Genomic DNA, 195981 nt, shown 5'->3' with positions numbered 1-195981 from the left:
GAGGGCCTCCGTTGCATCGTGTTGAGTGTGGTAACCCAATCGATACCGGAGGTCCTCACCTTTTTAGCTCACGCCACGCTCACAACCTGTGTGGGAACAACAGCTAGCCGACCGGAAGAGGGTGGAGTGGCCGCGCAGGCCTCGAACATGACTTCTAGAAACTTCCATGGATAAGTGACAGACTCTCAACTCTGTATGTCATGTTTGCTAGTCTCGAAACATGACAACCACCGCGGATGACCTCAGGCAGGCAACGGATGCCGTCGCCCTCCTCGGTTCCTTTTTCGCCGAATATAAGGCCCTCGCCGATGCTGAGGTGCTGGCCGGTCAGAGGCCGATCGCGGCCGCTCGCCGCCTCCTCGACACCCTCGGCGCGGATGGCGGCGACCATCGCCCGGCGTTCGCGGCTGGAACCGGGCCACTCCAGCCGCGCAGCAGGGGGTTCCTCTCGCCTCAGGCGTTGATCCAGAAGGTGACCGGCTCGACGAAGAACGACGCGTCCAAGCTCGTCGCGGTCGGCTCGATGATGGCCGACGCCGCGGCGGCGGAGAAGCTCGTCTAAGCCGTCCTGAAGTCGCGCGATTCGGATGCCTCCGCGGTCGCGGCGTTCGTCGAGAAGGTGTCGTGGCAGGCGCCGATCGCCCGGGCAGTCACCGCGGGAATGCTCTCGGTCGATGCGGCCGAGTCGATCCGTTCCGGTCTCGGCCAGATCGACGACGCGGTCACCGCCGAGAAGCTTCGTGCGGCCCCCGATTCTCTCCTCGCCGTGGCCTCAACTCTGAACGCGGACCACGTCTTCAAACTCGCGAGACGAATGCGCGACCGCCTCGACGAAGTCGGCATTGCCGCTCGGGAGAAGCAGGCCTACGACGACCGGTTCCTGAGGGTGTACCGGCTGGGAAACGGCAAGGTGCGCCTGAATGGGCTCTTCGCTCCCGAAGACGGCGAATTCGTGCTCTCCGTCTTCGATTCGGTCACCGACCCTCGCCGCGGAGGCGTGCGTTTCGTCGACAAGGAGATGGCGGCGTGGGCGAAACGCCTACAGGATGACTCGCGCAGCACGGATCAGATCGCCGCGGATGCCTTCGTGCAGCTGCTGAAGATCGCCGGTGAGGCCGACCAGGGGCGGGTGTTCGGTGGCCGCCGCCCGTCGGTTTGAGTGATCGTGGCCGGAACGGCCCTCGAAACGGGTCAGGCGGGTCAGGCAGGGCAGATCGAGGGAAACCCGGTCCCGATCTCGCAGGACACCATCGACCGGCTCCTCTGCGACACCGGAACCCGCGGCATCCAGTTCAGTGAATCCGGCGACATCATCAACGTCGGCCGCGACGAACGCCTCTTCACCGAAGCCCAGCGGGCCGCAATGGGCGTTCGCGACGGCGGATGCCGCTGGGTCGACTGCGACAAATCACCAGCCTGGAGCGAGGCCCACCACATTAACGAATGGGTGAAAGACAACGGCTATACCGACCCCGCCGACGGGGTACTGCTCTGCCACCCGCACCACCTGCTGTTGCATGATCAGCACTGGAGCATCATCCGCACCGGTAACGACTACTGGCTCCGGCCGCCGGTCGGAGTCGACCCCGAACAAACCCTGATCGCACTCCCGAGCAAACGGGCGCAACCGTAATCCAGCTGCTGGGCGGTGGGCCTCGACAGGCTCGACCACCGCCAGGTAGCAAGCCGGGGCTACTCTGGCTCCGACGCGGGACACATCGGGGCCACCAACCGAGGCACTGACGAGGCACTCGGCGTAAGGAGAACCGATGCTGTCGAGCTACCTGATCGCCGAGGCCTACGCACGTGTCCGGAGCATCGTGCATGTCGTGCTCGTGGATGCCGACGAAGAGCTGCTGACCTTCCGGCCCGACCCGGAGGCGAACAGCATCGCGTGGTTGATCTGGCACCTGACCCGGGTGCAGGATGACCACCTGGCCGAGCTGATGAACGAGGACCAGCTCTGGGACAGCGCCGGCTGGGCCGACAGGTTCGCGTTTCCCTTCGCGCGGGCGGCCACCGGCTACGGCCAAACCGCCGAGGAGGTTGGGCAGGTGCGCGCCGGCGCATCCGTTCTGGCCGGCTATCTCGACGCGGTGCACGCCCGCACCATCGCCTGGCTGCCCACTCTCACCACGGCAGATTTCTCCCGGGTCGTCGACACCCGCTGGACCCCGCCGGTCACACTCGCGGTGCGCCTGGTCAGCGTGCTCTCCGACGACCTGCAGCACGCCGGCCAGGCCGCCTACGTGCGCGGCCTGGCGGAGCGCTCCGGCCGCTGAGAGAGCCACGCCAGGAGTGCTCACCGCGCGGCCGTGACTGCACGTGCGCGCTACAGCCGCTTCCAGACGTATTCGTTCTCTGGCCGCCCCGGCGTGCCGTAGCGCGGCGACCGCTCGAGCGAGCCGGTGTCGGCCAGATGCTCAAGGTAGCGCCGGGCGGTCACCCGAGAAATGCCGAGCTGCTCCATCACCTCGCTGGAGGAGACCGGAACGGTCTGCAGTTTCAGGAACTCGATCACCGCGCCCAGAGTGCCCTCGGACAGACCCTTCGGCCGCGGCAGCTCGGTGGGCGTGCGCAGGCTCGCGAACGCCAGGTCCACGTCGGTCTGGCTGGTCATCGCGGACAGGCCGCCCAGCTGAAGCCGAAAGTCCCGATACTGCACCAGCTTCTGCGCGAAGGTCGAATAGGTGAACGGCTTGATCAGGTATTGAACAATGCCGGCCGCCACGGCGCCGCGCACGATGTGCAGTTCGCGCACCGCCGTGATGGCGATGATGTCCGTGGTCAGGCCGGCCGCGCGCATCCGTCGGCTCACGTCGAGGCCGTGCAGGTCGGGCAGGGTCATATCCATCAGCACCAGATCGATGGGCTGCCCCGCGGTGACGGCCGTAGCCAGGGCGCGCAGGGCGGAATGGCCGTCGCCGACGGTGCCCGCTTGCACGAAACCGGTCAGACGCCCGAGGTAGGCGGCGTGCGCCTCGGCCGCAATGGCTTCGTCTTCGACGACGAGCACCCGGATGTCCCGGTCAGTCATGCGATCCGCCCATCGTCGCCGCGAGGTCGGGTTCGATGCCCGCAGCGGGCTCCTCCGGCTGCCGGGGGAGGGTGACCGTGAACACGGCCCCCTCGCGGCGGGTGATGCTGAGGCTGCCGCCGAGCCGGTTGACCGTCTGCCGCACCAACGCCAGTCCGAGGCCGCGGCCGAAACTGCCGGGCTCCTTGGTGCTGTAACCGCGGCGGAGGATGTCGGTCACGGCGTCCGGGTCGACGCCGGGCCCGGTGTCGGCCACCTCGATCGCCACCGACGAGGGCGTGGAGCCGACCGAGAGGTGCACCCGGTGGGGTGCCTCGCCGCCGGCGGCCGCGTCGAGTGCGTTATCGACCAGGTTGCCCACGACCGTGACCAGGTCCTGCGCCGTCAGGCCGGAATCGGCGAGGGTTCCGGCCGCCTCAACCGTGAGCAGCACGCCCAGCTCGCTGGCTTGGGCGAACTTGCCCATCAGCAGGGCGCTGAGCACCGGTTCGTCCACCGAGTCGAGCATGTCATCGGTGAGTTGCTGGCTGAGCTCCAGGTCTTTGGTGGCGAAATCGAGGGCCTCGGCGCCGCGCCCAAGTTCCATCAGGGACACGATGGTGTGAAGCCGGTTGGCGTGCTCATGGGTCTGGGCGTGCAGGGCATCCGAGAGGGTGCGCATCGATCGGAGCTCGCTGCCCATCGATTGCAGGTCGGTGTGGTCGCGGATGGTCGCAACCCAGCCCATCGGCGCGGGTTTGGTGCGGCCGCTGCCCGGTTTCAGTGCCGGCAGTTGGCTGACGACCAGCACGCGCGTGTCGGTGACGTGGATCTCGTCGGTGGCGGGGCGGCCGCTCTTCAGTAGCTCGGCGAGCGCCGGGGGAAGGTCGAGACGGTCAAGGCTCTGCGTGGCGGCGGAGGATGCTCGGCCTTCAGTCGGTGAGCGCGGCGGCAGGCCCAGCAGCCGGGCAGCCTGATCGTTGTAGAGCACGACCTCGCCCGTGAGAGTGACGAGCACGAGACCCTCCCGCACCGAATGCAGCACCGAGTCGTAGTAGACGAAGAGCTGGGCGAGCTGCTCCGGTCCCCAGCCGAGCGTGACCCGGCTCAGATAGCGACCGAGCAGCCAGGCGGCGAGGGTGCCCGTGGCTAGCAGTATCAGGGCCACCCCCAGCACGGCCGGCAGCCGCGCGCTCAGCGCGATGGAGAGGTTGCTCGTCTTCACCCCCGCAGCCACCAGGCCCTGAACGGCTCCCTGCTCGTCGGTGATCGGAACGACGGCCCGCACCGAGGGTCCGAGCGTGCCCGTGGTCACCTCGGTGAACGGTTCCCCGGCCAGGGCGGGCGTGACGGTACCGATGTAGGGGCGGCCGATCTCCAACTCGGTCGGGTGGGTCCAGCGGGTGCGGTCGGGCGCCATGATCGTGATGAAGTCGAGGGTGGCGTCGGCGGTGACCCGCTCGGCGTACGGCTGGAGCACCGCGCTGGGATCGGCTGAGCGGCTGGCCTCCAGTACGAGCGGGTTGTCGGCGATGGCGCTGGCGACGGACAGCATCCGTTCCTCGGCGGCGACGAAACCACGGTCGCGGGCGTCCACGAAGGCCGCGGTGCCCGCGAACACGGTTATCGCCATGATGACCAGGGCGTTCGCCAGGAACAGGCGGCGCGCAATGCTCCAGCCTTGCCCCATCGCATCCTTCTTCCATTTGCGCGACCGTGACCAATATGACCGCAACAGTGACGCGGGCGCCTCGGTCGTCCAGTGTGAAACACACCACGGATGGTCCGGGCGCACCAGCGCCTCACCCCAGCCTAGTTACTAGACAAAGGAGTCTTTTATGGCATCACTGCCTCGCGCCCGCGCTGCACAGCCCCCGAAGAAGTTTGACAAGTCCCACTACCTGTACATGGCGGTCATCGTCGCGGTGATCCTCGGCGTCATCGTCGGCCTGCTCTTCGGCGGCACAGGCGGATTCGCCGTCTCGCTCAAACCGCTCGGGGACATCTTCATCGCCCTGATCAAGATGATGATCTCGCCGATCATCTTCTGCACGATCATCCTCGGCATCGGGTCCATCGCGAAGGCCGCCACGGTCGGCAAGATCGGCGGACTGGCCCTCGGCTACTTCCTGACCATGTCCACCTTCGCCCTGGCGATCGGCCTCGTCGTGGGCAACGTGATCAAGCCCGGCTCAGGGCTCGATCTCACCGCGACCACCTTCGTGCCGCCGGAAGCCGCCGAATCGGACTTCTTCCTCGGCATCATCCCGACCACACTGTTCTCCGCACTGACCGCCGGCAACATCCTGCAGACCCTGCTGGTGGCCCTCATCGCCGGCTTCGCGCTGCAGAAGATGGGAGCCGCCGGCAAGCCGATCCTCGAGGGCATCGCGCACGTGCAGGCCCTGGTCTTTCGCATCCTGATCATGGTCATGTGGCTCGCGCCGATCGGCGCCTTCGGTGCGATCGCCGCCGTCGTCGGTGCCACCGGCTTCCAGGCCGTTATCAGCCTCTTCACCCTGATGGGCGCCTTCTACCTGACCTGTGTGCTCTTCATCGTCGTCATCCTCGGCGGGTTGCTCAAGATCGTCACCGGCATCAGCATCTTCAAGCTGATGCGTTATCTCGGCCGAGAGTACCTGCTGATCTTCTCGACCTCCTCTTCCGAGGCGGCGCTGCCGCGCCTGATCGCCAAGATGGAGCACCTCGGCGTCTCCAAGCCGGTCGTGGGCGTCACGGTTCCCACCGGATACTCCTTCAACCTCGACGGCACCGCGATCTACCTGACCATGGCGTCGCTCTTCATCGCCACGGCCATGGGTCAGCCGCTCGCCCTGGGCGAGCAGATCGGGCTCCTCGCCTTCATGATCATCGCCTCCAAGGGTGCCGCCGGAGTGTCCGGTGCCGGGATCGCGACCCTGGCCGCCGGCTTGCAGGCCCACGCCCCGCAGCTGCTTGAAGGAGTCGGCTTCATCGTGGGCATCGACCGCTTCATGTCCGAGGCCCGCGCGCTCACGAACTTTACCGGCAACGCCGTCGCCACCGTGCTGATCGGATCCTGGACCAAGGAGATCGATCGTGCCCAGGTCGACCGGGTGCTCGACCGTCACGAGCCGTTCGACGAGACCACGATGATCGCCCACCACGGTGCGCCCAGCGCCGCCGAAACGGCCGCCGCGACCGAGAAGTCCGCGCAGATCGCGGCGCTCAAGGCCTGAGTCCGTTCCGGGTCGTCGAACGCGACCCGGCACGGATGGTCCGCGGCGACTGTCTCGCGGCCTGCGGTAGGGCCGGTTCTCCCCGCTACCCGAAACCGTCGAAATCGCTGCTTCTGCGACGCAAATACCCCCGTGTTAGGATTACTGCTGGTCTTACGACCCTTCACCAGGACGCGAATGTACAGCCACGGCCCCATCGGTACGGCGCTTCGTATGGTGAGGCCATGACGGATGCGATCCCCATGATCGCCCCAGCCCACGCTTTCCATCGCGTCGAGGCCGGTCACGGCCTACCCGTCCGACACAGCGTGCATCCGTTCCGTCGGCCGTGATTCGGCCCCGCCCGGCGTGCACCGGGAGAATCCGTGACCGAAACTATTGCCGTGAAGGCAGATCGACTGTACAAAGCGTTCGGGCGTCGTCCGCACGAGCTCGTCAAGAAGCTGACCGCGGGAGCCAGCCGCGATGAGGTGTCCTCGCTGGGCACCGCCGCCGTTATCGACGCCTCATTCGAGGTTCACCGCGGCGAAATCTTCGTGGTGATGGGGTTGTCCGGTTCGGGCAAATCCACCCTGATCCGCATGCTCAACGGGCTACTGGACGCCACCTCTGGCAGCGTGACGGTGGCCGGCCAGGCCATCACCGGCATCTCCGCCGCCGCGCTGCGCGAGGTGCGCCGCACCAATATTTCCATGGTGTTCCAGCACTTTGCCCTGCTACCGCATCGCACCGTGATCGACAACGTCGCCTACGGACTCGAGGTGCAGGGCACGGGCCGCGAGGAGCGGCTCGCCAAGGCGCGCACCATCATCCGCCTCGTCGGGCTCGACGGCTGGGCCGACAGCCTGCCGTCCGAGCTTTCCGGCGGAATGCAGCAGCGAGTCGGCCTCGGCCGGGCTCTCGCCGCCGACACCGACGTCCTCCTGATGGATGAGGCGTTCTCGGCCCTTGACCCGCTGATCCGCCGCGAAATGCAGGAGCAGTTGATCGAGCTGCAGGCCGAGCTCGGCAAAACCATCATCTTCATCACCCACGATCTCAACGAGGCCATGTTCCTCGGCGACCGCATCGCGGTCATGCGCGATGGTCGCATCGTTCAGATCGGCACCCCCGAGGAGATCCTGACCGACCCGGCGAACGACTACGTCGCTCAGTTCGTGCAGGATGTCGACCGCGCCCGGGTGCTGACCGCGGCCAGCGTGATGGAGCCCGTGCGCTCCGTGGTCACGATCACCGGCGGTCCCCGAGCTGCGCTCCGCACCATGCGCGACCTGCAGACCTCCGCCACCTTCGTGCTCAACCGCGACCGCACCTTCGCCGGTGTGGTGCGCGATCGCGACGTGCTGGGGCAGGTCAAGGCCGGCGAGACCGATCTGCGCGCGATAGTGCGCACGGATGCGATCTCCGTCAACCCGGACACCCCGCTGGTCGACCTGGTCGAACCCTCGGTCGGCAGTGATCTGGCCATCGCCGTGGTCGATGAGAAGAACCGTCTGCTCGGCGTCATCCCGCGGGTGACCCTGCTGGCCGCGCTCGGCAACGTGAGCACGAATACGGGGGACGTGCCCGTGATCGAGCCCGCAGCCACGATTTCCATCAGCGTGATCACCGAAACCCTCCGCGACACCGCTCTGGAAGGAGCCGACCTGTGAACGACTTCCGACTTCCTCTGGGCACCCTCGTGGAGGGGTTCATCGACTGGATCACCGACACGTTCGGGTTCTTATTCGACTTCATCCGGGCCGTCTTCGACGGTGCCTACGAACTGGTCGACTTCCTCCTGGTGGCGCCGCCCTTCTGGGTGATCATCGTGCTCTCGGCGGGGCTGGCCCTGGCCACCCGCGGTTGGAAATTCATGGTCGGTACCGTCCTCGGTCTGATCGTCGTCGTCGGCGTCGACCAGTGGGAGAACGCCATGGACACCCTCGCACTGGTGCTGGTCGCCAGCGTGCTCGCGATCGCCCTCAGCCTGCCGCTCGGCATCCTGGCGGCGAAGTCCGCGGTGGCGTCCAACATCATCCGGCCGATTCTCGACTTCATGCAAACCATGCCGGCCTTCGTGTACCTGATTCCCGCGCTGATTCTGTTCCGCGTGGGCGTCGTGCCCGGAATCGTGGCCACCATCATCTTCGCGATGGCCCCGGGAGTCCGCCTCACCGAGCTGGGCATCCGCGGAGTCGACCGAGAAGTGGTTGAGGCCGGGCAGGCCTTCGGCGCCTCGCCCTGGCGCATCCTCCGGCAGATCCAGCTTCCGCTGGCGATGCCGACGATCATGGCGGGTATCAACCAGGTCATCATGCTCTCCCTGTCGATGGTCGTCATCGCCGGTATGGTCGGTGCCGGGGGGCTGGGAGCGGATGTCGTCGCCAGCCTGAACCGCATCGATGTCGCACTCGGTTTCGAAGCCGGCCTCGCCGTGGTGATCCTCGCCATCTTCCTTGACCGCCTGACCGCCGCACTCGGCACCGGCGACACCCCGCTCGGTCGAATCATGTCGGCCCGCAAGCGCCGCGCCCAGCAAGCCCTGGCCGCCTGAGCCAGTGCGCCGCGCACACGACCTCCTGATTTCTGATTCTGCCCCGGTCGCCCACCAGGCGACACGAAAGGAAACAATATGAAAAACCGATCACTGTCCCTCATCGCCCTCGGAGCCGTTGGGCTCCTCGCACTCAGCGGCTGCGCCTCGGCCGAGGCCGCCGTCGTCGGCGACGGGAACAAGGACCAGAAAGACATCACCATCGCCGTGTTCAACGGCTGGGATGAAGGCGTCGCGGTCTCCGAACTGTGGAAGGCCATCCTCGACGAGAAGGGCTACAACGCGGAGTTGGAATACGCCGACGTTGCCCCCGTCTACTCGGGTCTCTCCACCGGAGACTACGACATCAACATGGATGTCTGGATGCCACAGACCCACGCGTCCTACGTGAAGGAGTACGGCGATGACATCGTCGACCTCGGCGCATGGAACGAGGAATCCCGCCTGACCATCGCCGTCAACAAGGATGCCCCCATCGATTCCCTCGACGAGCTGGCCAGGAACGCCGACAAGTTCGGCAACCGCATCGTCGGAATCGAACCCGGAGCCGGCCTGACCAAGGCCACCACTGAGAAGGTCATCCCGGCCTACGGCCTCGACGACATGGAATACCTGACCTCATCGACCGCAGCCATGCTCACCGAGCTGACCGCGGCCACCAAGGCCGGCGAGAACATCGTCGTCACCCTCTGGGAGCCGCACTGGGCCTACGGTTCGCTGCCGATCAAGACCCTCGAGGACCCCAAGGGAACCCTGAAGAACACCGAGTCGCTCCACAGCTACGCCAAGTCCGACTTCGCCGAGGACTTTCCGCAGGCCACCGAGTGGATCAAGGGCTTCGACATGGACCTCGACAAGCTGTACTCGCTTGAGAAGGCCATGTTCGTCGACTACGACGGCAAGGACTACGAGCCGATCGTGGCGAAGTGGATCTCCGAGAACCAGGAGTACGTAGACTCTCTGACCACCACTTAACACAGAACACAACACGAGAGCGGCAGGAGAGGCCCGGTCAAGGATACCCGGGCCTTTCTTGCACCTCAGCGGGGCAGCACGGATGTGCGCCCCCGGGTGTCGAAGGCGGCCGACCGCGCCCCGCAGGGTGCCGGGGCGACGCTGGCAGTGGTTGCCCTGGTTTTGGAGGTCGAATCGAAGATGACCAGGGTGCTCACGCCGTGCTCCAACGATCGGGTTCGTCAGGTGCCGGCCGCTTCAGTGCATCGCAACCGCGGACCGGGGAAGGTTGCCGACTACGGGGTTGTCTGTGTCAGGAACTCAGTGAGCTCGCGGGTGATTTCGGCGGCAACGGCATCCGTTGACATGGTGGCAACACCGTCGCCGTTCTCGGCGCCGTAGTCGCCGAACCGCGCATGGTTGGCGCCTTCGATTTCGACGAAACGGGTGTCGGGCACAAGTAGATCTGCGCTGTCGGCGATCTTCTCCGGGGTGCTGAGGCCGTCGGCGCTCCCGCTGAGGCTGAGGGCCCGCAGATCGGTGCGCTCCGGCGCGGCCGCGCAGTAGCTGCCGAACAGCACCAGCCCTGCCACCGCGGGATCGTCCGCCAGCATGCAGGCTCGCACGCCGCCGATCGAGTGGCCGCCCACGAACCAGGTGGAGACGTCGGGGACGGCGTCGGTGAAGGTGGACAACGTCCGGCGGTCGAAGATGGCGAGGTTGAGCACCGGCTTGGTGATCACAACGGTCACCCCGGTGTCTTCGACCGTGCCCGCCAGCTTGTCGAGGTAGGCATAGGGGTCAACCCGGGCACCGGGAACGAAGACCAAGCCGATGTCGCCGGCGTCGTCGGCGGGCGCGAGGACGACCGACGTGGGGGTGTCGGTGACGGTCACGTTCGGGTTGGCGAAGACCTCGTCCGCCGCGGCCCGATCGGCCACGCGCACAGTGTTCACCCAGGCAAGGAACACGATCACGACGAGTACGAACGCGGTCAGGGTCCACCAGCCACCGGCCCGGATGCCGCGCCGCAGCCGTCCTCGTCGACGTGCCTCGGTCATGCAGCCGGGCTGGATCATCGCGCTCCGCTCCTCGCCTGTCCGGTCGGGGTGAGACCGGAAACCGCTGGTGGTCTCAACCTAGCCGCAACCGACCTGCCGGGGCCGAACCGCTCCGGCCTCAGTCGTCGAGACCGCGGGCGGCCAGAGCCTCACCGATCGCATCCGCGGCATAGAGCGAGCGCACGACCACCGGCACGGCCAGGGCGAGCAGCGAACCCTGGGTGCCGCGCGCCCGACGGGCCTCGATCACCTCGGACACGATCTCGGTGACGAGCGGGATGCACCGCAGGGTGAGGGCGAGGAGGAGGCCGACCCGGTCGGCGTCGACCCAGCGACGGAACGGTCGCAGAAGCTTCTGAAAGCCCTCAAGCACGGCCGTGACCGTGGTCGTCACGGTGAACAGCGCCGCCAGCGCCACGGCGATCAGTAGCCGCCCGGCCATCAGGCCGGCCGTGGTCCAGCCGGCGAACAGCGCCTGGACTGGAACGGCGATCACCAAAATCCACAGGATCGGGCCGATCTGCTGCCACGCCGCGCCCAGCGGCACCCGCGCCACCAGGAACAGTGCGGCGACCCCGAGAAGGCAGGCGCCCAGCTGCCAGAGCTCGCCGAGCGAGCCGACGAGCAGCACGGCGAGCGAGAGAAGCACGAGCTTGAGCAGCATCGGCGCGCGGTGGATCAGCGAGTGGCCGGGGTGATAGAGCCCGATCATGCCGGCCCGATCATGCCAGCAGCTCCCGGTACGCGCCGAGCGCGGCATCCGGTGCACCGTCGGCGACCACCCGGCCGTCCTCGATCACAATCACGCGGTCGAAGGCGGCGAGCAGGTCCAGCTGGTGGGTGACCACGATGACCTGCTGGCTCAGGCCGAGCAGAAGTTCGGTGATGCGCCGGGCATTGCGTGCGTCGAGCAGCGTGGTCGGCTCGTCGGCGACCACGATCTCAGGCTCCGCCACGAGCACGGCCGCCAGCGCGAGCAACTGCTTTTGGCCGCCGGACAGCCGGTGCGCCGGATGGTCGGCGTGCTGGTCGAGCCCGAAGCGCTCGAGCGCCGCCCGCGTGCGGGTCGAGATCTCGAGCGGGGTCAGCCCGCGGCGGCGCAGGGTGAAGGCGACGTCTTCGGCCACGGTGGGCATCACGATCTGATTGTCCGGGTTGGTGAAGATGAAGCCGACCTGCCGGCGCACCGCCTTGGCGTTCCGGGCCACGTCGAGGCCGCCGACGCTCACGATTCCGGTGTCGGGCTTGATCAATCCGTTGATCAGGCGCACGAGGGTGGACTTTCCCGACCCGTTCGCACCGACGATGCCGATGCGCTGTTCGGTGAGGGTCAGACGGATGTCCCGCAGCACCATCCGTTCACCGAACGCATGCGAGACGCTGTCGAAGTCGATCCTGCTCATGATGCGGGCGTGACTGCTCCGGCGGTGACGTCGGCGGCCTCGGGCGCGGGAGCGGCGCTGCGGCGCGGCGGGATCAGACCCGGGTAGGCCCTGTGAACCTGGCGGGCCACCAGTACGGTCACGACCACCTTGATCAGGTCGCCGGGCAGAAACTTCGCGGCGTCGACAAGAGCAACCCAGAGCGGCAGGCCCAGGTTGATCGCGGTGACGGGCACGCCGATCAGGTAGACCACGACGATACCGCCGAGGGTGGTGGCGCCGAGCGCCGCCCAGAGCCGGTAGCGGGGGAGGAGCAGGCCGGTCAAGTAGCCGATGACCAGGGCGCCGAGCAGCCAGCCGTAGAGGTAGCCGGCGGAGGGTGAGGTGGTGAACCAGACGATGCCGCCGCGCCCGCCAGACAGCAGCGGGAGGCCGGCTGCGGCGAGGGCGAGCAGGAGGAGCACGGCGAAGAAGCCCTTGCGCGCCCCGAGGATCGCCCCGGCCAGCATCACCCCGAGGGTCTGGAAGGTGATCGGCACGGCCACCGCCCCAATACTCAGGGCGCCGGGCAGTCCGAGTGCGGCGATCAGGGCGGCGAAGATGGCGATCTGCGACAGGTCGCGCACGCTCATGATGCGGGGTGTCGGGGTGCGGGCGATGAGGGGGCTGGAAGTCATGATCTTCAATCTAGAATTCCGCGGCAGCGCGAGTCTGAAGAAGACCTACAAAGAATGCGGCGGAACTCTATACGGGCGCGTCCGGCAAGCTCCCGACGCAGGGGTGTCTCGGGGTTTCTGCCGGTAGAGCGTTTCCCCGCATTCGAGCATGCCGATGTAGGTCGCAATCTTCGCGGCGCGAGCCTCGGGCTGCTTCGTACCGTCGAGGCGGAACAGGATCGCGAAACGGTTCTGGGACGTGAGCGCCGGGAAGAACCCGGCGGGACGCATCCACCCCTCCGCGATGAGGGTGAGGGCTGAGTCCCGGTTGAGCTGTGACCACACGCTGCGGGCTCGGCGGGGAGTGAAGGCCTGCGACAAGTAACCGTCGAGAGAGTTCACTTGCCCGTCGATCCAGCCGCAGCACAACGCGATCTCGAGCGCCTGCATGGGTGGTCTCCGGTGCCGCGGGGCGTTTCTTCCGCAGCTGCAAACGGATGCGCTCGTCCGACGGAGTACTGCTGTGCCATGCTCACCCTTTGCTCCTGCACAACAAGCACTGGACGATCATCCGCACCGGAACTCAGTGCCGACTGCGGTCACCGATGCAGGTTGACCCGGAGTGGACGATAATCGCGTTGCCGAGCGAGCAAACAAGCGGGGCCGAGGGTCAGGCGACGAGGCGGGCGTTGTTCGTCGAAGCAGCGGCGGAGAAGCGCGGAAGGGTGGCCGTCGGCGCCCGCTCCGGTTCGGCCCAAACGGAGATCGGGGCGGGAATGAAGGGGAGCGCGGTGGGCTCGGCGGTGACCTCGCCGCGCAGAATGGCGGTCTCGGTGCGGAGCACGGAGGCCAGGGACGAGGCAATCTGGTTCGCCTTCAGATCGTGGAAGATCACGTCGGTGTCGTCACTGCTGCGGGGAATTAGAGTCCACTGGCCTTGGGCGCCGACGAGACGAGCGATTTGGGTGTGCAGGAGCTCGAATATCTGAGCGTCGCTGAGCTCGGGAACGGGCGGGGGGATGACCGGTGCGACCGGTGCGACGCGACGTCGTCGACCAAACATCGGGAGCCCCTTTCGGCTAACGTGCCCGTGAACTCTTCAGTTTGCCGTGCGGCGCGCTACGGCCCGCGCTGACACGCCGACAGCGGAGGACTTAGTCTTCGATTCGGCGATCGTCGGCATCCTGGATGACGGTTCCGATGGCGACGGCGGCGCTGAGCAGCCAGCCGACCCACATCAGCGCCAGGCGCCAGTCGCGGGGACCGGTGCGGGTGGCGCTCAGAATGTTCCAACCGCCGGCGAGCACGCCGATGATGGCACTGCTGAAAATGAACTTTCGCATGGAGACCTCCGCGTCTAACGCTACCCGGAAGTTGCCCGGCTGCACGTTTCCCGACAATCTGACCGATCGGACAAGCTCTGACCGATCGGTCAGGTACCGTGATCGGGTGACTCCAGAGCCCGTTATGCCCCAGCCCCCACACAACCGCCAGAGCACCAGCGCAGAACTGCGCGCGACAGCGCTGGAGCAGTTCGCCTCGGTCGGGTTCGCCGGCACCTCGCTGCAGCAGATCGCCGACGCGGCCGGGTACTCCAAATCGAGCGTGCTCTACCACTTTGCCTCCAAGGAAGCGCTCCTCGACGAGGTGCTCACCCCGGCGGTGAACCGGCTGGAGGCCATTCTCGAACGGTTCCTCGCCACCGAGGAGAGCGCCCTGACCCGGAGCCGGTTCGTGAACGACTTCATCGACTTCATCCTTGAATTCCGCCTCGAGCTGCACACCTTCATCAACCAGTCTCAGTCGCTGCGCGGCATCCCCGTGATCGACCGGGCAGGAGTGGTGATCGTGCGCCTCTCCGACACGCTGTGCCACGGCGATGCGAGTACGGAGGACCGCATCCGCTTCGGTATCGCCCTCGGCGGCGCCGCCTACACCCTGGTGGCCGGCATGACGTTCCTCGGGGAGGAGATAGCCCCGGTGGAAGAGGTCCGACCGGCTCTCCTGACCGTCATCACCGAGTTGCTTGCCCCTGTCACCGTTCGCACCGCCCCGTCCCGGAAGTAGCACCCATGGCAACCCTGCTCTATCGAATCGGTCACTTCGCCTACCAGCGTGCGGGCCTGGTGCTCGGCATCTGGGCCATCCTGCTGGTCGGGATCCTCGGCTCCGGGGTGGCGCTCGGTGGCCAGACCCAGGAGTCGTACGCGATTCCCGGCACGGAATCACAGGACACCATCGACAAGCTCGGCGAGGTGTTCCCCCAGGCGGCCGGCGCCGCGGTACAGGTTGTCTACACGGCCCCGGACGGGGCATTCGTCACCGACGAGCCTTACCGCACGGCCATCGTCGACATGGCGGCCGAACTCGCGGACGTGCCCGGCGTCGACTCGGTGCTGACGCCCTATGACGAATATGCGTCGGGCGCGATCTCCGACGACTCGGAGAGTGCGTTCAGCCAGGTTCAGTTGTCCGGCTTATCAACCGACGTCACCGCGGAAACCCTCGACGACGTGACCGCGACGCGGGATATCGCCGAGCAGGCCGGCCTCGAGGTAGCCTTCGGCGGCCAGGTTTTCCAGGACAACACCTTTGGCATCACCATCTCCGAGGTTCTCGGCCTGATCTTCGCGGGCGTGGTGCTGGTGATCACCTTCGGTTCGCTCGTATCCGCCGGGATGCCGCTGCTGATGGCCCTGATCGGCGTCGGCGTCGCCATCGGCGGCATCACCGTGATTTCCGCATTCGTGCCAGTCTCGAGCACGGCCCCCATGCTCGCCCTGATGCTCGGACTCGCCGTAGGCATCGACTACGTGCTCTTCATCCTGTCGCGGCATCGCACGCAGCTCGCCAATGGGGTCGAACCACACGATTCGGCCGCCTCGGCCGTGGCCACCGCCGGCAGCGCCGTCGTCTTCGCCGGGATCACCGTGATCATCGCCCTGCTCGGGCTGCTCGTGGTCGGCATCCCGTTCCTCAGCGTGATGGGGCTGGGCGCCGCCTTGGCCGTGCTGGTCTCCATCTTCGTGGCGGTCACGCTCCTCCCCGCCGTTCTCGGCCTCGCCAAGGGGCGCCTCACTCCCAAGACAGGCAGCCGCGCGCACCACCGGGCCACCCGTCCAGACACCGGCCGGCCCACCCTCGGCCACCGCTGGGTCAACCTCGTGCTCAGGGCGCCGGTCGTGGCCGTGCTCCTCGTGGTGGGCGTGCTCGGCACGCTGGCGATCCCGGCCCTCAGCCTCGACCTGAACCTGCCTGACGGGGCGTCCGAGCCGGCCGGTTCGACGCAGCGAGAGGCGTTCACCATGCTCGAGGAGGGCTTCGGTCCGGGCTACAACGGTCCGCTCATCGTCGTCGTCGACATCACCCAGACGACGGATATCTTCGGTGACCTCGACACCATCGGCGCGGCCCTGCGCACCCTGCCCGGCGTGGCCTTCGTCGGCAAGGGCACTCCGAACCCGACCGTCGACACCGCCATCATCCAGGTCATGCCGGACAGCGCGCCGAACGCGCCCGAGACCAAGGCGCTCGTGCAGGCCATCCGCGATCTGGCACCATCGATCGACGACGACTTGCGCACCCCCATCGCCGTGACCGGCGCGACCGCCGTGTCGATCGACATCTCCAACCGCCTCAGCAACGCGCTCGTGCCGTTCGCCCTGATCGTGGTGGGGCTCTCGATCATCCTGCTGACCATGGTGTTCCGGTCGATCTTCGTGCCGATCAAAGCGGCCCTCGGGTTCCTGCTCTCGGTGGCCGCATCGATCGGCGCGACCGTGGCGATCTTCCAGTGGGGCTGGTTCTCCGAGCTGCTCGGGGTGGAAACCCCCGGGCCGATCCTAAGCTTCCTGCCCATCCTGCTGATGGCCGTGCTCTTCGGTCTGGCCATGGACTACGAGGTGTTCCTCGTCTCCGGCATGCGGGAGGAGTTCGTGAAGACCGGCCTGGCCCGCGAATCCATCGTGCACGGGTTCTCCCACGCTGCCCGCGTGGTCACGGCCGCCGCCCTGATCATGTTCTTCGTCTTCTTTGCCTTCGTGCCCGAGGGCACCGGGGCGATCAAGGGCATCGCGTTCGCCCTCGCCGTCGGAGTCTTCCTCGACGCGTTCCTGGTGCGGATGACATTGGTCCCGGCCGCGATGGCCCTCGCCGGCGATGCCGCCTGGTGGCTGCCATGCTGGCTCTCCCGCATTCTGCCCAACGTCGACATCGAGGGTGAGGGTCTGCGCCGGCACCTGGCCGACAAGGAATGGGCCATCAGCCAGCCGCACGCCATCACGGCCGAGGGAGCCGTCTTCGGGCTGCCGGAGAGCCCCTTCGGGCCGCTGGACCTCACCATTGACGCCGGCGCGGTGGTGGTACTGACCGGCTCCGCCACCCACCGCCGCGTCGTCGCCGCCACCCTGGCCGGCCGGCTCGACCCGGTGTTCGGCCGCCTCCAGGTCATGGGCTTTCCGCTGCCGTCCGAGCGCAGCCGCGCCCTCCGCGCGGTGGCCCTCGCCGACGTGGGCGACAGCCGCGACAATGGGCTCACCGTGGGGGAGTTGCTGGCCGAACGGCTGGACCTGGCGCATCCGTGGTACCGCGTCGCGTCGCGCCGCTCGCTTCTCGCGGGGTGGATCGCGCGTCTGAACGGTGCGCTCGGCACCCCGTCGAGCGGCCGGGACGCCGGCCCGATCGTGGCCGGCACGACGGTATCGTCCCTCTCCGCCCTGGGCCGTGCCGCGGTGCTTGTGACGGCGGCGCTCATCGAGACCCCGGGAGTTGTCATCGTCGACCTCGGCGAGGGACTGCCCGTCGACCCGGCGGGGCGGGACCTCGTGCAGGTGCTGGCGATCCTCGCCCCGGCATCGACCGCCCTCATCGTCGGTGCCGCTTCCTTCCCTGAGGCGATCGCGGTCTACCGCGGGGCCCGCCCGCTGCAGACCCTCGAACTCGATTCCCGTGACCGAAAGGCCCTGCAGCGATGAGCACCAGGCTTGAGAAACTGTTCAGCCGCACGCCCGGGCAGCGCCGAGGGGCCCTCGGGGCCCTGCTGGCGGGCCTGATCGTGGTGCCGCTGGCGGTTGCCGGACTCTTCGCCGGGGCTCTCGCCACCGCCGATCAGCGCGTGGACACGCTGTCGGCGATCGTCGTCAACAACGACGAGATCGTCACCACCACCCTGCCCGACGGCACCGAGCAGCCGGTGCTCCTCGGCCGCCTGCTCGTGACCGAACTCACCAAGCCTTCCGATGACGGGTCCGAGGCCACCGGGTTCGACTGGACCATCTCCAACTCCGCGGATGCCGCGGCGGCCCTGGCCTCCGGCGACGCCTACGCGGTGCTCACGATCCCGAAGGACTTCTCGGCGTCGGTGACCTCGCTGGGCGGGGCGGCTCCCACCCAGGCCGACCTGGGCATCCGCACGGATGACGCGCACTCGTTCCTGGCCGGATCGGTGGCCCAGTCGGTGGGCACCGCCATGTCGGGCGTCTTCGGCCGCGAGATCACCTCGCAGTACCTCAACGGGCTCTACACCAGCCTGGCTGTGCTGGGCGAGTCCCTCACGCAGGCGGCGGATGGCGCCGCGCAGGTTTCGACCGGGGTCACCGGCGTGGCCACCGGACTCGATTCGCTGGCCGGCGGCACGGCCGCCGCGGCATCCGGGGCCTCGTCCGCCGCGACCGGCGCCGCCAGCTTCTCCTCCGGCGTGGCCGAGTACACCCAGGGCGTCACCGGACTGAGCGACGGCCTGACTCGGCTGAGCACGGGCGCGGCCGGGCTGGCTCCGCTCGCGACCGGCCTACCGGCCTACGCGGCCGGGGTGCAGTCCAACGCCGACGGTTTCAGGCAGCTGAACGCGGCCATGCAGAGCGACCCGCGGGTCGCCGACTACGCGCCGGCCCTGCTGCAGCTCCAGGGCGGATTCGACGCCCTCGCCGCGCAGAGCACCGGCATCGGCCAGGTTGGTCCGGGCCTCGAAGGCGTGCTCGATGGGGTGTCTCAGAGCGCCAACGGTGCGAGCCTGCTCTCCGCCGGCGGCAGCGACCTCCGCGGCGGTGCCAGCGACCTCGCCACCGGCGTTGCCGGCATCGCCACCGGCCTCTCGCAGCTGGCCACCGGAACAACGGATGCCGCGGCGGGCGCCCGCCTGCTCGAATCGGGCGCGGTCGAACTCGCCAGCGGGCTGCAGGACGGCGCGGACAGCGCGGCCCTTCTCACCGACACCGACCCGGTGACGACGGCGGCGGTCGTCTCCGAACCGGTCGGCATCACCGCGGAGCGCGACAACGCCTTCGCGTCGATCGGCCCGGTCATCGGCATGGTCTTTGTGCCGATCGGCCTGTGGATCGGTGCCCTGGCGATCTTCCTGGTGATGCAGCCGCTGTCCGCGCTCGCGCTCGCGTCGACCGCGTCGACCGGCAACCTCGTGGCCCGCAGCCTCGGCCGTGCGTTCGGAATCGCCGCAGCGCAGGCCGTGGTCGTGGTGTTGTTGCTGCACAGCACGCTCGGCGTCTCGTGGTCGATCCTGCCGTCGACCCTGGCCTTCGCGGTGTTCCTCGCCTTCGTGTTCGCGGCGGTGCACCACTTCCTCACGGCGGCGTTCGGCCGGGTCGGAATCGTGGTCTCCCTGGTACTGCTCGCGCTGCAGCTCACCGCGGTGGGTGGGCTCTACCCGATTGAGCTGGTGTCGGCGCCGTTCCAGATGATCAGCCCGTTCCTGCCGCTCACCTGGGCGGTGCGGGGCATGCAGGCCATTGTCTCCGGGGGAGGCGGCAGCGCCGGCGGGCCCGCGGCCATCCTGCTGATCTTCGCACTGGTGAGCGTTCTGGCCTCGTATTGGACCGTCGCCAGCCGGCGCGGCGCCCGCTCGTTCGGCCTGGCGCAGGCCCGCAGCTGATTCGGGGTATCTGTTCCCGGAGGGAACGTGTGCCCGCCCGCGTGAGGTTGCGCCCCGTGCGCCGCACGAATTCGCCGGAGATTTTGGCTCACCCGAGCAACCGTGGTTCAGGTTCAGGTTCAGGCGAGCTTGCGTGTGGGGCTGACTCAGGACATCCGTCGCCCAAATTCTCCAGTCGGCGCGGACCAGTGCGGAACAGGTGCGGATACCCGGCTCGGCCCGGCCGGATCTCCTGAGGTGGCCACACCTCCCGCCTGATGCGCCGAAGTGCCTGTGCGGTTCGGGCGTGCACCTCGCGCTTTGTTCTGCCCCGCAGCCCGAACGAATTCGACGGAGATTTTGCCAAGCCAGGTCCAGGATGCCCCGGAAAGTAGCGTTTCCGCCAAAATCTCCGTCGAATTGGTTCGACGACCTGGCTCAGAGTTGGTCGACGACCAGGATCAGGGGAGAGACGGGCCCTGGCCGATACTCAACCAGGCGTCGGTTCCTCCGCGAGCGTTCGGGCCAGGGCCTCGGTTCGTGGCGCGGGCCTCCTTCATCGCTTGAAGCTGGCGGTCGACAGCCGCTCTGGTCGCCCCAGCCGAGAGCTGCCGTTCGAGGTCCGCGTCGAGCGGGGCCGTGACATCGTTCAGAGCGCCGCTGGAGAGCAGCTCGTCGGTGGCGGCGGCGCGGGCCTGCATCTGGGTGACCCGGTCCTTGGCCCGGTCGAGGTCGGCACCGACCGTGCCCAGTTGCGAGCCGATGCCGGACGCGGCCTCGTTGGCCTTGACCCGAGCCTCGGAGGCAGCGTAGGTGGCCTTGATGGTCTCCTTCTCCGTGCGGAAGGCGGCGACCCGTTCGGCGAGGCGTCGTTCGTTGTCCTGCAGTTGCGCCTGCTGCTGCGCCAAAACGAGGTACTGGTCACGGATGGCTGCCACCTGGCCCTCGAGGAGCGACCGGCGTTCCAGCGCCGTGCGGGCCAGATCTTCCCGGCCCTGGTTCAGGGCCTCCTGGGCCTGGTCGGCCAGCCGCTGGTAGCGGCCGCCCATGTCCTGCCCCTGCAACTCAATTCGCTTCTTTGCCGTTGCGACCTCGGCCAGCCCCAGGCGCACCTGCTGGAGCGACTTCACCTGCTGCTCGTAGCTGTCGTCGAGGGCCTCGCGGGGGTCTTCGATCCGGGTCAGGGCCTGGTTTGACTTGCTGCGGAGGATGACGCGCAGCCGCGAGGTGAGGCTCATGATTCAGTCCTTCTGTTGAAAGTATTCATGGGCAGGGGCCGGCGCGGATCGGAGAACCCGTCGTTGCCGTTATGGGAGTGGCCGTCGAGGGAGCAGCCGTTGAGCGAGCGGCCGTTGAGGGAGCGCAACTCATCGACCCCAGCCCGGAGCGCGGCCACCTCGCGGTCGACCTCGGACCGAAGGGCCGTGAGGGTGTCATCGGTGAGCTCTCCGAGACCGGCAGCGACGGCCGAGCGCAGCCGGCGCACCAACCCGGCCACTTGGTCGACACGGCGGCCGGCCACCGACAGCGCCTCGGCGAGCACGACAGGATCGGCCTCGCTCGTCAGTAGCCGCAGCTGCGATTGCAGCGTGACGCTTTCGCCCTGAATGCGACGGAAAAGTCGCGGAAGCTCGCCGAGCGGGCCCTGGCTGCTCCGGGCCAGGTCGACGGCTGCCTGACCACTGTCGAGAGATTCCTTCAGCCGCAACTGCAGCTTCAGAACCTCGTGTTGCGGGCCCCGACTCAGGATGGTGCGAGAACGCAACACCGCGCCGGTCAGCCTGCGGCTACGGCGAATGCGCCGGTACAGCCTCCGCACCAGAACGAAGAACGAGACGAAGACAACGAGGCTGATGGTCGCGAGTGAGATCGACACCCAGCTCAGCAGTGAATTCAGGTCCATGGGTCCGCCTCTTTCAAACAGTCAGCCGGGGTCGCGCCACACCCGGACACGATCCACGGGTTAAAGTACGCGCGTTACCTCAAAGTTGTCCCCATGTCGGGCGACCGTGGCCGAGTGGCCAGCCCGGCCACCGCTTTCGGCCCACTGGTAGCCTTGGGAGACCACCAAGGCGTCGCTCTGCGCCCGCCGGAACGGACGATCCCATTACCTCTGCAGCCGAACCCACGGCATCCGCCGCCCCGGACTCCACCTATTCGCTGGTCGTGGTCTCCAACCGCCTCCCGATCGAGATCGAGGTTTCCGAAGACGGAACCGAGGGCTGGCGCACCTCGCCCGGCGGCCTGGTCACCGCCCTCGAGCCCATGATGCGCAGCTCCGACGGCGCCTGGGTGGGCTGGCCCGGCATCGCCGACCGCTCGTTCGACCCGTTCGAGAACGACGGCATCTCCATCGTGCCGGTGCGGCTCAGCGAGTCGGAGTTGGAGGATTACTACGAGGGCTTCTCCAACGACACGATCTGGCCGCTTTACCACGACGTGATCGCGCCGCCGCGCTACCACCGCGAATGGTGGGAGGCCTACGTTCGGGTGAACCGCCGCTTCGCCGACGCCGCCGCATCCGCCGCTGCGCCCGGCGCCACGGTGTGGGTGCACGACTACCAGTTGCAGCTCGTGCCACGGATGCTGCGCGACGCGCGGCCCGACCTCGTGATCGGGTTCTTCAACCACATCCCTTTTCCGCCCTACGGGATCTACGCCCAGCTACCCTGGCGCAAGCAGATCCTCGACGGACTGCTCGGCGCCGACCTGATCGGTTTCCAGCGCCTCGCCGACGCCGGTAACTTCTCCCGAGCCGTGCGCCGCCTCTACGGCTATCCGACCCGCGGCGTCGCCATCGATGTGCCCGCACCCGATGGCAAGCATCGCCGGGTAATCGCCAAGCACTTCCCGATCTCCATCGACGCCGCCGCCTACGAGGAACTGGCGCGGCGCCCCGAGATCCAGGAGCGGGCGCGCCAGATCCGCGAAGACCTCGGCAACCCCCAGACGATCATGCTGGGCGTGGACCGGCTCGACTACACCAAGGGCATCGCCCACCGCATCAAGGCGTTCGGCGAGCTGCTCGCCGACGGCAGCCTGAGCGTGGAGGACGTCACCCTGGTGCAGGTCGCCAGCCCCTCCCGGGAACGCGTCGGCCCCTACATCGCCCTGCGCGACGAGATCGAACTGGCCGTCGGCCGCCTCAACGGCGACTTCTCCACCATCAGCCACACCGCCATCAGTTACCACCATCACGGCTACCCGCGCGAGGAGATGGTGGCGCTCTACCTCGCGGCCGACGTGATGCTCGTGACCGCGCTCCGCGACGGCATGAACCTCGTCGCCAAGGAATACGTGGCCGTGCGCTTCGACCGCGACGGCGTGCTCGTTCTGAGCGAGTTCGCCGGCGCCGCCGACGAGCTCAAACAGGCCGTGCTGATCAACCCGCATGACATCGACGGCGTGAAGGCCGCCATCCTCAGGGCCGTCGCGATGCCCCGCCAGGAACGGCTGCGACGCATGCGCTCGCTCCGCCGCAAGGTCTTCGACAACGACGTCGACGCCTGGTCCTCTTCCTTCCTCCGAACCCTGACCGAAGGAGCCGCCGTGCGTCCCGGGATCCCCGACACCCTCGCCGGTGCGCTGAAGGATCTCAGCCGCGCCGACAACATCCTCGTGGCCCTCGATTTCGACGGGACGCTTGCCCCGCACGTCGACAAGCCCGAAGACGCGCGCGCAGTGGCAGGCACCCGCGAGGCGGTGCAGCGCCTGCTCGACCTCGACGGGGTGCGGGTCGCGTTCGTCTCCGGCCGGGCCCTGGTCAGCCTGCGGCACGTGGCGCAGCCGCAGACCGATGTGCTCCTCGCCGGCTCGCACGGGATCGAGGTGCAGCTGGACACCCCCGAGATCGAACTCGACCTCGTCACCGAGGAACTCGAGCAGCTCGACGCCCTCGCCCGGGTGCTTGAGCGCATCTCCGGCAGCATCGACGGAACCTGGATCGAACGCAAGCCGGCCGGTCTGGCCCTGCACACCCGGCTGGCGACGCCTCGGAAAGCGGCGGCCGCCCTGAAGGCCGCACGCGGGGAGCTGGGCACGCTGCTGCCCGGCCTGACTGTGCGGGACGGCAAGGACGTGATCGAATTCGCGGTGCGTGCCAGCACCAAGGGCGACGCCCTTGCGCGGTTGCGCCGGCACGCGGGGGCCGACCGGGTCTTCTACGCCGGCGACGACACCACCGACGAAGACGCCTTCGCCGTGCTGCGACCCGGCGACGTCGGCCTCAAGATCGGGGCAGGCGACTCGCTCGCCGGCTACCGGGTGCGCGGCCCCGAAGACGTGCCGCTGGTGCTGGGCCTGATCGCCGATGCCCGCGCGGCCGTCGCCGCGGAGCGTGAGGCCGCCGCCGGAGCATGACCCTCGGGCGACGTTCCGCCTTCAGCGGACGTTTAGACTCAGTGCATGACTGAGATCGATATGAAGCCTCGCAGCCGGGACGTCACCGATGGAATCGAAGCCACCACCTCGCGGGGGATGCTCCGGGCCGTCGGTATGGGCGACGCCGACTGGGAGAAACCCCAGATCGGCATCGCAAGTTCGTGGAACGAGATCACGCCCTGCAACCTCTCCCTGGACCGCCTCGCGCAGGCCGCCAAAGAAGGTGTGCACGGCGGCGGCGGCTACCCGCTGCAGTTCGGCACCATCTCCGTCTCCGATGGCATCTCGATGGGCCATGAGGGCATGCACTTCTCCCTCGTCTCCCGCGAGGTCATCGCCGACTCGGTCGAGGTTGTCATGCAGGCCGAGCGCCTCGACGGCTCCGTGCTGCTGGCGGGCTGCGACAAGTCGCTGCCCGGGATGCTGATGGCCGCGGCCCGCCTCGACCTGGCCAGCGTTTTCCTCTACGCAGGATCGATCGCTCCCGGCTGGGTCAAGCTTTCCGACGGCACCGAAAAAGACATCACCATCATCGACTCCTTCGAGGCGGTGGGCGCCGTCAAGGCCGGGCGGATGTCCGTGGCCGACGCCAAGCGCATCGAGTGCGCCTTCGCTCCCGGCGAGGGTGCCTGCGGCGGCATGTACACCGCCAACACCATGGCCAGCGTGGCCGAGGCTCTCGGCATGAGCCTGCCGGGATCGGCCTCCCCGGCCTCCGCCGACCGCCGCCGCGACTACTACGCGCACCGCTCCGGCGAGGCCGTCGTCAACCTGCTGCGTCTGGGGATCACGGCCAGGGACATCCTGACCCGCAAGGCCTTCGAGAACGCGATCGCCGTGGCGATGGCGTTCGGCGGCTCCACCAACGTGGTTCTGCACCTGCTGGCCATCGCGAACGAGGCCGAGGTCGAGCTCACCCTCGACGACTTCAACCGCATCGGCGACAAGGTGCCGCACATCGGCGACCTGAAACCGTTCGGCAAGTACATCATGAACGACGTCGACCGTCACGGCGGCGTGCCGGCCGTGATGCGGGCCCTGCTTGAGGCCGGCCTCATCCACGGCGACGCGCTCACCGTGACCGGCAAGACCGTGGCCGAGAACCTTGCCGAGATCGACCCGCCCGAACTGGACGGCGAGGTGCTGCGCACCCTCGACAACCCGATTCACGCCAGCGGCGGAATCACCATCCTCAAGGGCTCTATCGCCCCCGAGGGTGCCGTCGTCAAAACCGCCGGCTTCGACTCCGACATCTTCGAGGGACCCGCGCGCGTGTTTGAGCGTGAGCGCGCCGCCATGGACGCTCTCACTGCGGGGGAGATCCAGAAGGGAGACGTCGTCGTCATCCGCTACGAGGGACCCAAGGGCGGGCCCGGAATGCGGGAGATGCTCTCGATCACCGCCGCTATCAAGGGCGCCGGGCTCGGCGCCGATGTACTACTCTTAACGGACGGTCGATTCTCAGGCGGCACAACCGGACTGTGCATCGGCCATATAGCACCCGAAGCGGTGGACGAAGGTCCAATCGCCTTCGTGCGCGATGGTGATCTGATACGGGTCGATATCGCAGCTCGCACGCTCGACCTACTGGTCGACCCTGATGAGCTGACCGCCCGGAGTGTTGGCTGGGCACCTCTGCCTCCGCGCTACACCCGGGGCGTTCTCGCAAAGTACTCGAAGCTTGTCCAGTCTGCGGCCGTCGGCGCCGTCACGGGGTAGAACTCACTATTCGTCATCGAACTAGGGAACTGATCACATGACCGCGGAAACACCCGTGCCATCACCGTCGCCCTCGTCTGCCGCGGCCGCCGGGGCGCCCGACTCGGGGGCACCGGAAATCCTCACCGGTTCCGGTGCGATCATCCGCTCGCTGGAGCTGCTGGGCGTCACCGACGTCTTCGGTCTGCCGGGCGGCGCCGTCATTCCGCTCTACGACGAGCTGATGAGCCAAACCGTGATCCGGCACATCCTGGTGCGGCACGAGCAGGGTGCCGGCCACGCCGCGGAGGGCTACGCCTCGGCGAGCAACCGCGTCGGGGTGGCCATCGCCACCTCCGGGCCCGGCGCCACCAACCTTGTCACCGCCATCGCCGACGCGTACATGGACTCGGTGCCGATCCTTTGCATCACCGGCCAGGTCTTCTCCACCCTGATGGGCACGGATGCCTTCCAGGAGGCCGACATCGTCGGCATCACCATGCCGATCACGAAGCACTCCTTCCTGGTCAAGCGTCCCGAGGACATCCCCGCGGCTATCGCGTCGGCTCACCTGATCGCCTCCACCGGCCGGCCCGGCCCGGTCCTGGTGGACATCACCAAGGATGCCCAGCAGAAGAGCGCCCCGTTCATCTGGCCGCCCAAGCTCGACCTGCCCGGCTACCGGCCGGTCACCAAGGCCCACGGCAAACAGGTGCAGGCTGCGGCCCAGCTGCTTGCCGAGGCCAAGAAGCCCGTCCTCTATGTGGGTGGCGGTGTCATCCGTGCCCGCGCGTCGGAAGAACTGCTCGCGTTCGCCGAACTCAGCAAGACGCCCGTCGTCACCACGTTGATGGCGCGCGGCGCGTTCCCGGACTCGCACGACCAGCACCTGGGCATGCCCGGGATGCACGGCACCGTGTCCGCGGTGCTCGCGCTGCAGGAGGCAGACCTGATCATCGCGCTCGGCTCCCGCTTCGACGACCGGGTCACCGGCAAGGTCTCCGAGTTTGCGCCGCACGCCACGATCGTGCACGTCGACATCGACCCCGCGGAGATCGGTAAGATCCGCGCCGCCGACGTTCCCATCGTCGGTGATGCCAAGGAGGTCATCACCGAACTCACCATCGCCTACGCGGCCGCCATCACCACGACGACGCCCGACGTCAGCGTTTGGTGGACCTACCTCAAGGGTCTGCGGGAGGAGTTCCCGCTGGGCTATTCCGAGCCGACCGACGGCCTCATGAGCCCGCAGTTCGTGATCCAGCGCATCGGCGAGCTGACCGGGCCGGAAGCCGTCTATGCGGCCGGTGTCGGCCAGCACCAGATGTGGGCGGCCCAGTTCATCAAGTACGAGCGGCCCAATTCCTGGCTGAACTCCGGGGGCGCCGGCACGATGGGCTACTCCATCCCCGCAGCGATGGGTGCCAAGGTGGCCGAGCCCGACCGGGTGGTCTGGTCGATCGACGGCGACGGATGCTTCCAGATGACCAACCAGGAACTGGCCACCTGCACGATCAACAACATTCCGATCAAGGTCGCCATCATCAACAACTCCTCGCTGGGCATGGTGCGCCAGTGGCAGACCCTGTTCTACGACGGACGGCACTCCTTCACCGATCTGCACACCGGGCACGGGTCCGCCATGGTGCCGGACTTCGTGAAGCTGTCGGAGGCCTACGGTGCCCTCGCCATCCGGGTCACCAGCCCCGACCAGGTCGACGACGCCATCAAGCTGGCGTTGGCGACCAACGACCGGCCCGTGGTGATCGACTTCATCGTGAGCCGGGACGCCATGGTCTGGCCGATGGTGCCGCAGGGTGTCAGCAACAGCTATGTGCAGTATGCCAAAGAGCACGCACCGACCTGGGAAGAGGAATAACCCGTGAGCACCCACGTTCTGAGCCTCCTCGTCGAGGACAAGCCCGGCCTGCTCACCCGGGTCGCCGGCCTCTTCGCCCGCCGCGGTTTCAACATCGAGAGCCTCGCCGTCGGCCACACCGAAATCCCCGGGCTCTCCCGCATCACGATCCTCGTCGACGTCGAAGACGCACCGCTGGAGCAAGTGACCAAGCAGCTGAACAAGCTGATCAACGTCATCAAGATCGTCGAACTCGACCCGGCCCAGTCGGTGCAGCGCGAACACCTGCTGGTGAAGGTGCGCGCCGACAACACGACCCGGTCGATGGTGCTCGAAGCCGTGACCCTGTTCCGGGCTCGGGTCGTCGACGTGTCCGTCGACGCGGTCGTGATCGAGGTCACCGGGGACTCCGGCAAAACGCAGGCGCTGCTGCGCGTGCTCGAGCCCTACGGGATCAAGGAAATCGCCCAGTCCGGCCTGCTCGCCATCGGCCGCGGGTCGAAATCGATCAGCGAGCGCGTCTTCAAAAACTAGAGCTCGACCACCGACTACAACAACAAGGAGAACATTTACTCGTGTCTGAGATTTACTACGACAAAGACGCCGACCTGTCGATCATCCAGGGCAAGAAGGTAGCCGTCATCGGCTATGGCTCGCAGGGTCACGCCCACGCGCAGAACCTGCGCGACTCGGGTGTCGAGGTCGTCATCGGCCTCAAGGAGGGCTCGAAGTCCAAGGCCAAGGCCGAAGAGGCCGGCTTCACCGTTCTCAGCACCGCCGAGGCATCCGCCTGGGCCGACGTCATCGTCATCCTGGCGCCCGACCAGGTGCAGCGTCACCTGTTCGCCGACGACGTGCTGCCGAACCTCGCTGCGGGCAAGGCCCTTGTCTTCGGACACGGCTTCAACATCCGTTTCGGCTACATCAAGGCCCCCGAAGGCATCGACGTCACCATGGTCGCCCCCAAGGGACCGGGCCACACCGTGCGCCGCGAGTATGAGGCCGGCCGCGGCGTTCCCGTGATCGTCGCCGTCGAGAAGGATGCCTCGGGCGCGGCCTGGCCGCTCACCCTCAGCTACGCCAAGGCGATCGGTGGGCTGCGCGCCGCCGGCATCAAGACCACCTTCACCGAAGAGACCGAAACCGACCTGTTCGGCGAGCAGGCCGTGCTCTGTGGTGGCGCGTCGCAGCTGATCCAGTACGGCTTCGAGGTTCTCACCGAGGCCGGCTACCAGCCGCAGGTCGCCTACTTCGAGGTGCTGCACGAGCTCAAGCTCATCGTCGACCTGATGTGGGAGGGGGGCATCGCCAAGCAGCGGTGGAGCGTCTCCGACACCGCCGAGTACGGCGACTACGTCTCCGGCCCACGCGTCATCGACGCCCACGCCAAGGAGAATATGAAGGCCGTTCTCGCCGACATCCAGAACGGCGCCTTCGCGGCCCGCTTCATCGCGGACCAGGACGCCGGAGCACCGGAGTTCCTTGCTCTGCGCAAGAAGGGCGAAGAGCACCCCATCGAAGCCACCGGCCGTGAGCTGCGCAAGCTGTTCGCCTGGAACGCCTCCGCCGACGACGACTACACTGACGGCGAAGCCGCGCGCTAACACCCGAGCTCGCATCGGCAGCGGGGCCAATCCACTGGATTGGCCCCGCTGCCGCGTCAACGGCGCTGATTGCCCGAGGATGCATTCGGGGTGCTTGCCACGTCTGGTCCGGGTGGTCACCATTGATGCCCGTGGATGAACCCGGCCTGCCGGTTCGCACAGGACACGACCCCATTCGCAGCCGGTTCATGGCAGCCCCGACGGCCCGGCGGGGGAGACGGTCACGGCCGCGAAGCTCGAGCGCGCCTCGGCCCCGGACACCGTCTTCCGGCTCGTCGCGCAGAAGAAGATCCCAGCCGACAAGCTGACCACGCGTCGGTTCCGGATGGACCAGATCCTCGAGGCGTACGACACCTTCTCCCGCGCGGCGGAAACCAAGGCACTGAAAGTCTTGATCAGCCGGAAGTGTGCGCCGCCCGGGCGGCGCCTCGGTACGCTGGTCTCATGACTTCTGGACACTCCGGTGACGACAACCGGGACGACGCCCTGGGCTGGGCCGGCGACGACGACCCCACGCTCGTCTCCGGCGACGAGTCTGGCGCGACCGCACGGCCCGCCGAGCCCGATTCGGGCGCTTTCGTCACGACCGGCGACGGTTCCGGCTCCGGCTCTGAAACCGAAACCGACACCGGCACCGCGGCCGGTACCGAGACCGGTTCCGTCGCGCCTCCGGAGGGATGGACCGTGGCCGGTCCGGCATCCGCTGTCGCGGCGAAGGCGGCGGCCGACGCCGCCCTGACCCGCACGGCCACGAGTTCCCTGGCGCTCGTCTCGCTCGGAATCTTCGGCGGAATATATCTGCTCTACACGGTGGGCTGGTTCATCGGCGTGGGCCGCATCCAGACCCCGCCCGCCGACGAGTTGTCCGAGTTCATGTTCTCCCTCGGTCTCTGGCTGGCCGTGGCCGCTCCCGCGGTCTGGTTCGCGGTGACGTTCTGGCTGACCAGAACGCATCCCCGAGCCCGGATCGGCTGGCTACTCCTCGGAGTCGTTCTGCTCGCCCCGCTGCCGTTCATCTCCGGACCGGGGGTCATCGCATGACCGATTCACCGGTGACCACGCCCGCGACCGTCCCCTCATCCCGGCGGCGCACCCCGCGCTGGCTGTCGACGGGCATCGCGATCCTGTTCGGCCTTTGCTATGCCTACGACATCTGGGAGGGCGTCGGCAACCTCGTCGGCCTCAACATCCTGGCTCAAAGCCTCGACACCCAGCTGAGCGGACTCGGTATTTTCGTGCTCCTCGTCGGCATCCTGGGCCCGCTCCTCGTCTTCGTGCTTGCCGCGTGGATCGGGCGCTCACGCGGACCCGCCGCGCAGGCTGCCCTGTTCCTGGCCGGCCTGGGTCTGAACGCCGCGATCGCCGCCAACATCTTCACCCTCGGCGCGGGCAGCCTGCTCGCCTAGCCCTGCCTGCTCGCCTAGCCCTGCCTGCTCGCCTGGCCCTGCTTGCTCGCCTGGCCCTGCTTGCTCGCCTGGCCCTGCCGCTCGGTGTCCCGAACGAATTCGACGGAGATGTTGCTCTCAACAGCGCGTTTGGGTTAAAAAACGGGTGTTTGACCCAAAATCTCCGTCGAATTGGTTCGACACCGGGCAGGGCGCTCCGCCTGTGGTGCACGGCGTCGCCTAGCGCTCAGGCGATCGCGACGACGATCAGCCCCATCAGCACGAGCTGCCCGGTCAGCCGCGGCACGAGGGGGATCGCGGCCACGCCGAAGCGGTCCGGGTAGCGCGCGGCGAAGGCGTTGGCGGGGAAGATCGCCGCCAAGAACACGATCAGGCAGACGCCGGCCGTCACGATCGTGGGTGGATACAGCAGTCCGAGCCCGCCCGCGATCTCGCAGACTCCGGTGAGGATGACGAGGTTGCCGGGGCGAAGCATCCCGGTCGTTCGCAGCCGTGGCGGGATCATCGCCCTCATCGTGCGCGCCACACCCGGCACGAAATGTGCGATGCCGGCGCCGATGAAGACCACCGCCAGCACGATGCGCACGGCGAACTGGAGGTCGGGGAATGTAACGCTGCTCATGGCCCTATTCTCCAGCCGATAGAGTGATTTCATATCTGGCGCCCCACGGTCGCGGCGCAAGCCATGCTTTTCTGCTGCAATCGGAGGATCCGTTTTCGTGTCAAAACCTGTTGTCCTAATCGCTGAAGAATTATCGCCTGCCACCGTCGACGCCCTCGGGCCCGACTTCGAGGTCCGCTCCGTAGACGGCACTGACCGGGTCGCGCTACTCGCCGGACTGGCCACGGCGCATGCCGTTCTGGTGCGCTCCGCCACGAAGGTGGACGCGGAGGCAATCGCCGCCGCACCGTTACTGAAGGTCATCGCCCGCGCGGGCGTCGGCCTCGACAACGTCGACATTAAAGCGGCCACGGCTGCGGGCGTCATGGTCGTCAATGCCCCGACCTCCAACATTATTTCCGCCGCAGAACTGACCGTCGGGCACATCATCAGCCTGGCCCGTCACATCCCGGCCGCCCACGGCGCGCTGGCGCAGGGGCAGTGGAAGCGCTCCAAGTACACCGGCGTCGAGCTCTACGAAAAGACCATCGGCATCATCGGCCTCGGCCGCATCGGCGCCCTCATCGCGGCGCGGATGCAGGCCTTCGGCACGAACATCATCGCCTATGACCCCTACATCACCTCCGCCCGCGCCCAGCAGCTCGGCGTGGTTCCGGTCAGCCTCGATGAGCTCCTTGCACAGTCGGACTTCATCACCATCCACATGCCCAAGACGCCCGAAACCAACGGCATGATCGGCGCCGAACAGTTCAAGCTGATGAAGCCCACCGCGTTCGTCGTGAACGTGGCCCGCGGCGGCCTCATCAACGAGAACGACCTCTACGACGCCCTCACGGCCGGCACGATCGCCGGCGCCGGCCTCGATGTGTTCGTCAGCGAGCCGCCGACCGGGTCGAAGCTGCTCGGCCTCAACAACATCATCACCACGCCTCACCTCGGCGCCTCCACGGACGAAGCCCAGGAAAAGGCCGGCGTCTCCGTCGCTAAGTCGGTTCGCCTCGCCCTGTCGGGGGAGCTCGTCCCCGACGCGGTCAACGTCGCCGGAGGCGTTATCGACCCCTACGTGCGCCCCGGCATCCCGCTGGTGGAGAAGCTCGGCCAGGTCTTCTCCGGTCTCGGCGCCCACAGCCCGCTGACCAGCGTCGACGTCGAGGTGCGCGGCGAGCTCGCCGACTATGACGTGAGCGTGCTCCGGCTCGCCGCGCTCAAGGGCATTTTCACCAATGTCGTCAGCGAGACCGTGTCCTACGTCAACGCGCCGTTGCTTGCCGAGCAGCGCGGCGTCGCGGTGCGCATGATCACCGACAAGGAGTCGCCGGAGTACCGCAACGTCATCACGCTGCGTGGCGCCCTCGCGGACGGCTCGCAGGTATCGGTGTCCGGCACCCTGACCGGCACCAAGCAAATCGAGAAGATCGTCGAGATCAACGGCTACGACGTCGAGGTTCCGTTCGACGACCACCTGATCGTGATGCTCTACACGGACCGTCCGGGAATCGTGGCCGTCTACGGCCGCGAGTTCGGCGACGCCCAGATCAACATCGCGGGCATGCAGATCGCCCGCCACGTGGCTGGCGGCAAGGCCCTGAGCGTACTGACGGTCGACTCGCCCGTTCCGGCGAGCCTGCTGGCCACGGTGCGCGACGCGATCTCGGCCGAGGCCATGATCGAAATCTCCATCACCGAATAGCAGTTCCGTCGGTCATCCGCCCGATCACCGCGAGCAACCGGTCCAACCTCGTCGTCGATGTGTCATCGACGGCAGGCTGGCCGGGGCTCGCGAGGGTGGATTCGTAGTACAGCCCGTCACTGACGAGCATGATCACCTCGGCCACGTCCGGGTCTCCCACCGCCTCCTCGATGACGCTCAGCCACTGGCGTCGAGTTGCGGCCAGGGCCGCATTGGCCAACGGATGTGCCCCCTGCGCGAGCCTGACGGCCGCACCGATCGACTGGTCGAGCACGGTCCCCTCGCTCATCGACGTGCGGATCAGGTAGTCGACCGCTCCGGCCGAGGCCGCTCGAATTTGTTCGACATCGTCGGCGACGAGCGCGTCGAGCCGGGCCAGGAGTCCCTCCACGAGCGCGTCTTTCGACCCGAAGTGGTAGAGCAGGCCGCCCTTGGACAGGCCAGCCGCCACCGCCACCGCCTCGAGGGTGGCCGCCCGCTCGCCCTGGTCGATCAGGAGGTGCGCGAACGCGTCCAGGATGCGATCGCGCGTGGGGGAGAGGCGGGGCACGTTCCGGGCCGGGGCTGCGGTTTTAGAGCTCATGGTGCTACTATACCGTCTGGACGGTTCACTGTACCGTCTGGACGGTGCAGCATCCGTCCCTGGAGCCGAAAGAAGTCGTTCCCGTGTCGAATACCGTCCGAGAGACCACCCCCGTCATCGCCGTCAGCCGTGTGCTCAGCCCCCGCCGCCGGTGGTGGGCGCTCGCTGTGCTCATGCTGCCCGTGCTCCTGGTCTCGATCGACAACACGGTGCTCAACCTCGCCCTGCCGGCCATTTCCGAGGACCTGCGGCCGACCGGCACGCAGCTGCTCTGGGTAATCGACATCTACCCGCTCATGCTCGCCGGCCTCCTAGTGGCCATGGGCAGCCTCGGTGACCGGATCGGGCGCCGCCGGCTGCTGCTGATCGGCTCCGCCGGGTTCGGCGCCGTTTCCGTGGTGGCCGCCTTCGCCCCAAGCGTCGAGTGGTTGATCATCGACCGCGCCGTGCTGGGCTTCTTCGGCGCCATGCTGATGCCGCCGACGCTGTCGCTGCTCCGCTCCGTCTTCACCGACCGCAACCAGCGGCGGCTGGCGATCGCGATCTGGGCGAGCGGTTTCGCCGCAGGCAGCGCGCTCGGCCCCGTGGTGGGCGGCGTGCTGCTGGAGCACTTCGCCTGGGGCTCGGTCTTCCTGCTCGCGGTGCCGCTGCTCCTGCCGCTGCTGGTTCTCGGGCCCCTGCTCGTGCCGGAGTCCCGCGACCCGAACCCCGGACGCATCGACGCGCCGAGCATCGCGCTCTCGCTGGCGACCATGCTGCCGGTCGTCTACGGGATCAAGGCCCTGGCGGAGCACGGACCCACGCCCTTCTCGCTCGGCCCGATCGTGCTCGGACTCGCCGCAGGCGTGGTCTTCGTGCGCCGCCAGCCCCGGCTGACGCACCCGATGATCGACCTCGGGCTGTTCCGCCAGGGGGCCTTCAGCGGGGCGATCGGCGTCAACCTGCTGAGCGTCGTGGCTCTCGTCGGCGGCCTGTTCTTCGTCTCCCAGTACCTGCAGCTCGTACTGGCCCTCTCGCCTCTGGAGGCGGGTCTGGTGCTCGTGCCGGGACTGGCGGCGATGATCGTGTCCGGCCTCGTCATCGTGCCCATCGCCCGGCGCGTGCGGCCGTCGATCGTCGTTCCGGTGGCACTGCTGATCTCGGCCGTCGGCTACGCGGCCGCCGCCCTGGGCGGGGGAGACCTCGACGCGGTCGGCATCGCGCTCGTCTTCGTGGCCCTCGGGATCGGGATCGGCGCGGCCGAGACGGTCTCGAACGAACTGATCGTGGCGAACGCCCCGGCGGCCAAGATGGGGGCGGCATCCGCTGTCGGCGAGACGGCCTATGAACTGGGCGCCGTGCTCGGCACGACCATCCTCGGTACCATCCTGACGGCGTCGTACCGCAGTGCGGTCGTGGTGCCGGAGGCCCTCACCGCGGCGCAGAGCGCGGCGGCGGCGGAGACCCTCGGCGGTGCGGTGGCCGTGGCCGACGGGCTGCCCTCCGGCCTGGCAAACGTGCTGCTCTCGTCGGCCCGCGATGCCTTCACCAGCGGAATTGGGCCCACGGCCTGGATCGGTACCATTCTGGTGCTGGCGGCGGCGTTGGTGGCGCTGGTCACCCTGCGTAAGGCGACCTGATCACCTGGGCCGCCGCCGGCGCAGGCCGGTGCCGGGGCGCGTGTCGACGTCGACCTCGACACGGGCCCCGGCACGACGGACGTCGACCTAGACGTCGTCGACGGAACGCTTCTGCGACGTGACCTGTTCCCCGCTCGCTTGGTCGACGGCGCTGCGGGTCGTGGTGATGCTGCTGCGCTTGCGGGTCAGCAAGACGATGCCGATGACCATGATGACAGCACCGGCGCCCATCAGGATGTAGCCGACCAGCTCGATGTCCATCCACTCGACGGTCACGTTCAGGGCGAACACCATGATGGCGCCGACGACAAGAAGGAAGATTCCCAATCCGAGACTCATGCGAAACTGCTTTCTATTGGTTGTCAGGAGTTGACCAGCTTAGACACTCGTTGCGTCGCAGTAGGGTTTATCTACAGCCAACTTTCAGACATACGGAGTCGAATGTCCCCTCTCATCAAGCTTGCTGTCATTCCCGGCGACGGGATCGGCCCCGAGGTCGTGGCCGAAGCGGTCAAGGTTCTCGAGGCGGCCACGTCTGCCGACGACGTCACCTTCGACGCAACCTGGTTCTCCCTCGGCGCCGCACGGTTCCTGGAAACCGGCGATGTGCTGACCGATGACGACCTCGCGGCGATCGCCGGCCACGACGCCATCCTGCTCGGCGCCGTCGGCGGCGTGCCGGGGGACCCCCGCCTCGCCAACGCGAATATCGAGCGCGGCCTGCTGCTCAAGTTACGCTTCTCGCTCGACCACTACGTGAACCTGCGCCCGAGCGTTCTCTACCACGGCGTGCCCAGCCCGCTGGCGTCTCCGGGCACCGTCGACTTCGTCGTCGTGCGCGAGGGCACAGAGGGTCCCTACGTGGGCAACGGCGGAGCGATCCGCCAGGGTACCGCGCACGAGGTGGCCAACGAGGTCTCCGTCAACACGGCCTTCGGCGTCGAACGCGTGGTGCGCTACGCCTTCGCCCAGGCCCAGGGTCGGCCCCGCCGCCACCTCACACTTGTGCACAAGACCAACGTGCTCGTCTTCGCGGGCAGCCTGTGGCAGCGGATCGTCACCGCCGTCGCAGCCGAATACCCCGAGGTGACCGTCGACTACCTGCACGTCGACGCGGCCACGATTTTCCTGGTCTCAAATCCGAGTAGATTTGACGTCATCGTCACGGACAACCTCTTCGGCGACATCCTCACCGATCTCGCGGCGGCAATCAGCGGCGGCATCGGCCTTGCGGCCTCCGGGAACATTAACCCTGAGGGCAGGTTCCCCAGCATGTTCGAGCCGGTACACGGTTCGGCACCGGACATCGCGGGCAAACAACTGGCTGACCCCACGGCGGCCATCCTGTCGGTGGCGCTACTCCTGGAGCACTTCGGACTCACGGATGCCGCGGCCCGGGTGACTGCCGCCGTGACCGCCGACATCGTGGCCCGGGCGGCTCTCGACATACCCCGGAGCACCAGCGCCGTGGGCGACGCCATCGTGACTCGACTGACAGACAAGGGAATCCAATGAGCCAGCCAGCGCCCCCGACGACATCCGGCACCGCCACCTTCCCGCTGAAATTCAGCCTGACGCCGTCGACCGCGGCCCGCACGAAGATCGAGCGCGAAGAGATCCTCGTCGATCCCGGCTTCGGCAAGAAGTTCACCGACCACATGGTCGCCATCGACTGGACCCTCGACGCGGGCTGGCACAACGCCCGGGTCATGCCCTACGGTCCGCTGCACCTCGACCCGGCCTCCTCGGTGCTGCACTACGGCCAGGAGATTTTCGAGGGGCTGAAGGCCTACCGTCACGCCGACGGGTCGATCTGGACCTTCCGCCCGGAGAAGAATGCAGAGCGCCTGCAGCGCTCCGCACGCCGCCTGGCACTGCCGGAACTCTCCGAGGCCGACTTCATCGAATCGATCCGGCAGCTCGTGGCCGTAGACGGCGACTGGGTGCCCTCCGCTGCGGAGACCAGCCTCTACCTGCGCCCATTCATGATCGCCAACGAGAGCTTCCTCGGCGTGCGGGCCGCGCACCAGGTCGGTTACTACGTGATCGCCAGCCCGGCCGGCGCCTACTTTGCAGACGGTGTGGCCCCGATCAAGATCTGGCTCTCGACCGAGTACTCCCGCGCCGGCCGCGGCGGCACCGGCGCGGCCAAATGCGGCGGCAACTACGCCGCCAGCCTGCTGCCTCAGATGCAGGCTTACGACAACGGCTGCGCCCAGGTGCTCTTCCTCGACGGGGAGACCAGCAGCCGCATCGACGAACTCGGCGGCATGAACGTGTTCTTCGTTCATGGCACCGACACGCTCGTCACCCCGCGCTTGACCGGCGCGATCCTCGAGGGCGTTACCCGCGACAGCATCATCCAGCTCGCCCGGGACCGAGGCCTGACCGTGGAGGAGCGCGACGTGACCCTCGGCGAATGGCAGGACGGTGTCGCATCCGGTGCCATCACCGAGGTGTTCGCCTGCGGCACGGCCGCCGTCGTCACCCCGATCTCGCAGCTCAAGGGCCCGAACCTCTCCATCGGCGACCCGGATGGTCCGGCCGGCCAGATCACGATGGCGCTCCGCCAGGAGCTGACCGACATTCAGTACGGCCGCCTGCCCGACCGCCACGGCTGGCTCACCCGGCTCGACGCCCCGGTGGGACCCGCGTGAAAATCGCACGGTTCAGTCACGAGGGACGCATCTCGTTCGGCATCGTCGACGACGACGAGATCGTCGTTTTAAAGGGCGACCCGATGTTCGCGGGCTACGACCCGTCCGGGGAGCGCGTGGCCCTGCGCGACGTGAAGCTGCTCGCCCCGGTGATCCCGCGGTCGAAGATCGTGGGCATGGCGTGGTCCTACTTCACCGACGCGGCCGAGCAGTCCACCGCGGCCCGCTCGCCCGGTGAGCCCAGGTTTTTCCTCAAACCGAACACCTGCGTCGTCGGCCCCGGCGACCCGATCACCGTGCCGGTGTCCACGGACAACGTGCACGTCGAGGGCGAGCTCGCGATCGTGATCGGCAAGATCACCCGCAACGTGTCCGTCGACGCCGCCGAGGACTCCATCTGGGGCTACACGGTAGCAAACGATGTCACCGCCCGCGATCTGCAGGAGCGCGACGGCGACCTCACACGGGCCAAAAGCTTCGACTCGTTCTGCCCGCTCGGACCGGTCATCGACACCGAATACGACTGGACCGCGCTGACCATCGAGTCCCGCATCAACGGCGAGGTCTTCCAGAAGGGCAATGCGACGCTGCTCAAGTACACCGTTGCGGAGATGATCTCCTTCGTCTCCAGCGTGTTCACCCTGCTGCCGGGCGACGTCATTCTGACGGGTGCCCCCGACCGGTCCGCCTCCGTCGTGCACGGTGACGCCGTGCAGGTCGAGATCGCCGGAATCGGCGTGCTGACGAATCCGGTGCGGCGCGCCTGATCGTCAGGCGTCGGTTGCGGCGTGCACGGGAAACCAGGACCGGATCTGCTCCGTCGCCGTATCCAGCAACGCCACCGATTCGGTCGCGTTGACCCGGGCGAGCAGCATGGCGCTCATGCCGAGCGAAGCCAGGGTGCGGGCGCGTTCCGGCGCGCGGTCCGGCGCGCTTCCTCCGGCCGCGGTCCCGGCCGCCCGGAGGGCGTCCTGAAGGGTGTCCGTCAGCTCGGACCGGTAGCCCTCCACGACCTGGCGGGCCAAGTCGTCGTGCCCGGCGAGGCCTGCGGCGCAGTTCACCAGCAGGCAGCCGCGGCGCGGGGAGTCCTCCGGCAGGGCGGAGACCGCCGACCTGAGTTCGCTGAAGTAGGCCAGCAGCGAGGCCCGGCCGATCCCCGGCCCGGTCAGGGTCCGCAATCTCGGGCGGATGACGGAGGCCTGGTAGTCCTCGACGGCGGCGTCGAACAGGCCACGCTTGCTGCCGAAGGCATGGTAGAGGCTGGATCGCCGGAGACCGGTCGCATCTTCGAGGTCGGCGAGCGAGGTAGCCTCGAAGCCCTTGTCCCAGAACAGGTCCCTGGCCGCCTGGACAACGGTCGTGCGCTCGAAACTCTGCAGCCGCCCCATGGTGTTTCCTCCGTTTTCGCTGTGAGTGGTTTTGTGTATCGCTCAGTACACAATATATTAAAACATTCGTTACAAAGAAGCAGAGGAGCCGCCATGGCCTCGTCCATCACCATCACCAGCACCCAGATCCAGCTTGTCGCCCGCCCCACCGGCTGGCCAACGGATGCCGACTTCGGCACCATCCGCATCGACCTGCCCGAGCTGACCCCCGGTCAGGTTCGCGTGGCCAACGAGTTCGTCTCGGTCGACCCCTACATGCGCGGCCGGATGAACGACGCCAAGTCCTACTCCGCCCCCTACGCCCTCAACGAGACGATGACGGGCGGGGCCGTCGGCCGCGTCGTCGCATCCGCCTCTGACGCGGTTGCCGTCGGCGACGTGGTCGTGCACCAGTTCGGCTGGCGCGACCTGGTACAGGAGGAGGCCTCCGGCTTCCGCGTCGTCCCGGAAATCCCCGGCGTGCCTCTCTCCGCCTACCTCGGCGTGCTGGGCATGACCGCACTCACCGCCTACGTGGGCCTGCTCGAGGTGGCCGGGCTCACGGAAGGCGACACCGTTTTCGTTTCCGGCGCGGCCGGGGCCGTAGGCAGCATGGTCGGCCAGATCGCCCGTCTCAAGGGCGCGAAGCGCGTGATCGGTTCCGCCGGGTCGGCCGAGAAGGTCGCCCTGCTGACCGAGAAGTACGGCTTCGACGCCGCCTTCAACTACAAGGACGGCGACATCGCCAAGCAGCTCGCCGCCGCGGCTCCGGACGGCATCGACGTCTACTTCGACAACGTCGGCGGCGAGCACCTCGAGGCGGCACTGGCCAGCTTCAACGACGGCGGACGCGCCGCCCTCTGTGGTGCGATCTCCGTCTACAACAACACCGAGGCGACCGGCGGCCCGCGCAACCTGGCGAACATGATCGGTCGCGGGCTGACCCTCAAGGGCTTCATCGTGGGCAACTACGTGCAGCATTTCCCCGCGTTCTCGGCCGACATGGCCGGCTGGCTCGCCGCGGGCGACGTCGTCTTCGACGAGACCGTGGTCGACGGGATCGACCACGCGGTCGACGCCTTCCTCGGCCTCATGCGTGGCGAGAACACCGGCAAGATGGTCGTCCGCACGAACGTCTGACTTTCCCGACAGCATCCATTTCACACGATCACACACTCTGGAGAACCCATGAATTCCGTACTTTTTGTCGTCAGCGCCGCCGATCACTGGACCCTCAACGACGGCAGCCTGCACCCCACCGGCTACTGGGCCGAAGAGCTCGCCGAACCGCACCGCCTGTTCACCGAGGCCGGCTGGCGGATCACCATCGCGACGCCCGGCGGCATCGCCCCCACCATCGACGCGGGAAGCCTGGCACCCCAGGCGGCCGGCGGGGAAGACCGGGCCGCGGCCATCGTCGCCTACCTCGACACCATCGGCAGTGAACTCGACGAGCCCCGCTCGATCAGTGACATCACGGTCGCCGACTACGACGTCGTCTTCTACCCCGGCGGCCACGCCCCGATGGAGGACCTGGCCGTCGACGCCGACTCCGGACGTATCATGACCGAAGCCCTCGACTCCGGAACGATTCTCGGCGTGCTCTGCCACGCCCCGGCCGCCATGCTCGCCGCCCAGCGAGCCGACGGCAGCTGGCCCTTCACCGGCTACCGCATGACCGGCTTCACCGATGAGGAGGAGACTCTCGGCGGCCTCGCCCCCAAGGCGCCGTGGCTCGTGCAGAGCCGCCTGGTCGCGCTGGGCGCCGACTTCGTCGCCGGCGCAGCCTGGGCCGAGCACATGGAGATCGACCGCAACCTGTACACCGGCCAGAATCCGGCTTCCTCCGCTGCTCTCGCCGGCGCGATTATCACCGCCGTCACCGCACAGAAGTAGTCGAGTCGCCGCGAGGCCCTCTGGCCGAGCAGGCCCTGCGGTCGCGCCCGTCGTGACCCGGCTACGTACGCAGGGCGCGCAGGGCGTCGGCGACGTCGTCCTCGTCATTCCACAGGTGGAAGGCGACGCGGGCCCGTCCGGCCCTGCGCGACGCGGTGAGACCGGCCCGGGTGAGGCGTTCAAGGTCGGTGCCGTCGGCATCCGGCCAGGTCACGATCGACTGCCCGGCCGGGGCGAACCCGAGCCCGGCGCAGAGCGCGTCGCCCAGCGCCACCGCGTGGTCGCGCACCGTCGACAGGTCGAGCCGCCCGAACAGCTCCAGTGCGGGTTCGGCGCCCACCCAGGAGTTCCAGGCCGGGGAGACGTCGAATCGGCGCGCATCAGCCGCAAGGTTCATGTCCGGTCCGTAACAGGAGGCCCACGGGTCCCGGCCGGCATACCAGCCCGCCTGCACCGGGTGCAGCAGTACGGCCAGCCGCTCGGCCACGGTCAGGAAGGCCACGCCGCGCGGGGCGCAGAGCCACTTGTAACTGTGGCAGATAGAGGCGTCGAAGACGGATGCGTCCACCGGCATCCACCCGGCGGCCTGCGTCGTGTCGCAGAGGGTGAAGCACCCGTAAGCACGGGCGGCGGCCACGATCCCCGCGGTGTCGGCGACGGCACCGGTGGCGGACTGCACGAGCGAGAACGCCACAAGCCAGGTGTCGGCGGTGATCCCGACGGCCAGCTCGGCCAGAGGCAGGTGCCGCACGGTGACCCCGCGGTGCGCCTGGCTGAGGAACGGGAACACCATCGAGCTGAAATCGCCATCGACGCAGAGCACCTCGGCGCCGTCGGGAACGCTCGCGGCGAGCAGGCCGGCCAGCACGGACGCCTGAGACCCGATCGCGACCCGGCTCACCGGAACAGCGACGAGTCTGGCATACGCGTGCCGGACCCGTTCGACCACGGCGGCGTACCCCGCCGCCGACGCGGTGCCCAGCGCCCAGGCGTCGGCGTCCAGGCGCAGGGCCGCTTCCGTTTCCCGGGTCGGCAGCCCGAGCGTGCAGGCCGCCAGATAGCCGCGGCCGCCCCGGAACCGCTCGCGCGCCTCGCGCACGCCGATGCGGGCCGGCAGCGTCGAACGGGACGCGGAAGAGTCGCTCTGGATCATTTCTCCAGCATGCGACCGGCCTATTCATTTGACAATAACCAGTAGCTGAGGCAATCCATAAGCATCAGTTATGATCACTTCGTGCCCGCCATCGTCCAGCCCGAACTCGACTCCACCATGCTGCGCGTCGTGGGTGCGCTCGCCGACTGCGGCTCGATCACGGCGGCCGCGGCGGCGCTCGGCTACAGCCAGCCCGCCGTGAGCCAGCAGCTTAGACGGCTCGAGCAGCGCATCGGGATGGCCGTGATCGAACGCATCGGCCGCGGCGTGCGGCTCACCGAGACCGGCCGGCTGCTCGCCCGGCACGCCGCCATCGTGAGCGGGGCCCTGGACGCCGCCGCGGGGGAATTGTCCGAGCTGCGCGGCCTGCGCGCGGGCCGGGTGCGTCTGGCGGCGTTCCCCTCCGCCTCGGCGACCATTGTGCCGCGCCTGCTCGCTGACCTGCAGCGCCGCCATCCGGGAGTCAGCGTCACCTACCTTGAGGCTGAGCCGCCCGAAGCCGTGGCTCTGGTGCGCCAGAACCAGGCCGATCTGGCGATCACGTTCAGCTACCCCGGCGACCGGGTCGACCCTCACCGGGACAGCGCCGAGGGCCTCGTCGTGACCCGGCTCCGCCGGGACGAGATGATGCTCGTGCTGCCGGCCGGACACGCCCTGGCCAAAAACAGCGCAGTCGACCTCGGCGACCTGGCCGAGGAGAATTGGATCGGCGGATGTCCTCGGTGCCGCGGCCACCTGCTGGAGCTTTGCGGTCACAACGGTTTCACCCCCCGCATCTCTTACGAGACCGACAACGCGGCCGCCGTGCTCGGCCTCGTGGCGGCCGGCATCGGGGTGGCGATGCTGCCCGCGCTTGCCCTCGACTCCGTCGGCGCGCAGCCTCTCGTCGCCATCCGGCCCACCCGCGGCCGCGACCACCGCACCCTGCACACGGTCACGGTCACTGGGTCCGCGGGCGTGGCGGCCATTGCCGTCACCCTGCGCCGGCTCGCCGCGCTGGCCGGACCGGACGCGCCACCCGCGGCGCCACCCGTATCCCCACCCGCGCCCTCACCCGGAGGCAACTAGAATCGGGGGTGATGTCTGAGACAATTGCGCACCCGTTTTCCACTGCCACCGGCACCGACGTTCGCGTTCGGTTCTGCCCCTCGCCGACCGGAACGCCGCACGTCGGTCTGATCCGCACGGCGCTCTTCAACTGGGCTTACGCCCGGCACACCGGCGGCACGTTCATCTTCCGGATCGAAGACACCGATCCGGCCCGCGATACCGAGGAGAGCTTCGTGCAGCTCCTCGACGCGCTGCACTGGCTACGCCTGGACTGGGACGAGGGCGTCGAGGTCGGCGGACCGCACGCTCCCTACCGCCAGTCCGAGCGCTACGACATCTACCGTGACGTGATCGAGCAGCTCAAGGCGTCCGGTCACATTTACGAGAGCTTCGCCACCGGCGAGGAGATCGAGGTGCGAAACGTCGCCCTCGGCCGCGACCCGAAGGCCGGATACGACAACTTCGAGCGCGACCTCAGCGATGAGAAGAAGGCGGCCTTCCGTGCAGAGGGCCGCTCGCCGGCGCTCCGCCTCAAGGTGCCCGACACGGACATCTCCTTCGACGACCTGGTTCGCGGCGAGATCACCTTCCCGGCCGGCTCGTTCAGCGACTTCGTCGTCGTGCGGCCCAACGGGCATCCGTTGTACCCGTTCGTGAACCCGGTCGACGACGCCATGATGGGCGTCACCCACGTGCTGCGCGGCGAAGACCTGCTCTCCTCCACGCCGCGCCAGATCGCCCTGTACCACGCGCTGATCGACATCGGACTGGCCACGTTCGTGCCGCGTTTCGGGCACATGCCCTACGTCATGGGCGAGGGCAACAAAAAGCTCTCCAAGCGCGACCCTGAGTCCAACCTGTTCCACCACCGCGCCCGCGGCTTCGTTCCCGAGGGACTGGTCAACTACCTGTCCCTGCTCGGCTGGTCCCTCTCCAGCGACCGCGACGTGTTCACGATCGATGAGATGATCGCCGCGTTCGACGTCGTCGACGTGCTGCCGAACCCGGCCCGCTTCGACCTCAAGAAGGCCGAGTCGCTCAACGGCGACCACATCCGGCTGCTCGACCCGGCCGATTTCGCCGCCCGGGTCATCCCGTACCTGGTGGCCGCCGGCGACGTGACCGAACCACTCAGCGAGGTGCAGCAGGCTATTCTCGAGGCCGCCGCACCGCTAGTGCAGGAACGCATCGCCCTGCTCGGCGAGGCACCCGGCATGCTCGGTTTCCTGTTCATCGGCGGCGACTCGCTGGCCTACCAGCCGGATGCCCTCGCCTCGCTCCCGCAGAACACGCGCGAGATCCTCGCCACGTCCACGGCAGCGCTGCTCGACATTCCCGAAGCGGAATGGACGCACGACCGCGTGCACACCACCCTGACCGAGACGCTGATCGACGGGCTCGCGCTCAAGCCGCGCGTGGCCTTCGGCCCCCTCCGGGTCGCGGTCTCCGGCCGGCGCATCTCGCCGCCGCTGTTCGAGTCGATGGAGATCCTGGGCAAGGCGGAGTCCGTGCTGCGTCTTGCACGTCTGGCTGCCACCACTCTCGAGTGACTGGCCGCGCGGTGTCGGGCCCCTCGGGGTCTGCCCCGGCAATCGGCTCGAGCCGGCGATGATTTCGGCTCTGGGTTTGTCCCGGCACTCTGAGTGGGTTAGAGTTACGAGTCGGTCCGTTCTGAGGAACAGGCAGTGGGGTATGGTGTAATTGGCAACACGACTGATTCTGGTTCAGTTGTTCTTGGTTCGAGTCCAGGTACCCCAGCAGTAATAGGTGCAGGATTTCGCGGCGATATCACCCATCGCCCATCCTCTCCCCTTGGCCCGGGCCCGCTCCGGTGTTTAGAATCACTATCACAAGCTCCATGCGGGGCTGCAGCGGCGTTTCGCCGCCCGGGTTGATTCGCTTTCGTCACGACGCAACCGGACTGACACTCGACGCCGTTCGGCGTTCAGCCCGCAGCGCCAAGGTGCACACTGCGATGTCTTTCCCGGCTTGTCGGGATGCGGTGGACAATCTGATTTTCAGACGATGACTCGATCAGTTGACGGATGGTTTGCTGCGCCGCTGGTGCCAGGAATCGACGCATAACGACCGTCGGCATGCGCTTTGCGGATCGGTATGAGCCTGGCCAGCGCGTTTCATCAAACCTTCACATGCTCGGGGGCTGGAGCTTCATGCGCGGTCTGCATGCTGGTGTGTAGACACCAACTTGGTGGCTGAACGCGAAAGGTGTTGAGACTGATGAAATTCAATCGGAAGAACGTGACCGCTGGTGTTGCGGGACTCGGGCTTGTCGGAGCGCTTGTCACGGGCGGTGTTGCCGCGGCGCAGGCATCTACCGGTGATGGGGCTATTTCCCAGCCACCATCGACGACCTCGTCGTCAGTTGGCGAGCACCGGTCAGGCCACTTGGCCGGCATGACATTCGGGCAGAGTTCGCCCATGGTCGCGATCGCGAGCTACCTCGGCTTGAGTCGGACGGAGCTGCAGGACCGGGTCCAGTCGGGTGGGTCCCTCGCGGATGTCGCTGAAGCCCAGGGAAAATCGGTTTCTGGGCTCAAAGACGTAATTCTCTCGCAGCAGAGGACCACTCTCGACTCCAACACCACTCTGTCATCTGATGACGGGGAGGCAGCCGTAGAACAGATGAGGAGCCGCATTGACCCGATGCTGAGCGCGACCCACACCCCAGGTGAGGGGATGGGCATGGGTTCGGGAGTCGGTATGCACTCGGGCGCAGGGATGGGCGTAGGGATGGGCTTGGGAATGGCGCGGACCTGACCGTCTCCTGAACAGGCGGAGCGGTCCACGGGCTGCCTGGATGTACGAAAATAAACAGAAACTGAAGGAGCAGAAGAAATGATGTGGGGAAACGGATACAACATGACGTGGGGATGGCCGGTAGGGCTGCTCATGCTCGTCGCAGTCATCCTCCTTGTTGTCTGGGTTGTGCGGGCTTTTGCTGACGAAACTGAACGCGGAGGGTTCCGCGGGACTACTCCGCTGAGCCGCGGACAAGGCGAGCGCAGTCCAGCGCGTCAAATACTCGATGATCGCTTCGCGAAGGGTGAATTGAATGAAACGGAATACCGAGAACGGTTGCAGGTGCTCGAGAGGTAAGGCCTGAGTTGGTACTCCCTCGCCGAGTCCCTGGGGCGCAGTGCAGAGTCCGTGCCGCCGGACGGCGATAATCAGAAGAAAAGGGGTGAGCGATGCAGAAGGTCCTGGTTGTCGACGACGAGGCGCAGATCAGGACGGTCCTGCGCGGCTACCTGGAAGCGGAAGGTTATGACGTAGCGGAGGCCGCGGACGGCGCCGAGGCGCTTGCGGTACTCCATAAGGACCCTCCCGCTCTCGTGCTGCTGGATGTAATGCTGCCGGGGATCGACGGGCTGGAGGTGCTCCGGCAGTTGCGAGGCTTCAGCGACGCGTACGTGATCCTCGTCACGGCCAGGGCGGAGGAGGTCGACAAGCTCGTGGGGCTCGGTGTGGGTGCGGATGACTATGTGACCAAGCCATTCAGCCCGCGCGAGGTGACGGCTCGAGTGAAGGCAATGCTCCGTCGTGACAATCGGGATGAGCGAACCGACAGAGACGCCCTGCTTCGCTTCGATGGCTTGTCCATCAAACCCGCCCACCGAGAGGTTGAGGCGAATGGAGTCTCCGTGGGGTTGTCGAGCCTGGAGTTTGATCTTCTCACCGCACTCGCAACCGAGCCCGGGCGGGTGTTTTCCCGGGCACAACTGCTTAAAAAAGTCTGGGGCTACGATTTCTACGGCGACGAACGGGTCGTCGATGTTCACATCCGCAGTTTGCGCGCACGACTCGGCGACGATGCCGGCGATCCACACCTGATCGCCACGGTGCGGGGCGTGGGCTACAAGTTTGTGGCCGGGCCCAGATGAAGATGCGCCTCTCGCTGCGCCTGTTCATCTCCTATGCCGCTATTGCCGTGGTCGGCGGCATGGTGGCTTATCTGACGATCTCGCTGCTCGCTCCTCGACTGTTCGAAGACCGGCTGGGGATGATGATGGACAGTGAGGGCACCGGAATGTCGATGGGGGCCATGGACGCGACCAGCGTGCGCTCCGCCTTCCTATCCGCGCTCACGACCTCGCTGATCGTCGGGGTACTGGCCAGCGTCATCGCCGCAGGTTTCGTCGCCGCGGCAGTCACGGGGCGCCTACTTCGCCCCCTCAACGCTGTGCGGGCCGCGACCAAACTGATCGCTGCCGGAAAATACGGAGGCAGGGTCCCCGTCCCCTCCGAGCCGGAACTCGCAGCGCTGGCCACAGACGTCAACACGCTGGCCCAGGCCCTGGCCGATACCGAGTCACGGCGAACCCGGCTGCTCGGGGAGGTTGCGCATGAAATGCGAACCCCACTGACCGTTCTGGACGGCTACGTCGAGGGGCTGATCGATGGCGTGTTCACCGCCAGCCCCGACACATTCGCCTCCCTCAGCGAGGAACTGCGCCGCCTGCATCGCCTCTCCGATGACCTGTCCAGCCTGTCGCGCGCTCAAGAACAGCGGCTCGACCTGCATCCAGTCGATGCCGACCTGGCCGATCTTGCTCGCCGCACGGCCAACCGGCTCGCTCCGCAATTCGAAGATTCGGGCGTGACGTTGACACTCAACGTCGCCACGCCGCTGCCCGTGCACGTGGACCCGGACCGGATCACCCAGGTTCTGACCAACCTTTTCGGCAACGCCCTGCTCGCCACCCCGGCGGGCGGTGCGGTCACGATCACGACGCACGGCGCCGACGGCCGTGGTGAGGTCGTCGTGATCGACACGGGAGTGGGCCTGGCCGAGGAGGACACAGACCGTGTTTTCGAGCGGTTCTACCGTGTGCCCGGACAGGCCCGCCGCTCCGCCGGATCAGGGATCGGTCTCACGATCGCCCGGGAAATAGCGCGTGCGCACGGCGGGGACGTGACGGCCTCGTCGGGAGGGACAGGGCAGGGAGCCAGATTCGCGGTCGTGGTACCCCTGCGGGCCGGCGCCAGATCAGGCTGAAACTCCGACGTCATTCCCTGCTCCGTCAGCCGATGTGGTGGCCGTCGTGCTCTCGGGCTGTCGCGGGAGGCGCAGCCGCTTGAGCAGCAGCGCGTTGACCGCGACGATGACGCTGGAGCCGGACATGGAGATGGCGGCGATTTCCGGACTGAGCCGGATGCCGAACGTCGGAAAGAAAACGCCGGCGGCAATGGGGAGCGCGATCGCGTTGTAGCCGACCGCCCAGCCGAGGTTTTGGCGCATTTTGCGCACGGTGCCTTTCCCGATGCGCAGGGCGATGGGGACGTCGAGGGGGTCTGACCGCATCAGGACTACGTCCGCCGTGTCGATGGCGACGTCCGTCCCCGCCCCGATGGCGATGCCCAGGTCCGCCTGTGCCAAGGCCGGAGCGTCGTTGACTCCGTCGCCGACCATCGCGACTCGCTTGCCGGACGCCTGCAGCTCCTTGATTTTCGCGGCCTTGTCTTCCGGGAGCACCTCGGCGATCACAACATCGATCTGGAGCATGGATGCGATCCGCTGCGCGGTCGCCTCATTGTCGCCAGTGAGCATGACGACCTCGATTCCCGCTTCGTGAAGAGCGACAACGGCGGCCGCCGCGGTCTCTCGAACGGCGTCGGCCAAGGCGATGACCCCAGCGGCCTTCCCGTCGACGGCGACGAGGACCGCCGTCCGTCCGGTCGCGGCCAACGTCTGACGCTGGGCGGACACCGGATCAATATCGATGCCCTGGGCGACCATGAGTTTGCGGTTGCCGACGAACACCTGGCGTCCTGCGACTGTGGCGCCGGCACCATGTCCCGGAACATTGCGGAACGCAGATGCTTCCAACGCAGTCGCGCCGCGCCCGACGGCGTAACTGACGACGGCTGCGGCGAGCGGATGCTCGGACTCCCGTTCCACTGCAGCGACAAGGGCCAATAACTCGACCTCATCCATCCCAACAGCAATGAAGTCCGTCACCTCTGGTTCGCCCCGGGTCAGAGTTCCCGTCTTGTCCAGGACGACCGTGTCGATTCGAGCCGAAGTCTCCAACGCGGTCGCAGTTTTAAAGAGGACACCGCGTTTGGCGCCCAGGCCGGTGCCGACCATGATGGCGGTCGGTGTCGCCAGGCCCAACGCATCCGGGCAGGTGATGACGACGACGGTGATCGCAAAGAGGATCGCGGTAGGAAGGCTCGCGCCGGCCAAGAGCCACGCACCCAGGGTGACACTACCTCCGATCAGGGCCACGAGCACAAGCCAGAAGGCCGCGCGGTCGGCTAGCCGTTGTCCGGGGGCCTTGGAGTTCTGTGCTTCCTGAACCAGGGCCACGATCTGCGCGAGTGCGGTATCGGCGCCGACTTTGGTCGCCCGCACGCGAAGGGTTCCGGTGGTGTTCACTGTGGCGCCGATCACGTTGGATCCGATGCTCTTGGCGACGGGAAGGCTCTCCCCGGTGACCATGGATTCGTCGATGTCGGACTCACCGTCTTCTACGACGGCGTCAGTTGGAACTTTTGCTCCGGGCCGAACCAGGAGGAGGTCGCCCGGGACAACCTCCGCGGTCGGGACCTCAACCGGTTCCCCGTCGCGGATGACGAATGCCATCGACGGTGCCAACTCGAGCAGCGTGCGGATGGCGTCGTTTGCGCCGCCCCTGGCACGCATTTCAAACCAGTGGCCCAGGAGGACGAAGCTGGTCAGAACGGTCGCAGCCTCGTAGAAAACTTCCCCACCACCGGTAAGGGTGACAGACAGGCTATAGAGCCAGCCCGCTCCGACACCGACGGCTACCAGAACCATCATGTCCAGGGTTCGAGCCCGCAGCGCCCGGAAGGCCCCATCGAAAAAGATCCAAGCCGAATAGAATATGACCGGCAGAGACAGGATCAACGCGAAAACGTCATTCCGCAGCCCGAACGGGGCAGGAACCGCGAAACCGAAAACGTCGCGGCCGATCGGCGACCACAGGGTGATCGGAACCGACAGGATCACCGCCACCATGAACCGGTTGCGCATGTCCAGGATCATGCCGGCCATGGACATGTCGCCGTGCGCGCCACCATGCCCCATGGTCTCCTGCATGGTTCGAGGCGGTTGTCCGGTCTTCATTTCATGTTCGGTGTGGTCGGTGACGGATGACGCCACCGGATCGCAGATGTGATCGGGCACGGAGCGTCCAGCGCAGTGGTAACCGCATTCCCGGACCCATGCCGCCAGATCAGTGACGGAGGTCTGCCTGGGATCGAAGGTCACGCTCGCGGTTTGCGCTACCGGATTCGCATCAACGCTCAACACGCCGGGGCGGCGGGCGAGCACCGACTCAACGATCGCTCGCGAGGATGCCCATTGAACGCCCTGCACTTCGAGGACAGTAGTTTCGGCTTCCTGAGTCATGTGAATCTTCCATTCTGAAGAATCGGCCTCACAGCGACAATCTCCGTGTCGAACACTCTCACCTTATACCCATGGGGGGTATACGATCGGGGCGATCCACCTCGTCGGTGGGAGGCTGTCGTAGGGCCTCTGGGGCGTTAATCAGGCAACGCTACTAGGATAGATAGTATTCCGGAATGCTTCTACCGGCTCACGGCTCACTTGTCGTTCGCTGCTCGCCGTGACGGCTTGAGGCGCACTGAACGACTACCCCTTCCGGGAGGATGCACCGCCTGAAAAGGGGGAGTGGTGCACGCCGTTTGATTGTCCAAAATACCCCAAGGGGTATGCTTGCGGCAGTGTCTATTCTCGAAATATGAGTCGAAGGAGTCGGATCATGATGTGGGGCTATGGAGGAAGTATGGGGCTGTACTGGCTCTTCGGGCTGCTGACAATTGTCGGTATCTCGTTGCTGGTCGTGCTCATGGTTCGGCTGTTTTCTGGCGATCGTAGTGTCGGGCGGAAACAGGGGGGAGAGGTTGGGCTAGGCCGCGCGCGCCAGATACTGGATGAACGTTTCGCCAGGGGTGAGCTGACCGCAGAGCAGTACCGCGAACAGCGCGCAGTCTTGGGCGAGGATAAGTGGTGAAGCCTCTCAGCCGTCGAAGCGCTCTCACGCTCGGTGGCCTCGGGCTGGCGAGCACGGTTGCCGGGGGAGCGGGACTTCTCTGGAGCCAGCAGACAGCATCGCCTTCGGCCACCAGCTCAGGCTTTGGGGCGCCCTCCGGGGATCCACTGGTTCAGCCTCCCGAGCTGCGTAGCGCCGATGGCCGCCTCAAGGTACGCCTGGATGCTGCACCGGGGGACGTGAAGATTTCCGGTCGCGGTGCCACCGTGCTGAGCTATAACGGGGGCGTGCCGGGGCCTACCCTACGCGTTCAGGCGGGCGACACGCTCAATGTGAGCCTGCACAACGGCCTCAACGATCCGAGCAACCTGCACGTGCACGGATTGCATGTTTCTCCGTCGGACAACGGCGACAACATGTTCGTGACCGTGAAGGCCGGAGAGTCCTTCGACTACGAATATCAGCTGCCGCCTGATCACCCGCCGGGAGTGTACTGGTATCACCCGCACCACCACGGGTTCGTCGCCGATCAGGTCTTCGGCGGCCTTTACGGGGCCATCATTGTCGAGGACCCCACGCCCATCAGGGCAACGCGAGAGCGCGTGCTCGTCATCTCAGACATCACACTGGACAGCCTGGGCCGCATCCCTCCCGTCACGCCGATGGAACAGATGGCGGGACGGGAAGGACAACTCGTTCTGGTCAACGGGCAGGTGAATCCGGTCATGACCGCCCGTCCGGGGGAACGCGAACGTTGGCGCATCGTCAACGCCTGTGTGTCCCGGTACCTGCGGCTGCGTCTCGACGGGCAGGAGCTACAACTCCTCGGCATCGACTCGGGACGGTTCCAGACCCCCGGCGACGTCGATGAGGTAGTGCTGTTACCCGGCAACCGAGCGGACCTCCTGGTTACCGCTGTCTCAGGAACATCCATCTTCCAGACGCTGCCCTACGACCGCGGCGGCCCGAACGGAATGATGGGCGGGATGATGGGCGGCGGCGCTGGACCCAGCGGGCAGGACGCTCAGAGCAACCCTCGCGGCTTTTCAGTGGCGACACTAACGGTGTCCGGTGATGCGATGACCGCCCTGTCCGCAGTCCCCGAGCAGGCCGTGCCCCCAGATCTTCGTTCGCGGCCCGTGACGGCGCGTCGCGAGCTCACGTTCGGGATGGGAATGGGCGGGATGAGGGGCGGCTCGATGATGAGTTTCACCATTAATAAAGAGGTGTTCGATGCGGACAGAACAGACACCACGGTTCAGGCCGACAGCATCGAAGAATGGACCCTGACAAACACCAGCCAGATGGACCACCCCCTGCACCTGCACGTTTGGCCAATGCAGCTCGTTGAGGAAAATGGCAGGGCGGTCGAGTTGGTGGTTCGGCAAGACGTTATCAATGTTCCGGCAGGGGGACGAGTGAAGGTCCGCATCGCCTTCGACGACTTCGCCGGACGGACTGTCTATCACTGCCACATCCTCGATCACGAGGACAACGGGATGATGGGCGTCATTGAAGCAAAGTAACAACGACTCCTGACAGGGGCTTTCCTGTGTGACCGCGGTTCACTGCGACGGGAGCCAACTTCGGCTACTACTATGAAAGATAGTAGACAAAGAAGGAGGCGCTCATGCGCTCACGAATCTGGATCATCTCCCTGGCCGCTGGAGCGTTGCTTGCAGCAGGCACCGTCGCTCCGGCCTACGCGGCCGAGGGCAGCAGCCCTCCGGCCCCGGCGGGTCAGGCCGAGGATAGCGCCCGCGGACACATGGCCGCGATGCACAGAGCACCTGGCCTGGTGAAAATGCACGAACAGATGATGGCCGGGATGTCCGACACGGCTGACATGACGGCCGGTGCACCCGGCATGGCGAAAATGCACGAGCAGATGATGGCCCATCACCCGGCTGGCGACGCTTCGTCGGAGGCTGGCAATAAAAGCCCGGAGGCGTCACGGTGAGTACGGCGCTCTATGGTCTGGCCCTCCTGGCCTGCCCAGCGGCTATGGGCTTGATGATGTGGTTCATGATGCGAGGGAAGACGACAGCTGATGCGCCGAAGTCGCTGTCGGCGGCCGATGAAATGGAGTTGACCACACTGCGCGCGGAGGTGGACACGCTGCATCTGCCGAATTGAGGTTCTTATTCAGCCTCAACACCTGTTCGATGGCCGTCAGTGCGGTTGCAGTGTGAGATCCGGGCTTCCGGGGGAATGCGCAGCGTCGATCACATCGTCAAGGACTGCTCGTCCTCCGGGCACGGGTCCATTGTTCCCGCTGCGGATGCGGGGGCGATGGCGAGGAACAAGGGCAATGCGATCAACAATCCCATAGCCAAAGCAGCGACGATTGTCTTCCCGGCGCCGAGGGGCCGAGTCGGTGAAATAAGTCTCCTAACTCGGCTGGGAGCTGATTCTCCGCCAGCACCGAGGGCCGCCGCGGGGGTCAGCCCGTGTTCAGCCAGGCGCACCAAGGCGGTGGCGACTGTGGTCCGGTCACTATGACGGGCCGCACTGTCATCGGCGAGCATCTCGACGAGCCGGCCCAGTTCTCTGCGTGCGGTTCGAAATGCTGGGACACGGGGGAATGCATGCTGTAGCGCGTCGGCCGCCGCGAGGATGAGGTCGTGACGTCCCCGCAGGTGGGCCCGTTCGTGGGCCAGAACGGCGAGGAGCTGATTGTGATCCAACGCCGACAGGGCGGCACTGGTCAAGACGACCTGACGGACCCTGCCTGGTAGGCAGTACGCGGCGGCGGCCGGATGGTCGACGACGAGAGCGTCGTATCGGAGGTGGGGTCGCGCAATGAGGGCCAGGGCGTCCAGTTGTACTTTCCTGTTACGGGCTGCGATTGCCCGGTCCGCGGCCAGGCAATAGGCGACCCGGACGAGGATGGCACTTGCGGCGGCAGCGCCGGTGGCGCTGACCACGGCACCGCCTGGCGTGGAGTATTGCGCGAGGAGGGCCATCGCGCAGGTACGGATCCAGTCGGCGAGGTTGATGGTCCAGGGAATCGCGGGGATGGCCAGGCTCGAACCGGCAAGCAGCACCGCCAAAACAATTGAGACGCTCAGCGTTTGCCACGCAGTGATCCCGATCCGGGGAGACCGCTCGAGCCACGACATCCGGCGCAATAGGGTCGGCCCCAGGACGGCCAGAATCACGGCGAGGACCGCCAAAACGGCTGGAGCAATCATGGCGTGGTGCTTGTGCGACCCTGAAGGTGCTCGTCAAGGGCAAGACGGAGGCTGGCGACTTCCTCTGGCGGAATATGGTCGAGGAAGTGCAAAAATGTCACCGAAGTGTCAGCTCCTCCGGCAAGGACTTCCCCCATGAACGCGGCAGTGTGCTGCTCACGAGTCTGCGCAGGTCGGTAAAGATACGCACGGCCGTCCTTCTCCCGAGTCAGAAAGCCTTTGCGGCGCAGGTTGTCCATAACTGTCATTACCGTTGTGTAGGCGAGTGTGCGCTCGCGTTGGAGATCCTCCAGCACCTCGCGAACGGCGACCGGGCGCCCCCAGGACCAGATGCGATCCATGACGTGCTGTTCCAGCGTGCCGAGTGGGCGCACCATGGGTTGTTCCCTTCTACGCTCTAATGGAAACGAAAACCCCTAATCAACTACCTTCCATAGTAACGTACGGTCCCTGCTGCGCCCGCGGGATCCCGTGCCGATCAGCCCTGGACGCCACCAGAGCAGGGTGCGCCGGGTTCGGGTGTCTGTGGGCCCTGTAGGTAGGTCTGCAGGAACAACTGCAGGCGGGGGTCATCCACGTTGTCCAGTTGCAGTTGTTTTCCCCAGGCGCTGGCGACAATCGGGGCGGGGAGGTCGGGATACGGGCTCAAGAGTTCGTATGGGTTCGACTCGGCATCAGCCGTCAGAGTGTCGATCTGCTCTTGCGGCAGATCGGATCGGTAGGTGACCCACACCGCGCCATGCTCGAGCGAGTGCACGGCCCGCCAGGTGTCTACCGGCTTCGTGTACACGCCGCAGTTTGTCAGCTCGGCCGAATGATCTCCGCCGACGGGGGGAAGCGTCGGAAACGCAACCTCGTTGACCACGTGGTCGCGGCTCAATCCATCAGAACTCTCCACGCCACTGATTGGCTTGTCTGCTGCCGATCTCGCCGCGTCCTGGTCTTTCTGGTTGACGATGAAGATGGAGACAACGGTCGCCACAAGGGTGATTGCGACGACGGTGCCCAAGCCGTAGATCCAGAAGCTCCGACGCCGCTCGTCCCGCTTCAGCTGTGCTCGTGCGGCCGCAACGATCGCCTGCCGATGTGCTCTGTCCTCTGTGTTCGGGTGTTCCATTTGGACGGTCCTCTCTATTGCTGATGTGCATTGTGGTGTACGGCAACGTTCTGTGAGCTGCCGTTCGAGCCCGGCTGCCCCTGGGCAGCTACGTCGGGGCGGGACAGCTGGAGCCGCAGCTTCTTCTCCGATAGCCTCCCGTAGCTGAACATGACGTCGTCGATCAGGATGCCGGGGGCAAAGATGATGCCGTTCCGAGCGGCCAGAGCCCGGCCTTCATCGGTGTCCAGGCCGATCGCCTCGACCTGAAAGGAGTAGTCCGCGGAGAGTCGGGACACTACCAGCTTGGCTTGATCGCAGGCGTGGCACGAGGCTTGCGTCAGTACGGTGATTCGCATCAGGCGTCGGTCCGGAGAGCCTGCATCTGGGTGAGGATCTCGTCTACCGGCACGTACATGGTGTAGTTAGGCGGGCCGCCGTAGTCGGCGCGCCACTCAATTTCCCCCGTCGGCCCAACCAGGATGAAGCTGTGTCCGTTGCGGGATTCACCCATCATTCCGTCCTTGTTGGTCTGGTTAGTCAGGGAGACATCCAGACGGGTGTCGGCCAAAGCGTCCGCCGTCAGTTTGTCGTCGGCCATTTTCTGGGCGATCAGGTCCACCGGCCCGCTGGTGATGGTGAGGAGCTGATCGACGCCGACAGACTGCAGCTCGGTCTGGGCGGCGTCCAGACCGCGGATTTGGTCGCAGCACGGCTGACACCCGATCCCCTCATGGAAAAAGAGCAGAACGGACTCGCCACGGTAGTCGCTGAGATTGACCGTCCCCCCGGCCGTGGAAGCGAGAGAAAAGTCGGGGGCTTCCGCGCCCGGGCCGGGAGCACCCACGGCGTAATTGATGGAGGCGGTGTTTTCCACAGCCGTGGGGGTCCCGTTCCAAGTGCTTTCCATGACTACCAGGATGGCTGCCGCAACCGCCAAGATGCCCACGACCATCGTTGCCCGGCGCAACCCGGTGCTCCTGGCGCGTGACTGCGGGCGTATGCCCGGACGGCCTTTCTTCCGTGATGCCATTACTGTGACTCCTCTGTCTGGGCGCGCGTATGCGCCTGGTCGGGTCGGTTGCCGGAGGCAGTCGGCGTGGCTGCGTGCTTTCGGCTGCGGAGCGCCGTCCAGACCAAAGCGCCGAGAGCGGCGAAGACGGCGAGCGTCGAGATTCACCCTGGAATGAAGGCCAGAAACTGCTGGATGACGGCGGCCCAGTGCCCCAGTGCTGCGGCAAGTTCAACCTGCCACCCGTCCGGTGCCATGCCCGGTCCCTGCACCGCGAGGACGACGGTGAGCACGCCAATGGCGATCATCAACCCGCTTGAGAGCACTGTTCCCACGGGCAACCGCCACCGGGCCCCGGGCCCGATCGGAATGGTCGTGGCCGCGAGCAGGCGACTTGCTCCCCAGTTTTTTCTGTCCCACGCCAACGCCAAGGCGCACAGGGGCGCGACCATCCCGAATACGTAGGCGACGCCCACTGCGGCGGCGGCCGGGAAAGACGAAGCGGCACCGGAGAGCGCCGCCACATCGGCGAGGACTGGGGCGCAGCACGCGCTGGCGGCACCGGAGAACACTCCGAGTCCGTACACCGAGCCGATGCTCGTTCCGCCGCCGCGCCCGGAGGGCATCGGTAGCATCATTTTCCAGCCCCCAGGGTGGCAACGCCCACTGCCACCATCGCGAGACCAGGCGGCCGTCGATCATGTGCTCGATGATGGCGCACACGCCGAGTCCGCTGGCGTCGGTTGCCGAGACGTCCTTCACGATGCCGTCCGCGACTGCCTGGCTGGGAGTGTTCACGCCGGGATTCATGTCCAGGCCCTTGTTGAAGCTCGAGCAGCGGTCGCAGGACGGCACGCGCGGACCGCAGTCCGTCGTGATGAAGACCCCGACTGTGAACGGCCGCTGAACTGGCGAAGCCACGTCCTTGACATAGCTGCCCGACCTTTGGTTATAGGCGCCTGGCTACGGCTTCTGCACTCGTCCCACGGTGAAAACGTCGCGCAGACGCTGACGGTGTCTGCTTCGTTGATGGGCACGACCTGGGGCGCGTCAGCGGCCAGTTGGCTCTGTGGATTCGCCGCGGCCGGGCCGGGTTTTGCGAGCGAGAGCGGGGAGCGAGACACTGACGGCGAAAAGCGCGACGAAGGCCATCGCCACGACGCCGAACAATCGCCGCCGCACTGGTGGCGGAGCCGGTCGGTCGGACTGTTGTCGGCGCGATTTGCGTGCCAGCCTGCGGGGCTGCCGATGACGCTGGTGTTTTTCTGCCGCCCGCAAACGGCGACGGGTCTCGATAGGCTTTACCGCCGGGAAAGGTGAGGGGTCCTACGGGGTGGAGAGGATGTCCTTCATGACATCGATCTCATCGGTCTGGCTCGTGACGATGTTCGACGCCATGGCCTTGGCGTCCTCGTTTCGACCTTCATCCAGTTCCAGCTCCGCCATCATGATCGCGCCCTGATGGTGGACGATCATCTGTTCCAGGTATAGCTCGCCGGCCTGCGGGCCCGACGCATTTTCGAGGGCCATCATGTCGTCGTCGGACATCATTCCGTCGGAACCGTCACCCATCCCCGACATCCCATCCATGCCGCCGGTGCTGGTCTCATCGGTGCCCCACTCGGCGAGCCAGTCTCTGAGTTGCTCTATTTCCGGTTCTTGAGCGGCTTTGATCTGCGTGGCGAGGTCGGTGATGCGCACGTCGACCTCGTCCTTGGCGAGGATGTCCTCGCTCATCTCGACAGCTTGCTCGTGGTGGGGGATCATCATCTGTGCGAAAGTCACATCAGCCGACCCGAAAGAAGCGGACGCAGTGGAGGTGCTGGACGACCCGGACGAACTGTCGGGGGTTGTCCCGTTGGTGCAGGCGCTGAGCGTGAGCACGGCGGCAAGGGCCGCCCCCGTCAGAAGGTACTTACGTGATTTGAGCATTGTTTTTCCATTCATTAGTCAGACTTGAGAAACCGAGGCGCCGGCGGGCGCGAGGAGGCCACGCGTCCATGAGGGCGCGTCGGCGGCGGTTCGGTCTAAATGCGACTGATGGAAAGAATGGTCAGATTCGGCCTGTGAATATCCAGGACGAGGCGGTGAGAGAGCCGAGCGATGTGCCCGCCCGCGTCGAACAGCCTGCGGTACGTTGACGGTAACCGAGCCAGCAGGATCAGCGAAGCGAGCACCAGCAGGATGGTGCAGGTCATCGCTAGGATCGCACAGTCCAACATGCAATCGGAACGATCCACGACTCCAAGACCGGTGTGTGCGATGACGGAAACCGCCGAGACAGCGCCCGCCGTGACAACGGGGGAGACACCGACCTGCGCGGTGGGGTCAGATGCAACCGCGGTCCCACCCGTCTCGTGACTGGCATGCGTGGAGTTCATGGCCAGCACACCGAACAGGAGTCCGGCCATGGCGACCAACGCCACCAAACCAGACAGGAGGACAGGCCTCGTGCGGGGAACCACGTGTGCTGTGCTATCCAGCTTCATGTCGCCTCCGGTCCCGTTCCTGTCGCGGTTGGTTCCCGCGCATACCCCTCGACAGTATCGACTTTCACACTGCTCGACCTGTGGATGCGATCTCGCAGGTCACCCGATGGTGGCAGGATGTGCGGTGAGCGTTCCGGTAGGTATCGGGGCACCCGCCACGTTGAGTCCGCGAAAGCCGCGCAGCCGGAGGCTGTTGCTCACCACGAAAACAGATGACAGTGCCATGGCCGCGCCGGCGATCAACGGGTTGAGCAAGCCCAGCATGGCCAGCGGGATCGCCGCCACGTTGTAGGCGAAGGCCCAGAACAAGTTGGCCTTGATGGTCGACAGGGTGCGCCGGGAGAGTCGGATCGCATCAGCTGCCGCGATGAGGTCGCTTCTGACCAGGGTCAGATCGCTGGCCTCGATGGCGACATCCGTTCCCGTCCCCATCGCAATGCCCAGGTCCGCGGTGGCCAGTGCCACAGCGTCGTTCACGCCGTCGCCGACCATGGCAACAACGCGACCCTCGCTCTGCAGCTCCCGGATGATCTGCGCTTTCTCGGCCGGCAGCACACCGGCACGAACGTCGCTGATACCGACCTCAGCCGCAACGAAGGCCGCGACGGCCTCGTTGTCGCCGGTGAGAAGCACCGGCTGCAGACCCAGGCGACGGAACTCCGCGATCGCGGCAGCGCTGGTGTCTTTGACGACGTCAGAGACGGCGAGGATACCCCTGGCCTGGCCGTCCCAGGCGACGGCGACCGCGGTTCGACCCTGTGCCTCGAAGGCGGCCAGCACCGTCTCGAGCTCTGACGGAAGCGGGATAGTCCACTGTTCCGTCAGCCAGCGCGGACGTCCCACGAGAACGACCCGACCGCCGACCAGGGCTTGAACGCCGAGACCGTCCGTCGACGCGAAGGACTCAGGTGACGGTAGTTCGCCGGCGCGTTCCCGGGCACCAGACACAATCGCCTGGGCGATGGGATGTTCGGAACCCGTTTCCGCGGCTCCGGCGAGGTGAAGCAGGAGCTGCTCGTCTCCACCAGCGACGGGAACGGCGGCCACGAGCGTCATCCGGCCGGTCGTGACCGTGCCGGTCTTGTCGAGCACGATGGTGTCTACCCGGTGGGTTGATTCGAGAATCTGGGGTCCCTTGATCAGGATGCCCAACTGCGCACCACGCCCGGTGCCCACGAGCAGAGCGGTCGGGGTCGCCAAGCCGAGCGCGCACGGGCACGCGATGATGAGCGTTGCCACGGCCGCGGTGAATGCGACGACGGTCCCTGCTCCGAGCAGCAGCCAGACCACAAGGGTGGCCAGCGACAACCCGATCACGATCGGGACGAAGATCGCTGAGACCCGGTCGGCGAGGCGCTGTACCTCGGCCTTACCGGTCTGCGCCTGTTCGACCAAGCGGCCTAGCTGGGCGAGCTGCGTGTCCGCGCCAACGCGGGTGGCCCGCACGACCAGGCGACCACCCGAGTTCAAGGTGGCGCCGACCACGGCTGCGCCGGGCCCGACCTCGACCGGAACGGACTCGCCGGTGAGCATGCTGACGTCGATCGCCGAGTTACCTTCTACAACGGTTCCATCCGTGGCGATCTTCTCGCCGGGACGGACGACGAACTGGTCGCCGACGACCAGCGACGCGGTGGGGACGGTGGTCTCGACACCATCCCGCAGAAGGGTCGTCTCTTTCGCCCCGAGTTCGAGCAGCGCCTTCAGCGCGGCACCAGACTGTTTCTTCGCACGGGCCTCGAAGTAACGGCCGGCCAGGATGAACACCGTGACGGCGGATGCGACCTCCAGGTAGATTTCATCGGCACCGCTTCCCGGGGTGGCGGTAAAGCTGAAGGCCATGGTCATGCCCGGGACTCCAGCCATCCCCAGGAAGAGAGCGTATAGCGACCAGCCGAGTGCGGCGAGCACTCCGATACTGATCAGGGTGTCCATAGTCGCAGCACCGTGGCGCAAATTCACCCAGGCAGCGCGATGGAACGGCCATGCTCCCCAGACGGCGACCGGGGCGGCAAGGGTGAGAGCCAGCCATTGCCAATTGGTGAATTGCAGCGGGGGGATCATCGAGAGCAGGAGCACGGGGGTGGCGAGCACGGCGGACAGGATCAGCCGCTGGCGCAGGCTGGCCACTTCGCGGTCTTGGTCCGTGGGCACATCGAGTGTCGGCGCCTCAGGCGGTTTCGGACGTGCGGCCGTGTATCCGGTCTCCTCAATCACCGCGATGGCATCCTCAACCGTCGTGCCGTCAGGGATGAGGACACTGGCCTTCTCGGTGGCGTAGTTCACCGATGCCTCGACCCCGGGCATCCGGTTGAGTTTTTTTTCAATTCGCGCCGCGCAGGAGGCGCAGGTCATGCCGCCGACGAGAAGGTCGACCTGCTCTCCACTCATCGTGTCGCCGTGACCAGTTCATAGCCTGCCTCATCGATGGCGGCGGCCACAGCGGCGGGATCGAGGGGTCTGGAGCTGGAGACGGTGACCACGGGGACGCCGCCCGGAACAAGGTCAACGTCCACGGCTTCGGCTCCGGCGACCTGGCCCACTTCGGCCGTCACGCTCTTCACACAGTGAGAGCAGGTCATTCCCGATACCTGGAAAGTGGTGGTCATGCCGGTAGGTTCTGCGGTGCGCTCGGATTTGTGATCGTGCGACCCGCACGTGCACGAAGAGTCAGTAAGACCAAGGTCGTTCTTATTCGACGTCGACATAGTATTCGCGATTCCTTTCGTTCCCCGGCAATCGAAGCAACCGTCGGGACGTACTTCCAGGGGATACATCCACGGTATACCCCAGGGGGGTACCCGGTCAACATGAGATCGGTGCGCACAGTTGGTCACCCCGCCGCGTGTGAGGTATACCACCCGGGGGTATACTCGGAAAATTCAAAGTGCCACCACTTGCCGGCAGGCCACCAGGATCGCGCGGGGCAGACCAGATCGGATACACACACCAATGAGTGATTTCAGCGACAAGAGCGCGATGGCAACCCACGCTGGCCCGCACGGCTACATATCAAGCAAAGACGCGTATGTGAAGCGCCTCCGACGAATCGAAGGACAGGCCAGGGGATTGCAGGGAATGGTTGCAGATGAGCTGTACTGCATCGACATTCTGACGCAGATATCAGCTATGACCAGCGCTCTGCAGTCCGTGGCCTTGGGCTTACTCGAGGACCACATGAGCCACTGTGTTGTTGCCGCTGTCGCTGCCGGCGGTGAAGAAGGCGACGCCAAGATCAAGGAAGCTTCAATCGCAATCGCACGATTGGTCCGCTCCTAACCTCCCCCATGCGCACTGCGCCGCCAGCGCCTAAGTACCTGGTGCTTCATCGTCGACGAGTCGCCAGAAACCACCGGAAGCTCCAACTTTGTTTCCGGGGACGGTTCGACGGTTTGCGTTGAGAAGCTGATTCCATTTGGTGTGGATCCGACCGGGATACGTGCCACAACGGTGAGCGACTTCAGATCGAGGACGGCGACCGTGTCTGCGGCCATGTTGGTGACGTACGCGTGTCGGCTGGAGGGGTCAATGACGACGCCGTGGGCGCCGTCGCCCGTCTTCACGCTCTTCACAACCTTGAATGTATCGACACTCAGGATCGAGACTGTTGTGCATGGTTCGTCGTCGGTGCCCTGGTTGATAACAATAGGTACTTGTTGTCCGGGCTCACGAACGTCTGGATCGGTCTTGAGCCGACCGCGGTCTTTCCGATCAGCTTGCGGGTGGCCACGTCTACCTTGGCAACGGCATTTTCCCCACTGAGCGAGGCGTACACGAAGCGTCCGTCCGGCGAGAATGCCACCTGGGCGGGCGCCGCGCCGACCTCAATCTCTGCGACCTGTGAGTTAGTTGCGGTATCGACGACGCCCAGAATCGTTCCGCCGATGTTGGCGACGTAAATCCATTTTCCATCGGGGCTTGGCCGGAGCCCGTGTGGGCCTGTCCCGACGGGGATGGTGGCCACCGACTGCATCGTCGAGGCATTGACTGCCGTCACGGTGTCGTCAGCGTTATTGGTTGTGTAACTCGTCGTGAGATCCGGAGTGACGACAACGTGAGCAGGCATGGCGCCGGTGGCGACCATTCCCGTCACAGCCAACGTAGATGCGTCGAGCTTGATCGCCATAGACGTGGATCCACTGACGGCCCACACGGACTCCCCATCGGCTGTCGCCAGCACATTGTGTGGGCTCTTAAGACCGGTCAGGGGGGTTGCGACCTTGTTCGAGGCCGCGTCGATGGCTGTCAGGCTGGCGCCATCTTCGTTGGCGACCCAGACCGTTCCAGTCACGAGACCTCATGCATGGCTACCCGGGCCTCCGGGTCATCGGTTGTGGTCATCAGAATTGCCGTCGCGGCCGCCACGATGACCAGGGGGATCGCGCCCATGGCCACTGCACGTCTTCCGTTCATTGCATTCCCGTCACTCATGCCGTTGTCTCTTCGGACGGACCCTCAGCGAGACCATGATTTGTCGAATTGTATTATTTACGATAATACTGCTTTCTATACAGGCCTGAGCAAAAACGCGCCTGCGCATCGGCTGCTGATGCGGTCGCGGCGACCGGCGGTCAGAGCACATGCTCTCCGATGCCGCTGGTCCCGCAGCCCATGGCACGGTTCAATGTGTTCGACGCGAGGTCTTCAGGTAGCTGCAGATCTCGTCAGGATCGCATCCTGTCCGGCGGAGGAAGCAAGCCTCGATCCTCGACATAGCGCAGCGTTTTCGCCGTCATCCCGGCCACATCAGCCGTTCCTCCTATGCGCACCCTGTGCTCCTGCCATGACCGGACTCGTGGTCCGGCTTGACCTTCCAGCCGTGAGGAAGGTCGAGACTTGAGGTCCGTGCACACCGCACTGCGCGGCGGCAGCGCGATTGCCGATTGAAAGCACTTGGAGGATTCATGTGTAAAAACACGCCGACCGACTTTGACTTGGCGATCATCGGTTCCGGTGGTGCAGCATTCGCGGCCGCGATCCTGGCGACCAGGTTTGACAAGCAAGTGGTAGTGGTCGAGCGTGCAACTATCGGAGGCACCTGCGTCAATACGGGATGTATGCCGTCTAAGGCCTTGTTGGCGGCCGCCGAAGCTCGCCATGTTGCCTTGGATGCGAGGCGAATCCCCGGCATCGCAGCCTCTGCGGAGCCGGTGGATATGAAGAAGCTAATCGAGGGTAAGCGCGCTCTGGTCAACACGATGCGGGCCAGCAATTAGGGGGACTTGATCGCCGAATACGATTGGGCCTTCCGTCACGGCGACGCAACGTTCACGGGAACTACGGAGGAGCCGCTACTGGAGATCACCTCGGACGACGGCAGCAAGGAAACCATGCGTTCGGACCAGTACCTTGTGGCCACCGGCTCCGCCCCGTGGGCACCACCCATTGCGGGGTTGTCCGAGGTGGGCTAGCTGACCTCGGCGAACGCATGGAGCTAGACGAAGCGCCCGAGTCATCGCTGGTCCGGGGGGGGGNGGGGGGGGGGGGGGCTACGTGGCCCTCGAACAAGCACAACTGTTCTCCCCGCTCGGCTGCGAGATGACCGTCCGGGTGCGCTCCCGGCTGGTGTCGCAGGAAGAATCCGAGGGCACCCGCGACGTGATCGCCGAGGTGACAAGCGCCACCGGCAAGGAGACAATCCGGACCAGCAAGCTCCTCGTGGCCACCGTACGTAGACCCGCCACCGCGGACCTGCACCTCGACAAGGTCGGCGTCACAGTCGGGACACGAGGGCAGATCGAAGTCTCAGGCATGTTGACTCACACGAAGCCGTAGTCCTTCACCTATTGGCCTTCTGAAGCTGTGTTGACGCCGATGTCCACGACCGGACCGCCGCGAGCCCGGCGAGTCCGGCGAGTCCGGCGAGTACGGCGATAGCGGCCAGGACGAGGGCAGTCGGGGCAAGTCCGAGCGTTGCCCCGAGGATCCCGGCCAGCGGGTAGGTGATGATGAAGCAGGCGTGGGAGAGCGAAAACTGGATGGCGAAGACCGCTGGCCGGTTGGTGTCGTCGGAGTAGCGGCGGAGGAGCCGGGCCGACGGCGTGAGGATCAGTGCGGTCGCGGCGCCGAGAACGAACCAGACCGTGAGCACGCCGGGCCAGGCCGGCGCGGAGTCCTTAGCCAGGACCAGCAGCGCGACGGCGACGGGCCCGCTCGGGAGGATGGCGCATCTGGTCAGCATCACGCGTCGATCCGGATAGCGATCCAGTACCCGCGGCAGGTTGAGGGCGACGAGCATGGAGCCGAGTCCGTAGCAGGCGAGGGTGATCGCGAAATCGACCTGGGTTCGTTCGAGGCTGTTCTGCTCGAGGATGACGGTGTTGACGATCACCATCGCGGTAGACGCGGCGACGACGATGTTCATCGCGAGCAGTGCACGGAGCGGCGGGGTGCGCCAGAACACGCGCACGCCTCGAGTGAGCCGGTCGACGAACGGTGCGGCTGCGGTGGATCTCATCGCCGGGAGGGTGGTGGAGAGCACGAGTGTGGCCGAGCCGACGAAGCCGAGCGCTGTTCCCACGAACAGGGAATGGTAGCTGATCACGGTCAGGAGCGCGGCCGCCAGGATGGGACTGAGCAGGGATTCCAGGTCGTAGGCCAGACGGGACAGCGACAACGCCCGCGTGTATTCGCTTTCCTTAGGAAGAACATCCGGGATCAGCGCCTGGAACGCGGGCGTGAAGGTCGCGGAAGCGGCCTGCAGCACAAAAATGAGAATGTAGATCTGCCAGGCCTCGGTGACGAACGGGAGCGAGATCGCGACCCCGGCCCGGAGAACATCTGAGGACACCAGCAGCACCTTGCGGGGGACGTGGCTGGTGAGCGCGGACACGACCGGGGCGACGCCCACATAGGCGAGCATCTTGATCGTCAAGGCGCTGCCCAGGACGATGCCGGCATCCCCGCCGGCCAGATCGAAGGCGAGCACCCCAGTGCGACGGTGAGCAGGCCGGTGCCAATCAGCGCCACAACCTGGGCGCTGAACAGTTTTCGGTAGGCGGTGTTCCGCAACACGTCACGCATGCGCGTCCACCTCAAGGTCTGTGCTGGCGGTGTCGTGCGGGTGCCGGTGGTGGGCCGGAACGCCATCGAGGGCGTGTTCGGCCTGAAAGATGGCGTCGGGGACAAGCTGGCGGGCGTGCTCGTTTGCGAGGCGATAGAACACCCGGGTTCCTTCGCGCCGGGTAGTCACGATGCGGGCGAGGCGCAGCTTCGCCAAATGCTGCGATACGGTGGCCTGGGACTTGTTGACGATTTTCGCCAGTTGGTTCACCGACAGTTCGAGTCCCGCAACGCGAGTATGACCCGGATGCGCGTGGCGTCGGCGAGCATCGCGAAGACCTCCACGGCCAACTCGACGTACTCACTTTCTGGGCCGAGTGTGCAACCATCCTCATGCATTCATGCGCAGTGTGTTACACACGGGCGAGCACGTTGCGGTGGCTGATACGGCCAGGCTACGAGTGTCCACCTGTCGAGCCGGTCGATGAAGTTTCTGGCGTCTCCGCTGAATCCTCGTGCCGTCCCGGCGGACGCGCGGGGGTTGTAGAGAAGCCGGATGCTGATCAACCCCAGGTCGGGGGCCACCCCGCGCGAGAGCGTGGCTTCGGCGTTCACGCTGCCGCTTCCAGTGCTGGGGCGGACTGCGCGGCTCCCAGCGCGGTTGTGCGGCTCAGCCGGCCCGCCCGGACGCCGTTGGCGATCACGACGATTTCGGCCAGTTCGTGGATCAAGACCACGGCGGCCAGGCCGAGCGTGCCGAATAGTGCCAGGGGAATGAGCACGGCGATCAGCAGCAGGGACAGGCCCACGTTCTGGAGCATGATGCTCCGGGTTCTCCGCGCGTGGTCGAGCACCTGGGGTAGGTGGTTCAGATCTTCGCCCATCAGGGCGATGTCGGCTGTTTCGATGGCGACGTCGGAGCCCATGGCGCCCATGGCGATGCCGGTGTCGGCGGTTGCGAGGGCCGGCGCGTCGTTGACGCCGTCGCCGACCATGGCTGTGGGCTGGCGGGCTTTGAGGGTGCGGATGATTTCCGCTTTGTCCTCGGGGCGGAGGTCGGCGTGGACTTTGGTGATGCCCGCAGCCTTCCCCAAGGCGGTGGCGGTGACCAGGTTGTCGCCGGTGAGCATGACCGTGGTGTATCCGGATGCGCTCAGCCGGTCTATGACCTGCCGGGTTTCGGGACGCAGCTCGTCACGGACTGCGATGGCGCCGATGACCTGCCCATTGTCCTCGATGAGGACAGCGGTGGCGCCGGCCTGTTGCATCCGCTGGACGTCGGCGGCCAGGGGGCCGGCATCGATCCACCCCGGCCGGCCGAGGCGTACACGTCGCCCGTCCACCCGGCCCTCCAGGCCGGCGCCGGGGACGGTATCCACGTCGGTGACAAACGCCCGGTCCGGAGCCGCGGCGAGAATGGCGTGGGCGAGGGGGTGTTCGCTCCGGGATTCCAGACCGGCCGCGAGGAAGAGGACATCGTCTTTGGAAGCGGATCCGGTGGTGGCGACATCGATCACGGCGGGTTTGTTGCGGGTGAGGGTTCCGGTCTTGTCCAATGCGATGGTGCGGATCCGGCCGAGGGTTTCCAGGGCACCCCCGCCCTTGATGAGAACGCCCATGCGGCTGGCGGCGCCGACGGAGGCGACCACGGTGACCGGGACAGAGATGGCCAAGGCGCAGGGCGAGGCGGCGACCAGAACGACGAGCGCACGTTCGAACCACAGCAGTGGTTCGCCGACGATGAAGCCGAAGATGATGATCAGGACTGCAACGATCAGGATGCCCGGAACCAGCTTGCTGGCGATCGAGTCGGCCAGCCGCTGACCGGGCCCCTTGCGGGACTGCTCGGCTTCCACGATCTGAACGACCCTGGCCACCGAGTTGTTCTCAGCGGTGCTGGTGACCTCAACTTCGAGCGGGCCTGTGCCGTTGATGGACCCGGCATAGACCTCGGTTCCCGGTCCCGCCTCGACGGGGACGGACTCTCCGGTGAGCGCAGAGGTGTCCAAGGACGTGCGGCCGATGATGATCCTCCCGTCGGTGGCTAGACGTTCCCCGGGCCGGACGACCATGCGGTCGCCGGGGGCGAGTGCTGACAGGGCGACGGTGACCTCGGCGCCGTCGCGCAGGACGATCGCCTCAACCGGGACCAGGTCCAGCAGTGCGCGCAGACCGCGGCGGGTTTTCGCCAGGGAGTATTCCTCAAGCCCTTCCGAGATCGCGTAGAGGAATGCCAGCATCGCTGCTTCCTCGAACTGCCCGAGCGCGACCGCGCCGGCGGCGGCGATCGTCATCAGTGTACCGACCCCGATTTTGCCTTTGAGCAGTCGTCGGAGGGTGGACGGAACAAATGTCCAGGCGGCAATCAGAAGCGCCATGATTTCCAGCGGTAGCAGCAGCCCCTGGGGGCCGCCGGTCAGCGAGACGATCCACGCGGCAAGGAGAAGTGCACCGGAGGCTGCCGCCGCCCGGATCTCGCTCACCTGCCAGAAACTGGCGGTCTCCTCCTCTTCGGATGCCTTGGTCCCGTTTTTCTCGTCGCTGCAACCGCAGGTAGCACTCATGGTGTGCGCTTCTTTGTCAGGGGGACGCCGGTACTGCCGGTGCCGTAGATCGGGCACAGGCTGACCGCGTTGCCGGTTGCGGCGAGTAGAACCTCGGCCTGGGCGAGCATGTCAATCAGCTCCGGACGAGACAGCGAGTAGTACACGCTGCGGCCCTGCATACGGCCTTCCACCAGGCCGCACTCACGCAGGCACGCAACGTGCGCCGAAACCGTGGACTGGGCGAGGCCCAGCTCGTCGGTAAGGTCACTGACCCGTACCTCGCCGCCGGCCATTCGCTTCACAATGCTCAACCGGGCTGGGTCACTGAGGGAGTGGAACAGCGCCGCCGCAGGATTGCGTTGCTCGCACCCACCGGACAGAACCGAAGATTTGATCGTCATTAAACGATGATAGCGCTCAAGGTGGATCCTTCTTCGCTCACCGACGGGAGCCGGACATCGGCCCATCCGACGCGAGGGTAAGGGCGTTGTGCGTATACACGATGGCGGGACCCGTGCGGTGGATGGAGCGCCGGCGGATTGTGGACATCCGTTTTCTGGGCACCGCGATTGCCGTCGACTTCATCGTCGTTCCGGTGGTCGCGTTCGGCCCGTCACGATTCGTTGCCGGCGCCCGGGCACTGCTCCTCGGTGCCCCGCTCGTGCTGCTGACTCCGTGTGTCGACTATGTGATCGGGTTCACCGGTCTGGCCGGCGGGGCACGTGAACGACTCCTGGCGGCCACACCTCTGCTGATGCTTCTGCAGATTGTTCTACTTCCCATCTACCTGCTGCTGTTCGCCGGCCCGAACACCGTCTCGATGATCGAGATCGAGCCGTTCCTCGAGGCGTTCCTTTTCCTGATCGTGATTCCCCTGCTGGCTGCGGTCACGGTTCAATGGGTTGGCCGTCGGCATCGGTTCGGCCGGGCAATCGAAGCTGAGCAGATCCCAGATCGCGGCGGTAAGCACGCGGATAGCCTCGCTTCTGCTGGTGGTGCCGCTGTACATCGCGTTCCCGGTCATCATGGTCGTCGTCGGGTTGTCAGCGAGTCGACTCGCACGCCCGGACGTGCCGGCGACCCGCGCGCTCGTCTTCAGCGGGTCCACCCGCAATTCCCTGGTGGTGCTCCCTCTGGCGCTTGCGCTCGCGGAGTCTCTGTCCGTGGCCGCACTGGCCGTGGTGACCCAGACCCTCGTGGAGCTGGTCGTCATGGTGATCCTCGTGCGTCTCGTACCTCGGCTCACCGGCCAGCGTCGAGCCGCCGACAAAATCGCACATCGATGACGGATGTGGCGGCGCATCCAGTGCCGCCTTCGGTCTATGAGAGGCCTTTCACTCTGTGTACGGCACGCGCGAGGATGTGACCAGAAACGCACCGAAGACCCCTTGGCGTGAACAGAGTTGGCCCGTATTCGTCCGTGCCAGCGCGTGCACTTGCCACATCAAAACCGCGGAAATCCGCGGCATTTTGCCCCTGTAGCGGGTGGGCCGCACGGCCGAGACTACTGTCAGTTGTTTGGGTTCGAGTCCAGGCACCTCAGCACTACCGTGAGTTTTTATGAAAACCTGAGATTTGCGTATTTCCAGTCACACTGTTCGCACCGGGGACACTCAATCGCTGTCGTCGGCACGGTGTCTGTGAACGACGTCAGGGCACTAGGGAAGACTCTTCCCATGACGAGTGGAGAGTGACATGGTGACTGCGCGCCGAGGAGTGCCGGAAGTTGATGCGATCGTGGTCGGCTCCGGGCCCAACGGCCTCGCCGCCGCGGTCATCCTCGCCCGGGCCGGATTCTCTGTGCGCGTCTACGAGAAGTCCGCCGGCGTCGGTGGCGGCGCCGCGACCGCAGAACTGACCTTGCCGGGCTTCCACCACGATGTCTGCTCCGCCGTGCACCCACTCGCGCTGGCTTCGGAGTTCTTTCAACGATTCGGGCTCGCGGATCGGATCGAACTGGCAATTCCCGAGGTTTCCTACGGCCACCCGCTGCCGGGCGGTACCGCCGGCCTCGCCTACCGCAGCTTGACGCGCACCGTCGCCGAACTGGGCAGGGACGGCGCGGCCTGGAATCGGTTGTTTGCGCCCCTCGTGGCGCATGCCGAGCAGGTCGCTCAGTTCACCGGTGCGCAGCTCCTGCGACTGCCGAAGCATCCGGTCACCGCGCTGCGCTTCGGCTTACGCTCCCTCGAACAGGGCAGCCCGCTCTGGGGCCTGCGCTTCTCGGGCGAAGCCGCGCCTGCCCTGCTCTCCGGCGTCAGCGCCCATACGATCAGGTCGATGCCGAGCATCGTCACAGCCGGTGCGGGCCTCACCCTCGCCACGTATGCGCACGCGGGCGGCTGGCCGATACCGGTCGGCGGCAGCGGCGCGATCGTGACCGCGCTGGTCGACGATCTGCTCGCTCATGGCGGTGAGATCGTCACGTCGACCGAGGTGCGGCGGCTGAGCGAACTGCCGCCGGCCCGCGTGGTGATGCTTGACCTGACGCCGCGTGCGCTCCTGCGACTCGCCGAGGGCGAGCTTCCCGGCGCCTACGCGCGACGGTTGCGCGCCTTCCGGTACGGAAACGGCGTCGCCAAGGTCGACTTCGCGCTTTCGGGTCCGGTGCCCTGGCAGGCTGCCGGGGTGCGGGCGGCTGGCACCGTGCACGTGGGCGGCACTCGGGCTCAGATCCGGCGAGCCGAGAACACCGTTGCGCGTGGCGGACACGCCGAGGAGCCGTATGTTCTCGTGTCCCAGCCCAGCCGCACCGACCCCAGTCGCGCGCCGGCCGGTCAGCACACTCTTTGGGCGTACACCCATGTTCCGCGCGGCTCAACCATCGACCAGACCGAAGCGATCGTGCGCCAGATCGAGCGCTATGCCCCGGGTTTCCGTGACACGATCCTGGCCAGCGCCGGTCGCACCGCGACGGAGATGGAACAGCTCAATCCCAACTACGTCGGCGGTGACATCTCGGCCGGCGAGGTGAGTCTGACCCAACTCGTGCGCCGCCCGGTACTGTCCACTGACCCTTGGCGCACCCCCCTGAGCGGCGTGTACCTGTGCTCGTCATCCACACCGCCGGGCCCCGGCGTGCACGGCCTGGCCGGCTGGTACGCGGCTCTGAGCGCTCTTCGACACGACCTCGGGGTGCGCACAGCCCCCGATCTTTCTCCGACTAACCAGAAATAGGTGACACAGTGGCCGTGACCTACCGCACCATGAGCTGTCCGCCCGAGAACGTTTTCGCCGTCCTCGCTGACGTCTGGCTGTACCCGAGCTGGATCGTCGCAGCCTCCCGCATGCGGGCTGTCGATGCGGCCTGGCCGACAGCCGGAAGCTCCATCCATCACTCGGTGGGCGTCTGGCCGGCTCTGATCGACGACTCCACCTCCGCTCTGGAGTGGGAATCACCTGGGCACGCGTTGTTCACGGCCCGTGGCTGGCCGATCGGGAAGTCCCACGTGGCCCTCGATGTGAAGGCACGAGGTGGCGGATGCGTCGTGCGCATCACCGAGGACGCCACCGCCGGCCCCGGCCGGTTCGTGCCCTCCTTCCTGCGCGACCCGGCCATTAGTATGCGAAACGTGGAGACTTTGCGCCGGCTCGCTTTCCGGGCCGAGGGCGGTGCCGAGAGGGGCCCGAGAGCGCTCACCGACGCGTGACCACCCGCGGTACCGCGGCCATGATTGAGATGACCCAGTCCCAGTCCCAGCACGCTGGAGCGGACAGGAACAGCCGGGTCACGGGTCCCTCGGCCAGCAGATTACCCAATGAGGTGTCTGCGGCATGTCCCTCGGATGGGACGGGCCAACATATTATTGACGGCACTGCCGCGGCCGCGGTGAAGAGAGTCGTGCCGTTCCATAAGCACCTGGAAAGACCACAATGTCAAACGTCATCAATCATCTGCCGGCGCAGTCCCGTATGAGCGCAGGGAACCCGAAAAAGTGACCATTCCGAATCGTTTAGACGCCGATGAGTACGACCGGCCTCGACACAAGAAGTCCGAATCCGTGTCCGATCCCGCCGCGCAATCGGGGAAGTAGATCGTGTTCCTTCTCTTCGGCACGCGTGCGCATCGTGCCGTAATAAATGTTGTCTCGTTTGTGTGCGGATATTGTGGGATTTTGGCCCAGCAGCGGGTGGTGAAAAAGTCGACGAAGTCTACGCTGTTCTTAGTGCCATTGTTTCCCCTTGCCAGGTCGTACGCCAACGAGTGCACCAACTGCGGTGGCACCACACGACTCACCGCCACCCAGGTTCGGCACTCATTGGATTGGGCGACATCACGGGCCGCAGAAGACTAGGAAAGTTCGAAACAGCGAATAGTTGTCTGCCCTGAGCCCGTGCCGCTGCGCACTGGCAGATCACACGGACGCGGTCATCGTCGACGGACAGGCCGGGTTCGGAGAGCAACGCCCGAAGTCCTTCGGGAAATGGTTCGATTGAGTCGACCGCATTGCAATGGTGGTCCGTCTATTCGCTGCTTTTGGTTCGTCGCGGATGGCACGTCGACTGTCAGGCCGAGGGGGAGAAGGCGTCGAGGGAGTGACGTGCGATCGGGTTGCAGTCGAGGGCGTTGCTGAGATCTTCTGGTGCCGCAGGCGCGTCGATATCCCTCATCGTGTTCCACGCCCCGGTCGCAGTGGCGACGTCGACCAGCTGAAGGGTGTGGTGGTCGTCGATCTCTCGCCGTTGGCCATCGCTCCATCCGAACACGTCAAGGTGGTCGAAGACGACTTCGTCGTTGATGGATCGTCCGGGCGCGGCCTTGAGGATGGTGACCAGCCAGACGGGGCTCTGCCGGGCGTAATATCCGGTCTTCGCGTCGGCCAGTCCGACTGAACACGAGCGCGACGGCGGTAGAGAGGCTGTTCATCATCCGCGGAGCGCCGAGTTCGGTCTCGAACCAATTCGACGGAGATTCTCGTGTGAAACTGCATTTCGTCGGATTCTCGGCAAATTTTGGCAAAGTCTCCGTCGAATTCGTTCAGGACGGAGTTGTCCATCCGTGAAACCGTTACCGCCGAAAGCGATTGGTGCGCACTCCCCTCACACCACCGCGAGCGCCCGTGAACATCCATAGGGACGATTTCTGTCATCCGACGACTCTCAGGATCAGTCCGGTCGGGCGTCTAGGATCGAAAGTCCACGACGTCCTGGAGGAATCTTATGAAGTGCCCAAATGACTCAACCACCCTCGTGATGAGCGAACGCAGTGGTGTGGAAATCGACTACTGCCCCGAATGCCGCGGCGTGTGGCTGGACCGCGGCGAACTCGACAAGATCCTCGACCGCGTGGAAAAGGAAGCCGCCCAGGCAGCGCCGGTCCCACCGGTCGCCGGGGCACCGGTTCAGCCGTATCCGGACACCCGCAACCGCGCGCAGTACGGCGAGCGCGACCGGAGTTATGACGACCGAGACCGTGGCTACGACAATCGTGACGGGTACCGTCCCAAGAAAAAGGAGAACTGGCTCGGCGAACTCTTCGGTTAGACGTTAGCGGGCTCACCCGCTCACGGCTCGGCGTCTCTATTTGTGAGCAACCTCCCAGCGGGATTCCGAGCCGACTGTCAGAGCCCCGGCGTAGCATCAGGATATGAATCGTTTCGGAACAGGTCGTTGATCATGTCACGCAATTCAACCAAGTGGCTTCCCGCCATCGTCGTTCCGGTTGTCATCGCCGCCGGTGTGATTGCTGTACCTCTGCAGGCCGGTGCAGCCGTCGATCTGCCCGACAAAACGCCCGAGCAAGTGCTACTCATGGTCAGTGACAGCACCATCAATGCGTTCTCCGGCACCGTCGAGAAAACAGCCGAGCTGGGACTACCCGACATCGACCTGAGCGCCGGCATGTCCGAGTCCATGAGCGACTCGATGGCCGAATCCGCACCGGAAGGTACGACCGAACCGGGGGCGGCGGCCACCGGAGCGCTCGCCTCCGTGATGGAACTCTTCAGCGGCTCGCACACGGCCCGCATTTATGTGGACGGCAGTGACTCCGACGGTCCCGCGAAAGCCCGCGTGCAGATCCAGGACCGCATGGCCGAACGCAACGTGGTGAGTAACGGTACGGATGTATGGACCTACGACTCCGAGACCAACACCGCCAGCCACCTGACCATCCCCGCCGACGCCCGGGCCATCGCCGAGGCGAAGTTCGCCGAAATAGTTGACTCTGCCCCGGCCGGCCTGTCGACGCCCTCGCAGGTTGCCGAGCGCTTTTTGAGTGAGATCGACCCGAGCACCACCGTCTCGGTCGGCACCGACGGCACCGTGGCCGGTCGCACGGCCTATGAGCTGGTGCTCACCCCCAAGACCACACGGACCCTGGTCGAATCGGTGTCGATCTCGGTCGACTCTGAGACGGGGGTGCCGCTGCAAGTCACCGTGCGCGCCGACGGCCAGGAAGACCCCGCTCTTCAGGTCGGCTTCACCGCCGTCGACTTCAGCACCCCGTCCGCCGATTTGTTCGACTTCAGCCCGCCAGCCGGCACCACCGTCGAAGAGGTCGCCCTTCCGGACATGCCCGAGATGACCGAGATGCCCGCCGACCAGGCCAAGCCTGAGATTCCGGCTGAGAAGCTTCCCCTCGTGACGGGAAGCGGCTGGGACGCCATCGTCGAAGTGCCCGCGGCATCCGTTCCGTCCGAACTCAGCGCCAACCCGCTTATGTCGGAACTGGCGACCGCGGTCGATGGTGGGCGACTATTCTCAACAGCCCTGGTCAACGTGTTTCTCGCCGATGACGGCCGTGTCTTCGCCGGATCCGTTCCGGTGGAGATGCTCCGGGCCGCCGCCGCCCAGTGATCACGACACAGTGACAGCCGCAACCCCGGCTCCCGATCTCGCGATCGAGAGCCGGGGTCTCACCAAGCGCTTCGGCGAGCAGATCGCCGTGAACGAGATCGACCTGGCCGTCCCGCGCGGAGCGGTCTTCGGATTCCTCGGGCCGAACGGCTCCGGTAAGACCACCAGCATCCGCATGCTGCTCGGCCTAACCCAGGCCAGCAGTGGGCAGATCAGCGTGCTGGGGCAGAGCATGCCCGACAGTCTGCACGCGGTGCTGCCGCGCGTGGGCGCCCTCGTGGAGGGACCGGCGTTCTACCCATTCCTCTCCGGAGCCGCCAACCTGCGCCGGCTCGACACCGCCGACCGCAACGCGCCGTCTAGCACGCGAGGCGCCCGGGTCGAGCAGGCGCTGGCGCGCGTGGGCCTGACCCACGCCGCCGGCAAGAAGGTAGCTGCCTACTCGCTGGGCATGAAACAGCGGCTCGGCATCGCCAACGCGCTTCTGCAGCCGCGCGAGCTGCTCGTGCTCGACGAACCCACGAACGGGCTCGACCCGCAGGGCACCCGCGAGGTGCGCAGCCTGGTGCGGTCGCTCGCGGCCGAGGGCACCACGGTCTTCGTCTCGAGCCACCTGCTCGCCGAGGTGGAGCAGATGTGCACTCACGCCGCGGTGATGAGCGGCGGCAACCTCGTGGCCCAGGGCACGCTGGCCGACCTGCGCCACGTGGGCCAGACGCGGGTCCGCGTGCGCACACCGGATGCCGCCGCGGCCGCAGCCGTGCTGACCGGCCTCGGTCTGGCACCCGTGCACAGCGACGTGCCCGAGCAGGACCCCTGGGTCGCGGCTCCGCTGCCCCGAGAAATGTCGGTCGACCTGACCGGGCAGCCGGAGTCCATCGTCACGGCTCTCGTCGCCGGTGGCGTGCGCGTGCGCGGTTTTCTGATCGAGGAATCCAGCCTGGAAGAACGTTTCGTGGCCCTGACCGGAGAAGGTTTCGATGTCCTCCAATAGCGTGGCGAGCTCGAAGGTGTCGGGCAACGGCGTTCCGAGCAGGCGCCGATCAGCCGGACCGGCCCTGCTCGGCTCCGAGCTAACGGTGCTGTTCCGCCGCCGCCGCACCTGGGCGATGCTGGTCGCCATCGCTCTCATCCCCATCCTGCTCGCCGTCGCCGTGCGGCTTTCGTCGGAGACCTTGGCACCGGGAGAGGGCCCGCCCTTCCTGGACCGGGTCACCCAGAACGGCCTGTTCGTGGCGTTCACCGCCATGATCGTGGCCATCCCGTTGTTCCTTCCGCTCACCATCGGCGTCGTCGCCGGCGACACCATCGCGGGGGAGGCCGGGCAGGGCACCCTGCGCTACCTGCTCGTGGCCCCGGCCGGGCGTTTGCGCCTGCTACTCGTCAAGTACGCCGGCGTCGCCGTGTTCTGCCTAGCCGCGACTTTGACCCTTGCGGTGGCCGGGACCCTGATCGGGGCCGCACTGTTCCCGGTCGGGCCGGTGACACTGCTCTCGGGCGATGTGATCAGCGTGCCGGAATCGCTGCTGCGCTCCGGGCTGATCTCGCTCTACGTGACCGTCTCGCTGCTCGGCTTCGCGGCGATCGGGTTGTTCATCTCCACCCTCACCGATGTTCCCGTGGGGGCGATGGCCGCCACGGTCGTGGTGTCGGTCGTCGTGCAGATCCTCGACGTGCTCCCGCAACTGTCGTGGTTGGATCCGTGGCTCTTCAGCCACTACTGGCTGGGCTTCGCCGACCTGTTGCGGCAGCCCATGGACCTGGGCTCGTTCGGCGACAACGTGCTCCTGCAACTGGGCTACATCGCCGTGTTCGGTACCCTGGCCTACGGCCGGTTCTCCACCAAAGACATCTTGTCCTGACCCTGTGTCCGGTTGGGATCACCACGCCCGAACAGCCGACGACGTTTGGCCCGCGGATGCTCGACACCTGTCGATCAGGTCTGGCCCGCGGCCGCGGGGTGCGGGCTGGGGTGCGCCTCGGCTGCCACCCGGGTTCGGGGGACGCCCGCCCGAGGACGTAGCGTTGCTACTTCAGAACCCGAGTCGGGCCGCTTCACAACCGTGAGGCCCCAACGGGTTGACACGGTCGTCCTCTGGGTGGCTGCGTCTGTGCCGTTTTGAGGAAGAAGCCCCATGCCTGAACGCACCACCGCGGTACCCGGAACCTCACGTACCGGGGCCGCAGCCCGAGACTCGCACGCGGATCCGAGCCTTGCTCGCTCGCTGAGTCGGCGGCACATCCAGATGCTCGCCATCGGCGGCACGATCGGAACCGGGCTATTCATGGGCGCCGGCAAGACCATCTCCCTCGCCGGGCCGGCCGTGATCTTCGTCTACATGATCATCGGCTTCATGCTTTTCTTCGTGATGCGGGCCATGGGCGAGATCCTGCTGTCCAACCTGGACTACAAGTCGTTCAGCGACTTTGCCGGTGACCTGCTCGGCCCGTGGGCGAGCTTCTTCACCGGCTGGTCATATTGGGCGTTCTGGGTGGTCACCGGCGTCGCCGACATCGTGGCCATCTCCGGCTACGTCGACGTGCTGGCACCGGGCACGCCGCTGTGGATCCCCGCGCTACTCACTCCGGTTGCGCTGATCCTGCTCAACCTGCCGAGCGTCAAGGCCTTCGGTGAAGCCGAGTTCTGGTTTGCGCTGATCAAGGTCGTCGCCATCGTGGCCCTGATCGGAACCGGCCTGGTAATGATCATTACGCACTTCACCTCCCCGTCGGGTGCCGTGGCCGGCTTCGAGAACATCTGGAACGACGGCGGGATGTTTCCGCACGGCGTCGCCGGCTTCGTGCTCGGCTTCCAGATCGCCATCTTCGCCTTCGCCGGAATCGAGCTTGTCGGCACCGCGGCCGCGGAAACGAGGGACCCGGAGAAGAACTTGCCCCGGGCCATCAACACCATTCCGCTGCGGCTGCTGCTCTTCTACGTGGGTGCCCTGGTGATCATCATGTCGGTCAACCCGTGGCGCACCATCGACCAAGGCAGCAGCCCTTTCATCGGCATGTTCGCCCTCGCCGGGCTGGGGGTCGCGGCCATCGTCGTCAACCTGGTCGTGCTCACCTCCGCCGCCTCGAGTGCCAACTCCGGCATCTACTCGACCTCCCGGATGGTCTACGGCCTCGCGCAGGACGGCAATGCCCCGAAGACCTTCGGCACGCTGAGCAGCCGCAAGGTGCCGAGGAACGCCCTGCTGTTCTCCTGCATATTCCTGCTGGCCGGGCTGGTGCTGCTGTATACGGGTGATTCCTTCATGGGCGCTTTCACGCTTGTCACCTCGGTGGCATCTGTGCTGACGATGTTCGTCTGGTCCATCATCATGGTCAGCTACCTCGCCTTCCTGCGCCGCCGTCCCCACCTGCACGCCGCCTCGAAATACAGGATGCCGGGCGCTCGGTTCATGCCCTGGGTCGTGCTGGCGTTCTTCGCCTTCATGCTCTGGGCCCTGGGCCAGGCTGACGACACGCGCCTCGCGCTGGTCGTGGCCCCCGTCTGGTTTCTGGCCCTCGGCGCCGCGTGGTACGTCAACCGCAAGGCGCCGCTGCAGCAGGCCCGGATCGTGGAGTGGAAGGCCGACGTTCAAGCAGAGAAGGCCACGCTCGTCCGGCGCTAGATCCGCGGCCGCCGCGACCAGCGGTCTGCCTTCATCGCGAGGTGCAGTTCCAGCCGCACCTGGCCGCCCAGCGGGTCAGCGCCGATCAGGGTGCGGATCTTCGCCAGCCGGTTGTAGATGCTGCTGCGGTGCAGGTGCAGGGCCGCCGCGACATCCTGAACCGACCCGTCGGTGTCGTAGAGCAGTTCCAGCATCGGAAGCAACTCGTGGTTGTCGTCGAAGTCCCGCAGCTCGGCGAAGTAGACCGATTCCACGGGGGAAAGGTTGCGGCTGCTGGCCGCGAGGAACTGGTAGACGCCGATCTGGCGGAAATCGGCGATGGTGCCCAACCGGGCGTCGACGGCGGCGGCCTGCACCGCTTTGCGGGACTGGATGTAGGCATCCGGGAACCGTCTGAGATCGGTGAACACCTCGCTGAAGCCCATCAGGTCGGGGCGCTCGGGGGTGCCGCCGCGCCGGGCGAGTTCGTACCGATAGCGGTGAAGCATCTCGGTGTGTGCCACCTTGCCCGCTGAATCGCGCAGCAGCACAACCGCGTGGGTCTCGGTGCCGGCGCTGAACCGGGCCGCGTCGATGCCGACCGTAGCGTGCAGCGCCGAGATCCGCTGGAGCAGAACGCCGGCGGCGAAATCGGGCGTGGCGTCGCCGCCGTCGGCCTGCTCGACGGGGCGGGGCATCAGGGTGGCGAGATGCCACGGGCCGGTCCCATGAATCTGCGGCCAGCCCGCGATCTCCTCGATGGCGGATGTCTCCGCCTGGCAGGCCGCCAGGAATAGGGCCTCACGTTGCCGGCGGTGCTCGGATTCGGCGGTGTTGCTGTCGAGCAGGGTCTCGGCCAGCCGGTCCAGCTGGCCGCGCACGGCGGGTAGCTCACGGAGGATCGCCTCCGGGGATTCGTCGTGCGACCCCTGCATCGCCCACAGGTAGCCGACCCGGAACCCCCGCACCATCAGCGGCACACAGACGCGGCCGAGCATGCCCAGCGCGGCGTTGGCGGGGACGGCGACGGGACGGACCGCTGTGCTGATTCCGTGCTGCAACTGCCAGGCGCTGACGTCGGCGGGCACCTTCTTGCTCAACAGGAAATTGACCCGCACGCTGTCGGCGAGCGGCTGGTCCCGGCTGTACGCCAGCAGGCCTCCGTCGAGATCCTCGAGCGAGAGGGCGCGGTCAAGGCCGGCCGCGAGGTGTTCGACCAGGTCTTCGATTTCCGCGGTTCTCATTGGCTCAATGTTAGGGGGCCGGAGCAGGCCGGAAACGGACATCAGGCGACGCTTGCCGGGTTGACGCGCGACAACTGTCGAGTGACAAAGCGGTTCTTCATTTCGGTAACCGGTGCGGTCCGGAGCGAAGCCGACCGGGATCACCAGGAAAACCCCTGAACGCAAGACTTATTTATGCTGCGGTGGAGCCGTTGTCGGCATCGGTCTCCGCCGCTGGACCTCATGCCCGACGGCGGCGTGCGGTTCGGGCCGAATTGGTGGATTTAGTCTTGACCCCGCTGCGGTTCACTGTCGAAAGTGGCGCCGCAGCCCCCTGTCACAAGTTCAATTGAGCAGTACTGAGCAACGGAGTCGGCCATGATCATCGGTGTACCCAAGGAAATCAAGAACAACGAATTCCGCGTAGCCATCACAGCCTCGGGCGTGCACGAGTTCCTGGCCGCCGGTCACACCGTGTTGGTCGAAAAGGGTGCCGGCCTCGGATCGCACATCACCGACGACGAGTACCACGTGGCCGGCGCCGAGCTGGTCGACTCCGCCGACGAGATCTGGGCCCGCGCCGACATGGTGATGAAGGTTAAGGAACCGGTCGCTTCCGAGTACCAGCGCTTCCGCGAGGGTCTGATCCTCTTCACCTACCTGCACCTGGCCGCCGAGCCCGACCTCACCCGCGCCCTCGCCGAAGCCGGCGTCACCGCCATCGCCTACGAGACGGTGCAGACCGCCAACCGCGCGCTGCCGCTGCTGGCCCCGATGAGCGAGGTGGCCGGCCGACTGGCCGTGCAGGTCGGCGCGCAGTCCCTGATGGCCCCGGCCGGCGGCAAGGGCGTGCTGCTCGGCGGCGTGCCCGGGGTGCGCCCCGCGAAGGTCGTCGTGCTGGGCGCCGGCGTCGCCGGCACCAACGCGGCCGCCATGGCAATGGGCCTCGGCGCCGACGTCACGATCCTCGACATCAACATCGACCGGCTGCGCCAGCTCGACGCGCAGTACCAGGGCCGGCTGAAAACCGTCGCGTCCAACTCCTACGAGATCGAGAATGCCGTGACGGATGCCGACCTGGTCATCGGCTCCGTGCTGATCCCGGGCGCCAAGGCCCCGAAGCTGGTCACCAACGCTCTCGTGGCGCGCATGAAGTCCGGCTCTGTGCTGGTCGACATTGCCGTGGACCAGGGCGGCTGCTTCGAGGACACCCACGCGACCACGCACGAAAACCCGACCTACCGCGTTCACAACTCGATCTTTTACTGCGTCGCCAACATGCCCGGCGCCGTGCCGAACACGTCGACTTACGCGCTGACCAACGTCACCCTGCGGTACGCCCTCTCACTGGCCAACCTTGGCGTGAAGGCGGCGCTCGAGCGCGATGACGCCTTGGCCCTCGGCCTGAACGTCGCCGCCGGAGCGGTCACGAACCGTTCCGTGTCCGAAGCCCACGGCCTGCCGCTGGCCGACTGGCGCGAGCTCGTCACCGCGTAGCGCCGCGAGCGTTCCTGGCCTGCCGCCGGTCGAGCAACCGGTGGTCGGGCTCGTCGAGAAGCGGCGACCCGACGTCCGGAGGCTCCCGTTCGGCGCTCGAGCTCGTCGAGACCCGGTGCGCCACCCCGCGCTAACTTCGGAGATTTTCGCATGACGCCGCTCAGCCGGGCGCGAAAACCGGGGTTTCCCGAAAATCTCCGAGATTACGTCACGATGGATGCCCGTTGCGGGCACTGCGACGCTGCGGCGCCCGTTAGCTTAGCGGGGCGCCGGAACAGCCGTCCCCGTCAGGCGCTGCACCAGGGCGAGGGAGTGGTGCAGTAACTCGCCGGGGCTGCCGGTGAAGCCGCCGGAGAACCACTTCTGCATCGAGTAGCGCATGACACTGCCCGCGAGGGCGACGACCATTCTGGCCTCGTCGGCCAGATCGGGGGTGCCCGTCTCGGTGCGCCCCTGGACGTGGAAGCGGTCGAGGACCAGCTGCACCAGATGCTCCTCCAGCTCCGCGATGCGGGACGTCTCCCCGGTGAGGAGTTCCGGGGTGCGCTCGATCAGCACCCTGCGGCTACGGAGAAGTTCCGTGTCGGGGGAGTGGTCGGCCACGGCGGCAGCGATCATTTCGACGAGGTCGCCCAGCACGTCCCGGCCGGTGCCGTGCACGAACGCCTGGTGCTCGGCATCCGTCGGCTGAGGCGGCGCGCCGCCGAGGAACGCGCCGTCCTTCGTGCCGAAGTAGTTGAAGAAGGTGCGCGGCGAGACCACGGCCGCCTCGCAGATCATGTCGACCGTCACCCGGTCGTAGCCGTGCTCGAGCGCCAGCGAGATGGCGGCCCGCTCCAGCGCCGACTGGGTGGCCGCGCGCTTGCGGGCGCGCAGCCCCAGGTCGGCGGCGGGGCCGGCCGGACCGGGGCCGTTCGGGCCCGCACCGCTCGGGCCCGTGCTACTCATACCGCAGGGCGTCGATCGGGTTCTGCCGCGCCGCGGCCCGGGCGGGCAGGGTACCGGCCAGGAAGGCGATCAACATGACGACGCCGATGATGATGGCGATCGAACTCGGCGCGAACTGCACGACCTGAAGTCCGGGCAGGTTCTCGAACACGGTCGTAGCGAGGATGTTGCTGATCACCGAACCGACGCCCACCGCGACGAGCGCGCCCAGGGCGCTGCCCAGGAAGCCGATGAAGACGGCCTCGGTGCTGAACAGAGCGTAGACACGGCCGCCGTTCATGCCCATAGCCTTCATCAGCCCGATCTCCCGGGTGCGTTCCTGCACGCTCATCAGCAGCGTGTTGATGATGCCGAAGCCGGCGGCGATCAGCGCGATCACGGCGAAGGCGTTGAGCACGCCGATGATGACGTTGATCACGGTTTCGAACGAGCCGATCTGGTCCGCGACGGTCTGCGAGGCGTAGCCCTGGTCGGCGAGGTCGGCCTTGATCGCGACGATCTCCTCGTCGGAGGCGTCCAGGTCGAACCGGGCGGTCGCACTGGCGTAGCTCTGTGGTGCCCCGGCGGGGGTGCCGGCGAGTTCGACGTCGTGCAGCCGGTCCGTCAGCGGCTGGTTGAGGCCGGCCCCAGCGCCAAGGATGGTCTCGTTCTGCACGCCGACGATGGTGGCCGGAACCTGCTGCGGGGTGCCCGCGAAATCAGTGATGCCGATGGAGACGGTCTGGCCGATGGCCGACTCCGGGGTACTGAAGCCCAGCGCGTCGAGGTAGGTGGTCGGCAGCAGAAGCTGGTCGGTGGCGCTCTCGTTGTCCAGTTGAGCCCCGGCCGCCAGGTCGGCCGTGGTGAGGGTGGCGGGCGCGTTCACGGTCAGCTCGAACTTTCCGCTGCCGTCGTACTCGATGAAGTCGGGCGTCACCTGCACCGCCGGGTCGACGCCGAGGATGCCGCTGGTGGCCTTGATCGTGTCGAGATCGGCGTCGGTGAGCGCCTGGATGGTGCTACCGGGGCGCGAGCCGTTGCCCAGGCTGATCGTGGTGGCCTTCTCCGGGTCATACGCCGCCGGTCCGTCGCTCTCCGTCGCCGCGGCGTCGTCGGTCTTGGAGACCGTGAGCACATCCGCCGCACCGATCGCCGAGACCTGGCTGTTGATGTAGCTCGTCACCCCGGTGCCGATGCCGCTGGTGATGGTGAGCGTGAACGCGCCGATGAAGATGGCGATGACGGTCAGGCCGGTGCGGAGCTTGCTGCGAAAACTGTTCGCGATCGCGGATGTGATGATGTCGACGAATTTCATGCGCGCGCTCCCTCGGGCTTCGAGATGGCTTCAGGAGATCTGGTGATGTCCTCGATCCCGTCCCGGATGAAGATCTGGCGGTCGCAGCGGGCAGCGAGATCGATGTCGTGGGTGACGATGATGAGCGTGATGCCCTTGTCCTTATTGAGGGAGAAGAGGATGTCCTCGACGACGGCTCCGGTTGCCGTGTCGAGGTTGCCGGTCGGTTCGTCCGCGAAGATCACCTTCGGGTTGTTGACCAGGGCCCGGGCGATGACCGCGCGCTGCTTCTGCCCGCCGGAGAGGTTCATGGCCTTGTTCTTCGCCTTGTCGGCCAGCTCCAACTGCTCCAAGGCCTTCATTCCGCGCGCCCTGCGCGCCTTCGGGCTGACCCCGGCTATCTTCAGGGGGAGCACGACATTCTCGAGCACACTCGCATTGGCGGTGAGGAAGAACTGCTGGAAGACGAACCCGAAGTCCTGGTTGCGAAGCCGGTTCACCTCCTTGCCCTTGAGCTTCTTCGCATCCGTTCCCTCGACCAGCAGCGCGCCGCTGTCCGGGGCGTCCAGCAGCGCCAACAGGTGCATGAGCGTGGACTTGCCGGACCCGCTCTTGCCGACGATGGCGACGGATTCACCGGCGCGGATGTCGACGGAGACTCCCTTGAGCGCGTCGAAACGGTTCGCCCCGCTCCCATAGGACTTGCCGATGTTCTGGGCCGAGAGAACGGGAACAGTCATAGGGGCAGCATCCTTCGGGGGAGAAGTCATCGGGTCGCACGTGTGCAGAGCCATCAAAATTACAGTAGCTGCACCGATGCCGCGTCAGCTGGGTGCGCCCTGTGCAGGGGCGGTGCATCCCTTCTTTGGTTTTGGGCCGGACAAAGCGGGGCCCGGATCAGTGGATCCAGGCCCCGCGGCCTATCGGTTCTCGGTCAGCGCCCCATTCTCAGGCGGCGGACCAGCCAGACGGTTGCCCCTGCCAGGACCAATCCGATCAGGACCATGATCCCGGGAGCCGAGCGATGGAAGCTCAGCGTCTCGGCGCCATCGGCCAGCTTGCCTGAACCCGCGGCCACCTTGGCATAGCCGGCGCTCAGCTCGGCGGTGCCGGCGGCGAGCGTGTTCGCACCGTCGAGGAGCGTCCCGGATCCGTCCGACACCTTCTCGGTGCCCTCGGCCAGGGCAGTGGACCCGGTTTCGAGCGCAGTGGTGCCGGCGACCAGCGTGGACGCCCCCGCCGCGAGGGTCTGCGTGCCGTCGGTCAATGACCCGGCGCCGACCGAGATGCGGGTTGCGCCGTCGGCGAGACTCACAGCGCCAGTTGCCAGGGTCGTCGCTCCCGTGAACAACGACGAGGCGCCGGCGGCTACTCGGCTGGTGCCGCCCTGGAGGGAGCTTGCACCGGTGGAAACCACGCTGGTGCCGGCCGCAACCCGTTCGGAACCGGCGGTGAGGGCCCGCGTACCGACCTGGAGTTCCGAGGCCCCCGTCGCGACGGCACCTGTCCCCGCGGCCACCGCGGCAGCTCCGCCGGACACCTGGGCCGCGCCGGCGGCGAGGGTTGTGAGCCCGTCGCGCAGTTCTGCGGATCTCGTCTGGAGCACCGCAGTGCCCTCGCTCAGGGGCGTCAATCCGTCGCGGAGGACGGCCGAACCGTCCCGAAGGGCAACAGCCCCGGACTCAACCCCCGTGGTGCCCGTGTGCAGGCTGGAGGCGGCGGAGCTCAGCCCCTGGAGAGTGGCCAGAAGGGCGTCCGGGGTGATCGTGTCCGCCTCGACCTGGTCGGCCAGGGTGGCGAGTGCGGCATCCAGCCTCGTGGCTCCCGCAGCGACTCTGCGGGCTCCGTCGCTGAGCTCGGTCGCCCCCAGCGCGAGGGCCTCGGCGCCGCGCCGGGCCTGGTTCGTGCCCTGGGCGGCGGATGCCGTTCCAACGGCGAGCAGGACCGAGCCGTCGCGAGCCGTCCTGGCGCCGAGGGCAGCCTGGCCGGCGCCGGTGGCCAGGGTTGCCGCACCCGCGGCAACCTGCGTTGCGCCGGCGGAGACTTTCATGGCGCCGGTCCCTGTTGTGGCGACGCCGGCGGCGAGAGTCGCCGCACCGGTCGCAGCAGCTCCGGCACCGGCGGCGAGAGCGCTCGCTCCGCTGGCGGCGGTGGCGGCGCCGGCGGACAGCGTCTCCGCGCCCCGTGCGGCCGATTCGGCGCCGAGCACCAGCCTGGTGCTGCCGCTGACGCTCGTGAGTGCTCCGTCGAGGAGGGTGCCGGCGCCGGCCGAAGCGTTCGCCGCACCTGTCGCCAGGCTGATGGCGCCCGTGTTGGCCCGGGTCGCCCCGGCCTGGAGGTCGGTCGCACCGGCGGCCGCGGCGGCCGCGCCCTCCGACAGCGTCTCGGCGCCCACGGCGAGTTGTGCCGCGCCGCCGGTGACTTTCAGGGAGCCGGTTTCCACCGTGACGGCTCCGGTGGAGAGTTCTCCGGCGCCGCTGGCCAGCCGCCCGGTGGTCAGGAAGAAGAACGTCAGCAGCATGACCAGCATGAGGCTGAGCCCGGCCACAGTGGAGCGAATGCCAATGGTGCCTGGGCGGGGTAGTGCACGGTCAGATCTCGTCATTGAGGCTCCTTGAAAGACGTGAGCAGGCATGCGGGCATGCCGGAACTCGCGTGGTGTGGTGTGCGGTGCGCGGTCAGACTCCGACGTCACGGCCGGTGGTTCACGGCCGTGCGGCACGGTGGCGCGCCGAAGTGACACGACCGTAGCAGTGGGGAGAAGCCACGAACCGAAGCCCGGAAAAGTTCGGGGCCAGGGCTAACGCATTCCGCGCTGACTATATATTGTTTGTGGGATTCCTACAGGGCTACCCCCCGAAAGGAGCGTCAAACATCACAGGTCAAGGGACTCGTTCGGCTCGAGCGGGAAGAACTCGCCGCCGTTCTGCTCGGTGGCCCACTGAATCCGGGCGTTGGACAGTTCCTTGCCACCCCGGGAGAGTCCCATTTCGTGGGTGGGGAAGGTGCGGCGCGGCTCGAGGGCCAGCACGTAGTCCATCACCTCGCTGATCTTGAGCCAGGGCGCGCCGGCCGGAACGGCGAGGGTCTGCACTGTCACGCCTTCCGGAATCGCAAACGAGTCACCGCCGTAGTAGAGCTCCTCGTCGACGAGTACGCCGAGGTTGTCGATCACCGGGATCGTTTTGTGGATGATGGCGTGCGTGCCGCCGAAGAAGCGCAGCCGAAACGGCCCGGCCTCCACGGTGTCGCCCGCGCTGACGACGGTCACGGGATAGCCGGCGGCGGCGGCCGCGACCCCGGCCGGGGCAAAGATCGCCACGTCGGGGTTCAGGGCGATGATGCGGTCCAGCTGTTCCGGGGTCCAGTGGTCGGGGTGCTCGTGGGTGAGCACGACGGCGACAGCTCGGGCGGTGTCGGTGAGCGGGCTCGTGAACGAGCCGGGATCGATGAATAACTTCTGGCCGGCCTTGTCAAGAATCAAAGCCGCGTGCTCGAGTTTCGTCAGTTTCATGGATTGAGCTAATACCCAATCCCAGAGCGCTGCAAGCTGAGACCATACTGGAGCGGTGCCTCCATGTCTTCACCTCGTCGTCGCCATCAACGCCGCCGCTTTCGGTCGCCGCAGGGACGTCGGCCCTCGGGTTGCCCAGGCCCTGGTCGTGGCCGGCCACCAGGTGACCAGTCTGAGCGCCCCCAGCTTCGACGCGCTTCGCCGCGACGTCCAGGGCGCACTGGTGTCGCGGGTCGACGCGCTCGTGGTCGTCGGCGGCGACGGGATGGTCAGCCTTGGCACCAACCTCCTGGCCGGTACGAGTCGATTCCTGGCCATTGTGCCGTGCGGCACGGGCAACGACCTCGCGCGCGGGCTGGGGATCCCGGTCGACGACACGGATGCTGCCATCCGTCACCTGCTCGATGCCCTCACCCGCCCGCCGCGGGCCATAGACGCCGCCCGGGTGCGGTGCGGCGACACGACGATCTGGTTCGCGGGCGTGCTTTCGGCCGGGTTCGACGCCGTGGTCGACGAACGGGCCAACCGGATGCGCCGGCCCCGCGAGAAGAGCCGCTACACCCTGGCCATCCTGCTGGTGCTGACGACGTTTCGGCCCATCTCCTACCGGCTGACCGTCGACGGCCGGCCACGCCGGATGCGGGCCATGCTGATCTCCGTAGCCAACAACGTGTCGATCGGCGGCGGCATGCGCGTCGTTCCGGGTGCGGTGATCGACGACGGCCTGCTGGACCTCTTCATCGTGGCCCCGCTGTCGCGGGCGGGTTTCCTCCGCGTCTTCCCGAAGGTATTCTCGGGCACGCATACAACCCTGCCGCAGGTGGAAATCACCCGGTGTTGCAGCATCCGGATCGACGCCGACCGGGTCGCCGCCTACGCCGACGGGGAGAGGGTCGGGGCGATGCCGGTGCAGGTCGACGTGGTACCCAAAGCCCTGCTCGTGCACGCCTGAGCCGCTCAGTTTGGTTTTAGCTATCGGCGTGTGGCATATTAGGTGAGTTGCAAAACGGCCCCATCGTTTAGCGGCCTAGGACATCGCCCTCTCACGGCGGTAACGCGGGTTCGAATCCCGCTGGGGTCACACCAGCCCGGTTTCCTTCTTTTCGAGGGGCACCGGGTGTCTTATTTAAGCGAGACCCCGGTAGACTCCACGGAGTGAAGGGGAGTATCCCCGTGCCCGTTTCGGGTACCTCGCCGTGAACGTCAACACGGGCCGCGGCGCAGGGGCCCGACACGGCGGTATCGATCCATCGATACGGGAGAGACTCTCAGGTTTCCTGCTGCCTCCAGCATCCCCTTCATTGAAAGGCTCTACGCGCATGGAAATTGCTCTCCCGCTCTGGTTTGAGATTGGGTCGCTCGTCGTCCTGACGCTCATCCTGGTTGCCGACCTCCTCATCGTCTTCAAGCGGCCGCACGTGCCCTCGGTGCGCGAGGCCAGCCTGTGGGTTGCCTTCTACGTGGGACTGGCCCTGATCTTCGCCCTGCTGATGTTGGTCCTGGGCGACGCCGAGCACGCGGGGCAGTTCCTCGCCGGCTGGCTCACGGAGTACAGCCTCAGCATCGACAACCTGTTCGTTTTCGTCATCATCATGGCGAGGTTCTCGGTGCCCCGGAAGTACCAGCAGGAGGTGCTGATCGTGGGCATCATCATCGCGCTGGTGCTGCGCGGCATCTTCATCCTGCTCGGAGCCCAGCTGATCGAGAACTTCAGCTGGATCTTCTACATTTTCGGCGCGTTTCTTCTCTACACGGCCGTGCACCAGGCGGTCGCAAAAGAGCCCGACGTGGACGAGGCCGACAACGGGCTGATCCGTTTCCTGCGCCGACACATGAACATCTCGTCGACCTTCGACGGTTCGAAGTTGCGCACCCTGGTCGACGGCAAGAAGGTCTTCACCCCCATGCTGATCGTGCTCCTCGCGATCGGCACCACCGACCTGGTCTTCGCCCTCGACTCCATCCCGGCGATCTTCGGCATCACGCAGAGCCCCTTCATCGTGTTCACCGCGAACGTGTTCGCCCTGATGGGGCTGCGTCAGCTGTACTTCCTGCTGGGCGGGCTGCTCGAACGCCTCGAATACCTCAATTACGGGATCGCATTCATCCTGTTCTTCATCGGCGTCAAGCTTGTCTTCCATGCCCTGCACAACAATGAGGTCTTCTTCATCAACGGCGGCGAGGGCGTGGGCTGGGCTCCGGAGATCGACACCTGGACTTCTCTCGGGGTGATCGTGGTTTCCATGGCCGTGGCCACCATCGCCAGCCTGATCAAGGCTCGGCGGGATGCTCGCCGGCGCGGTCACACCCTCGCCGAGGAGATCCCCCACTTCGTCGAGGAGTGACATTCGCCGACGTGCCTCGCACGCACTCGAACACAGGAGCTGACGTGGCCTCGCAGAGTGAGAGCGAACTGGTGCTCCCCGCAACCCGTGCGCGGTTCGTGTTCAGTGCCCGGAGCGACGTCGGCCGCGAGCGCAAGGTCAACGAGGACAGCTTCCTGGCCCAGGCCCCGGTCTTCCTGGTCGCCGACGGCATGGGTGGTCATGCCCAGGGCGACGTGGCCAGCCAGACAGTCGTGCGGGTCTTCGAGGAACACATCGCCTGCGACGCACCTTCGACCCCGGAACGCGTGCTCGACGCCATCCACTCGTCGAACGATGCGGTGCGCGACCTCAGCGCCGTCGACGACTACGGCACCGCGGTGTCCGGTACGACGCTGTCGGGCATCGCGTTCGTCGACGCCGGCGACGACGTCGGCTTCCACTGGATGGCCTTCAACGTCGGCGACTCGCGGGTCTACACCTGGGACGGGCACACGTTGGCGCAGCTGAGCGTCGACCATTCCGCTGTGCAGGAGATGGTCGACGCGGGTCTCATTTCCAGTGACGAGGCGGAGCAGCATCCGGAACGCAACGTGATCACCCGCGCGATCGGCGCCGACGAGTCCGTGGACGCCGACGTGTGGCTGCTACCGGCGTCCGGGCGGCACACGTTCCTGATCTGCTCCGACGGACTGACCAAGGAACTCGGCGCGGCCGAGATCGCGAAGATCCTGGCATCCTATGACGGTGATAGCTTGCCCAGCCGGTCCCGCGCAGACGTGCTTGTCGACGCGGCTCTGGCCCACGGCGGACACGACAACGTGACGGTCGTCTATGTGGAGTCGGAACTGGGCAACCCCGAGCAGGACGACACCGCCGACACGGGCGAAGCAGCGCGTCACAGATAGAGTGACGTCGTGGACACAGCGGAAAGCACCCTCGAATGAGGGGCGTCAGGCAAAGCTCGCACACGCACAGTGTTAGCCTGTCAGGGTGCTGCTGCGTCGACTCCCTCTTCCCTGCCGCGACGAGTCCCAGTTCTGAGGCCTCTCTCGTCGTGGAGTTTCTGGTTGGCTGCATACCCATCGTTGAGGAAGACGCACACACATGACTGACGCACCACTGCTGGAAGAACGTCCGCGTACTCTGGCCGAAAAGGTTTGGGACAAACACCTCGTCGCCAAGGGCGAAGACGGCACGCCCGACCTGATCTACGTCGACCTGCACCTCGTGCACGAGGTCACCAGCCCGCAGGCCTTCGACGGGTTGCGCTTGGCCGGACGCCCTCTGCGCCGCCCCGATCTCACCATCGCCACGGAAGACCACAACACGCCGACCCTGGCGATCGACCGGCCCATCGCCGACCTCACCAGCCGCACCCAGATCGAGACGTTGCGGCGCAACTGCGAGGAATTCGGCATTCGCCTGCACTCGCTCGGCGACATCGAGCAGGGCATCGTGCACGTCGTCGGACCGCAGCTGGGCCTGACCCAGCCGGGCATCACCGTCGTCTGCGGCGACTCGCATACCTCCACCCACGGCGCCTTCGGGGCCATGGCGCTCGGCATCGGCACAAGCGAGGTAGAGCACGTGATGGCCACCCAGACTCTGCCTCTGACACCCTTCAAGACCATGGCGATCACCGTCGACGGCACTCTCCGCCCCGGCGTGACGGCCAAGGACATCATCCTCGCCGTGATCGCGAAGATCGGCACCGGCGGTGGCCAGGGCTACGTGCTCGAATACCGCGGCAGCGCCATCCGCGCCCTCTCCATGGAGGGTCGCATGACCATCTGCAACATGTCGATCGAGGCCGGCGCCCGCGCGGGCATGGTGGCCCCGGATGCGATCACCTACGACTACCTTCAGGGTCGCGCACACGCCCCGGAAGGCCAGGATTGGCTCGACGCGGTCGGCTACTGGGACACCCTCGCCACCGACGACGGCGCTGTGTTCGACGCCGAGGTGCTGCTCGACGCCGACACTCTCGAACCCTTCGTGACCTGGGGCACCAACCCCGGGCAGGGCGTGTCCCTGAGCGATACCGTGCCGGACCCGTCCGGAATCATCGACGCCAACGAGCGCTCGGCCGCCGAACGCGCCCTCGAGTACATGGACCTGGCGGCTGGCACCCCGATGAAGGAGATCCGGGTAGACACCGTCTTCCTCGGCTCCTGCACCAACAGTCGGGTCGAGGACCTGCGCGCCGCCGCCAACATCATCCAGGGCCATAGCCTGGCCCCCGGCGTGCGGATGCTGGTGGTGCCCGGTTCTGCGCGGGTGCGCATCGAGGCCGAGGCGGAGGGCCTCGATAAGATCTTCACCGACTTCGGCGCCGAATGGCGCTTCGCCGGCTGTTCGATGTGCCTCGGCATGAACCCCGACCAGCTTGCTCCCGGCGAGCGGTGCGCTTCCACGAGCAACCGCAATTTCGAGGGCCGTCAGGGCAAGGGCGGGCGCACGCACCTCGTCTCCCCGCTGGTCGCGGCGGCGACTGCCATCCGCGGTACGCTTTCGAGCCCGTGGGACCTGGTCCAGGATGGAGACGAGTAAGTAATGGAAAAGTTCACAACCGTCACGGGCATCGCGCTTCCACTGCGCCGCTCCAACGTCGACACCGACCAGATCATCCCCGCCGTCTACCTCAAGCGCGTCACCAAGACCGGCTTCGAAGACGCCCTCTTCGCCCGCTGGCGCGCCGACCCCGACTTCGTACTCAACAATCCGGCCTACGAGGGTGCCCGCGTGCTCGTGGCCGGCGCCGACTTCGGCACCGGCTCCTCGCGGGAGCACGCCGTCTGGGCGCTACGCGACTACGGCTTCGACGTGGTCCTCAGCCCCCGCTTCGGCGACATCTTCCGCGGCAACTCCGGCAAGCAGGGTCTGCTCGCCGGCCAGATCTCCGAGGCCGACGCCCAGCGTCTGTGGGACATCATCGAGGCCTGTCCCGGAGTCGAACTGACGGTCGACCTCGTGTCGAGGACCGCCCGCGTGGGCGGCCTCACCGTTCCGTTCGAGATCGATGACTATACCCGGTGGCGCCTCCTCGAGGGCCTCGACGACATCGGACTCACCCTGCGCGATGAAGCGCGGATCGCAGAATTCGAATCCCACCGGGAGCCATGGCGGCCCCGCACTCTCCCCGCAAGGCAGGTACGTTTGTGAGCACCATCAGCGAAAACACCCAGGACCGTGAAGACGACCAGAACCGGTCGGACGCGCAGAACCGCGAGAACGCCCAGAACTGGGGCGCGGCCGTCGGGCTGCAGGGCGACCGAATCACCATCCGCGGCGGCATCCCCCTGGTCGGCCGGATCGAACTGAAAGGCGCGAAGAACCTGGTCACCAAGGCCATGGTCGCGGCCCTTCTCGGTGAGAGTCCCAGCACGCTCAAAAACGTGCCGAACATCAGCGACGTGCGCATCGTGCGCCAGCTGCTCGAAGTGCACGGCGTCAAGGTCACCGACGGCGCCGAGCCCGGCGAACTGCTGCTCGACCCGGTCGACGTCGAGAGCGCGCATTTCGCGGCGATCGACGCGTACGCCGGTTCCTCGCGCATCCCGATCCTGTTCTGCGGCCCTCTGCTGCACCGCCTCGGGGAGGCGTTTATCCCCGATCTGGGCGGCTGCCGCATCGGCGACCGCCCGATCGACTACCACCTGGACGTGCTGCGCAAGTTCGGCGCCGTCGTCGAGAAGCAGCCCAACGGCATCCGGATGTCCGCGCCCAACGGGCTCAAGGGCACCAAGGTATCCCTGCCCTACCCGAGCGTCGGCGCGACCGAGCAGGTACTCCTGACCGCCGTGCGCGCGGAGGGCATCACCGAGCTCAAGGGCGCGGCGATCGAGCCCGAGATCATGGATCTCATCAACATCCTGCAGAAGATGGGCGCCATCATCACGGTCGACACCGACCGGGTGATCCGGATCGAGGGCGTCGAGCGCCTCGAGGGCTACAACCACCGCGCCCTGTTCGACCGGAACGAGGCGGCCAGCTGGGCGGCAGCGGCCCTGGCCACCGACGGCGACATCTTCGTCGGCGGCGCACGCCAGCCCGAGATGTTGACGTTCCTGAACGTGTTCCGCAAGGTCGGCGGGGCGTTTGACATCGAAGACGACGGCATCCGTTTTTACCACCCGGGCGGCGACCTCAAGCCCGTCATCATCGAGACGGATGTGCACCCCGGCTTCATGACGGATTGGCAGCAGCCGCTCGTGATCGCCTTGACCCACGCGCACGGCGTCTCGATCGTGCACGAGACCGTCTACGAGCAGCGCTTCGGCTTCGTGGACGCTCTCGTCGAGATGGGCGCCACCATCCAAATCCACCGGGAATGCCTCGGCGGGCACCCCTGCCGGTTCGGCCAGCGCAACTTCAACCATTCGGCCGTGATCACCGGGCCGACGAAACTGACCGGCGCCGACATCGAGGTTCCCGATTTGCGCGGCGGCTTCAGCCACCTGATCGCGGCGCTGACCGCGAAGGGAACCTCCACCGTCAGCAACGTCGGAATCATCAGCCGCGGCTACGAGAACTTCATCACCAAGCTTCAACTGTTGGGGGCTGACTTCGATCTCGAAGGATAATGGGGCTGTGCCAGCATCCGATCCAGCGTCCGTGTCCGATCCAACGCCCCAGACCCACATCTCCCGTGACGTCGTGAACCCCGGGCGGGAGCGTTCGGAGACCCGGCGGCCATCCGTGTTCTGGGTGCTGGCGATGATGATCCTTCCGGTGATCAATCTCGCCGTGCGGTACAAGGTCACCGACGCCGCGAAGTTCCCCCGTTCGGGGGCGTTCGTGATGGCGCCCAACCACTTCAGCGAGATCGACCCGCTTCTGATGGGGGTAATGAGCTGGAATATGGGGCGCGCGCCCCGGTTCATGGCGAAGGCATCCGTCTTCAAAATCCCGGTGATCGGGTGGCTGCTGCACAAGTCGGGACAGATCCCGGTGCAGCGCGGCGGCAGCGTGCGCGGCAGCGAGCCCGTGAAGGCGGCCGAGCGACTGGTCGAACGTGGCCAGATGGTCGTCGTCTACCCGGAGGGGTCGCTGACCCGGGACCCCGCGCTGTGGCCGATGCGTGGCAAGACCGGCGCTGTGCGGATCGCTCTCGAGCAGGGTATCCCGATCGTGCCGGTGGCCCACTGGGGAGCGCAGGCGATCATGCCGCGCTACTCGAAGCGGCTGAACCTATTCCCGCGCAAGACCGTGCTGGTCAAGATCGGTGACCCGCTCGACCTGGCGCAGTTCCGGGGCCGCAACCTCGACCCGGCGACGCTCAACGAGGCCACCACGCTCGTCATGGCCGCCATCACCCAGTTGCTCGAAGATCTTCGGGGTGAGACGGCGCCGTCCAAGCGCTGGAACCCGACCGAGCACGATCAGAAAGAGACCGGCCGTTTTGAAGCCTAAGGTTCAGCCAGGCAAACGGGTGGCCGTTCTCGGTGCCGGCAGCTGGGGCACCACGTTCGCCAAGATCCTGGCCGACGGCGGGGCCGACGTCGTGCTGTGGGCCCGCCGTCCCGAGCTCGCCCGCGAGATCACCGAGGCCCGGCGCAACAGCGACTACCTGCCCGGCATCAACCTGCCGGAGGGCCTGCGGGCCACCGCGAGGCTCGACCTGGCCCTCGCCGGCGCCGAGCAGGTGTTCGTATCGGTGCCGAGCCAGTCGCTGCGCGAGAACCTGATCCTGGCTGAGCCGTTCCTGGCTCCCGGCGCCATCGTGGTGTCGTTGATGAAGGGCGTCGAGCGCGGGTCCGGCCTGCGCATGAGTCAGATCATCGCCGAGATCCTGCCGATCAACCCCGACCTGATCGCGGCGATCTCCGGACCTAACCTGGCCCTGGAAATCGCCAAGGAACAGCCGACGGCGGCCGTGGTCTCCTCGAACAGCCTCGAGACCGCGCAGGCCGTTGCCATGCTGGCCCGCAACCGCTACTTCCGCTCCTACGTCAACACGGATGTCATCGGCACCGAATTCGGCGGCGTGCTGAAGAACCTCATCGCCGTGGCCATCGGCATCGTCGACGGCGTCGGCTACGGGGAGAACACGAAGGCGTCGATCATCACCCGCGGTCTCGTGGAGATGACCGATTTCGCGGTGGCCTACGGCGCGCATCCGGAAACGCTGGCTGGCCTGGCCGGCCTGGGCGACCTGATCGCGACCTGCCAGTCGCCGCTGTCGCGCAACAACACCGCCGGCCGGCTCCTCGGCCAGGGCTACGGCATCAACGACGTCGTCAAGCAGATGCAGCAGACCACCGAGGGTCTTGCGTCCGTCGGCCCCATTCTCGATCTCGCCCGCGCCAAGGGGGTGGACATGCCCATCGTTGAGCAGGTCCGCCAGGTGCTGGCCGGTACTCTGAAACCGCGGGATCTCGCCCCGCACCTGACCACGGACTCAGCGGAGCCGCAGGGCGAAAGGACGATTGATGACGAACAAGCTCACGGTGGCGCTGCTCTTTGGGGGTCGGTCAAGCGAACATTCGATCAGTTGCGCCACAGCGGGCGGCGTTCTGGCGGCGATTGACCGCGATCGCTACCACGTCATTCCGGTCGGCATCACCCGTGACGGAGCCTTCGTGCTCGAAGCGGATGACCCGGCCCGGTTCACATTGGACGCGGACGAACTGCCGGAGGTCTTCGACAACGGCACCCGCATCCGGTGGCCGGAGAGCAGCCTCAGCCGCCAGCTGACCGTCAGTGACGGCGCCGGCTATCGTTCGCTCGGTAACGTCGACCTGGTCTTCCCGATCCTGCACGGCCCGTTCGGCGAGGACGGCACCGTGCAGGGGCTACTCGAACTCGTCGGGCTGCCCTACGTGGGCTCAGGCGTGCTCGCGTCGGCGCTCGGAATGGACAAGCACTTCACCAAGACCGTCTTCCAGCAGGCTGCCCTCCCGGTCGCCCCGTGGCGTACCATCACCGCCGGCGATTGGGCCGAGGCTCCCGGGATGGCGTTCGCGGCGGCCGAGGAGCTCGGGCTGCCCGTGTTCGTGAAGCCGGCTCGTGCAGGGTCGAGCGTGGGCGTGAGTCGGGTGTCGACCCTGGACCAGCTCGCCGAGGCGATGCGGGTTGCTCTGCTCGAGGACAGCAAGGTTCTGATCGAGGCCGGGCTGCGCGGACGCGAACTCGAGATCGCGGTGCTGCAGGGGCGTCCTGGGGAGCCGACGCGGGCATCCGTCGCCGGCGAGGTGCGGGTCACCGGGCGGGACTTCTACGACTTTGCCGCCAAGTACCTCGGTGCGTCCGGCATCGACCTGGTCTGCCCGGCCGACCTCACCTCCGAGGAACTCGCCCAGATGCAGGCCCTGGCCATCCGCGCGTTCGACGCGATCGACGGCGCCGGCCTGGCGCGGGTGGACTTCTTCCTCACCGATGACGGCTGGGTGATCAACGAGATCAACACCATGCCCGGGTTCACCCCCATCTCGATGTTCCCGAGCTGCTGGCTGGCCAGTGGCTTCACCTACCCGCAGTTGATTGATGAGCTGATCGAGGTGGCGATCGCCCACCGCGCCGCGCCGGCCGCGCTGCACCTGGCGGTCTAGCCGCCCAGCCGCGCGCCCGGCGCGGCGATCAGACCTTCTGCACCGTGATGGTCCAGTGGGCGTCCCCGACGCGATCGAAGTGGGTGACCGGGTAGCCGCTCTCCGCCGCCCAGCGTGGCAGGGCGTCCGTCGCTTGCGTGCAGTCGAAGTTGATGGTGAGCTCGTCGCCGAGGTCGAGCTTCTCGATTGCGGCTCCGGCCTCCACGAGCGGGAACGGGCAGACCTGACCGTCGGTCTCAAGTACGTACTGTGCCATGTCGGGCTTCTTTCTCCTGGTTGGCTGCGGGGTTGCTACTGGTTGGCCGGAACGCGAGCGGGGGAGACCCCTACCCGCGCGGACCCGGTGATGAAGAGGCGCGTCGCGGCGCCGGTGCCGATGATCATGAACACCAGCGCCACCCAGCCCTGGAGGCCGAAGGTGGCGGTGTCGACCATGCCGTTGCCGATGGTGCAGCCGCCGGCCAGGCTGGCTCCGACGCCCATCAGCACCCCGCCGAGGATGCTGCGGATGGTGGTGGTGACATCGGGCAGCCGCACCCGGAACTCGCCGCTGCCCTTGGCTGCGATGAACGAGCCGAGCAGGATGCCGATCACCAGGTACACTCCCCAGTCGATCAACTGGGGATCGCCGCGCACGAGGTAGTTGACGATGTTCGAGGACGGCCCGGTGATACCGAGCCCGGACTCGCGCCCGGTTGCCCAGCTGAGCGGCCAGGCGAGGATGGCGAGCGGCGCGATGATCAGGGCGGTGGTGAACGCGCCCCATTTCTTCTCGAACAGGAGATGCCGGATGCCGCTCGTGCGGGCCGGGAGCGACGCGACCGGCAGGGACGACCGCAGCCGCAGGTGGTGCCGGGCGAGCAGGCCGACGCCGGTGACGAGCACCGCGACCAGCACCCACGGTGAGATGCCGAGGACGCCGTGGATGGTGGAAGCCTCCACGGTGATACCGCGCAGCGCCGCGACCGGAGCGGACAGCGCGCCCGTCTTCGAGATGGCGGAGAAGAGGGCGTAGAAGATCAGGGCGAACCAGCTGCCCACCAGACCCTCGCCGGCGCGATAGTAGGTGCCCGTGGCGCATCCGCCGGCCAGCACGATGGCGAACCCGAAGATGAACGCACCGATGATCGTGGCCAGCCAGGCGAAGGGCTGGGGGTCGAGGGTGATCACACCGGCAGCGTCGAGGGCGAAGACTCCCACACTCTGCACCGCGATGACGATCAGAAAGGCCGTCAGCCAGCGGGTGCTGCCCGTGAGCCACAGGTCCCGGAAAGCGCCGGTGACGCAGAACCTGCCCCGCTGCATGGTGAAGCCCAGGGCGACGCCCAGGCCGAGTCCGGTGAGAAGCATGTCGTGTCCCCGTCCATCAGAGGCCGCACGCCGTGTGACGGCGACTCCCCAGCGACGTTACGGGCCGGCCGGCGGCGCTGCTCCCAGACGTCGCGGCATAACGAAATGAGACGTAACACTTGACAACTCCGTACCCGCACTCGTCCGTGCGGCCGCAACCCCCGAAAGCTGTCGACTCGGGGCAGCAGGACGGCGGGGCGGCAGGGTGGCGGGCTATGGAGCGGGCGCCACCGTCTCGCCGTCGGTCGGCAGCAGCAGGTCCGCGGCGCCGAGGCACTGGCCCGTCGCGGGGATGTTCCCCACGGCCTGCGCCAGGTCTACGAGCACCGTGGACCCGCTGACCTTGTCCGAGTCGATGACCAGTTCGGTTGCCGGGTCACGGCCGTAGGTGGTGTAGCGGTAGAGCGGGGCATCCGAGTCGTCTTCGATCCAGTCGATGCCGTTGACCGTGAGGCAGGGGAGCGTCGTCGGTGGGGGCACGGCAACGCCGCAGTGCAACAGGACCGCGCTCGGGGTGCCCCACGCGCCCGTGGCCTGGGCGTTCGTCTCACGTTCCGGAAGCGAGGCCACCGAGGTCGGAAGGCGAACGATGAGGTCGGCGCAGGTGGGATTGACGGCATCCGCGGCCGGTTCCAGCGGCACGACCACCGTGCAGCCGGTGAGGAGCACGGTACCGGCGACGAGCGTGAGCGCGAGGCCGGTGTGGAGGAAACGGATGCGGGGAGTCATTGCATTCAGGCTACCGTTTGAAGCATGACGAATTCTGCGGGCGCGATGATCCCCATGAGTGCGACGCTGGCCGACCTGAGCGAAGGGGAGGTTCTCGCCCGGATCTTCCCGCGACTGCCGGGCTCCGCGGCCCAGCTCCTCGGCCCCGGCGACGACGCCGCCGTGATGCGGGCCCCGGACGGGCGCTACGTCGTCACCACGGACATGATGATCCAGGGTCCGGATTTCCGGCTCGCCTGGTCGTCCCCGCACGACCTCGGCTGGAAGGCCGCCGCGACGAACCTGTCCGACGTCGCCGCCATGGGGGCCCGTCCCACCGCACTGGTGGTGGCGATCGCCGCCCCGCCGTCGACGCCGATCTCGGTGATCGAGGGCATCGCCGACGGGGTGCGCGACTGCTGCGAGGCGCTGGCCCCCGGCTGCGGCGTCGTCGGCGGCGACCTGTCCGCGTCCGACGCCCTCACGCTCGCTGTGACAGCCTTCGGCGACCTCGAGGGACGCGAGCCCGTGCTGCGCTCCGGGGCGCGGCCAGGCGACGTCGTGGTCCTGGCCGGGCGCCTCGGTGAGGCCGCCCGAGGCCTGGACCTGCTCTTCCGCCTCGCCGTGGACGAAAACGGTGTTCCGGATGCTGCGCTGGCGGACGCACTGCGGGCGCAGCATCCTGAGGCGGTCGCCGCGCAGCTCGCACCGGTGCCGCCCATCGACCGAGGTCCGGCCGCCGCCGGCGCCGGCGCGACCGCGATGCTGGACGTGTCCGACGGACTCGCCATCGACGCCGGGCGCCTCGCCCGGGCCAGCGGCGTGGGCATCGACTTCGCCCGGTCGGCCCTCGGCGAGAATGTCGAGCGTTCCCTCGGCGGCGGCGAGGACCACGGCCTGCTGGCCACTTTCCCGCCGGGCGCCGTGCTGCCGGCCGGCTTCCGCGCCGTCGGCGTGGTGACGGATGCCGCAGGCTCGGTCCTGGTGGATGGCCGCCCCCACGACCAGGCCGGTTGGGACCCCTACCGCGGCTGGGACGGCGCCGTCGCCTGAGACCGCCTCAGGCCGCCGGCAGCACGGGGGAGGCGTACCAGACGGTCGTGTCGCCGTAGTCCTTGCGCCGGTCGGATGCGAGGCCCGCCCCCCAGACCGGTTCGGGGGAGCGCGAACTGCGCTCCACGATGACGAGTGCGCCCGGGTCGAGCAGCGGCGCCAGGGCGGCAAGGTTGTGGCCGAGCTCGGTCTCGGCCAGGTCGTAGGGCGGGTCGATGAAGACCAGGTCGAACCCCTCGCCGGTGGCCGCGAGGAACGACTGCACGGCCTGGCTGCTCATCTTGATCCTCGGGGCGCCCCGCCCCGGTGCCGCCCGCAGCACGGTCTCGGTGTTCTTGCGGCACATCTGCGCGGCGCCAAAGTTGTTCTCGACCAGGGTCACGATGCGCGCTCCCCGGCTGGCCGCCTCCAGGCCGAGCCCGCCCGACCCGGCGTACAGATCGAGAACCCGAGCGCCACGGATGATGTCGCGCGCGTCGAGGGCGGAGAAGATCGCCTCCCGAACACGGTCGCTGGTGGGGCGGGTGCCGGTCTTGGGCACCGCCAGGGGCAGGGAACCGGCAAACCCGGCGACGATTCGCGTCATAACCTGTCGAGTTTATCGCCCGTCGGCGGCCGCGGTCGCGGTGCACTCGCGCCGACGCGGTGCCGCATGTCGCACGTGCCGCCTACGATCGAGACATGACCGATTCGGAGGCTGGGGAGACTCTCGCCCCAGTGACCCTCGACAGCAAGCTGGCCACCGTGGTCGGCGGCAAAACGGCCGTCGCCCTGGGCAAGGCCTTCGGTTCGCACACCGTGGGCGATCTGCTCAGCCACTACCCGCGCCGCTACGCCCGCCGCGGCGAGCTCTCGTCGATCAGCCTGCTGCCGCTCGACGAGAACGTGACCATTGTGGCGGAGATCCGCTCGGTCGAGGAACGCCCGATGAAAGCCCGCAAGGGGTCGATCGTCGAGGTGAAGATCTCCGACGGCCGCGGCATCCTCAGTCTCACCTGGTTCAACCAGTCCTGGCGGGCCAGGCAGCTCCAACCCGGCATGCGCGGAATGTTCGCGGGCAAGGTCACTGACTACCGGGGCCACCTGCAGCTCACGCATCCGACCTACAAGCTATTCGGCCCCGGCGCCGACGACGAACCCGAGATGCCCACGGATGCCGCGGCCGCCAAACTCTGGATCGAGCAGCCCGTCGCGATCTACCCGGCCACCAACACCGTGGCCAGCTGGCAGGTCGCGCAGTCCATCGCGATCCTGCTGGACAGCGTGGGCCCGGTGCCCGACCCGATCCCGCCGGGGCTGCGCGCCGAGCGCGGGCTGCTGCCGCAGGGCCGGGCCTTCGAGCTGATCCACCGCCCGGAAACCGATGCGGACTGGCGCCGTGCGAGGGACACCCTGCGGTTCACCGAGGCCTTCGTGCTGCAGAGCGCCCTGGTGCAGCAGCGGCTCGCCGCTCGGCAGCAGCACTCCGCCCCGCGCGTGGCGTCGTCCGGCGGCCTGCTCGAGCGCTTCGACGCCGGCCTGCCCTTCAGCCTCACCGCGGACCAGCAGGGCGTGGCCACGGAGATCTCCGCCGACCTTATCGAGACCCACCCGATGAACCGGCTGCTGCAGGGTGAGGTCGGATCCGGCAAGACCGTCGTGGCCCTGCGGGCCATGCTCACCGTCGCCGACACGGGCGGCCAATCGGCTTTCCTCGCTCCCACCGAGGTTCTGGCGGCCCAGCACCTGCGCACGATCGTGCGGTCGCTCGGCCCCGAGCTGGCGGGCACGCTGATGCCCACCCTGCTCACCGGGCAGCTGCCGGTGGCAGAGCGCCGCAAGGCGCTGCTCCGAGTGGTGTCCGGACAGGCCAAGATCGTGATCGGCACGCATGCGCTGCTCGGCGACAAGGTCACGTTCTTCGACCTCGGACTGGTCGTCGTCGACGAGCAGCACCGGTTCGGCGTGGACCAGCGCGAGGCGCTGCGGCTGAAGGGGGCCGTGCCGCCGCACGTGCTGGTGCTCACCGCCACCCCGATCCCGCGCACCGTGGCCATGACCGTGTTCGGCGACCTCGACGTGAGCACGATCGCGGAGCTTCCGGAGGGGCGGCAGGGCATCGAGACGTTCGTCGTGCCTGTGTTCGAGAAGCCCGGCTGGGTCACCCGGGTGTGGACCCGGCTGGCGGAGGAGCTCGCCCAGGGCCGCCAGGGTTTCGTGGTGTGCCCGGCCATCGCCCCGAAACAGCTCGAGGAGGGCGCGGAGGTCGATCCCGAGGCTGCAGCGCCGGCATCCGTCGAAATGGTGCTCGCCGAACTGCGTCGTAACCCGGCCCTGGCCTCTGCCCGCATCGAACCGCTGCACGGGCGCATGACCAGCGAAGAGAAAGACGTGGCCATGCGCGCGTTCGCGGCCGGTGAGATCGACGTGCTCGTGGCGACGACCGTCATCGAGGTCGGCGTCGACGTGCCCAACGCCTCCGCCATGGTGGTGCTGGACGCCGACCGGTTCGGCGTCTCGCAACTGCACCAGCTGCGCGGCCGGGTGGGCCGCGGCGGCGTGCCGGGGCTCTGTCTCCTGGTCACGAGTTCGGAGGCCGAAACCATCGCGCGCGAGCGAGTCGAGGCTGTCGCTGCCACCCTCGACGGGTTCGAGTTGGCCCAGGTCGACCTGGAGCTGCGCCGGGAGGGCGATGTGCTCGGCAGCAACCAGTCCGGGGGCCGCTCTTCGCTGCGCCTGCTGAGGGTGGCGACCGACGGCGACCTGATCGGGGAGGCCAGAGGCCATGCGCAGCGCCTGAGCGAGCACGACCCGCACCTCGAATCGGTCCCGGCGTTGCGGGAGGCGGTGCGGCGGCGCCTCGACGACGCGGAGCGGGCCTCGCTCACCAAGTCCTGACAGCAGGATCGGAGCGCGCTCAGGCACCGTTCACGCACTGGGGCTAGGGTGATCGCTATGCGCAGGATCGCCGTCGTCCCCGGTTCATTCGACCCCGTCACGCGGGGTCATCTCGACGTGATTGAACGGGCGTCCGGTCTCTTCGACGAACTGCACGTGCTCGTCGTGCACAACCCCGGCAAGACGGCTCTGTTGCCGATCAGCCAGCGGGTTTCCCTGCTGCAGCGGTCCATCCTGGACGCCGGGCTGCCGGGCAACATCGTGGTGGCCTCCTGGGGCATGGGGCTGCTCGTCGAATACTGCACGGAGGTTGGCGCAAGCGTGCTGATCAAGGGCATCCGCTCACAGGTGGACGTGGCCTACGAGACCCCGATGGCGATCGTGAACCGCAACCTCGCCGCCGTGGAAACGATCTTCCTGCTGCCGGACCCGGCCAACGCCCACGTGTCCAGTTCCCTGGTGCGCCAGGTCGCCGCGCTCGGCGGCGATATCACCCCGTATGTGCCGCCGGCCGTGGCGGCGTTCCTGCAGAAGACACGCGTGTGAATACGTCCCCCCTGCGCTCGGTTTCCGTTCCGGCGCTCGCCGGGAACGTGGGCGGCCCTGTCGCCGACACGGTCGACGAGACCCTGATGGACCTTCCGGCCGTCGAGGCTGCGGCGCGTGCGATCATCCGCAATGTGGAAACCGTCATCGACGGCAAGCACACGGCCGTCACGACGGCTCTCACGGTGCTTCTGGCCCAGGGGCACCTTCTGATCGAGGACGTTCCCGGCGTCGGCAAGACCATGCTGGCCAAGGCGCTGGCCAAGTCCGTGCACTGCACGGTCAGCCGCGTCCAGTTCACCCCCGACCTGCTGCCCTCCGACGTGACGGGCGTGTCGGTGTTCAACCAGGTGGACCGCCGATTCGAGTTCAAGCCTGGCGCCATCTTCGCGAACATCGTGATCGGGGACGAGATCAACCGGGCGAGCCCGAAGACCCAGTCCGCGCTGCTGGAATGCATGGAGGAACGCCAGGTCACCGTCGACGGCTCCACCTACCTGCTGCCGCTGCCCTTCACGGTCGTGGCCACCCAGAACCCGATCGAGATGGAGGGCACCTATGCGCTTCCCGAAGCCCAGCGGGACCGGTTCATGGCACGCATCTCGATGGGGTACCCCGACACCGAGTCCGAGCTGATGATGCTGGATGCCCGCGACACGTCGAGCCCGCTGGCCGGCATCGAGGCGGTCGTCTCCGGCGCCCAGCTGCGCGGAATGATGACGGCCGTACAGCGGGTGTTCGCCTCTCCCGCGGTGAAGGAGTACACGGTCAGCCTGGTGCGGGCCACCCGCGACGACCGCGACCTGCGCCTGGGCGCCAGCCCCCGTGCCACACTGCAGCTGATCCGGGCGGCCAAGGCCCAGGCGGCGCTTCACGGCCGGGACTATGTGCTGCCCGACGACATCGACTCTCTCGCCGTCGCCGTGCTCGGGCACCGCCTCGTGGCGAGCAGCCGGGTGCTCGGCCACCATCAGGACAGCGGCCCGGTGGTCGACGACATCGTTCGCCGGATCGTGGCGGCCACCCCCGTTCCCGTCGGTGCCACCGGGCATCCCTGACGCCATGCCGGCGAAGCAGCGGCGCGTCCGGTTTCCCCGGGTCACCCTTCGAGGCGGGATGTTCCTCGCCGCGGGAGCCGGCCTTCTGCTGCTCGCCCTGCTGACGAACCAGCGCGACCTTCTGTTCATCGCCGGTGTGCTCCTGGCCATCCCCGTCGCCGCCCTCGGGTACGTCTCGATCCATCCGGTGCGCCTGCGCGTCACCCGGATGCTGCGCCCACCGGTCGTGCCGGCCGGCGGCGAGGTCGTCGTGGGGCTCGGGGTGCGGAACCTTTCCCCCCGGCCCCTGGCGGGCCTGCATCTGCGGGACACCGTGCGGGGGCGGGACGCCGGCGACGCCGGACTGACCGTGCCGGCCGGAACGCCGCTGCCGGCCCTCGACCGCTACGAGGGCGGCCCGGACACCGGTGCAGACAGCGTGAGGTTCGAGTACCGGTTCAGCTTGCCCCGGCGGGGTCTCTACGCAACGGGCCCGGTGCTGATCGGGCGTTCGGATCCGTTCGGCCTTGCCTCGGGCGAGTGGGCCGTGGGGGAGCCGCACGACCTGGCGGTGACGCCCCGGGTGACCGCCCTGGCCGGCCGGGGCCTCACCGGCACCCTGAACGACGGCGACGTTCCGGAGCGGCTCCGGCACCTGAACCACAACGCAGACCCCTTGATCGCGCGCGAGTACCGGCCGGGCGACCCGCTGCGCCGCGTGAACTGGCCGGCCACGGCCCGTCTGGGCGCGATCATGGTGCGGCAGGAGGAAGAGCAGAGCAACCCCGGAGCCCGACTCGTGCTTGACACCGCGCTGCGCGGACGCCGCGGCCGCCCGACCGTCGTCGGTGCCGACACTGGTGCCGGTGCCGACAGCGGCACCGATCTCGGCGGGCCGCGCCTCGAGCAGGCGTTCGAGGTGGCTGTCGAGCTCGCGGCATCCGTGGGGGTGCACCTGCTGGCGGCCGGCTACCGGCTCGACCTCGTTGCGCTGGGACCGAGCCTGTCCACACCGAGCCTGTCCAGTCCCAGCTCGGGCTCGTCCGGCAGACTGGCGAGCCCGGGTCAGGCGAACGCCACCCCGGGGCGACCCGGCGGCCGCGGCGGCCTGCGCGGCGACCCTCCCACCGTCTTCCTGCCGCCGGGCGGAGTCGCGCTGCTGCTCGAAGGGCTGGCCGGGGTCAAGCCGGCGGACCCGCCCGACCCGGCGGAGACCGCCGAGGACGAAGCAGAACAGACGTACACGTTCGGCGGCCCCGCAGTGAAGCCCGGACCCCCGGCATCCGTCGAACCCGGTACGCCCGAGTCCGGGACCGCCGCGAAACTCAGCACGCTCGTGGTGCCCGGCGGGCTGCTGCCGACCTTCGCGGTGCTCGTCGCCGTCGACGACCGGGATCTGGCCGAGCTCGCCGACCTCGTGTCCCAGAGCCGCCCCGCGGTGGCCTTCGTGCTGCCCACGGTGCGAACGGATGCCGTGCGCCGGCTGCGCGAGGCCGGCTGGCGCTGCATCCCCGTGCACCAGACCCCGGACATCCCCCGTGCCTGGGAGGACTTCATCGGCGCGAGGAGGCCCCTGAATGACGCCGTCTGACCGGGTCGCTCCCGACCAGGCCGCTCCCGACCAGGGCACTCGCACCGCTTGGCGCGACCCCTCCGCCCGCGCGGCCCGACTCAAGCGGGCGGAGTGGCCCCTCGCGTTCGCACTCCTATTGCTATTGGTCGTGGCCGACGCCGGCCTCGGGCCGCTGCTCGAGGGCACGGGCTGGTGGTGGCTGATGACGTTCACGGCCGCCGGCGTCCTGCTCGGTTCCGCCGGGTTCCGCCGCGCCGGCCTGCCCGTCTTCCTCGGGTCGCTCGCTGGATTAGGGGTTCTTGTGGCGGTCCTGACGCTGCTCTTCGGCGCCGGAAGCGGCTGGCTCTGGCTGATCCCGACCGGGGAGACGATCGACCGGTTCCGCGATCTGGCGCTCTCCGGGGTGGTCTCCATCGAGCAGCAATCGACGCCGGCCGAGGCGACCGCCGGCATCCTGTTCCTGCTCAGCGCCGGCGCCGGCGTGATCGCGATCCTGATCGACACGCTCGCGGTCATCCTGCGCGTGCCCGCGCTCGCCGGACTGCCCGTGCTGGTGCCGCTGCTCGTGCCGGGGCTTGCCCTCGGCCACGAGGCCAACCTGGAGGCCCTCGTGCTCACGGCCGCCGCCTACCTCCTGCTCCTCCATGTCGAGATCCGGATGCGCCGAGCCGGCAGCCTGCCCGGCCCGCCGGTCGTAGCGGGGCCCGGCACGGTCGCGCCCGGGCGGCGCCACGTGCCCGGCTCTTCTCAGGGAGCGGTCGTCGTGGGCAGCGTCGCGATAGTGGCGGCAATCGTGGTCAGCGTCGCCACGCCCGTCTTGCCTGGGGGCAGCCTCACGCGCGCGCGCCCGGGCAGCAGCCTGCTGTTCGCCAACGGTGTCAGCCCCATGATCAACCTCGGTCAGGACCTGCGCCGGCCGGACGCCGAACCGGTGCTGCACTTCCGCACCACGGCGACTCGGCCGCCCTACCTTCGGCTGCTGACACTCGATGAATTCTCGGGCCGCAACTGGACCGCCGGGGAGGCGCCCAGGAGCCGCGCGAACGCCGTAGACGACATCGACCTGGCGCCAGGGTTCTCACCCGATATCAAGACGAGCGAGACGATCACGACCATCGGCATCGACAACCTGGCCGCCCGGTGGCTGCCTATCCCGGCGCCGCCCCGCTCGGTGACCGGCCTGCTCGGCGCCTGGTACTGGAACGAGGCGACCGGGTCCATCACGAGCCCCGGCGACACGACCCGCGGCCAGGAGTACACCGTCACCGCGCTCACGTTGGAGCCGACGGCGGAGCAGTTGCGGGAAGCCGAGGGTGCGTATCCGGCGGAGATCCGGCGCAGCCTGAGGCTGCCAGCCGAGACTCCGGCCCTGATCGGCGACACCGCGCGTGAGGTCACCGCCGGCACCACGAGCGCGTACGAGGCCGCGCGGGCCCTGCAGGACTACCTGCGCGGCAGCGACTTCGCTTACGACACCGAGGCTCCCGTCGAGGCCGGCTATGACGGTGGCGGCATTGACGTCGTCAGCACCTTCCTCGAGGTGAAGACCGGGTACTGCGTGCACTTCTCCTCGGCGATGGCGGCTATGGCCCGCTCGATCGGCATCCCGTCCCGGATCGCGATCGGCTACCAGCCCGGGTCGCTGTCCGCGTCGGGTTCCGTCGCCGGGGTCGGCCGGTACAGCGTCGACACCCACGACCTTCACGCGTGGACGGAGATCTACTTCGAGGGCGTCGGCTGGGTGCCCTTCGAGCCCACGCCCGGCCGCGGCGCCGTGCCTGCGTACACGCAGGACAATGCCGTCACCGTGCCGCTGACTGATTCCGGCCAGGCCGGCCCGTCGGACGCGCCGCGCCCCGAGGACCTCGGCGGCCAGAACGCCGCTGACGCCCAGGCCGACGCTTCTTCGCCCGCGGACTCGCGCGGCGGCATCATCCGTCTCGGCCTGCTCGTCCTCGGGACGTTCGCGCTGCTCCTTCTGCCGGCCCTCATCCGGGTGACCCGGCGGATGCTGCGGCGCCGGGGCCTCCTGTCGGGGCAGAGCGGGGCCGTGGAGGCGTGGCGTGAGGTCAGCGACACGGCGGTGGACCATGGCGTCTTCGTGCGGGAGACCGAGACGCCGCGCGAGCTCGCCGCGCGGCTCCGGGTTCTCATCGGCTCGGTAGGCGGTACCGAGAGCGTTACGGAGGGCGCCGATCCGGGCGGGGGAGCCGCGGCCGAGGCCCTCGACCGGCTCCTCGTGGGAGCGGAGCGCAGCCACTACGGGCGACCGGGTGACGACGCGCAGTCCGCGCGGGCGGCGGAACGCGTGGCCGACCTCGACGTGGTGCTCCGCGGCATCCATTCGGTGTCGGGCTGGCGCCTGTGGGTGCGGGCGACGCTGCTGCCGGCATCGCTCTGGCGCCCCGGCGAGCGACGAATCGGACGCCCAGCCGTGAACGCGTAGAATCTTCCCTCGTGAGTAGATTCAAGAAGACCCCGTACAAGGTCGATGTGCGCGACCTGATCAACCGCCCGGGCACCATGCACGAACGACACCTCGAAATCGTCGTGCCGGGAGACCTCGGCGAGAGCCTGGTCGCCGTGAAGGCCGGCTCTACCGTGATCGCGAACCTGCGCCTCGAAACCCTGCACGAGGGCATCCTCGTGTCGGCCCAGGTGTCCGGAATCGCCGCCGGAGAGTGCGGCAGATGCCTCATCGACGTCGAATTGCCGGTCCAAGTCGAGTTTCACGAGCTTTTCGCGTACTCTCTAGACGAAGCTTATGAAAGTGAAGTTCAAGATGACCACGTGGATCTTGAACCTCTGATCAGGGATGCGGTGGTGTTGTCACTGCCGTTCCAGCCGGTTTGCCGGCCGGATTGCCCAGGTCTCGACCCCGAGACCGGTGAACGGCTTGCCGAGGCCCCTGAGTTCCTACCCGAAGAAAAGCGCGATCCCCGGTGGGCCGCGCTCATGGAATTCCAAGCTTCCGAAAGCAGCGGCACGGATGAAGACATCCAGGCTGAAACGGATAGAGAAGAGAAGTAGTCATGGCAGTCCCGAAGCGCAAGCAATCACGCTCCAACACCCGTTCACGTCGTTCCTGCTGGAAGGCCGAAGCGCCCACCCTGGTCAAGACCATGGAAAACGGCAAAGTTGTCTACAGCCTGCCGCACCGCGCCAAGGTCGTCACCGACGCAGCCGGCACGGCGCTGTTCATGGAATACAAGGGCCGCAAGGTCGCCGACGTTTAGTCTCGTCGTGCTCGAACGCCTGATGCCGCGCCGACGGATGCCGGGAGTCCCGATTCAGGGTCCCGTTCCGTTGAGTCGCGGCATCAGTGTTTTCGGTCGGCATCTGCCCGGCGCGCACTCGCTGAGCCGGCACTCGTGAGCGTCGATCCCGAGGTTTCGTCCTTGCTGGCGACTCTCGGCGTGCAGATCGACCCGGCCTTGCTTGAGCTCTCTCTCACCCACCGCTCGTACGCGTACGAGCACGGCGGCATACCCAATAATGAGCGCCTCGAATTTCTCGGCGACTCGATTCTGGGGCAGGCCGTGACGGTCATGCTCTATCGGGAGTACACGCAGCTCGACGAGGGTGACCTTGCCAAGCGCCGGGCCAGCCTGGTGTCGAGCGTTGCCCTGGCGGGCATCGCGCGCGGCATCGGCTTGGGTGCGTACGTGCGCCTCGGCCGCGGCGAGATCCTCACCAATGGGCGTGACAAGTCGTCGATCCTTGCCGACACCGTCGAGGCGCTCATCGGAGCGGTCTACCTCGACTCCGGCGGAGAGACGGCGACGGCGCTCGTGCTGCGCCTGATCGAGCCGCTCCTCCGTGACCCAGGGCACTTCGGAGTGTCCATGGACCCCAAGACGAGCCTGCAGGAAGCCGCGGCTCGCCTGGGCACCGGGGTTCCCGTGTATTCCATCGCGGAAAGCGGACCCGATCACTCCAAGATCTTCATCGCCACCGTCACCGTGGGTGAGGTCAGTGCGGTCGGCGAGGGCACGAGCAAGAAGCACGCCGAGATGGCCGCCGCACTCGACGCCTGGACGCGCCTCAGCGCTCCCTGAGCTGCTGTCAGGCCGTGACGCTGAAAGGCTCGCATGCCCGAACTTCCTGAAGTGGAGGTCGTTCGCGCCGGCCTGGCGCCGGCCGTAACCGGCGCCGTGATCGTCGGTGTCGAGGTCTTCGAGCCACGATCCCTGCGTCGCCATGACTCCGCGAGCGGGCATTTCGCCGACCTGTTGCAGAGCCGGGGCGTGGTCGCCGCCGTCCGCCGGGGTAAGTTCCTCTGGCTGCCGCTGGATTCCGGGCGCGCCCTGGTCGTGCACCTCGGAATGAGTGGTCAGGTGCTGCTGCGCAGCCCCGGATCGGATACGGACCGGCACCTGCGCATCCGTTTGCAGATCGAGCACCCGGAACACGGCGAGCTGTGGGTCAACTTCGTCGACCAGCGCATCTTCGGCAGTATGGCCGTGGACTCGATGCAGCCCACCCGCGACGGGCTGACGGCCGGGTACTCCGGGCTCGCAGGCGGCGCGACCGGGGCGGACGGACTAGCCGGTTCGGGCCTGGGCTGGTCGGGGCTGATCCCGTCGCAGGTGGCGCACATCGCGCGCGACCCGCTGGATCCGGGCTTCTCGGCGCCGCTCTTCCTGGCTGCCCTGGCCCGCAAGAAGACCGGGATCAAGCGCGCCCTGCTCGACCAGACCCTGATCAGCGGCATCGGGAACATCTACGCCGACGAGGCCCTTTTTGAGGCCCGGGTGCACTACGAGCAGCCGGCAGACTCCCTGTCGCCCGCGAAGGGGCGGGCGCTGCTCGGCGCGGTCCGCAGCATCCTGAACCGGGCCCTGGCCGAGGGCGGCACCAGTTTCGATGCGCAATACGTGAACGTGAATGGTCAGTCCGGATATTTTTCGCACCGCCTCAACACGTACGGCCGGCAGGGTCTACCGTGCCCCCGCTGCGGCACACTGCTCGTGCGGCAGCAGTTCATGAACCGCAGTTCACACCTCTGCCCGCGATGCCAACGGCTGCGCTGAGGCTCGCTGCCCGCGAGAAGCCTGACTGTTGAACAAAAATACGAAACTCTTTTGAATATCAAGTGAATAACTCTCAACTTCAATCACCATCTTTGCTAACCGCGGACCATGACAACCGCCGCAGATGACCTCAGAGCGGCAACGGATGCCGTCGCCCGCCTGGACTCCTCCTGCGCCGACTAGGAGCACCTCGCCGACGCCGAGGTGCTGGCCGGTCAGAAGCAGATCGCGGCCGCCCGCCGCCTCCTCGACACGCGATCCGCGTGGATGGCGGCGACCATCGCCCGGCGGTCCCGGTTCGAACTCGGCCATTCAGGTCTGGCCGCGCAGCAGGGATTCCTCTCGCCCGAGGCGCTGATCCAAAAGGTGACGGGCTCGACCAAGACCGACGCGTTCAAACTGGTCTCGGTCGGCACGATGATGGCCGGTGCCGAGGCGGCGCAGGCGCGCGTCGAGGCGGCCGTGGAGTCGCCGGACGCTGATGCCGCCGAGGTCGCGGAGTTCGTTGCGAAGGTGCCCTGGCAAGCGCCGATCGCCCGCGCGGTCACCAGTGGCGCTCTCTCCGTCGACGCGGCCGAGTCGATCCGTTTTGGTCTCGGCCAGATCGCCGCGACGGTCACCGCCGACAAGCTCACCGAAGCCCTGACCCCTGCTTCTCGTCGAGGCGTCGACGCTGAACACGGACCAGGTCTTCAGACTGGCGCGGCGCATGCGCGACCGCCTCGACGAGGCCGGCATTGCCGCCTGGGAGAAGCAGGCCCACGACGACCGGTTCCTGAAGGTCTACCGGCTCGGCAACGGCAAGGTGCGTCTGAATGGCCTCTTCGCGACCGAAGACGGCGAGTTCGTGCTCTCCGTCTTCGACTCGATCACCAGCCCTCGCCGCGGCGGGGTGCGCTTCGTCGACAAGGCGAAAGCCGCGTGGGCCACACGCATGCAGGACGACCCCCGCACCACGGACCAGATCGCCGCCGATGCCCTCGTGCAGCTGCTGACGATCGCCGGCGAGGCCGATCAGGGCCGGGTGTTCGGCGGTCGCCGCCCTTCGCCTCAGCTACGTGTGCCGGCTTTGCCCTCTTTGCTGGCTTTGCGGTCTTTTGTTTTTTGGCTTTGGCTTTGGCTTTGGGCTTTTGGTTGTCGGGTCTTGGGATCTGGGTCTTTGGCTCTGGGACTCAGGGTTCGGAAATTCAGGGCTCGGCAGGCTCGAGGGCCGGAGGGCCGGGTTAGAGGGCGTCGCGGCGCCAGGCTCCCTCGTAACCAAGCGGCACGAAGCCGATGGCCTCGTTGACCGTGAGCATGTGCCGGCTCTCCTCAGCGTTATAGGTCATCACCGACGGATGCCCGGGGCGCTTCGCCGCGAGCAGCTCGAGGTTCGCCATCTTCAGCAGCATCCCCAACCGGCGGCCGCGGTGCTCGCGCAGCACCAGAGTGTCCTCCTGGCTGACCGAGCGGCGGGACTCCGCCGGCACCTCCAGCTCGGTGAATCCCACGAGGTGGCCGCTCGGGCCATGCAGCACCGCCGAGGTCAACGCCGTGCGCCTGCCGGCGGCAGCCTTCTGCTCCTCCTGCATGACGCGCTCGGGCGTCTAGAGCTGCTCCGGTTCGGCAAGGCCGGCGCTCGGGGCATCCGTGCTCATGCGCGTGTAGAGCACCGCCAGATCGGGCAAGCATTCCGGCGGGGTGCGATCGACCCACTGCAGCACTGCATAGTCCGGACCCGCGTGCGCGGCGGCGGCGTCGCGCAGTCGACGTAGCTGCGTGGGATCCACCGGCAGGGTATGCCGGCTGGCGCGCACGACCTGCTCGAGGAGGTAGCCGCGGCCCTGAAGGAACCGAACCTCGGGGTTGCCGAGCGGAACCGAACCGAACCCGGTGGGGGAGTGAAGGCGCCCACCCGGCGCTGTCGGTGATGGTGCGTAGACGATCTGAACGCTGCGGTCCTCGGAGTGCGCGATCGCCCCGAGCCGGGCAGTGAGGGCTGAGCCGATGCCTCGCGGTCGGTACTCGGGAAGCGCTTCCACGGCCAACCACGCGTGCTCGGCGGAACCCTCCGGAAGGGTCTCGTAGTGACCGCGCCCGACAAGGCGTCCCTTGGACCGGGCCACGGGGAGGCGCTTGGGCTCCCACGCCTGCTTGAGCCAGTCCGGCAGGAGCTCTTCGGCGGTCAGCTCCAGGTCGGTGGTGCCATACGCCTCCGCCTCGACCGTGTTGCGCACCCCGTTTGCCGCCTCGAAATCGGCCCAGCCGGGAGCCTGCGGCGCGGCGGGGATGGCGAGTTCGTCGATCTCGAAGGTGAAGGTCCCCATGATCGGCCAGCGTAGCGCCGCCCCTGCCGCCCCTGCCGCCCCTGCCGCCCGGGTTCGGCCCCAGCTCCGAATCAATTCGACGGAGATTTTGCTCAAACCCGGCCCGAGACATCCGTTTCCGCTCCAAATCGGCAAAATCTCCGTCGAATTCGTCAGGGACCGCGCCTACCGCCAGGGACCGCGCCTACCGGGCGGTGGCGGCTGTGTCCGGTACCGTTACTGGGGGCGGCGCGCCGGGCAGCCGCGACCCGAGTCAGCGACGAAAGGGGGCGAAACCATGTATCTGAAAAGCCTCACGCTCAAAGGCTTCAAATCCTTCGCCCACCCCACCACGTTCGCCTTCGAACCCGGCGTCACCTGCGTGGTCGGGCCCAACGGCTCGGGCAAGTCCAACGTCGTCGACGCACTCGCCTGGGTGATGGGCGAGCAGGGCGCGAAGACCCTTCGCGGCGGCAAGATGGAAGACGTCATTTTCGCCGGCACGTCCACCAAGGGCCCGCTCGGCCGGGCGGCCGTGACGCTGACCATCGACAACACGGATGGCGCGCTACCGATCGACTACACCGAGGTCACCATCTCCCGCACCCTCTTTCGCAACGGCGCGAGTGAGTATGCGATCAACGGGCGCACCTGCCGCCTGCTCGACGTGCAGGAGTTGCTCAGCGACTCCGGCCTCGGCCGGGAGATGCACGTGATCGTGGGGCAGGGGCAGCTCGACGCCGTGCTGCGCGCCAGCCCCGAGGAGCGCCGCGGGTTCATCGAGGAGGCCGCCGGCATTCTCAAGCACCGTCGGCGCAAGGAGAAGACCCTCCGCAAGCTCGACGGCATGCAGGCCAACCTCACCCGGCTCAGCGACCTTGCCGGGGAGATCCGTCGGCAGCTCAAACCGCTCGGACGCCAGGCCGACATCGCCCGCGAGGCGCAGATCATCGCCGCCGTCGCCCGCGACGCCCGGGCCCGGCTCCTCGCCGACGACGTGGTCACGCTGCGTATCGCGCTCGACGCGCACGGCCGCACCGAGAGCGAGCGGCATGCCGAACGACTCGTGCTGACCGAACAGCTCGAGACCCGGCAGCGGCGCCTGCGCCGACTCGAGCAAGAGCAGATCGGCGACGCCGTCGACCGGGCCCGGCGCACGAACTTCGGCCTGGAATCCGTGCAGGAGCGCCTGCGCGGCCTCTACACCCTCGCCAACCAGCGGCTGGCCCTGCTCGGCTCGCAGGCCGAGTCCGTGGACGCCGGCCCCAGCGTGACCACGGCGATGCTGACGGATGCCGCCGCCGAGATCGACGCGCTGCGTAGCCGCATCGACGTGGCCGACTCCACCTGGGCTGCCGCCCGCGCGGCCACCGAGGAGGCCCGGGGCCGGCTCGACGCCCTCGACGAACAGATCGCCGCCCAGGCCGTGCTGGTCTCCCGGCACGACCTCCACCTCTCCCAGCTGACCGGGCAGGCCGAGACCGCCGCGGGCCGCCTGGCCTCCGTGCGCGGCGAAGTGCTGCGGCAGCAGAACGCCCTCAATGCCGCCCGTGGCCGGGTCGACACGGCTGAGGCACACCTCGCCGGACTCGCCGCGGACGCCGCGGCGCTCGACGCGGCCGCCGTCGACGCCGGCGAGATCCACCCGGCCGAGGCTGCCGCCGCGGCCCGGTCTGCCGTCGCCCAGGCGGAGGTCGAGGTCGAACGCCTGCGCGACGAACTGCACCTCGGCGAACGCGAACGGGACGCCCTCGCCGCCCGCGCGGGGGCACTGTCCCTCGCCCTGGACCATAAGGACGGCTCGGCGGCCCTGCTCGCTGCGGCCCCGGCGGGCATCCGTGGTCTGGTGGCCGAGCATGTGCGCGTGCGGCCCGGCTACGAGGCCGCCATCGCCGCCGCCCTCGGCTCCCTCGCCGACGCCGTGCTCGCCGACACCTGGAGCGCGGCCGTCGACGCCATCGTGCGCGCCCGCGCCGACGATCTCGGCCGGGTCGAACTTATCGTGGCCGGCACGATCGACAAAGACGCCAGGGCCGATGCCCCGCCCGCAGACGCGACCGGCGATGCGACGGCCGGCACGATCGACGCCGACGCGCCCGGTGACGGCACGGCGGATACCGGCATGTCAGGTATTGGCACGTCGGGTACCGGCACGACGGATGTCCTCGCACCCGACACCCGGCCAGACCTCACCGTGCAGCCCGGGCTGCTCTGGGCCGAATCGGTGATCGACGCGCCACCCGGGGTGCTCGGCCTGCTCCGGCGTACGGCGATCGCCGACGACCTCGACGCCGCCCGAGCCGCCGTGGACCGATTCGGACCCCGATCCGAGGAAGTGGAGACCGTTGGCGTGGAGACCGTTGGCGTGGCGACCGCCGGGCGCGCAGCCCTCCCGATCACCGTCATCACCCGGGCCGGAGACGTATTCAGCGACACCGTGCTGTGCGGTGGTTCCGGGGCCCGGCGCAGCCGCCTCGAGCTCATCGCCGACCGCGATGCGGCCGCCGACTCGCTCGCTGCGGTGCGCATCCGGCTCGAGCAGGTCGTCGCCGACCTCGCCGAGGCCCGCGTCGTGCTGTCCGCCCGCAAGACCCAGGCCCAGGCGGCCACCGCCCGGGTGCGGGCGTTCGAGTCCCGCACGACCGTGCAGGCCGAGAAGACCAACCGGGCCACCGTGCAGCTCGAGGCGGCCACCGCCGAACTGAGTCGGCTCTCCGCCGCCCTCCTGCTGCAGGCCGAGGCCGTCGCCGCCCTCGAGGCCGCGAGCGAGATGGCCCGCACCGCGCGCGACGAACAGCGCGCCCGGCCGCGCCCGGTGCCGGATACCGGACCTCGCGACGCGCTCGTCGCCGCCCTCGAGGCCGCGCGCGAAGCCGAGGTCGAGGCCCGGCTCCAGGCCGAGACCGCCCGCGAACGCGTGCGCGCCGGGCAGGCGCGGGCCGACGCGCTCGCGAAACAGCAGACTGCCGCGCGGGCGGCGGCCGAGGAGGCAGCCCGGCGTGCGGTCATCCGTCGCCGTCAGGTGGATGCCGCCAGCCGGGTGGCCGAGGCGCTCCCGCTGGTGCTTGCCTCGGTCGACGCCTCCGCCAGCGAAGCCAGGCTGCGCCTGGCCACCGCCGAGGCGGAGCGCAGCAGCCAGAACGAGGAAATCGCAGCGCTGCGCCGGGAGGACAGCGCCCTGCGCGCCCGGTTGCAGGCCGTCACCGAGACCGTGCACGGCCTGGAACTGGCCATCTACGAGAAGAAGCTGCACCTGTCCGGGCTGCTCGAGCGCGCCGTCAGCGACCTCGGTCTGACCGAAGACGTGCTCGTGGCCGAGTACGGGCCCGACCAGCCGATTCCGGGCGCCATCCAGAACAGCCCAGACCCGACCTCCGAACCCGTCCGCTTCGACCGGGACGACCAACAGCGCCGCCTGACCGTCGCCGAGCGCCGCTATGCCCAGCTCGGCCGAGTGAACCCGCTGGCCCTCGAGGAGTTTGCCGCGCTCGAGCAGCGGCACCGCTTCCTCACTGAGCAGCTCACCGACCTCTCCAACACGCGCCGCGACCTGCTCACCATCATCGAGGAGATCGACGAGAAGATGGGTGCCATCTTCGGCAGCGCCTTCGACGACACCCAGGCGGCGTTCGCCGAGGTGTTCCCGGTGCTGTTCCCGGGCGGGAGCGGCAGCATCCGTCTCACCGATCCCGACAGCCTGCTCACGACCGGCATCGAGGTCTCGGTCAAGCCCGCCGGCAAGAAGATCGAGCGGCTCTCGCTGCTGTCGGGCGGAGAGCGCTCGCTCGCCGCCGTGGCCCTGCTGATCGCCATCTTCAAGGCCCGCCCGAGTCCGTTCTACATCATGGACGAGGTCGAGGCTGCCCTCGACGACGCCAACCTCGGCCGGCTGCTGACTATCTTCGAGGACCTGCGCGCCACCAGTCAGCTCATCGTGATCACCCACCAGAAACGCACGATGGAGATCGCGGATGCCCTTTACGGCGTCTCGATGCGCCTCGATGGGGTCTCGGCCGTGGTCGGGCAGCGCATCGCGAAGGATGACGAGCAGGCATCCTGACACGTCGCCGCTGTTCGCCGCTGTCGAGTGAAGAACGCTAGCGCAGCACGGCCAGGAGTCGCGAGCAGGCCTCGTCGACCCGGCGGCAGGCCATGCTGCAGGTGTGCCAGCCCGGATGCAGCCGGGCCATGTTCTCGCAGGCCGCGATCGATGCCCGGGCGGCCTCGCGGCAGGTTTCCAGCAGCGCGATGGTCATCAGCCCGTCCTTGCGCGCATGCCAGGACAGCAGCCGGCTCGTCGACGAACACACCTCGATGCAGTCCAGGTCGGCGAAGAAGCAGCGGGTGATGTCGCCGTTGCCCTTGATGCGGAGGCAGGCGTGCGCGCAGTCCTCGCTTACCGTCACGAGAGCGTCGCACGCCGCGATGCACCGGTTGATCCCGGTGCGCACACTCTCGGGCCCTGTGCTGACTGCCATGCCGACACCCTAGACCGGGTCCGCGCGGCTGTCGGGGGGCTTGCACATTCCTGCTCGTTTTCGGGTGGTCGTTCCAGGACCGAAAGTCCCTCAGAACAACACCCTCACACCGGGCTGAGGGTCTCCGGCGTGTCCGGGCGCTGCACATCGACGAATCCGAGGGCAACGATCGGCTCCGGCCGCGCGGCCGCCAGCGTACGCATCAGGCTGCCGACCGCCACCGGGCCGTGCGGGAAGGACGTGCCGTGATGTGGACGATGCCGACACGAGAGGATGAGGTCTGGGCCGTCACCCCGTCATTCTGCCGGGTCGGGTCGCTCGTGTGACGGCACGAATCGCACGAACGAGCGTTATCGGGGCGGTGCCGCTCCCGGTCCGCACCATCGGTTCGGAGGTCCACCGCTCGGTACGCGCCGGCTGCGCCGCTTCGCGCGAGGCACACCTGGGGCGCAGCGGCGCAGATACCGCACGAGCCATAGGCTGTAGGTATGGCAGAACGCACCCCCTGGTCTCTCTCCGGCGCACTGCGCGGCATGTTCGCGAAGAAGCTCATCGACGCCGAAACCTGGGAAGACCTCGAAGACGCGCTCATCCAGGCCGACTTCGGTCCCAGCATCACGGAGGCGGTCGTGGCCGACCTGCGGGCCAAGGTCGCCAGGTACAACACGACCGACCCGACCGACCTGCAACGGATGCTGCGCGAAGGCCTCGAGGAACGGCTCTCCAAGCTCGACTCCACCCTCAACCTCAGCGCGCGGCCTGCCGTCGTGCTCGTCGTCGGCGTCAACGGCGTCGGCAAGACCACCACGATCGGCAAATTCGCGAAGTTCCTGCGCACCTACAACCGCAGCGTGCTGATCGGGGCGGCAGACACGTTCCGTGCGGCCGCCGTGGAACAGCTGGCAACCTGGGCCGAACGGGCGGGCGCCGACATCGTGCGGCCGCAGGCCCACGGCCAGGACCCGGCATCCGTCGCCTTCCAGACCGTCGAGCGGGCCATGAAAGACGGCACGGAGATCGTGATCATCGACACCGCCGGGCGGCTGCAGACCAAGGGCGGCCTGATGGACGAGCTCACCAAGATCCGCAAGGTGATCGAGAAGCAGACCCCGATCGCCGAGGTGCTCCTCGTGCTCGACGCGACGACCGGCCAGAACGGACTGGCCCAGGCCGAGGCCTTCATCCAGCATGCCGGCGTGACCGGGCTCGTGCTCACCAAACTGGACGGATCCGCCAAGGGCGGCTTCGTGCTCGCCGTGCAGGAGAAGACCGGCATCCCGATCAAGCTCGTGGGCCAGGGCGAGGGCATCAACGACCTCACCGGTTTCACGCCGCACGTTTTCGCACAAAAACTCGTCGGATAGGACAGTCATGACCATCGAACACGATTTCTTCGGAATTCTCGGCAGTGACGATGCTGGCGAGGTCTACTGGTCGGATTCGGCCGAACTGGGCGACCAGGACGTGCAGATCGACCTCAGCTCCCCCGACGAGGAGTCCGTCTCGGCCGAAGCGCTCGACATTGCGGCGGCCATGGTCAACGACATCGAGGGACTCGATTCGCAGGCCCGCGAATCGCTCGTGGCCGACCTCAGCAAGGAGGGCTCGGTGACGGGCGCATACATCACGACCGAACTCGACGAAATGGATCCCGAGGTTCTCGACGACGCCCTGATCTGGGATTCGGGCGACAAACAAATCGATTTTCTGCGCTCCATCCAGCTGCAGCGGATCGGTTTCCACCCGCACCACTTCCGTAGCGAGGAGCACTTCGCGGTGCTCGAGTACTCGATCAGCCCCGATGACACCGACGCCCTGCTCGTGGTCACGATCGACGTGCACGGCGACCCCGTGCGGATCGCCGTCGAGCAGTAGCGCAGCAGTCCGGTCGGACGTCAGTGCCCCTCCTGGATGGTGCCCTTGGCCGGGTCGCCGAACGGCACGTTCTGCAGCACCTTGACGTCCGTTGGGGCGGCCAGTGCGTCATCGGTGAGCGCACCAAGTTCGGTGATTCCCGCGCCGGTCGCGTGCACCGCGAGGTCGGCGACGCTGGCCCAGCGCTCGACCATGACCACCAGGTCACCGTCGGTGTGCGCGGCATACCGTTCGCAGCCGGTCTCGGCGTGCACCGTGGGGGAGACCACGGCGAACGCGTCCAGGAGCTCCTGGCTGCGACCGGGCTTCGGGGTGAGTACGGCGACGACGACAACGGACATGGTGACTCCTGGCTTCGGATGCGGTTTGCGCACCCGAACAAACGTAGGCTCCGCGACCGGTTAAACTAAACGCATTATGGCTACTTTTGGAAACCTCTCAGATCGCCTGGCCGAGACGTTCAAGAATCTCCGCACCAAGGGCAAGCTCAGCGCGGCGGATGTCGACGGCACCGTGCGCGAGATCCGGCGCGCACTGCTCGACGCCGACGTCGCCCTCGAGGTGGTCAAGGACTTCACCGGCAAGGTGCGCGAGCGTGCCCTCGGCGACGAGGTCAGCAAGGCGCTGAACCCGGCCCAGCAGGTCGTCAAGATCGTCAACGAGGAGCTCGTCGAGATCCTCGGCGGCCAGCAGCGCCGACTCGAATTCGCCAAGAAGCCGCCGACCATCATCATGCTCGCCGGCCTCCAGGGTGCCGGTAAGACCACCCTCGCCGGCAAGCTCGCGAAGTGGCTCGCGAAAGACGGCCACACCCCGATCCTGGTCGCGGCCGACCTGCAGCGCCCGAACGCGGTCACCCAGCTCGAGGTCGTCGGCGCCCAGGCGGGCGTGCCCGTCTACGCGCCCGAGCCCGGCAACGGCGTCGGCAACCCGGTCAAGGTCGCCCGCGACGGCGTCAAGTACGCGCAGCAGAAGATGCACGACGTGGTCATCGTCGACACCGCCGGACGCCTCGGCGTCGACGCGGAGATGATGAAGCAGGCCGCGGACATCCGCACGGCCATCGACCCCGACGAAGTGCTCTTCGTGATCGACGCCATGATCGGCCAGGACGCGGTGGCCACCGCCAAGGCGTTCCAGGACGGCGTCGACTTCACCGGCGTGGTGCTCTCCAAGCTCGACGGCGACGCGCGCGGCGGTGCGGCCCTGTCCGTGGCCTCGATCACCGGCCGTCCGATCATGTTCGCGTCGACCGGTGAGAGCCTCGACGACTTCGAGCCGTTCCACCCCGACCGCATGGCCAGCCGCATCCTCGACCTCGGTGACATCCTCACCCTGATCGAGCAGGCGCAGGGTGCCTTCGACGAAGACGAAGCACGCAAGATGGCGGAGAAGTTCTCCACCGACAGTTTCACCCTCGACGACTTCCTCGGGCAGATGCAGCAGCTGCGCAACATGGGTTCGATCAAGAAGATGATGAGCATGCTCCCCGGCGCCGGCGCCATGAAGCAGCAGCTCGAGAACTTCGACGAGCACGAGATCGTGCGCACCGAGGCCATCATCCAGTCGATGACCAAGGCCGAGCGCACCACCCCGAAGCTGTTGAACGGATCCCGTCGGCTGCGCATCGCCCGCGGCGCCGGATCGACCGTGACCGAGGTCAACCAGCTCGTGTCCCGGTTCGAGCAGGCCGCCAAGATGATGAAGACGGTCGCCAAGGGCGGCATGCCCAACATCCCCGGCATGGGCCCGGTCCCCGGCGGCATGGGCGGCGGCGGCCGTGGCAAGCCGCAGCCCAAGAAGAAGGGCTCGAAGTCGGGCAACCCGGCCAAGCGCGCGGCGGAGAACCTGGCGATCGCGTCCGGTGAGAAGCCCGCTGGCGCGGGCCCCGGTGCGGGCGGCGGCACGGGCTTCGGCCTCGGCGGCGCCAGGAAGGCGGGCGGTCCCACCGAAGACGAGATGGCCGCCCTGCAGAAGATGCTCGGTCGGTGATACTGCGCCGCAAACGCTGAGCCGCTGACTGCGCTGCGGATGCCCCCGGCCGCCGGTTTAGGATGAGCGCATGACCTCCTCAACGCCTTCCTCCACGCCTTCCCCCAGGGCCGACCGAGTGCGTATCGGTGTGCAAATCGCCCCGCAGCACGCCCTCTATCCGAAGATCCGAGTGACCGTGGCGGAGGTCGAGGCCCTAGGCACGGACATCGCGTTCGACTGGGACCATTTCTTTCCGCTCTCCGGCGAGAAGAACGGCCTCCACTTCGAGTCTTGGACGCTCCTCGCGGCCTGGGCGGAGCAGACCTCCACCATCGAGCTGGGCGCGCTGGTCAACTGCAACGGCTACCGCAACCCCGACCTGCAGGCCGACATGGCGCGCACCATCGACCACATCAGCGGCGGCCGGTTCATCTTCGGCACCGGCTCCGGCTGGTTCGAGCGCGACTACGACGAGTATGGCTTCGAGTTCGGCACCGCGGGCACCCGCCTGGACGCCCTCGAAGCCGACCTCCCGCGGATCGAGGCGCGCTGGGCGAAGCTGAACCCGCCGCCCCTGCGCGACATCCCGGTGCTGATCGGCGGCGGGGGCGAGAAGAAGACCCTCCGGATCGTGGCGAGACATGCGGACATCTGGCATTCGTTTTCCACTCCCGCGGTGCTCGAGCACAAGCTCGGCGTGCTCTCGAAGTGGTGTGACACGGTGGGCCGGGACCTCTCCGAGATCGAGATCTCCACCGAGCTGCGGGCCCGCACCGTGACCGAGGCCGACGAGCTCTACGACCTAGGCGCCCGCCTGTTCACCCTTGGGCTGTCCGGCCCGCACTACGACCTGGCCTCGCTCACTGACTGGCTCGCCTGGCGTGATACAAAAAACGCGCTTGAGACGGGCTGCACCCGAGATGCGTGAGTCCTAATCGAGTGGTGGTATCGCTCCCGGAAGGTCAGTCCTGCCCGCACCACGTGGACGCTGATCATCACAGGCGGAACGCCGGCTTCGGTGGTGAACCAATTCGACGGAGATTTTGGTGTGAAACGGGTTTTTCGGTGTGTGACGGGCCGATTCCGCCAAAATCGCCGTCGAATTCGTTGGGGACGGAGTTGCTTCAGGGCCGCGGACCCGAGAGACACGGTGGCCGGAACGCACTCACATCCCGCGTCACGGTCCACTGCCTGCCTGCGTCGACATCACGAACACCCGGCTCGGAACCCCCAAGCCGCGATCCCGCATCGTCCACGGCCATGAGGGCTCAGTCAGCTATGCGGGGAGGCCCGTGCGGAGTTCGCGGGTCAGCGACTTCACGACGGCCGGCAGGCTGCCGCCGTGCGCCTCGGCGACGCGCAGCTGCCGCTGGTAGCTCGCACCCGCGGTGATGATCCGGTTCAGGCTCTGCAGCTCGTCCAGGCAGCCCAGACGCTCGGCGACGGGGGAGAGGATGCCGATCAGCCGGCGCACATCGTCGGTCACCAGGCTTTCGGCGCCCGCGGCATCCGTGATGATCTCGGCGTCCAGGCCGTAGCGAGCGGCCCGCCATTTGTTCTCACGAACGAACCACGGCTGCATCGGCCCGACCGTCTCGCCGGCGTCGAGACGCCCAGACATCCAGTCGACCAGGCACTGGATGAACGCGGCGATGGCGCCGAGTTCCTCCGTCGTGGACACGCCGTCGCAGGCGCGCACCTCGATGGTTCCCCATCGCGGCGAAGGACGGATGTCCCAGCGCACCTCGGTCGCATCCTCGATCACCCCGGTGGCCGTCATATCGGCCACGTAGCGCTCCCAGGCCTCCCAGTCCTGCAGGATCCACGGCAGGCCGGCGGTGGGCAACTGCTGGAACATGAGGGCGCGGTTGGAGGCGTAGCCCGTGTTCACGCCGGCCCAGAACGGGCTCGACGCCGACAGGGCCTGCAGGTGCGGCAGGTAGCCGAGCAGGCCGTTCAAAATCGGGATGACCTTGGCCTTGTCCTCGATCCCCACATGCACGTGGATGCCCCAGATCATCATGTTGCGGCCCCACCACTGGGTGCGGTCGATCAACCGCTGGTAGCGGGCCTCGTCCGTGACCTTCTGGTCGAACCACTGGCTGAACGGATGCGATCCGCTAGAGATGAGTTCGACGCCCCGCGGATCCGTGATGGCGCGCACCTCGTCAACCTGGACGGCGACATCCGTGACGGCGCCCGCAACTGTATGGTGCACCCCCGACACGAGTTCGACCGTGTTCAGGAGCAATTCCCCGGTGATGTGCGGATGCGGCGTGCCGTCGGGCGCGGCCAGAGCCGTCAGCACCTCTTCGGCCAGGCAGACCAGGTCACCCGACTCGCGGTCGACGAGGGCGAGTTCCCACTCGATGCCAATGGTTGACCGTTTCGACCGGGCAAATTCGATCCCCATGCGCGGTCCTTCCGATCCTGGTTCACCCCTTCGGGCGTGGTTGTGTGACAATCCTGACACCGATTGGCGAAGCGGCGCCCCAGCCGGACGCGGGTCCGGTGATGACCGCGCCGCCCAGCCGGTCGATTATCAGAAAGTCGTCGATGTCTGACAGAATGATTAGTCGAGTTCTCTTGCGTCCGACCCTCTACTCAGGCGCAGGAAAAAACCTTATTGAGCTTGTGCCGAGTGTGCCCCCACGCTCACGGCCCTCAGTTCGCCAAAAATCAAATACACAGGAGAATTGTGGCTGTCAAAATTCGTTTGAAGCGCATGGGCAAGATCCGTGCACCGTACTACCGCATCGTCGTTGCCGACGCGCGCACCAAGCGCGATGGTCGTGTCATCGAAGAGATCGGCATCTACCACCCCACGCAGGAGCCCTCCGTCATCGAGGTCAAGTCCGAGCGTGCCCTGTACTGGCTGGGCGTTGGAGCACAGCCGACAGAGCAGGTTGAGGCTCTCCTCAAGCTGACCGGCGACTGGGGCATCTTCAAGGGTGACAAGAACGCCGTCAGTACCGTGAAGTTCAAGGAGCCGAAGGCTCCGTTCGTCGCCGACGAGAAGAAGAAGCCGGTTCTGAAGCCGAAGGCCGTCAAGCCTGTGGCCAAGGAAGAGGCACCCAAGGAGACCGAGGCTGCCGCGGAGGCAACCGAAGAGGACAAGGCGTAATTTTGCTCGCTCCCGCGCTTGAGCATCTTGTCAAGGGGATCGTCGATCACCCGGACGATGTGCATGTTGTGACCCAGACGTCCCCACGGGGCGAGGTTCTCGAGGTTCGTGTGAGCCCCGAAGACCTCGGCCGCGTGATCGGGCGTTCCGGGCGCACCGCCAAGGCACTGCGCACCCTCGTGGCCGCGCTGGCCGACGGCCGGCGCGTGCGCGTTGACGTCGTCGACACCGATTTCTGAACTGGTAAATGAGTAGTTGGATATGAGTTCGGTGAACGACAGTACGACTCCGCGCAGCCAGTTGAGGGTGGGGCGCCTGACCAAGGCGCACGGTCTCAAGGGCGCGATCAAGCTGGAATTGTTCACGGATGACCCGGGACGTCGTTTCGTCCCGGGCGCCGTGTTCACCCTGCAGGTGCCCACGGGTTCACCCTGGCACGGCAAGAAAATCGAGCTCGTCGAGCTCCGCTGGTACAACCAGCACGCGGTCGGCTTCTTCAAGGATGTCCCCGACCGTGAAGCGGCCGAAGCCCTCGCCAAGGCGATCCTCTGGATCGACCAAGACGACGCGGAACAGTCCGGCGAAGAAGACGCCTGGTACGACCACCAGTTGATCGGCCTCTCCGTCGTGCGCGACGGCGTCCAGATCGGAACCATCGCGCGGCTGGAGCACCTTCCCGCGCAGGACCTGTTGATCGTGAAGACCCCCGCCGCCGAGGTCATGATCCCATTCGTGAAGGCCATCGTGCCCTCCGTCGACATCGCGACCGGCATCGTCACCATCACCCCGCCTCCCGGCTTGCTCGAAGAGCTCCCGGAGGAACCGGACGACGACGATGACAACGTCGACAATAGTGACAACACCGCAGCCACGGCTGCCCCCGAAACTGAATCAGAACCCCAGGCCGAGGTTGACGGAGCCCCCGGCCGGAGCTGAAACACCTCCTCGGGGAGAGGCGCGCCGCGCCCGACCGGCTCCCCACCTCGTCACGACGCGGCAGACCTCTTATTGGAGCACCGTCGCATGTCGTACGTTAAACCGAGCCAACTCGTCGATGACATCACTCACTCTGGCATGCTTAAAACGCAACTGACCCTGGGGCAAATGGTGATGCGGGGTGCGCTTGCCGGGGCGATTCTCGGAGCGGCCACGACCGTCGCCTTAACCGCCACGGCCCAGACCGGGCTGCCGATCGTCGGGGCCGTGCTCTTCCCGGTCGGATTCGCGATGATCCTGCTATTGGGCCTCGAGCTGGTCACCGGTAGCTTCGCCCTTGTCCCGCTTGCGATCATGGAAAGGCGCACGACGGTCACCCGGGGACTCAGGAACTTCTTCGTGGTCATTCTCGCCCACCTCTTCGGGGCCGGACTGTACGCCTTCCTCTACACGACGTCGATCACTTACTTGGGCACGGACATGTCCGACCCGATGGTCCAGGCCATCATCGACCTCGCCGAGCACAAGGTGCTGCCCTACGAGGCGGTCGGTGCCGGCGGCATCCTTGTCGTGATCATCAAGGCCATGCTCTGCAACTGGATGGTCGCCATCGGCACCATCATGTTCTATACGTCCAAGTCCACGGGGGGCAAGATCCTCGCGATGTGGCTGCCGGTGACGACCTTCTTCAGCCTCGGCCTCGAGCACGCGATCGTCAACATGTTCGCGATCCCGGCCGGCATCATGCTCGGCGCCGACGTCACGGTCGGGCAGTGGTGGGTATGGAACCAGGCCCCGGTGCTCCTCGGCAACGTCCTGGGCGCCATCCTCTTCACCGCGCTGCCAATCTACTTCTCGCACCGTACCCATGTGAACCGCGCCCCGGCATCCGGTGAAGCAGTCGACGTCGACGCGGAGGTGGCCGCCGAGGCGACCGAGCCTGCCGAACCCACGCTCGTTCGCTCGTAGACTTCTCCCGTGCGTATCGACATCATCACGATCTTTCCGGAGTTCTTCTCCGTCCTCGACGTCTCCCTGGTCGGCAAGGCCCGGCAATCGGGGCTGATCGACCTTCGGGTGCACAACCTGCGCGACCACACCCACGACCGGCACCACTCCGTCGACGACACGCCCTACGGCGGCGGCGCCGGCATGGTGATGAAGCCGGAGCCATGGGGTGACGCGATCGACGCGATCCTCACCGACGTGCACCCGGGTGCCGAGCCGCCGGATGCGTCCGTCATGCCCGAAACGACGGCGACGGATGCCAGTCCGCTCCTGATCTTCCCGTCCCCGGCTGGGGATTTGTTCACGCAGGCCATGGCCCGGGAGTTGGCCGAGGAATCGAACCTCATCTTCGGCTGCGGACGCTACGAGGGCATCGACCAGCGGGTCTTCGACCACTTCGAGCAGGACGGCCGGGTGCGCTTGGTCAGTCTCGGCGACTACGTGCTCAACGGGGGAGAGGTGGCCGTGATGGCCATGATCGAGGCCGTCGGTCGTCTGATCCCGGGGGTCGTCGGCAACCCGGAAAGCCTTGTCGAGGAATCCCACGAGGACGGCCTCCTCGAATATCCGAGCTACACGAAGCCCGCGGCCTGGCGCGGCCTCGACGTTCCGTCGGTGTTGCTCAGTGGCAACCACGGCGCCGTCGCGGCGTGGCGGCGGGAGCAGCAATTCTTGCGCACGGCCCGGGTGCGCCCGGACCTTCTGCCGCCAGCGAACTGAGCTCGCCGGAGCAGGTCGCCCGGGTAGTCTGGTTTCGTGTTCGTACGCAGGTTCTTCTACTACTGGCAGTTCATTGCCGTCCTCGTGCTTCCGGCATGGCTCCTGGTCGGCGCCTCCGTTTACGGCAGCGGCGGCTGGGACGTGGTCGGCAGCTTCTTCGGCGGCCTCGTGGTCGGTGTGGGCCTGCTCACCGTGAGCCTGATCTTCTTCGCCCGCACCGAGGTGCGCAGCACCCGAATGGTGTCGTGGGCCGACGTGGGCATCCTCACGCTCTGGCACGCCCTGATCGTGGGCATGGGCTTTACCTACGACGTCGCACCGGGCCTCGCCGCGCTGGTGATCGTGGTCGGAATCGGCGCGTTCTGGTTCGCCATCTGGGAGCTGATCGCCGCCGCCCGCCGCAGCATGCGGGCCATGATGCTCCTGGTCGAGGAGACGGCGAGGGGCCCCGCGTTCCTGCCGACCGTGCCGCCCACGCTGCCGCCGACCGACGGTTTCATCCCCACGCCGGATCCCTCCGTCATCATCGTGCGCGAGCATTCACTCCGCCCGCCCGGGGAGTCGTTCGAGAAGAAGGAATCCGGGAAGAAGCACGGTCAGGCGCCGGAGGCCTGACCTTCACCCAGCTTTTGCGGGCATGGTGCGTTTCGTGACATAATCATCGCTTGTGCCGTGGCAAGCCTCTGCCACAGGGGAGCTGCAAGGTATCGGCACGAAACACACTCATTCATTTGCTGATTCGCTCGCCTCGCGTGTCGGATCGCATAAGCCGTAGTCGTCCTGTGGCGGATACAGAGAGCGAACAGTATGCATATTCTCGACCAGGTGGATGCCCCATCCCTCCGCAAGGACATTCCGGCGTTCCGCGCCGGCGACACCGTCAAGGTCCACGTCAACATCGTTGAGGGCGCTCGCTCTCGTGTGCAGGTCTTCCAGGGAGTCGTCATCGGACGCTCCGGCGAAGGCGTGCGCGAAACGTTCTGCGTACGCAAGGTCAGCTTCCAGGTCGGCGTCGAGCGTACCTTCCCGGTGCACTCCCCGGTGATCGACCGCATCGAGGTCGTCACCCGTGGTGACGTGCGTCGCGCGAAGCTGTACTACCTGCGCAACCTGCGCGGCAAGAAGGCCAAGATCAAGGAGAAGCGCGACTAACACCCGTCGCAGTCGACTTCCAGCTTGCGCTGAATTCCCCCTGAGCTCCTCACCCGTACACTGGGTCAGGAGCTCAGGCGGTTTAATGACAGATAATTCTCTGCCCACGCGATCCAATCGCCAGGGAACAGAAACAAAGCGCAAGAAGCGCGGCGTTGCACTCTTTATACGTGACCTGCTGGTCATCTTCGTGGTGGCGCTGCTCATCTCGTTCCTGATCAAGACGTTCCTGGTGCGCTCGTTCTACATTCCCTCCGGGTCGATGGAGACCACCCTCCTGATCAACGACCGGATCATCGTGAACCAGCTCGAACCGAAACTGATCCCGGTCGAACGCGGCGACGTCGTCGTGTTCCGGGATCCGGGCGGCTGGCTGCTGCCGCAGGCGCCCCTCGAGCAGAACGCCGTCATCGCCGCCGTGGACTGGGTCATGGCCGCGGTGGGGCTGTCGGCGCCGGACAGCAACGACCACCTGATCAAACGCGTCATCGGGCTGCCGGGCGACCACGTCACCTGCTGCAACCCGCTCGGCCAGATGAGCGTCAACGACGTGCCTCTGTCCGAACCCTATGTGTCTCTGCCGACCGGGGAGACGAGCGTTTCGCAGGACGACTTCGACATCGTCGTGCCGGACGGCTCGCTCTGGGTGATGGGTGACAACCGCTACAACTCCAAGGACTCCCGCTACAACACCGAGACCCCCGGCAAGGGGTTCGTGCCCATCGACAACGTCGTCGGGCGCGCCCTCGTGATCAGCTGGCCGACCGCGCGCTGGTCCTGGCTCGACGACTACCCGGAGGTCTTCCAGGGCGTCCCCACGGAGACGAGGTAGGGAATGGTCGTGGATCCGACCCTCGACGTCGAACGGGCGTTGCTGGCCGCCGGGGCGACCTGCGTGATCGGCGTCGACGAGGTCGGCCGCGGCGCCCTTGCCGGTCCGGTGGGGGTAGGTGTGGCCGTCGTCAACGCCTCAGCTTCGGCCTTCCCGGCCGGTTTGCGCGACTCCAAGATGCTCAGTGAACCCCGGCGCGGGCTCCTTGCGCCGCTGGCTGTCGCCTGGGCGCTGCACTCAGCGGTCGGCCTCGCGACGCCGCTGGAGGTCGACCGACTGGGCATCATCGCCGCGCTCGGCCTGGCCGGCAAGCGGGCCCTCGCGCAGCTGTTCGCGGCCGGGGTCGACATCACCGGCGCCGTGGTGCTCCTGGATGGCAACGACGACTGGCTGAACAGGGCACTGAGCACTCCGCTCAACGTGGTGACCCGCGTGCGGGCCGACCAGGACTGCGCGTCGGTGGCCGCGGCATCCGTGATCGCGAAGGTGCACCGCGACGCTCTGATGATCGAGGCGGATGCCGTGACGCCCGGCTACGAGTGGGCCGGCAACAAGGGCTACGGCAGCCCCGCCCACATGGCGGCGATCGCCCTGCTCGGACCCACTCTGCTGCATCGCAAATCCTGGCTGAAGATCACAGCGTAGGATTGAGGAACCATGGAAGAAGATGAATTCGAGGACTACGACCGCGAGGTCGAGCTGGCCCTGTACCGAGAGTACCGAGACGTTGTGGGGCAGTTTCAGTACGTCGTCGAGACCGAACGGCGCTTCTATCTCGCGAACGAGGTCGAGCTGGTGCGCCGTGACACGGAGCACGACTTCTACTTCGAATTGACCATGAAAGATGTCTGGGTCTGGGACGTCTACCGTTCCGACCGGTTCGTGAAGTCGGTGCGGGTGCTGACCTTCAAAGACGTCAACGTCGAGGAACTCGCGTCCAAGGAGTTCGAACTGCCGAAGGAACTCGCGCTCGACGAGTAGCACAACGAAGACTCAGGCCTGGGGGTCTGCACACTCGGCGCAACGATGCGGTCGAGAACGAAGGGTATGTCTTTTGCTTCAGGAATCTGATCGCGCTCTGGCCTCGTGGATCAACCGGGAGGCACTCGCTGAAGAGATGATCCCCTTGATCGGCCGTCTGTATCGGGAAAATCACGTCGTCACGAGCGTGCACGGCCGGGGACTGGTCAACCAGTCGGTGATCGGACTGCTCAAGGCGCACCGCTTCGCGCGCCACATCGACGATGTGGAACTGCCCCTGGAGGAGACCCTGCCGCTGCTGCAGACCCTCAGCACCCTCCGGCTCGGGACCGCGTCGATCGACCTCGGCCGGCTGGCCATGACCTACAAACTCGAGGGTGCCGGGCGCGGCCGGGAGGAATTCCTCCGGGCCGAGCTGGCGGATGTCGTCGACCGGCAGGGTGACTTCGTCACCGCGGGCACGGATGTCGTGCTGTACGGCTTCGGCCGGATCGGACGTCTCCTCGCGCGCATCCTGATCGACCACGCCGGCGGGGGACAGGGTTTGCGCCTGCGGGCCATCGTGGTGCGCCGCGGGTCGGACAACGACATCGTCAAGCGGGCGAGCCTGCTGCGCCGCGACTCGGTGCACGGACCATTCGAGGGCACCATCACCGTCGACCCGGTGGGCAACACGATCCTCGCCAACGGCACGCTGATTCAGGTCATCTACTCGAGCGACCCGGCCACCGTCGACTACACCCGATACGGCATCCAGAACGCTGTCGTGGTCGACAACACGGGACGCTGGCGCGACGCCGACGGACTCCGCCAGCACCTGGCCTGCCCGGGTGTCGCCCGGGTGCTGCTCACGGCTCCGGGCAAGGGCGCGCTGAAGAACATCGTGCACGGCATCAACCACGACGCCATCACCGCGGACGACACCATCATCACGGCGGCATCCTGCACCACCAACGCGATCACGCCCGTGCTCAAGGCCGTGAACGACCGCTTCGGTATCCGGGAAGGCCATGTGGAGACGGTGCACTCGTTCACCAACGACCAGAACCTGATCGACAACTTCCATTCGGGCGACCGCCGCGGGCGCAGCGCCGCCCTGAACATGGTGATCACCGAGACAGGGGCCGCGAAGGCCGTCGCCAAGGCGCTGCCCGAGCTGGCCGGCAAGCTCACCGGCAACGCCATCCGGGTGCCCACGCCCGACGTGTCGATGGCGATCCTCAACCTCACCCTCACGCAGGGCACCACCAAGGACGAGCTCAACACCTACCTGCGCACCATGTCGCTGCACTCCGAGTTGCACAAGCAGATCGACTACATCGACTCGCCCGAGGTGGTCTCCAGCGACTTCCTCGGCTCCCGCCGGGCCGGCATCGTCGACGGCCTGGCCACCATCTGCACCGACACGAAGGCCGTGCTGTACGTCTGGTACGACAACGAATACGGGTACAGCTGCCAGGTCATCCGGGTGCTCGAGGAGATGGCGGGCGTGCATCCGCCGGTGTTCCCGAAGGTGTTGATCGAGCCGGTCGCCCTGGTCTGAGTCACCGAGCGGCGTTGGCCCGGGTTCGGGTCAGCGCGGCCGGGGCTCGCAGATCACGACCGGGATATCACGGCCGGTTTTCTGCTGGTAGCCGTCGTAGCCCCGATAGGCCGCCACGATCTGCGGCCACAGCTCGGCTTTTTCCGCGGGGGACGCGGTTCGCGCCCGCAGCTTCAGGGTGGTGCCGCGCACGGTCAGCTCGACGTCGGGGTTCGCGACCAGGTTGAGATACCACTGCGGGTGGCGGTCGTCGCCGCCCTTCGAGGCGATCAGCACGAAGCGTTGGTGCCCGTGCACGGGGGCGGTGAGCATGGTCGTGCGACGCTTGCCGCTGGAGCGGCCGATGGTGTGCAGCTCGACCGCCGGCATCGACCCGAACGAGGCGAGCAGGCGCCCGCCGGAGGCCGTCAGCACCGCGCGGTGCAGCACGCTCATCGTCTTCATCTGCAGATCCGTCAGCCGATTACGCAGTCCCATGCCTCCAGCCTACGAGGTGAACAGGGGCGACCGACGGATGTCCCGGCGTCTTCTGCCCCGCTACAGGGGCAGCGCCCCGGCAATGTCCACCAGCGCGGCCTCCAGGTTGACGCCCCAGGTCTCCAGCAGCGCGAACAGCACGCCGTAGCCCGCATAAGCGGTGACCGGGATCAGCAGCAGCCACTCCCGCAGGGAGCCGGCGTTGCCCAGCACCGGCACGGACAGGTAGCCGCCCGATGACCACAGATTCTCGAGCACCGGCACCCGGCACCACCATCTGGGCGGTTTCGGGATCCACGGCCAGAACAGGGGCAGCCCGCCGGTGGTGAGCAGGTCGCCCAGAAGGTGCACGCCGTAGCCCAGTGTGAAGCAGATCACGAACCACGAGTGCTGCTCCGGGGCGAAAACGGCGATGAAAGCCGCCACGGCGAAGCCGATTGCCCAGGCCAGCCCCCACGACTGCTTCGAGAGGCCGAGCACCTTGGCCGCAAACGCGATCGCCGCGGCGCTCATCAGGGCCGGGCCGACGCGCACCGGTTCCGTGGCCCAGCCGGGCTCCCAGAGCACCAGACCGATCACGGTGGCGAGCAGCCACGCCGAGAACAGGCCGAGCAGGCTGTGCAGGCCGTGCCGGTGGCCGCCGGAGGCCCGGGAGATCCCCGTGGTGACGAGCCGGCCGAGCACGGGGACGGATTGCGAGATGGTGGCCGAGTTGTGGTCGGCGTCGGCGAGGAGGGCCGCCCCGGCGCAGAGCAGCGAGCCGGCGATCGTGCCGACGGGCGTCACAGGAAAGAGCCCGAGGCCGTGCCCGGCGGTCGCCGTGACGGCGATCCAGGCGGCGGCGCCGGTCATGGCATGGTGTGCACCCATCATGAGAGGGGGTCCTAACTGGTCCAAGTCTGATTCAGGCCGTCGGGGGCATGCCGAGCCTCGACTGGGCCGGTTCACCAGTTCCCGTTCAACTGTAGGTGGCTTCCGCTCCCCGCCCGTGCCGGCCGGCACTAGCGTGGGGGCATAAGCACACCGGTTCCGTCCGCGCCCGCCGCGGCATCCGTCGTCGTGGAGCAGGCGCTGGCCCTGGCCCCGCTGATCGACGGCCACAACGACTGGGCGTGGGAGTGCCGGCAGAGCCGCGACTACTCCGTGGAGGGTCTCGGGGGCGGTCTGTCCACCGACACCGACATCGCCAGGCTGCGGGCAGGGCAGGTCGGAGCGCAGTTCTGGTCGGTCTACGTCAGCGACGACCTTACAGGCGCCGACGCCGTGCAGGGCACGCTTGAGCAGATCGACTGGGTCTACCGCCTCGCCGCGCGCTACCCCGACGACTTCGGCATCGCGCGCAGTGCCGCCGACGTGGAGGCCGCCCGAGCGATCGGGCGCATCGCCTCCCTGCTCGGCGCCGAGGGCGGACACAGCCTCAACGACTCCCCAGCCGCGCTGCGCATGTTCGCCCGGCTGGGCGTGCGCTACCTCACCCTCACCCACGTGCACAACACGACCTGGGCCGACTCGGGCACCGATGAACCCGAGCACGGTGGCCTCACACCCCGCGGCGTCGACTACGTGCACGAACTCAACCGGCTGGGCATGCTGGTCGACCTCTCGCACGTCTCCCCGGCCACGGCGCACGCGGCGTTGGACGCGTCCGACTCGCCCGTCATCTTCAGTCACAGCTCCTGCCGGGCCCTCAGTGACCACCCCCGCAATGTGCCCGACGACGTGCTGTGCCGACTGGCCGCCAACGGCGGGGTGCTCATGCTCACCTTCGTGCCCCAATTCCTGTCCGAGGACTACTCGGTCTGGTTCGAGGGCGACCGGGCCGGGCCGGCGCCGGTCGTGACGCTGACGGATGTCGCCGACCACGTCGAACACGCCCGCCGCGTCGCCGGAATGGCCCACATCGGCCTCGGAGGCGACTTCGACGGCACCGACGAGTTCCCTGCCGGCCTCGAAGGCGTCGACGGTTACCCGGCGCTGCTGTCCGAGTTGGCCCGGCGCGACTGGTCGGCCGCCGACCTCGCGGCTCTTGCCGGCGCCAACGTGCTGCGGGTGTTGCGCGAGACGGATGCCGCGTTCGCGGCCGCCGGACACGCGGCATCCGGCGCCTCGGTGCCCCGGTTGGTGCGCTGAGCATGCCGGGCCGGCGTGTTCCGCCAACCCTGCCGGTGCCCGGCTCCGAATCAGTGTCATGACCCCTCGACGACGCCCTGCCTTCTGGATCACCGTGTGGATCGCCGCCGCCGTGCTGCTCGCGGGGGCGGTGGCCCTGGCAATGCTCGCCCAGAGCGGCGTCCTGGGCCGCGGCCTGGGCGAGGCCGACCCGGGTCCCGCGGCCCGCGGCCCCGGCGAGACCGTGGTCGCCTTCTACGGCGACTCCTACACGCGCGGCACCGGCGGCTCGGCTACGGACAAACGTTGGTCGACCATCGTCTCGGCAGAGCGCGACTGGACCGAGGTCAACCCGAGCCGCAACGGCCTCGGCTTCGTGAACCAGCGGCGGGAGGATGATCTGATCGACCAGGTCATCGCTGCCAGGCCGGACATCGTGATCAGCACCATGGGGCTCAACGACAACTTCTCGATGCCGTCCCGCGCCGACGAGATCGAGGCGGCGATCACCCGCGACTTCGAGACGATCCGGGCGGCCCTGCCAGAGGCGCGCCTCATCGTCGTGGAGCCGTTCTGGTACACCGAGGAGCGCCCGGACTCCGTGGAGCAGATCATCGGCTGGGTTCAGGCGGCCGCGCTCGGCGCCGACGCAGACTACATCTCCGGCGCCTCCTACTGGCTCGACGGGCACCCCGAGTGGATGGCCGACGACGGCCTGCACCCCAATGACGCCGGCTACGCAGCCCTCGCCGAGCGGATGGACGCGGCGCTCGCCGCGCTGGGGCTGTAGCTGGGGGAGTCCTGATCGATTGGTTGTGTCGCTCCCGGAACGGCAGAGCTGGTTGCACCGCGTGGACGCTGGTCAGCACAGACGGACCGCCGTGCCGGCGTCGAATTCGTTCGGGACGGTGGTGCTGAAGGCCGGGCCGGGGGTGGTCCTCCCCAGACGCGGCCGCGCCGCCGACCGCACAGCTTCTCGACCCCGCGAGTGCCGGGAGCGCCTACCCGGCACGCTGGGGGCGGAGGTGCTCGTGGCACGCAAAGACGAACTGGGCAGGCAGGGCGAGGAGTGCGCCGCCCTCTTCCTCGCCGCCGCCGGCTACCGGGTCGTGGAGCGCAACTGGCGCTGCGGGCAGGGTGAGATCGACCTGGTCGCCGAGCTCGGGGGAGAGGTCGTCTTCGTCGAGGTGAAGACGCGTTCGGGAACCCGCTTCGGGCATCCGTTCGAGGCCATCACTGTCGCCAAGCTCGCCCGGCTGCGTCGCCTCGCGGCGGCGTGGTGCGAACAGGCGGATGCCCGGCCCGCCCGCATCCGTGTCGACGCCATCGCCGTGATCATCCGTCCCGGCACCGAGCCCGTGATCGAGCACCTGACGGGCGTGTGCTGATGGGGCTCGCCCGCACGCATGCGGTGGCCCTGGCCGGGATGACCGGGGCACTGGTCGAGGTGGAGGCCGACATCTCCGGGCAGCTGCCGGGGATCATCCTGATCGGGCTGCCCGATGCGGCCCTGTCGGAGGCCACCGAGCGGGTGCGGGCGGCGGCGAAGAACTCGGGCTGTCCGCTCACCCGCAACAAGCTCACCATCAACCTCTCCCCGGCGTCGTTGCCGAAGCACGGGTCGGGCTTCGACCTGGCCATCGCGCTGGCCTGCCTCGGGGCCGACCAGGTGGTCTCGGCCGCGTCGGTGGGCCGGGTGGTGCACATCGGCGAGCTGGCCCTCGACGGACGGCTGCGGCCGACGCCGGGCATGCTCCCGGCGGTGATCGCGGCCTCCCGGCTTGGCCACGGCACGGTGATGGTGCCCGCCGGCAACGTCGATGAGGCGTCCCTCGTGCCGGGCGTGCGGGTGATCGGTGTCGCCTCCCTGCGGGACGCCGCCATCTGGCATGGCGCCGAACTCGAACCGATCCCGGTTGACCCCATCCTCGTTCCCGGCGACGCCGCGGCGGAGACGGCCGAACCCGACCTGGTCGACATCATCGGCAATGACGATGCGATCCTGGCGTTGCAGATCGCGGCGGCCGGCGGTCACCACGTCTTCATGGTGGGGCCGCCCGGCGCCGGCAAGACCATGCTGGCGGCCCGGCTGCCCGGACTGCTGCCCGACCTCGACGCTGAGGCCTCCCTCGAGGTCAGCTCCATGCGGTCGCTCAGCGGCCGCGCCGTCGGGCGCGCCCTGATCACCCGCCCGCCGCTTGAGGCCCCGCACCACACGGCGACGGCGGCGGCCATGGTCGGCGGAGGCAGCGGGCAGGTCCGGCCTGGCGCGGCGGCGCGCGCCTCGCACGGGGTGCTCTTCCTCGATGAGGCTCCCGAATTCGCCTCGGCGGTGCTCGACGCGCTCCGGCAGCCGCTGGAATCCGGGGTGATCAGCATTCACCGCGCCAACGCGGTCGCTCACTTCCCGGCCCGCTTCCAGCTGGTGATGGCGGCCAACCCGTGCCCCTGCGGGCAGTACGGCGCCCCTGACCTGGACTGCACCTGCCCGCCGAGCTCCTGGCGACGGTACTTGGCGCGCATTTCGGGACCGCTGCTGGACCGTATCGACATTCAGCTGCGGGTGCAGCGCATCACTGCCGCCCAGCTGCGGCTGGCCACCGAGACGCCCCGACTGGCGAGCGCCGTCGCCCGCGGACGGGTGATCGAGGCCCGAGCCGCCGCGGCCCAGCGCCTCGCCGGCACGCCGTGGACGCTGAACTCCGATGTGCCCGGCCCCTGGCTGCGCGGCCCCCAGGCCCGGCTGGGCAGAGCGGCCACGGCCATCCTTGACCGGGCGCTTGAACGCGGAGGCATCACGATGCGCGGATATGACCGTGTACTGCGGGTGGCCTGGTCCATCGCCGACCTCGAGGGCGTGTCCCGGCCCGGCATTGAACAGGTAGGGCAGGCCTTGTACCTGCGGAAGGGAATGACGTCATGATGCTGTTTGGGCTGGAGGAATCCACGGTGGTTGCGCTGACCGGGGGCGTGCGGGCATCCGCCGGGTCTGGCCCGACGGATGCCGCGGCCGCCGCCGATGTGTTCGCGCGCGCCGCGTGGACCGGCATCTCGGAGCCGGGCGACGGCGCCGCCGGACTGCTCGTGCAGGGGCTGGGGGCCGGGCCGGCACTCAGTGCCGTCCTCGACCTGTGGACCGGGGCCCGGCTCGCGGGCGCGCTGGCCGCAACGGGGTTGCCACTGACCGACGACCTGCAGGCTCTACTGGAGCAGGCCCTGCAACGCTGGCGGCCGCGGTTATCCTCGGCCGAGGTGATCCGTTCCCTGCAGCAGGCGGCGCGCGCGTCCGCCGGGCTCCTGGTGCCCACTGATGCACATTGGCCGAGAGGCGTCGACGACCTGGCAGTCCACGCGCCGATCGCACTCTGGTGGCGGGGCATCCCGACCGCTCTGACGGCGCTGTCCAACTCGATCGCCCTGGTGGGTGCCCGCGCGGCCACCGGCTACGGCGAGCATGTGACGATGGAGGCCTCCGCCGGGCTCGTCGACCGCGGCTTCCTCATCGTCTCCGGGGCGGCGTACGGCATTGACGGCATGGCGCACCGGGCGGCACTGGCCAGCTCGGGGCTGACCGTCGCGTTCCTCGCTGGGGGAGTGGACCGCTACTATCCGAGCGGCCACGACGCCCTGCTGAGCCGCATCGCCACGATGGGGGCGATCATTTCCGAACTGCCCTGCGGGGCCGCGCCCACCAAATGGAGGTTCCTGCAGGGGAACTTCCCATTACATCAGTACGGGGATTCCACGGGAGTTCCCGGTATTGCCCCAGTTTTGCCCGTGAATGTCCCCGGTGTGCGCCATAGTGGTGCATAGCACAACAACGCACCCCAACGGTGCACACGACCCAACTCCTGAATAAACAGGTCGCATACCAGCTGTTCGCTCCAACTCAGGAGTTCCTCATGTCCGCACCCACCACCGGGCTTGTGCCCGACCTCTTCACCACTGTCCTCAAGCCGGCTAAGGCCCACGACCACGTAGATGCCCGTGACGTGCAGGCCCGCGCTCACGCCCTCGGCTACAAGGTCACCGCGCCTGTGCTCAAGCGTCTCCTGGATGACGCGGGTCACCCGTGCTACACCGGCACAAGTGGACGTGCCGTCATCATGGGGGTCCAGTTCAAGTGATGACCCCATACAGCACGATGACCGCCGACGAGCTGGGCGACGCTCTCACCAGTGAACTCCTGGTTGCTGGTGAGGGCTGGATGTCACGCACCGCGATCCTGAGCGCAGTTGCACGGATGATCGACGCGGAAGCCGACGACCTCGAAGCCCACGGCGTCGCGGTGCCTGACGAGCTGTCGTACCCGACCAACACCCACATCTACAGTGCACTGCGCGCTGCTGGTGTCCCCGAGTCACGCCGACGCGGCTCCTACGGCTTCTCGGTCAGTCTCCGGGATGAGTCCGGCCCTGACTTTGCACGGTTCGTGGCTACGCGGCTGACCAACGGCGTGGGACTGGTCTGGATGTTCACGCCACAGACCGACCTGTACAACGCCTACTGTGCATCAGTGCCCTCTGGTGTCCCCGCAATGTCCATGACCAAGTTCATCGCGGCAATGGTGGCCGAAGGCTACGGGCACGTGCGTCGGTGGACGCTGACAAGCGACCCCAAGACTGGCGCGAAGCGCCGTGACAATCAGGTCTGGGGCTTCCGCGAGGTCGTGCTGAAGTCGTGACGGCTGCAAAGCTCGCGGAATAGGCCCTGTTGTGGCCGGCGGGCCTCCAGGCATACACCCCTCGAGTGCACCTGTGTGTATTTTGTAACTGTACAAGTAGTAATACATAAGAGATAAGACATACAGGTGCACTCAAGGGGTGTATGCCCACCTGCCCCCAGCCCGCCAAGCCCGCCGGCTTCCGCGACTGCCGCGAGCCCGCCGGCTCCCACGACGACTCCCACGCAACAGTTGCGCAACGACTTGGCGCAAAAGGCCTGATTAGCGCCAATAACAGCCGCAGCAGGGTACCTCAATGTGGTATATAAAAGGTAGAGGCAGGGAAACCGCCTCCGCAGCTGGCCGGCTTCCCCAAGTCACCAGGTCGACCGTAGAGCCTCAGAGCTTCGGTCCCTGGTCCTAGCTTGCATCCACCATTCTGTGCGTCCACGGCTGACCACAGCTGACCTGGTCGCACCCTGAACCATCGGAGCTCTCATTCCTCGTCACAACAATGCGCGCCCGCTCAACGATCCGGCCGTCTTCACCAAGCTCGGCGCTAACCTCCGGGACGAATGGGCACGCAGTCACGGACGCAAGACCAGCGCCGACCATGCAGCCAAGGCCAAGCGTGCCCACGAAAGCGCGCTGAACGCGTCAGCGCGTCCGGCAGGCGCACGCGTAAGCCACGGTGCCGCACGAGCCAAACTCGCGGCGTACCTCAAGTAGCACCCCACAATCTCCCCGGCATCACGCTGGGATCGCAGTCACACGACTGCACAATCGCCACAGCCGATCCACAGGAGTGGAACCCGGCACAAGGCCAGGCCGACACCAGCAACGATCCCACCCCGAGGAGCAGGAGCTCAACGGGTGAGTAGCCGGTGCGCAGACCCCGTCTTGGCAGGCAACTTCCGCGAGCAATCGCTCGCATCAGTTCCTACCAAGGAGAACACCCATGGACCTCAAGTCCGCACAGGCCGAACTCTCGGCCATTCAGCTCAAGCTCTCGAACATCATCACCGAGGCCAAGGGCGCAAGCCGTGACCTCACCTCCGCGGAAATCGCCGACGTGGAAGCCGGCTCCGACCGTGCCTTCCAGCTCCAGGCCGGTATCCGCGGACTGAAGTCGGCCGAGACCATGTCGGCGATTGCCGGCACCACTGCCGGTGAGTTCACCGACTTCCGGACCGGCGAGACCCACCGCTCGAACGAGGTCAAGGGTTACATCACCCCCGCCTCGATCAAGTCGATGGTCACCGCGTCGCTCCCCGGCGCATCCAAGGGCCTCGTGGCCGGCGGTTCCACTGCTATCCCCGTGTCTCTCGCGACCAGCCCGCTCAAGCTGGGCACCCCGACCGTCGGCCTCGGCCTCCTGGGCCTGATCCCGACCAAGGTCCGCGAGACCCCGTCGTACTCGTACCTGCGTCAGACGGTTCGCACGAACAACGCCGACGTCGTCGCGCCTGGTGCGCTCAAGCCGACCAGCGTGTTCACCGTGGCCAAGGTGGACAACAGCCTGGCAGTCGTCGCGCACCTCAGTGAGTACGTGGACACGTACCTGCTCTCGGACAACTCCGACCTGGAGATGTTCCTGACCGGCGAGCTGACCGACGGCATTTTCTCGAAGGTCACCGCGATCGCGGTCAACGCTTTCGCGACCAGCGCCGGCATCCAGACCCAGGCGTTTGCCGCGAATGTGCCGGACAGCATCTACGCCGGTGCCTCGAAGGTGGCAGACCTCGGGTACAACCCCGACGTCCTGCTCATCTCCCGTGCCGCATACGACGCGATGCGCCTGCTGAAGACGACCACCGGGGAATACCTCGGAGGCAACTTCTTCCAGAACGGCGCCACGGCCAACACCAACATCTGGGGTGACCTCACGCCGGTCATCGTTGCTGGTCTGCCGGCCAACTCCGCGCTGGTGCTCGACTCCAGCAAGGTCGGTCTGAGCATCGACTCCACGGGCATCACCAGCAAGTGGGACGCCTTCACGAAGTTCGACATGAACCAGACTCGGGCACTGACCGAGGGACGGTTTGCCGTCGACGTGTTCGCTCCCGCGGCAATCGCCAAGGTTGCGCTGGTCTAACACCCAGCACCATCCTCTGGTGAGTAGGTAACCACTCACCAGCCCGGGCCAGGGTCGAACCTGGGCCGGGCACCACGTGCCACGACCACCCGCCATGGAGCGCAGGGTGGTCGTGGTGCTCCACGTCAACAGGGGTACCCGGGGGCCCTGTGTCCCTGGCCAGCTCCGCGTATGCACAGAGAACCGGTGACCATGGCCAACTCCATGAGAGGCACCAGCGCACGCTGGGCGAAGATCAGGGACGCTCAGAAGTCCAGGCGACTCCCGTGCAACCTGTGTGGCCAGCCCATCGACTACTCGCTCAAGTGGCCACACCCGCAATCCTTCAGTGCCGACCACATCAGGCCATACGAACATAACCCCGACCTCCGCCTTGACCCCGGTAATGTCCAGTCTTCACACTTGCGTTGTAACCAGAGCAAGGGTGATAACCAGCATTATTCCGCGGGCATGGGCTCGGCGAGCCAGGTGTTCTGACCGGGTCCATACCTCACACAATGTGCATCGATTGCCGCGATGACCGCGCACAATGCGAAGCACGGGGGGTAGGCGCCCTGCATCCTGTGCATCCGCGCCCCCAGATCAAACTTCCGGCAAAGAAGAGTCTCCCTCCTGGCCCCTGGGCCCATCATGCCAATCCAGCCCTGAGAGGCCTCCCATGACTATTCACGAAGACATCGCGGTCATCACCCATGCCGCGGACACCCTGGAAGCGCGCCTGACGCGACTGCACCGTTGCCCGAAGTGCGACACGGTCAAGCCGGTTACAGAGTTCGCCCGCAACAATCACAAGTCCAGCGGTCATGGAAGCTACTGCCTGCCGTGTCACCGCGAGGTCATCAACGCGTACCGTCACACGGACGCCGGCAAGCTGGCCAACCGTCTGTCCGCGCAGGCGTCCCGCGCCAAACGTCTGGCCCGCGCATGAGAATTGCTGAGGCCGAGCGCCAGGCTGAAATCCGCAAGGTCTCTCGACTCCTGGGGCTTGCCATTACCCGGCCAATCTACGTCAAAGACGAGGCCTTCAAGCTGGCCCTGTACTCGCCTGCGCCCCAAGTTCAGGGTGTGGCTCGTCAACTGCTCGAAATCTTCGTGGACCGGTACGAGCGCCAACCCCTACCCAACCAGGGCCTCGTTGACAAGAACATCCGGCAGTGGTCGGGCTGGCGCGCGATTGCCGCGGAGGCTGGTCGTGAAGACCTCGTGGACACCGCGGATCGTGCCCTCGCGCACGTCAGGCTCTACGACGCCAGCACTTCCATGTACGACTGGGCGCTCCCGCCCGAACGCCCGAGCGCCTCAAGTCCGGAGTAGTGCGGGGATACCCCTAAACTCCTGGTCAAACACCAATTCCGCGACATAATTATTACATACGACTTCCCCGGTTACGCCGGGTGACGCCATGGATGCTACCTCCTAGTGCGTTGACAAATACCGGCCGTCTGGTTGGCACCGTGGTAGCAACGGTGCCTCCAGTCGGCCACTTTTTTTGTACCAGAAAGCATGTGCTACCCATGTCCCACACCATCATCTTCACCGCGTTCACCATCTTCGTGCCCACACACGTGGTCATCCTGACCACCAACATCGCCGACCTTGTCCTGGGACTTCTCCCGTGAGCGCCCCCCTCGACATCGCCCCGTTCCTCGGACGCCTGGTCCTCGCGGCATCTGCTTCCGACGAGCAGGCCTTCCAGCTCGCCGTCGAGGACGCCCACCGTGCCGGCATCTCGCCCATTCAGCTCCTGGTCATCACCGCGCAGTCGCTCGCGTCGCACATGGACATCACCGTCCCCGACTGGCAGGACGAAGTCCGGCTTGGCCTCCTGGAAGCCCAAGACAAGTCGTGAAGACGCGCCAATACAACAACCGCGCGTACCTCGCCACACGGCCCCCCACGCAGATCGCATTCGATCAGGCCCAGGAGCACCCGACCGGCCTGAAGCAGTGTCGGCACTGTCACGTCACCTATCCGCTGAGCCACTTCCGCGTCGATTCCCAGGCCCGCGACGGACTCTGGACGAATTGCTTGACCTGCAAGCCGGAGGCCAACTCATGACCGCGACCAACCCCGGCACCCCGATAATCCCCGAACTCAAGGAGTCCGCATGACAACCACCGCGACCACGACTGAACCTGACACCTTGGAACTTCTGGGCAAAGCTTTCCTGGAGACCTTCCGTCTGACCTACGATCCCGAGGTCCAGGACTCCCAGTGGATGATGGGAGCTTCACCGGTCCCGCGCGAGGACACCACCGAGCGCTCAAAGGGCACCACCAGTGACCCGACTTACGCCATTTTCGCGGACTCGCGCCGACAGTCACTCCGCGAAGCCGTCCGGGACGCCGAGCACGCTTTGGACACCGCGAACGAGGTGATGGCGCAGACAGTCACCAAGCTCCGCGTCGCTTTGTATGCCCACGACGGCCGGCTGAACTGAAGCCACCAGGCCAGTTCTAAGGACTCGGAAAGCCTCAGGTGTAGAAACTATACGCCTGAGGCTTTCTGTGTGACCCACCCAGTCCGTGTTGACGGTGGGCAAGCTTCAGGGACCGAGCGCCCTGCGGTTGCAACGAAAGAAAGTTCCGTCATCTAGTTGATCTGGACGGCGGGGCCTTCTGCGCTTGTGCAGTCCTGTGACCGGCTAGCTGTCAATTGCTGCCGGCGCATCACAACCGTCTCGCGCCCACAGGGCCGACGACTCTGTCATCTCTCTCATGCCATCACTGAACTTCCTGTTGCTGGACTCATCGCGGTTCCACTCGGATGCAGCTTTCTCGAAGTCCTCCAGTTTCGCGAGCAGCAAACCGGCTCCGGTGGTTCTGTCGCCACCCAGCCTGATTGAGTGCACAGAGACCTTGTTGATGCCGAATCCGGACCAGAAATCGTCACCCACCTTCGTGGCAAAGAATAACTTCCAGAGTCCGTCAAGTCGTTGCTGGAACACGGCCCGGAACTCCTCGCGCTCGGCCCGCTCACGGCGGGCGGTCTCGTCAGCGGCGACCTTGGCACTCAGCCTGTGAGACTGCCACGCAACATATACCGCGAAGCCAGCGAGCAAGAAAGTGCCGATTGCCTGTGCAGCAGCCCAACCATCGGGCCGCGATGACGCCTCCAGCTGCTCCGCGATTTTCTGCAGCCAGTACCAGTCTTGGTCAATAGACGTCATCACTCTGCGCACTCTATCGGTCAGGATCTTCCCTCTGGGAGTGCCCTCGACATAGCGCCGGGCCACAAGGCCTTACGCTCACACCATGGGGATCATCAGGGCAGCAACGAACTGGGACACGTTTTACCCTGACCTGATCGTGGGTGCAGTCACTGGTATTGCTGTTGGCCTTGTGTTGCTCAGCGCTCAGGCCTTCACCCAATGGCGCAGGAGTCGCGCCGACTCGAAGTTCGCCTGGGCTTCACTCAAGCCCACAGTTTCAGGCGCAGCTCACCGCTCCTGGAATCAAGACTTTGACAGCCTGTTACCCCTCCCGCTCTCGCTCACTGGGCTGAGCGAAATCGCGTCTAGTTCACCACTCGCGCTGTGGCAGAGCCATATGAGGAAACAGGATCCAGCGCTCGAGTACCTTCTGGTTATCAGCAGACTCCGCCCCCAGTTTGAATCCTGCGCAAGCGAGCTCGAGTCAGCGTTTAGTACCGAAAGTCTCCCGTTCATGCGGCAGACATGGATGGACAGAGGGGGACTTGGGCGCATCATCCGCACTCGCGCTTATGGCGGGCAGGACTCAGAGGTGTACCCGACACTCCTAGTCGCGAGTGCTGCTCAGCTGACCGAATATTCAGCTGCTGCAGATCACCTGGTCTCGCTCCCGCGCATTGAGGCCGCGATGGCGAGGTATCGGGAGGTTGCCGACATCTTCTTGACGGCGCTCACGACCCTCAGGAAGAACCTCGAGGCCGACGGCAGCGTCTTACCAGCGCCCTAAAGCTGCACCAGCCCACAGCCTGGGCACAGCCACACGATCGCGTAACGCCCCTGCGTCGCCTCCATCTGACGAAGGCACGCGGGACAGTTTGGTGCGTCCAGATCATCAAGCATGCGGTCATGGTAGCCCGAACGCGAAAAGGCCCGCGTCCCCGGAATTCTCCAGGGCGCGGGCCTTTGTCGTCGCCTGTCACTTCGCGGAAGCAGCCTCCGCAGCAGCCTCGGTCTCCGCGAGGAGCGCAAGCGCCTTCTTGACACGCTCAGCGGACTTGGCACGAGACTTCTGGCTCGCGAGGACTGCAATCTGCTTGGCGTGCTCAGCACGGATCGCCTTCAGCGCGTCGGCAATCTCCGCGAGCTGAGCAACGTATGCGTCGAGGTCTTCCTTCGCAACAGTCGTGCCAATCTCAGCGGTGAGTGCAGTCAGCGCGACGTCGAGGTTGCTCGCAGTGCTGGTCGTCTTGCTTGCCATGGTGTGCTCCTAAATCAGTGGGTTGTTGTTGCTGTTGATATTTACAATGCGCTGGTCACAGCCCCAACGGAGCCCTTAGGCCACTACTCCAGTGACTTCCCAAAGAAGGCGTCCACGCGAGCCAGCCGAACAGCTTTGTCCTCATGCCAGACAACACGACTACCGAGCTTGAGACCGTACAGCCCAGGTATCAACCGCGGACTGTCGAGCGCGCCAGCATAAAAGATGCCGGCCTCCGCGGCCCTCCGCGCCTCCCGATAGTAGCCGTCCAAGGCCGTCACACCTGTTCCCACCAGGAAATCTTGCCGGATGCGTAGACGTCGCCAATCAAGCCCGACCGACGAATCGTCATGATGGGCATTTCCGTGCGACCGAGTGCCTGCGTCCGCGCCTGTGCGTCCGAGTCTGTTGCAATCTTGATCATGTTGTCATCTGCTCTCTGTTGTTGTCTCGTGTGTTGGCGACAACTTTAGCATAACAACACACAGTCACGCAACGCAAGTATAAACATTGCGTTAAGTTTAATCATCAACACTGACTTCGCCTCCGACGTTCAGCCACACGGCTTCGAGGTGGTCCACATGGACGCGTCCAGCACCGCGACCGCGGTCCACAGTCACGCGGAGCAACTGCTTGACCAGTTCCCGTTGCTCGCCCAGCTCCAACTCCAGGAACCTCGCGGACACGGTGGCTATCTGCCCGCCCTGCAACTTCTGGGCCAGCCCATGGAGTGCCACAAGCGCCGACGACGACGACCGTGCGGCCTCCAGCTTGTGCTCGATCGCCTCGCGCTCGTCCCTGAGCTCCACCAGCCGTGCACGAGCCACCGCAGCGGACACGAGACCCTCGTCTCGATCACGGACGATCGCGGCCACACGTTCTTCCGTGCGCACATGATCCGCGACCAGCGCTCGAATATCAGTCCGTCCGGCGTCCCTGACTTCACCCGTGTAGGTGACGACCGCTCGTGCGACCTCGTGGGCGATGATCGGGTCCAGCACGGACTTCACGATGGACGGGTGCGAGCTATCGGCCTTGCACCGATAGGTCTGCATGTAGACCATCGCGCCGTCGCACACCCCGCAGAACACCAGCCCACTGACCATGTGGCGCACGGTCGGCCCTGGTGTTGTTCTCCTGGTCGGATCAGCCAGCACGGCCCGCGCGATCCCCGCCAACTCCGCGGACACGATCGGCACGACTTCCGCGCTGGCCACAGTTTCCCCGCGGTACGTGAACCCAGTGTCGTACGGGCGCTGAACCATCTCCCGCAGCCGTCCAGGCTCCCAAGTTTTCCCAGTCGCGGTCCTGAGGCCGTCCGCGTTGAGCGCCAGTGCAATGGACCGCAGGGACTTCCGTGCCGCGACGGCCTCGAACACGCGCACGACCACAGCTGCCTCGGTCTCGCGTGGGCTCCGCATATCCGATTCGTAGCCGTATCTGCGCCGTTGAGGATTCGGCTTGCCCACGGACGCACGGTACTCGTTGGCCCTGTTCTGGCGCTCGCTCTTGCGCTTGGTCTCGAACCGCGCCAGGGACGCCATCATGCCGGCCCGGAACTCACCGTCCGCGGTCGTCAGGTCAAGCTCGCCGTCCACGGTCAACACCGCAGCACCCGTGTCTATCAGCAGGACCATGTCCTTGAGTGAGCGCACCAAGCGGTCTATATCCACCGAGATGACTACATCGGCTTCCCCCGACTGGAGCGCGGCCAGCATCTTCGGCCACTCCGCGCTGGCCCTCGACTTGGTGGCACTGGTGTCGTTGTCGACCCATTCCCGGACAATGGTGTATCCGCGCTGGTTGGCCAGCCGGCGGGTGCGCTCCAATTGGCGATCAATACCTTCCGAAAGATCCAGGGATTGCCGGGCATAGATGAAAGCTCTCATGCGTCCAAAGTATCGCGGAACTGATCTATTCAGACTTTCCTCCAACGCAACCGGTTGATCGCCGCTGCCAGCGCGGCCACGGTCGTGCTCGAGGCCGGCTGGCGCTCGGGTTCGCTCAACACTGCCGGGCATGCCGCCGCTCTCGGCCGGCCGCTCGGGGCCGTTCCGGGCCCGGTGACCTCGCCGACGTCGGCCGGCTGCCATCGGCTGATCCGCGAGTATGACGCCGTTTGCGTCAGCACAGCCGCGGAAATGGCCGAACTGGTGGGCGAACGGATGCTGGGCCTCACCCTCGACCTGCCGCCCGCCGATGGAGACACGGCCGGGTTCGGCGGCCGCACGAGCGAGCAGGTGCGCGTGTTCGACGCTCTGAGCACGCGGGCGGCGCGCAGCGTGACCGACATCGCCCGTCGGGCCGGACTGTCGATGTCAACGGTGCAGGGGTCCCTCGGCGCCCTCGACCTGGAGGGGGTGGTTCGGGAGAAGGAGACCGGCTGGGTGCGCGGCCGGTAACGGTTCGCCGTTCACCCGACCACCCCCCTGGTCGTCCCCGTCCTTTCGGCGTACGAGCACGTCGACCGTGGCCCCGTCGTTGTCATCCATGATCACTGGAAGACTCCTGGTCACTGGACGATCGTGACGATGACGGAGGCGCTCACAAGCCCCGAAGCTTCCGCCGTGAACGTGTACAGGCCCGCTTGATTGCCTTGGTAACTGACCTGGCAGCCACTGAACGTAGCAACACCGTTGAGAGAAGTCCTGGTTGTCGCCGCGCACGACAGCGTGCCGGATCTGTTGGACGGTGGACTCGCAGAGAGCGTGACGCTTACAGCGGCGTTCGCTGTGTTGCCGAAGGCATCCTGGATCGTGATTTCCGGCTGTGGCACGAAGAAGTCGTTCCTCTTATGGCTCTTCTGAGGGAATGTTCCGGTGAAAGCGAGTTTTGACGCGGCCCCGGCCGAGATCGTGGTGGTGTTGCTCGTGGCCGTGATGGGGCCTGCCACGACGGCCGTCAGTGTGTAGGCGTCAGCCTTGTCGATCCGACAACCGGTGAAGGTCGTGACGCCGGCGGTGCTGGCGGAAGCACACGCGGACAGGGTGGCCCCGACGGGTGTGTTGGTGAGGCTCAATGTCACGGCTGCGGTGCTGTTCGTGACGGTGTTGCCACCGGCATCCTGCACCGTGACAACCGGTTGGGTGGAGAAGGCACTCTGACTGATGGCGGTGCTGGTCGGGAAGGCGATGGCTAGTTTCGCTACGGAGCCGACCGATATGGTGAGGCTGCTGGACTCGGCCGTCCAGGTCCCTGAGGCCGCCGTGAGTGTGTAGCTGCCGGGTTTGTCGATCCGGCAACCGGTGAAGGCCGCGACACCGGACGCGGCCGCGAGCGGGTTGCCTGAGGTGCAGGACAGCGCGGCGCCTGCCTGGGTCGTGAGGCTGAGGCTGGTGGTGACGGTGTTTCCGAACGCATCCTGCACGGCAATGACAGGTTGGGTTGAGAACGGGGTTCCGCCGCTACTGCTATTGGCGGGCTGTGCGGTGAAGACGAGTCTCTTAGGGGGCCCGGCGGTGACGTTGATGCCGTTGCTCGTGGCGTCGGCGAGCCCGGCCGAGGTGGCGGTGAGCGTGTAGCTGCCGGCCTTGTCGATCTGGCAGCCGGCGAAGGCGGCGATGCCTGAGACGGCAGCCCGGGCGTTCGCGGCGCAGGTCAGGCTGGCCCCGGCGGGTGAGGTGAGGCCGAGGCTGATTGTTGCGGTGCTGCCGGTGATGGTGTTTCCGCCGGCGTCCTGAACGGTGACCATCGGTTGGACGGGCGCGGCGAACGTGGTCTGGCTGGTGATGGAGAAGTCAACGGCAGGTTGGGTGAAGGACAGTTTCCTCGCGGAGCCCACGGAAACGGTCAGGGCACCGGAGGCCGCGGTGAGCGTATAGGTGCCGGCCCTGTCGATGGCGCAGCCGGTGAAGACCGCGACACCGGATGCTGCCGCCAGCGGGTTGGTTGGGCACGTGAGCCTGGCGTCGGCGGGCGACCCGGTGATTGCCAGTGTGACCGGGCTGGTACTGGTGGGCACGGTGTCTCCGGCGGCATTCTGGATCGCGACGCTGGGCTGGGCAGTGAAGACGGCGCCGCTGGTCGCGTCGGACGGTTGGGCCTGGAACGCGACTTTCGTCGGATTCGAGATCGTCACGCTGCCACTGGGGGCGCTCGCCGCGGTCCAGCCGTTGTAGACGGCGGTGACCGTGTAGGTATAGTCGCCGGTCAGAACGAGCAGGTCGTCGCAAAACGCGGTGGCCACGATGATGGTCGGGCTGGTGCCGCAGGCCGGGGTCGGCGTGCCGGTGCCGGTCTTGGTGCGGGTGGCGCAGGAGCTGGTCGGCGCGGGCGTGCCGACGGATGCCGTCCAGCGCAGGCTCACGGTGCCGGCGCTCGTCGCGGGAACGAGCACGTCGGTGGGCGGAAGCAGCGTGCCGAGGGCTGCCGAGCCGGAGCCGAACCCGGGGGCGGTGTAATACGCGGAGGCGCCACCGGTTACGGACACGACCAACACGGCAAGGGTCACGGCGGCGGTGAGGCCGAAGGGTGAGGCCGAAGAATGAGAGGCGGGTGTTTCCGGATGCGGAACGGTGGGCACGGAGGGAAGTCACGTCAACCTCTCACAGCTGTCGAACGAGCATGAATGTTCAGGGACTCAGATGTTCCAAAATGAAAATCGCACAGGTGGGCAGGCTCGGAGAAAGCCTGCCCACCTGTGATCGAGCTAGTTGGACTTGAGCGTCAGCGTGACGGTGGCGCCCTTGCAGGCGTCCTGGTCGTCAGCGGTGTCAAGGAACATGAGCGTCGAGGCTCCCGTGATGGTCACATCGACGACGGTCTGGCTCCTGGGCATGCCCATCACGCGCGTGTCGGAGACGACGGACGGGGCGATCGTAAAGTTGTCGGCGAAGACACACCCCGGGGCGTCAGTGCTGCCGGTCTGGGAGATGGTTGCGACCTTGAGGCTGGACGTGCCCGCATTTTTTGCGGAGTACGTCACCGGCACGGAGGCGCCCGGGGTCAGACCGTCGGCCAGGTGGGCGCTCAGCACCAGCGAGCCGTTGGACTTGGCGTTGGCCGCCGCACCGGTGCCGGAGCCGGTCGTCGACCAGTAGGCGTACGCTCCGCCTCCGCCGACCAGAAGCATCGCGGCCGCGACGAGCGCGATGCTCCTCACCCGCAGCTGCTTGGCGGTGCCGGCGGTTGCCTCGGGTGTGGTCTTCTTGGTCATGTGATGCCCTTCTATCGATTTCGGGTCTCGACAGTCCTCATCTGTGAGGACACGTGCTGAAAGCTAGGGCGGTCTCGTGTGCGCCGTTAGGCCGGATGAGCCCACAGAACGGGGCTGCGGGCCCTCCCAATAGTGGGTTCGCGCGAATCCCACCGAAGGGTGAATTTGCGCGACGACAGGCCGACGTCGGGGGCAGGCCGTAGTCTGGGCGGCACCCACGAAAGGTGAGTCATGTCAGCCGTGCAACTGGGCCAGTACCCTCCAGCCACCCACCTCATCGCGCATATCAGCGACACCCACTTCCTCGGCGGAGGTCGAGCGCTCTACGGCGCGGTCGACACCGACACCACCGTGTACCAGGCGATGGCACAGTTGGAGCGGTCCGGTCTCCGGCCCGACGCGCTGCTCTTCACCGGTGACATCGCCGACCGCGGTGAAGCCGCTGCGTACCGCCGGGTGCGTGACATTGTCGAGGCCGCGGCCGAACGGATGGGCGCCCCCGTCATCTGGGTGATGGGGAACCACGACAAGCGCGAGGCCTTCCGCACCGAGCTGCTCCGGGAAAAAGGATCCTCGGCGCCGATCGACCGGGTATTCGACATCGGGGGAGTGCGCATCATCGCACTGGACACGAGTGTTCCGGGCTATCACCACGGCGACCTGTCCGGCGCGCAGTTAGCGTGGCTGGCCGAGGTGCTCAGCGAGCCTGCTCCGCACGGCTCCCTGCTGGCGCTTCATCATCCGCCCGTGCCCACGATGTTGCCGCTGATGTCCATCCTCGAGCTGCGGGGGCAGCCCCGACTGGCCGAGGTGGTGGCCGGCAGCGATATCCGGGCGATCCTGGGCGGACACCTGCACTACGCGACGACCGGACTCTTCGCGGGTATCCCGGTGTCGGTCGCCGCAGCGACCTGCTACACGATCGATCCGACCGCGCCGCAGGGGGCGCTCAGCGGTCTGCAGGGTGGGCAATCGATCAACCTCGTGCACGTCTACGACGACCAGATCGTGCACTCGCATGTGGCTCTCGGCGAGTTTCCGGCAGCGACCGGCTTCGACGCGGCCTTCCTCGACCGGATGGAGGCGCTTACGCCCGACGAGCGCACCGAGGCCTTCTCGCGGCAGGTCTGACCGAGGTGACTATGCCTGAGTCCGTTCGCATACCACCGCCGGTTCCCGCGCCGGTGCACCTCCTCAATGCGTCTGTCGACGACTTCGTGGTCTACCTGGCCGTTGAGCGCGGCTTCTCCGTACACACCGTGCGCGCCTACCGCACCGACCTGGCGGGACTGATCGCCTTCGCCGAAACTCGCAGCGTCATCGACCCGGCGGCGCTGAGCCTCGATCTGCTCCGCGATTGGCTGTGGGTCGGAACCCAGTCGGGGCTGGCGCGGGCGACCATTGCCCGGCGGTCGGCCTCCGCCCGCAGCTTCACGGCCTGGCTGGCACGCACCGGCGGCAGCGCAACCGACCCCGCCGTGCGGCTGCGCTCGCCGAAACCCGGCAGACCACTGCCCCGAGTGATCAACCACACCCAAATGCAGGAGCTACTCACCCACCTGGAACTTCGTGCTGCCGGTCCCGACCCGGCGGCGCTGCGCGACCTCGCGATAGTGGAACTGCTCTATGCGTCGGGGTTGCGGGTCTCGGAGCTCGTTGGCCTCGACGTCACCGACGTCGATCTGCACCGACTCACCGTGCGGGTCACCGGCAAGGGTTCCAAGGAACGCGTCGTTCCCTTCGGCGTGCCGGCCCAGCACGCGATCCTCGCCTATCTCGAACGGGGCCGCCCCCGGCTCGTTGAGACCGCAGCGCCCGCCGAGACCGCAGCCCCCGCCGGGACCGTGGGGCCCGCTGCCGAGAACCGCGCGCACGCAGCGAAAACCGCTGCCGAGAACGCCGCGACGCCGGTGAGCGCGCTGTTCCTTGGTGCGCGCCGCCAGCGCCTCGGCGTGCGGGCGGTCTACCGGCTGGTCGCCACTCTGCTCGCCGATGTGCCCGGCAACGGGCCGGCCGGCCCGCACGCCCTCCGCCACACGGCGGCCACCCACCTGCTCGACGGCGGAGCCGACCTCCGGGCCGTGCAGGAGCTGCTCGGCCACTCCAGCCTCGGCACCACCCAGATCTACACTCATGTCTCGGCCGAACGCCTCAAACAGAGCTACCGCACCGCGCACCCGCGCGCCTGACTCCCCGGCGACGGGTTCCGGGACTGCTCCGCGACTACCTCGCGGCTGCCGGCCCCTCAGCTGTCTCCTCTCAGGAGCAGTGCTGGCAGCAGCACCGCGCGAGGAACTCCGACCAGATACAGCAGTGGTGACACATAGCCACCGTTCAACCGGGCGCCAAGATGCAGGCACTGCCCAGCGCAGTGCCCGCCGTCGGCAACCTGGCCGACGGGCTGCCCTGCCGCGACCCGGTCACCGACCGCGACACTGGCCGACACCGGCTCGATGCTGGATACCAGGCCGTCGGCATGTTCGATCGAGAGTACGGGGCGGTCGACCACGACCCCGGCGAACGAGACGACACCCTCGGCCGGTGCAACCACCTCCCGGCCGTCCTCGGCCGACAGGTCCAGACCTCGATGGCCCGGCGCATACTGGGTGGCCGGCGCCAGGAAACCCCGGAGCAACGGATGCGGCGGAGCCAGCGGCCAGTGCCAGGTGCCGGAGGTGGCCGTCTCCGCGGATGTCTCCGTGACCGACGCCGCCCCGGGTAATGTCACACCCGCCGCGTCGCTCCGCACCATGGACAGGCAGGACAGCGGCAGCAGCGCGGCCGCGATGAGCAGACGGAAGGCATTCATGCCACCACCGTGCGGCCTCCGTCCCGCCCTAAACCGGCGAGGGCGGTATCCGTGACCGGATCCCGTACCACCCCGCCTGGGGAGGGACGCCCGCACGTGCCGGCGCGCGCACGGGGCACCCCCGTGGGTGCTAACCTTTGAGGAGCAGCGCTTGCGTGCTGACTACGCGTGCCCACTCGGCCTCCAGACCCACTCGGTCCTCGTTTCTTTCAGATGCGAGGCGGTTCTGTGCCGGGCACCAGGAGTGGTGATCATCCGATCACGACACAAACCGATTGGCGTTCGTCTGCATCGCAGCGCGCGCCGGACAAGGAGAACGGCTCATGGCCGTCGTAACCATCCGCCAGCTGCTCGACAGCGGCGTGCACTTCGGGCACCAGACCCGCCGTTGGAACCCGAAGATGAAGCGCTTCATCTTCACGGAGCGCTCCGGCATCTACATCATCGACCTGCAGCAGTCGCTCGGGTTTGTCGACAAGGCCTACGACTTCGTCAAGGAGACGGTTGCCCACGGCGGCACCATCCTCTTCGTCGGAACGAAGAAGCAGGCGCAGGAATCGATCGCCGAACAGGCCATCCGCGTGGGCCAGCCCTACGTCAACCAGCGCTGGCTCGGCGGCCTCCTCACCAACTTCCAGACCGTTTCCAAGCGTCTGGCCCGCATGAAAGAGCTTGAAGAGCTCGACTTCGAGGACACCGCCAAGAGCGGTTTCACGAAGAAGGAAATGCTCATCAAGAAGCGCGAGCTCGTCAAGCTGCACAAGAGCCTCGGCGGCATCCGCAACCTCACGAAGACGCCGTCGGCGCTGTGGGTTGTGGACACCAACAAGGAGCACCTCGCCATTGACGAAGCCCGCAAGCTCGGCATCCCCGTCATCGCGATCCTCGACACCAACTGCGACCCGGACGACGTCCAGTACCCGATCCCGGGCAACGACGACGCCATTCGTTCCGTCGGCCTGCTGACCCGCATCATCGCGGACGCTGCGGCCGAGGGCCTCATCCAGCGCCACGCCAAGCCGGAGGCTGAAATCGAGCCTCTCGCCGCGTGGGAAGCCGAACTCCTGGCCGCTCCTGCCGAGAACGCCCCGGCAGCTGACGAAGCCGTCGCCGTCTCCGACGAGACCGCAGAGGCCGTCGTGGCCGCGCCGGTTGCCGACGAGGAAGCCGCCGCAGCCCCAGCCGCAGAAGCCGAAGCCGCAGCCGTTGTTGCAGCCGACGCTCCCGCCGAAGAAACCAAGTAAGGACCAAGCATGGCAAGCATCAGCCTCGCAGACGTCAAAGCGCTGCGCGAGCGCCTCGGTACCGGCATGGTCGACACCAAGAACGCCCTCGTTGAAGCCGAAGGCGACATGGAAAAGGCCGTCGAAATCCTTCGAATGAAGGGTGCGAAGGGTAACGCCAAACGCGCCGATCGTTCCACCTCCGAGGGACTCGTCGCTGCCAAGGAAATCGGCAACACCGCCACCCTGATCGAACTCGCCTGCGAGACCGACTTCGTCGCCAAGGGCGATAAGTTCGTTGCACTAGCCGAGAAGGTCTTGGACGCGGTCGCCGCTGCCGCGGCCACCACGGTCGAGGAAGGCCTGGCCGCTCCGGTCGACGGTCAGACCGTCGGCCAGCTCATCGACGGCGAGGCCGCGATCATTGGCGAGAAGTTCGAACTTCGCCGCGTCGCATCCGTCGCGGGTGAGAAGTTCGCGATCTACCTGCACAAGACCAGCAAGGACCTGCCCCCGCAGGTCGGCGTTGTTCTGGGTTACTCCGGAGGTGACGCGGAGACCGCGCGCAGCGTGGCTCAGCACATCTCCTTCGCGAACCCTGAGTACCTCGCTCGCGAAGACGTTCCCTCCGACCTCGTTGAGGCCGAACGCCGGATCGTCACCGAGATCTCGAAGAACGAGGGCAAGCCGGAGGCTGCACTGCCCAAGATTGTCGAGGGTCGCGTCACCGCGTACTTCAAGCAGGTTGCACTCCTCGAACAGGATTATGCCAAGGACAACAAGCTGTCCGTCAGCAAGGTCCTGGCTGACGCCGGACTGACCGTCTCGGGCTTCGCCCGATTCAAGGTCGGCGCGTAACCGGTCGTTTGATCGTAGTGAAGGAGATCGGGTTGCAGTCGCAATCCGGTCTCCTTCTGTGTGTGGGCACCCACCAGCCCACCCAGTAGTTTTAGAACACCGCCGGAACACGGCACGGCACGGCGCAACACAACCCAACACAACACAACACAACCCAACACAACACAACCCAACCCAACGCAACACTGCACGGCACAGCACGGCACAGAGCATCACGAGGGAAGAAGCGCACAGAATGTCAGACACGGTCAAGAAGCGCAGGGTCCTCCTCAAACTTTCCGGCGAAGCCTTCGGGGCAGGCAGCCTGGGCGTCAATCCCGACGTCATCAGCGCCCTCGCCCGCGAGATCGCCGAGGCGGCCAAGACGGTGGAAATCGCCATCGTCGTCGGCGGCGGCAACTTCTTCCGCGGCGCCGAATTGTCCCAGCGTGGAATGGACCGCGGCCGTGCCGACTACATGGGCATGCTCGGCACCGTGATGAACGCCCTTGCCCTCCAGGACTTCCTCGAGCAGGCCGGATCCGAGACACGGGTGCAGTCCGCGATCGCGATGACCCAGGTCGCCGAGCCGTACATCCCTCGTCGCGCGGAACGCCACCTCGAAAAGGGCCGCGTGGTCATCTTCGGCGCGGGCGCCGGGCTGCCCTATTTCTCCACCGATACGGTTGCGGCCCAGCGTGCCCTGGAAATCGATGCGGACATCGTGCTCGTCGCCAAGAACGGCGTCGACGGGATTTACTCCGACGACCCGCGCACCAACCCGGACGCGCACAAGATCGACCACATCACCTACCAGGAGGCCCTGCAGCGCGGCCTCAAGGTCGTCGACTCGACGGCCTTCAGCCTCTGCATGGACAACGGAATGCCCATGCAGGTGTTCGGCATGGCCCCGCACGGCAACGTGACGGCTGCCATTCTCGGCGCCGATCTGGGAACCCTTGTCTCCAACTAAGCTTGACAACGCCATCGAAGAAGGAGTCATCGTGATCACGGATGTTCTGTCCGACGCCACCGCCCGCATGCACAAGGCCGTGGAAGCTGCCAAAGACGACTTCGCGACCGTGAGAACCGGTCGTGCGAACCCGCAGATGTTCGCCAAGATCCTGGTGAACTACTACGGCACACCGACGCCACTGGAACAGCTCGCCTCGCTGCAGAACCAGGAGGCCCGCACGCTCCTGATCGGGCCGTACGACAAGGGCGCCCTGCGAGACATTGAGCAGGCCATTCGCGACACTCCGAACTTGGGCGCCAACCTCGGAAACGACGGCAACGTCATCCGGGCCACGCTGCCGGAGCTGACCGCGGACCGCCGCAAGGAATACGTCAAGATCGTGCGCACCAAGGCCGAAGATGCCAAGGTGTCGGTGCGCAACCTGCGCCGCAAGGCCAAGGACGACCTCGACGCCCTCAAGAGTGAAGTGGGAGACGACGACGTGGCCCGCGGCGAGAAAGAACTCGAACACATCACCAAGACCCACGTGGATGCCATCGACGACGCCCTCAAGCGCAAAGAAGCAGAACTCCTCGAGATCTAAGGACGATCCAGCCTCATGACGGACGAATCAGGCGATTCCGGAGAACGCGAAGGGCTGCGCGCCAAGCGCGAGCATGGTGTCAGTCGCGCCGAGTTCAGGGCCCAGATGCAGTCGAAGAAGGCCGATCTCGAACGTCAAATGCTGGCGACCCGGGCGCAGCTGGATGCGACTCAGGAACGTATCCAGGCGCGCACCGGGCGCAACCTGATCCTGGCAACCCTGATCGGGCTCGCGCTTGGCTTGTTCATGCTGTTCAGCCTCATCTTCATCAAAGACCTGTTCATGGTCTGCGCGATCGCGTTCGTGGGCTTCACGGCCTTCGAGCTCGCTCAGGCTCTCCGTCTCGCCGGACGTAACGTGCCGCGCGTACCGGTCGTCCTGGCATCCGTGGGTGTCGTGCCTGCCGCGTTCTACCTCGGCGCGGCGGGCCAGTGGCTGGGTACGCTCGCCGGCATTGGGTTGATCGCCCTGTGGCGGCTGGCTTTTCTCGTCCGGCGCGCCCACCGCGCTCCCTCCCGGGAGGTGCTCGGCGACATCGGTGGTGGCTTCCTGATCCAGGCCTACGTCGTCTTTCTCGGCAGCTTTTCTGTGCTCCTGGTCGCCCAGCCCGACGGGCAGTGGTGGACCCTCGCCTTCCTGCTGCTGGTCATCTCAGCCGACACCGCGGCGTACGCCGCCGGCCTCAGCTTCGGCAAGCACCGCATGGTCCCCTCAATCAGCCCGAAGAAGACCTGGGAAGGGTTCGCTGGCGCCGGCGTCGCCTGTATCGGGATCGGCGTGCTGCTCGCAGTGTTCATGCTCGACCAGCCCTGGTGGTTCGGCCTCGTCTTCGGTGTGGTCATCTTGTTCAGCGCGACCTTCGGCGACCTGGCCGAATCCCTGATCAAGCGTGACCTCGGCATCAAGGACATGAGTTCCTGGCTGCCTGGTCACGGCGGTCTCCTCGACCGGTTGGATTCGATCCTGCCGTCGGCCGCAGCCGCGTACGCCCTCTACCTGATTTTCGCTTAGCGGCCTCGGTTTAGTCAGGCGCGCGGCAGTGAGGCAGAATGTTCCGGTGACCTCCACCTTCCCTCGGACCGGCAAGAAGACGCTCGGCTACAGCGCTCCGCAGGTGGAGGAGTTCCTCGCTGTCGCCCGAAAAGCGTATGACGCCACCGACGACAGCGTCGAGTTGACCGCCGAGGACATCCGTCACACTGCGTTCAGCATGCACAAGGGCGGATATTCGCCTGCGCACGTGGATGCGGCCCTCGAGCGTCTCGAAGACGCCTTCGCGACGCGCGACCGGGACCGTGCGGCGCAGGCGCAGGGCACCGAGGCGTGGCTCGCTGAGGTGCATGACCTCGCTCAGGTGCTCGTGAACCGGCTCAGCCGGAAGGACGGACACCGCTTCCACCGGGTGAGCGTTCTCAGCGTCGGCTACAGCCGGGCGGATGTCGACCGGTTCTCCCACAAGCTCGTCCGGTACTTCGAAGACGGGCTCCCCATAACGGTGGAAGATGTGCGCTGCGCCGTGTTCCGGCCCCAGCGCGGCGGTTACCGGGAAGCCCAGGTCGACGTTGTGCTGGACAGCGTCGTCGATGTGATCCTGGCCGTCCGTTGAGTTGCGCCGCGCGCCGTGTCGAGGTCAATCGGCACCGTTATCTGGCTGTTATGTCGGATTTCCGATAGGATCGGCAAATCGTGGGTAGACATTTGAACATCATTGCATCCGAACACGCCGGCAGGCCCTTCAAGGTGAGAATGAGAAGGTCCCGCTCGCGCGGGCGCGTCCCCCTCTTCGCCTTCACCGCCGCAGCGGCGTTCGTGCTCGTCTCTATCGTCGACCCGTATTCCGGCGCGACGGCGTCACCCTACTTCCAGGTTGCCGGCGACCGGTTCAACGGTGAGGCAGCCCAGGAGATCCAGGTCGCTGCGGCAGCCTCGAACATCTTCACGCGTGACAGTTTCACCGTCACCGAGAAACCCGTTCCCGTTCCCGTCGCCGCTCCCGTCGCGTCCAAGTCCGCGTCGAGTTCGGCTCCATCGGCGGCCGTTCCTGACCCCGGTTCGGCGCAGGCGATCGCCGCTGATGCGGTGGCCGCCCGCGGCTGGGGCGACGATCAGTTCAACTGTCTCGTGTCGCTCTGGAACAAGGAGTCCGGCTGGCGCGTCAATGCGGAGAACAGCTCCAGCGGTGCCTACGGAATCCCGCAGTCACTGCCGGGCTCCAAGATGGCCACCGCCGGCGACGACTGGGCGACCAACCCCGCGACCCAGATCCAGTGGGGCCTCGGCTACATCTCGGGCCGCTACGGCACCCCCTGCGGCGCCTGGGCGCACTCCGGCGACGTCGGCTGGTACTAGCGCTCCTTGTGCTTCCAGGCTCGCACGTAGACTGGCTCAATGGCCCGCAGCAACCGACCCCGTGGCCGCAAGCCCAGTCCGGGAGCCGCTGATGACGGCCTTGAGCGGATGCGCGCCGGCTGGCGACGCACGGAAACCCGCCGCGACGGCCTCTGGACGGTGCAACCCGTACCGGGGCCGCAAGCCGTGAAATCGTACGTGTGCCCCGGTTGCCACCGCGAGGTTGCGCCCGGCACCGCGCACGTGGTCGCCTGGCGCGGCGACGGCGTCATGGGTGAGGCATCCGACCTTGCCGCGAGGCGCCACTGGCACTCGCACTGCTGGAAGATCAAATAACCGCCCAAGCGGCACCAGGGGAGAAACCATGACTTCGAGTGTGGAAATTCGCGGCGGCGTCGAGCTACCGGCCGTGCGCGAGCAGATCGAGCTGCACACCGCGGACGGCCTGACCTTGGTCGGCGAACTGGCCACGCCCGTGAGCCGGGCACCGGTGGCGACGCTGGTGACGCTGCATCCGCTGCCCACCCACGGCGGCTTCATGGACTCGCACATCCTGCGCAAGGCGGCCGGGCGGCTGCCGGCCTTGGCCGACCTGGCGGTGCTGCGCTTCAACACTCGCGGCACGACCTCGCCGCGCGGCACGAGTGGCGGCAGCTTCGGCGGCGGCGTCGATGAGCGCCTCGACGTTGCCGCCGCGATGGCGTTCGTCGCCGAGCGCGGGCTGCCCGATCCCTGGCTGCTCGGCTGGTCGTTCGGCACGGAGCTTGCAATCAAGTACGGCCTGGAGCACCCGATCCGGGGTGCCATCCTCTTGTCTCCGCCACTGCACCGGGCCTCTGACGCCGAGCTGGCCGCCTGGACCGGCCGGGACGCGCGGCTGGTGGCCGTCATCCCCGAGTTCGACGACTATCTCCGCCCCGAGGAGGCCCGGGAACGCTTCGCGAGCGTGCCGGACACCCGGCTCATCGCCGTGGAGGGCGGGAAGCACCTGTGGGTGGGGGAGAGTGCCACCCGCCGCGTACTCGACGAGATCGTCGCCGTGGTCAACCCGGCCGCCGCGCCTCTGCCCACGGAGTGGACTGCGTCGGCCTAGTACCCGATCGGCCTAGAGTTTGTTCTGTCGGGGGATCACGACCTGCTTGATGATCATGATGGTTGCCGCGGCGACGGGGATGGCAATCAGCGCGCCGAGGATGCCGAGCAGACTGCCGCCCGCGAGAGCGGCGACCACAACGACGGCGCCGGGAACGGACACGGCCCGGTTCATGATGTTGGGGCTGAGCAGGTAGGCCTCTACCTGCATGTAGATCAGGTAGTAGATCGCGGCGACCAACGCTGTGAACGTCGAGCTGCCGATTCCGGGGATCAGGCAGGTCAGCACGATGATGATCGACCCGGAGATCGTGCCCACGAGGGGGATCAGCGAGAACAGGAACGCGATCAGCGCGAGCAGCGCCGGGAACGGCGCGCCGATGATCGACAGGAAGGTGAAGCTGAGCACGCCGTTGCAGAGCGCCAGGGCTCCCTGGCCGATCACGAATCGGCCGACGGATGTCGTGATCTGCTCGCTGAGATCGGCGAACCGAGCCCGCTTCGAGGCTGGTACCAGCTGGTATACGGCCTGCTTGATGCTGTTCAGCGATGCCGTGAAGTACAGCGTGAGGATCAGGATGATCAGGGCGCCGAAAAGTCCGCTGACGATGGCGAGGCCGGACTGGATGATCGTGCTCGTGATGTTGGTGATGTTGCCGCCGACGAAATCGGTGACCGACTCTGTGATTTTCGACAGCGGGAGAGCCGGAAACTGCCTCTGTACATCGGCGAGAAAGGTGGAGGTGTTGATCGACGTGACCAGGTCCGGGATGGCCTTGGAGAGGTTGGAGACCTGGTTGACGATGATCGGCACGACGGCGAAGATCACTCCGGTCAGAACCCCGATCACGGCAACAAGCACCGTGAGCATGGCTGCCCAGCGGGGAAACCTCTTCTTCTCCAGCCAGGAGATGGCCGGGTCGAGCCCGAGCGCGAGGAACAGTGCCGCACCGATGTAGGTGATGATCGTTTGCAGAGTGATCACCGACGTGATGATGAGCAGGCCGACGCCGACGCCCAGGGTGCCGATCAGTCCGACGCGAAAAGCATTCTGGATCTTCACTGATATTCCCTCGGCTGGTGTCAGCGCTCGTCGTCGTCGCTGGCGGCGACCTTTTCCGCCTGTGTGAGCAGACCGCGCAGGCTCTCGAAGTAGCCGGCCACGGCGTCACGCTCAATCCTAATCTGGGACAGACGCTCCTCCGCGTCTGCCACAAGCACGCGCGTGCGCAGTTCGGCATCGGTCGCCAGCGCGGCGGCCCGCGTCTCGGCGTCCCGCACCAGACGTTCCGCCGACTCCTCGGCAACCTTCTTCGATGCCCTGACCTCGTCGCGGGCGGAGGCGTCCAGCTGGTCGTTCAATGCGCGCAGTTCGACCGTGCGCCGGTTGGTCTCGGCAAGCTGCTTGGTGGCATCCGCGACGAACTTCTGCGTCTGGGCCACCGCCTCCTGGTGGCGCTGCAGCTGGCCCTGCTCCGCTTCGTCCCGCCGGGCCTTCAGCTCGACGTCGAGGTCGGCCCTGGTCTGATCGATCTCGCGCTTGAGCTTGGCGGCTTCGTGCTCTCCCCGCTTGCGGGTGGCCGTTAGATGGTTCTCCAGGTCGATGCGCAGCTGCTCGCTTTCGGCGGTGAAGTCGGCGCGGGTCTGCTCATTGTCCCGACCGAGGTCGGCGTGTGACTGTTCGATCTCGGCCGCGAGGCCCACGCGCGCCTTGTCGACCTCGCGGCTGAGGTCGGCGCGCTGGCGTTCGAGGTCGCGGGCTAGGTCGGTCTGGGCCTGCTCGCTTTCAACGGACAAATCGGCGCGCTGCTGCAGCGTCTCCCGTTCGATGTCGGTTTTCGCCTGCTCGATCTCGATTGCGAGAAGGTTGCGGGCCTGCTCGGTCTCGTGGGCGAGTTCGATGCGAGCCTGTTCGGTTTCCCGGGCGAGGTCTATGCGGTGCTGTTCCGTCTCGGCGGCGAGGTCGATGCGAGCCTGTTCGGTTTCCCGGGCCAGGTCGGCGCGTTGCTGGTCGAGTTCGTGGGCGACTTCGGAGCGGGTCAACTCGGTCTCGCTCGTGAGCCCGGCCGCGACCTCGCGGGCCTCGGTCGCCTCCCGCTGGGCCACCACGCGAACCTCGGCGGCCTCGCGCTCCGCTTCCGAGCGGATCGCGGCGACTTCCCGCTTCACGGTTGCGCGCAGCTCGGCGGCCTCGGTGGCCACCGCTCCGCGGATGGCCGCCGCTTCGTGCACGGCGTCCTGGGTGAGCGTGGTGGAGTCCTCGTGGGCCCGGGCGAGTAAGTCGTCGGCTTCAGCGACGGCATCATTGAGGATGCGGCCGGCCTTGACCGCGGCATCCGACAGTGCCCGTTCGGCCTGCTCCTTGCCCTCGCGGAGCAGGGTCTGCACTTCGCTTGCTGCGGAGGCGCGTAGCCGTTCGGCGTCGATGTCCGCCTGGGCGATCACCCTCGTCGACTGCTCTTCCGCCACGCGCAGGGTGTTCTCGAGCTTGGTGCCGAGGCCGGAGAACGTGGGGCTGCCGACCTCTTCGATTTCCGCGTTCAGATCGTCGATCTGGGTGGTGAGACGTTTGATTTCCTTCTTCGCCTCGGTGCCCTGGGTATTCGCCTGAATCAGGTCGCGGCGCAGTCCCTGGATGGTCTTGTCGACTTCGTCGCGGTCGTAGCCGCGGAATACCTGGGTGAAGTCTGCTTCGTCGTTCGCCACGCTGTCTCCTCAAAATGGGCCTCTGACCCCCGTTTACGGACTGACGAAGGAAGCCTCCACAATTTTAGTCTGTTCAGGAGGCACTGGCGCGTCCCAACCCGAGGGATTATTAGGTGCCTCTCAGGGGCAACCAGTATCGTAAGACGTCCTGTCTGTTGCTGATCGGGCCCGCATCCGGGTCCAACGTGCCCGTGTGCGCGATGAGCGGCCGGCGACACAGGAGGGTTGACGTGCGTTTTGTTCTTGCCATAGTGGCATTCGTCCTTGCTGCGGCAATGATTGTGCTCGGCATCGCCCAGCGGACCATTTTTCTCGATCCGGCCTCGGTGAGCCTGAGCGCATCCGTGGAGGACGCCCGCTTCGCGGTGGTCGAGCCCAGTGCTCTCAACGCCGTGCCGGGAAGCCAGACGATCACAGTCAGCGGTTCCGACACGGTTTTCCTGGCCTACGGGCGCACCGACGACGTCAAGGCGTGGCTCGGAGACGAACCGTACGTCGACATCCGCAAGGACAAGGACACGGTCGCCCTCAGCAGCACACTCATCGATCCGGCTACGGAGGCCGAATCGGCCGCCGAGTCTGAGTCCGGCTCTGCGGCGCCAGCGGACTCCGCGGCTGAGTCGGAGACGGTCACCAACCCGGAGGGCTCCGACCTGTGGCTGCAGGAGTTCACGGCTGAGAACACGCTGACCACCACTCTCAAGGTTCCCGACGGCATCTCCCTGATCGTGGCCTCCGACGGCACGGCCTCCGCGCCCACAGATGTCAGCCTGTCCTGGCCCACCGACAACTCCACACCCTGGGCAGGCCCGCTGATCGTCGGCGGCGCGGCCGTCGGCCTAATCGGCTTGATCATCTACCTCCTGGCGCTCCTGCACCTGCGCCGCTCCCGCGGTCCCCGCCGCAATCTGCCCCGCGGGCCACGGATGCCCCGGCTCCCGCGCGTGCCCCGTCCGAAGGCCATCAAGCCGAGCCAGATCAACGGATCCGGTAAGTCAATCGCTCGGTCCATGGTCGCCATGCCCCTGATCCTGGTCAGCGGTTTGGTGCTCAGCGGTTGCTCGGCCGATTTCTGGCCGGCCACGTCCGCTCCCGACGCAGCCACCAGCGGGACGCCGACTCCGACCGACACCGCCGGCCCGGCCCAGGACGTGCCGCCGCCCGCCGTGACGGTGCCGCAGCTCGAACGCATCGTGGCCGATATCGCCTCGCTGACCGCGGATGCCGATGCGAACCTCAACGCCGACATCCTCGCCACCCGGTTCACCGGCCCGGCACTGGAGAAGCGACTGGCGAACTACAAGATCCGGGGGGCCGACCCGGCCATCGCCGCGCTGCCGGCGCTGCCCACGTCACCCCTCCGGCTCACGCTGCCGCAGCAGTCCTCCACCTGGCCGCGCGTCGTCATGACGGTCCTCCAGGACGAGGCTGACACTGCCGCCGCGCCGACGGCCCTCGTGCTGCGACAGGAGTCGCCGCGGGCCGACTACCTGGTCGAATACATGATTCAGCTTGAAGCGGCCGCCACGGTTCCCAAGGTCGCCCCGGCGACCATCGGCGCCCCGATCATTGCACCCGACTCCACGTTCCTCCTGCTCTCACCCGACCAGGTCGCCGCGGCCTACGCCGACGTGCTCCAGCTGGGGGAGGCCAGCCCCTCCTACGCCCTGTTCGAGGCGGAGGGCGACAGCTTCCGCACCCAGGTCACCGAACTGAAGACCTCACGCCAGGCCGGCCTGCCCTCGACGGCGTCGATCGAATTCGGTGCGGCCGCCGGCACCGGGCGCACCGTGGCATTGGCGACCAACGACTCCGGCAGTATCGTCGCCGTGAGCCTGACCGAGACCGAGACGGTGAAACCGGTGGATGCCGGCGCGACCGTGAGCCCCGAGGGTGCCAGCAAGGCCCTCTCCGGCATCACCGCCACGGCCAAGGGCATCACCAGCACCTACGGCGACCAGCTCCTGTTCCATGTTCCGGCCGCCGGTTCGAACGAAAAAATCGTCTTCCTTGGTTTCTCCCAGGGTCTGATCTCATCAACGGAGCTTCCATGAGTGTTGTCCCCCCGTCCCTGTCCGGCATGAACCTGCGCGGAGCCGTCGACCTGTCTACGCTGGTGAACCGTCCACCGGCGCCGGCCGCGGGCGCACCGCCGGCGCCGGGCGCACCGCCGGCGCCGGGCGTGCCCGGTACACCCGCGGCGGGTCCGGTCGCGGTACCCAGCCTCGTGCTCGAGGGCACGGATTCGAATTTCGGCGAAATACTGGAACTCTCGATGAGTGTTCCGGTCATCGTGGACCTCTGGGCCGAATGGTGTGAGCCGTGCAAGCAGCTCACGCCGATCCTGGAAAAGCTCGTCCTGGAATACGCCGGCCAGTTCGTGCTGGCCAAGGTCGACGTGGACTCGAACCCGCAGCTCACCCAGGCCTTCCAGGCGCAATCGATCCCGACCGTGGCCGCCGTGATCGGCGGTCAGCCGGTGCAGCTGTTCAGTGGCGCACTGCCTGAGGGCCAGGTGCGCGAGGTTCTGCACCGGGTCTTCGAGCTCGCGGCGCAGCACGGCGTCACCGCCATGGCCGCCGCCCCGGAGGCCTCCGGCAACGCCGAAGCGGAGGCGCCGGCCTCCGGAGAACCCGAGCTGCCGCCGCTGCACCAAGAGGCCTACGACGCCATCGACCGCGGAGACTATGACGCGGCGATCGCTCTCTACAAGACCGCGCTGGCACGGGACCCCCGGGACCAGATGGCCGTCGCCGGCCTGGCCCAGGTGAGCCTCCTGGCCCGGTTGCACGGCAAGACCATGGCCGAGATCCGCTCAGCCGCCGCGGCCGCGCCCGACGACCTGCTAACGCAGCTCGCGGTCGCCGACCTCGACCTCTCCGGCGGTCACATCGAGGATGCCTTCGATCGGCTGCTCGCCCTCTTTCCCGCGCAGGAGCCGGCCGGCCGCAACCTGATCCGCGAGCGCATCCTGGAGATGTTCGAGGTCATCGGCCAAGACGACCCGCGGGTGCCGCCCACCCGCTCCCGCCTCACCGCGCTGCTGTACTAGACGACGGCGTCGAACCAATTCGACGGAGATTTTGGTCTAGAACCGCTTTTTAGTGGTGTCTAGCGCTGATTTCGGCAAAATCTCCGTCGAATTCGTTTGGAATGGAGTCGCTCAGGCCCACGCGTCCGAAGTGGCAAAAAAAAGACCCCGTCGGCGTTTTGACGGGGCCATTTCCGCGCTCTCGCGAACTGGGGCGAAGCGGGTCAGCGTTGCAGGCGCAGCCAGAGACCGGCCAGCGGGGGCAGGGTCACCACAGCGGATGCCGGGCGTCCGGCCCACGGCACGTCGAGCGCGGTCACGGCACCCAGGTTTCCGACCCCGGAGCCGCCGAAGTCCGCGGCATCCGTGTTCAGAATCTCCTCCCACACCCCGGCGAACGGCAGGCCGACCTGGTAACCGTTGTGCGGCGCCCCGGAGAAGTTGAACAGGCAGGCAATGGGGTTGCCGTCGGTGTCCCAGCGCAGGAACGAGACCACGTTCTGGGCGGCCGCGCCGCCCTCGAGCAGCTCGAAGCCGCTCGGGTCGTTGTCCTTAGCCCAAAGGCTCGGGTTCGACCGGTACACCCGGTTCAGTTGACCGACAAGCGTGAACAGGCCGCGGTGAGCCGGCTGGTCGAGGGTCCACCAGTCCAGGCCGCGCTCTTCGCTCCACTCGGAGCGCTGCCCGAATTCCTGGCCCATGAACAGAAGTTGCTTGCCGGGGTGCGCCCACATGAAGGCGAGGTAAGCGCGCACGTTGGCGAGCTGCTGCCAGGAGTCACCGGGCATCTTCGCGACCAGCGAGCCCTTGCCGTGCACGACCTCGTCGTGGCTGATCGGCAACAGGAAATTCTCGCTGAACGCGTAGACGAATGAGAACGTGATCTGGTTGTGGTGGTGCGCCCGGTACATCGGGTCGACCTGCATGTACTCCAGCGTGTCGTGCATCCAGCCCATGTTCCATTTGAAACCGAACCCGAGACCACCGGCACTGGTCTGCGCCGTGACCCCACCCCAGTTAGTGGACTCCTCGGCGATCATGACCGCTCCGGGATTGCGCTTGTAGGCGGTGGCCGTGATCTCCTGCAACAGGCTGATCGCCTCGAGGTTCTCGTTGCCGCCGTGGATGTTCGGCTCCCACTGACCGTCTTCGCGGGAGTAGTCCAGGTAGAGCATCGAGGCCACGGCGTCGACCCGCAGCCCGTCGATGTGGAACTCCTCGAGCCAGTAGAGGGCGTTCGCGACCAGAAAGTTGCGAACCTGCTTCTGGCCGAAGTCGAAGACGTAGGTGCCCCAGTCCATCTGCTCGCCGCGGCGAGGGTCGGGATGCTCATACAGCGCTTCGCCGTCGAAGCGGGCCAGCGCAAAGTCGTCCTTCGGGAAGTGCCCGGGCACCCAGTCCATCAAGACGCCGATGCCGGCCTGGTGCAGCCGGTCGATCAGGTAGCGCAGGTCGTCGGGGTGGCCGAACCGGCTCGTCGGCGCGTAGTAGCCGGTGACCTGGTAGCCCCACGAGCCGCCGAACGGATGCTCGGTGAGCGGCATGAACTCCACGTGCGTGAACGCCAGTTCGTTCAGATAGTCGATCAGCTGGTCGGCGAGGTCGCGGTAGCTCAGCCCCGGACGCCACGACCCGACGTGCATCTCGTAGATGCTCATGGCCCGGTTGTGGGGGTCGGTGGCCGAACGGTCGGTGAGCCAGCGGGCATCCGCCCACTCGTAGCTGGTCTCACCGATGATGGAGGCCGTCTTGGGCGGGATCTCGGTGTAGCGGGCCATCGGGTCGGCCTTACGCACCCAGTCGCCCGAGCGGGTCATCAGCTCGAACTTGTAGTTGGAGCCGGCGGTCAGCCCGGGCACGAACAACTCCCAGACCCCGGTGCTGCCCATGTTGCGCATGGCGTGCAGCGTGCCGGTCCAGGCGTTGAAGTCGCCGATCACGCGGACGGCTCGGGCATGCGGGGCCCACACGGCGAAGGATGTGCCAGACGTGGTGCCGAGCGGGCCCGCGTTCGGCCGGTAGTGGGCGCCGAGAACATCCCACAGGCGTTCGTGTCGACCCTCGCCGAGAAGGTGCAGGTCGAGTTCGCCGAGGGTGGGCAGGTAGCGATAGGGGTCATCGACGATCCAGGTGGGGGCGTCGCTGTAGCGGGCCTCCAGCAGGTAGTCCTGAAGGCCGAGAGTGCTCACGCCCTGCCAGATACCGTGGCCCAGGTGAGCCAGCTCCACATGCGCGCCCGTGGGCAGCACGGCGAAGACCTCGGTCGCGAGCGGGCGGAGGGCACGGATGACGGTGAGCGGGTCCGCGATACCGGCCTGCTCGATCAGGTGCTGGCCGAGGACCTCGTGCGGGTTGTAGTAGCTGCCGGTGGAGACGGCCTGGAGGACGTGGTCGGCGATGACCGGCAGCTCGAACGGCGCGGGGGAGTGCAGCGCTCCGGCAGGCTTCGGCACGCTCGCCTTGACGGTTCCCTGAGGCTGGGCGGCGCCCGCCTTGTCCAGGGTCTTCTTGTCAGCGGTCTTCTTGTCTGCGGCCCTTTTGGCCGCCGGACCTCCCTGTGCGTGCTTCATTGAGCTGGTCCTTTCACGTGCAGGATGTGCACCGGTTCGGTGAATGCGTTGAGGCGCACGAAGTTGTCGGCCGACCAGGTCCAGATGGCACCGGTGATCAGGTCCTCGACCTCGAACACGGAGCCGTACGGCAGACCGAACCGGGCGACGTCGAGGTGCACGACGGTTTGGCGCACGGAGTGGGGGTCGACGTTGGCGACGATGATCAACGCGTCCGAGTGCCCGCTGCCTGTGAACGGCGCGTCGAGGAATTTGCTGTAGACGAGGATCCCCTCGTCTTCGCTCTCGTGGAGATCGAGGTTGCGCAGCTGTCCGAGGGCCGGGTGCTCGGCGCGGATGCGGTTGAGGAGGGTGAGGTAGGGCGCCAGGGACGCGCCGGCCGCTTCGGCGCCCGCGAAGTCACGCGGCCGGTACTGGTACTTCTCGTTGTCGATGTTCTCCTCGGCGCCGGGCCGGGCCACGCACTCAAACAGGTCGAAGCCCGTGTACACGCCCCAGGTCGGCGCCGCGGTGGCCGCGAGGGCCGCCCGGATCTTGAACGCCGCCGGGCCGCCGAACTGCAGATACTCGGAGAGGATGTCGGGAGTGTTCACGAACAGGTTCGGTCGCAGGAAGTCGGCGGTCTCGTGGGCGAGGCCATCGAAGAATTCCGCAAGTTCCTGCTTCGTGTTGCGCCAGGTGAAGTAGGTGTACGACTGCTGGAACCCCACCTTGCCCAGGCCCTGCAGCAGGGCCGGCCGGGTGAAGGCCTCGGCGAGGAAGAAGACATCGGGGAATTCGGCGTTGATCTCGAAAATCAGCCACTCCCAGAAATCGAGCGGCTTCGTGTGCGGGTTGTCGACCCGGAAGATATTGACGCCCACTCCGATCCAGTACCGCACGATCCGCAGCACCTCGGCGCGGATACCCAGAGGGTCGTTGTCGAAGTTGACCGGGTAGATGTCCTGATACTTCTTCGGCGGGTTCTCGGCGTAGGCGATGGACCCGTCGGGCAGCGTGGTGAACCACTCCGGGTGCTCGGTGACCCAGGGGTGGTCGGGCGACGCCTGCAGGGCCAGGTCGAGCGCGACCTCGAGGCCGTTCTCGCGAGCGACCGCAAGAAAGAACTGGAAGTCGGCGACGGTGCCGAGGTCCGGGTGGATGGCGTCGTGGCCGCCGTCCGCCGACCCGATCGCCCAGGGCGAGCCGGGGTCGTTCGGTCCGGCGTTGAGGGTGTTGTTGGGTCCCTTGCGAAAAGCCAGGCCGATCGGGTGGATCGGCGGCAGGTAGAGCACGTTGAAGCCCATCGCGGCGACGGCCGGAAGCCGGTTAGCCGCGGTGCGGAAGGTGCCGCTCTGCCAGGAGCCGTCGGCGCGCTTCACGGCGCCCTCCGACCGAGGGAAGAACTCGTACCAGGAGCCGACGCCGGCCCGGGTGCGTTCGACCAGCACGGTCCGGGATTCCGAGACGGATTCGAGGCTAGCCATCGGGCGCACGGCGGCCGCGGCAGCCAGCTTCGGGCTGCTGAGCACATCGAAGCGGGCGGCGACGGACTTGGCCGGGTCGACGAGGGACTTCGCGGCCGCGGTGAACGTGCGCCGCTCGTTCAGAGGGCGGGTCTTGACGGCGCTCTCTCGGATGAGCAGCTCAGAGCCGATCAGGAACATGAGTTCCACATCGACCTCGGCGGGGATCTTCAGCGAGGCGTTGTGCCGCCAGGTGGCCCAGTCGTCGGCGTAGGCGCGCACGCGGTAGGTCCAGCGGCCCTGGGTTCCGAGGGTGACGAGCGTCTCCCAGCGGTCGGTGCCGGGGGAGTTCAGGGACATCGGATGCTGCGACTCGGTTCCATCGGGAGCGGTCAGCAGCAGCATGACGCCGATGAGGTCGTGTCCCTCCCTGAACGCGGTCGCGGCGAACGGAACCGCTTCGCCCACGAACGCCTTCGCGGGCCAGAGGTCGTCGTTTAACTGAGGGGACAGATCGAGGATCGGGATACGGCCGATCCGGGGTTCTGCCGGGTCTGTCGTCTGGACTTCCTGAACCGCGCCGAGGGTTTCAGGAGCCGCGCCTGTGCGTTTTACTGTCTTAGCCACCTACTGACCGTAGCGCGGATTGGGGGTGTAATGCTGCCTCTATTCACCCGCCGGACACGCCCCGCGCCTAGGCTGAGGATGTGAAAGCGATCCGCAAATTTACCGTCCGAACCGTGCTGCCCGAGTCGCTCGCCGCGCTCGACGAGCTTGCCGGCAACCTGCGCTGGTCCTGGCATGAGCCGACCCGCCAGTTGTTCGAGCACATCGCCCCCAAATTGTGGCGTGAGAGCGGTACCGACCCGGTCGCGTTGCTGGGGGCCGTCGACACGGCCCGCCTCGAAGCCCTCGCCCAGGACAACGACTACGTGGCGTGGGCGAACGCCACCCGCGACGAACTGCGCGAGTACCTCGAGAAGCCCCGCTGGTACCAGGGGCTCGAGGGCGACAAGCCCGCATCCATCGCCTATTTCTCCCCGGAGTTCGGCATCGCCGCCGCGTTGCCGCAGTACTCGGGCGGCCTCGGCATCCTCGCCGGCGATCACCTGAAGAGCGCCTCGGACCTTGGCGTGCCGCTGGTCGGTGTTGGCCTGTTCTACCGTGCCGGGTACTTCAGCCAGGCCATCTCACCCGACGGCTGGCAGCTGGAGAGCTACCCGCTGCTCGACCCCGACGGCCTGCCGCTGTCGGTGCTGCGCCGGGCCGACGGCTCGCCCGTCCAGGTCTCCCTCGCACTTCCCGACGACCGGACCCTGCACGCGCGGGTCTGGCAGGCGATGGTCGGTCGCATCCGGCTCTTGATGCTCGACACCGACATCCCCGAGAACACCGACGACCTGCGACTGGTCACCGACCGCCTGTACGGCGGCGGCGGCGAACACCGTCTGCTGCAGGAGCTGCTGCTCGGCATCGGCGGCGCGCGCGCCGTGAAGAAGTGGAGCAGCCTCAACGGCCAGGCCGACCCTGAGGTGTTCCACACCAACGAGGGTCACGCCGGTTTTCTCGGCCTCGAGCGCATCTCCAGCCTGATCGGCGAGGGGCTCAGTTTTTCGGAGGCGCTGCAGGTGGCCCGGGCCGGAACGGTGTTCACGACCCACACGCCGGTCGCCGCCGGCATCGACCGGTTCGAGCGCAGCCTGGTGCGGCGCTACTTCGAGACCGACCTGCTTCCGGGCGTCGCCGTCGACGACCTCCTCGCCCTCGGCGCGGAGAACTTCCAGGATGGCAACCCGGACGTCTTCAACATGGCCCTGATGGGCCTACGACTGGGGCAGCGCGCCAACGGCGTCTCGAAGCTGCACGGCGAGGTCAGCCGGGTGATGTTCAAGGGTCTATGGCCAGGTTTCGACGCCGACGACGTGCCGATCGCCTCGATCACGAACGGTGTGCACGCCCCCACCTGGACCGACCCGGCCCTTCTCGCGCTCGCGCAGAGCCGTCTGGGCACCAGCGACACGTCCGACGCCGATTGGGCGTCGCCCGCCGTGTCCGACACGGACCTGTGGCAGGTGCGCGGCCAGATGCGCCTGCAGTTCGTCGAGGACGCCCGCCGACGGATCGCCGCGGCCTGGGAGGGCCAGAACCCGGGCGGCATCGTGCCGTCCTGGATCGGGCGGGTCTTCGACCCGAACGTTCTCACGATCGGGTTCGCCCGCCGCGTGCCGACCTACAAACGTCTGACCCTGATGCTGCACGACCCCGAGCGGTTGCGCGCGCTGCTGCTGCACTCCGAACACCCGATCCAAATCGTAATCGCAGGCAAATCGCATCCGGCCGACGAGGAGGGCAAGCGCCTGATCCAGAGGATCGTGCAGTTCGCGGCCGACCCGGCGCTGCGCACCAAGATCGCGTTCCTGCCCGACTACAACATCGGTATGGCCCAGCTGATGTACCCAGGCACGGATGTCTGGCTCAACAATCCGCTGCGCCCGCTCGAGGCGTGCGGCACGTCCGGCATGAAGGCGGCCCTCAACGGCGCCCTCAACCTGTCGATCCTCGACGGCTGGTGGCCGGAATACTACGACGGCAACAACGGTTGGGCGATCCCCACCGCAGACGCCGCCGGTGACGCGGCCGAACGTGACCGGCTCGAGGCGGACGCGCTGTACGAGCTGATCGAGCACCAGGTCGCACCGAAGTTCTACGACCGCAACGCCGACGGAGTGCCCGAACGCTGGGTCTCCTCGATTCGGCAGACGCTCGCGAAGCTCTCACCGGAACTCAACGCCGGTCGGATGGTGCGCCAGTACGTGCAGGAGCTGTACCGGCCTGCCGGCACGGCCGCGGCCCGCCTGTCCGAGAACAACTACCGGGCCGCCCGGGAATTGGCCGCCTGGAAGGGGCGGATCGTCTCGGCCTGGCCCGGCGTCGCCGTGACCCACGTCGAATCCGGCGGCGTCGCCCCGGTGCCGCAGGTCGGCGACGAACTGCACCTCCGCGCACACGTGCAGCTGAACGGACTTGCGCCCGAGGACGTCACCGTCGAGGTCGTCTACGGCAAGAGCCTCACCAATGACGACCTGAGTGACGTCAACACCCTGCCGCTCAATACTGAACCGTTGGGGACCGGTGCGACGGATGCCAGTACGCCGACGCTCTTCACCGGCACGATAGAACTCGACCGTGGTGGCGCATTCGGCTACACGGTGCGGGTCGTGCCGCACAACGCGCTTCTGGTGAGCCCCGCCGAGATGGGTCTGATCGCCGTCGCCGGCTAGCGCTGACCGGCCTCACGAAAAAGCACCTTCGTTCCGACGGAGGTGTTTTTTCGTGCGGTTACGGGCGCGCGATCGCCGCGAAGACCGCGGAGGCGGCCCGGGCCAGATCGGCCGGCGTCAGCTCGATGTCGAAACCGCGGCGCCCGCCGGAGACGAAGACGGTGTCGAACGTCAGGGCGCTCTCGTCGACCACGGTCGTGAGCCGGCTCTTCTGGCCGATCGGGCTGATACCGCCCACCACGTAGCCGGTCTTGCGCTCGGCGAGCGACGGGTCTGCCATCACGGCCCTCTTTGCACCCACGGCGGTGGCCAAAGCCTTGAGGTCGAGCTGGCCGGTGACCGGCACGACGCCGACGACCAGCCGGCCGTCGACATCCGTCAGTAGAGTCTTGAACACCCGGCCGGCGGCGACGTCGAGTTTCTCCGCCGCTTCCAGGCCGAAACTCGTCGACGACGCCTCGTGCGGGTAGGCGTGCGGGGTGAACGGGATGCCGGCGCGCACCAGCGCTACCGTCGCCGGAGTACCGGCGCTTCCCTCCACCCGTTTGGCCACGGTCAGCGGCCCCCGGTCCGGTTGCCCATGGTCCGGTTGCCCACGCTCAGTGCGCCCGGAGCAGCTGCATCGAGGCGGCCGGTACGAGGAACCGGTCGCCGGGGGCGTGCTCGATGACGGCGTCGCTCAGGTCGTCGTGGCTGGAATCCCAGAGCAGCGAGTACGAGGTGACGCCCGTGTGCAGGGGCAGCGTCACCGTCACCTCCTCCTCACGGCCCTGCACGATCAGCAGGATACGGTTGAAATCCTCGTGCTCCGGGGTGCTCGCCGCCAGGTACTGCAGAGTGCGCTCACCGGACGAGTGCCAGTCGTCCTCGGACATGGACCGGCCCTCCGCGTTGTACCAGTTCATTTCGCTGGCGCTGAGGGTCGTCTCACCGGGGCGTCCGAACCGTACCGGGCGCAGCGCCGGGTTCTCGCGGCGCAGCTGGAGCAGGCGCCGAGTCACCCGGTGCAGGTCCTCCTGCCAGTCGTCGAGGTCCCAATTCAACCAGGTGAGCTCACTGTCGTGGCAGTAGGCGTTGTTGTTGCCGCGCTGGCTGCGACCGAATTCGTCGCCCGCGGTGATCATCGGCACGCCGGCCGACAGCAGCAGGGTCGCGAGCAGGTTGCGCATGGCCTTGCGCCGGGCGGTCAGGATGTCCCGGTCCCGGGTCGGACCCTCCGCGCCGTGATTGAACGAGTTGTTGGAGTCGGTGCCGTCGCGGTTCGACTCCCCGTTGCCGACGTTGTGCTTGACGTTGTACGAGGTCAAATCGGCCATCGTGAAACCGTCGTGGGCCGTGATGAAGTTGAGCGAGGCGAGCGGGCCGCGCTCCCGGGAGAAGGTGTTCGCGGAACCTGCGAGGCGGGTCGCAAAGCGCCCGATCCCGCTCCCGGCGTGCCCGTCGCGGGCGGCCGCCAGGTCGGTCAGCCAGAACGACCGCATGCGGTCGCGGTAGCGGTCGTTCCACTCGGTCCAGCCGTCCGGGAAATTGCCGGTCTGCCAGCCGCCCATCCCGATGTCCCAGGGCTCGGCGATCAGCTTGACCGTCGAGAGTTGCGGGTCGGCCGTGATCGAGGCGAGCAGCGGGCTGTCCGCCTGGAAGTCGACGTTCTCGTCCCGGGCGAGCGTGGCGGACAGGTCGAAGCGGAAACCGTCGATCTGCACCTCGTTCGCCCAGTAGCGCAGCGAGTCGAGCACGAGTCGGCGGGGAACGTCGTGGGAGACGTTCAGGGTGTTGCCGCAACCCGTGACGTCGATGTATCCGCCGGCGCTGTTCTGCCGGTAGTAGGCGGCGTTGTCGATGCCGCGGAGGCTGCTGACGGGGCCGTTCGGGCCCTCCTCGGCGGTGTGGTTGTAGACCACGTCGAGGATGACCTCGAGGCCGGCCTCGTGCAGGAGCTTGACCATGCCCTTGAATTCCCGGAGCACCGCTTCGGGACCGGCGGCCTGGGACTTCTGGGTGGCGTAGTCGGCGTGCGGTGAAAAGAAGTTGAAGGTGTTGTAACCCCAATAATTGCTCAGACCCTGCTTTATCAGGCGCTGCTCGGACACGAACGCCTGCACCGGCAACAGTTCGACGCTGGTCACGCCGAGGTTCTTCAGGTAGCCGATGGTCGACTCGTGGGCAAGGCCCGCATAGGTGCCGCGGAGGTTCGCCGGCACCGAGGGGCTGAGGTTGGTGAGGCCGCGAACGTGGGCCTCGTAGACCACGGTGTGGTCCAGGGCGATCCTCGGTTTGACCGAACCGGCCCAGTCGAAATCGCCGTCGACTACGGAAGACTGCCACTGGTCGGGGCCGACCCGCACGAGTCCCCGGGAATAGGGTTCGATCAGTGTCTTCTCGGGGTGGAAGGAGTTGCGGGGGGCGGTGGGACCAGAGACGCGGATGCCGTAGCGGCGTCCGGGGGAGAGGGTTCGGGAGTGTCCGGACCAGACGCCGTGCTCATCCTTGACCATGGGCACGGTCTTGATGATCCAGTGGGGGTCGGTGGCGTCGAAGATGCACAGGTCGATGGCGTCGGCGGTCTCCGACCACACGCGGAGTTCGCCGCCGTGGGTCGTGACTCGCACGCCGAGGCTGCGCAGGGGATCAGGCGGGGTCATGCGTTCTAGAGTAATGAGTACAGAAGCCGTGATTTACCACCAGGAGACCCGCCGGTGGGACCTGGCGAAACTCGAGCGAGCGCGAAAGGAGCGAGATGGCGATCTATCTGGACCATGCGGCAACCACTCCCATGCTGCCCGAAGCCATTGACGCCTACGTTCGGGCGATGCGGGTGGTGGGCAATCCCGCCTCCGTTCACAGCCAGGGTCAGAACGCAAAACGGATGCTCGAGGAGGCCCGCGAGCAGGTCGCTGCCAGCCTCGGCTGCGACCCGATCGAGGTAGTCTTCACCGGCGGCGGCACCGAGGCGATCAACCTCGGCATCAAGGGGCTGTTCTGGGCCAGGCAGCCGCGCACCCGCATCCTCGTTCCCGGAGGCGAGCACCACGCCACCATGGACACGGTCGAGTGGCTCGATCGGCACGAGGGAGCCGTAGTCGAGTGGCTGCCGCTGGACGCCGTCGGCCGGATCGACCTGGCAGCGGTTGCCCAATCCATCGCCGCGAACCCCGACGACATCGCCCTGATCACCTGTCTCAGCGCCAACAACGAGGTCGGAACCCTGCAGCCGGTCGCCGAGGTGGCCGCGCTCGCCGCGGCGCACGGCATCCCGGTGCACGTCGACGCGGTGGCGGCGTACGGCCACGTTCCGATCGATTTCCACGCCCTCAGCCAGGCCGGCGTGGCCGCGCTCAGCGTCTCGGCACACAAGATCGGCGGCCCGGTGGGGATCGGGGCGCTCGCCCTCTCGCGCCGGGCCACGGTCGAGCCGCTGCTGCACGGCGGCGGGCAGCAGCGTCAGGTACGCAGCGGCACCCAGGACGTCGCGGCGGCCGTGGCGTTCGCGGTCGCGGCAAACGCCCTGCACGACCTTCCGGCGGAGAACGCGCGGATCTCCGCGCTGCGCGAGCGACTCGTCGTCGGCGTCTCTTCGGCCGTACCCTCCGTTGTGGTGAACGGCGACCCGGACCCGCAAAACCATCTGCCGGGCACCGCGCATTTCAGCTTCCCGGGCTGCGAGGGTGACTCGCTCCTGTTCCTGCTCGACGTGGCGGGTATCTCGGTGTCCACGGGATCTGCCTGCCAGGCGGGCGTGGCCGAGCCCTCCCACGTGCTGCGCGCCATGGGCCGCAGCGAAGTGGAGGCGCGCGGCGCCCTGCGGATCACCCTCGGCCGCACCAACACCGAGGCCGACGTCGACGCTCTGCTCGCCGCCCTCCCGGCCGCCCACGTCCGGGCGGCCCGGGCCGGCCTGGCCGACCGGATGCCGGGCCGCTGAGCCGCGCCGCGGCATCCGTGCTCTGCTGCACGTCGTCGCTCCTCACCCGCGGCGCAGCTGCCGCGCGGCTGACGTGGCGGTGCTGGACGGCTTGGGCCTACACGTGTAAGGTATTTTTTGCAGGTAGATGGATGTCGAGGGGAGCGTGGGCACGATGACGCTCGACGAGGAGATCGCCCGGCTGTCCGCCCTCGCCAACCCGCACCGGTTCCGCATCATCGCCCTGCTGGCGGAGGAGTCCCTCCATGTGAGTGAGCTCGCCCGCCGGCTGGGGATGTCCCGGGCCCTGCTGTACATGCACCTGCAACGACTCGAATCGGCCGGTTACGTGACCGGGCACCTCGAACTCTCCGACGACGGCAAGGCCCTGAAATTTTTCGAGGTCGTTTCGTTCGAGGTCACCACCAACGTCGCACGCATCGTTGCGGCGGTCGCAGCCGACACAGAAAGCACACATTGATGGACAACATTCCCTGGTTCGCCTGGATCGCCATTGTCGGCATTATCGCCGGCGTCACATCGAGCATCGTGGCGGCCGTGCTGCGGTCGCGCGAGAAGCAGGCGGAGTTCGCCGAAGCGGCGGACCTGCGCGGCCTCGTCGAGCAGAGCACCGCGAGCAACCAGGCCGTGCTCGACCGGCTCGCCCTGCTGGAGCTTCGCCTCGCCTCGATTGAGCGAACCCTGACCGATATCCCCTGACACTGGCCCTGGCCCTGGCCCTGGCTGGTGCCGCGGGCGTCTGTCGTCGCTCGTCCCGGCCCATCGTTTCGTTGCGCGGGGGCTGCGCCACTGCGCGCCTGGCACGCCACGCGCGCAGCGACGCAGTTGCCGCGCTGGGGCTGCGCGAGGGCTGCGCGAGGGCTGCGCGGGGGCGCTCACCCGATTACACTCGACAAGTGAAGGTTTTGGCAGCAATGAGCGGTGGGGTGGACTCCGCCGTCGCCGCAGCCCGCATGGTCGAGGCGGGACACGAGGTGGTCGGGGTGCACCTGGCCCTCAGCCGGATGCCCGGAACCCTGCGCACCGGCAGCCGCGGCTGCTGCACGGTCGAGGACTCGATGGATGCCCAGCGGGCGGCCAACATCATCGGCATCCCGTACTACGTCTGGGACTTCTCCGAGCGGTTCAAGCTCGACGTGGTCGACGATTTCATCGCCGAATACGCCGCTGGCCGCACCCCGAACCCCTGCATGCGCTGCAACGAGCGCATCAAGTTCGCCGCCCTGCTCGAAAAGGCCCTCGACCTGGGCTTCGATGCCGTCGCCACCGGTCACTACGCCACGATCGTGACGGATGCCGACGGCAACCGCGAGCTGCACCGCGCCAGCGCCTGGGCCAAGGACCAGTCCTATGTGCTCGGCGTGCTCACGCAGGACCAACTGGCGCACTCGATGTTCCCGCTCGGCGCGACGCCGTCCAAGGCCGAGGTGCGAGCGGAGGCCGCGGCGCGCGGTTTCTCGGTGGCGAACAAGCCCGACTCCTACGACATCTGCTTCATCCCCGACGGCGACACCCGAGGCTGGCTGGCCGAGCGCGTGCCGCCGGCGACCGGGGACATCCTCGACCGGGACGGCAACACCCTCGGCACGCACGACGGGGCGGCCGCGTTCACCGTCGGGCAGCGCAAGGGGCTGCAGATCGGCACCCCGGCCGCCGACGGCAAGCCCCGGTTCGTGCTCGAGGTGCGCCCGATCTCCAACACCGTCATCGTCGGGCCGAAAGAGGCGCTCGCGATCAAGAAGATCGCCGGCACGAAGTTCACCTGGTGCGGCGTGGCCCCCGCGCACCCGGAGATCGCCTTCGACTGCGACGTGCAGATCCGCGCCCACGCCGACCCGGTTCCCGCCGTGGCCCAGGTCGTTCCGCTCAAGGCCGGCTCGTCCGCCGAGACCAGCGCGAGCCGCGGGAGCGGCGCCACCACCGAGCTCGTGATCATCCCGGCCGAGCCGCTCACCGGCGTCGCGCCCGGGCAGACCGCCGTCGTCTACCTCGGCACCCGCGTGCTCGGGCAGTGCACCATCGATCGCACGGTTAGTGCCGTCAGTGCGGTCGCCGTCGATGCATAGCCCGGCGCCCGACCCGGCGGCAGACGCGCCCCTGCACGTCGCCGCGGCCGAGGTCTCCGACCTGACCCAGCGCATCCTGGAAGCCCGGGACGCGTACTACGACCGCAACGAGGCCGTCATCACCGACGCGGAGTACGACGCGTTGGTGCACCGCCTCGCCGAGCTCGAGCGGGAATTCCCCGAGCTGGCCAGTCAGGACAGCCCCACCCAGACCGTGGGCGGCCGCGCCGAGACCAGCCTGTTCGATCCGGTGCAGCATGCCGAACGCATGCTCAGCCTCGACAACGTCTTCTCGCTCGACGAATTCGGCCTCTGGGCCGCGAAGGTCGAACGGGACGCCGGGCGACCCGTGCACTACCTCTGCGAGCTCAAAATCGACGGACTCGCGATCAACCTGCGCTACGAGCAGGGGGTGCTGGTCAGCGCCGCCACCCGCGGCGACGGGGTGGTCGGCGAGGACGTCAGTGAGAACGTCGCCTTGGTGCCCGGCATTCCGAGAAAACTGCGGGGCACCGGGCATCCGCCCCTGATGGAGGTGCGCGGTGAGGTGTTCTTCCCGGTCGCCGAATTCCTCGAGCTCAACGCGCAGCAGGTCGCCGCCGGCGAACGCGTCTTCGCGAATCCGCGCAACGCGGCGGCCGGCTCCCTGCGCCAGAAGGCCGAGGGTAAGGCCGCGGAACCGCTGCGCCTGATGCGGGCCAGGCTCGGCCGGCTCCGGATGCTGGTGCACGGCATCGGCGCGTGGTCCACCCCGCCGGTCGCGTCCCAATCCGGGGTCTACGAGCTGTTGCAGGGCTGGGGTCTGCCTACCAGCAGCTACTACCGGGTGGAACCCTCCGCGGCTCTCGCGGCGGACTTCGTCGCCTACTACGGCGAGCACCGCGCCAGCGTCGACCACGAGATCGACGGCATCGTGATCAAGGTCGACGAGCTGGCCCTGCACGCCGAACTCGGTGCCACCAGCCGGGCGCCGCGCTGGGCGATCGCCTACAAGTACCCGCCCGAGCAGGTCAACACCAGGCTGCTCGACATCGTCGTCAGCGTCGGCCGGACCGGCAGGGCCACGCCGTTCGCCGTCATGAAGAAGGTGCGGGTCGCCGGTTCCGAGGTGCGCCAGGCCACCCTGCACAACCAGGACGTGGTCCAAGCCAAGGGCATCCTGATCGGCGACATCGTCGTGCTGCGCAAGGCCGGCGACGTCATCCCCGAGGTGCTCGGCCCGGTGGTCGAGCTGCGCGACGGCACCGAGCGAGCCTTCGTCATGCCGGTGAACTGCCCGGAGTGCGGCACGCCGCTCGCCCCGGCCAAGGAGGGCGACATCGACCTCCGCTGCCCGAACGCGCGCAGCTGCCCGGCTCAGGTGCGCGGCCGGGTCGAGCACATCGGCTCCCGCGGCGCCCTCGACATCGAGGTGCTCGGCGAGGTGGCCGCCGCCGCTCTCACCCAGCCCACCCGTCCGGTGGAGCCGCCCCTGCCCACCGAGGCCGGCCTGTTCGACCTCACCCTCGACGACCTGCTGCCGATCGAGGTCATCGTGCGGGACGCCGAGACCGGGCTGGCCAAGGAAGAGGATGACGGCTCCGTGCGGCTGCGCACGCCGTTCCGGCGCAACCCCACGGCCGCCGAGAAGAAGAAGGGCGTCGAGGGACCGCAGCCGTCGTCGAGTGCGCAGAAGCTCCTGCGCGAGATCGAGCTGGCGAAGACCAAGCCGCTGTGGCGGCTTCTGGTGGCCCTCAACATCCGTCACGTCGGGCCGGTGGCGGCGCGCGCCCTGGCCGGCCACTTCGGTTCTCTCGAGCTGATCCGGGCCGCGTCCCGCGAGGAGCTCGCCGAGGTCGACGGGGTGGGCGGCATCATCGCCGACGCCATCATCGCGTGGTTCGAGGTGGACTGGCACCAGGGCATCGTGGAGCAGTGGACGGTGGCCGGCGTTCAGTTCCGCATATCGGAACACCCCGGTCCGGGAGCCGCTGCGGCGGCCGGGGGAGTGCTGGCCGGGCTCACGGTGGTGGCCACCGGCTCGATCGAGGGCTACACCCGGGAAGAGGCGCAGGAGGCGATCATTTCCGCCGGGGGCAAATCCGCCGGGAGCGTGTCGAAGAATACCGACTTCGTGGCCGCCGGTCCGGGCGCGGGGTCGAAGCTGGCCAAGGCGGAGGCGCTCGGCCTGCGGATCCTCGACGCCGTAGAATTCCACCTGCTGGTCACGCGCGGCCCGGAGTCCCTGGCCGAGACGACGTCCGACGCCGACGCCGACGCCGACGCCGACGCCGACACTGACCCGGTTTGATTCAACGGCTCTTCTCACCCGGCACCTCTGACGCGTCGACCCAACCGAGCACCATCCGGGTGAACAGGCCCACATCCTCGATGCTCCAGACATGGTGCATGCCGGGTGCGGTCCAGGCGCGAGTCTGCGGCAAATGGGCGAGCAGCGCGGGAAAGCTGTCCCGGACGAGGCGGGACTCCCGTTCGCCCGCCACCGCCAGCAGGGGGCCGCGGTAGTCCTGCAGCCTCTCCGGGACGCCGCCGCGGTTCACCTCGGCGAAGACGCGCCGGGCGTTGTCGGTTCGGAGGCTCAGTCCGTGTTCCACGAACAGGTCGACCGCGTCGGCGGGCAAGCCGAAAGCCTTCGCCTGGGCCCGCCAGTACCAGGGGCGGTCCCAGAGCCGCAGTTGCATCGTGCTCAGGAACCGGGCCGTGCCGTGCACCCCGGTGAGCGGCACGCCGGACACCAGGCAGGAGTGCAGCAGTCCCGGGTGCCGGGCCATGACGTGCGTGGCCACGAGGCCGCCCAGGGACAGCCCCACCAGATGGGCCCGGCCGCCGCGCGCGTGCGCGGCGATGATGCCGGCCACATCGTCGGCGGTCTGACCGAGGGAAAGCCAGTCCTCTCCGGCCCGGTCGCCGAAACCGGGCAGGTCGGGGGTGAGCAGATGCCGGTCTGGCATTCCCTCCACCTGCGGTCTCCAGGACCACGACGCGACGCTGCCGCCGTGCAGGAACATGATCGTGTCGGTCCCCGTGGTGTCAACGCCGTGCTGCAGGGGATAGCGGAATTTCAGGCGCTGGCGGGGACGGCTCATCCGAGGGCCTCCTTCGTCTCGACCAGCCACGCGAGTTCCGCCTCGGCGTGGAGGATTCCGTTCCGCAGCGTTGCGAAGCGCAGCCTGCGTCCGAGGTCGTCCGGGGCACGATCGTCGGGCTCGCGGTCGGCCTGCTCCTGCTCGGCGACGGAACGCAGTGCGGCCAGCATCGCGGTGGCCTGGCCGCGCCGCGCCCGCAGCAGTGCCCGGGTAGCCGGCACCCCCAGGGTGCCGACGAAGAACAGCCGCATCAGGAACGCGTCGTGCGAGGTTTCGGGTTCCAGCGGCGCCCGCAGCCAGTCGCTAAGGGCCGCCCGGCCGGCCGAGGTGATGTGGTGCTCGCGCCGGTCGGGGCGTCCCTCCTGCGGAATGACCTCGACGTCGGCGAGACCGTCGGCGACCAGTGCCGCCAGCGTGCGGTAGATCTGGGATTGGTCGGCGGACCAGAAATGGGCGACGGATGCCTCGATGCTCTTTTTGAGGTCGTATCCCGTCATCGGCGCGAGGTCCAGGATCCCGAGGAGGGCGATTTTCAACGACATGTTTATATGGGATCACACCTATATAGGTTTATGCAAGTATCAACTTTGGCGCGATTGACCCTCGATCGGGGGTCTCCCAGACCCACTGTGGGGGCATGGCCGCACCATCCGTTTCAGTAGTCTGGAGACGCAATGCTTGTCTGTTAGGGGCCGGGTTGTTTTGCTACTCGGTGTTCGTGAGGGGACGTGCCCAGGTTTGCTGTTAGAAGCGGCGGTTCTAACGCTCTCCCTGGCTCTCAATGGAGTCAGTGAGACCTCTGGCGCGCACGCTCTCAGCACCACAGTCCAGGGCCAGCCGGTGCCGAACCGGGGCGCCGAACCCGCCGCGGCGGAACCGTTGTGGCTGAACCTGTCGGCGCGCACCGGCACCTCGGTCGCGGGGCCCGGCGCCGGCGACCCGCGGGTGTCCGCCCAGCCGATCGCATCCGTGCCGAAGTCCGCCACGGTCGCCACCGTCGAATCCGTGCGGGGACTGACCGGAGCCAACCTGCTGGCCGGGCTGTCCACCCTCTCCGTGGCCGACATGGCCGCGTTCGTGGAGCAGTCCCCCGGCCAGGTCGATGCCCTGTTGACGGCGCCGCCCGCAGCCTCCGCGGTGGCCGGCCTCTGGACGGAACTCGGCGCCTCCGAGCGGTCGTCGCTGCTGGCTGCCGCACCCAAGCTCGTGGGCAACCTGGAGGGTGTCCCCTTCCGGGAGCGGGGCAGGGCCAACGCCCGCTACCTCACGCAGAGCCTGGCCGACGTCACCCAGCGGCTGGCCGACGCGACCGACGACAGCGAGCGCACGCTGCTCAACCGAGAACTCGCCGTCCTGACCCAGGTCAAGGCGGCACTGAGCACCCCCGACGGCGCCCCGCGCCGTTCCTTGATCCTCCTCGACCCCGCAGGCGGCGGGCGTGCCGCGATCGCCCTCGGCAACCCGGACACCGCCGCGTTCGTCACCTATCTGGTACCCGGCATGAACTACACCGTCGAGCAGCAGATCGTCAACTGGGCCGACACCGCAGACGCCGTGTACACGGAACAGATCGCGGTGCTGCGCGGGGGGGCGCCGTCCGGGCACGCCCTGACCGGCGGCATCCGCGCCGCCGGCGTCGCCACGATCGCCTGGATCGGCTACGAGGCCCCCACTGTGTTCACCGTGGGCGGGACGGGCCTCGCGGAGGTCGGCGCCGACTTCCTGGAGCAGTCGGCTCTGGGCATCGCGGCCGACCGAGGCACGCGTCGGCCCTTCGTTTCGGTGCTCGCGCACTCGTACGGGTCGACTGTGGCGCTCACGGCGCTGGCCCGCGGCACGTTCGGGGTGGACGCCCTGGTGCTGGTGGGGTCCCCGGGCAGCCAGGTGCAGTCCGTCGACAGCCTGAGCGTCGCGCCGGGCAGTGTCTATGTGGGCAGCGCCGACTGGGACCCGACCGTGAACAGCGCTTTCTTCGGCAGCGATCCCGGTGCGGAGTCGTACGGCGCGAACACCCTCGGCGTGTCCGGCGGGAACGATCGGATCACCGGCTCCTGGCTGAACGGATCGGTCGGCCACAACGCCTACTTCGACGTTGGAAGCGAGTCCCTGCACAACATGGCGTTGATCGGAACCGGCAACGCGGATCTTGTCACCGACGGCTCCGAATAGAATTGGGGAATCCACCCTCGACGATCGTACGGAGCAACATGTCTGAAATCACGGCCGAGCAGGTTGCCCATTTGGCCAACCTTGCGCGGATCGACCTCAGCTCGGAGGAGATCGCCCGCCTCACGACTGAACTCGGTCAGATCGTTGACTCGGTCGCGAAGGTAGCCGAAGTGGCCACGCCGGATGTGCCGGCGACGAGCCACCCGATGCCGCTGACCAATGTCTTCCGCGCCGACACGGTGGTCCCCTCGCTCACGGTCAAACAGGCGCTCTCCGGGGCTCCCGACCGGGACGGCGACAAGTTCCGCGTGCCCGCAATCCTGGACGAGGAGTAATCCATGACCAACGTGATCAAGCTGTCCGCCGCCGACCTCTCGGGTCTGCTTGTCGAACGGTCCATCAGCTCCGTCGAGGTGACCCAGGCTCACCTGGACCAGATCGCGGCCGTCGACACCGGTGTGCACGCGTTCCTCCACGTGGCCGGCGAGGCCGCGCTCGCCGCCGCAGCCCGCGTCGACGCCCGGCGTGCCGCCGGCGAGGTGCTCGGGCCGCTCGCCGGGGTTCCGATCGCCATCAAGGACGTGCTCGCCACCATCGACATGCCCTCGACCGCCGGTTCCAAGATCCTCGAGGGCTGGATCCCCCCGTACGACGCCACCGTGGTCAGGCGCGTGCGCGACGCCGGGCTGATTTTGCTCGGCAAGACCAACATGGACGAGTTCGCGATGGGCTCGTCGACCGAATTCTCCGCCTACGGCCCGACGCACAACCCGTGGGACTACGACCGGATCCCCGGCGGCTCCGGCGGTGGCTCCGCGGCCGCGGTCAGCTCCTTCGAGGCGCCGCTGGCGCTCGGCAGCGACACCGGCGGCTCGATCCGCCAGCCGGCCGCCGTCACCGGCTCGGTCGGCGTCAAGCCCACCTACGGCGGTGTGTCCCGCTACGGCTCGATCGCTCTCGCATCCTCGCTCGATCAGGTCGGCCCGGTGACCCGCACGGTGCTCGACGCCGCCCTGCTGCACGACGTGATCGGCGGGCACGACCCGCTCGACTCGACGTCGCTCACGGACACCTGGCCCTCGATGGCGGCCGCCGCACGCGCCGGCCTCGCCGACGGGGCGCTCACGGGGGTGCGGGTCGGCGTGATCAAGGAGCTGAGCGGCGACGGATTTCAGGCCGGAGTTGCGCAGCGCTTCACCGAGACCCTCACGTTGCTTTCCGCGGCGGGCGCCGAGATCGTCGAGATTTCCGCCCCCAGCTTCGAGTATGCGATCGCTGCCTACTATCTGATCCTCCCGGCGGAAGCGTCGAGCAACCTGGCGCGCTTCGACTCGGTGCGCTTCGGCATCCGGGTCAACCCGGAAGACGGCCCGCTGACCAGCGAACGGGTCATGGCGGCCACGCGCGACGCCGGCTTCGGCCCCGAGGTCAAGCGCCGCATCATTCTCGGCACCTACGCCCTCAGTGCCGGCTACTACGACGCCTACTACGGCAGTGCGCAGAAGGTGCGCACGCTGATCCAGCGCGACTTCGACGCGGCCTTCTCGAAGGTTGACGTGCTGGTGTCGCCGAGTGCGCCGACCACCGCGTTCAAGTTCGGCGAGAAGATGGCCGACCCGATGGCCATGTACCTCAACGACGTCACCACGATCCCGGCCAACCTTGCCGGGGTCCCCGGCATGAGCCTGCCGATGGGACTCGCGCCCGAGGACGGCCTGCCGGTCGGCCTTCAGATCATGGCGCCCGCGAAAATGGATGCTCGTCTCTACAGCTTCGGAGCCGCCGTCGAGGCGCTGCTCGAAGCATCCTGGGGGCACACCCTCCTCAGCCGGGCGCCGGAACTGGCGCGGAGAGAAATGTTCGCCGGCACAGCCACAAGCACAGCGTTCACGAGCACAGAGGGAGCCGTCTGATGAAGAAGGCCGAACTGATGGACTACGACAAGGCCCTGGAGCTGTTCGAGCCGGTGCTCGGCTTTGAGGTGCACGTCGAGCTCAACACCAAAACAAAGATGTTCTGCGGCTGCGCGAACGAATTCGGCCAGGGTGCCAACACCAACACCTGCCCCACCTGCCTGGGTCTGCCCGGAGGGCTGCCGCAGGTGAACGCGAAGGCCATCGAATCGAGCATCCGTTTAGGGCTCGCCCTCGGCTGTGAGATCGCGGAGTACTCGCGGTTCGCCCGCAAGAACTACTTCTATCCGGACACCGCGAAGAACTTCCAGACTTCGCAGTACGACGAGCCGATCGCGTTCAACGGTCAGCTCACGATCGAACTCGAAAGCGGACGCCTGGTCACGGTCGACATCGAGCGCGCCCACATGGAGGACGACGCCGGCAAGCTCACCCACGTGGGTGGGGCGACCGGTCGCATCCAGGGTGCCGACTACTCGCTGGTCGACTACAACCGCGGCGGAGTGCCGCTGGTCGAGATCGTCACCCAGATGATCGAGGGCGGTGAGGCGGACTCACCCGAGATCGGCCGCACCTACGTTGCCGCCATCCGCGAGATCGTGAAAGCGCTCGGCGTCTCCAACGCCCGGATGGAAGAGGGCAACGTGCGTTGCGACGCGAACGTGTCCCTGCGCCCGCGCGGCTCGAATGTGCTCGGTACGCGCACCGAGACCAAGAACGTGAACTCGCTGCGTTCGGTCGAGCGGGCCGTGCGGTACGAGATCCAGCGTCAGGCGGCCCTGCTGCACGCCGGTGGAACCATCACTCAGGAGACCCGGCACTGGCATGAGGAAACCGGCATCACTTCGGCCGGCCGGCCCAAGTCCGACGCCGACGACTACCGGTACTTCCCGGAGCCCGACCTCGTTCCCGTGGCCCCGTCGCGGGAATGGGTGGAAGAACTCCGCGCCACCCTGCCGGAGCCTCCGGCCGCCCGCCGCAAGCGGCTTCAGGCCGAATGGGGCTTCGCCAACCTCGAATTTCAGGATGTCGTCAACTCCGACCTCCTCGACGTCGTCGAGGCAACCATCGCAGCCGGCGCCGCAGCCCAGGCCGCCCGCAAGTGGTGGACCGGCGAGGTTGCCCGCCTTGCGAACGCCTCCGGTGTGTCCGCCGACTCGCTTGTGCAGCCGGCGCAGGTCGCCGCACTGATCGAACTCGTCGTGGCCGGAACGCTCACCGACCGCCTGGCCCGGCAGGTGCTCGAGGGCGTCATCGGCGGCGAGGGCACTCCGCTCGAGGTCGTCGAGTCCCGCGGTCTCGCGGTCGTCTCGGACGATGGCGCGCTGATCGCGGCGATCGATGAGGCTCTGGCCGCCCAGCCCGATGTTCTGGCCAAGATCCGCGACGGCAAGGTTCAGGCGGCCGGAGCCGTGATCGGCGCCGTTATGAAGGCCATGCGCGGACAAGCGGATGCCGCGCGCGTGCGCGAGCTCGTGCTCGAGCGTGCCGGAGCGGCCGAGTAATGGGCCTCGGGAACACGCGCCAACCTGCCGCCGACGGGTACCCCGGTTCCCAGCCGGGTGCCCTCGGTGTGGGAGCGCAGGTCGTGGTGCGCTTGGACCGTGGTCGGTATCCGGACGCCGACGCCGAAGACCCGAGCGGAGTGATTGTGGCGGCCGGAGAACTCCAGGGCGCGGCCCTGTACGCCCCCGTTTCCGGACGGGAAACCGTATGGATCGTGGAATTCGACGAACCCTTCTACGGTCTCGACGGTTCTGGCCCGCACGCGTCGGCTCGGGTGGCGCAGAGCTCGCTCGAAGCCGCCCCCGAGGCGTAACCGTCGTGGAGCAGAAGCGCCCGGCCACCGCGCGGGACATCCGTCGCTGGCGCCGCTACCTGGCAGACGAACGGGCCGAAGCGACGGTGTACCGCGACCTCGCCGGACGCCGTAGCGGCGAGGAGCGCGAGATCCTGCTGGCTCTGGCCGACGCCGAGGGGCGCCACGAACAGCACTGGCGGCACCTTCTCGGTGACCAGGTCGGAGCCCCACACCGGGGCGCGATCCGCACCCGTTTCCTGGGGTTCCTGGCCCGCAGGTTCGGATCGGTTTTCGTGCTTGCCCTCGCCCAGCGTGCCGAGGCCCGCTCCCCGTATGACGCCGATACCGACGCCACAGACACCATGGCCGCCGACGAGCGCATCCACGAGGAGGTCGTGCGTGGGCTGGCCGCTCGCGGCCGGCAGCGGCTGGCTGGCACGTTCAGAGCCGCGGTCTTCGGGATCAACGACGGCCTCGTCAGCAACCTGGCCCTGGTGCTGGGCATCGGCGCCACCGGAGTGCCCGCCGCCACGATCCTCTTCACCGGTATCGCCGGTCTTCTCGCCGGGGCACTCTCGATGGGTGCCGGCGAATATGTTTCGGTACGGTCCCAGCGTGAGCTGCTCGAAGCCTCAACGCCGAATCCGGCCTCCCGGACTGTGCTGGCCCATCTCGATTTGGCTGCGAACGAACTGACCCTGGTCTATCGCGCGCAGGGGATGCCCCCGGAGAAAGCGGAGATCCATGCACGCGAGGTTCTGCGCACGGTGGCCATCGCGACCGGCCCGGTCGACGTCAAGAAGACCGGCGGCCTGGCTCCGGCGGTCGACGAGCACGAAGCCATCGGCACGGGAATCGGAGCGGCCACGTCGAGCTTCTGCTTCTTCGCCTCCGGGGCGATCCTGCCGGTGCTGCCGTATCTGTTCGGCCTCGACGGGATCACCGCGGTCATCGCGGCAGCCGTGCTCGTGGGGCTCGCCCTGCTGGCCACTGGCGCCATCGTCGGGCTGCTCTCGGGCGGGCCGCCCTGGCGGCGCGCCATCCGTCAGCTCATCATCGGTTTCGGTGCCGCCGGCGTCACCTATCTGCTGGGTCTTCTCTTCGGAACCTCGATCGCCTAACGCTGCTCCCGAGCCGCCGTGCTTGAGGTGGCCGCAATTCCGCTCAGAACGGCGCCGGTTGCTTCGTGTGCGCCTGCCGCACGGTCGGCTCCTATTCGGCCCTTTTTCCGGTGCACGGATGTTCGTGGCCGGTTCGCTGAGGAGGGTGCGCCCGGTCGGTGAGGTCCACTGCAGGGTTCTGCCGGGCAGGGGCACGAAGCTCCACCGGGTCTCGGACTGCTCGCTATATATGGGCTTCATGAGGGAGACGTTACGGGTACCCACTGACATTCGATGCCCCAGGTCGGCGACCGTCAGCGCCCTGTGGATAACCCGATCAAACTCATATTGCGGAGGAGGAGTGGTGCTCGCTGCGGGGCCTGCTTCGGGCATCCGTGATGGGGCGCGCCACCCGCATCCGTCCTCACGGTATTACGGAGATTTTTGGGGAAACGCCGGTCTGGGCGGCGTGTTGCGACAATCTCCGAAGTAAGTGACTACGGCCGCGACGGGTGCTCCGGGCTGGGCGGCAACGAGAGCGCCTGCGACTTCACGGTGAACCCCGACCAGTGCGAGATCTCCCACGCCGGCGACGAGGAGTACGCGGCGTAGATCTGGTACTGGTCCACTCCCATTGAGGACTGCCTCGACGGCCGCACCGATGTGAAGTGCACCGACTACTCCGACTGGACGACCGCCTGGCAGGAGATCAAGGGTTAGCGCGGCATCCCCATCCGGCCGAGCCGAATCGGAGGAATCATGACGGGTGACACGGCGACGCCGGGGCAACGGATGCCGGTGCCGCCGCACCGGGACACGCTCGCCCGGCGGGATTCGATCACGCTGAGCCGGCATCCGCGGCTTCGCCTGACGCTGATGCTGTCCACCCCTCTGCTCTGGCTCGGCCTGATCTACATCGTCGCCCTCGTTGCCCTCGTTGCCCTCGCCGCCCCGCTGATCACCTCTCTGTGGACGGTCGACAGCTTCACGGGCACCACCACACGGTCCTGGACGCTCGATAACATCATCACCGTGCTCCGGTTCGCTCTACCAGACGGTGACGACCTTCACCGCGGGGGCGGGCATCAAGACCCTGCCGATCTGGATTCTGGACAACCTGTTTCGCCCCAGCCAGGCACCGATCGTCAACGTCATCGCCGTGGTGCTGGTGCTGGTGCTGGTGTCGATCGTTTCGATCTACATCGCCCAACGCATTACCGGCTCGGAAAAGGAGAGCCGTTAGCCCCACGCCTGGCAGGTGCAGCCCGCGGGCTACGGCCGGCGCGGATCCCGGCCGGTCAGGGCGAGCAGCCGCGTCTGCAGCGGCGCGTTCTCGTCGGATGGTATCGGGGAGGCGAAGAGGCCGCTGGCCTCGAGGGTGTCCCGCTGGGGCTCGAAAACCGTCCAGACCGCCTCGATCAGGGCCGGGTCGAGGGACTCTTCGGCGGCCGTTGCCCGCGCCAAGTCCCAGGAATGGATCGTGACGTCGGAGACCTGCTCGCGCAGGTAGTCGGATGCCGCCACCGTGTCATACGACAGGGTCACCGGTGCGTCGGCCGGGGTCGTTGCCCAGGCTGCGGCCGCCAGCGCCGAATAGATGGCCCATTCCTTCGCGAGGTCCGGGCCCAGCGGGGTGAGTGAGCGCCGGGCGTCGAGCACCGAAAGGCCGCGCAGCAGCGCGGGGACCCACTGCTGTTCCAGCACCACGTGGCGCACCAACTCGGTCACGGTCCACTCGGTGTCCGGTGTGGCGGCGGCCCAGTCGGTGATCATGTCGACGCGGGCCCCGAACTCCTCGGCGGCCTTTTTCTGCAGCGCAAGCCAGTCATGCGTCATGGGACTCCCTCGGTAGAACGGGTGGAACGGATGCCCCTGCAACGCTACAACCGGCATCAGTCACCGTGCATTCCGTCACCGTGCATTCCGCCCCGGCGCTGTTTACGTTCTCCCGTCGCGGAATCGGTCGCGGCCTGTCGCCGGTCCGGGCTAGGGTCTCTCCATGAGCAGGCAGGACGCATGAGCAGGCAGGACGCATGAGCAGGCAGGACGGCAGCGATCGCACGGTCTCGACAGGCGCGGTCGACGACAGCACCGCGACCCTGCTCCACATCGACCTGGACGCGTTCTTCGCGTCAGTCGAACTTCTCGATCACCCCGAACTGGTGCACCGCCCGGTGATCGTGGGGCACCGGTCCGGGCGCTCGGTGGTCACGGCGGCGAACTACGTGGCCCGGCGCTACGGCGTCAATTCGGCCATGCCCATGGCGCTCGCCCTGCGGCGCTGCCCGGAGGCGGTGGTGCTCGAACCGCACATGGGGCGGTACAAGGAATACTCCGACCGGGTGATGCGCATCTTCGAAGAGTTCACGCCGCTGGTCGAGCAGCTGGGCATCGACGAGGCCTTCCTCGACGTGGCGGGTGCCCGGCGCCTGCACGGCACCCCGGCCGAGATCGGCGCGAAGATCCGGGCCCGGGTCAAGGCCGAAACCGGGCTCACCTGCTCGGTCGGCGCGGCGAGCACGAAGTTCGTCGCCAAGATGGCGTCGGGCCGGGCGAAACCCGACGGCCTGCTCGTGATCCCCGCCGACGAGACCCTCGCATTCCTGCATCCGTTGCCCGTCGGCACCCTGTGGGGGGTCGGCGCCACGACCGAGCAGGCGCTTCTCGGGCAGGGCCTGCGTCAGATCGGTGACCTCGCCCGCACCCCGCTCGCGGTGCTGCAGAAGTGCGTGGGCGACGCGTCGGGCCGCAAGCTGCACGAGCTTGCCTGGGGGAGGGACCCTCGGGTGGTCACGGTGGAGCACGAGGAGAAAAGTGTCGGCCACGAGGTCACCTTCGAATACGACGTGACGGATGTCGCCCGGCTCCGTAGCGAACTGCTGCGGCAGTCCGTTGCGGTGGCTGCCCGGCTGCGCCGCGCAGGCCTCGTCGGCCGCTGCGTGGTGCTCAAGGTGCGCTACACCGACTTCAGCACCGTCACCCGCTCCCGCACCCTGTCGGAACCGACCAGCGTCGGACGCCGGATCTACGAGGAGGTGGCTGCCAGCTTCGAGGCTCTGGCGGCCTCCGGCATCCGGGTGCGCCTCATCGGCGTGCGCGTTGAGCAGCTCAGCGGTGGCGACGGCACTGGCACCGGTCTCTGGGACCCCGACGACGACTGGCGGGGAGCCGAACGGGCCGTGGACTCGGTCACCGCAAGGTTCGGGCGCGGCACGGTGCGCCCGGCGTCGCTGCTGGATCCGGACACACCCTGATCAGGCCCACTCTGATCAGGCAACCGCAAACCAGACAGGGGGTAGCCTGAATCCATGACTAGCCTTCCAGAGAAGCTCGCAGATATCTCTCGTACCGCCGGCGTCAGGTCGGCCTACGGTGATCCGGTCCAGGTGGACGGCGTCACCCTGATTCCCGTTGCTCTCGTCTACTACGGCTTCGGCGGTGGCGAGGGTGACTCCGCCGCCACCGGCAGCGGGTCCGGCGGCGGGGGCGGCGGGGCATCCCTGCCGATCGGCGCCTACGTCAAATCGGGCACGACGGTGCGCTTCGAGCCCAACGTCATCTCGTTGCTCGCGGTCGGCATCCCGTTCCTCTGGGTGGCCGGCAAGGCGATCTCCCGCGTCGTCCGCGCCCTCAAACGCTAGCAGCGAAGGCTCCCAGCCGCCCGGTCGCCCCGCCACTCCGACTGAGGATGTCGGGCTGCTGACTGCGCTCCGGCGCTAGCAGTGCCCGCCGGCCAGCTCGATGAGTGAGTCTCCATGGCCGAGGTTGAGGGGGGTTCGCGGATCGCGGGCTCCGTTGCGCTTGTTCCCGATTCCGACGCGCGTTTTCCCGCGGACAGCGACGCGGTGGATGAACGTAGGCTCTAACCGCCGCGTCTTTCGAGTCCGCGGACCTGCGGCACATCCGTCCCGAACGAATTCGACGGAGATTGTGCCCTGAACAGCGCATTTGGGCTCAAAAACGGGTGTTGATCGATGAATCTCCGTCGAATTGGTTCGGTGCCGGGCACGGCGTTCCGCCCGTGACGACCAGCAGACACTCCGGCTGAGGGAGTTGGGCGGCTGGGTGCGCTCCGGCCCTGTCAGTGCCCGCCGAACCGCTCGTCGCGAGCCGGATCGGCCCCGAACACGTCTGGGACGCCGTCGTTGTCGGCGTCGAGCGCCTCTTTGGCGGCGATGCGCCCGTAGTGCCGGTTGCGGCTCCGCAGCACCACGGTCGCGAGTAGTGCCGCCAGCAGCGAACCGGTCAGGATAGCCACCTTGGCGTGTTCGTCGTGCGGACTACCCTGCCCGAAAGCCAGCTCGCTGATCAGCAGCGACACCGTGAAGCCGACACCGGCGAGCATGGCGACGCCGATCACATCCACCCAGGCCAGGTCCGGGTCAAGGGCGCCCCGGGTGGTCTTGGTGACCAGCCAGGTGGCGAGCATGATGCCAACCGGCTTGCCCACCACCAGGGCTACGACGATTCCGATCGCGACCGGGTCGGTGAGGGCCGTTGTCAGGCCTGACACGCCGCCGATCGTGACCCCGGCGGAGAAGAACGCGAACACCGGCACGGCGAAACCGGCCGAGAGCGGGCGGATGCGGTGCTCGAGGTTCTGCGCCAGGCCCGGGCCGGCGTCGGGTCCGCCGCCACGTCGGCTGCGCAGCACGGGCACGGCGAAGCCGAGCAGCACTCCGGCCACCGTGGCGTGGATGCCGGAGCCGTGCACGAGAACCCAGGTGGCGAGGCCGAGCGGCAGCAGAACGGCGCCCGCGGCCCACCTGGTGGTGCCGAACAGATAGGAGTGCGTATGCGCCAGAAAGGCGAAGAGGCTCAGCGGCACGATGGCGAGCAGCAGCAGAACAGGCTGGAGGTCGCCGGAATAGAAGAAGGCGATGATGGCGATGGCGAGCAGGTCGTCGACCACGGCCAGGGTCAGCAGGAAGATGCGCAGAGCGCTGGGCAGTTTGGAGCCGATCACGGCGAGCACGGCCACGGCGAAAGCGATGTCGGTGGCGGTGGGGATGGCCCAGCCTCGTAACATTTCCGGCCCCGAGCTGAACACGATGGCGGTGAAGATCACAGCCGGAACGATGACGCCGCCGACGGCCGCGGCGACCGGGACGACCGCGCGGCTGAAGGTGCGCAGATCGCCGGCGACGAACTCACGCTTGAGTTCGAGCCCGGCAATGAAGAAGAAGATCGCCAGGAGTCCGTCGGCGGCCCACGCGCCGAGGCTCAGATTGAGGTGCCACGGCTCGTAGCCGATCTGAAAGTCCCGCACCGCATAGTAGAAATCGGAGGCCCCGGTGTTGGCCAGGGTCAGCGCGAGAACCGTCGCCACCAGCAGGAGAGCGCCGCCCACGGTCTCTTTGCGCAGGATCGTCGAGACGTGCAGGTACTCGGGATAGCTGCTGCGGCGAAAGACGTTAAGTTTCGGGGTGGGAGGAAGAGGTGATGGTTTCGGCATGGACGAGCCTCAGTCAATCAGGATTTTGTGGCACACGGACATTGCTGTCGACCAGACTTCCCGACACACCACGTCGAGCGTACCGCGTTCGGGCGGTCAACGCCGCCCGCGCCAGCTACACCGCCAGCGTCCCAGCCGCTGGCGGGAGCCCGGCCCTTCCCGCCAGCTGCGGGGGATGTGCCAGGGTCCGCGCACGGGTAGCCCGCGTCGCATCCGTCGTCGCCGCAAA

Annotated in this window: 200 protein-coding genes, 2 tRNA genes and 2 pseudogenes; 130 read left to right on the top strand and 74 right to left on the bottom strand. The window is 67.2% G+C overall.

All coding sequences use genetic code 11. From position 1 onward, the window contains the following. Positions 1-220: 220 nt before the first annotated feature. The 4 genes from E3N86_RS14170 to E3N86_RS14155 all read left to right on the top strand — a co-directional run bounded on the left by E3N86_RS14170 (position 221) and on the right by E3N86_RS14155 (position 2282). Entirely contained in the window at positions 221-562 is a 342-nt protein-coding gene (locus tag E3N86_RS14170) for a hypothetical protein (RefSeq protein WP_134512183.1), read from the top strand. Between the two features lie 57 nt (positions 563-619). Then, positions 620-1159, top strand: coding sequence for a DUF222 domain-containing protein (locus E3N86_RS14165; protein WP_166785100.1), 540 nt, complete (start codon positions 620-622; stop codon positions 1157-1159). 6 nt (positions 1160-1165) lie between these two features. Then, positions 1166-1633 (top strand): hypothetical protein, encoded by a 468-nt coding sequence (locus tag E3N86_RS14160; RefSeq protein ID WP_134512181.1) that lies wholly within the window; start codon positions 1166-1168, stop codon positions 1631-1633. Positions 1634-1769: 136 nt separating this feature from the next. After that, a complete protein-coding gene (locus E3N86_RS14155) occupies positions 1770-2282 on the top strand; it encodes a DinB family protein (protein WP_134512180.1) in 513 nt (170 codons plus the stop codon). Positions 2283-2332: 50 nt separating this feature from the next. On the opposite strand, the gene E3N86_RS14150 is transcribed toward E3N86_RS14155, so the two are convergent. Beyond that, positions 2333-3037 (bottom strand): response regulator, encoded by a 705-nt coding sequence (locus E3N86_RS14150; protein WP_134512179.1) that lies wholly within the window; start codon positions 3035-3037, stop codon positions 2333-2335. Continuing rightward, positions 3030-4706 carry a sensor histidine kinase gene (locus tag E3N86_RS14145; RefSeq protein ID WP_134512178.1) on the bottom strand — a complete coding sequence of 559 codons (1677 nt, stop codon included), beginning with the start codon at positions 4704-4706 and terminating at the stop codon, positions 3030-3032. Before E3N86_RS14145 ends, E3N86_RS14150 begins: the two co-directional genes overlap by 8 nt. A 148-nt stretch (positions 4707-4854) precedes the next feature. Between E3N86_RS14145 and E3N86_RS14140 the strand changes: the two genes are divergently transcribed. The 4 genes from E3N86_RS14140 to E3N86_RS14125 all read left to right on the top strand — a co-directional run bounded on the left by E3N86_RS14140 (position 4855) and on the right by E3N86_RS14125 (position 9745). Further along, positions 4855-6234 (top strand): cation:dicarboxylate symporter family transporter, encoded by a 1380-nt coding sequence (locus tag E3N86_RS14140; protein WP_134512177.1) that lies wholly within the window; start codon positions 4855-4857, stop codon positions 6232-6234. A gap of 383 nt (positions 6235-6617) precedes the next feature. Beyond that, positions 6618-7886 carry a glycine betaine/L-proline ABC transporter ATP-binding protein gene (locus E3N86_RS14135; RefSeq protein WP_241980517.1) on the top strand — a complete coding sequence of 423 codons (1269 nt, stop codon included), beginning with the start codon at positions 6618-6620 and terminating at the stop codon, positions 7884-7886. Then, the gene (locus E3N86_RS14130) at positions 7883-8770 is read left to right on the top strand and encodes a proline/glycine betaine ABC transporter permease (RefSeq protein WP_104102826.1); all 888 of its coding nucleotides are present in this window, start codon (positions 7883-7885) and stop codon (positions 8768-8770) included. Before E3N86_RS14135 ends, E3N86_RS14130 begins: the two co-directional genes overlap by 4 nt. A gap of 78 nt (positions 8771-8848) precedes the next feature. Next, positions 8849-9745 (top strand): glycine betaine ABC transporter substrate-binding protein, encoded by an 897-nt coding sequence (locus E3N86_RS14125; protein ID WP_104171603.1) that lies wholly within the window; start codon positions 8849-8851, stop codon positions 9743-9745. A gap of 65 nt (positions 9746-9810) precedes the next feature. Here E3N86_RS14125 and E3N86_RS17670 read toward each other — a convergent pair whose 3' ends face one another. The 8 genes from E3N86_RS17670 to E3N86_RS14090 form a co-directional block, all read right to left on the bottom strand. Then, the gene (locus E3N86_RS17670) at positions 9811-9942 is read right to left on the bottom strand and encodes a hypothetical protein (RefSeq protein WP_255453076.1); all 132 of its coding nucleotides are present in this window, start codon (positions 9940-9942) and stop codon (positions 9811-9813) included. A gap of 78 nt (positions 9943-10020) precedes the next feature. Then, positions 10021-10803 (bottom strand): alpha/beta hydrolase, encoded by a 783-nt coding sequence (locus E3N86_RS14120; RefSeq protein ID WP_241980515.1) that lies wholly within the window; start codon positions 10801-10803, stop codon positions 10021-10023. Positions 10804-10903: 100 nt separating this feature from the next. Beyond that, on the bottom strand, positions 10904-11497 hold the full coding sequence (locus E3N86_RS14115; RefSeq protein WP_104102832.1) for an energy-coupling factor transporter transmembrane protein EcfT: 594 nt from the start codon (positions 11495-11497) through the stop codon (positions 10904-10906). A gap of 10 nt (positions 11498-11507) precedes the next feature. Next, positions 11508-12188 carry an energy-coupling factor ABC transporter ATP-binding protein gene (locus tag E3N86_RS14110; protein WP_104102835.1) on the bottom strand — a complete coding sequence of 227 codons (681 nt, stop codon included), beginning with the start codon at positions 12186-12188 and terminating at the stop codon, positions 11508-11510. Then, the gene (locus tag E3N86_RS14105) at positions 12185-12844 is read right to left on the bottom strand and encodes a biotin transporter BioY (RefSeq protein ID WP_134341813.1); all 660 of its coding nucleotides are present in this window, start codon (positions 12842-12844) and stop codon (positions 12185-12187) included. Before E3N86_RS14105 ends, E3N86_RS14110 begins: the two co-directional genes overlap by 4 nt. A 45-nt stretch (positions 12845-12889) precedes the next feature. Then, positions 12890-13273, bottom strand: a complete 384-nt coding sequence (locus tag E3N86_RS14100; protein ID WP_134371707.1) for a YdeI family protein — start codon at positions 13271-13273, stop codon at positions 12890-12892. A 220-nt stretch (positions 13274-13493) separates the two neighbouring features. Next, entirely contained in the window at positions 13494-13886 is a 393-nt protein-coding gene (locus tag E3N86_RS14095) for a hypothetical protein (protein ID WP_134371705.1), read from the bottom strand. A gap of 91 nt (positions 13887-13977) precedes the next feature. After that, positions 13978-14166: a hypothetical protein gene (locus E3N86_RS14090; RefSeq protein WP_104195104.1), complete on the bottom strand. Its 189-nt coding sequence runs from the start codon at positions 14164-14166 to the stop codon at positions 13978-13980. 124 nt (positions 14167-14290) lie between these two features. Between E3N86_RS14090 and E3N86_RS14085 the strand changes: the two genes are divergently transcribed. The 3 genes from E3N86_RS14085 to E3N86_RS14075 are packed head-to-tail and all read left to right on the top strand — an operon-like array spanning position 14291 to position 19709. Beyond that, a complete protein-coding gene (locus E3N86_RS14085; protein ID WP_134512176.1) occupies positions 14291-14890 on the top strand; it encodes a TetR/AcrR family transcriptional regulator in 600 nt (199 codons plus the stop codon). A gap of 5 nt (positions 14891-14895) precedes the next feature. After that, positions 14896-17796 (top strand): MMPL family transporter, encoded by a 2901-nt coding sequence (locus tag E3N86_RS14080; RefSeq protein ID WP_134512175.1) that lies wholly within the window; start codon positions 14896-14898, stop codon positions 17794-17796. Then, on the top strand, positions 17793-19709 hold the full coding sequence (locus E3N86_RS14075; RefSeq protein WP_134512174.1) for a YhgE/Pip family protein: 1917 nt from the start codon (positions 17793-17795) through the stop codon (positions 19707-19709). The genes E3N86_RS14080 and E3N86_RS14075 overlap by 4 nt, the downstream gene beginning before the upstream one ends. A 440-nt stretch (positions 19710-20149) precedes the next feature. Here the strand turns inward: E3N86_RS14075 and E3N86_RS14070 are convergent, their stop codons facing one another. Both E3N86_RS14070 and E3N86_RS14065 read right to left on the bottom strand, forming a co-directional pair. Further along, a complete protein-coding gene (locus E3N86_RS14070; RefSeq protein ID WP_134371697.1) occupies positions 20150-20926 on the bottom strand; it encodes a PspA/IM30 family protein in 777 nt (258 codons plus the stop codon). Beyond that, the gene (locus E3N86_RS14065) at positions 20923-21591 is read right to left on the bottom strand and encodes a hypothetical protein (protein ID WP_134371695.1); all 669 of its coding nucleotides are present in this window, start codon (positions 21589-21591) and stop codon (positions 20923-20925) included. Before E3N86_RS14065 ends, E3N86_RS14070 begins: the two co-directional genes overlap by 4 nt. Before the next feature lie 203 nt (positions 21592-21794). Here E3N86_RS14065 and E3N86_RS14060 point away from each other — a divergent pair, with 203 nt between their 5' ends. The 7 genes from E3N86_RS14060 to E3N86_RS14030 all read left to right on the top strand — a co-directional run bounded on the left by E3N86_RS14060 (position 21795) and on the right by E3N86_RS14030 (position 30634). Then, complete coding sequence (locus E3N86_RS14060; protein ID WP_134512193.1) at positions 21795-24047, top strand: bifunctional alpha,alpha-trehalose-phosphate synthase (UDP-forming)/trehalose-phosphatase; 2253 nt, start codon at positions 21795-21797, stop codon at positions 24045-24047. A gap of 45 nt (positions 24048-24092) precedes the next feature. Beyond that, positions 24093-25787: a dihydroxy-acid dehydratase gene (gene ilvD, locus E3N86_RS14055; protein WP_134512173.1), complete on the top strand. Its 1695-nt coding sequence runs from the start codon at positions 24093-24095 to the stop codon at positions 25785-25787. Between the two features lie 37 nt (positions 25788-25824). Next, on the top strand, positions 25825-27645 hold the full coding sequence (locus E3N86_RS14050) for an acetolactate synthase large subunit (RefSeq protein WP_134371693.1): 1821 nt from the start codon (positions 25825-25827) through the stop codon (positions 27643-27645). A 3-nt stretch (positions 27646-27648) separates the two neighbouring features. Continuing rightward, positions 27649-28158: an acetolactate synthase small subunit gene (gene ilvN, locus E3N86_RS14045; RefSeq protein WP_104102867.1), complete on the top strand. Its 510-nt coding sequence runs from the start codon at positions 27649-27651 to the stop codon at positions 28156-28158. A 41-nt stretch (positions 28159-28199) separates the two neighbouring features. Next, positions 28200-29228: a ketol-acid reductoisomerase gene (gene ilvC / locus E3N86_RS14040; protein ID WP_134512172.1), complete on the top strand. Its 1029-nt coding sequence runs from the start codon at positions 28200-28202 to the stop codon at positions 29226-29228. 444 nt (positions 29229-29672) lie between these two features. Further along, complete coding sequence (locus E3N86_RS14035) at positions 29673-30269, top strand: DNA polymerase III subunit gamma/tau (RefSeq protein ID WP_134371691.1); 597 nt, start codon at positions 29673-29675, stop codon at positions 30267-30269. Further along, positions 30266-30634, top strand: coding sequence for a hypothetical protein (locus E3N86_RS14030; protein WP_104171617.1), 369 nt, complete (start codon positions 30266-30268; stop codon positions 30632-30634). The genes E3N86_RS14035 and E3N86_RS14030 overlap by 4 nt, the downstream gene beginning before the upstream one ends. A 226-nt stretch (positions 30635-30860) precedes the next feature. Here E3N86_RS14030 and E3N86_RS14025 read toward each other — a convergent pair whose 3' ends face one another. Then, a complete protein-coding gene (locus E3N86_RS14025) occupies positions 30861-31256 on the bottom strand; it encodes a DoxX family membrane protein (RefSeq protein ID WP_104102881.1) in 396 nt (131 codons plus the stop codon). Positions 31257-31353: 97 nt separating this feature from the next. Here E3N86_RS14025 and serA point away from each other — a divergent pair, with 97 nt between their 5' ends. Continuing rightward, positions 31354-32946, top strand: a complete 1593-nt coding sequence (serA, locus tag E3N86_RS14020; RefSeq protein ID WP_134512171.1) for a phosphoglycerate dehydrogenase — start codon at positions 31354-31356, stop codon at positions 32944-32946. Here the strand turns inward: serA and E3N86_RS14015 are convergent. Next, complete coding sequence (locus E3N86_RS14015) at positions 32936-33529, bottom strand: TetR/AcrR family transcriptional regulator (RefSeq protein ID WP_104102886.1); 594 nt, start codon at positions 33527-33529, stop codon at positions 32936-32938. The genes serA and E3N86_RS14015 overlap by 11 nt on opposite strands. Before the next feature lie 131 nt (positions 33530-33660). On the opposite strand from E3N86_RS14015, the gene E3N86_RS14010 reads away from it, so the two are divergent. Further along, positions 33661-35148 carry an MFS transporter gene (locus tag E3N86_RS14010; RefSeq protein ID WP_241986144.1) on the top strand — a complete coding sequence of 496 codons (1488 nt, stop codon included), beginning with the start codon at positions 33661-33663 and terminating at the stop codon, positions 35146-35148. 87 nt (positions 35149-35235) lie between these two features. Here E3N86_RS14010 and E3N86_RS14005 read toward each other — a convergent pair whose 3' ends face one another. Then, positions 35236-35487 (bottom strand): DUF6458 family protein, encoded by a 252-nt coding sequence (locus tag E3N86_RS14005; RefSeq protein WP_104102889.1) that lies wholly within the window; start codon positions 35485-35487, stop codon positions 35236-35238. A 102-nt stretch (positions 35488-35589) separates the two neighbouring features. On the opposite strand from E3N86_RS14005, the gene E3N86_RS14000 reads away from it, so the two are divergent. Genes E3N86_RS14000 through E3N86_RS13990 form a run of 3 tightly spaced genes read left to right on the top strand, consistent with a single transcriptional unit; the run spans position 35590 to position 38572 of the window. After that, entirely contained in the window at positions 35590-36663 is a 1074-nt protein-coding gene (locus E3N86_RS14000; protein ID WP_134371684.1) for a 3-isopropylmalate dehydrogenase, read from the top strand. After that, entirely contained in the window at positions 36660-37805 is a 1146-nt protein-coding gene (locus tag E3N86_RS13995) for a branched-chain amino acid aminotransferase (protein WP_104102894.1), read from the top strand. Before E3N86_RS14000 ends, E3N86_RS13995 begins: the two co-directional genes overlap by 4 nt. Further along, on the top strand, positions 37802-38572 hold the full coding sequence (locus tag E3N86_RS13990) for a fumarylacetoacetate hydrolase family protein (RefSeq protein ID WP_134341802.1): 771 nt from the start codon (positions 37802-37804) through the stop codon (positions 38570-38572). Before E3N86_RS13995 ends, E3N86_RS13990 begins: the two co-directional genes overlap by 4 nt. A gap of 3 nt (positions 38573-38575) precedes the next feature. Here E3N86_RS13990 and E3N86_RS13985 read toward each other — a convergent pair whose 3' ends face one another. Then, a complete protein-coding gene (locus tag E3N86_RS13985) occupies positions 38576-39193 on the bottom strand; it encodes a TetR/AcrR family transcriptional regulator (RefSeq protein WP_104102896.1) in 618 nt (205 codons plus the stop codon). Between the two features lie 93 nt (positions 39194-39286). Here E3N86_RS13985 and E3N86_RS13980 point away from each other — a divergent pair, with 93 nt between their 5' ends. Both E3N86_RS13980 and E3N86_RS13975 read left to right on the top strand, forming a co-directional pair. Beyond that, on the top strand, positions 39287-40312 hold the full coding sequence (locus E3N86_RS13980; RefSeq protein WP_104102898.1) for an NADP-dependent oxidoreductase: 1026 nt from the start codon (positions 39287-39289) through the stop codon (positions 40310-40312). 48 nt (positions 40313-40360) lie between these two features. Then, positions 40361-41068 carry a type 1 glutamine amidotransferase domain-containing protein gene (locus E3N86_RS13975; protein ID WP_134341800.1) on the top strand — a complete coding sequence of 236 codons (708 nt, stop codon included), beginning with the start codon at positions 40361-40363 and terminating at the stop codon, positions 41066-41068. Between the two features lie 61 nt (positions 41069-41129). Here the strand turns inward: E3N86_RS13975 and E3N86_RS13970 are convergent, their stop codons facing one another. After that, positions 41130-42221: an aminotransferase class V-fold PLP-dependent enzyme gene (locus E3N86_RS13970; protein WP_134512170.1), complete on the bottom strand. Its 1092-nt coding sequence runs from the start codon at positions 42219-42221 to the stop codon at positions 41130-41132. An 81-nt stretch (positions 42222-42302) separates the two neighbouring features. On the opposite strand from E3N86_RS13970, the gene E3N86_RS13965 reads away from it, so the two are divergent. The 6 genes from E3N86_RS13965 to E3N86_RS13935 all read left to right on the top strand — a co-directional run bounded on the left by E3N86_RS13965 (position 42303) and on the right by E3N86_RS13935 (position 48288). After that, positions 42303-43289 (top strand): LysR family transcriptional regulator, encoded by a 987-nt coding sequence (locus tag E3N86_RS13965; RefSeq protein WP_233191521.1) that lies wholly within the window; start codon positions 42303-42305, stop codon positions 43287-43289. A gap of 11 nt (positions 43290-43300) precedes the next feature. Continuing rightward, positions 43301-44821 carry a glutamate--tRNA ligase gene (gltX, locus tag E3N86_RS13960; protein WP_104102905.1) on the top strand — a complete coding sequence of 507 codons (1521 nt, stop codon included), beginning with the start codon at positions 43301-43303 and terminating at the stop codon, positions 44819-44821. 136 nt (positions 44822-44957) lie between these two features. Next, a tRNA-Gln gene (locus tag E3N86_RS13955) sits at positions 44958-45029 on the top strand. A gap of 681 nt (positions 45030-45710) precedes the next feature. Beyond that, complete coding sequence (locus E3N86_RS13950) at positions 45711-46049, top strand: hypothetical protein (protein WP_134371678.1); 339 nt, start codon at positions 45711-45713, stop codon at positions 46047-46049. A 431-nt stretch (positions 46050-46480) separates the two neighbouring features. Next, positions 46481-47173 carry a response regulator gene (locus E3N86_RS13940; RefSeq protein WP_104102914.1) on the top strand — a complete coding sequence of 231 codons (693 nt, stop codon included), beginning with the start codon at positions 46481-46483 and terminating at the stop codon, positions 47171-47173. Continuing rightward, positions 47170-48288, top strand: a complete 1119-nt coding sequence (locus E3N86_RS13935; protein WP_104102917.1) for a cell wall metabolism sensor histidine kinase WalK — start codon at positions 47170-47172, stop codon at positions 48286-48288. Before E3N86_RS13940 ends, E3N86_RS13935 begins: the two co-directional genes overlap by 4 nt. Here E3N86_RS13935 and E3N86_RS13930 read toward each other — a convergent pair. Then, complete coding sequence (locus tag E3N86_RS13930; protein ID WP_134512169.1) at positions 48280-50667, bottom strand: cation-translocating P-type ATPase; 2388 nt, start codon at positions 50665-50667, stop codon at positions 48280-48282. The two genes, E3N86_RS13935 and E3N86_RS13930, sit on opposite strands and share 9 nt — an antisense overlap. Before the next feature lie 376 nt (positions 50668-51043). Between E3N86_RS13930 and E3N86_RS13925 the strand changes: the two genes are divergently transcribed. From E3N86_RS13925 to E3N86_RS13910, 4 genes are all read left to right on the top strand, one after another. Continuing rightward, positions 51044-51295 (top strand): SHOCT domain-containing protein, encoded by a 252-nt coding sequence (locus E3N86_RS13925; RefSeq protein ID WP_104102923.1) that lies wholly within the window; start codon positions 51044-51046, stop codon positions 51293-51295. Continuing rightward, the gene (locus E3N86_RS13920; protein WP_134512168.1) at positions 51292-52800 is read left to right on the top strand and encodes a multicopper oxidase family protein; all 1509 of its coding nucleotides are present in this window, start codon (positions 51292-51294) and stop codon (positions 52798-52800) included. The genes E3N86_RS13925 and E3N86_RS13920 overlap by 4 nt, the downstream gene beginning before the upstream one ends. 104 nt (positions 52801-52904) lie before the next feature. After that, positions 52905-53234, top strand: coding sequence for a hypothetical protein (locus E3N86_RS13915; protein ID WP_134512167.1), 330 nt, complete (start codon positions 52905-52907; stop codon positions 53232-53234). Next, the gene (locus tag E3N86_RS13910; RefSeq protein ID WP_134371670.1) at positions 53231-53410 is read left to right on the top strand and encodes a hypothetical protein; all 180 of its coding nucleotides are present in this window, start codon (positions 53231-53233) and stop codon (positions 53408-53410) included. Before E3N86_RS13915 ends, E3N86_RS13910 begins: the two co-directional genes overlap by 4 nt. Before the next feature lie 89 nt (positions 53411-53499). On the opposite strand, the gene E3N86_RS13905 is transcribed toward E3N86_RS13910, so the two are convergent. The 6 genes from E3N86_RS13905 to E3N86_RS13880 all read right to left on the bottom strand — a co-directional run bounded on the left by E3N86_RS13905 (position 53500) and on the right by E3N86_RS13880 (position 57214). After that, positions 53500-54468, bottom strand: coding sequence for a M56 family metallopeptidase (locus E3N86_RS13905; protein WP_134512166.1), 969 nt, complete (start codon positions 54466-54468; stop codon positions 53500-53502). Further along, positions 54465-54845: a BlaI/MecI/CopY family transcriptional regulator gene (locus tag E3N86_RS13900; RefSeq protein WP_134419940.1), complete on the bottom strand. Its 381-nt coding sequence runs from the start codon at positions 54843-54845 to the stop codon at positions 54465-54467. Before E3N86_RS13900 ends, E3N86_RS13905 begins: the two co-directional genes overlap by 4 nt. Before the next feature lie 101 nt (positions 54846-54946). Further along, complete coding sequence (locus E3N86_RS13895; RefSeq protein ID WP_134512165.1) at positions 54947-55585, bottom strand: DUF3105 domain-containing protein; 639 nt, start codon at positions 55583-55585, stop codon at positions 54947-54949. Between the two features lie 14 nt (positions 55586-55599). Beyond that, positions 55600-55923 carry a thioredoxin family protein gene (locus E3N86_RS13890; protein WP_134400726.1) on the bottom strand — a complete coding sequence of 108 codons (324 nt, stop codon included), beginning with the start codon at positions 55921-55923 and terminating at the stop codon, positions 55600-55602. Continuing rightward, entirely contained in the window at positions 55923-56597 is a 675-nt protein-coding gene (locus E3N86_RS13885) for a redoxin domain-containing protein (RefSeq protein ID WP_134512164.1), read from the bottom strand. The genes E3N86_RS13890 and E3N86_RS13885 overlap by 1 nt, the downstream gene beginning before the upstream one ends. 143 nt (positions 56598-56740) lie before the next feature. Then, positions 56741-57214, bottom strand: coding sequence for a hypothetical protein (locus E3N86_RS13880; protein WP_206751013.1), 474 nt, complete (start codon positions 57212-57214; stop codon positions 56741-56743). Between the two features lie 71 nt (positions 57215-57285). On the opposite strand from E3N86_RS13880, the gene E3N86_RS13875 reads away from it, so the two are divergent. Further along, positions 57286-57483: a hypothetical protein gene (locus E3N86_RS13875; RefSeq protein ID WP_134371662.1), complete on the top strand. Its 198-nt coding sequence runs from the start codon at positions 57286-57288 to the stop codon at positions 57481-57483. A 419-nt stretch (positions 57484-57902) separates the two neighbouring features. Here the strand turns inward: E3N86_RS13875 and E3N86_RS13870 are convergent, their stop codons facing one another. From E3N86_RS13870 to E3N86_RS13855, 4 genes are all read right to left on the bottom strand, one after another. Further along, entirely contained in the window at positions 57903-58508 is a 606-nt protein-coding gene (locus E3N86_RS13870) for a DUF305 domain-containing protein (protein ID WP_198411399.1), read from the bottom strand. A 95-nt stretch (positions 58509-58603) separates the two neighbouring features. Further along, positions 58604-59065 (bottom strand): hypothetical protein, encoded by a 462-nt coding sequence (locus tag E3N86_RS13865; RefSeq protein WP_134512163.1) that lies wholly within the window; start codon positions 59063-59065, stop codon positions 58604-58606. 99 nt (positions 59066-59164) lie between these two features. After that, complete coding sequence (locus E3N86_RS13860) at positions 59165-61456, bottom strand: cation-translocating P-type ATPase (RefSeq protein WP_134419952.1); 2292 nt, start codon at positions 61454-61456, stop codon at positions 59165-59167. Further along, on the bottom strand, positions 61453-61674 hold the full coding sequence (locus E3N86_RS13855) for a heavy-metal-associated domain-containing protein (RefSeq protein ID WP_174843023.1): 222 nt from the start codon (positions 61672-61674) through the stop codon (positions 61453-61455). Before E3N86_RS13855 ends, E3N86_RS13860 begins: the two co-directional genes overlap by 4 nt. A 343-nt stretch (positions 61675-62017) precedes the next feature. Here E3N86_RS13855 and E3N86_RS13850 point away from each other — a divergent pair, with 343 nt between their 5' ends. Continuing rightward, positions 62018-62344: a metal-sensitive transcriptional regulator gene (locus E3N86_RS13850; RefSeq protein ID WP_304990909.1), complete on the top strand. Its 327-nt coding sequence runs from the start codon at positions 62018-62020 to the stop codon at positions 62342-62344. Here the strand turns inward: E3N86_RS13850 and E3N86_RS17510 are convergent. Continuing rightward, positions 62341-62637 carry a YncE family protein gene (locus tag E3N86_RS17510; RefSeq protein ID WP_241986136.1) on the bottom strand — a complete coding sequence of 99 codons (297 nt, stop codon included), beginning with the start codon at positions 62635-62637 and terminating at the stop codon, positions 62341-62343. The two genes, E3N86_RS13850 and E3N86_RS17510, sit on opposite strands and share 4 nt — an antisense overlap. 20 nt (positions 62638-62657) lie before the next feature. Continuing rightward, entirely contained in the window at positions 62658-63356 is a 699-nt protein-coding gene (locus tag E3N86_RS13845) for a YncE family protein (protein ID WP_241986134.1), read from the bottom strand. 613 nt (positions 63357-63969) lie between these two features. On the opposite strand from E3N86_RS13845, the gene E3N86_RS17500 reads away from it, so the two are divergent. The 3 genes from E3N86_RS17500 to E3N86_RS17490 all read left to right on the top strand — a co-directional run bounded on the left by E3N86_RS17500 (position 63970) and on the right by E3N86_RS17490 (position 64840). Next, positions 63970-64281: an FAD-dependent oxidoreductase gene (locus E3N86_RS17500; RefSeq protein ID WP_241986132.1), complete on the top strand. Its 312-nt coding sequence runs from the start codon at positions 63970-63972 to the stop codon at positions 64279-64281. A 6-nt stretch (positions 64282-64287) separates the two neighbouring features. Beyond that, a complete protein-coding gene (locus tag E3N86_RS17495) occupies positions 64288-64476 on the top strand; it encodes a hypothetical protein (protein WP_241986111.1) in 189 nt (62 codons plus the stop codon). A gap of 82 nt (positions 64477-64558) precedes the next feature. Beyond that, positions 64559-64840 carry a hypothetical protein gene (locus tag E3N86_RS17490; RefSeq protein ID WP_233191525.1) on the top strand — a complete coding sequence of 94 codons (282 nt, stop codon included), beginning with the start codon at positions 64559-64561 and terminating at the stop codon, positions 64838-64840. Positions 64841-64844: 4 nt separating this feature from the next. On the opposite strand, the gene E3N86_RS13830 is transcribed toward E3N86_RS17490, so the two are convergent. The 4 genes and pseudogenes from E3N86_RS13830 to E3N86_RS13815 form a co-directional block, all read right to left on the bottom strand. After that, complete coding sequence (locus E3N86_RS13830) at positions 64845-65993, bottom strand: MFS transporter (RefSeq protein WP_241986130.1); 1149 nt, start codon at positions 65991-65993, stop codon at positions 64845-64847. A gap of 87 nt (positions 65994-66080) precedes the next feature. Next, positions 66081-66466: pseudogene (locus E3N86_RS13825) on the bottom strand (ArsR/SmtB family transcription factor). Positions 66467-66678: 212 nt separating this feature from the next. Continuing rightward, a complete protein-coding gene (locus E3N86_RS13820; protein ID WP_134512161.1) occupies positions 66679-68631 on the bottom strand; it encodes a cation-translocating P-type ATPase in 1953 nt (650 codons plus the stop codon). Continuing rightward, on the bottom strand, positions 68628-69014 hold the full coding sequence (locus E3N86_RS13815) for a helix-turn-helix transcriptional regulator (protein ID WP_134512160.1): 387 nt from the start codon (positions 69012-69014) through the stop codon (positions 68628-68630). The genes E3N86_RS13820 and E3N86_RS13815 overlap by 4 nt, the downstream gene beginning before the upstream one ends. A gap of 101 nt (positions 69015-69115) precedes the next feature. Here E3N86_RS13815 and E3N86_RS17485 point away from each other — a divergent pair. Then, positions 69116-69469 (top strand): annotated as a pseudogene (locus E3N86_RS17485) (arsenic resistance protein); the annotation flags it as partial. Here E3N86_RS17485 and E3N86_RS17480 read toward each other — a convergent pair. Then, positions 69386-69583: a hypothetical protein gene (locus E3N86_RS17480; protein WP_241986155.1), complete on the bottom strand. Its 198-nt coding sequence runs from the start codon at positions 69581-69583 to the stop codon at positions 69386-69388. The pseudogene E3N86_RS17485 and the gene E3N86_RS17480 overlap by 84 nt on opposite strands. A gap of 25 nt (positions 69584-69608) precedes the next feature. Here E3N86_RS17480 and E3N86_RS17475 point away from each other — a divergent pair, with 25 nt between their 5' ends. The 3 genes from E3N86_RS17475 to E3N86_RS13800 all read left to right on the top strand — a co-directional run bounded on the left by E3N86_RS17475 (position 69609) and on the right by E3N86_RS13800 (position 72263). Beyond that, positions 69609-69899 (top strand): hypothetical protein, encoded by a 291-nt coding sequence (locus E3N86_RS17475; protein ID WP_241986146.1) that lies wholly within the window; start codon positions 69609-69611, stop codon positions 69897-69899. Between the two features lie 409 nt (positions 69900-70308). Then, positions 70309-71790 carry an NAD(P)/FAD-dependent oxidoreductase gene (locus E3N86_RS13805; RefSeq protein ID WP_134512159.1) on the top strand — a complete coding sequence of 494 codons (1482 nt, stop codon included), beginning with the start codon at positions 70309-70311 and terminating at the stop codon, positions 71788-71790. An 8-nt stretch (positions 71791-71798) separates the two neighbouring features. Further along, positions 71799-72263 carry an SRPBCC family protein gene (locus E3N86_RS13800; protein ID WP_174843022.1) on the top strand — a complete coding sequence of 155 codons (465 nt, stop codon included), beginning with the start codon at positions 71799-71801 and terminating at the stop codon, positions 72261-72263. Positions 72264-73119: 856 nt separating this feature from the next. On the opposite strand, the gene E3N86_RS13790 is transcribed toward E3N86_RS13800, so the two are convergent. Continuing rightward, positions 73120-73320 (bottom strand): hypothetical protein, encoded by a 201-nt coding sequence (locus tag E3N86_RS13790; RefSeq protein ID WP_134512157.1) that lies wholly within the window; start codon positions 73318-73320, stop codon positions 73120-73122. A gap of 453 nt (positions 73321-73773) precedes the next feature. Between E3N86_RS13790 and E3N86_RS13785 the strand changes: the two genes are divergently transcribed. From E3N86_RS13785 to E3N86_RS13765, 5 genes are all read left to right on the top strand, one after another. Beyond that, the gene (locus E3N86_RS13785) at positions 73774-74097 is read left to right on the top strand and encodes a zf-TFIIB domain-containing protein (RefSeq protein ID WP_104102983.1); all 324 of its coding nucleotides are present in this window, start codon (positions 73774-73776) and stop codon (positions 74095-74097) included. Positions 74098-74229: 132 nt separating this feature from the next. Further along, a complete protein-coding gene (locus E3N86_RS13780) occupies positions 74230-75411 on the top strand; it encodes a DUF2092 domain-containing protein (protein ID WP_134512156.1) in 1182 nt (393 codons plus the stop codon). 10 nt (positions 75412-75421) lie between these two features. Continuing rightward, positions 75422-76405, top strand: coding sequence for an ABC transporter ATP-binding protein (locus E3N86_RS13775; protein ID WP_233191527.1), 984 nt, complete (start codon positions 75422-75424; stop codon positions 76403-76405). Continuing rightward, a complete protein-coding gene (locus E3N86_RS13770) occupies positions 76392-77273 on the top strand; it encodes an ABC transporter permease (RefSeq protein WP_104102992.1) in 882 nt (293 codons plus the stop codon). The genes E3N86_RS13775 and E3N86_RS13770 overlap by 14 nt, the downstream gene beginning before the upstream one ends. A gap of 273 nt (positions 77274-77546) precedes the next feature. Continuing rightward, positions 77547-79034 carry an amino acid permease gene (locus E3N86_RS13765; RefSeq protein ID WP_104171661.1) on the top strand — a complete coding sequence of 496 codons (1488 nt, stop codon included), beginning with the start codon at positions 77547-77549 and terminating at the stop codon, positions 79032-79034. Here E3N86_RS13765 and E3N86_RS13760 read toward each other — a convergent pair. After that, the gene (locus tag E3N86_RS13760) at positions 79031-80257 is read right to left on the bottom strand and encodes a CdaR family transcriptional regulator (protein ID WP_134512154.1); all 1227 of its coding nucleotides are present in this window, start codon (positions 80255-80257) and stop codon (positions 79031-79033) included. The two genes, E3N86_RS13765 and E3N86_RS13760, sit on opposite strands and share 4 nt — an antisense overlap. A 357-nt stretch (positions 80258-80614) precedes the next feature. On the opposite strand from E3N86_RS13760, the gene ald reads away from it, so the two are divergent. After that, positions 80615-81733 carry an alanine dehydrogenase gene (gene ald, locus E3N86_RS13755; protein WP_134371639.1) on the top strand — a complete coding sequence of 373 codons (1119 nt, stop codon included), beginning with the start codon at positions 80615-80617 and terminating at the stop codon, positions 81731-81733. 258 nt (positions 81734-81991) lie between these two features. Here the strand turns inward: ald and E3N86_RS13750 are convergent, their stop codons facing one another. From E3N86_RS13750 to E3N86_RS13730, 5 genes are all read right to left on the bottom strand, one after another. Further along, positions 81992-82681, bottom strand: a complete 690-nt coding sequence (locus E3N86_RS13750; protein WP_134400741.1) for a TetR/AcrR family transcriptional regulator — start codon at positions 82679-82681, stop codon at positions 81992-81994. Beyond that, positions 82674-83975 (bottom strand): ABC transporter permease, encoded by a 1302-nt coding sequence (locus E3N86_RS13745; RefSeq protein ID WP_104103007.1) that lies wholly within the window; start codon positions 83973-83975, stop codon positions 82674-82676. The genes E3N86_RS13750 and E3N86_RS13745 overlap by 8 nt, the downstream gene beginning before the upstream one ends. Next, positions 83972-84694, bottom strand: coding sequence for an ABC transporter ATP-binding protein (locus E3N86_RS13740; protein ID WP_134371635.1), 723 nt, complete (start codon positions 84692-84694; stop codon positions 83972-83974). Before E3N86_RS13740 ends, E3N86_RS13745 begins: the two co-directional genes overlap by 4 nt. A gap of 194 nt (positions 84695-84888) precedes the next feature. Then, on the bottom strand, positions 84889-86559 hold the full coding sequence (locus tag E3N86_RS13735; protein ID WP_134512153.1) for a hypothetical protein: 1671 nt from the start codon (positions 86557-86559) through the stop codon (positions 84889-84891). Between the two features lie 270 nt (positions 86560-86829). After that, positions 86830-87468, bottom strand: a complete 639-nt coding sequence (locus E3N86_RS13730; protein WP_104103016.1) for an MBL fold metallo-hydrolase — start codon at positions 87466-87468, stop codon at positions 86830-86832. A gap of 55 nt (positions 87469-87523) precedes the next feature. Here E3N86_RS13730 and E3N86_RS13725 point away from each other — a divergent pair, with 55 nt between their 5' ends. The 10 genes from E3N86_RS13725 (at position 87524) to E3N86_RS13680 (ending at position 97345) form a co-directional block, all read left to right on the top strand. Then, positions 87524-88420, top strand: coding sequence for a diacylglycerol kinase family protein (locus tag E3N86_RS13725; RefSeq protein ID WP_134371631.1), 897 nt, complete (start codon positions 87524-87526; stop codon positions 88418-88420). 56 nt (positions 88421-88476) lie between these two features. After that, positions 88477-88549: transfer RNA gene (locus tag E3N86_RS13720), tRNA-Glu, on the top strand. A 238-nt stretch (positions 88550-88787) separates the two neighbouring features. Next, complete coding sequence (locus E3N86_RS13715; RefSeq protein ID WP_134512152.1) at positions 88788-89813, top strand: TerC family protein; 1026 nt, start codon at positions 88788-88790, stop codon at positions 89811-89813. Positions 89814-89857: 44 nt separating this feature from the next. Then, a complete protein-coding gene (locus E3N86_RS13710; protein ID WP_241986122.1) occupies positions 89858-90700 on the top strand; it encodes a PP2C family serine/threonine-protein phosphatase in 843 nt (280 codons plus the stop codon). A 199-nt stretch (positions 90701-90899) separates the two neighbouring features. Then, the gene (gene leuC, locus E3N86_RS13705; protein ID WP_134371627.1) at positions 90900-92345 is read left to right on the top strand and encodes a 3-isopropylmalate dehydratase large subunit; all 1446 of its coding nucleotides are present in this window, start codon (positions 90900-90902) and stop codon (positions 92343-92345) included. A gap of 3 nt (positions 92346-92348) precedes the next feature. Continuing rightward, complete coding sequence (gene leuD, locus E3N86_RS13700; protein WP_104103024.1) at positions 92349-92957, top strand: 3-isopropylmalate dehydratase small subunit; 609 nt, start codon at positions 92349-92351, stop codon at positions 92955-92957. Between the two features lie 98 nt (positions 92958-93055). After that, positions 93056-94378 carry a UDP-N-acetylglucosamine 1-carboxyvinyltransferase gene (gene murA / locus E3N86_RS13695; RefSeq protein ID WP_233191550.1) on the top strand — a complete coding sequence of 441 codons (1323 nt, stop codon included), beginning with the start codon at positions 93056-93058 and terminating at the stop codon, positions 94376-94378. A gap of 133 nt (positions 94379-94511) precedes the next feature. Further along, positions 94512-95207: a 1-acyl-sn-glycerol-3-phosphate acyltransferase gene (locus E3N86_RS13690; protein WP_241973097.1), complete on the top strand. Its 696-nt coding sequence runs from the start codon at positions 94512-94514 to the stop codon at positions 95205-95207. Between the two features lie 19 nt (positions 95208-95226). Continuing rightward, complete coding sequence (locus E3N86_RS13685) at positions 95227-96324, top strand: NAD(P)H-dependent glycerol-3-phosphate dehydrogenase (RefSeq protein ID WP_134512189.1); 1098 nt, start codon at positions 95227-95229, stop codon at positions 96322-96324. Further along, positions 96227-97345, top strand: coding sequence for a D-alanine--D-alanine ligase family protein (locus E3N86_RS13680; protein WP_134341768.1), 1119 nt, complete (start codon positions 96227-96229; stop codon positions 97343-97345). Before E3N86_RS13685 ends, E3N86_RS13680 begins: the two co-directional genes overlap by 98 nt. Positions 97346-97373: 28 nt before the next feature. On the opposite strand, the gene E3N86_RS13675 is transcribed toward E3N86_RS13680, so the two are convergent. From E3N86_RS13675 to E3N86_RS13665, 3 genes are all read right to left on the bottom strand, one after another. After that, the gene (locus E3N86_RS13675) at positions 97374-97601 is read right to left on the bottom strand and encodes a sulfurtransferase TusA family protein (protein ID WP_134371621.1); all 228 of its coding nucleotides are present in this window, start codon (positions 97599-97601) and stop codon (positions 97374-97376) included. A 35-nt stretch (positions 97602-97636) separates the two neighbouring features. Beyond that, complete coding sequence (locus tag E3N86_RS13670; RefSeq protein WP_104103039.1) at positions 97637-98695, bottom strand: YeeE/YedE family protein; 1059 nt, start codon at positions 98693-98695, stop codon at positions 97637-97639. Positions 98696-98908: 213 nt separating this feature from the next. Next, complete coding sequence (locus E3N86_RS13665; protein WP_134371619.1) at positions 98909-99424, bottom strand: DUF3515 family protein; 516 nt, start codon at positions 99422-99424, stop codon at positions 98909-98911. Between the two features lie 24 nt (positions 99425-99448). Here E3N86_RS13665 and thiL point away from each other — a divergent pair, with 24 nt between their 5' ends. Then, positions 99449-100456: a thiamine-phosphate kinase gene (thiL, locus tag E3N86_RS13660; RefSeq protein WP_233191531.1), complete on the top strand. Its 1008-nt coding sequence runs from the start codon at positions 99449-99451 to the stop codon at positions 100454-100456. Positions 100457-100463: 7 nt separating this feature from the next. Here thiL and rsmD read toward each other — a convergent pair whose 3' ends face one another. Continuing rightward, entirely contained in the window at positions 100464-101042 is a 579-nt protein-coding gene (gene rsmD, locus E3N86_RS13655) for a 16S rRNA (guanine(966)-N(2))-methyltransferase RsmD (protein ID WP_134371617.1), read from the bottom strand. Between the two features lie 95 nt (positions 101043-101137). On the opposite strand from rsmD, the gene E3N86_RS13650 reads away from it, so the two are divergent. The 9 genes from E3N86_RS13650 to E3N86_RS13610 all read left to right on the top strand — a co-directional run bounded on the left by E3N86_RS13650 (position 101138) and on the right by E3N86_RS13610 (position 111522). Further along, positions 101138-103333 (top strand): ATP-dependent DNA helicase RecG, encoded by a 2196-nt coding sequence (locus E3N86_RS13650; protein ID WP_134371615.1) that lies wholly within the window; start codon positions 101138-101140, stop codon positions 103331-103333. Positions 103334-103390: 57 nt separating this feature from the next. Further along, complete coding sequence (gene coaD, locus E3N86_RS13645) at positions 103391-103879, top strand: pantetheine-phosphate adenylyltransferase (protein ID WP_104103054.1); 489 nt, start codon at positions 103391-103393, stop codon at positions 103877-103879. Positions 103880-103965: 86 nt separating this feature from the next. After that, positions 103966-104937, top strand: a complete 972-nt coding sequence (locus tag E3N86_RS13640) for a MoxR family ATPase (RefSeq protein WP_104103531.1) — start codon at positions 103966-103968, stop codon at positions 104935-104937. Positions 104938-104941: 4 nt separating this feature from the next. Beyond that, on the top strand, positions 104942-106507 hold the full coding sequence (locus E3N86_RS13635) for a DUF58 domain-containing protein (protein WP_134371613.1): 1566 nt from the start codon (positions 104942-104944) through the stop codon (positions 106505-106507). Continuing rightward, positions 106494-108935, top strand: a complete 2442-nt coding sequence (locus tag E3N86_RS13630) for a DUF3488 and transglutaminase-like domain-containing protein (protein WP_134512151.1) — start codon at positions 106494-106496, stop codon at positions 108933-108935. Before E3N86_RS13635 ends, E3N86_RS13630 begins: the two co-directional genes overlap by 14 nt. Positions 108936-108946: 11 nt before the next feature. Continuing rightward, complete coding sequence (locus E3N86_RS13625) at positions 108947-109519, top strand: DUF177 domain-containing protein (protein ID WP_104171681.1); 573 nt, start codon at positions 108947-108949, stop codon at positions 109517-109519. 2 nt (positions 109520-109521) lie between these two features. Next, positions 109522-109725, top strand: a complete 204-nt coding sequence (gene rpmF / locus E3N86_RS13620; protein WP_066596228.1) for a 50S ribosomal protein L32 — start codon at positions 109522-109524, stop codon at positions 109723-109725. Positions 109726-109860: 135 nt separating this feature from the next. Further along, positions 109861-110547, top strand: a complete 687-nt coding sequence (gene rnc, locus E3N86_RS13615) for a ribonuclease III (protein ID WP_134512150.1) — start codon at positions 109861-109863, stop codon at positions 110545-110547. 33 nt (positions 110548-110580) lie between these two features. Next, complete coding sequence (locus E3N86_RS13610) at positions 110581-111522, top strand: Fpg/Nei family DNA glycosylase (protein ID WP_134512149.1); 942 nt, start codon at positions 110581-110583, stop codon at positions 111520-111522. Here E3N86_RS13610 and E3N86_RS13605 read toward each other — a convergent pair. Together E3N86_RS13605 and E3N86_RS13600 are read right to left on the bottom strand one after the other, a co-directional pair. Further along, positions 111487-111834: a hypothetical protein gene (locus E3N86_RS13605; RefSeq protein WP_134512148.1), complete on the bottom strand. Its 348-nt coding sequence runs from the start codon at positions 111832-111834 to the stop codon at positions 111487-111489. The genes E3N86_RS13610 and E3N86_RS13605 overlap by 36 nt on opposite strands. After that, positions 111835-112203: a hypothetical protein gene (locus E3N86_RS13600; RefSeq protein ID WP_134512147.1), complete on the bottom strand. Its 369-nt coding sequence runs from the start codon at positions 112201-112203 to the stop codon at positions 111835-111837. It lies immediately after the preceding gene. A gap of 28 nt (positions 112204-112231) precedes the next feature. Here E3N86_RS13600 and E3N86_RS13595 point away from each other — a divergent pair, with 28 nt between their 5' ends. Then, positions 112232-112810 (top strand): hypothetical protein, encoded by a 579-nt coding sequence (locus E3N86_RS13595; RefSeq protein WP_241980499.1) that lies wholly within the window; start codon positions 112232-112234, stop codon positions 112808-112810. On the opposite strand, the gene E3N86_RS13590 is transcribed toward E3N86_RS13595, so the two are convergent. Further along, positions 112746-113093, bottom strand: coding sequence for a hypothetical protein (locus E3N86_RS13590; protein ID WP_134371597.1), 348 nt, complete (start codon positions 113091-113093; stop codon positions 112746-112748). The two genes, E3N86_RS13595 and E3N86_RS13590, sit on opposite strands and share 65 nt — an antisense overlap. A gap of 15 nt (positions 113094-113108) precedes the next feature. Then, positions 113109-113828 carry a GNAT family N-acetyltransferase gene (locus tag E3N86_RS13585; RefSeq protein WP_134371595.1) on the bottom strand — a complete coding sequence of 240 codons (720 nt, stop codon included), beginning with the start codon at positions 113826-113828 and terminating at the stop codon, positions 113109-113111. Positions 113829-114105: 277 nt separating this feature from the next. Between E3N86_RS13585 and E3N86_RS13580 the strand changes: the two genes are divergently transcribed. After that, complete coding sequence (locus E3N86_RS13580) at positions 114106-117867, top strand: chromosome segregation SMC family protein (protein ID WP_134512146.1); 3762 nt, start codon at positions 114106-114108, stop codon at positions 117865-117867. Between the two features lie 37 nt (positions 117868-117904). Here E3N86_RS13580 and E3N86_RS16930 read toward each other — a convergent pair whose 3' ends face one another. Next, entirely contained in the window at positions 117905-118285 is a 381-nt protein-coding gene (locus tag E3N86_RS16930) for a four-helix bundle copper-binding protein (RefSeq protein WP_166785099.1), read from the bottom strand. Between the two features lie 488 nt (positions 118286-118773). Here E3N86_RS16930 and ftsY point away from each other — a divergent pair, with 488 nt between their 5' ends. Then, positions 118774-119649: a signal recognition particle-docking protein FtsY gene (gene ftsY, locus E3N86_RS13570; protein WP_104103088.1), complete on the top strand. Its 876-nt coding sequence runs from the start codon at positions 118774-118776 to the stop codon at positions 119647-119649. Positions 119650-119656: 7 nt separating this feature from the next. Next, the gene (locus E3N86_RS13565; RefSeq protein WP_104103091.1) at positions 119657-120160 is read left to right on the top strand and encodes a DUF2004 domain-containing protein; all 504 of its coding nucleotides are present in this window, start codon (positions 119657-119659) and stop codon (positions 120158-120160) included. A gap of 20 nt (positions 120161-120180) precedes the next feature. Here the strand turns inward: E3N86_RS13565 and E3N86_RS13560 are convergent, their stop codons facing one another. Continuing rightward, entirely contained in the window at positions 120181-120501 is a 321-nt protein-coding gene (locus E3N86_RS13560) for a putative quinol monooxygenase (RefSeq protein ID WP_134374270.1), read from the bottom strand. Between the two features lie 76 nt (positions 120502-120577). On the opposite strand from E3N86_RS13560, the gene ffh reads away from it, so the two are divergent. Together ffh and E3N86_RS13550 are read left to right on the top strand one after the other, a co-directional pair. Next, positions 120578-122152, top strand: coding sequence for a signal recognition particle protein (gene ffh / locus E3N86_RS13555; RefSeq protein WP_134512145.1), 1575 nt, complete (start codon positions 120578-120580; stop codon positions 122150-122152). 70 nt (positions 122153-122222) lie between these two features. Beyond that, positions 122223-123062 (top strand): LLM class F420-dependent oxidoreductase, encoded by an 840-nt coding sequence (locus tag E3N86_RS13550; RefSeq protein ID WP_104103100.1) that lies wholly within the window; start codon positions 122223-122225, stop codon positions 123060-123062. 348 nt (positions 123063-123410) lie between these two features. Here E3N86_RS13550 and E3N86_RS13545 read toward each other — a convergent pair whose 3' ends face one another. After that, entirely contained in the window at positions 123411-124547 is a 1137-nt protein-coding gene (locus E3N86_RS13545) for a glutamate--cysteine ligase (RefSeq protein ID WP_104103102.1), read from the bottom strand. Between the two features lie 285 nt (positions 124548-124832). Between E3N86_RS13545 and rpsP the strand changes: the two genes are divergently transcribed. The 11 genes from rpsP (at position 124833) to E3N86_RS13490 (ending at position 132430) form a co-directional block, all read left to right on the top strand. Further along, on the top strand, positions 124833-125258 hold the full coding sequence (gene rpsP, locus E3N86_RS13540; RefSeq protein WP_104103105.1) for a 30S ribosomal protein S16: 426 nt from the start codon (positions 124833-124835) through the stop codon (positions 125256-125258). Between the two features lie 2 nt (positions 125259-125260). Further along, positions 125261-125497 (top strand): RNA-binding protein, encoded by a 237-nt coding sequence (locus E3N86_RS13535; RefSeq protein WP_104103108.1) that lies wholly within the window; start codon positions 125261-125263, stop codon positions 125495-125497. Positions 125498-125519: 22 nt separating this feature from the next. After that, positions 125520-126194 (top strand): ribosome maturation factor RimM, encoded by a 675-nt coding sequence (gene rimM, locus E3N86_RS13530; RefSeq protein WP_104103111.1) that lies wholly within the window; start codon positions 125520-125522, stop codon positions 126192-126194. An 87-nt stretch (positions 126195-126281) separates the two neighbouring features. Further along, positions 126282-127163 (top strand): formate/nitrite transporter family protein, encoded by an 882-nt coding sequence (locus E3N86_RS13525; RefSeq protein WP_134343031.1) that lies wholly within the window; start codon positions 126282-126284, stop codon positions 127161-127163. 9 nt (positions 127164-127172) lie between these two features. Further along, positions 127173-127922, top strand: coding sequence for a tRNA (guanosine(37)-N1)-methyltransferase TrmD (gene trmD / locus E3N86_RS13520; protein ID WP_104103117.1), 750 nt, complete (start codon positions 127173-127175; stop codon positions 127920-127922). A gap of 36 nt (positions 127923-127958) precedes the next feature. Further along, complete coding sequence (locus E3N86_RS13515; RefSeq protein ID WP_104103120.1) at positions 127959-128537, top strand: MFS transporter; 579 nt, start codon at positions 127959-127961, stop codon at positions 128535-128537. 192 nt (positions 128538-128729) lie between these two features. Further along, positions 128730-129074, top strand: coding sequence for a 50S ribosomal protein L19 (gene rplS, locus E3N86_RS13510; protein ID WP_104195167.1), 345 nt, complete (start codon positions 128730-128732; stop codon positions 129072-129074). 85 nt (positions 129075-129159) lie between these two features. Next, positions 129160-129906: a signal peptidase I gene (gene lepB, locus E3N86_RS13505; protein WP_104103128.1), complete on the top strand. Its 747-nt coding sequence runs from the start codon at positions 129160-129162 to the stop codon at positions 129904-129906. Positions 129907-129909: 3 nt separating this feature from the next. Continuing rightward, positions 129910-130551, top strand: coding sequence for a ribonuclease HII (locus tag E3N86_RS13500; RefSeq protein ID WP_134374266.1), 642 nt, complete (start codon positions 129910-129912; stop codon positions 130549-130551). A gap of 12 nt (positions 130552-130563) precedes the next feature. Beyond that, complete coding sequence (locus E3N86_RS13495) at positions 130564-130887, top strand: DUF2469 family protein (RefSeq protein ID WP_066596196.1); 324 nt, start codon at positions 130564-130566, stop codon at positions 130885-130887. Positions 130888-130960: 73 nt separating this feature from the next. After that, the gene (locus tag E3N86_RS13490; protein ID WP_134374264.1) at positions 130961-132430 is read left to right on the top strand and encodes a glyceraldehyde-3-phosphate dehydrogenase; all 1470 of its coding nucleotides are present in this window, start codon (positions 130961-130963) and stop codon (positions 132428-132430) included. A gap of 30 nt (positions 132431-132460) precedes the next feature. On the opposite strand, the gene E3N86_RS13485 is transcribed toward E3N86_RS13490, so the two are convergent. Both E3N86_RS13485 and E3N86_RS13480 read right to left on the bottom strand, forming a co-directional pair. Beyond that, positions 132461-132907, bottom strand: a complete 447-nt coding sequence (locus tag E3N86_RS13485; RefSeq protein ID WP_104103135.1) for a nitroreductase family deazaflavin-dependent oxidoreductase — start codon at positions 132905-132907, stop codon at positions 132461-132463. 60 nt (positions 132908-132967) lie between these two features. Then, complete coding sequence (locus tag E3N86_RS13480; protein ID WP_134512144.1) at positions 132968-133780, bottom strand: metal-dependent hydrolase; 813 nt, start codon at positions 133778-133780, stop codon at positions 132968-132970. Positions 133781-133966: 186 nt separating this feature from the next. Here E3N86_RS13480 and E3N86_RS13475 point away from each other — a divergent pair, with 186 nt between their 5' ends. From E3N86_RS13475 to E3N86_RS13415, 13 genes are all read left to right on the top strand, one after another. Continuing rightward, positions 133967-135037 (top strand): dipeptidase, encoded by a 1071-nt coding sequence (locus E3N86_RS13475; protein ID WP_134512143.1) that lies wholly within the window; start codon positions 133967-133969, stop codon positions 135035-135037. A gap of 58 nt (positions 135038-135095) precedes the next feature. Further along, complete coding sequence (locus E3N86_RS13470; protein ID WP_166785098.1) at positions 135096-135806, top strand: SGNH/GDSL hydrolase family protein; 711 nt, start codon at positions 135096-135098, stop codon at positions 135804-135806. 241 nt (positions 135807-136047) lie between these two features. Continuing rightward, entirely contained in the window at positions 136048-136404 is a 357-nt protein-coding gene (locus E3N86_RS17470; protein ID WP_134512142.1) for a YraN family protein, read from the top strand. Next, positions 136404-137939, top strand: a complete 1536-nt coding sequence (locus tag E3N86_RS13460) for a YifB family Mg chelatase-like AAA ATPase (RefSeq protein WP_134512141.1) — start codon at positions 136404-136406, stop codon at positions 137937-137939. The genes E3N86_RS17470 and E3N86_RS13460 overlap by 1 nt, the downstream gene beginning before the upstream one ends. Then, complete coding sequence (locus tag E3N86_RS13455) at positions 137936-138829, top strand: DNA-processing protein DprA (RefSeq protein ID WP_134512140.1); 894 nt, start codon at positions 137936-137938, stop codon at positions 138827-138829. Before E3N86_RS13460 ends, E3N86_RS13455 begins: the two co-directional genes overlap by 4 nt. A gap of 89 nt (positions 138830-138918) precedes the next feature. Beyond that, positions 138919-139143, top strand: a complete 225-nt coding sequence (locus E3N86_RS13450; protein WP_134512139.1) for a hypothetical protein — start codon at positions 138919-138921, stop codon at positions 139141-139143. After that, positions 139143-139700 carry a hypothetical protein gene (locus tag E3N86_RS13445; RefSeq protein ID WP_134512138.1) on the top strand — a complete coding sequence of 186 codons (558 nt, stop codon included), beginning with the start codon at positions 139143-139145 and terminating at the stop codon, positions 139698-139700. The genes E3N86_RS13450 and E3N86_RS13445 overlap by 1 nt, the downstream gene beginning before the upstream one ends. Before the next feature lie 937 nt (positions 139701-140637). Beyond that, positions 140638-141774: a phage major capsid protein gene (locus tag E3N86_RS13440; protein ID WP_134512137.1), complete on the top strand. Its 1137-nt coding sequence runs from the start codon at positions 140638-140640 to the stop codon at positions 141772-141774. Positions 141775-141945: 171 nt separating this feature from the next. Continuing rightward, positions 141946-142251 carry an HNH endonuclease gene (locus E3N86_RS17910; protein ID WP_134512136.1) on the top strand — a complete coding sequence of 102 codons (306 nt, stop codon included), beginning with the start codon at positions 141946-141948 and terminating at the stop codon, positions 142249-142251. A 181-nt stretch (positions 142252-142432) separates the two neighbouring features. Further along, a complete protein-coding gene (locus E3N86_RS13430; protein ID WP_134434347.1) occupies positions 142433-142702 on the top strand; it encodes a hypothetical protein in 270 nt (89 codons plus the stop codon). Next, on the top strand, positions 142699-143088 hold the full coding sequence (locus E3N86_RS13425) for a hypothetical protein (protein WP_134512135.1): 390 nt from the start codon (positions 142699-142701) through the stop codon (positions 143086-143088). Before E3N86_RS13430 ends, E3N86_RS13425 begins: the two co-directional genes overlap by 4 nt. A gap of 301 nt (positions 143089-143389) precedes the next feature. After that, complete coding sequence (locus E3N86_RS13420) at positions 143390-143623, top strand: hypothetical protein (protein WP_134512134.1); 234 nt, start codon at positions 143390-143392, stop codon at positions 143621-143623. A gap of 258 nt (positions 143624-143881) precedes the next feature. After that, positions 143882-144214, top strand: coding sequence for a hypothetical protein (locus E3N86_RS13415; RefSeq protein WP_134512133.1), 333 nt, complete (start codon positions 143882-143884; stop codon positions 144212-144214). Positions 144215-144418: 204 nt separating this feature from the next. On the opposite strand, the gene E3N86_RS13410 is transcribed toward E3N86_RS13415, so the two are convergent. Next, on the bottom strand, positions 144419-144943 hold the full coding sequence (locus tag E3N86_RS13410; RefSeq protein ID WP_134512132.1) for a hypothetical protein: 525 nt from the start codon (positions 144941-144943) through the stop codon (positions 144419-144421). An 85-nt stretch (positions 144944-145028) separates the two neighbouring features. Here E3N86_RS13410 and E3N86_RS13405 point away from each other — a divergent pair, with 85 nt between their 5' ends. Next, on the top strand, positions 145029-145712 hold the full coding sequence (locus E3N86_RS13405) for a hypothetical protein (RefSeq protein WP_134512131.1): 684 nt from the start codon (positions 145029-145031) through the stop codon (positions 145710-145712). A 189-nt stretch (positions 145713-145901) separates the two neighbouring features. Here the strand turns inward: E3N86_RS13405 and E3N86_RS13400 are convergent, their stop codons facing one another. The 3 genes from E3N86_RS13400 to E3N86_RS13395 all read right to left on the bottom strand — a co-directional run bounded on the left by E3N86_RS13400 (position 145902) and on the right by E3N86_RS13395 (position 148072). After that, positions 145902-146183, bottom strand: coding sequence for a hypothetical protein (locus E3N86_RS13400; RefSeq protein WP_134512130.1), 282 nt, complete (start codon positions 146181-146183; stop codon positions 145902-145904). Between the two features lie 277 nt (positions 146184-146460). Beyond that, the gene (locus E3N86_RS16925) at positions 146461-146607 is read right to left on the bottom strand and encodes a hypothetical protein (protein WP_166785096.1); all 147 of its coding nucleotides are present in this window, start codon (positions 146605-146607) and stop codon (positions 146461-146463) included. Positions 146608-146704: 97 nt separating this feature from the next. Next, on the bottom strand, positions 146705-148072 hold the full coding sequence (locus E3N86_RS13395) for a recombinase family protein (protein ID WP_166785095.1): 1368 nt from the start codon (positions 148070-148072) through the stop codon (positions 146705-146707). Between the two features lie 27 nt (positions 148073-148099). On the opposite strand from E3N86_RS13395, the gene E3N86_RS13390 reads away from it, so the two are divergent. Next, positions 148100-148585: a DNA-processing protein DprA gene (locus tag E3N86_RS13390; protein WP_134512128.1), complete on the top strand. Its 486-nt coding sequence runs from the start codon at positions 148100-148102 to the stop codon at positions 148583-148585. Positions 148586-148695: 110 nt separating this feature from the next. On the opposite strand, the gene E3N86_RS16920 is transcribed toward E3N86_RS13390, so the two are convergent. Continuing rightward, positions 148696-150633 (bottom strand): hypothetical protein, encoded by a 1938-nt coding sequence (locus E3N86_RS16920; protein WP_166785094.1) that lies wholly within the window; start codon positions 150631-150633, stop codon positions 148696-148698. A 198-nt stretch (positions 150634-150831) separates the two neighbouring features. Beyond that, entirely contained in the window at positions 150832-151338 is a 507-nt protein-coding gene (locus E3N86_RS13380; protein WP_104103155.1) for a hypothetical protein, read from the bottom strand. Between the two features lie 231 nt (positions 151339-151569). Here E3N86_RS13380 and E3N86_RS13375 point away from each other — a divergent pair, with 231 nt between their 5' ends. Both E3N86_RS13375 and E3N86_RS13370 read left to right on the top strand, forming a co-directional pair. Further along, positions 151570-152469, top strand: a complete 900-nt coding sequence (locus tag E3N86_RS13375; protein ID WP_104103158.1) for a phosphodiesterase — start codon at positions 151570-151572, stop codon at positions 152467-152469. A gap of 11 nt (positions 152470-152480) precedes the next feature. Beyond that, positions 152481-153527, top strand: coding sequence for a tyrosine-type recombinase/integrase (locus E3N86_RS13370; protein ID WP_134343037.1), 1047 nt, complete (start codon positions 152481-152483; stop codon positions 153525-153527). Positions 153528-153583: 56 nt separating this feature from the next. On the opposite strand, the gene E3N86_RS13365 is transcribed toward E3N86_RS13370, so the two are convergent. Then, positions 153584-154147, bottom strand: coding sequence for a M23 family metallopeptidase (locus E3N86_RS13365; RefSeq protein WP_134512127.1), 564 nt, complete (start codon positions 154145-154147; stop codon positions 153584-153586). A 323-nt stretch (positions 154148-154470) separates the two neighbouring features. Between E3N86_RS13365 and rpsB the strand changes: the two genes are divergently transcribed. The 9 genes from rpsB to E3N86_RS13320 all read left to right on the top strand — a co-directional run bounded on the left by rpsB (position 154471) and on the right by E3N86_RS13320 (position 161208). After that, positions 154471-155391: a 30S ribosomal protein S2 gene (gene rpsB, locus E3N86_RS13360; RefSeq protein WP_104103167.1), complete on the top strand. Its 921-nt coding sequence runs from the start codon at positions 154471-154473 to the stop codon at positions 155389-155391. A 9-nt stretch (positions 155392-155400) separates the two neighbouring features. Continuing rightward, on the top strand, positions 155401-156228 hold the full coding sequence (gene tsf / locus E3N86_RS13355; RefSeq protein ID WP_134343040.1) for a translation elongation factor Ts: 828 nt from the start codon (positions 155401-155403) through the stop codon (positions 156226-156228). A gap of 235 nt (positions 156229-156463) precedes the next feature. Next, positions 156464-157180, top strand: coding sequence for a UMP kinase (gene pyrH, locus E3N86_RS13350; RefSeq protein WP_104103173.1), 717 nt, complete (start codon positions 156464-156466; stop codon positions 157178-157180). A 31-nt stretch (positions 157181-157211) separates the two neighbouring features. Beyond that, positions 157212-157766: a ribosome recycling factor gene (gene frr / locus E3N86_RS13345; protein WP_104103176.1), complete on the top strand. Its 555-nt coding sequence runs from the start codon at positions 157212-157214 to the stop codon at positions 157764-157766. Between the two features lie 15 nt (positions 157767-157781). Further along, positions 157782-158777, top strand: coding sequence for a phosphatidate cytidylyltransferase (locus tag E3N86_RS13340; RefSeq protein ID WP_233194174.1), 996 nt, complete (start codon positions 157782-157784; stop codon positions 158775-158777). Between the two features lie 46 nt (positions 158778-158823). Next, on the top strand, positions 158824-159372 hold the full coding sequence (locus E3N86_RS13335; protein ID WP_134374258.1) for a DivIVA domain-containing protein: 549 nt from the start codon (positions 158824-158826) through the stop codon (positions 159370-159372). A 140-nt stretch (positions 159373-159512) separates the two neighbouring features. Then, positions 159513-160115: a lytic transglycosylase domain-containing protein gene (locus E3N86_RS13330; RefSeq protein WP_134512126.1), complete on the top strand. Its 603-nt coding sequence runs from the start codon at positions 159513-159515 to the stop codon at positions 160113-160115. Positions 160116-160154: 39 nt separating this feature from the next. Then, a complete protein-coding gene (locus E3N86_RS13325; RefSeq protein WP_134374254.1) occupies positions 160155-160451 on the top strand; it encodes a hypothetical protein in 297 nt (98 codons plus the stop codon). A 28-nt stretch (positions 160452-160479) separates the two neighbouring features. Next, entirely contained in the window at positions 160480-161208 is a 729-nt protein-coding gene (locus E3N86_RS13320) for an alpha/beta hydrolase (RefSeq protein ID WP_104103189.1), read from the top strand. A 12-nt stretch (positions 161209-161220) separates the two neighbouring features. Here the strand turns inward: E3N86_RS13320 and E3N86_RS13315 are convergent, their stop codons facing one another. Continuing rightward, positions 161221-162270: an AI-2E family transporter gene (locus tag E3N86_RS13315; RefSeq protein WP_104103192.1), complete on the bottom strand. Its 1050-nt coding sequence runs from the start codon at positions 162268-162270 to the stop codon at positions 161221-161223. Between the two features lie 20 nt (positions 162271-162290). Next, positions 162291-163913 carry a hypothetical protein gene (locus E3N86_RS13310; RefSeq protein ID WP_134374252.1) on the bottom strand — a complete coding sequence of 541 codons (1623 nt, stop codon included), beginning with the start codon at positions 163911-163913 and terminating at the stop codon, positions 162291-162293. A 251-nt stretch (positions 163914-164164) separates the two neighbouring features. Between E3N86_RS13310 and E3N86_RS13305 the strand changes: the two genes are divergently transcribed. Continuing rightward, entirely contained in the window at positions 164165-165967 is a 1803-nt protein-coding gene (locus E3N86_RS13305; protein WP_174721916.1) for a hypothetical protein, read from the top strand. Further along, complete coding sequence (locus E3N86_RS13300; protein ID WP_134512124.1) at positions 165964-166965, top strand: tetratricopeptide repeat protein; 1002 nt, start codon at positions 165964-165966, stop codon at positions 166963-166965. Before E3N86_RS13305 ends, E3N86_RS13300 begins: the two co-directional genes overlap by 4 nt. Before the next feature lie 203 nt (positions 166966-167168). On the opposite strand, the gene glgB is transcribed toward E3N86_RS13300, so the two are convergent. Then, positions 167169-169514 carry a 1,4-alpha-glucan branching protein GlgB gene (glgB, locus tag E3N86_RS13295; RefSeq protein WP_134512123.1) on the bottom strand — a complete coding sequence of 782 codons (2346 nt, stop codon included), beginning with the start codon at positions 169512-169514 and terminating at the stop codon, positions 167169-167171. Beyond that, the gene (locus E3N86_RS13290) at positions 169511-171586 is read right to left on the bottom strand and encodes a maltotransferase domain-containing protein (RefSeq protein WP_174721917.1); all 2076 of its coding nucleotides are present in this window, start codon (positions 171584-171586) and stop codon (positions 169511-169513) included. The genes glgB and E3N86_RS13290 overlap by 4 nt, the downstream gene beginning before the upstream one ends. Positions 171587-171666: 80 nt before the next feature. Between E3N86_RS13290 and glgP the strand changes: the two genes are divergently transcribed. Continuing rightward, positions 171667-174240 carry an alpha-glucan family phosphorylase gene (gene glgP / locus E3N86_RS13285; RefSeq protein ID WP_134400917.1) on the top strand — a complete coding sequence of 858 codons (2574 nt, stop codon included), beginning with the start codon at positions 171667-171669 and terminating at the stop codon, positions 174238-174240. Between the two features lie 58 nt (positions 174241-174298). Here glgP and ybaK read toward each other — a convergent pair whose 3' ends face one another. Both ybaK and glgX read right to left on the bottom strand, forming a co-directional pair. Then, positions 174299-174793, bottom strand: coding sequence for a Cys-tRNA(Pro) deacylase (ybaK, locus tag E3N86_RS13280; RefSeq protein WP_198411422.1), 495 nt, complete (start codon positions 174791-174793; stop codon positions 174299-174301). Between the two features lie 46 nt (positions 174794-174839). Further along, positions 174840-176882: a glycogen debranching protein GlgX gene (glgX, locus tag E3N86_RS13275; protein WP_134512122.1), complete on the bottom strand. Its 2043-nt coding sequence runs from the start codon at positions 176880-176882 to the stop codon at positions 174840-174842. A gap of 95 nt (positions 176883-176977) precedes the next feature. Here glgX and E3N86_RS13270 point away from each other — a divergent pair, with 95 nt between their 5' ends. The 5 genes from E3N86_RS13270 (at position 176978) to ligA (ending at position 182518) form a co-directional block, all read left to right on the top strand. Next, a complete protein-coding gene (locus tag E3N86_RS13270; protein ID WP_134512121.1) occupies positions 176978-178162 on the top strand; it encodes a cysteine desulfurase family protein in 1185 nt (394 codons plus the stop codon). Positions 178163-178289: 127 nt separating this feature from the next. Further along, entirely contained in the window at positions 178290-178622 is a 333-nt protein-coding gene (locus E3N86_RS13265; protein ID WP_233191536.1) for a winged helix-turn-helix domain-containing protein, read from the top strand. Next, positions 178622-178861, top strand: a complete 240-nt coding sequence (locus E3N86_RS13260; protein WP_104103220.1) for a hypothetical protein — start codon at positions 178622-178624, stop codon at positions 178859-178861. Before E3N86_RS13265 ends, E3N86_RS13260 begins: the two co-directional genes overlap by 1 nt. A 197-nt stretch (positions 178862-179058) precedes the next feature. Continuing rightward, positions 179059-180228 (top strand): tRNA 2-thiouridine(34) synthase MnmA, encoded by a 1170-nt coding sequence (gene mnmA / locus E3N86_RS13255; RefSeq protein WP_134374238.1) that lies wholly within the window; start codon positions 179059-179061, stop codon positions 180226-180228. After that, positions 180221-182518, top strand: a complete 2298-nt coding sequence (gene ligA, locus E3N86_RS13250) for an NAD-dependent DNA ligase LigA (protein ID WP_134512120.1) — start codon at positions 180221-180223, stop codon at positions 182516-182518. Before mnmA ends, ligA begins: the two co-directional genes overlap by 8 nt. Before the next feature lies 1 nt (position 182519). Here ligA and E3N86_RS13245 read toward each other — a convergent pair whose 3' ends face one another. Both E3N86_RS13245 and E3N86_RS13240 read right to left on the bottom strand, forming a co-directional pair. Continuing rightward, the gene (locus E3N86_RS13245) at positions 182520-183314 is read right to left on the bottom strand and encodes an alpha/beta fold hydrolase (RefSeq protein WP_134512119.1); all 795 of its coding nucleotides are present in this window, start codon (positions 183312-183314) and stop codon (positions 182520-182522) included. Further along, positions 183311-183856, bottom strand: a complete 546-nt coding sequence (locus E3N86_RS13240; RefSeq protein ID WP_134512118.1) for a PadR family transcriptional regulator — start codon at positions 183854-183856, stop codon at positions 183311-183313. The genes E3N86_RS13245 and E3N86_RS13240 overlap by 4 nt, the downstream gene beginning before the upstream one ends. A 298-nt stretch (positions 183857-184154) precedes the next feature. On the opposite strand from E3N86_RS13240, the gene E3N86_RS13235 reads away from it, so the two are divergent. The 6 genes from E3N86_RS13235 (at position 184155) to E3N86_RS13215 (ending at position 190318) form a co-directional block, all read left to right on the top strand. Further along, positions 184155-185483 carry an alpha/beta hydrolase gene (locus tag E3N86_RS13235; protein WP_134512117.1) on the top strand — a complete coding sequence of 443 codons (1329 nt, stop codon included), beginning with the start codon at positions 184155-184157 and terminating at the stop codon, positions 185481-185483. A gap of 38 nt (positions 185484-185521) precedes the next feature. Beyond that, on the top strand, positions 185522-185818 hold the full coding sequence (gatC, locus tag E3N86_RS13230; protein WP_166785093.1) for an Asp-tRNA(Asn)/Glu-tRNA(Gln) amidotransferase subunit GatC: 297 nt from the start codon (positions 185522-185524) through the stop codon (positions 185816-185818). A gap of 3 nt (positions 185819-185821) precedes the next feature. Next, positions 185822-187396 carry an Asp-tRNA(Asn)/Glu-tRNA(Gln) amidotransferase subunit GatA gene (gatA, locus tag E3N86_RS13225; RefSeq protein WP_104103234.1) on the top strand — a complete coding sequence of 525 codons (1575 nt, stop codon included), beginning with the start codon at positions 185822-185824 and terminating at the stop codon, positions 187394-187396. Further along, positions 187396-188901: an Asp-tRNA(Asn)/Glu-tRNA(Gln) amidotransferase subunit GatB gene (gene gatB / locus E3N86_RS13220; protein ID WP_134512116.1), complete on the top strand. Its 1506-nt coding sequence runs from the start codon at positions 187396-187398 to the stop codon at positions 188899-188901. Before gatA ends, gatB begins: the two co-directional genes overlap by 1 nt. Next, positions 188901-189215 carry a hypothetical protein gene (locus E3N86_RS16915; RefSeq protein WP_134400921.1) on the top strand — a complete coding sequence of 105 codons (315 nt, stop codon included), beginning with the start codon at positions 188901-188903 and terminating at the stop codon, positions 189213-189215. Before gatB ends, E3N86_RS16915 begins: the two co-directional genes overlap by 1 nt. Before the next feature lie 86 nt (positions 189216-189301). Further along, positions 189302-190318: a VIT1/CCC1 transporter family protein gene (locus E3N86_RS13215; RefSeq protein WP_370295523.1), complete on the top strand. Its 1017-nt coding sequence runs from the start codon at positions 189302-189304 to the stop codon at positions 190316-190318. 476 nt (positions 190319-190794) lie between these two features. Here E3N86_RS13215 and E3N86_RS16910 read toward each other — a convergent pair whose 3' ends face one another. Continuing rightward, positions 190795-190932 carry a hypothetical protein gene (locus E3N86_RS16910; RefSeq protein ID WP_166785092.1) on the bottom strand — a complete coding sequence of 46 codons (138 nt, stop codon included), beginning with the start codon at positions 190930-190932 and terminating at the stop codon, positions 190795-190797. Positions 190933-191013: 81 nt separating this feature from the next. After that, positions 191014-191184: a hypothetical protein gene (locus E3N86_RS16905; protein ID WP_166785091.1), complete on the bottom strand. Its 171-nt coding sequence runs from the start codon at positions 191182-191184 to the stop codon at positions 191014-191016. 170 nt (positions 191185-191354) lie between these two features. On the opposite strand from E3N86_RS16905, the gene E3N86_RS13205 reads away from it, so the two are divergent. Continuing rightward, positions 191355-191540, top strand: coding sequence for a hypothetical protein (locus E3N86_RS13205; RefSeq protein ID WP_241973149.1), 186 nt, complete (start codon positions 191355-191357; stop codon positions 191538-191540). A 29-nt stretch (positions 191541-191569) separates the two neighbouring features. Here the strand turns inward: E3N86_RS13205 and E3N86_RS13200 are convergent, their stop codons facing one another. Continuing rightward, entirely contained in the window at positions 191570-192133 is a 564-nt protein-coding gene (locus E3N86_RS13200) for a TIGR03086 family metal-binding protein (protein ID WP_134374228.1), read from the bottom strand. 197 nt (positions 192134-192330) lie between these two features. Between E3N86_RS13200 and E3N86_RS13195 the strand changes: the two genes are divergently transcribed. Both E3N86_RS13195 and E3N86_RS13190 read left to right on the top strand, forming a co-directional pair. Next, a complete protein-coding gene (locus tag E3N86_RS13195; protein WP_134343104.1) occupies positions 192331-193551 on the top strand; it encodes a DNA polymerase IV in 1221 nt (406 codons plus the stop codon). Positions 193552-193605: 54 nt separating this feature from the next. Beyond that, positions 193606-193938, top strand: a complete 333-nt coding sequence (locus E3N86_RS13190; RefSeq protein WP_134343105.1) for a hypothetical protein — start codon at positions 193606-193608, stop codon at positions 193936-193938. 440 nt (positions 193939-194378) lie between these two features. On the opposite strand, the gene nhaA is transcribed toward E3N86_RS13190, so the two are convergent. Further along, a complete protein-coding gene (nhaA, locus tag E3N86_RS13185) occupies positions 194379-195752 on the bottom strand; it encodes a Na+/H+ antiporter NhaA (RefSeq protein ID WP_104103249.1) in 1374 nt (457 codons plus the stop codon). Positions 195753-195981: the final 229 nt, after the last annotated feature.

The organism is Cryobacterium sp. Hz7, assembly GCF_004402815.1.
GTDB classification, from domain to species: domain Bacteria; phylum Actinomycetota; class Actinomycetes; order Actinomycetales; family Microbacteriaceae; genus Cryobacterium; species Cryobacterium sandaracinum.
This window is presented reverse-complemented; position numbering and strand designations above follow the sequence as displayed.

Excerpts from the sequence above, each read along its gene's own strand:
- E3N86_RS13480 (WP_134512144.1), bottom strand. The coding sequence starts at position 133,780 with ATGATGGGTGCACACCATGCCATGACCGGCGCCGCCGCCTGGATCGCC.
- E3N86_RS13195 (WP_134343104.1), top strand. The coding sequence starts at position 192,331 with ATGAGCAGGCAGGACGGCAGCGATCGCACGGTCTCGACAGGCGCGGTC.
- E3N86_RS13525 (WP_134343031.1), top strand. The coding sequence starts at position 126,282 with ATGTCGTACGTTAAACCGAGCCAACTCGTCGATGACATCACTCACTCT.
- E3N86_RS14065 (WP_134371695.1), bottom strand. The coding sequence starts at position 21,591 with ATGGACCTGAATTCACTGCTGAGCTGGGTGTCGATCTCACTCGCGACC.
- E3N86_RS13665 (WP_134371619.1), bottom strand. The coding sequence starts at position 99,424 with ATGACTCCCCGCATCCGTTTCCTCCACACCGGCCTCGCGCTCACGCTC.
- E3N86_RS13850 (WP_304990909.1), top strand. The coding sequence starts at position 62,018 with ATGAGTGATTTCAGCGACAAGAGCGCGATGGCAACCCACGCTGGCCCG.
- E3N86_RS14150 (WP_134512179.1), bottom strand. The coding sequence starts at position 3,037 with ATGACTGACCGGGACATCCGGGTGCTCGTCGTCGAAGACGAAGCCATT.
- E3N86_RS14080 (WP_134512175.1), top strand. The coding sequence starts at position 14,896 with ATGGCAACCCTGCTCTATCGAATCGGTCACTTCGCCTACCAGCGTGCG.
- ftsY (WP_104103088.1), top strand. The coding sequence starts at position 118,774 with ATGGCAGAACGCACCCCCTGGTCTCTCTCCGGCGCACTGCGCGGCATG.
- rsmD (WP_134371617.1), bottom strand. The coding sequence starts at position 101,042 with ATGACGCGAATCGTCGCCGGGTTTGCCGGTTCCCTGCCCCTGGCGGTG.
- E3N86_RS13325 (WP_134374254.1), top strand. The coding sequence starts at position 160,155 with ATGGCCCGCAGCAACCGACCCCGTGGCCGCAAGCCCAGTCCGGGAGCC.
- E3N86_RS13550 (WP_104103100.1), top strand. The coding sequence starts at position 122,223 with ATGACCTCCTCAACGCCTTCCTCCACGCCTTCCCCCAGGGCCGACCGA.
- E3N86_RS13815 (WP_134512160.1), bottom strand. The coding sequence starts at position 69,014 with ATGACGATCAAATCTTCGGTTCTGTCCGGTGGGTGCGAGCAACGCAAT.
- E3N86_RS13975 (WP_134341800.1), top strand. The coding sequence starts at position 40,361 with ATGAATTCCGTACTTTTTGTCGTCAGCGCCGCCGATCACTGGACCCTC.
- E3N86_RS14110 (WP_104102835.1), bottom strand. The coding sequence starts at position 12,188 with ATGAGCAGGATCGACTTCGACAGCGTCTCGCATGCGTTCGGTGAACGG.
- E3N86_RS14155 (WP_134512180.1), top strand. The coding sequence starts at position 1,770 with ATGCTGTCGAGCTACCTGATCGCCGAGGCCTACGCACGTGTCCGGAGC.
- pyrH (WP_104103173.1), top strand. The coding sequence starts at position 156,464 with ATGTCAGACACGGTCAAGAAGCGCAGGGTCCTCCTCAAACTTTCCGGC.
- E3N86_RS13860 (WP_134419952.1), bottom strand. The coding sequence starts at position 61,456 with ATGAGTGGAGAGCAGGTCGACCTTCTCGTCGGCGGCATGACCTGCGCC.
- E3N86_RS13760 (WP_134512154.1), bottom strand. The coding sequence starts at position 80,257 with ATGAGAACCGCGGAAATCGAAGACCTGGTCGAACACCTCGCGGCCGGC.
- E3N86_RS16915 (WP_134400921.1), top strand. The coding sequence starts at position 188,901 with ATGGGCCTCGGGAACACGCGCCAACCTGCCGCCGACGGGTACCCCGGT.
- lepB (WP_104103128.1), top strand. The coding sequence starts at position 129,160 with ATGACAGATAATTCTCTGCCCACGCGATCCAATCGCCAGGGAACAGAA.
- E3N86_RS14140 (WP_134512177.1), top strand. The coding sequence starts at position 4,855 with ATGGCATCACTGCCTCGCGCCCGCGCTGCACAGCCCCCGAAGAAGTTT.
- E3N86_RS13470 (WP_166785098.1), top strand. The coding sequence starts at position 135,096 with ATGACCCCTCGACGACGCCCTGCCTTCTGGATCACCGTGTGGATCGCC.
- E3N86_RS13780 (WP_134512156.1), top strand. The coding sequence starts at position 74,230 with ATGTCACGCAATTCAACCAAGTGGCTTCCCGCCATCGTCGTTCCGGTT.
- E3N86_RS16925 (WP_166785096.1), bottom strand. The coding sequence starts at position 146,607 with ATGATCAAGATTGCAACAGACTCGGACGCACAGGCGCGGACGCAGGCA.
- E3N86_RS14030 (WP_104171617.1), top strand. The coding sequence starts at position 30,266 with ATGACCGATTCACCGGTGACCACGCCCGCGACCGTCCCCTCATCCCGG.
- E3N86_RS13900 (WP_134419940.1), bottom strand. The coding sequence starts at position 54,845 with ATGGTGCGCCCACTCGGCACGCTGGAACAGCACGTCATGGATCGCATC.
- E3N86_RS13940 (WP_104102914.1), top strand. The coding sequence starts at position 46,481 with ATGCAGAAGGTCCTGGTTGTCGACGACGAGGCGCAGATCAGGACGGTC.
- ald (WP_134371639.1), top strand. The coding sequence starts at position 80,615 with ATGATCATCGGTGTACCCAAGGAAATCAAGAACAACGAATTCCGCGTA.
- E3N86_RS14115 (WP_104102832.1), bottom strand. The coding sequence starts at position 11,497 with ATGATCGGGCTCTATCACCCCGGCCACTCGCTGATCCACCGCGCGCCG.
- E3N86_RS13405 (WP_134512131.1), top strand. The coding sequence starts at position 145,029 with ATGGGGATCATCAGGGCAGCAACGAACTGGGACACGTTTTACCCTGAC.
- leuC (WP_134371627.1), top strand. The coding sequence starts at position 90,900 with ATGACTGACGCACCACTGCTGGAAGAACGTCCGCGTACTCTGGCCGAA.
- E3N86_RS13300 (WP_134512124.1), top strand. The coding sequence starts at position 165,964 with ATGAGTGTTGTCCCCCCGTCCCTGTCCGGCATGAACCTGCGCGGAGCC.
- E3N86_RS14085 (WP_134512176.1), top strand. The coding sequence starts at position 14,291 with ATGCCCCAGCCCCCACACAACCGCCAGAGCACCAGCGCAGAACTGCGC.
- E3N86_RS13440 (WP_134512137.1), top strand. The coding sequence starts at position 140,638 with ATGGACCTCAAGTCCGCACAGGCCGAACTCTCGGCCATTCAGCTCAAG.
- E3N86_RS13460 (WP_134512141.1), top strand. The coding sequence starts at position 136,404 with ATGGGGCTCGCCCGCACGCATGCGGTGGCCCTGGCCGGGATGACCGGG.
- E3N86_RS13995 (WP_104102894.1), top strand. The coding sequence starts at position 36,660 with ATGAGCCAGCCAGCGCCCCCGACGACATCCGGCACCGCCACCTTCCCG.
- E3N86_RS13875 (WP_134371662.1), top strand. The coding sequence starts at position 57,286 with ATGATGGCGCACACGCCGAGTCCGCTGGCGTCGGTTGCCGAGACGTCC.
- E3N86_RS13430 (WP_134434347.1), top strand. The coding sequence starts at position 142,433 with ATGACTATTCACGAAGACATCGCGGTCATCACCCATGCCGCGGACACC.
- E3N86_RS13630 (WP_134512151.1), top strand. The coding sequence starts at position 106,494 with ATGACGCCGTCTGACCGGGTCGCTCCCGACCAGGCCGCTCCCGACCAG.
- glgX (WP_134512122.1), bottom strand. The coding sequence starts at position 176,882 with ATGACCCCGCCTGATCCCCTGCGCAGCCTCGGCGTGCGAGTCACGACC.
- gatC (WP_166785093.1), top strand. The coding sequence starts at position 185,522 with ATGTCTGAAATCACGGCCGAGCAGGTTGCCCATTTGGCCAACCTTGCG.
- E3N86_RS14170 (WP_134512183.1), top strand. The coding sequence starts at position 221 with ATGACAACCACCGCGGATGACCTCAGGCAGGCAACGGATGCCGTCGCC.
- E3N86_RS13930 (WP_134512169.1), bottom strand. The coding sequence starts at position 50,667 with ATGACTCAGGAAGCCGAAACTACTGTCCTCGAAGTGCAGGGCGTTCAA.
- E3N86_RS14070 (WP_134371697.1), bottom strand. The coding sequence starts at position 20,926 with ATGAGCCTCACCTCGCGGCTGCGCGTCATCCTCCGCAGCAAGTCAAAC.
- leuD (WP_104103024.1), top strand. The coding sequence starts at position 92,349 with ATGGAAAAGTTCACAACCGTCACGGGCATCGCGCTTCCACTGCGCCGC.
- E3N86_RS14090 (WP_104195104.1), bottom strand. The coding sequence starts at position 14,166 with ATGCGAAAGTTCATTTTCAGCAGTGCCATCATCGGCGTGCTCGCCGGC.
- E3N86_RS14050 (WP_134371693.1), top strand. The coding sequence starts at position 25,825 with ATGACCGCGGAAACACCCGTGCCATCACCGTCGCCCTCGTCTGCCGCG.
- coaD (WP_104103054.1), top strand. The coding sequence starts at position 103,391 with ATGCGCAGGATCGCCGTCGTCCCCGGTTCATTCGACCCCGTCACGCGG.
- E3N86_RS13820 (WP_134512161.1), bottom strand. The coding sequence starts at position 68,631 with ATGAGTGCTACCTGCGGTTGCAGCGACGAGAAAAACGGGACCAAGGCA.
- nhaA (WP_104103249.1), bottom strand. The coding sequence starts at position 195,752 with ATGCCGAAACCATCACCTCTTCCTCCCACCCCGAAACTTAACGTCTTT.
- rpmF (WP_066596228.1), top strand. The coding sequence starts at position 109,522 with ATGGCAGTCCCGAAGCGCAAGCAATCACGCTCCAACACCCGTTCACGT.
- E3N86_RS13740 (WP_134371635.1), bottom strand. The coding sequence starts at position 84,694 with ATGACTGTTCCCGTTCTCTCGGCCCAGAACATCGGCAAGTCCTATGGG.
- rimM (WP_104103111.1), top strand. The coding sequence starts at position 125,520 with ATGAGTTCGGTGAACGACAGTACGACTCCGCGCAGCCAGTTGAGGGTG.
- E3N86_RS13895 (WP_134512165.1), bottom strand. The coding sequence starts at position 55,585 with ATGGAACACCCGAACACAGAGGACAGAGCACATCGGCAGGCGATCGTT.
- E3N86_RS13245 (WP_134512119.1), bottom strand. The coding sequence starts at position 183,314 with ATGAGCCGTCCCCGCCAGCGCCTGAAATTCCGCTATCCCCTGCAGCAC.
- E3N86_RS13675 (WP_134371621.1), bottom strand. The coding sequence starts at position 97,601 with ATGGCACAGTACGTACTTGAGACCGACGGTCAGGTCTGCCCGTTCCCG.
- gatA (WP_104103234.1), top strand. The coding sequence starts at position 185,822 with ATGACCAACGTGATCAAGCTGTCCGCCGCCGACCTCTCGGGTCTGCTT.
- E3N86_RS13340 (WP_233194174.1), top strand. The coding sequence starts at position 157,782 with ATGACGGACGAATCAGGCGATTCCGGAGAACGCGAAGGGCTGCGCGCC.
- E3N86_RS14120 (WP_241980515.1), bottom strand. The coding sequence starts at position 10,803 with ATGATCCAGCCCGGCTGCATGACCGAGGCACGTCGACGAGGACGGCTG.
- rplS (WP_104195167.1), top strand. The coding sequence starts at position 128,730 with ATGCATATTCTCGACCAGGTGGATGCCCCATCCCTCCGCAAGGACATT.
- E3N86_RS13445 (WP_134512138.1), top strand. The coding sequence starts at position 139,143 with ATGACCCCATACAGCACGATGACCGCCGACGAGCTGGGCGACGCTCTC.
- E3N86_RS13395 (WP_166785095.1), bottom strand. The coding sequence starts at position 148,072 with ATGAGAGCTTTCATCTATGCCCGGCAATCCCTGGATCTTTCGGAAGGT.
- gatB (WP_134512116.1), top strand. The coding sequence starts at position 187,396 with ATGAAGAAGGCCGAACTGATGGACTACGACAAGGCCCTGGAGCTGTTC.
- E3N86_RS13590 (WP_134371597.1), bottom strand. The coding sequence starts at position 113,093 with ATGCAGGAGGAGCAGAAGGCTGCCGCCGGCAGGCGCACGGCGTTGACC.
- E3N86_RS13190 (WP_134343105.1), top strand. The coding sequence starts at position 193,606 with ATGACTAGCCTTCCAGAGAAGCTCGCAGATATCTCTCGTACCGCCGGC.
- E3N86_RS13855 (WP_174843023.1), bottom strand. The coding sequence starts at position 61,674 with ATGACCACCACTTTCCAGGTATCGGGAATGACCTGCTCTCACTGTGTG.
- E3N86_RS14000 (WP_134371684.1), top strand. The coding sequence starts at position 35,590 with ATGTCCCCTCTCATCAAGCTTGCTGTCATTCCCGGCGACGGGATCGGC.
- E3N86_RS13735 (WP_134512153.1), bottom strand. The coding sequence starts at position 86,559 with ATGACGAGATCTGACCGTGCACTACCCCGCCCAGGCACCATTGGCATT.
- glgB (WP_134512123.1), bottom strand. The coding sequence starts at position 169,514 with ATGAAGCACGCACAGGGAGGTCCGGCGGCCAAAAGGGCCGCAGACAAG.
- E3N86_RS13240 (WP_134512118.1), bottom strand. The coding sequence starts at position 183,856 with ATGTCGTTGAAAATCGCCCTCCTCGGGATCCTGGACCTCGCGCCGATG.
- E3N86_RS13985 (WP_104102896.1), bottom strand. The coding sequence starts at position 39,193 with ATGGGGCGGCTGCAGAGTTTCGAGCGCACGACCGTTGTCCAGGCGGCC.
- E3N86_RS13905 (WP_134512166.1), bottom strand. The coding sequence starts at position 54,468 with ATGATTGCTCCAGCCGTTTTGGCGGTCCTCGCCGTGATTCTGGCCGTC.
- E3N86_RS13380 (WP_104103155.1), bottom strand. The coding sequence starts at position 151,338 with ATGACCAAGAAGACCACACCCGAGGCAACCGCCGGCACCGCCAAGCAG.
- E3N86_RS14025 (WP_104102881.1), bottom strand. The coding sequence starts at position 31,256 with ATGAGCAGCGTTACATTCCCCGACCTCCAGTTCGCCGTGCGCATCGTG.
- E3N86_RS13935 (WP_104102917.1), top strand. The coding sequence starts at position 47,170 with ATGAAGATGCGCCTCTCGCTGCGCCTGTTCATCTCCTATGCCGCTATT.
- E3N86_RS13455 (WP_134512140.1), top strand. The coding sequence starts at position 137,936 with ATGATGCTGTTTGGGCTGGAGGAATCCACGGTGGTTGCGCTGACCGGG.
- E3N86_RS13650 (WP_134371615.1), top strand. The coding sequence starts at position 101,138 with ATGACCGATTCGGAGGCTGGGGAGACTCTCGCCCCAGTGACCCTCGAC.
- E3N86_RS13330 (WP_134512126.1), top strand. The coding sequence starts at position 159,513 with ATGAGAAGGTCCCGCTCGCGCGGGCGCGTCCCCCTCTTCGCCTTCACC.
- thiL (WP_233191531.1), top strand. The coding sequence starts at position 99,449 with ATGACGAATTCTGCGGGCGCGATGATCCCCATGAGTGCGACGCTGGCC.
- E3N86_RS13500 (WP_134374266.1), top strand. The coding sequence starts at position 129,910 with ATGGTCGTGGATCCGACCCTCGACGTCGAACGGGCGTTGCTGGCCGCC.
- ligA (WP_134512120.1), top strand. The coding sequence starts at position 180,221 with ATGCATAGCCCGGCGCCCGACCCGGCGGCAGACGCGCCCCTGCACGTC.
- E3N86_RS13870 (WP_198411399.1), bottom strand. The coding sequence starts at position 58,508 with ATGCTCAAATCACGTAAGTACCTTCTGACGGGGGCGGCCCTTGCCGCC.
- E3N86_RS13680 (WP_134341768.1), top strand. The coding sequence starts at position 96,227 with ATGACGAACAAGCTCACGGTGGCGCTGCTCTTTGGGGGTCGGTCAAGC.
- E3N86_RS17500 (WP_241986132.1), top strand. The coding sequence starts at position 63,970 with ATGTGTAAAAACACGCCGACCGACTTTGACTTGGCGATCATCGGTTCC.
- E3N86_RS13415 (WP_134512133.1), top strand. The coding sequence starts at position 143,882 with ATGACAACCACCGCGACCACGACTGAACCTGACACCTTGGAACTTCTG.
- E3N86_RS13370 (WP_134343037.1), top strand. The coding sequence starts at position 152,481 with ATGCCTGAGTCCGTTCGCATACCACCGCCGGTTCCCGCGCCGGTGCAC.
- E3N86_RS13915 (WP_134512167.1), top strand. The coding sequence starts at position 52,905 with ATGCGCTCACGAATCTGGATCATCTCCCTGGCCGCTGGAGCGTTGCTT.
- E3N86_RS13375 (WP_104103158.1), top strand. The coding sequence starts at position 151,570 with ATGTCAGCCGTGCAACTGGGCCAGTACCCTCCAGCCACCCACCTCATC.
- gltX (WP_104102905.1), top strand. The coding sequence starts at position 43,301 with ATGTCTGAGACAATTGCGCACCCGTTTTCCACTGCCACCGGCACCGAC.
- tsf (WP_134343040.1), top strand. The coding sequence starts at position 155,401 with ATGGCAAGCATCAGCCTCGCAGACGTCAAAGCGCTGCGCGAGCGCCTC.
- E3N86_RS13745 (WP_104103007.1), bottom strand. The coding sequence starts at position 83,975 with ATGAAATTCGTCGACATCATCACATCCGCGATCGCGAACAGTTTTCGC.
- E3N86_RS17910 (WP_134512136.1), top strand. The coding sequence starts at position 141,946 with ATGCACAGAGAACCGGTGACCATGGCCAACTCCATGAGAGGCACCAGC.
- E3N86_RS14105 (WP_134341813.1), bottom strand. The coding sequence starts at position 12,844 with ATGACTTCCAGCCCCCTCATCGCCCGCACCCCGACACCCCGCATCATG.
- ilvD (WP_134512173.1), top strand. The coding sequence starts at position 24,093 with ATGACTGAGATCGATATGAAGCCTCGCAGCCGGGACGTCACCGATGGA.
- E3N86_RS13260 (WP_104103220.1), top strand. The coding sequence starts at position 178,622 with ATGGACAACATTCCCTGGTTCGCCTGGATCGCCATTGTCGGCATTATC.
- E3N86_RS13880 (WP_206751013.1), bottom strand. The coding sequence starts at position 57,214 with ATGATGCTACCGATGCCCTCCGGGCGCGGCGGCGGAACGAGCATCGGC.
- E3N86_RS13970 (WP_134512170.1), bottom strand. The coding sequence starts at position 42,221 with ATGATCCAGAGCGACTCTTCCGCGTCCCGTTCGACGCTGCCGGCCCGC.
- E3N86_RS13580 (WP_134512146.1), top strand. The coding sequence starts at position 114,106 with ATGTATCTGAAAAGCCTCACGCTCAAAGGCTTCAAATCCTTCGCCCAC.
- ffh (WP_134512145.1), top strand. The coding sequence starts at position 120,578 with ATGGCTACTTTTGGAAACCTCTCAGATCGCCTGGCCGAGACGTTCAAG.
- E3N86_RS13730 (WP_104103016.1), bottom strand. The coding sequence starts at position 87,468 with ATGAAACTGACGAAACTCGAGCACGCGGCTTTGATTCTTGACAAGGCC.
- E3N86_RS13715 (WP_134512152.1), top strand. The coding sequence starts at position 88,788 with ATGGAAATTGCTCTCCCGCTCTGGTTTGAGATTGGGTCGCTCGTCGTC.
- E3N86_RS13265 (WP_233191536.1), top strand. The coding sequence starts at position 178,290 with ATGGATGTCGAGGGGAGCGTGGGCACGATGACGCTCGACGAGGAGATC.
- E3N86_RS13320 (WP_104103189.1), top strand. The coding sequence starts at position 160,480 with ATGACTTCGAGTGTGGAAATTCGCGGCGGCGTCGAGCTACCGGCCGTG.
- E3N86_RS13770 (WP_104102992.1), top strand. The coding sequence starts at position 76,392 with ATGTCCTCCAATAGCGTGGCGAGCTCGAAGGTGTCGGGCAACGGCGTT.
- E3N86_RS13950 (WP_134371678.1), top strand. The coding sequence starts at position 45,711 with ATGGTCGCGATCGCGAGCTACCTCGGCTTGAGTCGGACGGAGCTGCAG.
- E3N86_RS13270 (WP_134512121.1), top strand. The coding sequence starts at position 176,978 with ATGGCGATCTATCTGGACCATGCGGCAACCACTCCCATGCTGCCCGAA.
- E3N86_RS13670 (WP_104103039.1), bottom strand. The coding sequence starts at position 98,695 with ATGCTTCTCACCGGACTCGGCCTGGGCGTCGCCCTGGGCTTCACCATG.
- E3N86_RS13605 (WP_134512148.1), bottom strand. The coding sequence starts at position 111,834 with ATGGCCGAGTTCGAACCGGGACCGCCGGGCGATGGTCGCCGCCATCCA.
- E3N86_RS14035 (WP_134371691.1), top strand. The coding sequence starts at position 29,673 with ATGACTTCTGGACACTCCGGTGACGACAACCGGGACGACGCCCTGGGC.
- E3N86_RS13765 (WP_104171661.1), top strand. The coding sequence starts at position 77,547 with ATGCCTGAACGCACCACCGCGGTACCCGGAACCTCACGTACCGGGGCC.
- E3N86_RS14005 (WP_104102889.1), bottom strand. The coding sequence starts at position 35,487 with ATGAGTCTCGGATTGGGAATCTTCCTTCTTGTCGTCGGCGCCATCATG.
- rpsB (WP_104103167.1), top strand. The coding sequence starts at position 154,471 with ATGGCCGTCGTAACCATCCGCCAGCTGCTCGACAGCGGCGTGCACTTC.
- E3N86_RS13585 (WP_134371595.1), bottom strand. The coding sequence starts at position 113,828 with ATGGGGACCTTCACCTTCGAGATCGACGAACTCGCCATCCCCGCCGCG.
- E3N86_RS13805 (WP_134512159.1), top strand. The coding sequence starts at position 70,309 with ATGGTGACTGCGCGCCGAGGAGTGCCGGAAGTTGATGCGATCGTGGTC.
- E3N86_RS13885 (WP_134512164.1), bottom strand. The coding sequence starts at position 56,597 with ATGGCATCACGGAAGAAAGGCCGTCCGGGCATACGCCCGCAGTCACGC.
- E3N86_RS14075 (WP_134512174.1), top strand. The coding sequence starts at position 17,793 with ATGAGCACCAGGCTTGAGAAACTGTTCAGCCGCACGCCCGGGCAGCGC.
- E3N86_RS13560 (WP_134374270.1), bottom strand. The coding sequence starts at position 120,501 with ATGTCCGTTGTCGTCGTCGCCGTACTCACCCCGAAGCCCGGTCGCAGC.
- E3N86_RS14125 (WP_104171603.1), top strand. The coding sequence starts at position 8,849 with ATGAAAAACCGATCACTGTCCCTCATCGCCCTCGGAGCCGTTGGGCTC.
- E3N86_RS14100 (WP_134371707.1), bottom strand. The coding sequence starts at position 13,273 with ATGCAGGCGCTCGAGATCGCGTTGTGCTGCGGCTGGATCGACGGGCAA.
- E3N86_RS13595 (WP_241980499.1), top strand. The coding sequence starts at position 112,232 with ATGCGCGACCGCCTCGACGAGGCCGGCATTGCCGCCTGGGAGAAGCAG.
- E3N86_RS16910 (WP_166785092.1), bottom strand. The coding sequence starts at position 190,932 with ATGGGAGTGGACCAGTACCAGATCTACGCCGCGTACTCCTCGTCGCCG.
- E3N86_RS13545 (WP_104103102.1), bottom strand. The coding sequence starts at position 124,547 with ATGGGGATCGAATTTGCCCGGTCGAAACGGTCAACCATTGGCATCGAG.
- E3N86_RS13425 (WP_134512135.1), top strand. The coding sequence starts at position 142,699 with ATGAGAATTGCTGAGGCCGAGCGCCAGGCTGAAATCCGCAAGGTCTCT.
- E3N86_RS13450 (WP_134512139.1), top strand. The coding sequence starts at position 138,919 with ATGTCCGCACCCACCACCGGGCTTGTGCCCGACCTCTTCACCACTGTC.
- E3N86_RS13890 (WP_134400726.1), bottom strand. The coding sequence starts at position 55,923 with ATGCGAATCACCGTACTGACGCAAGCCTCGTGCCACGCCTGCGATCAA.
- E3N86_RS13865 (WP_134512163.1), bottom strand. The coding sequence starts at position 59,065 with ATGAAGCTGGATAGCACAGCACACGTGGTTCCCCGCACGAGGCCTGTC.
- E3N86_RS13785 (WP_104102983.1), top strand. The coding sequence starts at position 73,774 with ATGAAGTGCCCAAATGACTCAACCACCCTCGTGATGAGCGAACGCAGT.
- E3N86_RS14145 (WP_134512178.1), bottom strand. The coding sequence starts at position 4,706 with ATGGGGCAAGGCTGGAGCATTGCGCGCCGCCTGTTCCTGGCGAACGCC.
- E3N86_RS13690 (WP_241973097.1), top strand. The coding sequence starts at position 94,512 with ATGATGATCCTTCCGGTGATCAATCTCGCCGTGCGGTACAAGGTCACC.
- E3N86_RS13410 (WP_134512132.1), bottom strand. The coding sequence starts at position 144,943 with ATGACGTCTATTGACCAAGACTGGTACTGGCTGCAGAAAATCGCGGAG.
- E3N86_RS14015 (WP_104102886.1), bottom strand. The coding sequence starts at position 33,529 with ATGAGCTCTAAAACCGCAGCCCCGGCCCGGAACGTGCCCCGCCTCTCC.
- E3N86_RS13495 (WP_066596196.1), top strand. The coding sequence starts at position 130,564 with ATGGAAGAAGATGAATTCGAGGACTACGACCGCGAGGTCGAGCTGGCC.
- E3N86_RS13750 (WP_134400741.1), bottom strand. The coding sequence starts at position 82,681 with ATGAGTAGCACGGGCCCGAGCGGTGCGGGCCCGAACGGCCCCGGTCCG.
- E3N86_RS13400 (WP_134512130.1), bottom strand. The coding sequence starts at position 146,183 with ATGGCAAGCAAGACGACCAGCACTGCGAGCAACCTCGACGTCGCGCTG.
- E3N86_RS13565 (WP_104103091.1), top strand. The coding sequence starts at position 119,657 with ATGACCATCGAACACGATTTCTTCGGAATTCTCGGCAGTGACGATGCT.
- E3N86_RS16930 (WP_166785099.1), bottom strand. The coding sequence starts at position 118,285 with ATGGCAGTCAGCACAGGGCCCGAGAGTGTGCGCACCGGGATCAACCGG.
- E3N86_RS13635 (WP_134371613.1), top strand. The coding sequence starts at position 104,942 with ATGCCGGCGAAGCAGCGGCGCGTCCGGTTTCCCCGGGTCACCCTTCGA.
- E3N86_RS14095 (WP_134371705.1), bottom strand. The coding sequence starts at position 13,886 with ATGTTTGGTCGACGACGTCGCGTCGCACCGGTCGCACCGGTCATCCCC.
- E3N86_RS13200 (WP_134374228.1), bottom strand. The coding sequence starts at position 192,133 with ATGACGCATGACTGGCTTGCGCTGCAGAAAAAGGCCGCCGAGGAGTTC.
- E3N86_RS13925 (WP_104102923.1), top strand. The coding sequence starts at position 51,044 with ATGATGTGGGGCTATGGAGGAAGTATGGGGCTGTACTGGCTCTTCGGG.
- E3N86_RS13610 (WP_134512149.1), top strand. The coding sequence starts at position 110,581 with ATGCCCGAACTTCCTGAAGTGGAGGTCGTTCGCGCCGGCCTGGCGCCG.
- E3N86_RS13365 (WP_134512127.1), bottom strand. The coding sequence starts at position 154,147 with ATGAATGCCTTCCGTCTGCTCATCGCGGCCGCGCTGCTGCCGCTGTCC.
- E3N86_RS13485 (WP_104103135.1), bottom strand. The coding sequence starts at position 132,907 with ATGGGACTGCGTAATCGGCTGACGGATCTGCAGATGAAGACGATGAGC.
- E3N86_RS13980 (WP_104102898.1), top strand. The coding sequence starts at position 39,287 with ATGGCCTCGTCCATCACCATCACCAGCACCCAGATCCAGCTTGTCGCC.
- E3N86_RS13640 (WP_104103531.1), top strand. The coding sequence starts at position 103,966 with ATGGACCTTCCGGCCGTCGAGGCTGCGGCGCGTGCGATCATCCGCAAT.